The organism is Robiginitalea insularis, assembly GCF_052497835.1.
Genome location: NZ_CP199296.1, coordinates 196,581 through 427,266 on the forward strand (window position 1 = coordinate 196,581; position 230,686 = coordinate 427,266).

A 230,686-nucleotide genomic window follows, 5' to 3' on the forward strand; every position below is an offset into this window, starting at 1 on the left:
TCCAAAGCGTATTTGGTTTCAATTTTCAGGATCACCCCCAGCTGGTGCAAGACCCCCAGTTTGTCGAGCGCTGCATACAATTGCTCCACATCCTCCCTGCGTTTTACAAACGAGAAATTGACAATGTCCGCGTGGCGGGCAACAAATTCCAGGTCCGTTTTATCCTTGGCTGTCAGGCCATTTATCTTTAGGGCCGTGTCAGGAAAATTTATGCCCTTCCCGGACCTGAGTTTGGAACCCTCATCCCTGGCGGAGGTAATCCGGACATCCCACTCCCCTTTTCGTATCGCTTCCACCCTGCCTTCTATTTTACCATCGTCAAAGAGGATCCGTTCCCCGGATTTGACATAATCGAATGCCTCGGGTAACTGGCAGGAAATCCGGGCGTTTTGGACAAGTCCGCCTTTTTCATCCATCTGAGCCGGCTGGCCTTTGATAGCTTCTTTCGCTACCGTCAAAATATCCCCCTTATATAATATGATGGGTTGTTCGACCGGCGGCAATTCTCCAACTACAAGGGGCTTCCCTTTTCTGTTGAAAAACTCAAGGGTCATCCCTGTTTCGATATAGGAGGTTTTGGCACAGTGCGCCAGCCCTATGTGCTCATTCAATGCCACAATTTTTAATTTCCGGCTTTTACCGCGGGTATCCGTAAAGCTGAGAACATCTTTGGTTTTCAACCTGGCCAGATCTTCAGTACTGATCGATAAAGCGTTTGAAGGGGAAGCATCGGTAAGCATAGGTGTAAGGACGATTTCTGCCGGCTTAATAGTATTCCCGCGCACATCCCGGGAAGGTTTGAATTTCCTTACTTTCGGCCCTGGGGCTAAGCCCCCGGTCCTGATTTTTGGTCCGGCAAGGTCCATGGCGATTTTGATATTACGGCCGGTCCCTTTGGCCGCTTTGCGTACGTTATCGATGATCCTTTTCCAGATATCAGGGTTGTCATGGGCGCAATTGATTCGCGCACAGTTCATCCCTGCCTGTACCATTTCCAGTACCATTTGATAGTTGTAAGCAGCCTCGGTGGGTTGGGTAACCATAATGCGTACCCGCCTGCCCTTCGATCGGTAGCCCAAAAGTGCCTTGGTATTTTTAGCCAGCAAACGCTTGCCCTTCTTGATGGATAGACCAGACTTGGTATGCGGTAACTCCGGGTTATCCAACAAACGGTTTAAAATAAAGCGGGTATTATTCAGGCTGGCCATAACATGGCCCTCCGCATTGGCAAAACGGGTCAGGCCCAGGTTCCGGAGTTTTTTTTGGGTACTGCACAGGTCAAATTTCCTGAATGCCGTATAATGGATCAGGTTTCGGGCGCTCCGAATATGTCCTTCATGGACACTATGCCATACTTTGGCATGCTGTTCTTCTTCCTGCGCTACAGCCTCTGCCACCTGGTCCAGGGTCTCTAGGACCTCTGCTATCTTTTCCTTTTTGATTTTCATTCCAGAGTTTTAAGGTTTCATCATCCCACTATCTGCCTAAGGTCTCCTGGAGCAGGAAGACGAGAAGACGGATAAAAATTATAAAAGCCCTCATTTTAATGACTTTTACACTAAGCTAGGACAGCTGCTTTTTTAAACCAATGATAAGGATCAGATAGGCCGGCATTAAGTTGAAATTAAAACTGGAATTTGGCCCCGATAGCTATCGGGATGGTGCTTGGAATTTGGTGCTTGGCACTTGGAATTTCCCGGATTACGCCTTCGGCGTGATCCAGAGGTGGGGGTGTTGCTCAAGTAAAGCCAAGCCGGCCAAAACGGCCGGCGGTCTTTTTCATTTCTTATAAATCTATCATTAACCTGAAACAAAACCGAAGGTTAAGATTTGGCGCTTGGGATTTGGCCCCGATAGCTATCGGGGTGGAATTTTCTGGATTACCTCACTTCGTTCGGTGATCCAGAGCTGGGGATGTTGCTCAAGTAAAGCCAAGCCGGCCAAAGCGGCCGGCGGTCTTTTTCATTTCCTCGCCGCTTACAAAAGCTCGCTTTTGTCGCGCTCCGGAAATGAAAAAGCCAAGCGATTACTCGCTTGGCTTTACTTGGTCGGGATGACTGGATTCGAACCAGCGACCACGCGCACCCCATGCGCGTACGCTACCAGACTGCGCCACATCCCGATTTAATTTTCATCTAGGTATCTTTTAATTCCCCTGGCTTTGATTTTTCTTTCTAAGCGGATAGCTTCTAATGCTGTTGCACATTCAAAAGTCTTTACCAACTCCCAGGGTGCACCCTTCGAGGTGTATTTACTCCTCCCGCTATTATGCCTACGGATTCTTTCATCCAGGTTTCTGGTAAAACCTGCATAATAACGTTTCAATTTTTTACTATAAAGAACGTATACTGTATACATCAATGTTTAGGCGACCATCCCGCCCAAGGCGGGATACGCTACCAGCCTGTCCCGCTCTGCGGGAACGCGCCACATCCCGAATTAACTTTCATCAAGATATCTTTTAATTCCTCTGGATTTGATTTTCTTTTCCAGTCGAACCGCTTCTATTGCGGATTCACATTCAAAAGTTTTTATCAATATCCAGGGTATACCTTTTGATGTATATTTACTTCTTCCACTATTATGCCTTTGGATTCTATCATCCAGATTTCTGGTATAACCAGCATAATAGCTTCTGAGCTTATTACTGTAAAGGACGTAAACCCTATATTTCATTTTCAAGGCGACCATCCCGCCCACTGGCGGGATACGCTACCAGCCTGTCCCGCTTTGCGGGAACAAGCCACATCCCGAAATTCAGTGGGCAAAAGTAATAAAGTTTCTTTTAAATCTTCTTCGTTGACCGGATTAAATATATCCAAAACATGATATTTATCATAAAACAAAAAATTTCTTCTTCATAGATTCAAGGAATTCTAGTAACCGCTAAATTCTGTGCATTATGAAAAATATTAAACTGCCGGGCTTTTTGTTATTCCTGGCCATGGGATTTTTTTTAATTGGCTGTACCAGTGATCCCATTGTTGGCCCTCCGGGTGCTGACGGAATTAATGGACTTGACGGTGCAGACGGGGTGGATGGAGTAGACGGGACCACCTCCTGTGTTTCATGCCACTCCAATTCCTTCCGGGAACCCATTCGAATGGCCTATGTAAGTTCCGGGAAGAACAGGGTAAGGTCTTTCGGGACCAGTACGCGATGTGCACGTTGCCATAACAATGAAGGGTTTATTGATTTGCTTTCCAACCTGTATATTGATTCTCTTGGGTTTGCTATTGTCAATCCGGATGGATATGGAGTCTCCAACCCTATAAGTTGTACTGGATGCCACGACAGTCACCGTTCCTTCGATTTTGAGAATGACGGCAACGACAAAGCAGTCCGGTCCATTGCAGCAGTAGATCTTTTACTCGATCCTAATATTCAGATAGACATCCGCAACAATTCAGACGAATTGGGCCTGAGTAATTTATGTGTGAATTGTCACCAGCCGCTTAATAGTTACGACATTCCGGGGCCGACCGCTGATTATGAAATAACCTCCAGCCGGTTCGGGCCGCATCACGGGCCACAGTCTACCATGTTGGAAGGAATCATGGGTGCTCCCATTGCAGGGTCTGTGGCGTATCCCGGTCGTGGTTCCGCAGGACACCGGCAGGGATCTTCCTGTATAGCCTGCCACATGGGCCCAACTACCGATGGCACGGACGGAGGTCACACATGGGTACCTACTGAAAATACTTGTATCCAGTGCCACACTTCTGGTCCTCCCTCCGAAGTAACCGATCTAGAAGAGGACATGAACCGATTACACCAATTACTACTGGCTGCCGGTTCTATCGATGTGGACACTAATCGTGTTCGCGGAACATATTCTGCCGCCGTTGCACAGGCCACCTGGAATTTTATGACCATCCTTGAGGATAACTCTGATGGGGTACATAATCCAAATTACGCCAAAGCACTCATTAAGAACTCTATTGAAGCTTTGGAAAATTAGCGGAATAATACCAGCCCCAGATCTTACAAGACTGGGGTTGGATTTCATTTATCAAACTGAGTAAATATGTTTCGATACTTAAAAATACTACTCCTCCTTGGCCTTTTCGGTTTGGCAATGAATTCTTGTTATTACGATGAAGCCCTGCCACCAGAACCGATCCCGGATGTGGATCCGGATGTTGAGATTTCTTTCAGGGAGGATATAGAACCCCTGTTTTCCAGAGAGGAAACCAATTGTACCCAATGTCATAACGGGGTTAGTCAAGATCCGGATTTAAGGGTTGGAAACGCCTTTAATGCCATTGTACCCACCTATGTGAATGCCGGGGATGCCGAAGGGAGTTTGTTTTACCAACGCCTTCCTGGCAGGGGGCACAGGGCTGAAACGGACTTTGTACTGAGTATTTCTGATATATCCCAGATTAAAAGCTGGATAGACCGGGGTGCTGAAAATAATTAACGGACCAACAGACCTGACATGATAAAAAAAGGAATTTTATTAGTAATAAGCTCTCTGATTTTTAACTTTTTAAGTTTTGGGCAGGAAAAATCAAAAGACACCATTCCGGACAAACCAGAACGGCCAGCCTTTGAGAGCTCTTATATTATAGACAACCCCACCAATATCCTCTATAATAAAAAGACGCTGGAGATAATGATGTCCCACCGGTTCGGGTTAATAAACGGAGGTACAAACGACCTGGCGGGGATTTGGGGATCTGCCAACATCAGGATCGGGGCGACCTATGCAGTACACGACAGACTGACTGTAGGGTTTGGAACCACAAAATTTAAGAGGTTTCAGGATTTTAACTGGAAAGCCGCCCTAATAGAGCAAACCCGGTCCGGTAAAATTCCCGTTAGTGTAACTTACTATGGAAATTTTGCTATTGATGCCCGCAAAAAGGGAAATAACCGCTTTCCAACCGTGCAAGCCAGGTATTCCTATTTTCATCAATTGATAATTGCACGCCGCTTTAGCCGAAATTTCTCCATGCAGGTTGCTCCCAGTGTCTCTCACTTTAACTATGTACAGCACAGGATGCGTAATGATGTTATAGCAGTGAGTTTGGGAGGCAGATATAAAATCAGTCCGCAGACAGCAATCCTTATAGATTATTCCAAGCCTTTCGTACACCATTTGGACGGGGCGGAATTACCTACGGATCCCAAACCCGGATTTAGTATTGGGGCAGAATTTGGTACTTCCGGACATGCATTTCAACTATTTATATCCAATCTGAGTGGCATTCTTCCACAGGAAAACAACATGTTCAACACGAACGACTTTTTCAAAGGGGATTTTTTAATCGGCTTCAATATTACACGCAAGTATAATTTCTGATCCCTACCGGGCTTAATACGCATTTCCAGTTAAAAATTGACTTCTTATGGACAAACACTCATTTGATAAAAAAGGCTTCACAAGGAGGAAGTTATTGCCAGTTATACTCGGGGGTTTTTTATTGCCGTACCTCGGTTTTGGCAAGGAGAAACAGGAAGCGGACAGTAACAAGTATGAGGATAATGAAACATACGACACCTTCCTGAAAGCCGATGGGAGCATTGTAAGAGTCAAAAGAAAGGCCACCAGAAACGCGAGGGTTGTAAGCAAAAGGGTAAACAACAAAACCCTTTTGAATTGGCTGGGAAAATCAAATTCATAAAAGATTCATGGAAGAAAAAACCACAAATGGCCGTCGCGATTTTCTGGACAAAGGTCTAAAAGCGGGGATTCTGGGAGCTGTGGCTGCAGGAGCATTAAAATCTTTGAATGCCTGCCGGGATACCAATAGCGAAGAAACTATTGAGGTTATGTCCACCGATGGGACCCTTATCCGGGTACCTTCCGATATGGTGGAGGAAGTGCCCGGGTTAAAGGATGACAACTACAAGGTGCGGGAGGGGTTTCCCAATCGCAAATTTGTAATGGTAGTAGACCTTGCTCGCTGTAAGAACGCAAAGAAATGCGTTAGCGCCTGTAATAAGTCACACTTTGTTACCGGGGAGAATGCCTGGATAAAAGTCTACAAAATGCAGGATTCTCCTGAATCTTCACCTTATTGGCAGCCAACCCTCTGCATGCACTGCGACAAACCGCCCTGTGTAAAGGTCTGCCCGGTGGATGCCACCTTTAAAAGAAGGGACGGCCTGGTTTTGATTGACAATGACCGATGTATCGGGTGCCGTTTCTGTATGGCTGCCTGTCCCTATTCTACCCGGGTATTTAACTGGGAGGAACCGGCACAGGGAGAAACCACCGAAATTAACCTGCATCTGGAGCATATCTCGCACTCCCCGGATTACGCGGGCTTACCCAGCCAGAAGGGAACGGTGGATAAATGTGATTTTTGTCCGCATATGATTGACCAGAATGAATTACCACATTGTGTAACGGCTTGTCCTAACGGGGTTTTCTTTTTTGGAGACGCTTATGAGGATACCGTAACCAACGGAGATGAAACATTCAGGCTCACAGAACTGTTAAAAGAAAAGGCAGGGTACAGGATGATGGAAAATTTCGGAACCGAACCCAGTGTCTACTACCTGCCGCCTGCAGACCGCCTGGTAGATTTTGAAGAAGGGCTGGAAAACTACACTCCGTATAAATCTGTGGATAAAACTGAATAGCCATGGATAAAAAAGATCAAATCATAGCAGACCTTTTGCCTAAAAAGTTCGGAAAACTGGGCAGGTTATGGCTGGTAGTCCTGGGTGTTTTGATCCTCTCTGCCTTGGTAGCCTATGGCATACAGCTTAAAGAAGGACTCATTATCACGGATATGCGGGATTATACCCTCTGGGGGATATACATTTCCAATTTCGTTTTTTTTGTTGCCATCAGTTTGGTAGGATCGCTCATTACAGCAATATTGAGGCTTTCCGGGGCCCACTGGAGAACCCCTTTGGTCAGGATAGCCGAAATTATAGCAGTGGCGGCAATCATTATGGCAGGGTTGACCATCATCGTTGATATGGGTCGCCCGGATCGTCTTTTGAACTTGTTTTTACATGGGAGACTCCAATCTCCTATAATTTGGGATGTAATTGTTATTTCCACCTATCTGGTTATCAGTATTTTACTGTTATATTATCCTTTATTGCCGGATTTTGCAATTCTAAAGAACCAGCATCCGGAAGGATCCAGGGCGCACAAATGGTACGGGCGTCTATCGCTGAACTGGAAAGGTACTGCGGATCAAAAAAACAGATATAAAAGAGCTATACGAATCCTGAGTGTACTGATTATCCCGGTAGCCTTCGGGATACACACGGTTACCGCCTGGCTGTTTGCAACCACCTACAGACCGGGATGGGATAGTTCCAATTTTGGCCCATACTTTATTGCCGGGGCATTTGTGGCTGGGGCAGGGGCTGTTGTAGTAGTTATGTTTATCCTTAGGAAAACCCATCATCTGAAGGAGTATATCACAGAGTTACATTTTGATAAAATGGCAAAATTACTGGTATTGCTCTGCCTGGTCTATATCTATTTCAACATAAATGAATACCTCGTTCCGGCCTATAAGAATACGACCGATGAAGCCTTACACTTGCAGGAATTGTTTGTTGGGGAATACGCCCTTCTTTTCTGGCTGGTTATAATCGGAAGTTTGTTTGTTCCGGTGCTGGTCATGGTTTTCAAGAAAGGAAGGAAGCCCTTACCGGTTTTTTACATGGGGATCCTAATAGTTCTGGGAGCCTGGTGGAAAAGGTACCTTATTGTTACCCCTACGCTTTTGCACCCCTTTGTCCCAATTGAAGGGGTACCGGAATCCTGGCATCATTATTTTCCCTCAGCCCTGGAATGGCTGATTACTATTGGCACTTTAGCGATGGCTTTGTTCATTATGACGCTTTTGGTGCGGTTTTTGCCAATAATTCCAATAGAAAAGACACTGGAAAATGAAATGATTCAAAACGCGGAAAAAACAAAAGTAAAATGAACAGGCTTCGGTTTCAATATAGTCTTTTAGCCCTGCTTTGTTTGGTACAGCTACCAGACACTGGTGGTGTCTATGCTCAGGAGTCCAAAAGTCGTCCCAGGGTATCGCTGAATTACACAAAGCTGATGCCGGAAACCTCCACCCTGTCTATTCAAGCCAGGTACAGAAGTGAGGATGGCATGCAACCAGCCTCTGGCCTCAACTTTGAGGTTTTCACTCAAGCTCCAAATGACAGCCTAATCCCATTGGGAATTGCCCTTACGAACCAGGAAGGCAAAGCGGAGTTTAGCCTGGGAGCCTTGGTTACTGAAAACGCGGATAGTACCGGTTTATACACTTTTCTGGTGAAATCCACAGAACATCCGGCTTTCCGGGAAGTATCCAAATCTTTGGCTGTCCGGGACGCCCAATTAAGCCTCCATTTCTCCAAGGATCAGGATATTTCCTATCTCGAGGCCACCCTTACAGATTCCCATACCGGGGAAGCGCTGGCAGATCTCCCTCTGATTCTGCAGGTACAACGATTGTTCAGGCCGCTTCGGATTGGAGATGATTTCAATATGACAGATGCCAGTGGCAGGGTAAAAATTCCAATAGAATCAGATATTCCGGGTATAAATGGTAAGTTATCCTTTGAAGTCCTGCTTTCCGACAGTGATCAATATGGCACGGTGAAATCAACGGCGCAGGCTTCCCTCGGGGTTCCCATAACGGATCAATCAACATTTGATGAAAGGACCATGTGGTCCCCCCCTTCCAAAACACCGTTGTTCCTGCTTGTGGTTCCGAACATTCTGATATTGGGGGTATGGGCCATCTTGCTTTACTTAATAGTGAATCTATTCTTTATATATAAACCGAAAAATCAATGACCATGAAAAACATTTTAATAATTGTATTGTTAGGAATATTTTGCCTGGGGATTCATTCCTTTTCCAGTGATTATCAGGAAAAATGGGTAGTCCCTGCCGAATACAGCTCCAAAAAAAACCCAACTGATGCCTCAGACTCTGAAAACAAGGCAATTGGCAAAAACCTGTACTCCAAACACTGCAAATCATGTCATGGTGCAGAAGGTTATGGAGACGGGCCCAAGGCGGACGATTTAAGTGGGGACCTGGGGGATTTCTCCACCGCAGCGTTCCAGGCCCAGACCGATGGGGAGCTCTTCTATAAAACAACCTTTGGTAGGGATGATATGCCTGAATTCACAAAAAAGATCCCGGATGACGAAGACCGGTGGCTCATTATAAACCATTTACGGACGCTTAAGGAATAGGTATCCAGATACGGGGATTGCGCACTTCATGACAAATGTCATAGGGAAGGGGCCACTATATTACTTTATTAGTAAAACCAAATATGAGTAAATCCGTTCATTTTATAAGTATTTCTCACAAAACGGCCGGCATCAGCGAGCGGGAGCAATTCTTTGTACCCGAGGAGGAAAAGCTAGATCTGATGAGGCTTATCCAAGAGCAGTTTCGGGATATTTCCGGGCTCTTCCTGTTGGTAACCTGCAACCGCATTGAGATTTATTTTGAATCCAAGACTACCCAAGCAGCGGAAGTCCGTGATTTTTTTGTCCATTTAAAGGATGTTTCAGACCCTGAATACGCAAAACGACTTTTTGAAAAAAGCGATCATACCCTTACTGTAGTCAGGCACCTGCTTGAAGTATCCTCCGGACTTTCTTCTCAGGTTTTGGGAGATACGGAAATTTTAAACCAGATCAAAAAAGCATTTCAATTGAGTATGACCCTGGGCCTGCAGGGTTCCCTTCTGGAGCGGGCAATGCAATCTGTCTTTAAGTGCCATAAACGCATCAGCAATGAAACCACCTTCAGAAACGGTACAACCTCCATGGCTTATAAATCGCTCAAAGTCATAAGAAATCATTTCGCTCACGGGCCGGTTCGTATATTGCTAATCGGAACGGGGGATATTGCCAGGCAAATTCTGAAGTACAATAACAGTTTTGGGTACAGCGAAATTTATTTGAGCAACCGGACCCGCAAAAATGCGGTTACATTATCTGATAAATACAATTTAAAGCTCTATAGCTGGGAAAAGGTTCTTAATAATTCATTTGATGATTTCGATGTCATCATCAGTGCTGCTGGTAACCGGCACCACCTAATTCGCAAAATAGAACCTCAGGCAAAAAAGCGTCTGCTTATCGATCTGGCTTTGCCTGCAAACATTGACAATACACTTAAAAAAGCACCGGGCATTACCCTTTATGATCTGGATTCTCTCTCTGCGGACCTGCAGCAGACAAAGAATAAACGCAGGGCGGCAATTAGATCGGTTGAAGAGATTATTGAAGGTGCTCTGCGGGAATATGGTGACTGGTTGCAGCAAGCCCCGCTAAGGGCAGTTTTGGGCCAGTATAAATTAATGCTGGAAAACAAGCTAGGCGAATATTTAAACGCCGGGGAGGAACATCGGAACATGGAAAAAATTTCCGCCGTATCTGACCGCTTAATGCGTAAACTCATAAAATACCCTCACAAAAAAGTGCACTTAAAACTGATCGATCAACTAATAGAAAATGAAGTTGAATTGTAGTGGTAGTTAAACCGGCCACTTTTCCATCCTTTAAACCTTTGAAAGCCTGTTATGTGCAATAATCAATTAAGAATAATTTTACTTATCCTGCCAGTGGCGTTCCTTATGGCCTGCAATGACAAACCTAAAGAAGCTGGCCCTTTTCCCGTAAAATCCAAGGTTGCACATATCTCCCTGGATGGCCTTAGTAATGAATTACATAAAGTGGTTATTAAAGAGACCATACCCACGGACAAATACATATACCTGCTGGTCACCGAAGAAGACAGGGAGTTCTGGATTTCAACCGGATACCGGGAAGTAGCCCCGGGTGAAGAGTATTACTACAGGGAAGCACTATTGAAAACCGAATTTAAAAGCAAAGAGTTCGGAAAGACTTTTGACACCATCTATCTGGTTACCCGTCTTTTAGATGAGAAGGAAATGCTTGAAGTGCATGGTAACTAAAATTAGTTCCTTCTCAGAGCATCTATTTCAAATCAGGGATTGCCATCAAAAAAGAACCGGCCCGTTGAAGGTTGCAACAGACCGGCTCTAACACATGCTCCGCTTGTTATACCCTTATCGATAAAGGGTAAAATGCCCTACATACTGTTGATTTTCGTTGTCGTTGGCGTTAACCACATACCAGTAATCCCCGGTGGGTACTTCTTTCCCGTTGTAGGTACCATCCCATTTCGTTACCTGGTCCAGGCGGGCAACCACCCTTCCGTAACGGTCGTAGATAATTACTTCTATATTCGGGAAGAATTCGCGGTTTCTGGGGAACCACTCATCGTTCATCCCATCGCCATCCGGGGTAAAGAAGTTCGGGAAGTCTACCATCCCGTCAAAGTCAAATGGAAATGCGATAACTACCTCACATCCCTGCTGGTCTACCACCCTGATATTTACAGTGGCGTCATAGTTGATATTAAACACATTGTTGGCACCATATGATTCATCCTGGAAGAAGAACTCGTATCCTCCGAAGCCTCCGGTAGCCGTAGCCGTAATTTCATCCGGCCCGGTTTGCATGGCATCCAAAACCAATGGCTGGTAATCATCTATGGTAAATTCAACAAATGACGTACAACCATTGGAGTGATACAGGTATACGGTATGGTCTCCGGCCGGCAGATCGCCCCAGTTACGGACCGTATCGGCCTGGGCAGTGATCGCATCTGTCGGATCTACCGGATCCAGTGCAAAGAGCACCTCCGGCAGTACGTTGTTATCCTGCAGGTCAATACGCACTGTATTGAATGGGAAAATTCCCTCACATCCATACTCTACCACGGGCTCTGCTGCCAGTTCCACACCAATATCGATCGGAATCACCACATTAGAGGTACAGCCGTTGGCATCACGGATAAAGACTACATAAGATTGTCCACCCGAGAGGTTATCGTAGAATAAAGCGTCATTGCGAACGTAATCCGTATCTGCAGAGGAATCCAGACTGGTTTCATAATAGGGCACCCCTACTCCATCCACAAAGGGCGTACCCCCGGTAATGGTAACCTGGGCAGATCCATCTGCAAAACCAAGACAGGTCTCGGGGCTGGCAGTAAAACTAGCCTCTAGAGGCTGTGGCTCTACCACAGCAATGGTAGTAACCTCTGAACATCCCTGCTCATCCTGAATAAGGATGTCATACTCCCTTCCCGGGAAAGGTGCTCCTTCCAGGTCCGTAAAGGTGTACTGCCCGGGAGTGGTCGGGTCACTAAAGAATTCGTTGAAATTCGGCTCTATGGCAAACTGCAACAGTCCCTGTCCGCCACTGGTAACCTCAATGGTAATGCTTCCATCCGTTTCCCCGGCACAGGATACAGGGGTTGCTGTAGCAGTAAACAGGATAGGGTCTGGCCTGACGATGGTAAAAGGTCCTTCCACATCCCCACAGGTACTGCCACTGGTTACAGTTACATAGTATTGATTCCCATCTGAGAGCCCTTCAAAAGTTCCGTCAGGCTGTGGTCCGCGCACTATAGTGGCCGTTGCCAGCGGGTTAAAAGGATCTGCTCCCGGATCTCCGTCAAAGAGCATAAAACTATTATTCCCAACCCCACCTGAGGCAAAGGACTCAATCCGTCCGTCCAGTTCGTTGGAACAGGAAATATCATCCGGCAGGTTTACTACCAGGTCCAGGTTTTGGGCATCGATCAGGGTAAGTCCGTTGGAGTTTACCACATCACAGGTATTGGTCGCATTAATTTTGCGGACCTCAAACTGATAGAAGCCAGGGCCTCCTGAAATCAGTACCGAAGTAGCGCCAGGTCCCATTGATATAAAGGGATCTGCAGGCAGGGAACCAACCGGACGGTACTCGTAATCAAAACCGGGTTCCGGATTTTGTATACTCAGGCGCATCTCTCCCATACCGCCACAACCGGGCGCCTGCACCTGTACCAAAGTAGGGTTAATTGGCGGAGGCGGATCTACGAAATAAGGCGCGGTTACGCCTACACAGGAATAGCTGGAAGAAACCTCTATGGCATACCAGCCCGTACTGATGTACCCCGCACCGGAACTACCGATAAAGGTAGGGGTGTCCTGTAAACCACTTCGGGATAATTCATCCGCAATATTGTTGCTGCCCAAATAAATAAGCTGGTACTTGTAACCGGCTCCCGGCACCCCTCCGGATGCTCCCGGAAGACCCGTAATGGCATCTCCAGTGGCAGGGTCGTAAGCTTCCAGAACCGCATTGTTACCTCCGGGGCAAACCAGGGCCACAGGCTCCCGTATCCCAACCAGAATTGGATCTATAGGGTTCAGGTTAATGTCTACGGTTTGCGTACAGCCTTCAATATCCCGCACTTCCACACGGTAATCGCCGCTGCTCAGATTCTGGAAACGATCTGCGTTGGAGAAGGCCACAATTTCAATGAAGGTACCACTGCCGTCATCCTGCAACAATCGATATTCATATGGGGCAGTGTCCCAACCGCCTGTAGCGGAAGCTACAATAATTCCCATATTGTCATTACAACTTACATTTCCTTCTTCAACGGCCGTCGGTACTAACGGACCGTTAGGCGCTCTTACAGTAGCCACATTACTTTCCGCCGGACAACCCGGGCTGTCTGCAGATACGATGTCTACTATAAAGTTTCCACCTGTAAGACCGGTGATCCGGGCAGGATCCCCGTTAACATCCGGGTAATTATTCGTGTCAAAACTACCACTGCTCACAGCAGGCATAATGCGGTTTCCTGAACTGTCTACCTGATAGACCTGATAATTGTATACTCCGGTATAATCAGTTACTTCTATAAAGAGTGCTCCGTCGTTTCCGGGTACTGCACAACTTACGGGGTTGGCCTCGCTGATCGTAACCACAGGGTATACTGGGTCTACTACCTCATGCAAGGGCAACGGATAGCTACAACCCTCAATGTTATCTGTAATTTCCAGTAAATAACCACCGGCAACAGGAAGATCAACTGTAACAAAAGAGTTGCCGGGGGTATTGGTAACCGGTGCCAGGGCAACCGGGCCGTTTACCAGGGAAACCGTAAAGTCGGTAGTCCCAACCACATCAATTCGTACGCGCTCGTCCAGCGTACAGGTAAGTAGTTGCTCCACCGTTAAGGTCGGCACCACATCGGTTGGGGGGTTGATGGTAGGCAGCGTAAACTGGTCCTGGCAGCCATTGCCGTCAATGGCATATACCGTAATATTCTGGGGCGATCCATTATCGATTATTTCAAAGGTGTTAGAACTCTGATAATTCGAAAAACCGGTTATACTATACTGGTACCCGCCCACTGCCGTTCCCGGGTCTACAATAGAAACAGTAATAATAGTGGAGCTATAGCGGTTTGCACCCGGCTCGCAGGCAAAATCCGGAGCGCTGGCCGTAATGGAAAACGGCGCAGGTTCCGATATTTCGATATTATCCTGTCGGTCCTCACAATTTCGGCTGCTAACCACGGTTACATCGTAGAAACCAGGGGCCAGGTTGGCGAAGGATCCGGAGTTATTCTGTTGAACGATATTCGCCGTTCCTGCATCGTAAAGGGTATATACCAGGGGGTTATCCACATCGGTACCTGCCTGCAACAGCACGTCAATACTGCCATCATTTGCCCCGAAACAGGAGATATCGGCATCCAGTACGGTATTGATCACGGGAGGTACTGGAGGATCCAGGGTAATGTTATCTACCAGGAAGGTACAGTTCCCTGAAAGGTCTGCCACCAGGTTATCTGTGACCAATACTTCGTAATCGCCTGCGGGGTATCCGCTAAAGATCCCGCTGGTATTGTCTGTAATATAGGCTCCTGCCCCGGTGCGCAGTTCAAAGGTGAAATCTCCACTTCCCCCTATTGTACTGATGGTGATTTCCCCGTCACTGTTCAAACAGTTGGGTTGCGTAGTGAAATCTCCTGATGCCGTCAGGAATTCATATACTGTTGCAATTCCCTGGCTGGTACAGCCGTTGGCGTCTATTACATCAATGGTATAATCTCCCGGAGAACTTACAGTAAAGGTGGCCGGGTTGGTCAGCAATGTCACCCCACCGAGCGTAAAGCGGGGGGTATCTACGGTAGCCGGCATACTTACGGTGATCTGGAAAGAAGTGGCTGTAATATCACACTGGTTATCCACCAAAATGGTAGGAGGCGGAAGATCCGGATCCAGGTTAATGATCTGGGCGATAGCAAATGAGGTACAGCCGCTGCTGTCCATCACATAGACATCGTAAGCCCCGGCTGCTCCCACAAAGGTGGTTTCCGAGTCATAGTCGCCAGGGGTCGGAGACACGCCACTATCCATAAAGGCGTACATATACGGGCCACCATCCCCTCCGGAACCACGTACGGTAAACTGCCCAAAGGCGTTACAATTCGCTGGTTCTTCGGCGAGAATATCGATTGAAGGCGTATTCTGGTCTATGGTAACGGCTACTGCATCTGTACAGTCATTCGAGAGGTCTGTGACAATTACCTGGTAATTGGCAGGCAGGGACTCATAGGTATTGGAATAGGGTACCGCCCCGGGGGTTATCGTTTCAAGCGGGATCCGGGTACCGTCATCGTTATTCAGCAATTCCACAAAGAGGGTGGCCCCGAGGGTAAAGCCATCAATGGTATAGAGAATTTGTCCGTTTCGGTTTACATCGCAGAAGCCGGGGGTTGAACTGGCGGTAATATCCAACGGATTGGGTCCATCCACAGGAGGGATTTCATCCAGGTATACACATCCGGTTCCCAAATCCGTAACCTCAACAGTATAAGTCACCCCAAATTGCAACCCATTGAAGGTATGCCTCCTTGGGGGTATGTTCGGGCTAACCGGCGGACTGGGATCCGTGGCAAGACGTATCAGAAAAGGTCCCACCCCTCCTACGATCTCAACGGTGTTGGTAAAGCCTCCTGCGGCACAAACCGGCGCCACTACCGGATCCGGAACCACATCCAGAGTTGTCTGGTCTAAAGTAACTGTATCCACATCGCGGCAACCCAGAGCATCCAGGGTTACTACAGTATATATCCCGGGTGCCAGGTTGTCAAAACTCTCAGAAGTACTGGAGGTTGGCCCGATCCTGCTCAGTTCGTTGCCAAACTGGTCTTGCAGGATATAGGTGAAATCTGCCGTTCCCCCGGCCACGGCCGTAACCTGTACGCTTCCCTCCACTACCCCCAGGGAGCAGGTGGCTGTAAGCGGGCTTACGGTAGCATCCGGCGGTGGGGTGGCATCCAACGGGATCGTGACATCGGCCGGAATCGTTTCACATCCCCTGGCATCCCGTACAATATAGGAATAGGTCTGCCCGGCGATCAGGTTTGAAAATACGCTCTGGTCGCCAAAAGGCCCTCCGTCAAAACTTATTTCATAGGGTGGAATACCGCTGGTGGCATCCGGTGTTATGGTTACAATAGCATTATCGGTTTCCCCGCAACTGGCCGGAACCACACTGATGCTGGCCGGGTCAATATTCGCCGGTGGGTTAAGGGTGATAGGAGAAGACTCCGCCACACAACCCTGATTGTCCGTAACCCTGAAGATATAATCTCCGGGTACATTTGTGCTGTATACAAATGAATTTGCCCCCAGGGGGATTGCCGCGCCAAAAGTGCTCCCGTTGTCGGAACTCACCTCGTATTGTTTGGGGCCTGCCCCTGCCAGATACCCTCCGGTGACCTGTACACTGATCCCTCCGTCTGCCCCGCCACAGGGAATTTCGGAATCAATATTGGTGGTAACCCGTAATTGCGGGTTTACAGTAACGTTTACAAAATCGGTACACCCATTGCCGTCTTCCACTTCAATGCTGTAATTGCCCGGGGTCAATCCGCTAAATACAGGGCTGCCCTGTAGTGGCCCGCCATTAATACGATATTGGTGGCTGCCCAGGGGCGCCGTTCCGGCGGTGGAAGTTACTTGCAGGGTCGCCCCGGTTCCGGGAACATAACAAAAATCAGATGCCGCTGCATCCAGGCTCACGCTTGGCGAATCTATGGGCGTGAGGCTAAAGTTAAAAGTAGCCGTACAGCCTTCCGCGTCTTCCACAGAAAGGATATAGTTCCCGGCCAGACCCAGGTTTCCGAAGGTACGCCCGCTTCTGGGGCCAATAGTGGACCCGTTGGGGAGTTCCAGGGTATACCGGTAGGTACCCCATCCGCCGGAGGCAGTAGAAACAACCCGTCCGAGGTTGCCATTGGCACAACTCATGGCCGTAACATTACCTGTGAGGGTAAGCGGGCTGGGCGGTTCTTCGATCAAAATGCTGGCTGTATCCGTACAACCCGTATCTGCATCGGTTACAGTAATGATATAGTTTCCGGCACCGGAGGGGGGAAGGTCCACTTCCGGGGCACTTTGCGGAGCGCTTTCAGGACCCCCGTTAATATTATAGGTATAGGCGTTATCGAAGCCATCGATAATAAAGGTACCCGTACCATCAGTGGCTCCGGTACACACCCTTGTATCGCTTCCGGATTTAACCCGGGCGCGAATGGTACTGAGCACAGCCGGGGTAAAGCTCTCCGTATACATACAGCCATTGGCGTCGGTAACACGGAAGGTATAGGCCGTGTTCACCGCCAGGCCTGCAAAAGTATCGCTTCCCCCGTTGTTGATACTTACCGGGCTGATCACTTCATATAAAACGATGGCCGCATTGCTGGTAACGCTTAATTGAACATCCGATGTCCCTGCTGCACAATTGATAGCACTTTGGGCAAAACTGATGTCCGTAGGCGGATCCACATCGTTGATGGTAATGGTAGTCAGGTCCAGGCGACATCCTCCTGCATCCCTTATAATAGGGGAATAATCTCCGGGTGCCAGGTTGTTATAGGTGAGTTGGGAACTGAAATTGATCCCGTCAATACTGAATTCGTAGCCGCTCCCGAAACCACCTGAAAAAGGCCCCTGGAATTCGATGATCCCGCCGTCAACCCCTCCGGCACCATTACAAACGCGATCCTGTATTTTCACCGCGCTTCCATTGATGGCACCAATATTGGTAACGGTAATGCTGGCAGGCAATGTATAGATACAGCTAAAACTGCCCTGCTCATAGCGTACCTGAATATTATTGTAAGTCCCGTCAGGAACCGTCAGTACGGGGTTGGAAGACCAGGGGTCAGAGGGGTCTGCCCTGAAAAAGAGGTTATACCCCTTGGCATCTATAATATTGATATCGATACGGGCCCCGCTGTTACAGTCTCCGTCGGTCCCTGTTGCCGTCACCACGGGTGGGGTGAGTTCTTCCACGCTGGCTGTTGCGGTAATCACACAGCCATTGGCATCGGTAATAGTAAAGTCATAAGTCCCTGCAGTGGTCACATTATAAGTGGTCTGGCTGGCATACGTTCCCCCGGAATTCCCGCCGTCACTGACCGTGAAACTGTAGGGAGGTGCCCCGCCCGAAGTCCGGACGATGATATCCGCATCATTGGCCCCACATGCCGGGTCTGAGCTAAGGCTTTCATTCACCTCAGTGGAAGCGGAAAGGGCCACCAGCCCGTTTCCTATACTGATCGGGTTCCCATTGATATCCAGGTCCTGCCGCGGAGGCGGAATGCCGTTCCCGGGATCTCCCGCACATTGCTGTGTTTCTACTTGTATGCTGTAGTTGCCAAAGCCCACTGCAGCAAACGTATAGGGATTGTTCGGAATAAAGGTGGTAAACTCCTGAGGGACCCCGCTTGAATCGAGCAGGGTGTATTTGTAAGGGCCAGGCACGTTGTTCACGGTTACCGTAATACTACCGGTTTCCCCGAAACACTGGGCATCTACGAACTCCACATCGATATCGATGTCGAGCTGGTTAATCGTTATGGGGGCGTAGGGATACTCACAGGTGTTGGGTGTGTTTCGCAGGCGGGCCTTTACGATATAAGTTCCGGGGGCCAGTCCGTCAAAAATGGGAGAAGACTGCCAGGGTCCAAATCCGCTGCCGCTGTCCATACTGAATTCGTAGGCACTGGAAAGGTTGGTAATCTGTATCCGCCCGTCTACACCGCAAATAAAATCACGTTTTACAAAGGTTTGGGTAATGGTACTCTTTTTAACCTTAAAATAGTAGTAGGCACCACCATCGACCCGCACCCGGAATTCTGCTCCACTGGAAGCCGGGATACCCGCTGCATTCAGAGTAAGGGTGGAAGCCCCTGAAATAGTTTGCCAGGATGTGTTACACTCGCTCCCGATAATGGGCGGACAATCTTCATTGATGTCGAAGGTACATGCCCCGGACGGGACCAGTTGCTGCCACTGATAGGTGCTGTGGCTCCCAGCAACGCTGATGATACGGTCGTCAAAATCCCCACAGAGGTTAAAGCGGGCAATAGTAAAGCCATTGTCGCTACAAACCACTTCCTCATCCGCATTCTGGATGATAGTCATAAACATAGGCGCCGAAGCCGTCAATGCGTCGGCCCCGGAAGTTTGTATTCCAAAAGGATCCTGGGTTTCGGCATCAGGCCGGGAAGCATCCTTATCAGTACTCTCAGGAAGCAGATAGTGAAACCCCCTGATCAGGCTCTGAATAGGACCATTCGCAATTGCCGAAGTACTGATGACAGCAACAGCTGTCAGCAGCAGGGCATACCATAGATGCCTGGTTCGTTTCGGGAGCATAGGTTAAACTTGTGGTAAGAATAATCGGGATTTGGGGACCCGACTAGTCTTCGGTGTAATTATATATACTTATAAAAACTCTTTATCTTTAGGGGGTTAAACCCCGTAATCATTATAAATCTTAACGATGTGATATGCTAAATAGTATGGTATGTACCTGTTTTTTCGTTGTAATGACATTCATTTCATGCGCCCAGGATCCGGAAAATCGTGCCCATTCACCGGAAAAACAGGTCGTTTCAGCCGAATTGGTTGTCGATGGCCTGCAAATTCCGTGGGGAATGGTATTCCTGCCCGATGGCAGCCTGCTGATAACGGAAAAATCAGGCGAATTGATCCAGTTCCGGGAAGGTGTAAAAACCAGCATCGGCAATCTTCCTGAAATATACAATCGCGGGCAGGGGGGCCTGATGGACCTTGAACTTCACCCTGATTTCGCGGAAAACGGCTGGATCTACATGAGTTACGCCTCTCCCGAGGGCGCAGAAAAAGGCGGGAACACTGCCATAGCCAGGGCCCGTTTGCAGGGTAATCAGTTAGCGGACCTGGAGGTGCTCTACAAGGCAGGGCCCAATACCACCCGGGGGCAGCACTTTGGTTCCCGGATTGAATTTGACCGGGATGGGTATCTGTATTTCTCCATAGGGGAACGTGGAGAACGGGATGTAAACCCACAGGATATTAGCCGGGACTGCGGAAAAATATACCGCCTGCACGACGATGGGCGAATCCCTGCGGACAACCCTTTTGTTGATAGTCCGGGAGCCCGGCCTGCCATCTTTACCTACGGCAACCGGAATCCGCAGGGGATGGCCAGGCACCCGCAAACCGGGGAAATCTGGATACATGAGCACGGCCCAAGGGGTGGGGACGAGATCAATATTGTCAAAAAAGGCGCAAATTACGGCTGGCCGCTGGTGACCTATGGTATCAATTACAGCGGGACTCCCATCACGGATCAGACCGAAATGGAAGGAACCGAACAGCCTATTCACTACTGGGTCCCCTCTATTGCCCCCAGCGGAATGTGTTTTGTTACCTCTGAACGGTATCCAAACTGGGACGGAAATTTACTGGTCGGTTCCCTTTCTTTCCAATATCTGGAACGCCTGGAACTCAACGGAAACACGGTGGTAAAAAGGGAAAAGCTGCTGGAGGGGATGGGCCGTGTGCGCAACGTTCGCCAGGGCCCGGATGGTTTTATCTACGCGGCTATAGAAGGGAAGGGCATTTACCGCCTGGTGCCTCAAAGCTAAATGGCATCTATGTTTAAAAAACTGCTTTTTTTTATTTTCGGTACCGGAATTTTTGCTGCGCTTTACGGGCAGGATAAAACCCTGTCGGAAAGCATTGAAAGGGGTGCGGCAGTCTACCAGGACTTTTGCGTAACCTGCCATTTGCCGGATGGCAAAGGGGTTGAGGGGGTATATCCGCCTCTTGCCGGATCAGATTATCTCATGTCCAAAAGGGCAGCCAGTATAAGGGGAATCAAATTTGGACAAAGGGGTCCTCTTAAAGTGAACGGCATCACCTATGACAATACCATGATGCCCATGGGCCTGGAAGACCAGGAAGTTGCTGATGTCATGAATTATATCCGTAACCGGCTTGGAAACAAAACCGAAGAGGCCATGGTAACCGAGGCTGAAGTCGCCCAAATTGGTCGTAATTAAGCTATTTGCCCAGAGAACTTAGGGCCGCCTGCACCGAACCGTATTTTTTAAGGGCTTTTCCGGCTGCTTCATAATTTAACCCCAGGCTATCCATCAGATAACGAGTGCCCCGGTCAATAAGCTTGTTATTGCTCAATTGCATATGTACCATCCGGTTACCCTGTACTCGTCCTATCCGGACCATCAGGGCTGTGGAAATCATGTTCAGTACCAGTTTTTGGGAGGTGCCGCTCTTCATACGGGTACTCCCGCTCACAAATTCCGGCCCCACGGCTACCGCTATCGGGATCTCTGCCGCCAAAGCCAGGGGAGAACCCGGGTTATTGGTAATCCCTGCGGTCAGCAAACCCTCAGAACGAGCCCGTTGTACCCCTCCAAGGACATATGGGGTAGTGCCCGAAGCGGCAATCCCCACTACTGTATCCATAGGTCCGATATTAAATGCCATTAAATCTTTCCAGGCCTGTTCCCGGTCATCTTCGGCATGTTCCACCGCCTTCCGGATGGCTGAATCCCCGCCGGCAATCAGGCCAATAACGCGGTCATGCGGCATCCCGTAAGTGGGCGGAATTTCGGAGGCATCCAGTATCCCCAACCGGCCACTGGTGCCTGCCCCTATATAAAACAGCCTCCCTCCACTGAGGAACCTGGGGACCAGGGCTTCTACCAGCTTCCCGATTTGTGGGATACAGGCTTCCACGGCCAGGGCTACTTTCTGGTCTTCCGTATTTATTTTTTCGAGCAGGCTCTGTACGGATTCATTTTCAAGATTGTCGTAGAGGGAAGATTGCTCTGTAATTTTTTTAAAGTCTGACATCCTATAATATATGTATTTGATGGTCCCTGAAAGGATTCAGGCGGTTGTGATCCGGGGGGAGTTCTGTAACCATGGTATTAACGGCAGCTATGTCGCAACTTTTGTAGCGATGCTGAGAATTCAATTTTTCGGAGATACACAGTAAAACGGTTTTTCGGGAGGCCTGAACCACCGCTTTTTTGACCTGCACTACCTCCCAGTCAAACTCGGTAAGCCCATGCAGGGAGTCCACATAACCCGTGCCGATAAAGCCATAATCTACCTGTATGCCCGAAAGTCCGTGAATGGCAGAGGCCCCGGAGGTGATCTGTGCCTCGCGTGAGAGGGTGCCTCCTATCAGGATGACCTCTACCCTGGGTTTGGACAGCAGCAACATGGCTACCGGCAGGCTGATTGTAAAGCAAGTTAAGGAAAGGCGTTCCGGGATAATACGGGCCAGTTCCTGACAGGTAGTCCCACCATCTAAAAAGATTACGCCCCCATCCTTGATCAGGTTTAAGGCCTTGGCAGCAATAAGCCGTTTTTCTTCCAGGGCATAAACATTATTGTTTACAGCCGGCAGTGAGGTAAAGCCCAAAGACACTGCCCCACCGTGTACCTTGCGCAGCTTCTGTTCTGTATCCAGTTCCTTTACATCCCTCCTGACCGTATCGACCGAAACCTCAAGGGTGTCTGCCAGATCGGTGAGCAGGACCCGGTTGTGCAATTCTACCTCGGAAAGTATCAGCCGCTGGCGTTCTTCCTTAAGCATGGATGTTAAATTTTGACAAAGATAGTGAATTCCATTATCTGCCATAAATTGCTTATGCAAAGATAATATATTCTTATTACTGCAATATATTGCATTTAATATTGCAATAAACTGCAATTATTAAATTTTATATGTAGTTTTGCAGCACTAATCTTTAATTATTGCCCTATGCTCAGTCAAGCAGACCCTCAGCTAATCCCAACCGAAGAAGAAGCCCGTAAATTTGAGCGTATTCCCACCCGTATTTACGAACAGTCCGATGCGGCTTCCTTCTTTGTGGCAAACGAAATCGCAGCGCTTATCCGACAACGTCAAAAGCAGGGAAAGAAAGCCGTTCTCGGGCTGGCCACCGGCTCTACTCCTACCCGTGTCTACGAATATCTGGTAAGGTTTCACAAAGAGGAAGGCCTTAGCTTCAAGAATGTCATAACCTTCAACCTGGACGAATACTACCCCATGGCACCCCAATCCATCCATAGCTATGTCCGCTTTATGAAGGAACACCTTTTCGACCATATAGACATCCCGAAATCACAAATTCATATCCCCGATGGTACTCTTGAAAAAGAAGATGTTAAAAAATACTGCAGCGATTACGAGGCAAAAATCAGTAAAGTCGGAGGGCTGGATATTCAAATCCTGGGGATCGGCCGTACCGGGCATATCGGCTTTAATGAGCCCGGGTCTTCCCTGAGCAGTGTCACCCGAATGGTCCGCCTGGATCGCGTGACCCGCCTGGACGCGGCAAGCGACTTCTTTGGCCTGGAAAATGTTCCCTCCAAGGCCCTTACCATGGGCGTAGGGACCATCCTGGCTGCCAGGCGAATTATCCTGATGGCCTGGGGCGAGGGAAAGGCTGATATTATAAAGCAAGCCGTGGAAGGGAAGGTACGGGAATCCGTTCCGGCTACCTTTCTGCAGAGACACCCGCATTGTGAGGTTATTACGGATCGTGCAGCAGCCTCCTCCCTGACAAGGGTTGCCACACCCTGGCTGGTTTCCGAATGCCAGTGGGATGACCGGCTGATCAAAAAGGCAACTATCTGGCTTTCACAGAAGCTCAGTACAGCCATTCTGAAACTCACCAACGAACACTACAATGAATACGGAATGGGGAACCTGGTTGCAGAGATCGGGTCTGCAGAACATATCAACCTGAAGGTTTTTAACAATCTGCAACGGACCATTACCGGCTGGCCGGGTGGCAAACCCAATGCAGATGACAGCCAGCGACCTGAACGAAAAGACCCCTATCCAAAAACCTCCCTCATTTTCAGCCCGCATCCGGATGACGATGTCATTTCCATGGGCGGCACCCTGCTGCGCCTGGTCGATCAGGGTCACCAGGTGCATGTCGCCTATCAAACCTCTGGTAATATTGCGGTTTTTGATGATGAGGTGATCCGTTTTCTGGACTTCGCCACAGACATCCAAAAAGACAATAAAACCCTGCAGAAACAGTTCCGGGAGGTGCGTGAATTTCTGAGCCAGAAAAGCCCGGGAGCCGTAGACAGTCCTGAAATCCAGAATTTCAAAGGCCTGATCCGCAAAGGGGAAGCCCTTGCTGCCTGCCGGTATTGCGGGGTTTCCGAAAAAAATGCTCACTTTTTAAACCTTCCCTTCTACGAAACGGGTACTGTAAAGAAAAAGCCCTATTCCGAGGCGGACATCGAAATTACCTACAAGCTTCTGCAAGAATTACAGCCACAGCAGATTTTCGCAGCAGGAGATCTCTCGGACCCGCATGGAACCCACCGGGTATGCCTGGAAATCATATACAAGGCACTGGACCGGTTGAAAAAAGAACAGGCGGCCTGGCTGGAGGATTGCTATGTATGGCTGTATCGCGGCGCCTGGCAGGAATGGGACATTGCCGATATGGAGATGACCGTCCCAATTGGTCCGAAAGACATGGAGCGGAAAAAGAATGCGATTTTCAAGCATCAGTCGCAAAAGGACAGCGCCATGTTCCCGGGCAACGACGAACGGGAATTCTGGCAACGGGCAGAACAGCGCAACAAGGAAACCGCCGCCCATTACAATGACCTGGGGATGGCCGAATACGAAGCCATGGAGGGTTTTGTGCGCTACCATCTGTAGCTTTTAGGGCACAGGGCAGATACTCACATCCGGTTTTTGGAAAAGCTGCAGCAAGGAATCCGAGGAACTACGCCCCTATTTTTATACTTTTAGGTCAAAAATCCTGAATGATCCCAAAAGATACCCGGGCCTGGTGGTGGGTGCCCACGCTTTACTTCACCCAGGGCCTCCCTTATATAATGGTGGTTACTGTTTCGGTAATCATGTACAAGCAACTTGGGATCAGCAATGCGGAAATCGGTTTATATACCTCCTGGCTCTACCTGCCATGGGTATTAAAACCCCTGTGGAGCCCACTGGTTGATCTGAAAAGCAGCAAACGCAAATGGTTCCTTTCCATGCAATTACTGATTTGCGTAGCCCTGCTGGCTGCCGGCCTGAGCCTGCCCACCAACCTTTTCCTGACAACATCCCTGGCTTGTTTCTGGATGGCTGCCTTTGCCTCGGCCACCAATGATATTGCTTCAGACGGCTATTATATGATCGCGCTTAGCGAGAAGAAACAGGCCTTTTTTGTGGGTGTACGCAGTACCTTTTACAGACTGGCCATGATTACCGGGCAGGGCCTTATCGTTATCCTTGCCGGTTTTCTTGAAAACTATTATGGTGATAATGCAAAGGCTTGGTCTGTAACCCTCTCGGCCACGGCTTTTCTGATGCTTTTGCTGACCTTGGCCAACTGGCTTAGTTGCCCTGATTATGAAGAGGTGCGCGTTGCCGATCAAAATACCGGCTTTCTTACCGTCTTCCGGAAATTCTTTGAAAAACCGGGTATGGCACTGGCCCTCGCCTTTATCCTGACCTATCGGCTGGGTGAATCCCAACTGGTGAAAATGGCCTCTCCCTTCCTGCTGGACAGCCGATCGGAAGGAGGGCTCGAATACGCCACAGAAGCGGTGGGGACCATTTATGGTACAGCCGGAGTTATTTTCCTCTCCCTGGGCGGAATCTTAGGCGGGATTCTCATTTCACGGGATGGCCTTAAAAAATGGATGTTGCCCATGATCCTGGCCCTGAATGCCCCCAATGTCCTCTATGCCCTGCTGGCAGCCTTTCAGTGGGATCAGACCTGGGCCGTAGTTACAACGGTAGTGATAGAACAATTTGGTTACGGCTTTGGGTTTGCAGCTTTTCTTATGTACCTGATTTATATAGCCGACGGAGCCTATAAAACTGCTCATTACGCCATTGCCACGGGCTTTATGGCCCTGGGAATGATGCTGCCCGGGATGATCAGCGGGTATGTACAGCAGTGGCTGGGGTATACCGGCTTTTTCATCTGGGTTGTGGCTGCTGCCATCCCGGTACTACTGCTGTCAAAGGCCATAACCTACCCCGCCGATTACGGTAAAAAAAGCAGTGCAGATGTCTGAATTTCCAGAATATCGGATAGCGACCACCCAATTGTCTTTAGAAAGAAAACTGGGGCAGCTATTCATGCCCGCTGCCTTTGTAAACGATACGGAAGCGGCCCACAGTGAATTGGAGGCACTCATACGGGACTACCATATTGGAGCCATTTGTTTTTTCCACAGCCGGGCCAGCGCGGCGGCCAATTTTGAAGGCCCTAAAAAGGTACACTTTAACGCTTCTAGTAAAGAGGTATTAAAAAAACTGATCCGGCGGTTCCGGAAAGCGGCCTCCTACCCGCTGCTGGTGGCCATCGACGCAGAATGGGGCCTGGCCATGCGCCTGGAAAACAGCACGGCCTATCCCTATGCTCTAACCCTGGGAGCTCTCTCCGACAGCGACCCCTTGCTTTATCAGACGGGCCTGCGCATGGCAGAAGACTGCCGGGAACTGGGAATTGACTGGAACCTGGCTCCTGTTGTGGATGTAAATACCAATCCCGAAAATCCGGTCATTGGCTATCGTTCCTTCGGGGCCCGGCCTGAAAGCGTGGCCCTTAAAGCACTGCAAATACACAGAGGCCTTATGGACGGTGGCGTCCTTAGCTGCCTGAAACACTTTCCCGGCCATGGCGACACGGCAACGGATTCGCACCTGTCCCTGCCACTGATCCAAAAGGAAGTTGCAACCCTGGAACAAGAAGAACTTATCCCCTACATAAAATTGATCCCGGAGGGTGTTCCTTCTATTATGACCGGGCATCTTGCAGTCCCTTCCCTTGATCCTTCAGGGAATCCGGCCAGTTTGTCCCGGGAACTTATAGAAACGCTACTGCGTCAGAAACTGGGCTTCCAGGGGGTTGTAATAACCGATGCCCTCAATATGCATGCAGTCAGTAAATTATTTTCCGAGCCGGGAATGCTGGAGCTTAGAGCCCTGGAAGCAGGCAATGACCTGCTGTGTTTTGCCGAAGACATCCCACAGGCTATAACACAAATCAAAAAATGGCTGCCAGCAGAATCTGTGGAGGATCATTTTAAAAGGGTCTGGAATCTGAAAAAAACGCATTTTGACCCTCAAAAAACAGTAATATCGCCAGCTTTTGCTCCGGATGAATTGCTAGCGAAACTCGCCAGGCAATGCCTCAGCCCGGTTCACAAAAAGGGCGAAAATCCAAAAACAACTGGCGAGGGGCCCTATTATCTGATCGTAGCAGGGAAAACCCTGCCGGTTTTTGAAAAGGCAATACAGGGATCAAAGCTCCAGGAGCAATTCTTCCTGCCGGCTGATGCCGGTGCCAATCCGTTTGAATGGCCTCCTCCCGGCAGTAAGGTATTACTCGCTCTTAACCCTGTGAGTTACAAGCCCAAAGAAAATTTTGGTTTTTCTGATTTGGCCTTCAAAATCCTTGAAGAAACCCTTGAGAAATACGAGGTGCTGCTGTACCATTTCGGCAATCCTTATCTGCTGGAAAAAATAGGTATTTCTAAGACCTCAGAGCTTGTGCTGGTCTATCAGGATCTGCAAGCCTTTCAGGAGCAGGCAGCCAGGCATTTCCAGGGGCGGGCGCCCTTAAACGGGAAACTGGCCGTACCCTTACATCTGAAATAAATTAGTATATAATCATCCCGGGAATCAGAGTGGAATATTTCCGTGTTTGCGACGGGGTTGTTCCACTTTCTTATTTTTCAGGGAAGCGAAGCCCTTGATGAGTTTCCTCCTGCTTTGCTCCGGGAGGATCACCTCATCGATAAAACCTCTTCGGGCCGCGCGATACGGATTGGCAAACTTGGCGGCATATTCGGCTTCCTTCTCAGCCAGCTTAGCCTCAGGATCGGCAGCCTCTTTGATTTCTTTACGGAAAATAATCTCGCTGGCCCCCTTGGCTCCCATTACTGCAATTTCTGCACTGGGCCAGGCAAAATTCAGGTCTGCCCCTATATGCTTGGAATTCATAACATCATAGGCACCCCCGTATGCCTTACGGGTAATCAGGGTGATGCGGGGCACCGTAGCTTCGCTCAGGGCGTAAAGTAGTTTTGCACCATGCATAATAATTCCAGACCACTCCTGGTCGGTTCCCGGCAGAAAACCAGGGACGTCCACAAGGACCAGCAAAGGGATATTGAAGCTGTCGCAAAAGCGTGTGAAACGCGCTGCCTTGCGGGAACTGTCACTGTCCAGAACTCCAGCGAGGAAGAGCGGCTGGTTGGCTATAATGCCAATGGATTCACCGCCCATACGGGCAAAACCCGTAATGATATTTTCAGCAAAGTCTTTCTGTATCTCAAAAAAAGAATCCCTGTCAATAAGCCCCTGAATTACCGAATGCATATCATAGGGCTTATTGGGGTTGTCCGGCACAATATCCTGCAGTTCACTGCGTAGCTCATCTCCCAGGATATAATGCAGTACAGGAGGTTTTTCCGTGTTATTCTGAGGCAGGTAAGACAAGAGCATTTTCAGGTCATCCAGACAGGCCACATCATTGGGGGAAGTGTAATGGGCCACCCCGGATTTTACTGCATGGGTGCTGGCCCCTCCCAACTCTTCAGAGCTTACCGTTTCGTTGGTTACGGTCTTGACCACATTAGGACCGGTCACAAACATATAACTGCTTTCTTCCACCATCAGGATAAAATCCGTCATTGCCGGAGAGTAAACCGCTCCCCCAGCGCAAGGACCCATTATGGCTGAAAGTTGCGGGACCACACCCGAGGCCTGTACATTGCGGTAAAAAATATCGGCATATCCTCCCAGGGAGCGGACCCCTTCCTGAATACGGGCACCCCCTGAGTCATTAAGGCCTATGATAGGTGCACCAACTTTTACGGCCAAATCCATCACCTTGCAAATTTTCTCGGCATGTGTTTCAGACAGGGAACCCCCAAAAACCGTAAAATCCTGAGCGTACACATACACCAGCCTGCCATTGATTGTTCCGTAGCCGGTTACCACCCCGTCCCCGTAGAATTGCTGGTCTTCCATCCCAAAATCTGTGGTCCTGTGGGTTACCAGCACCCCCATCTCTTCAAAAGACTCGTCGTCCAGCAAATAAGCAATACGCTCCCGTGCCGTCAGTTTTTTCTGTTCATGCTGGCGTGCAATCCGCTTTTGGCCCCCTCCCAAATGAGCCGCTTTCAGGCGTTCCTGCAGGTCTTCAATTTTCTTTTTCATCCTTTATGGGTTTGGTATTCTCAGCTTATTTTTTTCCTCCAGATATATCTTCAGGGCTACAGCAGCCGCAATTTTTGCTTCTTTGGCCCGCTGTTCCATCAGGGTTTCAGGATTGTAGTGTTCTTTAACGAAATGTGTATTAAAATTTCCGGAACGGAAGGCAGGATGCCTGCAAACGAAGGCTCCGAAGTCCAGAGTAGTGGAAACGCCTTTAACCTCATAGGCTGCAATGGCCTCCAGCATGCGCTGTATGGCTTCATCCCGGTCGCGTCCATAGGTTATCAGTTTGGACAACATGGGGTCGTAATAGATAGGTACCTGCATCCCCTCTTCAAATCCGTTGTCTACCCGGATACCCTCTCCGACAGGGAGGCGGTAACGTTCGAGCGTCCCTACTGACGGGAGGAACTCGTTTAGCGGGTCTTCAGCATAAACGCGCAATTCAAGGGCATGTCCCCGGATCTGCAGGTCTTCCTGAGCCATGCTTAGCGGCTCTCCCCTGGCGATCCGGATCTGCCATTCCACCAGATCCTGCCCTGTAATCCATTCGGTTACAGGATGTTCCACCTGCAGGCGCGTATTCATTTCCAGAAAATAAAAATTGTGTTCATCATCCAAAAGGAATTCGACGGTTCCCGCCCCAACATAATCACAGGAGCGGGCCACATTAACGGCCGCTACCCCCATTCGCTCGCGAAGTTCAGGGCTCAGTACAGAGGAAGGGGCCTCTTCCACCACCTTCTGATGGCGGCGCTGTATACTGCATTCCCGCTCAAAAAAGTGAAGGATATTCCCATGGGTGTCTGCCATGATCTGCACTTCTATATGTCTGGGGGAACTCACATACTTTTCGATAAAGACAGAGCCGTCCCCAAAGGCGGACTGGGCCTCACTCATGGCCCGTTCAATTTGCTGCTTCAGTTCTGATTCCCGGTTTACAATACGCATGCCCTTTCCCCCACCCCCGGCTGCTGCCTTTATCAGGATTGGAAAGCCTATGGATTTGGCAATTTCCAGGGCCGAGGTGGCATCTTTAAGGGCGTAGTCCGTTCCGGGTACCATGGGGATGTTATAAGATTTAACCGCTTCTTTTGCCGCCAGCTTGTCGCCCATGGTTTGGATAGCCTCCGGTCCGGGGCCTATAAAAATCAATCCGGACTTATTTACAGCCCTGGCAAACCCGGCATTCTCACTTAAAAATCCGTAACCCGGGTGAATGGCCTCTGCGCCCAACTGCAAGGCCTTTTCTATGATATGATCTCCCCTCAGATAGGATTTGGCAGAGGGGGCTTCCCCCACACATACAGCCTCGTCTGCAAAGCGTACGTGGGGGGCGTCCCGGTCTGCTTCTGAATAAATGGCAATGGTACCTATCCCCATCCGACGTGCTGTGCGCATTACCCGTATGGCAATTTCCCCCCTGTTGGCTACTAAAATTTTCTTCATGCCTGATGGTATTATTCGAATTCAAGCAAGAGCTCCTTCTTATCCACGGCAGCCCCCTTGATTACACATATTTTTTTGATGACTCCCTCCCTTGGGGAGCTAATCACATTTTCCATTTTCATAGCCCCCAGGATCACTAAAGGATCGCCTTCCATAACTGTTGCTCCAGCCGAGGTCGGAATATCCAGGATCAGCCCGGGCATGGGGGCTCGTATTTCGGAAATGTCTTTATTGCTCCCGCTACGAAAGCCCATACTGCTAATTTGCTGATCAAGTGCATCTGCAATCCGTACGGTATAGGTCTTTCCTCTTATCTCAATTTCATATGATTTGGCCAAGAAATCGGTATTTCGTATCGCCACGGCAATAGACTGGTTCCCATCTACTAAATGGAAGCGGCCTGCTTCCGTTTGAATCAGGTCCAACCCGTCGGCATCTTCCGGATGCAAGTCAAAATTCCAGTTATCATCAACGGCTACGGAAAAATTCTCAGACATGGCTTAACATTTGAAATGACCTTAAAAATAAGGTTTCGGGCAGAATTTGAGTTCGCAATCCGGATTTATTTTATCAACAGTACTGACAGACGAGCCCTTATATGCATACAAATGGCAAGGGATGCCAGCCTCGCCAATGGCCCGATCCAATTCATTCCGGCTAAAAACCCCTCAGGGCAATACTCCTTACCTCTTGTATGGCTTTGCGGTTAATCGGGAATTAATACGGCCGGATTCGAATTCAGGTCGATCTAAATTTTTATTTTTGATCCAAAAAGACCTGGCATGTTAATAATAGGCATTGGAGGAGGTACCGGATGTGGAAAAACAACCGTAGTAAACCAAATCGTCAATGAACTTCCCGATACCGAAGTGGGTGTGATCTCGCAGGATTCCTACTATAATGACCTGTCCGGGCTTAGCTATGAGGAACGGGCTAAAATAAATTTTGATCATCCCAGGGCCATCGATTTTGAACTGCTGGGGGAACACCTGCGTCAGTTAAAAGCCGGGGTACCCATAGAACAGCCCGTGTATTCTTTTAAAGAGCACAACCGTACAACAGAGACCGTACTGACCCCTCCCAGGAAGGTCATGATCGTGGAAGGAATTCTGATCCTGACCCATCCGGAAATACGAGAGATGTTCGACATCAAAATCTTTGTTCATGCAGACTCTGATGAGCGACTGATCAGAAGGCTTAAGCGCGATATCACAGAAAGGGGAAGGGACCTGGACGAGGTGCTGGACCGCTATCAGAATACGCTCAAACCTATGCACAACCAATTTATTGAGCCTACAAAGGAGTTTGCAGATATCATCATCCCCAATAACCGCTACAATACGGTTGCCATAGATATAGTACGAACGATCATAGCCGACAAACTCATCTGAATATGGGCCTGAAATCTTTAAGGAAGAAAAAGTGGTTTGCAGTGGTCAGCAATATTTATGTGCTCGTTTTGACCGTATTCGCCATTTGGATGCTTTTTTTTGACACCAATTCCCTGTTGATTCACATGGAATTGCAAAAAGAAATCCGTAAACTGGAAAAACAGCAGGAATTCCTGAAAGAAGAAATATCCAAAGACAGGGCGCTTATCGAAAAACTTTCAGACCCCGCAGAACTGGAAAAGTTTGCCAGGGAACAGTACTACCTGAAGAAGAAGAATGAGGAAATCTTCATCATAGATTTTGAAGACAGCCTGGAACGTAAAAAAAATGAAGACTAACGAGCTATTAAAAGATTTTGATCCTGTTTCGGCCAAACAATGGAAACAAAAATTGCAGGCCGACTTAAAAGGAGGCGACTACAATGAATTACTGAGCTGGACCAGCCCGGAAGGTATCCAGGTTAAACCTTTCTATTCGGAGGATGACCTGCCGGAAGACCCGGGGATACCCGCCACCGGGACCGGGAACTGGAAAATTGGCTACCGGATTGGCAATGAAACCCCTTCTGAGCAGATTTCAGAAGCGCTGCAAGCCGATATAGAACATTTTGTGGTTGGGACGCCTGAATCGTTTTCTGCAGCATTTCAGCATAAAGCGGTCTTGGGTGAGTTGCAGCAGCCTGTCTACCTCGATTTTCCCGGGACAGACGTGCTCCTGGCAGATTGGATCAGCCAATCTAATCTTAAGCATCCGGTTATCCTGGTGGATCCAATAGGTCATTTAGCAGCCACGGGAAACTGGCACAGCCGGGAAACCAATGACGCAGGTTCCCTCTTAAAAGCATTATCCCATCCGGCTGCGACCGAAGCTGAATTCCGTTTCGCAGTACACGCAGATCTGTATCAGAACGCCGGGGCCAACCGGGTACAGGAACTGGCTTACGCCCTTTCCCACGCCCTGGAATATCTGCTTTGGTCTGCTGAGGAAAAATCCCTGCGGCCCTTATTGCAGCAACCGGTTTTCCACCTTGCAGTGGGAGGGGATTATTTCTTTGAAATAGCCAAGTTCAGGGCACTTAGAAAATTATGGGCCAGAGTTGCCCCGGAATATGGGTTCAGTGGGGATTGCCTCATTTTTGCATCTCCTTCCCTGAGAAATAAAACCATTTACGATTACAACACCAACATGCTGCGTACCACAACTGAATGCATGGCCGCTATCCTGGGAGGAGCTGACCTTGTCTGCAACCTTCCCTATGACCAGATCTACCAGTATCCGAATACCTTCGCAGACCGAGTAGCGAGAAACCAGCTGCAATTACTGAGGCATGAAAGTTACTTTTCGCAGGTACACAATCCGGCTGATGGAACCTACTATATTGAGTCGCTAACGGACCAACTGGGTTCAAAAGCCCTGGAGCTGTTAAAACAACTGGAAAAAGGCGGGGGTTTCTTAAAGCAGTTAAGAGAGCATAACATTCAGCAAAAGATAAGAGAATCTGCCACGAAGCAGCAACAGGCATTCGATTCCGGCAGCAAAGTCCTGGTAGGGAGCAACAAATACCCCAATGCGGATGACAGGATGCAGGAGGTACTTCAAAAATCCATCCAGCTCGCCAAAAAAAGCAGAAAGACCCTGCTGGAACCCATAATCCCCTCCAGGCTTGCAACCAATCATGAACTAAAGAGACTGCAGGATGAACCGAGATAAGATACAACAGCTGCAATGGAAAAACGGCTCCGGTATCTCTCAGGACCCCGGTCCGGATGCCGCTAAAGCAATCACCACAGCTGAGGGCATTGAGCTGAAAACCCGTTATACTCAAGCGGATATCAAAGAATTGAAGCACCCCGGTTTCGGGGCCGGTATCCCCCCTTATTTGAGAGGGCCTTACAGCAGTATGTATGTACAGCGCCCCTGGACCATCCGCCAATATGCAGGCTTTTCTACAGCTGAAGAGAGCAATGCCTTTTACAAGCGGAATCTGGCTGCCGGACAGAAAGGCCTGTCCGTTGCCTTTGATCTGCCCACCCACAGAGGGTATGACAGTGACCACCCCAGGGTGGTAGGGGATGTCGGGAAGGCCGGGGTAGCGATAGACTCCGTGGAGGATATGAAATTGCTGTTTGCCGGGATTCCGCTCGAAAAGATGTCGGTTTCCATGACCATGAACGGGGCCGTTATCCCGATAATGGCTTTTTATATTGTAGCCGCCGAGGAACAGGGGGTTGCTCCCGAGCAGCTCTCAGGGACCATTCAGAATGATATTCTGAAGGAATTTATGGTACGCAATACATATATATACCCCCCTACCCCTTCCATGCAGATCGTGGCTGATATTTTTGAATTTACCAGTAAGTATATGCCGCGCTTCAACAGTATCAGTATTTCCGGCTACCATATGCATGAAGCGGGAGCACCGGCTCATATGGAATTGGCCTACACCCTGGCCGATGGCCTTGAATATATCCGTACCGGGCTCAAAGCTGGCTTAAAAATAGATGCATTTGCACCTCGTTTATCTTTTTTCTGGGGTATTGGCATGAATCACTTTATGGAAATAGCCAAGCTGCGGGCCGGTCGCTTGCTATGGGCCAGGCTGGTACAGGGCTTTGATCCCCAAAACCCCAAATCCATGGCCTTGCGAACCCACAGCCAGACCAGTGGCTGGAGCCTGACCGAGCAGGATCCTTTTAACAATGTGGCCCGTACCATGATAGAGGCTTCTGCGGCAGCCTTTGGCGGTACACAGAGTTTGCATACCAACGCCCTTGACGAGGCCATTGCCCTTCCCACAGACTTTTCTGCCCGTATTGCCAGGAATACGCAGTTAATCCTGCAGGAAGAAACCGGGATCACCCGCACGGTGGATCCATGGGGCGGCAGTTATTACGTGGAAAAACTGACGGCCGAACTGGTAGAGAAAGCCTGGGAACTCATAGAAGAAACCGAGGCCCTTGGAGGCATGACCAAGGCCATTGAGGCCGGGGTCCCCAAGCTGCGAATAGAGGAGGCAGCAGCGCGAAAACAGGCCCGGATAGACAGTGAAAAAGATATTATTGTGGGCCTGAATAAATACCAAAGCCCGGACGAAGATCTATTGAGTATTCTGGAAGTAGACAACAGCAAGGTGCGCAAACAGCAGATTAAACGGCTGGAAGCTTTAAGGGCCGGGCGGGATAACACAGCTGTAAAAAACAGTCTGAAGGCCCTGGAGGCAGCTGCACAGAAAAAGGCCAGAAGAGATGGGGACCAGCCTGCCGAAAATTTATTAGCTTTAGCTGTGGAGGCCGCCAGGCTACGTGCCACCTTAGGTGAAATCAGCGATGCCATGGAAGAGGCCTTCGGTCGCCATCGCGCCCAGGTTCAAACAATCAGCGGAGTGTATTCAAAAGAAATCAAGGAAGATCCTTCATTCAAAAAAGCCAGGGAACTGTCTGATGCCTTCGCGGCACAGCAGGGCCGAAGGCCCCGTATCATGATCGCTAAAATGGGGCAGGACGGGCATGACAGGGGTGCAAAGGTAGTGGCTACCGCCTATGCAGACCTCGGCTTTGATGTGGATATCGGGCCCCTTTTCCAGACCCCGGCGGAAGCGGCCAAACAGGCAGCCGAAAACGACGTACATATCCTGGGAGTTTCCTCTTTGGCTGCCGGGCATAAAACCCTGGTACCGGAGCTGCTGAAGGAACTGAAAGCCTTAAACCGGGAAGACATCCTGGTAGTGGTTGGGGGCGTTATTCCAAAACAGGATTATACGTTTCTTTTCGAGGCAGGCGTCTCCGGTATTTTCGGGCCGGGATCGCGCATCAGCGAAGCAGCTATAGAGATTCTTGAGCTGTTGTTAACGCCCTGAGCCTTTGTTCAAAGCGCTGATCGGTGAACGGTTGCCGTTCCCTTAACGAACTTTAACGCAAAGTGGTGGACTTATTCACTTCCTGTTAACAATTTACGTTTTCTCGGTAGCCAAATAATCGTATTTTTAACCCCTAACTTAACTTCATAATGGGCAAAATAATTGCTATCGCAAATCAGAAAGGCGGGGTTGGTAAAACCACTACAACGGTTAACCTTGCGGCCTCTCTGGGGGTATTGGAAAAAAAAGTGCTACTTATCGACGCAGATCCTCAGGCTAATGCCACCTCCGGACTGGGGGTGGATGTGGACTCAATTGAACTGGGAAGCTACCAACTGCTGGAACATACCCGTTCTGCAGAACAGACTATAATAGGAACGAACTCTCCCAATGTTGACCTCATCCCGGCGCACATAGACCTGGTTGCTATTGAAATTGAATTGGTAGACAAGGACCAGCGCGAATACATGCTCAAAAAAGCTGTTGAAAGTATCCGGGATAAGTATGACTATATCCTGATCGATTGCGCCCCTTCGCTGGGTCTGCTTACCCTGAATGCCCTTACGGCAGCCGACTCGGTAATCATCCCGATTCAGTGCGAATACTTTGCCCTGGAAGGACTGGGCAAATTGCTCAACACTATCAAAAGTGTGCAACGGATCCACAATCCCGACCTCGATATAGAGGGCATGTTGCTTACCATGTACGATTCCCGGTTGAGGCTATCCAACCAGGTAGTGGAGGAAGTAAAGAAACATTTTGCAGACATGGTATTCGATACAATTATTCAGCGAAATGTCCGCCTGGGGGAAGCCCCCAGTTACGGGGAAAGTATAATCAAGTACGATGCCAGCAGCAAGGGAGCGACCAACTACCTGAATATGGCGCATGAATTGCTTCAAAAGAACAAGCAAGTTGTATAATGGCGAAAGCAACCAAAAAACAGGCTCTGGGACGCGGACTTTCCGCCCTGCTCAACGATCCTGACAACGACATTAAATCCGTTTCCGACAAGAATGCTGACAAGGTTGTGGGCAGTATTGTGGAACTGGATATTGACCGTATTGAAGTAAACCCCTTTCAGCCGCGTACAAACTTTAGTGATGAGGCCCTGGATGAACTGGCCTCTTCCATCAGGGAGTTAGGTCTGATCCAGCCCATTACGGTGCGGAAACTTGATTTTAACCGGTACCAGCTGGTTTCCGGTGAGCGCCGATACCGCGCTTCCAAAAAAGTGGGCCTTAAAAGTGTTCCGGCTTACATCCGTATTGCCAATGATCAGGAAGCCCTTGAAATGGCCCTGGTTGAAAATATACAGCGCCAGGATCTGGACCCTGTTGAAATTGCCCTTTCCTACCAACGGCTGATCGATGAAATTGGCCTTACCCAGGAAAAATTGAGCGAACGGGTCGGCAAGAAAAGAAGTACTATCACCAACTATCTGCGATTGCTGCGGCTGGATCCGATAATCCAGACCGGAATGCGAGATGGATTCATCAGTATGGGGCATGGCAGATCTTTGGTAAACATAGAAAGCCGGGAAGACCAGATAGCGATTTATGAAAAGGTGGTCGGTGGCAGTCTTTCCGTACGGGAAACCGAATCCCTGGTGCGATCCTATCACCAGAAAGAAACCGAAAAACCTAAGGAATCCAAAACAGCTCCCAAAAAAATACTGCCCGAATTTGCAGAAGACGGGATGGAGGTTTTAAAGGCGTTTCTGGACACAGCTTTGGAAGTACAGGCCAATGAAAAGGGAAAAGGGAAAATAACCATCCCATTCAACAGCCGGGAGGAATTCCGAAGGCTGAAAAAAAGAATTACAGGTGCGTAAGAAAGCCATCGGATGTATACTTTTCTTCTCCTGCCTTTGTTGCTGGGCACAAGAGCCCAATGATACGCAACCACAGGCAGATTCTTTGAAGGAGCGTATGGCTTCTGAAGGCGTTCAATTCGAAAAAATTGAAAAGCGGCCAATCAACCCTCTGGCTCCTTCCAAAGCAGCCTTTTATTCCGCAGTCCTTCCCGGGCTTGGGCAGGCCTATAACAGGCGCTATTGGAAAGTGCCGCTGGTATGGGGGGCAATCGGGACGGGTGTGGCGGTATACATCTACAATGACAACCTCTATGATCGGTTCCGGACGGCTTTTAAGCGACGACGGGCTGGTTTTACGGATGATGAATTCTTTGACCTGAACAAGGAAGACGACTTTACTCCTACCAATCCTGATTTATCTGAACAGGCCCTGCAGGACGCCCAGGAACGCTATCAGCGGGACAGAGACCTGAGCCTGCTCATTACCATCGCCCTCTACGCTCTAAATATCATAGATGCCAATGTGGATGCCCACCTGAAACAATACAATGTGGATGAAGATCTGAGCCTGCAAATACAGCCCTATCTGGATTACCACCCCATTACGAGTGATCCCAATTACGGGCTGGCACTTAGCATACGATTTTAATAAGAAGTATGAAAATAGGATTATTCGGTTACGGGAAGATGGGTAGGATGATTGAGCAGCTTGCTCTGAAACGGGATCATGAAATTGTAGCCCGGATCGACAGCCCGGATGATAGGGTGCCATACAAAAATTTGGATGTAGCGATCGATTTCAGTAGTCCGGATGCTGCTTTTGAAAACATCAGCAATTGTTTTAAGAACGGGGTTCCGGTGGTTTGCGGGACAACCGGATGGCTCAGTCGATATGATGAAGCAGTAAGCCTTTGTAAAAAGGAAGGTGCTGCTTTCATTTATGCCTCGAACTTCAGCCTGGGAGTCAATTTGTTTTTCCAGCTCAACGAAACCCTTGCAAGACTCATAAACGGGGTAAGCGGGTACCAGGCAGAGATGAAAGAAATCCATCATACGCAGAAATTGGATGCCCCCAGTGGAACAGCCATTACCCTGGCAGAGGGAATTATCAACAACAGCGCATATACCGCCTGGACCTCCGGGAAGGTGGAAAAAGACAGCTTGCCAATTTACTCAGAACGGACCGGGGAAGTGCCCGGCACCCATAAAATTAAATACGAATCAGCTGTAGACAGCATCGAAATCATACATACTGCCCACAACCGCAAAGGCTTTGCCCTGGGCGCGCTAATAGCGGCCGAATGGATAGTTGGGAAAGAAGGAGTTTTTAATATGAAGGATGTTCTGGACATCCCTAAAAAGTAATGGGGAAGGGAATTATTCCTCTTTAAGCTATTGAAACATGAATTACACTCAGTGGATCATCTTTATTTTAGCAGTGCAGGTCATCCATTTTGCGGGTACCTGGAAATTGTACCTTAAAGCTGGCAGAAAAGCCTGGGAAGCGGCTATTCCCGTCTATAATGCGATTGTCCTGATGCAAATCATCCGGCGGCCAAGGTGGTGGGTCTTCCTTTTATTTATTCCTATCATTAACCTGTTGATGTTCCCGGTGGTCTGGGTGGAAACCATCCGCAGTTTTGGGAAGAACAGCCTGAAAGACACCTGGCTGGTGTTACTTACGCTGGGGTTCTACATATATTACGTTAACTATGCCGAGGACGTAAATTATATTGAAGACCGCAGCCTGCATCCGAAAAGTGCCTCAGGGGAATGGGTCAGTTCCATTGTTTTTGCAGTGGTAGCGGCCACCTTGGTCCACACTTACTTTATACAGCCCTTCGTAATCCCTACCGGCTCCCTGGAACGTACCCTCAGGATTGGAGACTTGTTATTTGTAAGTAAGTTCCATTATGGGGCCCGGGTTCCTATGACTACCGTTGCTGCTCCCATGGTGCACGATACCCTTCCCGGACTGGGGGTTCGTTCCTACCTTAAAAAGCCACAGCTTCCCTATATGCGGCTCCCGGGTTTTCAAAAAGTTAAGAGGAACGACCTGGTGGTATTCAGCTGGCCTGCAGACACCGTACGGCAGTTCTTTAAGGCAGAGGAAGGGGTAGATAAACCCATAGACAAGAAGTCCAATTATGTAAAACGATGTGTGGGCGTCCCCGGGGATTCCCTGGAAGTGAAAGACGGGATTGTTTACAGTAACGGCAAGCCGTTGGAGCTCCCGGACCGGGCCAAACCCATGTATGATTATACCGTTTACTCACAGCAAGGGGTCTCTTCCAAAACCTTTGAAAATGTTGGGGCTGACGATTTCCTGAGGACCTATGTAAGTGCACCCCTGAACCAGCAACAGCTCAATATATTGTCCCAATACCTGTACCGCTATGACGGCCTTGAGAATGGGCAGGTAGCCCTGGTTACCCCAGCCCGGGGGATCCCTATTGAAGCCATCCGGCAGGCCCGTGTAACCAATATCCGGGAGGTATCCTCCAGGGAACGGACAGCAACCCTGACCGCTGAGATGGTGAGCTCCCTTAAAGCGGTCTCATCTATAGACTCTGTTATCAAATTAGTAGAAACCGAAGGAATACGCGGTGATAATATTTTCCCGCAGGATCCCCGCTACCCATGGAATTACGATCAGTTGGGACCCATCTATATCCCGGCCAGGGGTGATAAGGTTGCCATCAGCCCTGAAACCCTGCCACTCTATAAAAAAATCATTCGCGATTACGAGCACAATACGGTCGGTATTTCCGGTAATCAGGTTTTAATTAACGGGGAACCCAGCACCTCTTATACTTTCCAGCAGGATTATTACTGGATGATGGGGGACAACCGGGACCATTCCGAAGACAGCAGGGCCTGGGGCTATGTCCCTGCCAATCATATAGTGGGGAAGCCCATTTTTATCTGGATGAGTTTTGACAACTTCAATGAGGGAATGGCCAACTGGAGGCCCAGATGGGATCGAATCTTTACAACCGTAGGTGGTGAAGGAAAACCCCGTTCCTATTTTCGATATTTCCTGCTTGCCCTGGCTGCTTATTTCGTTCTGGACTTCCTGTACCGAAGAAAGAAAAAAGCTTCCAAAAAAGGCTGATCCGAAAATGACCATTCTGCTGCATCCGGCCTATTTTCCCAATTGCGTGACCATGGCGGTACTCGCCCGGGGACAGGTGATCTGGGAAGGCTGGGACAATTATCAGAAGCAGACCTATCGCAACCGTTGTTATATTTGTACGGACCGCGGGGCACAGATGCTCAGCATCCCTATTAAACACGTGGGGGGAAAAACCGGGAGGCAACCTTACCGGGATGTTCGCATAGACAATAATTATCTTTGGCAAAGACAGCACTGGAGGGGACTACAGACGGCATACCGTTCTTCCCCTTTTTTTGAGTTTTACGAGGCAGACCTCAGGCCTCTTTTTGAAAAGCCCTTTACGTATCTGATGGACCTCAACCTCCACACCATTGAGGTATTCTGTAATTTACTGGGAGTGGATTTTCCAACTGAAAGCACCCAAAGTTACGAGCCTGAACCACAGCAGCACACGGATGCAAGGGAGCTGGTGATTGCAAAAGGATCAAAAATCAAAGACCTGCCGCCCTATCCACAGGTTTTTCAGGAGCGCCATGGTTTTGTGGCCAACCTCAGTTGCCTGGACCTGCTCTTTAACGAGGGTAACCGGGCGCTACAGTATTTGCAAAACCTGCACACCCCCTTTTCTAAATGATGGATATACTGCATTACGGTTTGCATTTCGGGGCACCTCCCCTGCTTGCCTGGATTTTTTTCAGGAAGCACTGGTTAAAAGCGGCGCTGATCCTGTGGGCGGGCATCCTGATCGATCTGGACCACTTGCTGGCTACTCCTGTATTTGACCCGGATCGTTGCAGCATAGGGTTCCATCCCCTGCACAGCTATTGGGCAATGAGCGCTTATGTATTGCTACTGCTTCCTGCCAAAACCCGACTGATCGGGATTGCACTCTGCCTGCATCTGCTGGCAGATGGGGTAGCCTGTATAGGGATATAAGCTAGTTTGGGAATTAGTTTTCCTTTCCGGCTTTAAAGAGGAAGTCCTTCTCAGCCTTGGTCAGGCTTTCGTAACCGGACTTGCTTATTTTATCGAGGATCTGATCTACTTTCCGCTGCCGGGCCTCTTTGTCGTAAGCTTCTTTGGACTGGGCAGGCTTATCTTTTTTACGGTATACGGTTTTAAGCGGGCCTTTGCGCTGTTTCTTTTCAAACAGGCTCCCGAGGCCTTCGAGCATACGGGAAAAGCCGGCTCCCAAATCCTTGCCCTGTAATGCCTGGCTTGCATACATATAGCCGAGCAGGGCTCCTCCCAGGTGGGCAATCCTGCCGCCCGGATTATCATTCAATGGGATTAATGCCAAATCCATCAGCACAAAAAAGGCTCCTATATACCAAAGTTTGAGGTTGAAGAAAAACACCCTTACCATCTGGTTGGGGGTATACGTACAGATAAATATAAGTACCGCCATAACCCCTGCCGAAGCTCCTATTAACGGAGACTGGCTTGCAGCAAAGGCCGGAAAGATATTATAGGCAGCCAGAAAGAAGGCACCCCCGAGAATGACACCTAAAAAATATACGTTTATAAATCTTTTGGGTCCGAAAAGGTTAAAGAACATGCGGGAAATATAATAGAGCAGCAGCATGTTGAATAGTATATGCCAGATCCCGCCGTGTAAAAAAGAATAGGTTACAATAGACCAGGGCTGCAACAAAAAATCAAAAAAGTCCTTGGGGAGCTCAAACCATCTCTCCAGTGCCCCTGCAGGCATACGGAAAAGGAAGCCTGCCAGGCCGAACAGGATAAAGACAGCCACGTTGATTACGATTAACTTCTCAGCAATGGTAAGGCGGGCAAATTGATATTTCAGGTTTCCGTTATTCATCTATACATCCCATCGGTTATTGTTAAACTGATTTTTCTTCCAGTACCACATCATCAGGAAGCCGAAGAGTGCGCCGCCCACATGTGCAAAATGCGCAATTCCGGACCCAAAGATAGAATATCCTGTAACACCAGAGAAAAGGTCCAGGGCAATAAGCACGGGGATAAAGTATTTCGCCTTAATGGGGATTGGCAGAAAAATAAGGAAAAGTTCGCTGTTGGGATAGGACATCCCGAAGGCAACCAAAATCCCGTAAATGGCTCCGGAAGCACCCACGGCAGGGGTAAAGTAAGATTCCAGCATGCCGGAAATCAGGCCGGGATCCGCTATTTGGTTCCACTCTGTATTGTATTGGCCCTGAGTAAGCAGCGCATAGATATCTGTTTCAGCCACCCCCGCACTCACAAGGGCATCCACTCCCTGTTGCACGTGATAAAAGTTCACCCCGGAATGGATGAGGGCGGCCCCCAGGCCAGCTGAAAAATAAAAAAACATAAACTTTTTGGTGCCCCACATTCGCTCGAGGGGAGAACCAAAAGCCCAAAGGGCATACATATTGAAAAAAATATGGCCAAACCCCCCATGCATAAACATATGGGAAACTGCCTGCCAGACCCCAAAGTTGGAGTTCCCGGGATACCAGAGTGAAAACCATTGGTAAAGCTGGTCTCCGTACAAGCTGGTCGCAACAAAAAACAGGATGTTGATCAGCAGTAAATGCTTAATTCCATCGGTAAGTCTTCCCATTTATTTCAATTTATTTTCAAGTTCTTCCATAGACAGGGTTGTATGGATACGTTTATTGAACGGGCTCAGCGCAGATTCCTTACATCCGAACAGATCATTTATCAGTGCCATCTGTGAAACATGGTCCAGAACCACGCCGGGTTTTACAGCCAGGGCCTGACACAGACTTTTGGCAATCCGGTCTCCCTGTGAGAAGGCACCGGTATCCTCATGCTGCTGCCACTGGGCGATCAGGCTGTCCAGCAATTCAGGCACTTCCTGCTCTTTGATCAAAAAAGGGAGCGCCTGTACTTCAAATTCGGCCTCCATTTCTTCCCCGAACCGAAACCCCATTCCTTCCAGGGGTTCGCGAATGGTTTTCAAAATACTCATTTCGGCCGGGCTGAAAGAAAGCTTCAGGGGAAACAAAAGCACCTGTGAAGCCGGTTTGGAACTGGTAATATTTTCAAGGAAGCCTTCGTAGAGGACCCTCTGGTGTGCCCTGTGCTGGTCAATCAGCAACAAACCTGACTTAACGCGGGTCAATATATATTTCCTGCCCAACTGAAAGGTACTACTATCCGAGCTGGAAGAATCTGCCGATTCCTCAAAAAGATCCCTGGGCCGTTCTTCGGATTCCACAACCCATTCGGTAGAATCTTTCCCTGTTTGCTCAGCTGTGTTCAGGCCTTCATAAAGGGCCTCCCAGTGTGCCGAACTTGCCGTGGCTTTGGTATATTTTTTACCACCCCCGGTTTCCCCTGCAAATGGGTTAAAACTCCTGTCTACCGTAATCTGAGGTATTTCGGCACCCTTATTTCGATAGGCATAAGGGGTTTCCAGGTTCTGGTCTTTCTCGAAGTCCAGTACAGGATGAATGTTAAACTGTCCGAGACTATGCTTGATGGCTGCACGTAAAATAGCGTAGAGGCTTTGCTCGTCTTCAAACTTGATCTCGGTCTTGGAGGGATGGATATTGATATCTATGGATTCTGGCGGGACGTCCAGGAAAATAAAATACCCGGGGTAGGTATCTGTTTTAAGAAGCCCCTCATAAGCAGCCATAACGGCATGATGGAGGTAGGAACTTTTTATAAAGCGGTTATTGACAAAGAAAAACTGCTCCCCCCGGCTCTTCTTGGCAAATTCAGGCTTGCACACAAAGCCGCCAATAGCAGCGATCTGGGTTTCTTCCCGTACTGGTACCAGCCGCGAATTCATGCGGTCGCCAAAGAGATACCCCAGGCGTTTGCGCAAGGGGCTGTCCGGCAGGTTGAAAAGTTCCTGGTCATTATGGAGCATTTTAAAACGGATTCCCGGATGTGCCAGTGCCACCCGATGGAACTCATCCAGTACATGGCGCAGCTCCACCCTGTCGGATTTTAAAAAGTTCCGGCGGGCAGGTATATTAAAAAACAGGTTTTTGACCTGAATGGAGGTTCCTGCCGGGGCAACAGCCTCTTCCTCTGAAAGCTGTTTCCCGCCGGCAATCTTCAGACGGGTTCCGGTTTCGGCTTCCGCTGTTCGGGTGGTCATTTCAACCTGGGCAATGGCTGCAATGGAAGCCAGGGCTTCTCCCCGAAATCCTTTGGTGTGCAGCTCAAACAGATCTGTAGCTTTGCGGATTTTTGAGGTGGCATGACGCTCAAAACTCATCCTGGCATCTGCCGGGCTCATTCCGCAGCCGTCGTCTGCAATATGAACCAGGGTCTTGCCGCCGTCCCTGATAATGAGCTCTATACTGCTTGCACCGGCATCGATGGCATTTTCAAGCAATTCCTTTACTACCGAAGCGGGCCGCTGTACCACTTCCCCGGCTGCAATCTGATTGGCCACATGTTCCGGCAGGATTTGAATTCTGTCTGCCATCATTGTGGAAAAAATATTGAAAGGTCAAAGTCCAGAATATACAGGACGATCAGTAGCAGTATCAACAGTATTACGATCAAACGGATTCTGAGGTTTCGGTCGCCGGCCCGCCTGCGGTCTGCCAGCGCAGATTTCCACCTCGATTTGATACCGCCAGGCGCGTCAACCGTGGTTCGGTAACGATCCAGCTTGTGTTTGATCTTAAAGGGATTACCCTCGCCATTATCCTCATAATAACGGGGTTTATAACCGTATTTTTTATTCTTTCGAAGTTTCGAAAATCGTCCCATATCCGCAACCTCAAAAGTACAGAAAATCAAAAAGAGAGCCTTGGTATCCGTCCCAAAAATTGTTAACAGAAAGGTTAAATCAGGGCTTTTTTTACCGGAGAGCCAGACTTTAGAGGGCAGCCATCTTAATGGCGGCAATGGCAGCTTCTGTTCCCTTGTTGCCGTGGCGGCCACCGGATCGGTCCTGTGCCTGGGCAAGGGTATCATCCGTAAGTACACAAAATATTACAGGAACCGGGCCCTGTGCATTGAGGTCTTTTATCCCCTGAGCAGCTGCTGCACATACAAAATCAAAATGGGCAGTCTCCCCCCGGATGACACTGCCAATCGCGATTACAGCATCCGGTTTTTCCTGTTCTATCATGCGCTTGCAGCCAAAGACCAGTTCAAAACTTCCGGGCACGCTCCACCTTTTGATATGGTTGGGTTTTACACCGCAATCCAGCAAGGCCATTTCAGCCCCCTTGTAAAGGGCTTCGGTAATCTCCCCGTTCCATTCGGATACCACCAGGCCAATACGCATGGCTGAAGCATCCGGTAATTCAGATTTAGTGTAGTCGGAAAGGTTCTTTCCTGAAGTAGCCATTATTCCGCCTTTTGGGCCATTCCGAGCAGGGCATCCACACCGGAAGCCTGTGAAGACTGCGGAAATTCCTCTTTGATCCGTTTGAAATATTGCTCTGCCTTGGCAAATTGCTCCAGCTTCATGGCCGCAATCCCGGCCTTGTGCAGATATACAGGAGTTGTAAAGTTATTGGTATTGTGTTTAAAGGCTTTTTCGTAGTATCCCAGGGCATCATCTGTTTGTCCCAACTGCATAAAAGCATCTCCGATTGCACCAAGTCCTACCGGCCCAAGCATGGCTTCATCGGTTTTAAAGTCTTCAAGATAATCGATGGCTTCATCGTACTGGTTCAGGTTCAGATAGGAAACACCGGCAGCATAGGTCGCCAGGTTTGCCGCTTCCGTTCCCGAATATTCGCTGATGATATCGAGCAGCCCGTATTTACCTTCCGCCCCGTTCAGGGCCAGGTTGTAGAGCGAATCGGCCTGTACAGCATCCTGCTGTGCCTGCCGGAAATACTGCATTGGGAAAAATAATTCGTTGCTGGCAGTAGCCTCCCGCGGTTGTTGAATAAACTGCTGATAGCCCAGATAACCCAGTACCCCAACAGCAATGATCCCGATTATACCCAGAATGTAGGTCTGGTTACGCGCCACCCATTGTTCGGTTTTGGAGGCTGAGGTATCAAGAGTGTTGAAAACTTCCGCTGTGGTACTTCCCTGTTGGTCTAAACCCTGTTGTTCAGCTGTGGTTTTCGGTTTGTGTCCCCGCTTTTTATATGTCGCCATTTTTTGTATTATTGGTCGCGCAAAAATAAAGGTTTTATCCAAAACCCTAAGGCAATTTATTCGTTATTTTTCAATAATTTGCGAGGACCTTCCTGAACTATTCGCGGCTTGAGCAATATGCACCTAAAACACTTATCCTTACTCAATTATAAGAATTTCGAATCCAGTGAGTTCGCATTTGATTCCAAGATTAATTGTATTGTAGGGGCAAACGGGAAGGGTAAAACAAATATTCTGGATGCCATTTACCACCTGGCTTTCGGCAAAAGCTATTTCAATCCCATTACCACTCAGAATATCCGCCATGGAGCTGAATTCTTTGTCATTGAGGGACAATTTTTAAAAAAAGGAAAAGAAGAGCAGATTGTTTGCAGTTATAAAAAGGGCGTTAAAAAAGTAATCAAACGGAATGGAAAAATTTACGATCGAATTTCCGAACACATAGGGGAAGTACCGCTGGTCATTGTTTCCCCTTCGGACCGTGACCTGATCCTTGAGGGAAGCGAAACCCGCAGAAAATTTATGGATGGTGTGGTTTCCCAGTCAGACAAGGCCTATCTGCAGGATGTGCTGGACTACCATAAAATTCTATCCCAGCGTAATGCGCTGTTAAAATATTTTGCAGCCAACCACACTTTCGACCGCGGCACCCTGGAGGTCTACAACCAGCAAATGCACAGCCTGGGAAGCCGCATTCACCTCCGGCGCGAGCAGTTTATGGAAGCTTTTCAACCTATTTTTCAGGAACAATACCAGGCTATTTCGGGTGGGGATGAGGCCGTAAGCCTGCACTATGACAGCCAATTGTCAGAAATGCCCCTGCTGGATTTACTGCAGAAATTTGAGGAGAAGGACCGGGTGTTTCAGTACAGTACGCAGGGAATACACAAAGATGACCTCAATATGCAGATCGGAGGGCATCCCATAAAAAAATTCGGAAGCCAGGGGCAGCAGAAGTCGTTTCTGATTGCACTTAAATTTGCACAATTTCAGTTTATGAAAGCAAAATTAACGGAGACCCCGCTGCTCTTGCTGGATGATATTTTTGACAAACTGGATGCCCGCCGGGTGGCACATATTATAAGCCTGGTTAACCAGGACCTTTTCGGGCAAATTTTTATCAGTGACACCCATGCAGACCGTACCGAGGAGATCGTTAAGGAAATACACCAGAGTTATGCGTTTATTAAGCTGTAGATATATCCCCTTTATGTCCCTTTTAATATTCTTGCTGACGGCCTGCGGGGGAGTGCAGGAATCAGACCTGAATCAATTAGCGGGTTACTGGGAAATCAAGGAAGTGGTTTTCCCGGATGGGCAGTCCAAGCAATACACGATAAACAGCACAATAGACTTTTATCAATTACAGGCCCGGGAAGGCTTCCTTAAAAAGATGCAACCCCGTTTGGACGGAACCTACGAGACCTCTGACGATGCCCTGCCATTTGAAATCCATGAGCGGGAAGGCCGTTATTTTCTTACTTTTAAAGGAATGGATGCTTTCTGGGAAGAAGAATTGCTGAAATTGGATTCGGACCAATTACAAATCAGGCATTCCAATGGACTTGTCTATGATTATGTACGATACAAACCCCTGAATATCCCCACTGCCAATGAGTAAATCTGACAATCAGCAGTCTATGAGCGAAGCCCTGAAGTCCTTCCTCAAAAAAAACAACCTGCAAAAAGGAATAGACCAGGTATCCGTAGCCGAAACCTGGAACGAGGTAATGGGGCCGGGAGTGGCCAATTACACCCGTTCAGTGCGATTACAGGGGGATACCCTTTACGTTTACCTTACCTCTTCTGTACTGAGGGAGGAATTAAGTCTTGGCAATTCCAAAATAATCAGCCTGCTCAATGAGCAGCTCGGTCGGGAGATCGTCAGGACCCTGGTACTGCAATAAAAAACCCCGGGCAGAACCGGGGGTTTTTAATTCAATAAGATGCTTTCCTAGGCGTATATTTCCCTTCCGGAGAAATGAAAACTCCCTTCTATGGCCGCATTTTCATCACTATCAGATCCGTGAATGGCATTTTCACCTATATCCTTGGCATACAATTTACGGATGGTCCCTTCTGCCGCTTCGGCAGGGTTTGTAGCGCCAATTAAGGCACGAAAATCCTCTACTGCATTGTCTTTTTCGAGAATGGCCGAGACTATAGGGCCCCTGGTCATAAATTGAACCAGTTCATCGAAAAATGGACGGTCTTTGTGTATGGCGTAGAATTCCCGGGCGTCCCTGCGGCTTAGCTGTGTATATTTCATGGCTATGATTTTGAATCCGGCTGCAGTTATTTTTTCAAGAATGGCGCCAATATGTCCATTCTCTACCGCGTCCGGCTTAATCATAGTAAAGGTTCTGTTTCCTGTCATTTTGAAAAATTTTCGGCAAAAATACACTTTCTTGCACCAACCCGCAACATTAATACTGCTCACTTAAGCGCCCGAGCACTGCCCCGCCATCCCCGATAATTTCAAATTGGGCCCGGCGCGTTTTTAAATTAAGTCGCAGTGCGCCAAAATTTATTTCGGAAATCACCTCCCCTACCCGGAACGGATTTGGTTCTCCCGAAAAAGAATCATAAACATGGGTTAGGCCGCTGCTGGTAAAATCAATTAAAGGATAGCCCAGCTTCTCCGAGGGGTATTTTGAAAATTCTGAAATATGCCGGTCCCCGGACAAAACAATGACTCCCGGGAGCTGCACTTTTTCAAGCAGGGCCAAAAAACGGTCGCGCTCCATCGGGAAATTGAGCCAGCTTTCAAAACCATGTTCCCCGGACAACAGCTGTATACTGCTGACAATAATGGTGAAGTCTGCCCTGTCCTTACGCAACTCAGCCTCCAGCCATTGCCACTGACTTTCTCCCAGCAGGGTGGCATCCGGATCTGGGTTAGGCAGGTAGCGTTTTACGCCACTGGGGTCCTTTCGCAGTCCGGACCGCTGGAAACGGGTATCCAGCACTATAATTTTTACACTATGCCTGCCCCTTGTAAAAGTTTGGGAGTAATACACTCCCTGGCGGTTGCGGCGTGGGCTTTCCGCGGGGACCTCAAAGAAATCCAGAAAAACCTGCTTGCTCTGCTCCCGGGCCTGAAACTCCCGGCCACCATCGTTAAGGCCGTAATCGTGGTCATCCCATGTTCCCATAACGGGCACGGCTTTCTTTAAGGTCGAATATCCGGGATTTGCAGAAAGCAAATCGTATTCAGCTTTCAGCTTGCGCATGTCATCGGTGTCTGCATATACATTGTCTCCTCCCCAGATCCAGAGATCCGGCTTTTCAGCCAAAATATCATCCCAAAGGTCATTGGGCAGGTCGTTGCGGTTACAGGATCCGAATGCGATCAGGAAATTTTCCTGCTCATTTTGGAGGCCCGCCGGGGCAGCATTCCGCGTAGTTTTACAACCAGCAACAAGGATAAGTAATGCGCAAAGGGTAAACAGGTTTTTCACAGCACGAAATTTAAGTAGCTAAATTTAGGACTTTTGGATGGTCTTTCATTTAAATCGTATCTTTGCGCGCATGAATTCAGCTGATGTCCGGCAAATGCGCGAATGGCTTTCCACTCCGCAACGCATCGTACTTATCCCGCACAAGAACCCCGATGGCGACGCAATCGGGTCCTCCCTGGCGCTTTATCATTTTTTCAAGGCTGGAGGGCACCATGTGGATGTTATTTCTCCCAATGATTTTCCGGAATTTTTAAAATGGATGCCCGGGGCTGAAGCGGTTATTAACTACGAGAAAAAATCGCATCAGGCAAAGGAACGGATCGGGCTGGCCAGCCTTATTTTCACCCTGGATTTCAATTCCCTGGACCGGATCGGAAGCCTTTCGGATGCCCTGCGGGATCTGCAGGCCGATTTTATTATGATCGACCACCACCAGAGCCCGGAAAATTATGCCAGGGTTTGCTATTCGGATGTACAGATGAGTTCAACCTGTGAAATGGTCTACCATTTCCTGGCATCACTGGATGCCCTGGACCAGATTGACGACCGAATTGCCAACTGCCTGTATACCGGTATTATGACCGATACGGGTTCTTTCAAATATGCAGCCACCACCGCCACTACTATGCGGGTTGTGGCCCACCTTATGGAACAAGGAGCCGCTCATACCGAAATCCATCGACATATTTACGATACCAACCGGCCCGAGCGCCTGCAATTACTGGGTTGTGCCCTGCAAAACCTGACCATCCTTCCCGCCTATCGAACGGCCTATATTACCTTGTCACAGGAAGAACTGGATCGCTACCATTTTCAAAAGGGAGACACGGAGGGTTTTGTGAACTACGGGCTCTCCCTGAAGGATGTGGTATTGGCGGCCATTTTTATAGAAAACCGGGATGAGAAAATCATCAAAATTTCCCTCAGGTCACAGGGCTCATTTTCCGTGAATGAATTTTCACGGGCCCATTTTAACGGAGGCGGTCATATAAATGCTGCGGGAGGCCGCAGCGAGCTGTCTTTGGAAGAAACTACAAAAAAATTCGAAGGGCTTTTGCCCGGCTACCAAAAGGAATTGAATGTATGAGAAAAATTGTGGGCCTGCTGTGCCTTATTATCACAATTATCGCCTGTGAGGGACCGCAACCCAGACGGCCCGTTGAAGTGAAAGGCGGGAGTTTTTTAAAACAATCTGCGGAGCGGAATAAAGACCTTCTGGCAAAAGAGGAGGCTTTTCTGCAGGAGCTCATCACAAAGGACAGTTTGCACAGCTATGTAAATACCGCCAGTGGTTCCATTTACTATTACGAGATACAGCAAGACAGTGCTTCCTACAAGCCCCGCCCTGACGATTTGGTGACCCTAACCTATAATATAATGAGTTGGAATAACGATACCATCTACCGGAAATCGGAGATTGGGGAATTGCGTTATAAGGTAGACAAACAGGAGCTATTCCCAGGCCTGCGCAATAGCGTAAAGTTACTGGCAGAAGGGGAAAAGGCCACCTTTTTATTTCCCTCATCCCTGGCTTATGGTTACCATGGTGACAATGACCGCATTGGCCCTAATGTTCCGATCAAAAGCACCATTGAAATATTGAAAATCGAGAAAAACACTGAATCCAAATAAATTATGTTTCCTATGAAAAATACCCTGATTGTACTATTGCTTGCACTGGGCCTCTTTAGCGCCTGTAAGTCTAAGCACTATGCCGAAATGAGCGATGGTATTTACGCTGAATTACAAACCAATAAAGGGGATATTGTTATCCGCCTGGAGCACGACAAAACTCCGGTGACCGTGGCTAATTTTGTAAGTCTTGCAGAAGGCAACAATCCTTTTGTGAGTGAAGAATTTAAGGACAAACCTTACTATAATGGCCTGACCTTCCACAGGGTCATGAAGGATTTTATGATACAGGGCGGTGACCCGCTTGCAAATGGCAGTGGGAACCCCGGCTATCGTTTTAAGGATGAATTTGTAGACTCCCTGACCCATTCCGGAAAAGGAATTGTTTCCATGGCCAACGGCGGGCCAAAGACCAACGGGAGTCAATTCTTTATTACCCATACCGAAACGCCATGGCTGGACGGTCGGCATACCGTATTCGGAGAAGTGGTTGAAGGTATTGACGTAGTGGATAGCATCGCGGCAGTACCCGTTGGTGAGGGTAATAAACCGCTGGAACCAGTAGTTATGGAGGAAGTAGAAATTGTCCGAAAAGGAAAAGAAGCTAAAAATTTCGACGCTGTACAGATCATGAAGGACTATTTTGCCGAGGAAGAGGCCCTTGAAGCCGAACGGCAGAAAATGATGAGTGCCTTTGTCGCTGAACTGCAATCGCAAAAAGAGCAGGCCACGGCTTTGCCCTCCGGTTTGAAATACCTGACATTGCAGGAAGGAAGCGGTCCCAAACCGGCCATTGGGGATAAAGTGATTGTCAATTACGCCGGCTGGCTTGAGAACGGAACCCTGTTTGACACCAGTGTCGATTCCATTGCAAGGACCTCCGAAAATTACTCCCAATTATTGCAAATGCACAGGGGTGTATTTCAGCCTTCCCTGATGGACTACAGTACAGAGTCCAGGCTGATCGCTGGTTTTAAAGAGGGCCTGCTCAACATGAAAGTAGGAGACAAATACCGTTTGTTCATCCCGCCGCATCTGGGGTATGGGGAACAGGGCTCCGGACCGATCCCGCCCAACAGCACCATGGTATTTGATGTGGAAATACTGGAAATCCAGGAATAATTTTAAGACCCCGGGAATTCCCGGGGTTTTTTATGCTTTCTTCGGAATGTTTTGCAGTACATCACAGAGCCATTTCCAGAACTTCAGACTGGAGCTGACAGATGCCCTTTCATCAGGGGAATGGGCCCCATGGATGGTAGGACCGAAACTGATCATGTCCATTTCAGGGTAGTGGTCTTTCAGGATGCCGCATTCCAGGCCCCCGTGCCCCGCTACTTTGCGCGGTGTTTCCCCGAATAAATGCTCATATCTCCGGGAGACAAGTTGCAGAATTTCAGATTCCGGTTCCGGCAGCCATCCCGGATAATCCCCACTCATTTCAACACTGTACCCCGCCAGCGCAAAAGTTGCCTCTAATTGCATGGAAAGGCTTTTTTTGGCACTCTCACGGGAAGAACGGCACAGGCAACCTGCCCGGATACTCCCTTCCCCTACCCTTACCTGCGCCAGGTTGTTGGAGGTTTCTGTCATTTCAGGGAACTCATGGCTCATGGCAAATACCCCATTGTGAACACTGTACAGGCATCTTAACAAGAGAGTTTGATCTGCAGGGGACATCAGCTGTTTAGGCAGCTCAACCGCTTCCATTTCAATTGTAATATTGGGGTCGCGTGAAAGGTATTCAGAAAGGATGGCTTCTCTTTCGTTTTGAAAAGCTTTTTCGAAATTTTTTAAACCGGAATTTTCAACCGCAAGGATAACTACACTCTCCCTGGGGATTGCATTGCGGAGATTCCCCCCCTGAAAACTATTCAGGCCGAAGGGCTGTTCGGCCTGGCAGGCATACAGCAGCCGGGTCATCAGCTTATTGGCATTTCCGAGTCCTTTATGGATATCCATCCCGCTATGCCCGCCGCTCAATCCTTTTATCTGCAGGCGGATTCCGGACATCCCATTTCCTGAAGCTATGGGCTGATACATGCCGCTTGCGGTAATATCCACCCCGCCGGCACATCCTATCCCAAGTTCATCGTCCTCCTCGGTATCCAGGTTGAGCAGTATTTCTCCCTTTAACCAGTCTTTACTGAGGTTTTTGGCCCCGGTCATCCCGGTTTCCTCATCTATTGTAAAAAGGGCTTCAAGCGGAGGGTGGATAAGGGCGCTGGATTCGAGAATGCCCATTATGGCTGCCACCCCAAGGCCGTTATCTGCCCCAAGAGTGGTGCCTTTTGCGCGTACCCAGTCCCCATCGGTATACATCTGTATCCCCTGAGTATCAAAATTAAATTCGGTATTGTTGTTTTTTTGATGGACCATGTCCAGGTGGGCCTGTAAAACCACAGTTTTCCTGTCTTCCATACCAGCAGTGGCCGGTTTACGGATCAGCACATTACCGGAAGCATCCCTTTCGGTTTCCAGGCCCAGAGAAGTCCCGAATGCCATCATAAACTGTATGACTTTCTCTTCTTTTTTGGAAGGTCTGGGAACCGCGTTAAGGGCTGCGAAATTTTTCCAGATTTGCATCGGTTTCAGTTCCGCTATTGAATTACTCATAGTCTTCGGTCTTTTAAAAGTCCTTAAAAGTACATATTGCAATTCAAGTCTGAATGATTAATGGCTATTTTTGAGCTTGTGAAAAGCAAATTAAAAAATGGGATTGCCCTGAGCCTGCCCATTCAGATACTACTGATACAGTGGGCGGCTGCACATCCGGGCTGGGTTGAGAAATATTACAGTCAGGGCGTTTACCCCTATATTTCGGTTTTTTTCCGTTACCTCTACGGGTGGGTCCCATTTTCAGTGGGAGATATGCTATATGCATGCCTGGGACTGCTGGCTCTGTGGTACCTGATCAGAAAGCGGCATAAAATCCGCGCAAAACCCCTTCCTTTTCTGCGCGATTTAATCATGTCCCTTGCCATTCTGCATTTTACCTTTTACAGCCTCTGGGGGCTGAATTATTTCAGGATGCCCCTGGGGCAGCAATTGGGGCTCAAAGAATCTTATTCAGAACAGCAATTGATCACGCTTACCGAATTTCTGCTGAAAGAAGCCAACAGGCAACAACTGCAATTGGCCGGAGACAGTCTGCAGGCGGTGAGATTTAATTTTACAAAACCGGAAAGTTTTCAGAAAACCCGGCAAGGCTACCAGCTGCTGAAAGCAGATTACCCTGAATTTGAATACTACCCGGCCAGCCTGAAAAACTCTATCTTCAGCAGCCTGCTTTCCTATATGGGGTACGGGGGCTACCTGAACCCCTTTACAGGGGAAGCGCAGGTTAACGGCCTACTGCCACTCTTTCGGTTTCCGGTGGTTTGCGGGCATGAGGTAGCCCACCAGTTAGGTTATTCTGCAGAAAATGAAACGAATTTTATCGGGTGGCTGGTCAGTTCCCGAAATAAAGATCCATATATTCAATACAGCTCAACTGCCTATGCGCTTTCCTACTGCCTTAGTTCTCTGGACCAGCTAAATCCTGAGGCCCGCAAATCACTGAGCGGAAAAATGAATCCGGGTCTGAAGCGGAACTTTGAAGAAGTCCGGCGTTTTTGGGAGCAGTATAAAAACCCCCTCGAACCGGTCTTCAAATATATCTTTAACAGCTATCTGCAGGCCAACGGACAACGGGATGGAATAAGGAGTTACAGCCGCGTGGTTTCCCTGCTGATTGCATACCACCACAAAGAAGGGCTTACACCGGCTTTAGCGGATTAGCAGTGATTTAAAGAAATGTTAAAAATTCAGGGGAAATTCCTGCTTCCCTTGTGATTACCCTATTTTTAGTTCGACTAATTCAAAAAGACACACCCAGATGAAATGGAAACTACTAATCCCGGCCATCTTATGGCTGGGCGCCCTGGTGCATGCTCAGGAATACTTCCCTGAAAATGAAGGCGTTAAATCTGCCAACAACAATTATACGGCATTTACCAATGCCAGAATCTTTGTAAGTCCTACCGAACAGATAGCCAACGGTACGCTGCTCATACAAAAAGGAAAGGTGGTTCAGGTTGGGACCAATGTGCGGATTCCCGCTAATAGCATTGTGATAGACCTTGAAGGTAAATATGTATATCCTTCTTTTATCGATGTCTTTTCTTCTTTTGGAGTGGAACAGGCCAAAAGGGCCCAGCGCTCCGGCCGGTCTGCCCAATATGAACCCAGCAGAGAGGGCTTTTACTGGAACGACCATGTGATGCCTGAGAAACAGGCGGTAGACGCTTACAAGTTCGATACAAAGAAGGCTAAAGAACTTCAGGCTATCGGCTTTGGAGCCGTAAACAGCCATGTACAGGACGGGATCGCCCGGGGTACAGGTTCCTTTATTGCCCTGGATCCGGAAGGTACCGATTCCCAGCGCCTGCTGAAAGGGGTATCAGGGCAGTACTTTTCATTTGACAGGAGCATTGCTGCGCTGCAGAGTTACCCCAGCTCCCTGATGGGTTCCATGGCACTGCTCCGGCAAATGTATTACGATGCAGACTGGTATTCCAAAGGGAATGTAAGTACCACAGACCTTTCCCTTGAAGCACTGCTGGCAAACCGGAATTTAGTACAGTTTTTTGCCGCCGGGGACAAAGGGAACATCCTCAGGGCAGACGGGATTGGCGATGCCTTTGGTGTTCAGTATATAATGCTGGCCGGCGGACAGGAATATGAAAATATTGCTGATATCAAGGCAACCAACGCCTCCCTGGTGGTGCCGCTGAATTTTCCGGAAGCCTTTGACGTTTCCAATCCCTATCAGGCGGCCTATATCAGCCTGGAGGAGATGAAGCACTGGAATCAGGCCCCTTCCAACCCGGCCGTCCTGGAAAAGAACGGCATCAACTTTGCCTTTACCCTTGAAGGATTGAAATCCATGAAGGATTTCCACACCAATATCCGCAAGGCCATTAAATATGGTTTATCAGAGAGCAGGGCATTACAGGCCCTGACCACTGTCCCGGCTCAGTTACTCGGGCAGGGTGACAAGATCGGTGCCCTGAAACCCGGCTACCTGGCAAATTTCCTGATCAGTTCAGGACCAGTCTTTGATGAAGAAACCACAATGTATGAAAATTGGGTGCTGGGACGCCGTAATGTGCTCTCCGACATGACCCAAAAAGACATTCGTGGAGATTACAGCCTTATGCTTAACAGACAGCCCTTTAGCCTGGAAGTTTCCGGAAAGGCAGGTTCTCCAAAACTTAAGGTAAGTAAAGACAGTACCGAACTTAAATCCAAATTAAGTTACAGCGGTGACTGGCTGGACCTCTCCTTTACAGACGGGGAGGATCGCTACCGGCTGACTGCCAGGGTATCAGAACCCAGCCAGATTAAAGGCAAAGTAGTACTTCCTAATGGTACTGAAGACCGCTTTACAGCTACCCGAAGCGCTACTTATAAGGAAAAAACCACTGAAAAGGATGCGGAGGTTTCAGCTACTCCGGAGCTGGTACCCATCAGCTATCCGAATGTCGGATACGGCTATCGCAGCCTGCCCGTACAACAAGATATATTATTCCGCAATGCAACGGTCTGGACCGGAGAGGCGGCCGGAATACTGGAAAATACCGATGTACTGGTTCGCAATGGAAAAATATCCAAAATAGGAAAAGGCCTTAGCCCTGGGAACGCCAAAGTGATAGACGCAACGGGGAAACACCTCACAGCGGGCATCATTGACGAGCACAGTCATATTGCCGGTCTGGCCATCAATGAATCGGGCCACAATTCATCTGCCGAGGTAAAAATGACAGATGTGGTGGATCCTGAGGATATTGATATTTACCGAAACCTGGCCGGAGGGGTTACCTCCATACAGCTGCTGCATGGGTCTGCAAATCCCATCGGGGGGCGATCCGCCATCCTGAAACTGAAATGGGGAAAAAGTGCTTCTGAAATGATTTACAAAGACATGCCGAAGTTTATAAAATTTGCTTTGGGTGAAAATGTCAAGCAGAGCAACTGGCAAAGTTATAGTCGTTTTCCGCAAACACGGATGGGGGTTGAACAGGTGTTTATGAATTACTTTCAACGCGCCAAAGAATACCAGGCTTTAAAGGATTCGGGAAAACCGTTCCGATATGATGAGGAAATGGAAACCCTGGCGGAAATCCTCAGGGGCGAACGCTTTATCAGCTGTCATTCCTACGTGCAGAGCGAAATCAACATGCTTATGAAGGTGGCCGAGAAAATGGGCTTTAGGGTTAACACCTTTACCCATATCCTTGAAGGGTATAAGGTTGCTGATAAAATGGCGGAACACGGTGTGGGCGGATCCACTTTCAGCGACTGGTGGGCTTATAAATACGAGGTTAAGGACGCCATTCCTTACAATGCTGCAATCATGCACAGCGAAGGAGTAACCGTGGCCATCAACAGCGATGATGCCGAGATGTCCAGAAGATTGAACCAGGAGGCTGCCAAAACCGTTAAATACGGGGGGCTGTCAGAAGAGGAAGCCTGGAAGATGGTTACCCTGAACCCCGCCAAATTATTGCACCTGGACGACCGGGTTGGTAGTATTAAAGAAGGAAAGGATGCAGACCTGGTATTGTGGACGGACCATCCGCTTTCCGTTGTGGCCAAAGCCGAAAAGACCTTTATAGAAGGGGTTCCTTATTTCGATATGGAAACAGATGCCCTTCTGCGCAGCCAGTTGGCCGAAGAACGCAACCAGCTCATTAATATGATGCTGCAGGAGAAAGACGGTTCCGGCAACCTGAGAACTCCCCGTCAGAAGCAAAAGGAAAAATTTCACTGTGACAGCCTGTAGTATGAATCCATATAAAACACGAAACATGAAAAAATACAACGGAATTCTTTGGGCAATTATGCTGATAGCCTCCCTCTCTATGGCCCAGCAGACCCCTGCTCTGCCTCAGTCAGAGGTGATCAGCATCAGCGGGGCAACCCTGCACCTTGGCGATGGGAGCGTTATTGAAAACGGCACCCTGGTTTTTGAGAAGGGCCTCATCACCGAAATTGGTGCAAATGTCAGCCCAAGGGGAAGAGTAATCAATGCCAGCGGAAAACATGTCTATCCGGGTTTCATTGCCCCGGGAAAGTCTTTGGGCCTTATTGAAATTAACGCAGTAAGGGCCTCCGATGACGAGGACGAGATCGGGGACATGATCCCGCATGTAAGAAGTATCATCGCGTATAACGCGGAATCGCAGGTAGTGGAAAGCATGCGGCCAAACGGGGTGCTCCTTGGGCAGATAACCCCTCAGGGAGGACGTATCTCCGGTACCTCCTCCATAGTACAATTTGATGCCTGGAACTGGGAAGATGCTATCGTCAGGGAAGACGACGGGATTCATTTAAACTGGCCCAGCACCTTTAGAAGGGGCAGATGGTGGCTTGGAGAAGAAAGAGGCTACCGACCCAACAAAGACTACAGCGAGCAACAGCAGGAGGTTGCGGATTTTGTAAAAAACGCAAAGGCATACGGCTCCGGAAGCAACAGCCCGCTGAATCCTGCCTTCAAGGCCATGCAGGGCCTGTTTGACGGTAGTAAAACCCTGTACGTATACGCAGACGGGGAACGCGAAATCATCGATGGGATAAGTGCCATGAAGACCGCCGGGGTTCAGAAGGTAGTACTGGTTGGAGGGTATCAGGCGCATAAGATCACTGATTTCCTGAAAGATCAGCAGATCCCGGTCCTGGTTAACTATACCCATACCCTGCCGAACCTCAACGACGATCCGTATGACCATACCTACAAATTACCCAAATTACTGGTTGATGCAGGCCTGCTGGTAGGCATACAGAATGCGGATGCATCCAATTTCCAGACCCGTAACCTTCCCTTCTATGCCGGGCAGGTTGCCGGACAGGGCCTGGAATTTGAAAAAGCGCTGCAGCTCATCAGTAGCAATACTGCAAAAATTCTGGGTATTGATGACAAATACGGGAGCCTGGCCAGCGGAAAAAGTGCAACCCTTTTCATATCGGAGGGCAACGCCCTTGAAATGAGGGGCAACCGGCTGACCCATGCCTTTATAGATGGCAGGGAAATTTCCCTTGAAACGCATCAAACAGAGCTTTGGAAGCGCTATATGGAAAAATATGAAGGGCAATAAGCCTCAGCCATAAACAAAAAAAGAACGGAACAGGCGGCTAAGCCTGTTCCGTTTTTTCTTTAATATTGCCTTATGACCGAACCCAAATATATCAGCAGCTTTCAAAACCCTGAAGTTCGGCAGCTCATCAGCCTGAGGGAGAAATCCCGGGAGCGGCGTAAAACAGGGCATTTTCTGCTCGAGGGAAAAAGGGAGCTGCAACTGGCTCTGCAGGGAGGGTATCGGCTGGTCCGGCTTTATTTCTGTCCGGATATAACCCCACTGGAGGAGGCCCGGGAACTGTCCGGTATTTCCGATGTAAGGGAATTAGTAGCCCTTAGTGCGGAAGTCTATAAAAAAACGGCCTACCGTGAGGGTACAGAGGGGGTACTCGCCCTTATGGAGTCCCAGAATCATGATTTGAAATCCCTGGCTTTTGCCAATAAGAAACCTCTTATCCTTTTAGCCGAGGCTCCTGAAAAGCCTGGAAATATCGGGGCTTTATTTCGAACAGCAGACGCAGCAGCCCTGGATGCCGTTATCATTGTCAACCCCCGTGGGGATCTATACAATCCCAATATAATACGCTCCAGTGTGGGATGTCTTTTTACCGTACCGGTAGCTGTTGGAAGCGTGGAGGAAGTCTCTGATTTTTTAAAACTACACGGGATTCAGGTATTAGCTGCAGCGCTTGGGGCCCCTACCCGTTACGACCAGGCAGATTACAGCGGAGCAACTGCAATTGCAGTGGGAACGGAGGCAACCGGGTTGAGCCCGTTTTGGAGTGAACGTGCCGATCTCAATATAGAGATCCCTATGCGGGGCAGCATAGATTCCATGAATGTTTCGGTCGCGGCATCCATCATTATATTTGAAGCACTGCGCCAGCGCAATTTTGGAAATGTAAAACCGTAGCATGCCAAAAGAAAGGTCAGTTGTCTAATAAATTACTGGCGTACAAAAATTTATTAGTATTTTTCCCACCGCTCAAACCAATCCCATGTCTTCAGAAAGTCTGTATTACCTTATTATCGGAATCCTGATACTGCAATTTGCGGTAGAAACCTTGCTGGATTACCTGAACGCCCGCAAGTTTGGCGATCCCCTGCCAGAAGAGGTGGCCAATGTATATTCATCTGAGGCCTATGAACGATCCATGGCTTATAAAAAAGCTAATTACCGCTTTGGCCTGTTTTCAGGGAGTTTTTCCCTGGCCCTTACCCTGGCCTTTTTGATTTTCGGTGGTTTTGAATGGGTAGACCAACTCGCGATGGGTATCAGTGAAAATCCAATCAGCAAGGGCTTGTTATTCTTCGGGATTATATTGCTGGGAAGCGGCTTACTGTCTTTGCCTTTCAGTTATTACCATACCTTCGTGATTGAAGAAGCCTTTGGTTTTAATACCAGTAGCCCGGCCTTATGGCTTACAGACCGGTTAAAGAGTACTTTTTTGATGGTGTTTCTCGGTGGTGGCTTACTGTTGCTGGTAATATGGTTTTACAGGTGGGCCGGAAACGGGTTCTGGATATATGCCTGGGGGGCCATCAGTTTTTTCACCCTTTTTATGAACCTTTTTTACAGCCGCCTGATTGTTCCCCTGTTCAACAAGCAGGTGCCGCTGGAAGATAGCAGTTTAAAGTCTCGTATTGAAGCCTATAGCCGCAAGGTGGGCTTTGAATTAAAAAATATTTTTGTGATAGATGGCTCGAAGCGGTCTACCAAGGCCAACGCTTATTTTTCAGGTTTTGGCAAGGAAAAGCGCATTACGCTATACGACACGCTTATCAAAGACCTGGATGAATCTGAAATAGTGGCCGTACTGGCACATGAAGTGGGTCATTACAAGAAAAAACACATCGTCTTTAACCTGATTGTTTCCATTTTGCTCACAGGATTTACCCTTTATCTCCTGTCTGTCTTTATCAACCATCCTGAACTTTCCCAGGCTATTGGGGTGAGTACGCCCAGTTTCCATGCAGCCTTGCTGAGTTTCGGGCTTTTGTACAGCCCTATCAGCGAGATTACCGGACTGGTAATGAACTATATCTCACGGCGCTTTGAATACCAGGCAGATAATTTTGCGAGGGAAACCTTTGCTGCGGAACCGCTGATCAGCTCGCTAAAAAAGCTCTCCAGGAATAATCTGAGCAATCTCACGCCGCATCCTGCCTATGTTTTTGTACATTACTCCCACCCCCCGCTAAGCCGCCGGATCGGGAACCTGAAGGCCCGAAAGTACGGGGTTTAATTTTTAATTAGATTAATGATGACTCTTGCCGACTGGACCGGCGCCACAGGCGTCTTTCTCATTCTGAGCGCCTATATCCTGAATATCAGCGGGGTCTTAAAAACGAACCAGCTTTCTTTTAAGCTGCTGAACCTGATCGGGGCTTCTCTTGCCTGCCTGGCCTCGGTATTGCTGGATTACATCCCCTTTATTATTCTGGAAGCCACCTGGGCACTGGCATCCCTGATGGCTATCTTCCTGCCTCTCAAAAAATAACTGGTTCCCCACCATTCATGAGTTCGCAAGCAGCCTGAAAAAAATTATCTTAAATTATACCAAATTTTATGTCCGTTTACGGACACGGATTTGAAGTAATATCAAAAATATGACAACATGAAAAAACTAATTATCGTCAATGCCCTTATATGGGCAGCCGTAATATTTATCGCCTCATATTTGTACAACGGATCAGAAAATTACCAGTATTTATTAGGCGCCCTTGCCGTTGGTGCCATCCTCTCCAATGGTTTTATTTACAATTTACTGCAATCCAAAAAATGAACCCCCGGGCAATCTTCAAATAAGTCATACCTCTTTCATGTCATTGCTTTCTTAGCGCTAAAGTGGCCCATTACTGCCATAACGGCTCCTTTAGTCGCGGGCACGATTTTTGTTGTTGATCATACAGATTTATGCTATTTTTAAGGTTATGCCTACGGAGACCTACATAGAAAAGGAAAACAAGGAGATCGCCAAGCAATACAAGGAATTGCTGCGGGTGAGTTATCAGACGCTTTCGAATGAAGACAAAAAGCTGATTCGCCAGGCGTTTGATGTGGCTGTAGACGCACATAAAGACCAAAGGCGTAAGTCAGGGGAAGCCTATATCTTTCATCCAATAGCAGTTGCAAAGATCGTTGCTTCGGAAATAGGCCTGGATGCGGTTTCAATAGCCTCTGCACTTTTGCACGATGTGGTGGAAGACACTCCCTACACCCTGGACGATATTGAACAGATGTTCGGGGAAACCGTGGCCCGGATTGTGGATGGCCTCACCAAGATCGCCCACATGAAAAAGGACATGAATATCTCCCAGCAGGCGGAGAATTTCAGGAAAATGCTGCTTACCCTGCACGATGATATCCGGGTGATCATCATAAAAATTGCGGACCGTTACCACAACCTGCTCACCATGGATTCCATGCCGGAAAACAAACAGGTTAAAATTGCTTCGGAAACACTGTATATCTATGCCCCCCTGGCACACCGGATTGGCCTGTATAATATAAAAACAGAACTGGAGGACCTCAGCATAAAATATACCGAGCCGGAAGTCTACCAGGACATTCAGAGCAAGATAGAGGACTCCAAGGAAGACCAGCAACAGTATATTGATGATTTTACCAAGGTTATAAAAGATTCCCTCGACCAGGAAGGCCTGAATTACGATATCAAGGGACGGTCAAAGTCCATTTATTCCATCCGCCGTAAAATGGTGACACAGAATGTGAACTTTGACGAGATCTACGACAAATTCGCCATCCGGATTATATACAAATCAGACCGCAGGAATGAAAAATTCCTGGCCTGGAAAATTTATTCGATCGTAACGGACCATTTTACCCCCAACCCGGTCAGGCTTCGCGATTGGATCTCCTCCCCAAAAAGTACCGGATACGAGGCTTTGCATATTACGGTAATGGGCCCTAAGGGGCGGTGGGTGGAAGTACAGATCCGATCAGAACGTATGCATGAAATTGCCGAAAAAGGTTATGCGGCTCATTTTAAATACAAACACGGCGATCAGAAGGAACAGGGTATCGAAGTCTGGTTGAACCGGCTACAGGAGGCCCTGGAGTCTTCCAATGGAAGTGCGGTGGATTTTGTGGAGGAATTCAAACTAAACCTCTATTCCAAGGAAATCTTTGTCTTTACTCCACAGGGGGAATTAAAATCGCTCCCAAAAGGAGCAACCCCACTGGATTTCGCGTTTCACATCCATACCGAGGTGGGCATGCATACCAGGGGGGCCAAGGTAAATGGTAAACTGGTGCCTTTAAATACGGTTCTCAAGAGTGGGGACCAGGTGGAAATTATTACCTCTGATAATGCCAAGCCCAATCAGAACTGGCTGGATTACGCCACCACTGGCCGGGCCCGCTCCAAGATCCGCTCCTCCCTGAAAGAAGAGAAAAAAATAATTGCGGAAGATGGAAAAGAAGTCCTCAGGAGAAAATTAAAATCCCTGAAAATTACGCTCACAGAAGACGTGGTTAACAAAATGGTGGCTTACTTCCGTCTTAAAACCAGCCTGGATTTATTTTTCAGGGTTGGTAACGGTACCATTGAGAACCAGCAAATCAGGGATTTTGCGGCCTCCTACAACAATGCTTTTATCAGTTTCTTTAAAAATAAGATCCGAAGGAAACCTGCACAGGATGAGATCAACCGGGACGAGATCACTGCCAAATACGACATGCTGGTCTTCGGCAAGGAAGAAGAAAAACTCAATTACACCCTTGCCCAGTGCTGTAATCCCATTCCCGGCGATGATGTGTTCGGCTTTGTAACCGTCAACGAGGGTATTAAGGTTCATAAGAAAAACTGCCCTAATTCTATTTCCCTCCAATCGAATTACGCCTACCGGATTATCGCCGCGAAGTGGGTAGATTCCACTCAGGAGGAATTTACTGCCGAATTGCAACTGAGCGGAATAGACAATATGGGGCTGATCAATGATATAACCGATATCATTTCAGATGAGATGCATGTAAATATGCGCAATCTGAATTTCGGAACGGATGGCGGTACTTTCAGCGGACGTATAACGGTGGTTGTAAAAAATAATACGATCCTGAAAAAACTGATGGCGAACCTCAAAAAAATAAACGGTATCGACAAAGTGAGCCGGGTGTGATCCTTCAAGGCTCGCTAAAATCAGCTTTCAAATTCCCGCTATTCTTATTTTTAACTGTATTTTTGTAGCCGGATTGAGCTGACATTCAGATGGGAAATAAAGACCAGGAAATCGTAAAAAACGTATTCACCTCCTTTCTAGAGGAAAACGGGCACAGGAAGACACCTGAGCGTTATGCCATTCTGCAGGAAATCTATGATTCCGAGGAGCATTTTGACATAGAGTCCCTCTATATCAAAATGAAAAACAAGAATTATCGTGTAAGCAGGGCCACCCTGTACAATACCATAGAATTACTGCTGGAGTGCAAACTGGTCCGAAAGCATCAGTTTGGCAAGAACCAGGCGCAATACGAAAAATCTTATTTTGACCGGCAGCACGACCACGTAATCCTTACCGATACCGGGGAGGTAGTGGAATTCTGTGACCCGCGTATTCAATCCATCAAGAAAACCATTGAAGAGGTTTTCGACATAAAAATCAACAATCACTCGCTTTACTTTTACGGGACCCGAAACCCCAAGGAAGAAGCTTCTAAATAACCGAATCGGACGCATGAAGGCAGATCTCTTGCTCGGACTCCAGTGGGGGGATGAAGGAAAAGGAAAAATAGTTGATGTATTAACTGGCAACTACGATATCATAGCGCGGTTCCAGGGAGGGCCGAATGCCGGACACACCCTGGAATTCGACGGGATCAAACATGTTCTGCATACCATTCCTTCCGGGATATTTCACAAAAAGGCATTGAACATTGTAGGAAACGGAGTAGTCATAGACCCGGTTATCTTCCGCAGGGAACTGGAGAATTTATCCAGGTTTCCCATCGATATTCAAAAGAGCCTGCTTATCTCCAGGAAAGCACACCTGATCCTGCCCACACACCGGCTGCTGGATGCCGCTTCTGAAGCATCCAAGGGGAAGGCTAAAATTGGGAGCACTCTCAAGGGAATAGGTCCCACCTATATGGATAAAACGGGACGCAACGGGCTGCGGGTTGGAGACCTGGAACTGGCAGACTGGAAAGATAAGTACCGCACCCTTGCCGACAAGCACGAGGCTATGATCCATTTTTACAATGTGGACATTCAATACAACCTTCAGGAACTGGAAGCGGAATTTTTCAGTGCAGTGGAAAACCTCAAATCGCTACAATTCATCGATAGCGAGGAGTATGTGCACCAGGCGCTGAAATCCGGAAAGAAAATTTTAGCCGAAGGCGCTCAGGGCTCCCTGCTGGATATCGATTTCGGAACCTATCCTTATGTTACTTCTTCCAATACTACAGCGGCCGGAGCCTGCACAGGGCTGGGTATTGCCCCTGGAAATATCGGGGAGGTCTACGGGATCTTCAAGGCCTACACCACCCGGGTGGGCAGCGGGCCCTTCCCTACCGAATTATTTGATGAGGATGGAAAAACCATGGGACGGGTCGGAAACGAGTTTGGTGCCACTACCGGCAGGCCCAGGAGGTGCGGGTGGCTTGATTTGGTGGCCCTGAAATACGCGGTGCAAATTAATGGCGTTAGCCAGCTGATGATGATGAAGGCAGATGTGCTGAGTGGTTTTGAAACCATCAAAGTATGTACGGCCTATCACTACAAAGGAGAAAAAATAACCCATTTGCCCTATACCATAGAAGCCGAACACCTGACGCCGGTTTATACCGAATTACCGGGCTGGAAAGAAGACCTTACCCGTATGACCGAAGCGGCCCAGTTACCTGAGAATCTAAAAAAATACATCGATTATCTGGAGGAAGCCCTGGAAACTCCCATTAAAATTGTTTCCGTGGGGCCGGATCGGACCCAGACCATCCACCGCCTCAAAAGCTAATTCCTAAAAGCTTCCCAAATCTTTCTGCTACGCGCTATTTTGTGCTATTTTTGGCTAAAATTTAAGCTTGAAAGCCTGTATTACCTTTATTTTGGCATGCCTTTGCTGTATGCCGCTGTTAGCCCAGCAAGCTTCCCAGGCCGGTACTAAAATCACTATTGTTTACGGGGGAAGCTTTACCAAGGACGAGTCCTTGCGGCCCGGGGCCTCCATCTTCAGTAAAGACCAGCGTCAGGTGCAGTTTGAGCATCAGGGGGCAGACCTCTGGTGCGATTATGCCTTCCTGTATCAGAAGGAAAACCGGCTGGAAGCCATAGGAAACGTTCGCCTGAAACAGGGTGATTCTGTTTTGATGACCAGCGGGTATGTGGAATACGATGGCAATGTTAAACTGGCCAAGGCGTATGAGAAGGTACGGCTAACCAACCGCTCCATGACCCTGACCACCGATACGCTTTATTTTGACCGCCAAAAGCAGGAGTCCTACTACCGGGATCACGGAAAGGTAGTGGACTCAGTCAATACGCTTACCAGTGAGGTAGGTCGCTATTATATGATCTCTAAGAAATACCAGTTTCTGGACAGTGTCTATATAGAAAACCCGGATTATACCCTGGAATCACGTCGGCTGGACTACTACACCACTTCTAAAAACGCATATATGTACGGTCCCTCCACCATTACGGGCGACACTTACGAGATCTATTGCGAACGCGGGTTTTACGACACCCAGACCGAGACGGGTTATGGCATAAAAAATACGGAGATCCATTATTCCAACCGGATCATTGAAGGGGACAGCGTGTACTTTAATAAAGCCGCCGAGTTTGCCTCGGCCACCAACAATATAAAAGTTACGGATACCATTAACCAGGGGGTGATCCGGGCCCACTATGCGGAGGTCCATAAGGGGCGGGATTCAGTCTTTGCAACCCGCAGGGCGGTATCTATTAGCCTTGTGGAACAGGATTCTCTGTATATGCACGGAGATACACTGATGGTTACCGGAAAACCGGATGCCCGTATATTAAGGGCCTTCCGAAATGCAAAATTTTACAAGACCGACATGAGTGGTAAATGCGATTCCATTCATTTCGAAGAAAGTAAAGGCCTGACCCAAATGATCCGAAGGCCTGTCCTCTGGAACCTGGAAAACCAAATGACCGGAGACAGTATTCACCTGATCAGCAATAAGGAAACCGAAAAAATGGATTCCCTCAAAGTGCTAGGCAATGCCTTTATTATTTCTGAAGACAGTATCGGGCAGCGCGGATATAACCAGGCCAAGGGAAAGGATCTTTTCGGGAAATTCATGGAAAATGAATTAAAAATAGTAGACCTGGTCAAAAATACGGAGGTGATTTACTGGATGTACGACGATGATGATCAGTTACTCGGCATCAACAAGACCATATGCAGCAAGATCCGGTTGGAACTCGAAAACAGCGATATTGAACAAATAACGTTTTATACAGACCCGGATGGTAATATTTTTCCGGAAAAGGACCTGCCGGAAGCCAGTCGTATCCTGAAAGGTTTCGTCTGGAGGGGCGATGAGCGCATCAGGCGCATGGAAGATATTTTTGACGAAGACGACAATAATCTGGTCCTGCCCTTGATAAGAGGGTTGGACAACCCAATAGACCAGGAAGGAAGCGAATCTGAACAGGAAAGTACTTCTTCGGCAACCAAGCCACTTACAGACCGTCCGAAAAAAACGGCTAAATCAGGGGCAGAATCCCTTAAAAAGAAGAATTGATCCATGCTGACGGACTTTCTGAAATATCAGGCGCAAACAACCGGACATCCGCTCGGGTTAGAAGTGGCCCGTGCTTCGGGTTCCTACATATTTGATACTGCCGGGAAAGCATATCTCGATTTTGTGGCCGGGGTATCTGCCTGCACCCTGGGGCACTGCCACCCGGGAGTAGTGGGTGCGGCACAGCAGCAGCTTGCCCAGTATATGCATGTTATGGTTTACGGTGAGTTTGTTCAACAACCAGCTGTGGATCTTTGCCGCCTCCTGGCATCACAACTCCCCCACCCCCTGGAACGCACTTATTTGGTTAATTCGGGTACTGAGGCCATGGAAGGGGCCCTCAAACTGGCCCGAAGGGTTACCGGCCGTTTCGAATTGATAGCTGCACATACCGCCTACCACGGCAACACTATGGGAAGCCTCTCGCTGATGGACTACGAAAACCGGAAGGCTCCTTTCCGGCCATTGTTGCCCGGGGTCAGACATATTGCTTTCAATGCCCTGGAAGATCTCGATAAAATTACCAGCAAAACGGCAGCCGTAATCCTGGAAACCATTCAGGGGGGTGCCGGCTTTATCGAGCCCGAACCAGGGTATCTGAGTGCTGTTAAAAAGCGTTGCCAGGATACCGGGAGCCTGCTGATCTTAGATGAAATTCAACCCGGTTTCGGGCGAACCGGGAAGCTTTTTGCATTTGAGCACTACAATTGTATTCCGGATATACTCGTAATAGGCAAGGGAATGGCCTCCGGACTACCCATAGGGGCGTTTACTGCTTCTGCTGACCATATGGCACTGCTGGAACGGGATCCTGCCCTGGGCCATATAACGACCTTCGGAGGCAACCCGGTAATTGCCGCTGCAGCTCACAAAACGCTTCAGGTATTGCTGGAAGGAGACCTGATCCCTGCAACCACAGAAAAGGAATTACTGTTCCGTGAGCTATTGAAACACCCCTTAATTAGAGAAATCAGGGGAAAAGGACTGATGCTGGCCTTAATCCTGAAAGAGGCAGCAATAGCACAGTTTTTAGTCCTGGAAGCCATGCGGGAAGGCCTGCTGCTTTTCTGGTTATTATTCGAAACGCGGGCCGTGCGTATCAGCCCCCCACTGACCATTTCAAATGAAGAAATCCAAAAGGGTTGCCAGCAGATTCTGGAAGTCCTCAATCGTTATCCCAAAGCGGGTGTTAACTAAATTGTTAATAAGAAAGCCTTGAACCTACCCTTTTGTTGCCCTCAAAAAAATATTTTTAAGTCCATACGGAAACCAAACAGGCATATATGGCGTTAGATCCGAATGAACAACCCAACCAACCCATAGTGAAATTTGAATCCATGCTCAAGACAGACGACGTCTATTTCTTTGATGCAGAGGACTTTGAAGACATTATCCACCACTATCTGAACAACGGAAAAATCTCCCTGGCAAAGAAAGCCATCCGAATGGGTCTGGAACAACATCCGGATTCCATGGATATCCGCCTGCTGAACGTGGAGGTACTGGTGTTTGAAAACCAGTTCGAGAAAGCCGAGAAGATCCTCGATCAGATTCAGCTTATAGACGGGACCAATGAGGAAATCTATATTCAGCGCGCCAATATTTTTTCTAAAAAGGACAATCACGAAGCGGCCATAGAACTGCTGGAAAGGGCACTGAGCCTTTCAGACAACCAATTTGATATCTATTCGCTTCTTGGGATGGAATACCTGTTCCTGGACGACTACCTGCAGGCCAAGAAATGGTTTTTGAAATGCCTGACAGAAGACCCGGAAGATTATGCTTCGCTGTACAATGTGGTTTACTGCTTTGAATTTCTAGAGGACCATGAAGGAGCCATTAAGTTTCTGAATGAATACCTGGAAAACCAACCCTATTGCCAGGTTGCCTGGCATCAACTGGGCAAGCAGTATTACAGTTTAAAGATGTACCCGGAGGCCCTTGGTGCCTTTGAATTCGCCATTATCTCCGACGACCATTTCATTGGGGCTTACTTTGAGAAAGGTAAGGTCCTGGAGAAATTGGGAAAATACGAAGAAGCCATTATCAATTACACCACCACTATCGAAATGGATGACCCCACTTCCCATGCTTATTTGCGGATTGGGAAATGCCATGAAAAGTTGGGGATGGAGGATGAAGCCCGATATTATTATTATCTCACCGTACATGAAGACCCCTTGCTGGATAAGGGCTGGCTGGCTATTACCGACCACTACCACCGCCTCGGGGAGTACGGCAAGGCTAAGGAATATATTGATAAAGCCATTAATATAGACGGGGAGAACCCGACCTACTGGAAGCGGTGCGGACTGATCCACAAGGCACTCGGGCAAATGGACGAGGCAGATTTTGCCTTTAAACAAGCCGTTGACCTGGGCAATTACGAACTGGATACCTGGCTGCAGTGGGCAGAGGTCCTTCACAAAAACCGGGAAGTTGCCGCCGCCGCCGAGGTATTGAAGCAGGGCGCGGAATTTTATCCCGAAGCGGCGGAAATTCATTTCTTTCTTGCCGGAACCTACCGAACGCTCCAACAGGCCGATCAGGCCGAAAAGGAGCTCAAAACCGCCATTGAACAAGACCCTGAGAAGTTAGAATTTTTCGAAAAAGTCTGCCCGCAATTTTCTGCTGCCTCCTGGGTGAAACGCATTGTAAAAGAGTGCCGGAAAGCTTCCGAATAAATAAGCTATTTTTGCTTTTTTATTATCTATGGGAGACCGAAACCTGTTACACTACATCTGGATTTTATTAAAAGGCATGGCCATGGGGGCTGCCGACGTGGTACCCGGTGTTTCCGGGGGTACCATAGCCTTCATTTCCGGGATCTATGAAGAACTTATAAATTCCATCAATGCCATTGGCCCCGGCCTGCTGAAAACGTTGCGAAAGGATGGATTAGCCTCCTGCTGGAAGGCAATTAACGGCAATTTTCTGCTGTCCCTGTTCCTGGGTATCGGCATCAGTGTTGTTTCCTTATCGAAGGGGATCAGCTGGCTGCTGGAAAACGAACCAGTACTTCTCTGGGCGTTCTTTTTCGGTCTGGTGCTTGCCAGTATCTTCTATGTTGGCAAAGCCATCAGCCAGTGGAAAGCAGTAGTACTTTTCACAATGATCCTTGGAGCGGTTCTGGCTTACCTGGTCGTTTCCCTTCCCGTATCCGAACAAAACGAAAGCCTCCCCTATCTGTTTCTTTCTGGTGCGTTGGCCGTTTGCGCCATGATTCTGCCCGGGATATCCGGAGCCTTTATTTTAGTATTGCTGGGATCCTATAAAACGGTCCTGGACGCGGTTCACGAAAGGGATTTGCAAATATTGGGAATTGTAGCCCTGGGAGCGGTATTCGGGTTGCTGAGCTTTTCAAAGTTACTCAAGTGGATGTTTTCAAAATTCAAGGATGCCACCCTGGCCCTGCTTACGGGTTTCATCATTGGTTCCCTGCCCAAAATCTGGCCCTGGAAACAGGTACTGGAAACCCGTCAAATCAATGATAAAATCATTCCTATACGGGAAGCCAATGTGACCCCCTGGGGATATGAAGGAGAGCCACAATTGTATTGGGCCCTGGCGCTGGCTGCTCTCGGATTTTGCCTTATTTTTATCCTGGAACACTTTGCATCCAAAAAACACTCCTGAAAGCGATGTACCACCCCAGAACCATTACGGACAAAATCCTGCTGTTTATCAAAGGGCTCGCCATGGGTGCCGCCAACAAGGTTCCCGGAGTTTCCGGGGGGATCGTGGCCTTTGTGGTCGGTTTTTACGAGGAATTCATTTACTCCCTCCAAAAGTTCAATCTCAAGGCGTTCAAGTTATTTTTCAACGGGCGTTTTAAGAGCTTTTACCGCTATGTGAACGGGCCGTTTCTCTCCTTGTTGATCCTTGGGATGCTCTTCAGTTATTTCAGTGTTTCAAGGGTTTTGGATTACTTCCTGGAGCGGAAGGAATTGTTTGTGTGGGCCCTGTTTTTCGGGATGATCATCGGTTCGATATATTTTATTTCCAAGGATTTTGAGCATTGGAATAAAAGAACCCTTCCGGCAGGCATTCTGGGCTTGATACTGGGCATCTCAATCAGTTTTCTCAGCCCGGCCCGGGAAAACGACAATCTGTTGTTTATTTTCCTTTGCGGGATCATCAGTGTATCCGGAATGACGCTTCCCGGCCTTTCGGGTTCGTTTATCCTGATCTTACTGGGCAATTATGTATTGTTGTTGGTGGATGCTGTAAACGGGCTCTACGACACCCTTGCGGAAATGGTGGTTGGAGATTTCAGCTTCCTTAAAAATCAGGAACGGCTAACAACCCTGAAAATACTCGCCGTTTTTACGGCGGGATCCGCAACCGGACTGGTCACGCTCTCCCATTTGCTGGGCTACGTGCTAAAGCACTTCCGGTATATGACCACAGCGGTGATCATCGGATTTATCACGGGGTCCCTGGGGGTTGTATGGCCCTGGAAGCGAAAGGTATACCTCCTGGATGCCTCAGGGAATATTATGCAGGATTCCAACGGGGACAACATTATCATTAACTATCAGCGCTATATGCCGGACATGGCACTGTCCGATACCTGGTGGGCCGTATTCTACATAGCCATGGGTGTAGTTGTTTTAATCGCCCTGGAGTGGTACGGAAAAAATCGCCGGAAAAATGCATAGGTACGGGCTTATAGGAAAAAACATCTCCTACTCCTTTTCAAGAGGTTATTTCAGGGAAAAATTTGAGGCCCTGGGGCTGAGTGACCATCTATATGAAAATTTTGACCTGCCAGGTCTGACGGAATTTCCATTGCTGCTCGAAAAATATCCCGATCTCAAAGGGCTAAATGTTACCATTCCGTACAAAGAACAAATTATTGACTATTTGGATGAGCTGCATCCTACGGCTGAAGCCATAGGGGCAGTCAACACCATTGCCTTTGGCCCGGGCGGTCTGAAAGGCTTTAATACAGATGTAACCGGGTTTAAGGAATCCCTTAAACCGCTGTTAACCCAAATGGACCGGGAAGCACTTATCCTGGGCACTGGCGGGGCTTCAAAGGCCGTATTTCACGGATTGGAAGCGCTCGGACTTAAGGCCACTTACGTATCGCGCAAAGCGGGAAAGAACCAACTGACCTACTCTGAACTCACGCCAGAGAAGCTCAGCCAGTACCAACTCATTGTAAATTGCACTCCGGTAGGAACCCATCCGCACACAGCGCATGCACCCGAACTGCCTTATAGCGGGCTAAAGCCAACACAATTACTCTACGACCTGATTTACAATCCTGCCGAAACCCGATTTCTCCTTGAGGGAAAACGAAAGGGCTGCCGAATAAAAAACGGACTGGAAATGCTTCAGATCCAGGCTGAGGAAGCCTGGAAAATCTGGAATAGTTAGGGAAGCTACCTTCCCTTGTCCGGGCAAAGCGGACTCCTTAAAAAGATCGGGGATTACCTTTGTTTAAAGGCCACTTGTTAGTATCTTGGAATCGATATAGCGCAGACACTGAAAATATTTCATTATGTCGGAAGAGGAAAAAAAAGAACTGCAGCCTGCTGCAGGGGGGGATCAGCCATCAGTATCCAAGGAGTCCAATGCTGAGGATACGTCTGAAGAAGTTGATAAAGATGAACTAAAGCCAAAATCCGGGGAGGACGCGGATGCAGGACAAGACAAGCCGGAATCTGCAGATCCGGATGAAGAAATAGACGAATCCAATGCCGAAGACGCCGAAGATTCGGAAAACGAGCGCAGACACCACATTCCTTTTCTGGACTACCACTCCCTTAGCATGGAAAATCTGGTTGGGGAATTACAAAGGCTGTTGCGAACCGAAAAAGTTCAGGCAATCCGCAGGCATGTAGAGCAGATCAAATCAGAATTTGACCTGAAATTCCAGGACTTTATAGAAACTAAAAAGGAGGAATTTGTAGAACGGGGCGGCGCAGAATCAGATTTTCATTACAATTCCGTCAATAAACGGCAGTTCAATGAGTTGTATTCTGAGTACCGCAATAAGCGAAATCAGTACTATCGCGACCTGGAACATCGTCTGAAAGAAAACCTGGCGAATCGCCTGGCCATAATAGAGGATTTAAAGGGGCTGGTCAATATGGAAGAAGACATGACCACCACCTACAATACCTTTAAGGAATTACAGCAAAAATGGCGGAACGCCGGCCCGGTGCCGCGAACACAGTACAACGATGTATGGCGAACCTATCAGCACCATGTGGAAATCTTCTACGATTTCCTGCATCTGAACCGGGAATTACGCGATCTCGATTTTAAGCACAACCTGGAGGAAAAGCTAAAGCTGATAAAGCGGGCAGAGGCCCTTGCCAATGAGGAAGACCTCAATAAAGCTTTCAGGGAACTGCAGACTTTACATAAATTATGGAAAGAAGAAATCGGACCGGTCTCAAAAGATCACAGGGAAGAAATATGGAAGCGATTCAGTGATGCCACAAAGGTTGTGCACCAGCGCCGACAGGAACATTTCCAGGAGCTCGAAGCTCAATACGAGACAAACCTGGCAAATAAACAACAGATCATTTCGGATATAGAGAAAATTGCCTCCTCCGTTGCAGATAACCACAGGGGTATTCAGAAACAGATAAAGGATATTGAAAAGCTGAGGGACGCTTTCTTTAAGGCGGGAAAAGTGCCGCATAAAGTAAATGAACAAACCTGGACTGCCTTTAAAAATGCAGTTCGCAGCTTTAACCGAACCAAAAATGCCTTTTATAAAAATCTAAAAAAAGATCAGCAGGAAAACCTGGACAAAAAAAGGGAACTGTTAGAGCGTGCCTTAAGCCTGAAGGACAGTGAAGACTGGGAAAGCACCACTCCGGAAATGAAACAGATCCAGCAGCAGTGGAAACAGATTGGACATGTCCCCAGAAAATATTCGGATAAAATCTGGAAGCAGTTTAAAGAAGCCTGCAACCATTATTTCAATCGGCTGCATGCACAGAAAGATTCTGCCAATGCAGGGGAACGCGAGAATTTAAAAGAGAAACTGAGCCTGATGGACCAGTTAAAGGAATTTAAACTGAGCGGTAAAAAAGAAAAGGATCTAAAGGTTATCCAGGAGTTTGTTACAAAATGGAAAGAGATTGGCCATATCCCACATTCCAAAAGGCATGTGAACAGCAAGTTTTATAAGATACTGGATGCCCTGTTCAAAAAAATGGGAATCAGCAGGCAGGAAGCTGAAATCATTAAATACGGCAACAAAATACAGCAGCTTTCGAAAGAAGACGATGCAAGGGCCATTTTGCAGGAAAGACAGTTTGTAAAACGCAAAATTGAAGAAAACAAAAACGAAATACGGCAGCTGGAAAACAACCTGGAGTTTTTCTCTGATACATCAGAAGAAAACCCAATGGTGAAAAAGGTCATCAAGGACCTTGAAAAACAAAAGGAAGCCCTGGGCAACTGGAAAGCCAAATTGAAAAAGCTCAATATTCTCAGGAATTCACTGATTCGTGAAGAAGCAGCTGCAGCCGAAAAGCAGGAGGAAGAAAACGGGGAGGAATAATGGGGCGCCTGTCCTGTCCTTTATTCTGATTCCACCGGAACGGCAAATAAGTCAAATTCCGTGGCTGACTGTATTTTTAAGTCCGCAAAACTGCCCAGGGAAAGAAAATGTTCCCTTGCATCCACCAGAACTTCATTATCCACGTCAGGTGAGTCAAATTCTGTGCGTCCTATAAAGTAATTCCCTTCCTTACGATCGATCATACATCGGAATACCCGGCCTACCAGTTCCTGATTCAGTTCCCATGAAATCTGGGATTGAATTTCCATGATCTGGTTCACCCGATCTTGTTTGACCTCCTCGGGCACATCGTCCGTAAGGTTGTAGGCATGTGTATTCTCTTCATGGCTGTAAGTAAAACAACCCAGGCGCTCAAAACGCATCTGTTTTACCCAGTTTTTAAGCAACAGAAAGTCTTCTTCCGTTTCCCCGGGGTATCCGACAATAAGCGTGGTTCTAATGGCCATGCCCGGAACACTTTCCCGAAAGCTTTTCAGCAGGGCATTCGTTTTTGCATAGGTGGTGCCCCTGCGCATACTCTTCAGAATGGAATCCGAAATATGCTGCAGCGGGATATCGATGTAATTACAAATTTTGGGTTCGTTTCGCATCACCTCCAGAACATCCAAGGGGAAACCGGTAGGGAAGGCATAGTGCAGGCGGATCCACTCAATCCCCTCTACCTTTACAAGGGCGCGCAAAAGATCCGCCAGCCTCCTTTTCTTATACAGGTCCAGCCCGTAATAGGTGAGGTCCTGAGCGATCAGAATGAGTTCCTTCACCCCTTTTGCTGCCAGGTTTTCCGCCTCCTTTACCAGGGCTTCTATAGGCTGGCTCCTGTGGCCTCCCCGCATCAGCGGAATGGCACAGAAAGAACAGGGGCGGTCACAACCCTCGGCAATTTTCAGGTAGGCGTAATTTACAGGAGTAGTACTAACCCTCTCCCCTATCAATTCGTGTTTGTAATCGGCCCCCAGGGCCTGTAATAGCTGGGGCAGGTCGCGCGTACCAAAGTAGGCGTCCACATCAGGGATTTCTTTGGCCAGATCCGGTTTGTAGCGCTCGCTTAAGCAGCCGGTTACAAAGACCTTATCTACCATCCCATCCTGTTTCTGCTGCACATACTCCAGAATGGTATTAACGCTTTCCTCCTTGGCATTGGCAATAAACCCGCAGGTGTTGATTACCACTATGTTCCCCTCTCCTTCGTGGACAACGGCCTTCTGGCTCCCTTTAAGTTGCCCCATGAGGACTTCTGAATCATAGAGGTTCTTGGAGCACCCAAGGGTGACCACATTGATCACGTTCTTCTTGTGAGATTTGGTTCGCATATGCCAAATTAGGGCGCAAAAATACGATATCCGGGGGTATTATGTGGCAAATTAGACGATTTCAGGTGAAAAAGCGTTTTAATAGTATGATCGCAGCGGGAAAAATACCCGGTTTCAGGCAGTTTCTCTTCTGCTCCCTTATGCTGCTTGCCTGTATGGCTTGCTCAACGGAACCCCTTGTAACTGAAAATCCCGGGCCAGATCCAACCAATCTCTATTTTCCGGAACCCCAGCGCTTCGCTGACTGGGAAACCGTAAGCCCTGAATCTCTGGGATGGGATAGCCAGCAACAAAATCTCCTTGAAACCTTTCTGGAAACAAATGATACCAAAGCCTTTATCATCCTTAAAGACGGAAAGATTGCCATGGAACGGTATTTCGGGACATTCACCAGAGATAGCCTCTGGTACTGGGCTTCTGCCGGAAAAACCCTGACGGCCTATACCGTTGGCCTGGCCAGAGAGGAAGGCTTGCTCAACCTTGAGGATCCAACTTCTGCTTACCTCGGCCCCGGGTGGACTTCTGCCCCCTCAGAAAAAGAATTGAACATCAGCATACGCAATCAGCTGAGCATGACCAGCGGGCTGGACGAACTTTCCTTTGATTGTGTGCTTCCGGAATGCCTTAATTTCACGGCCGATGCAGGCAGTCGCTGGGCCTATCACAATGGTCCCTATACCTTATTACAAGATGTTGTTTCCAACGCAGCAGGGATGGGGTTTTCCGAATATTTTAATAACCGCCTGCGCAATAAAATAGGAATGGATGGTTTCTGGATCAGCTCCAATGGCTCCAACAGTATTTATTACAGTACCCCACGGAGTATGGCCCGTTTCGGCCTGTTGGTTCTGAACAACGGCAGCTGGGGTGATTTAACGGTTATGAGCGATGCATCTTATCATTCGGCTATGCTGCAGCCCTCCCAGGACTTAAACAAAGCCTATGGCTATCTGTGGTGGCTCAATGGAAAGCAAAGCTATATGGCCCCTGCTTCGCAAATAGTATTCCCCGGAAAACTGATTCCGGAGGCGCCTTCAGACCTGGTTGCCGGCCTGGGCAAAAATGACCAGAAACTGTACATCGTACCTTCCCAAAAACTCGTTATTGTCCGTATGGGTCAGGACAGCGGAGAAAACCTGTTGGGCCCTTCCAGCTTCGATAACCAGTTATGGCAACAGCTCGGGGCTTTTATCAAATGATCGCTTATTCGGTATACCCTGCTGGTGGCCGGCGCATGGGCCCCAGTTGTTCGTAGGCGTGTCCCAGGTCAAGCAGTTTATCTTCCTCAAAGGGTTTTGCAATAAAGGTCATATTGGTGGGCTCCCCGTCATCCCGGTAACCCATGGGAACGGTAAGAGCCGGGTACTTGGCAACCGCTGCGTAGCCTGCGTGATAGTTATTGACAGAAAGTACCGCATCCAGCTGGTGTTCTTCCCATGGGGTATCGAAATACCGGCGTCCATTCTCCTCCAGCTGCATCCTGATCCCTTCTAATTCATCCATATTGGTACTATCCACTACAATGCCTTCCAGCAAGGCCTGTCCGTAAGGAACCCTTAGCAGGCTGTCTTCCCGGTTAAAGGCCACAACATCAGCTACTGAACTGACTCGAACGGCATCCCTGTCCCGGATTTGATTTTTCAGGTACATGGGCAAATCGTGCTTCATATCAATGTTCAGCAGGGTAATAAAACCATCCAGGTTCACCTCAGGAGGATCAAAAGGGATTATTTCAGACCCGGCCTGTCGTATCCGTTCCACCTGTTCCCGGTACAGGCTGTCTCGTTCCAGAAGGCCCTTAAAAACACCAAGTCTTTTCCCCTGCAGCCCCTTTTGTTCAGGTTGGTACCACATTCCGGACATGCCTGTCTCAACCGATTTTGCATCTGCAGCATCCCTTCCCTTCATTGCGTCCAGCAGAATCCCGGCATCTGCTACATTACGGGTCATTGGACCAGGGGTATCCAGCGTACTGGAAATAGGAACAATCCCGCTTCGGCTCAGAAAACCGATTGTTGGTTTAATCCCTACAACCGAATTCTGGCTGCTGGGCGATAAAATGGAGCCCGAGGTCTCTGTACCTACTGCCGCTACAGCATAATTGGCCGCAATTGCGGTACCGCTTCCGGAACTGGAGCCACCACTTTCAAATATCCTGCGGCCATATGGGTTCAGGGTCTGTCCCCCAACAGCGCTATACCCAACCGGACATCCCCGGCACATAAAATAGGCCCATTCGCTAAGGTTTACTTTCCCCAGAATTATGGCCCCGTTGCTGCGTAGACGTTCCGCAATAAAGCTGTCCCCTGTCGTATTATCCTTCAGGGCTATCGCACCGGCAGTCGTAGGCATGCCTGCAGTATTGATATTGTCTTTCAGCAAAATGGGCATTCCGAAGATGGGATGCCTTGAGGCATCAGGTTCCCTGGCAGCCAGGCGATCCTTTTCCTGGGCCTCTTGCAGGCAGCTGGGGTTGAGCGCCAAAATGGTGTTCAGGGTAGTTTCGTTGTCCAGTTCGTAAGTATATATTCGATACAGGTAAAAAAGGGTGAGCTCCTCATAGCTAAGGTCACCTGCTTTAATATGTTTTTGTATAGCTGCAATAGGCTGTTCAAATACCATGGGCTTCAGGCGCAGGTATTCTTCCCGGCTGAATGTTTTTACTTCTTCATATAAGGGCAGGAATACATCGTTTTTATCCAGTATTTTGGATTGTATAAGCTTATACCGCATTCGTTCCACCGGATGGTCCTGGTTTCCGGCAACTTCCAGAGAATCATTGTAGGGCTCCCAGATACGCGCCTGAGGTTCCTTTTCCTGCCGGCATCCACTGGCTATGAACAGTATTGTTAAAGCCAAAGCGTAAAAAACCGCTTTTACTTTTCTTTGAATTGCTTCCATTTCTCAATATTTTTTTCATTCATGCGCACAAATTCGTCTTTGCCCTCTGCATGGGCAAGCTCCCGGGATATACTGGCAGCGGCTATCGCCTCCCGGAAACGTCCGAGATTGGCCAGCAGCAGCGAGCGCACTCTGTGGAAATAATAGGTATCACCTCCCTTGGCCAGGGCCTGCTCCACATATCCCAGGGCCCTTTGCGGATCTTTATTTTGTTCATGAAGATAGCGGGCTGCTTCGTACCAGCTCTGCGCACTTGCGTTTTCTGTTAGGGCCTTACGCAATTGGGCTTCCATAACGGCCTCCGTGTTGACACTTATGGGGATTTGCAGACGCAGCTTGTCCCAATGCCAGATCATCAGCATGCCGTTGTGGGTAATCTCATCAAAACTGATCTGAAAATTTTCCTGAAACACCGGAGAGATTTCCGGCTTAAGGCGCAGTCTGAACTGATCCTCTTCCGGCCTGTATGCATCCCGGCCGTCCCCCCAGTGCTCGGTATTTTTATGAAAAACCACGTCCCAGTAATCCTTATAGGGAAAGGCATAAAGGGCATAAGTCCCGTGAGGCAGGGTATAGGGGCCAACCTGTATGGTATCACTAACAGAAAATTTAGTGGATTCATTGGCTCCCACCCGCCAGATGCGGCCATAGGGTACCAGGTCTCCGAAGATAGTCCTGCCCCGTACCGCCGGCCGGCTGTAGACAACTTTCACCCTTGTAAGGCCTATCTGTTGCACAAGTTCCTGCAGCGGGCTCGCTTTGGGATGTTCCAACTGCCCAACCAAGAGACAGCAATGGAAGAAAAAGAAAAATAGGATTGTTCCCGTTTTCAAGATTCCAGTTTAAAGAATGAATCTACAAATTCAAATTTGTTGAATACCTGCAGGTCCTCTATCCCTTCTCCTACCCCAATATATTTGACGGGTATGCGGAACTGGTCCGATATCCCGATAACCACTCCGCCTTTTGCAGTACCGTCGAGCTTGGTTACCGCCAGTGAACTGACCTCGGTTGCCTTGGTGAACTGCCGGGCCTGCTCAAAAGCATTCTGCCCGGTAGACCCATCGAGTACCAGCAATACCTCATGAGGGGCCTGTGGAATAACTTTTTGCATCACCCGTTTGACCTTGGACAATTCATTCATCAGGTTTACCTTGTTGTGAAGCCTGCCAGCCGTATCGATGAGTACTACATCGGCCTGTTGGGTGACGGCAGAACTGAGGGTGTCAAAAGCCACTGAAGCCGGGTCGCTTCCCATTTGTTGTTTTACCAGTGGCACCCCCACCCGGTCTGCCCATACCTGCAACTGGTCTATGGCCGCAGCACGGAAGGTATCTGCTGCCCCGATCACGACTTTTTTCCCTTTTGATTTGAATTTGTGAGCCAGCTTTCCAATAGTGGTGGTCTTCCCAACACCATTAACGCCAACAACCATGATCACGTAAGGTTCGGAGATCTCCGGGAGATGTATTTCTGTTTCGGCTCCGGTTTGTGTTTCGGAGAGGAGTCCTGCAATTTCCTCCCGCAGAATACGGTCTAACTCCTCTGTCCCTACATATTTATCCCTGGCAACCCTGGCCTCAATTCTTTCGATGATCTTCAGGGTAGTGTCTACCCCTACGTCCGATGTTACCAGTACTTCTTCCAGTTGGTCGAGCACTTCGTCATCCACCCTGGATTTACCCACTACCGCTTTGGAAAGCTTGGAAAAAAATGTAGTCTTAGATTTCTCAAGCCCTTTGTCCAGGGTCTCCTTCTTTTCTGTTGAAAAAAGTTTTTTGAATAAGCTCATAGAATCAGCTGATGGATCACAAATATAGTACAATATCAGATACAGATGCCGGGGTATTCCCGCTGGCGAGGACGGGCCCGGGGGGAATAAAAAAAGCCGCTTCTCAGATGAGAGCGGCTTTTTACAGCTTTACTGTTATCTTATTTGCTTGCCAGCCATTCGTTTACGGATTCTGGCGGCATAACTGCCTCAACAAAGGTGTAGGCTCCACTTTTTGGAGATTTCACCATTTTTATCGCTTTGGTCAGCCTTTTTGAGGATGATTGTAGGGTTGCAACCGTTTTCTTAGCCATAGCTTTTTATTTTATCTCTTTATGTACTGTCATTCTTTTCAGAATGGGATTAAATTTCTTTAATTCCATTCGATCTGGTGTATTCTTCTTATTCTTGGTAGTGATATACCTGGAGGTTCCGGGCATTCCAGACTCCTTGTGCTCGGTACATTCCAAAATTACCTGAACTCTGTTTCCTTTCTTTGCCATAATGCTTTCGCTTTAGGGGATTACTTATTCAGAATCCCTTTTTGTCTTGCTTCTTTCATAACCGCAGCAATTCCCTTCTTGTTGATAGCCTTCAGGGCCCTGGATGAAACCTTTAGGGTGATCCAGCGATCTTCTTCCGGGATATAGAAACGCTTTTTCGAAAGATTTACGTCAAATCTTCTTTTGGTTTTATTGATCGAAAAGGAGACGTTATTACCAGACATCGCCTTTTTTCCCGTAAGTTCGCAGACTTTTGACATTGCGCTTGAATTTCTTGATTAAAATCAGGCTGCAAATTTACATCTTTTTTGCCGTATGCCCAAAATTCTTTTTTTAATATTTTAGAATTTCTTTCTGAAGCAGTTCAAAGGCTTTGTGGACGGATTTTTGAACAATGCGATCGCGGTGGTTCCCCATGGTATATTTTTCGGCCCACACCCCATTCTCAGTAGCAATGGCAATGTATACCGTACCTATGGGTGCCTCTGAATCTCCTTTGGTCGGACCTGCGTTTCCGGTAGTGGCCACTGCAATATCCGAATGCATCAGCTTTCTGGCATTTTCTGCCATGGCACAGGCCACAGCCTCGCTGACTACCGAATGCTCCTTGATCAGCGCCTTCGAAACCCCCAGAAGACCAGACTTCACTGAAGTGGCGTAACTTACCAGGCTCCCCTTGAAATATTGCGAAGCTCCCGGAACAGCGGTCAGCTGAGCGGCTATTTTGCCACCTGTAAAACTCTCTGCTGCCGCCAGGCTCCTGCCTTTTGTGCGAAAGAGTTTCCCAAGGGTAACTTCCAGGGGTTCCCCGTCTTCCTCAGCATACAAAATATCGCTGATAAGCTTTTTAAGTTCCCCGAGTTGCTGCTGCAGTTCGTCCTCCAGTGCCTCGGGATCTGTCCCCTTGATCGATACGCGCAGGCGAACCTTCCCGAGATTAGGGAGATAGGCCAGCTTCATATGGATGGGGAGAGAATCTTCCCAGTGGGCTATGCGTTCGGCTATGGCACTTTCGCCCAATCCATAAGTAATAAGGGTTTTATGCAGCAGGACGGGTCTTGTAAATTCTGAAATGATTTTAGGGACCAAGTGGTCCTGAAACAACTGTTTCATTTCAAAAGGGACGCCCGGCAAGGAAACAAAAACGGCTGCCTTCCCTTTGATCCACATCCCCGGGGCCGTCCCGTAGGCATTGTGCAAAATGTGGGCCCTTGACGGGACCATGGCCTGTCTTCGGTTCAGGTCGGAAATAGGGGTTGATATATATTTTTCAAACAGGAATTCGATATGCTGCAGAACCTTCTGGTTCTCAACCAGCTGGTCTTCAAAATATTCGGTTAAAGTGTGTTTGGTGATATCATCCTTGGTGGGTCCCAGCCCCCCCGTAATAAGGACCAGCTGAGCCCTGGATTCTGCATCATGAAGCGCTTTGAGGATGTGTTCGCGATCGTCCTGTACAGAAGTAATCTGATATACGGCTACCCCCAATTTCTGTAATTCCGAGGCGATATAGGCAGAATTGGTATCGACAATTTGCCCTATGAGAATTTCGTCCCCGATGGTAATGATCTCAGCAACCATTACATATTGAAATCATTACGGAGCTCGCCGATTACCTGGATTACGTCCTTTTTTAATACCGGAAACCGCTCTTTAATCGTTTCCATATTCGCCTCGCTTTTACCAAGGGTTTCAATCTCCAGGGCGATAGCTCTGGTTTGTTCCATTCCCAGGAGGTCCACATTGGGCTTAATCTTATGTGCCATCTTATATACCTGCTCGTAATTCCCGGCAGCTATAGCAGTTTCAAGCTCTTCGAGGTCCACAGGAACCTCTTCCAGAAAAACGGAAACTACCGATAGGATAAAATCCGTATCTCCCTCTGCCATCTCATTGATTTTATCCAGGCTATAGATCATTTATTTGATTTTTAAAGTAAATAATTCGCGACCCGCCAAACTACCTGAAAGGTAGTCATTTGGGGCCACCTGACCAACTCCCTCAGGGGTGCCGGTGAAAATAATATCGCCCTTTTTTAGTGTAAAAAAAGTCGAAATATAGCTGATTAATTCGTCTATTTTCCAAAGCATTCTCCCGGTATTTCCCTGCTGTACCTGCCGCCCGTTTTTAGTAAGGCTGAAATTCAGGTCCGTCAGATCCCCTAAATCGGTTTTGGGCACCCACTTGCCTATAACGGCAGCCCCGTCAAAACCTTTGGCCTTTTCCCATGGCAGGCCTTTTTCCTTCAATTGCTGCTGCAGGTCCCGCGCGGTAAAATCAATCCCGACACTAAGCTCATCGTAATAAGTTGGTGCAAACTCCGGGCTTATATGCTTCCCGACCTTTTTGATCTTAACCAGCAATTCCACTTCATAATGTATGGAATTGGAAAATTCAGGAATATAAAAATCCTGTTCTTTCGGAAGAATGGCAGAATCCGGCTTCATAAACAGTACCGGGGATTCAGGGCGCTCATTTTTCAGTTCCTCAATGTGCCCTGCATAATTCCGACCCACACAGATCAACTTCATTTCGGGGTACTTTAATAGTTTTATTATGTGTTAACAGCTTAGTCTAACAGGTTTCAGCCCAATTTATTGTTCAATTTACTCAATTTGATCTGGGTAAGTACCTTTTTGGTATACAACGGAAAGTCTGCATTGAGAATCCATCCGAAATAACCGGGCTCCTGTTCAAGGACCTCCGCAACTTTTTTTCCTTTGTGCTTGCCAAAAGAGAAAACTTCATTGCCCTCTTCATCTTCGATGATAAAACCAGCGAGGTCAACTGCCTGATTATGGGTGGAGAAAGCCGCGAGCTTCTTTATATCGTTTTCCAGGTCCGGATAACGCTCAAGCTGCGAGAGCAAAACCTCATAGGTTGCCTGTGTGTCTGCCGCCGCTCCATGGGCACCCTCCAGGGGTTTGTTGCAGTAAAATTTGTAGGCTGCTTCAAGGGTGCGTTTTTCCATCTTGTGGAAAATGGTTTGCACATCCACCGCAGCTGTATTTTTCATGTCAAAATCCAAACCTGCCCGCAATAATTCCTCAGCAAGCAAGGGGATATCAAAACGATTGGAATTGAAACCGGCCAAATCACAGCCTTGTATCATCTTGTTTATATCCCGGGACAATTCTTTAAAGGTTGGTTCTCCGGCCACCTGTTCGTCTGTAATGCCATGGATGGCTGAGGCTTCCTCGGGTATGGGGATTTCAGGATTTACCCGCCAGGTTCTCCCTTCTTTATTGCCGTTTGGAAAAATTTTAAGGATGGCGATCTCAACAATCCGGTCCTTTGCGACATTGGTCCCCGTGGTTTCCAGGTCAAAAAAACAGATTGGCCTTTTTAAATTTAATTGCATGCGTTTTGTTTAAAACAAAGTATTTCCAGGTTCAAAAGGAACCTTTTCTTTATTGCAACTGTAAAGAACGCTCTAAAACTCGCGCTCCGGATCCCAGGCTTCCAGGTAATCGGCCACAGCCTTAACGAACATTCCGCCCAAAGCCCCGTTGACCACCCGGTGGTCATAACTGTGGGACAAATACATTTTTGAACGGATGCCGATAAAGTCGCCCTCGGCGGTCTCTATCACGGCGGGCATCTTGCGGATGGCACCAAGGGCAAGGATTCCCACCTGTGGCTGGTTGATGATGGGGGTACCGAAAACACTGCCAAAACTCCCTACGTTGGTTACCGTATAGGTCCCATCCTGTATCTCATCCGGTTTCAGGGCGTTGTTGCGGGCACGTGTAGCCAGGTCATTAACCGCCTTTGCCATCCCGACCAAATTGAGCTGGTCTGCGTTGCGGATAACCGGTACGATCAAATTGCCATCCGGTAAGGCAGCTGCCATCCCGATATTTATCTGCCTCCTTTTAATGACAGTATCTCCATCCAGGGAAATATTCATCATCGGGTATTTCTTCAGGGCTTTTGCGACTGCTTCCATGAATATCGGGGTGTAGGTTAATTTTTCACCTTCCCGCTTTTCAAAAGCATTCTTATTCTTTTCCCTCCATTTTACCACCTCGGTGACGTCCACCTCCACAAAACTCTGTACATGGGCCGAAGTGGTCACGCTTTCCGCCATGTGTTTGGCAATTAATTTCCCCATACGGCTCAGGGGAATGCGTTCATCCCCTCCCGCCATGGACAGCGGGGCTTTTTCGGGTTTATCCTCACTTTTAACGGCTTGAGATGGCTTCCCGGCAACAGTTGCGGGGGCCTCCGGACTGGCCGCAGGCTTCACTTTGGCACCTCCTTTTCGGCTTTCTATATAGGCCAGCATATCGTCTTTAGTAACCCGGCCTCCCTGTCCGGAACCGTTTATGCTGTCCAGTTCTTGCTGGGAAATCCCTTCTTCCCGCGCCATATTGCGCACCAGCGGGGAGTAGAAGCGTTCGGAATGCGAAACCACTTCTGTTGGTTTATGTATGGTTTCCACCGCTTTTTCAACGGACTCCTCCACAGCCTGCACCGCTTCATCCGGCGCAGGTTCTGCCACAGCGGGGTTTTCTGCAACAGTGCCTCCCGTGTTTTCATCGCCCTCTGTTTCAATTACTGCCACGGTCTGGCCCACTTTTATAACATCGTCTACCTCGAATAGTTTTTCGAGCAGTACCCCTTCTACTTCGCTAGGCACTTCAGAATCCACCTTGTCTGTTGCTATTTCGAAAACCGCCTCATCTGCTTCAATGCTTTCTCCCACCTCCTTAAGCCATGAAGTAAGGGTAGCCTCGGCCACACTCTCCCCCATCTGCGGTAATTTCAATTCAAATTTTGCCATATTCCTATATTGATCGCCTGTAGCGGACTATTTTTTGCAAAAATAATAAAATAGCGTCCTTATTTTAATGTATTTTATAATATCTCCTATCGATTAAGGGATCCTTCAAAGGGAATCCGTTGCAGGATAGACCTTCCGAGGGTAACCTCATCTGCATACTCCAACTCATCCCCCACGGGGATTCCACGAGCAATAGTACTCAAACGTAAAGCGGTTTCACCCAACTGCTTGAAAATATAAAAATTGGTGGTGTCCCCTTCCATAGTTGCACTAAGGGCAAAAATGAGCTCTTTGACTTCCCCGTTCTTAGCCTTCTTAATCAAGGTATCTATATGAAGGTCTTGCGGCCCTACCCCTTCCATAGGCGATATCTTACCCCCAAGAACATGGTAAATCCCCCTGTAATGCCCTGTATTCTCAATGGCCATCACATCCCGGATGTCTTCCACCACACAAACGATGCTATGATCTCTTTTAGGATTGCTGCAAATATCACAAACCTCCCTGTCGGAAAGGTTATGGCACTGCCTGCATTGCTGAATCTGGGTTCGCAGCGTTCTGAGGGCCTCAGATAAGCGCTCGGTCTGCTCGGCGGGCTGTTTGAGCAGGTGCAATACCAGCCTGAGGGCCGTTCTCTTTCCGATTCCCGGCAAGCGCGAGACTTCATCTACCGCCTCTTCCAATAATCTGGACGAAATTTCCATACCCACAAAATTACGTATCTATTTTAAGTTTTGTACTTTGGCCTCCAATTTTATTAAACCCTGTTAAGGACAAGCAATCGCCGTTTCCCAAACGGCCGCGGTCTGCAAGAGCAAGAAATATTACGAGAAGAAAAAGATGTCCCCATCCTTTATTTTATCCCTGATCGGCCTGTATTTCATCCTCCTGCTTACCATTTCCTATTTTACCGGAAGGAATGATTCCAATGAGGACTTTTTTCAGGCAGGCCGTCAGTCTCCCTGGTATGTGGTCGCCTTTGGAATGATTGGGGCTTCCTTATCCGGAGTTACCTTTATTTCAGTCCCCGGATGGGTTCAGGATGCTTCTTTCAGCTATATGCAGGTGGTTTTCGGCTATCTGGCAGGATACCTTGTTATCGCCTTTGTATTACTGCCTATTTACTACCGACTCGGTCTTACTTCCATTTACGAATACCTGGAACAACGCTTCGGCTGGATGAGCTATAAAGTGGGTGCTATCTCATTTTTTGTTTCCCGGGTACTCGGTGCCTCTTTCAGGCTTTTCCTGGTTGCCATAGTACTGCAGCAATTTGTCTTCGATGCCTGGGGTGTGCCTTTTGAAGTTACCGTAGTACTTTCAATTTTACTGATCTGGATCTATACGTTCCGCGGCGGGATCAAGACCATTGTGTGGACCGACACCTTACAGACCCTGTTTATGCTGCTATCGGTAGGGTTTTCCATATATTTCATCAATGAGCGGATTGGCTGGTCCTTCAGTGAGTTCCTGCAGTCCCCTGCCCTGGACTCCTTTGATCAAATCTGGTTTACAGAATCCATAGCAGACAAGAACCACCTTGTAAAATCATTTTTAGGCGGGATGTTCATCACTATTTGTATGACCGGCCTGGACCAGGACATGATGCAGAAAAACCTCAGCTGCCGTTCCCTTAAGGATGCCCGAAAGAATATGATCAGTTTCAGCATTGTATTGATCCTGGTCAACTTTGTATTCCTGTTGCTGGGGGCATTGTTGTTTATCTACGCCGAAAAATTTCAAATCGGTATCCCGCTGATGGATGGGAGCCCCAAGACGGATTTACTCTTTCCTGAAATAGCCCTGAATTCGGGCCTGGGGAATGTGGTGGGAATTACCTTTATGCTGGGCCTGATTGCCGCGGCGTACAGCAGTGCGGACAGTGCGCTAACTTCCCTTACCACTTCCTTTTGCGTAGATTTTATGGGAATTTCCTCCCGACCTGCCGCACTTCAAAAAAGACTCCGCAAACAGGTACACGTGGGCATGAGTGTGTTGCTAATTTTGGTGGTCATCCTTTTTAAATATGTACTGGACCGCAATGTGATCGATAGCCTGCTAACGGTTGCAACCTATACGTACGGACCCTTACTTGGCCTGTTCGCCTTCGGTATTTTTACGCCCTACCACCTTAAAGACCGCTGGGTATGGGTGGTTGCCCTGGCCGTAATTGGCCTGATCAGCCTGCTGGCGAATTTTTCGGAGAGCTTGCTGGGCGATTATCAGATCGGTTACGAACTGCTGCCCCTCAACGGGCTGCTTACTTTCCTGGGCTTATTGCTGATTCGCAGACCAGCAGGGCCCAAACAGCAAGCCTAGTACTGCCCCATTGAAAGCATTACCAGTGTACAGCCTATTTCTAAGGATATTCCTTCCCTTTTTAGCAAAGCGTAGAGTTCGGGGTTTTCAGTCCCGGGATTAAAAATTACCCTCCTGGGTCGGATTTCTAAAATCTTTTGATAAAAAGCTTCCTGCCGCCTGGGGTTCATGTAAAGCGTTATGGTGTCAATATCACCTATGTTTTCCAGGCTGGTCCTGACCGGAATTCCATGGGCTGTCCCGGAACGGAGTCCAAAAGCGACCACCTCATAACCGTGCTGAACCAGGCGTTTTATCGCGATATTACTGTAGCGTCCGGGATTTAAGGAAGCTCCAAATACCAAAGTTTTTACCATTCTCTTTGTTTGCTGTTAAAGTATGTTAAGCGGTGTAACGAAGGTACTTTTCTTTCGTCTATTATACATATTGCAAAAATATCATCATTGATACTGCTATATTTTTTGTAGTTAATGGTTAGTGTTTAGTGTAGCATGTCAATGAAAGAAACCCCGAAGGTAAAATATACCCCGGGGTTTCTCCTTTTAAGAAGCTCATTAGTAAGGGATAAGCCGCAACAATTTTTCAATTTCCGGGATTTCTAAAATGTTAAAATAGATTCAATCCGTAACATTTTCCAGGGGGAGTCGTCAAGTTAGTATCATCAATCAATTAATCAATCAATCAATAAACGAACAGTTATGTATAAGCGCATACTGGTGCTGGCCTGTTTCCTTTCGGGCCTCTTAAGCACCGCAGCCACCACCTTGCCGGACCCCGAACCCGATCTGAAAATTGGAAGCGTCAGCGGTACCGTAATTGACCAAACCCTGCAGCAACCGGTTCCCTATGCCGCGATTGTAATTAAGCGGATCTCAGATAACAATACTGTCACCGGAGGGATTACTCTGGAATCGGGGGCTTTTACAATCGAAAAACTGGAAGAAGGCGACTATTTGCTCGAAGTACAGTTTATCGGATACCGGACCTTCAGCCGGAAATTCACCATAACCAAAAAAGACCGGAAAATATCCCTGGGTACCATCTCTTTGGAGGAGGAAACCACTGAATTGAATGAGGTGGAACTGGTGGCGGAACGCACCACTATTGAACAGAAAATTGACCGGAAGGTAATCAACGTAGGGAAAGACCTGACCACTACCGGGGCCACCGCATCCGATATCATGAACAATATCCCTTCCCTTAATGTAGACCAGCAAACCGGTGACCTGAGTCTTAGGGGAAATTCCAATGTGCGGGTAATGGTAGACGGGAAATTATCCAACATCCCGGTAGCCCAATTGCTAAAGCAAATCCCCTCAAATGCTATAAAATCGATTGAACTGATAACCAACCCTTCAGCCAAGTACAACCCTGAAGGCATGAGTGGGATTGTCAATATTGTACTGCACAAGAACGCCAATATTGGTTTTAACGGAAATATCAATATGGGTTTAACCAAAGGGATAGAGGCGAAATTCAACAATTCCCTGGACCTGAATTACCGAAACGGAAAATTCAATTTTTATGGGAACGGGAGTACCAACATCGGCAAATATGTCAATGATGGCCAGATAAACCGGACGGAGGAAGATTCCCGTCAAATTTTTGACATCCTTAGCAACAACAAATCCTATCTGTATAAGCTTGGGTTCGATTTCTACCTGAACGAAAAAAATACCTTGTCCTTTTTTACCAATCAAAACTACTTTGACGGGGGAACCGATGCCAATACGGATGTGATCTATAATGCGAACACAGCCCTGAACACCTCTCAGTTATTCCTGAACCAGCAGGATAACCACAGTGAACAGTACAATTTTGATTATAAGCTTGAATTCGCAAAAGAAGGGCATAACCTGGAACTGGAAGTGGATTACAACCGCTATAACAGCGATGAGGTAGCCGATTTTGAAATAACCGGGAACTCCCCCTTCCCCGATTATACAGATTTTGTGGACACCGAAAGGGACCAGACTATTGCTAACCTGGATTATGTAAACCCACTGGATTCCATTTCCAAACTGGAACTGGGAGTAGAGGCGCGAATTTTTGAAACAAATGTGGGTTACAATTCCACGGGGTTTTCCTTTAATTCTCAGGGGCAAATCGTCCCCACCCCAAATACAGACTTTATATATGGGATGGATATTTATTCTGCCTATGCTACCTATGGGCGGAACTACGAGAAATGGTCCTACCAGCTGGGCTTCAGGGTGGAAGACGTAGAAGTAAAAGCAGACACCAACCAGGTGCGCGCCTTTACAGACAGTTACACACAAGTGTATCCTTCTGCCTTTCTGACCTATTCCCCTTCAGAAAAAAACCAGTACCAGCTCAGTATGAGTCGGAGGGTAGACCGACCCGGTTTGGGCCAGGTAAATCCAGTCAGGGAATGGGCCTCCGCCCTTATTTCTTCCTTCGGGAACCCGAATCTGGTACCGCAGTTTACGACCTCCTATGAGGCGAATTATACCCGGAGGTTAAAAGCGGGGAGCCTGACAGCCGGGGTTTTTTATCGTACCATTAAAGACCAGATCAACCGGGCCGTGTTTGTAGACCGCCTGGATTTAAACCGCATCATCCTCACCTATGACAATTTCGATGACAACGATGCCTACGGGATTGAATTATCGACTAACCTCAAACCGGCAAAATGGTGGAATATCAACGGCAGTTTTGACCTGTATACTCAAACACAACGGGGTATTACAGAACGCCTGCTCACGGACAATTTAACGGCCACAGAGGATGATATTGTACAGGAAACCGTAGAAGTAGACAACACCGCCTGGAACCTCAGGATGAATAACAGTTTTACGGCAAGCAAAAGCCTTACCTTCCAGTTATTCGGATTTTACAGGGGGCAAAACCGTACCATACAGTTTACCATGAAGCCCATGTATTTTGTAAACGTGGGGGCCCGATACAGCTTCGCCCAGGGTAAAGGTACCCTGAGCCTGAACTTTAATGACGTCTTTAATACCATGCGCTTTGCCTTTGACGGGGATCAGCCCTTCGTGCAGAATGGTGAATTCAACTGGGAGAGCCAGAACCTCTTTGTTGGAATGTCATACCGCTTTGGAAGCGGCAAAAACCGGGCTGGTAAACGCAAAAGAAGGGATAGTAACACCAAGGAAGGCAGTGGTGGACTTTTCTAGGTGAATTAAAAGCGCGCCCGTGGAGGATTGGTTGGTTAGCTTTCCGGGTGCTGCTTTAAAAGGACCCCGGACCGTTTGGTCCGGGGTTCCTTATTTTTCAGGGGGGAGGCCCGTATCCAGGCCATCCAGACTCTGGCTGTTTTTATTTTTCCGGTATTCCCTGAGGCCTTCCGTTCCCAGGTTTCTGGCCCAGGGTTCCAGCATGTCACGCTCGCCCTTGTATTCCAGATAGGGCACTCCCATCCCGCAGGAAGTTTGGACCAGGTTAACACTTACATCGAAAAGCTGACGGCTACCGGCGAAATCCTCAAAATGACCGTAAAGCTCTTCCCAGTCGGGATCGTTTTTGTGCAGCGTCCGCGCCGTCCCGTAAAGCCTTAAAATCAGGGGAGGCCCCTCAAAGGCACAAAACATCAGGGTTATTCTGGGATGTTTCTGTAAATGGGCAGCCGTTTCATTTCCACTACCGGTCAGATTAAGCCAGACAACCCGGTTATTTCCCAATACCTTTAGGGTATCCATCCCCTTGGGTGAGAGGTTAATTTTCCCATCCTCCATGGCCGTAGCCACAAAAAATAAAGGTTGGGCTTCAATGAATTCGATCAGTTTGGTGTTGAGTCCGGGCAATTGTTTTCCCATAGTTATGCTATTAGGGGGCCCTTTGTTTACCAGCGGATAATTACACTTCCCCAGGTAAAGCCACTGCCAAAAGCAGCCAGTACAACCAGGTCCCCTTCCTTGATTTTGCCGGATTCCCAGGCTTCGGTAAGGGCAATGGGGATGCTGGCAGCAGTGGTATTCCCGTATTTCATGATATTGTTATACACCTGTTCATCGGAAAGTCCGAATTTCTTCTGGATAAACTGAGAAATACGCAGGTTGGCCTGGTGGGGGATTAACATATCAATGTCCGAGGTCTGCAAATTATTTTGTTTTAGGCCTTCCATGATGACCTCGCTAAAACGCACTACGGCATTTTTAAACACAAACTGCCCGTTCATATAGGGGTAATACGACTCATCTTCAGGGTCGTTGTCCTCCAGGATGTCGGTTACCCATCTTTTACCCATTCCCGGGGCTATCAGGGATAATTCTTCGGCATGCTGCCCTTCCGAGTGCAGGTGTGTGGACAGGATGCCTTTGTCAGGGTCCTCTTCCCGGCTCAGTACGGCTGCGCCGGCCCCGTCACCGAAAATAACGGAGACCCCCCTGCCACGGGTAGTCATATCCAGCCCATGGGAATGCAATTCCGAACCGATAACCAGAACATTCTTGTACATCCCGGTTTTAATATACTGGTCTGCAAGCGAAATCCCGTAAACGAAACCGGAACACTGGTTCCGGATATCCACCGCTCCTACTGTGGGGAGCCCCAGGTCTCTCTGAACCAGAACTCCGGGTCCCGGAAAGTAATAGTCCGGACTGAGGGTCGCAAAAACAATAAAGTCTATGTCATCTTTGTCAATGCCCGCCCGTTCAATCGCAATGCGGGCTGCCTTTACCCCCATGGAAGTGGTGGTATCTTCGCCTTTTATGACATGCCGTCTTTCCTGTATACCTGTACGCTCCTGAATCCAGGCGTCATTGGTATCCATCCGTTTGGACAGGTCATCATTGGTCACTACGTTATCGGGCACAAAAAAGCCGAGCCCTTTAATCTTGGAGTTGTACATATTGAGTAGCGTTTGGTTTGAAAGCCCGCTAAAAAGCAAATTGCTGTTTTTCGGAGCCAAGAATAAAAATACCTATAAATGACCAACATACCTAAAAAACAAGATTCAAAATTACATTCGGGCGGAGTCGGGCCCGGAAGTTTGATTCGTGAAAAAGCAGTATCTTCCGGCTGATCATTTCGAATTGAAATTCTTATTAAATATCTCTTTTAAAATGAGCCTACGCTGCCTGTTTATCGCCTTTTTTATCAGTATCTATTCCCATGCCCAACCTGCAACGGAATATCAGAGCCCCCCGGAAGAAATACTCAAGCTGGTCAATGCACAACTTGCCCCATCTGTATGGATGACCGATTCAGGGGAACACATGCTTTTGTTATACCGGCCTGCGTATAAAACGATAGCGGAACTCTCAGAACCGGAATTGCGCCTGGCCGGCCTGCGCATCAATCCAAAAACCAATATTGGCAGCCGGACGACCTATTATAACGATATCCGGATCAAACGGCCCGGGGATAAAGACTCACGCCCCATAAGCGGTTTGCCTCAGCAACCCAGACTGGCCAATTTCAGTTTGTCTCCGGACCAGAGCAAACTGGCGCTGACCCACACCAGCCTTGAAGGCGTAGAGCTTTGGGTGGTAGATCTGGCCGGTGCTTCTGCCAAAAAATTATCCGGCCCGCGCCTGAACGCCAACCTAAGGGATGTGATCAACTGGTTCAAAGATGGGAAATCAGTCCTGGTTAAGATGCTGCCAACAGACCGCAAACCACTTATAAATAGGGATAACCAGATTCCGGCCGGACCGACTATCTCCACCAATGACGGCAAAAAGGCCCAGAACCGCACCTATCAGGACCTGCTGAAAAACCCGGATGACAGCTATAATTTCGAGCAACTGGCCCGTTCGGAACTGGTACAGGTATTTACCAATGGGGAAAGCAAACCCTGGAAAGAAGCCGATATGTACGGGAATATCAGTTTTTCCCCGGATGGAAAGTACCTGATGGTGGTTACCGTAGAAAAGCCTTTTTCATATCTGGTACCCTATTACCGGTTTCCGTCCAAAACAACGATTTATGATTCCCGCGGGCAATTGGTAAAAACAATCCTTGAGGTACCGCTTATTGAAGACCTTCCCAAAGGATTTATGGCGGAGCGAACCGGGATGCGGGACCTGAGCTGGCGCAGCGACCGGGCAGCCACCCTTACCTATGCTGAAGCCCTGGACGGGGGCGACCCGGCTAATGAGGTGGCTTTTCGGGATCAGGTATACCAGCTGGAAGCCCCCTTTGACGGGCCCGGAACTCCCCTGATCAAAACTCAAAACCGGTTTATGCGTATTATTTGGGGTAATGATCAAAAGGCCATCGCCTTGGACCGCTGGTGGAATAACCGCAATACGAAAACGTATTTGTTTAACCCCTCAGACCCCGGAGAGGAACCCGTAATATTATCAGACAGGAACTATCAGGACCGCTATAGCGACCCGGGGGATTTTGTGACCGAAAGGAATGCGTATAATATGCCCGTTCTGGCCCTTGATAAAAAAGGGAACGCCTTTCTTTTGGGGGATGGCTATACCGCTTCCGGTCAGTTTCCCTTTGTAGACCGCATGGATCTGAGCAAGCTGGAAAAAACCCGTTTATACGTTTCCCGGCTTGAAGACAAGATGGAGAACCTGATCGACTACAAACCTGAAAAAGACCAGCTGCTGGTTCAGATAGAATCTGCCTCTGAGCACCCCAATTACTATTACAAAAGCCTTGTCAGGAGAAAAGGTCCGCAGCAACTTACATTCTTTGAAAACCCCTTTAAGAGTATTCAGGAAGTTCACAAGGAGGTAATTACCTATAAGCGGGAAGACGGCCTCGAACTGAGTGCCACCCTGTATCTGCCCGTGGGCTACGAAATGGAAGCCAGGGAAAAGAGGCCCATGATCCTCTGGGCATATCCCAGGGAGTACAAGGATAAAAACAGTGCCTCCCAGAATACCCAAAACCCCAATGAGTTTACCTATCCGTACTGGGGCTCACCCGTTTATTGGGTTAGCCGCGGCTATGTGGTGCTGGATGACGCTGCTTTTCCAATTATAGGCGAAGGGGACGAACAGCCCAACGACAGTTTCCGAAAGCAATTGGTTGCGAATGCAAAAGCAGCAATAGATGCCGTAGATGCCCTGGGTTATATAGACAGGGAGAAGGTTGCGGTAGGCGGGCACAGCTATGGGGCCTTTATGGTTGCCAACCTTTTGTCCCATTCCGATTTGTTTGCCGCCGGTATCGCAAGGAGCGGTGCCTACAACCGTACCCTAACTCCATTTGGCTTCCAAAGTGAGGAACGCAATTACTGGGAGGCTCCCGAGGTTTATTACACAATGTCTCCCTTTATGCATGCCGATAAGATGAAGACGCCACTGCTCCTGATCCATGGGGAAGCCGATAATAATTCGGGTACCTATCCGATGCAAAGTGAGCGCTACTTTAATGCCCTTAAAGGTCTTGGGGCTACAGTACGCCTGGTTATGCTGCCCAAAGAAAGTCACGGTTACCGGGCAAAGGAAAGTATTTTACATATGCTCTGGGAGCAGGACCAATGGCTGGAAACCTATCTGAAAGGTCCGGCACAGGACGCCGCAAGTGGCAAAAAATAAGTTTAATCCAGGTATTTCCGGAACTCATTTACATTAACGGTCGCCTTCAGGTCATACAGCAGATTGTAAAGGCCGAAAAAAGTCCGGTTGATATACAGGAAGTGACGCGAGCCACGGTTGGCGTTCATTTTTCGGATTTGGTCGTCCTTGGAGAAACGCTCGCTGAGCGAAGCGATCTGGCCCCAGAATTCCGCGTTTGAAAAGTCAAAGGTCTCTGAGTTAAAGGGACGGGTAAAGAGTTCCAGCATTTCGTGGAACAGCGCCTTAAAAAACACTGTTTCCTCAGGGCTGTCGGTTGGTGTCAGGATTTCCAGTTCCTCTAACTTCCGGGTAAAAAAGGCATCATTATTAAAATTGGAACTGTTGGCCAGTTCAAAATATGGAGTGTAGAAAGACTCCGGGATTTCCTTGATACAACCAAAGTCTATGGCAATGAGCGCCCCATCCTCCCCTACCAGGAAATTCCCGGGGTGCGGGTCTGCATGTACCTTTCTAAGACCGTGAATCTGAAACATATAAAAGTCCCAGAGGGCCTGACCCAGACGGTCTCCCGTAGCAGGGTCAAAATCAGTTTTTGTGAATTCCCCCAGATGTAGTCCCTGCATCCAATCCATGGTGAGGATACGCTCAGAAGACAATTGGCGGTAATAATTGGGGAAACGCATTCCGGGCAGGTGGGCACAGGCCCTGGTAATGGTCTCGCTTTGTTCTAATTCAAGGATGTAATCGGTTTCTTCAATAAGTTTTTCTTCAACCTCCCTGAAATACTTTTCCGTATCCTTGCCTTTCAGGTTAAACATTTTACTGGCAACCGGTTTTACCAGGGCGAGATCGCTGCTGATGCTTTCCGAAACGCCGGGGTATTGAATTTTTACAGCCAGTTTCTTTCCGTCCTTTGTCGCCCGGTGTACTTGTCCGATACTGGCGGCATTAACGGACTCAGCCTCAAAAGAGTCAAAAAGCTCTTCTGGAAATTTGCCAAAGTATTTGCGAAAGGTCTTCCGAACCAGCGGGCCGGAAAGCGGCGGGACCGAGAATTGTGCCAGACTAAATCGCTCCACATAGGCCCGGGGCAGCAGGTTTTTTTCCATACTGAGCATTTGCGCAACCTTCAGCGCGCTGCCCTTGAGGCTTTTAAGACCGTCATAGACATCCCTGGCGTTTTGTTCATTCAGGTCTTCTTTATCAAGATCGGGCTGAATCAACTTTTTGCCGTAGTACTTAACATAATTACCTCCAAGTTTTACACCTGTTTGCACCAGTTTTCCGGCACGTTCAATTTTAGAGGTAGGTATGCGGTCTAATGATTTCATGTAGGGAGAATGGATATATTAATTAAAGCTGAAACGCTCCTGTAATAGAAATTTGCCAAAATCCACTACCCGCTCCAGTGGGGTATTATCGAAGACGTCGAAGATGGTATTGACTGATTTTTCGATGGCCACATCTGTTTTTTCAAAACCGGCAGAGTCATCTTTCATCCAAAAACGGATTAAAAACAAAAGCTGCAACCAGGCGCCCTCTGAAAATAACTGGGTGTTATACTGTGTAAGCCTTATTGACTTCTCACTGTTGGCGGTATCCAACAATTCCGTTGCGTACGATTTTATTCCGGCGCGCAGGTCTGAGAGTTGCTGCAATTGTTTCAGGTTGCCCTCAGATCCTTCCAGGGCAAACAGTACATAGGATCTGTTTAAATTCAGCAATTCAAAGAAAGTGAAGAAGAAACCCAGCATTTTTTCGCGGTTGCCATAGGTTTCATATTGCTTATCGGCCTGCAATGCATCCAGACTCTGGTCAAAAAAAGATTTCCAAATACCTTTTTTTAGGCCCTCCAGTGACCCGAAAAGGTTGTAGAAATCAGCTTCCTTGATTTTTTGTTCCTTACAAAATTTGTAGATACTCCTGGGGTACTGTTCGTGCTCCAGGGTATAGGTCATATAGGCAGTAAAAAGTGCTTTCCTGTCTGTTTTTGGAGTTGATTTTTTAGCACTCATAAAAATATATTTTTGTTTAAGCAAAGATATTTATTATTAAACATTATTAGTGTTAAAAAAGTATGAATTAATTGAAAATAAAAAGCGCGTTTTCGGGGGAAAACGCGCTTTCAAACAACCTAACCAATTAATAAACAAACTGATTACAAACTTCAAAATGCTTTTAGCTATCTTGAACTCGAATCGATACACAAATATAATATCGTTTAATTATTACACAAATTATATAAACAAAAAATATTGTTAAATTTTTATGGGCAGGCTTCGGGGCAGTCCTGCTATGTCAGTTTGTCACTCTCAGCGGTCTTGGTATTTTTTTTGAAGCAGAGCAGGCAAAAACAATAAATAGTTATGGCAACAGGTAAAATCAATGTCTCTGTAGACAACATATTCCCGCTGATAAAAAAATTCCTTTACAGCGATCACGAAATCTTTTTGAGAGAGCTTATCTCAAATGCCACAGATGCTACCCTGAAGTTGAAACACCTTACTGCTATAGGGGAAGCAAAAGTGGAATACGGCAATCCTCAGATCGAAGTAAGAATTGACAAAAAAGCCAAGACCCTTCATATTACGGACCAGGGAATTGGCATGAGCGAAGCCGAAGTTAAAAAATACATCAATGAAGTTGCCTTTTCCGGGGCGGAAGAATTTTTGGATAAATATAAGGACGCCGGAAAAGACGCCGGGATAATTGGTCATTTTGGCCTGGGCTTCTATTCTTCATTTATGGTAGCAGATAAAGTGGAAATCATTACCAAGAGCTACCTGGAAGACAGCCCTGCGGTTCACTGGAGTTGTGACGGCAGCCCGGAATTCACCATTAAAAAAGCCAAAAAGAAAGAGCGGGGAACCGAAATCATCCTGCATATGGCTGAGGACTCCACAGAATTCCTGGAAGAAGGCCGCATCGAAGAATTGCTGCGCAAGTACAACAAATTCATGCCAGTGCCTATTAAATTCGGTACCCGAACCGAAACGCTACCCAAACCGGAGGATGCAAAAGAGGAAGACCCTGCCCCAACAAAGGAGGTAGACAATATCATTAACAACCCAAACCCGGCATGGACCAAAAAACCAGCCGACCTGGAGGATGCAGATTATAAGAATTTTTACAGGGAGCTGTACCCCATGCAGTTTGAAGAGCCCCTCTTCCACATCCACCTCAATGTGGATTATCCCTTTAACCTAACCGGGATCCTGTATTTCCCCAAACTCACCAACGATCTCAACCTGCAGAAAGACCGCATTCAGTTGTATCAAAATCAGGTGTTCGTCACAGATAATGTAGAAGGGATTGTACCCGAGTTCCTTACCATGCTCAGAGGGGTTATCGACTCTCCGGATATCCCGCTAAACGTTTCCCGTTCCTACCTGCAGGCAGACGGGGCTGTTAAAAAGATATCCTCCTATATAACCCGGAAGGTTGCAGACAAGCTCAACAGCCTCTTTAAGGAAGACAGGGAAGGTTTTGAGAAGAAGTGGAACGATATTAAGATCGTCATCGAATACGGAATGCTGTCCGAAGATAAATTCTTCGAGAAAGCCGAGAATTTTGCTCTTTACCCAACCGTAGATGGCAATTATTACACCTTTGAGGAAGTACAGGAAAAGCTCAAGGCCCTGCAAACCGATAAGGATGATAAGCTGGTACTTCTTTACGCTTCCGACAAGGAAGCCCAGCACTCCTACATCGAAGCGGCAAAGGCCAAAGGATATGAAGTGCTTCTTATGGACAGCCCTATTGTAGCACATCTGATGCAAAAACTGGAGACATCGAAAGAGAAAATTTCATTTGCCAGGGTAGATGCTGACCATTTGGATAAACTCATTCAAAAAGAGGATACCCAGATCTCCAAACTTTCGGATGATGAAAAAGACAGCCTGAAAGAGCAGCTCAATACAGTGCTGGGAGAGGGCAGTCCCTATACCGTGCAGCTGGAGGCCATGGACAGCGATGCTGCTCCCTTTATGATCACCGAACCGGAATTCATGCGCCGCATGAAGGAAATGCAACAAACCGGAGGAGGTGGTATGTTCGGAATGGGCAATATGCCGGAAATGTATAACCTGGTGGTCAACACAAACCACCCACTGGTTGGAGAAATCCTGGGCACCAAAACGGAGAAAAAGCGCAAACGGCTTATCAATCAGTCCCTGGACCTGGCCAGGCTTTCTAAAGGCCTGCTAAAAGGGGAGGAACTTACCGCCTTTATAAAACGCAGTTATGAGATGGTTAAATAGTGCTTAATGTTTAGATAACTAAAAGCCGCCGCAGAGGCGGCTTTTTTTATGCCTCCCCCCTAATTACGTATGAATAAGCAGTATCTTTTCCGCATGGATACTTCTTGGAGTCTTTACCTGATGTCCGGTGTGTATATAGCTGCAGGGGTGGCTCATTTCCTGTTCCCCAGGATATACCTCCGCATCATGCCCCCCTTTATTCCTTTCCCGAGGGCGGCCGTATACCTCAGCGGAATATTGGAAATCGTTCTGGGTGCTGCATTGCTGATACCTGGCTCTAAAACGATAGCCCTTTACGGAATTATGGCTTTGCTGCTGTTATTCCTTCCGGTACATGCCCATATGCTGCAAGACAAAAAGGCTGCAAGCGGCCTGCCTCAGTGGGTTTTGATCCTGAGGATACCGCTACAGGGCCTGCTGATCTATTGGGCCTATTCCTATCTTTAGAATGGTACCGTCAATGACTGAAGCGCTTTTGTATGTATCCATTGATCCAGTAAAGGTGTAAAAGGGCAAAAACACTAAATGCCATTAATCCGTATGCCAGGTTTGCGGACACCTCAGGAAGGGATATGCCGGACAGGTCCGGGAGAGTCCAGCCCAAATCGAGCTGGCTGCCGAAAGTATTGTCGGGAATTTGCAGCACATCCGTCATTGAAAGGATTATCAGCAAACATGCGAGGCCGCCCAGCAGATACCAAACCCAGGCTGCTATCAGTGGCCTCTGTGGCACTGCTGTTTGTTCTTCTGCCAATAATTGCCTCATTACGGATTCCGTAAAGCCCGGTGGTGCCTCTTCCACAGATGCATTATTTAATAGCTTTTCAATAAATGCGTCCGTCCCTTTTTCCTGATTATCTTTCATATTCCTGTAGCATTTTTCCATTGATTTTGTTTGCCAAGGCCGCTTTAAGTCTCTTTCTGGCGCGATGCAGGCGTACTTTGACGGTTGCCTCCTTAAGGCCCGTAATCTCACCGATTTCCCGAATGCTTTGTTCCTGTAAATAATACAGGCTGATCAGCGAATTATCTTCAAACTGCAACAGAGCGAGTGCCTGATCCAACAGGTCTTTGCGCTCTGCTTCCAACATATTCCTCCACGGACTATCCTCACTTGCCAGTTGAAGGGATTCCGTTTGATGCAATTCATCAAAACGGACTTTCTTTTTTTGAGCCGATACAACATCCAGAATGCGGTAGTAAGCTACTTTATAGAGCCATGTTGAAAATTTGGCGGTTCCCCGGAAACCGGAAAGTCCCTGGAAAGCCTTAACAAAAGCATCCTGAGCTGTTTCCTCCGCCAGTTCTTTGTCCCGTAACATTTTCACAGCAAGGGTATAAACCATGTGCTTATAGCGATCCACCAGAAAGGCATAGGCCTGCTGGTTTCCCTGAAGCACCTGCTCAATCAGCTCCTGATCAGTTGGTCTGCGTTGGTTCATCTATTCGATAAGACGATGGTAATCCAGTAAAGGTTACAAATTTTTCCGGTTAATTGTAACCTCCTGCCAGAAATTGGCGTCCGATAGGGTGTGAATCAATTAAAAACTTTAAAATAAATCACATGGGAGGAGAAATAATTGTTTTTGTCGGGTTTTTCGGAGTCATCTTCGGGATTGCGTATCTGTACCTGTCTACCCGCAATAAGGAACGGCTGGCACTCATTGAAAAAGGGGCTGAAGCCAGTATTTTTGTGCGGGGTAAAAAAGGACATACCCAGCCTATCTGGAAAGTCCTGACCCTTAACCTGGCCCTGCTTTTAATGGGGATAGGCGCAGGAGTAATGCTTGGAGGCATGCTCAGTGAACTGCTTGGGCTGGACGAGGATTTCGTTATGCCCGGATCCATCTTCCTGCTTGCCGGGACGGGCCTACTTATCGGCTTTTTCCTGACCCGGAAAATGGACAGGGAAGACTGACAGACCAGCTGAACAGAAAAACAAGCCGCCTGCTGAGGGCGGTTTTTTTTTATCTTTAATTCATGAAAATAGCAAGCACCAATATCGCCAGCCCTGTTCAGCTAAGCTGGAAAGGCAAACAGCACCTTAGCGGTATATACAAAAAGGCCAAAGAGCAAGGTATTTTTCTGCAGCCCGAAGGTGTGGTTGGAGATACCATTGGCAACCCCAAAGTACACGGAGACCGGCAGAAAGCGGTTTATCTTTTTTCCACAGATACTTATGAGCACTGGAAAAAACAGTACCCCCGGCTGGATTGGTCCTATGGAATGTTCGGGGAAAATTTAAGCATAGAAGGCCTGGATGAAAAGGAACTGATTATGGGTTCAGAATTCAGCCTGGGGAAGGTGCGTATACGCATTACCACGCCCAGGGAGCCCTGCTTTAAGCTGGGGATCCGCTTCGGGGACCAGAAAATAATAGACCGTTTCGTAGCTTATGGCAGGCCCGGAAGCTATGCCGAAGTACTGCAGGGCGGCCCGGTACAGGCCGGAGATACCCTACGGCTGGAGTCCGAACCGGAACACGGTATTAGTATAGCTGATTTTTTTAGTCTCTGGTATGGAAAGGAAAAAGACCAGGATTTGCTGTTAAGAACCCTGAAACTGGAATGGCTCTCCGCATCAAAAAGAAAGAAATTGATGGGATGGGTGCAAACAAAAAAGGAGGCCTGAGCCTCCTTTTCCTGAATTAAACAAACCAAACTACCTGAGGACCCTCAGGGATTCCTTAATTGTCTTGTTTCCGTAAGACACTACAAGGCTATAGGTTCCCTCGTATGCCTTTTCAAAATTGAATGCCTTTTCCACGACCAGATCTTCACCCATCTTCTCTATATAAAGTAATCTGTTGGAACTGTCATATACCTTTACGGTAATTTTCTTAGCCTCCAGGTTCAGGTAGTTCAAAAAAAGTTTGTTACCCTCTTTGCGGATAAAAGGACTCTTTGGCTCTGTACGTTCAACCGCAAGTGAAAGGGCTTCAGTTTTTGCGGGAATGGCCATTGCCTGAGTGGATCCGGCCAGAAGTACTAGTGCTGCGGTAATTGTTAATACATTTTTCATGCGCTTGTTTTTAAATTAAACTTATCCCAAAAGTAGGGCCATACAGGCCGCTGCACTACCCCAGAATTGTCAAGTATGTATGCTATATTACCATGTAAAAGGGTTAAAATTATCTTAATTGTTAATATTGCATATATTATGGTTAATTTTGCAAACATCTATAATGTCTTCTGCACCGTATCTTTAATAAAAAAATGGCTGTAATGTCAAAAACAAAAGCTGCATTTGAAGCGATTAAACCGGATTTTGGACGTTCCTTTACCTATCAGAAGTTTGATGCGCGGAACACCAATAAAAATCAGGGATGGCATTATCATCCTGAGATTGAACTGGTATATGTAAATGGTGGAAATGGTAAAAGGCAGATTGGGAGCCATTTATCTTACTACCAGCAGGGAGACCTGATTTTAATCGGTTCTAACCTGCCGCATTGTGGGTTTACAGATGCCTGTACCGGGAATACGAGTGAATCTGTGGTACAGATGAAAACAGACTTCCTGGGATCCGACTTTTTCGAGATCCCCGAGATGAAGAACATACAGCGCTTATTTGAAAAAGCCAAAGGGGGTATTGCCTTTAGCGGAAATACCAAGAAGAAGATTGGGGAAAAAATTGAAATCCTTGAATACAAATCGGATTTTCAGAGGTTGCTCGCCATCTTAAATATCCTCAACGAACTGGCAGCTTCAAAGGAGTATCAGGTATTGAATGCAGACAGCCTTTCCATGGAAACACAGACCAAGGAGAACGATAGGATCAATACCATTTTCAACTATGTGAAAGAGCACTATCAGGAAGCCATCTCCCTGGATGAAATGGCTGAGCTGAGCCATATGACGGTCCCCTCCTTTTGCAGGTATTTCAAGAAGGTTACCAATAAGACATTTGTTCAGTTTGTGAATGAATACCGGATGATCCATGCTTCCACCCTGCTTTCGGAAACCACCAAAAGCATCACCGACATTTGCTTTGAGAGCGGTTTCAACAACTTCTCGCATTTCAATAAATCCTTTAAGGCGTTTACCGGGATGAGCCCTTCGGATTACCGAAATGAACAGCAAACGGTCCTTCGCTGATGAAAGACTCCCGCGAGCCGGAACTTATACAACTGCCCGATGCCGAACTGCTCTACCAGCCTGATTTCCTGGACCTGCAGGAGGCTGATGCGTTTTTTTCATATTTACGGAATGATGTACCCTGGCAACAGGATGACATTCGGGTATTCGGGAAGACCTATGCCCAACCCAGGCTCACTGCCCTCTTTGGCCTGGAGGGGAAACCCTACACCTATTCCGGAATTACCATGCTTCCCCATCCCTTTCCCGAACGCCTGAACAAACTTAAAGCTGCTGTTGAAAAACAGGCAGGCGTTGCTTTTACCAGCTGTTTATTAAACCTGTACCGGGATGGGAATGACAGCAATGGCTGGCATGCAGACAATGAAAAAGAACTGGGGCAGAACCCTGTGATCGCCTCTGTATCCCTTGGTGAAACCCGAAAGTTTAAAATGAAACACCGCAGAGATAAAAATTTAAAATACGATCTGGAACTGGTTGCCGGAAGCCTGCTCATCATGAAGGGAAGTACGCAGCACCACTGGCTCCACCAGGTGCCGAAAACGAAAAAACCGGTGGGGGAACGCATTAACCTGACCTTCCGTCGCATCTATTAAGCTTTAAGACCAGAAGGGGCCTTATTTTATTCTATAAATGCTCTTGTGTATCTTTGCCACATGAAAAAAATTGCCCTGACTCCCCGTGAAACAGACCGTGTGATAGAAATGGCCTGGGAAGACCGGACCCCTTTTGAGGCCATCGCCTACCAGTTTGGCCTGGAAGAACCGGATGTAATCAATTTGATGCGCAGGGAACTCAAGCCGGGCAGTTTTAAGAGATGGCGGAAAAGGGTTCAGGGAAGGGCTACGAAGCACCGGCTGCTCAGAAATTCAAAAATAAACCGCTTTAAGTGCAGCAGGCAGCGCGCCATTAGCCAAAACAGTATTTCCAAAAGGCGTTAAAGGCCAGGGATCAGGAAAATATTTCGTTCAAAACAGCTGCCAGGCGCAGCCCGCCCGTAAGCAATTGCTGTTCCACGGTATTCCACCAATCATAACTATATCTGTAGGAAAGCCGCTGTCCAACCTCAACCGACGCGTAAACCTTATTGGTAATTTGGTGTATTTCATCTACCCATTCCAGGACGGAACCCTGCTGCACCTGCCTGATTTTTTTTCGCGACCATCGCGGCAGGCTTGCGGCCAGTTCCGTATAGCTCATCCCATAGGAGTTGATTAGGTTGGCATCCCACACCCTGTGCAGGTTGGTACCGCTATCAAACCACTGCAGTTGAATATCATTGCCGCCGCGGTCTTCAGCCCTTCCTATGTGCATGGGCTGATGCAGGTCTCCCAGTAAATGGACCAGCATTTTTAAATGGAATACCTTGTCCTCCCTGCTGCTGTTTGCATCCATCAGCACCTTGCGGCAGCTTTCAATTCCCTGTATAATATCGCCTTCTGTACTGGGAGGGGAATCTCCATACCGCTCATTGGGCCCGAAATTCACATAATGCCAGGGACCGTAAGCCCTGTACTGGGAGTCAGACTTAATAGCATCCGCATAATTGGCCACCTCTGCCAGGCCTTCTCCTTCCAACAAGTCAGTAATGGCTTTGCGGGCCTTACGGGAGAGGTGTTGCTGGGCTACTTCGCCGACTACCCGATGACCCGTTTTGGACCAGAAAGGGGGATTTGCATGAATACAAAAAGGCAATATCAGTAAAAGCAGTACTATTTTTTTCATCGGTTCCTTATTGGCACCCAAAAGTATAAAAGAGGCTTTAATATATTGTTAATTTCGACCTCCAATTCCGATTAAAAGATAAACTTGCAACCGTGCAAAGAATCATAACATTATTCCGCCGGATTCGTCCGGTCTGGTTACGCTGGTTAATAGCAGGCCTCAGCTGTATTGGCCTGCTATCCGGGCTATTTGTTTTCAGCATCTACCTTGGCATGTGGGGGAAATTGCCTTCCTATGCAGAACTGCGTAATACAGAACAACCCAGGGCTTCAGAGGTATATACCTCAGACAGCGTTTTAATAGGGAAATATTATTTATACGACAGGCAGGTAGTAAGCGGGCAGGAAATACCCGCTTTTGTGCTGCAGGCTTTGGTAGCCATAGAGGACGAGCGATATTACAAGCATTCAGGAATAGATTACCCCAGTCTTTTCCGTGTTTTTTTTAAGACCATCTTACTTCAGGATGCCGGTTCCGGGGGCGGAAGTACCCTGAGTCAGCAACTTGCCAAAAACCTCTACCCCCGGTCGGGCAAAGGACGGATGGGAATTGTGGTGGACAAGGTCAAAGAGATGTTTACGGCCAGGCGCCTGGAACGCCTCTACGATAAAGACACCCTTTTGGTAAAATACCTTAATACAGTCTCCTTTGGGGATAACAGCTTCGGGATAGAAAGTGCCAGCAGGAAATTTTACAGCAAATCCACTTCCGGTTTAAAAATTGAAGAGGCTGCCACCCTGATTGGCATGTTAAAAGCTACCTATTCGTACAACCCGCGGGTATTTCCGGAGCGCAGCCTGGAGCGCCGCAATTTGGTGCTGGAATCCATGAAGCGAAATGACTTCCTTTCGGAACGGGAAGCAGACAGCCTGAAGCAGCTTCCCCTTGGAATCCAGTACAATTCCCTGACCCATAACACGGGGCCGGCTGCCTATTTCAGAGAGGCCGTCAGAAAGCAGTCCCAAAAAATCCTGGAAACACAAAAGGATACAGATAAGGCGTACAACCTCTATACCTCCGGTTTAAAAATCTATACCACTCTCGATTCCCGGATGCAGGAACTGGCCGAAGTACAAATGCGCCGGCATTTGAAATCCCTGCAGGCAGAAGTTGAACGCGCATATGGGAGAAAGGCGCCCTGGCTGACCGATCAAAAATTTATTAACAGGCTTTTGCGTAACTCCACCGTATGGGGAAAACTTGAGGCTGCCGGCTTATCTGATAAGCAGATACGCGACAGCCTTTCACAGGAAAAGCCCCTGCGACTTAAGGGCTGGGAGGGTTATATTGACAAAAAAGGCAGCACCCTGGACAGCCTTTTGCATTATGCGAAATTCCTCAATACAGGTGTTCTGGCAATGGAGCCTAAAAGCGGGGCCGTCAAGGTCTGGGTAGGTGGAATTGATTTCGAGACCTATAAATTCGATCATATCTCTCAGAGCAGGCGGCAGACGGGGTCTACCTTCAAGCCCTTGGTATACCTGACAGCACTTGAGCAAGGAGTGGACCCCTGTTCTTATTTTTCCGCCAGGGAAGTACGGTACGAAAACCTGGAAGACTGGACACCCTCTAATTCCGGAGATTCCGATGAAACCTATTTGAATTACAGCATGCAACACGCCCTGAAAAATTCCGTGAATACCGTAGCTGTTAAGGTTTTGGAAAAGACCGGCATCCCTCCGGTCATTGAATTGACCCGCAAATTGGGGATTACTGCTGATCTTCCGGAATTACCCTCCCTGGCCCTGGGAACCGGAGCAATAGGCATCCCGGAACTGGCTTCCGCCTACTCCAGCCTGTTGAATTCCGGCAGGCCCTCAAAAGCCTTTATGATCCAGGAAATACGCGATATGGACGATCAGCTAATATATCAGCATAAGCCAGAACCTTCAGATGAGGCTGCTTATTCAGAACAATCGCGGAAAATACTCCTGGAAATCCTAAAATCCGTGGTGGATTCCGGAACGGCTTCCAGGCTGCGCAGCCGCTACGGGATCAAAGGTGAACTGGCAGGCAAAACGGGTACGACCCAAAATAATAAAGATGCCTGGTTTGTAGCCCTTAGCCCAAAACTGGTTCATGTAAGCTGGGTAGGCTTTGACCAGCATGAAATAGGATTTCCCAACACGGCCATCGGGCAAGGGGCCAATGCGGCCCTGCCCCTGTTTGCCAACTGGTATAAATCCCTTGGCAGCCATAAAGAGCTTGCCACCTGGACAGGGGGCAGTTTTGGCCCCGTTCCTGAAGAGATCACAGAAATGCTGGATTGTCCGGGAATAAAACGCGACGGTTTCTTTAAAAGGCTTTTCAGCAATCCGGATAAGACGAAAAAAAGGAAATTCCGTTCCAAGTCATAATCAATTCCTCCTTTCGTTCGACCTTCAGTCCAGCAGTCAGGAATACACCTTGGCAGCCTACCCAAAGCAAAAAACACTCCGCAATGGTTAAAGGTTTTTTAAAATATGTTAAAAATATAGGGTCAATCGTTACATTTGCTTGCGACTAATCCCAAGGCTGATGAGATTCCAGTATCTGGTAATCTTCCTTTTCTTTTTTGCGACCACATACGCTCAACAAGAGGATAAATCATTTACGGTTAAATATATAAACCAGGAAATCAAACTCGATGGTATCCTGGATGAACCCGTTTGGTCCGAGGCTGAAGCAGCCGGCGATTTCTGGGAGTACTTTCCTGTAGACAGCATTCAGGCCCGGGAGCAATCCGAAATTAAAATGCTGTATGATGAAACGAATCTCTATGTTGGGATCACGGTTTATACGGCGGGCAGTAATTACGCCATTGAGTCCCTGAGAAGGGATTTCAGGGCCGGGAATTCAGATAATATCACCCTCCTATTCGATACCTTCAACGACGGAAATAATGCTTTCCTGTTCGGAACCAATCCTTATGGAGTAAGGCGGGAAGGACTGGTTTCAGGGGGAGGCCTTGACCTGAGGGGCTTTACCATTTCCTGGGATGTAAAATGGAGGGGAGAGTCCAAAATGTACGAGAATTACTATACCTCTGAGCTTATTATCCCTTTGACATCCTTTAAATTCAGGGAGGGGGAGCAAAAATGGCGATTTAACAGCTATCGTTTTGACACCCAGTCTAATGAAAGCAGTACCTGGGTTCAAATTCCGCAGAACCAGAACATTTACGGGCTGACCTTTATGGGGGATATGGTTTTTGAGAAACCCCTGGGAAAGTCCAGAACGCCTTTTGCTGTTATCCCTTATGTTACTACTGGCTGGTTTAATGACCGGGAAGCGAGCCTGCAGGAGTCGTCCGTGAAGGTAGGTGGAGATGCCAAAATCTCTATTGGTAACAGCATGAACCTTGATGTAACCTTAAACCCGGACTTTTCCCAGGTTGAAGTAGACGATCAGGTAACCAACTTATCGCGCTTTGAGGTATCCCTTCCGGAAAAGCGGCAGTTTTTTATTGACAACAACGACCTTTTTGCGAGTTACGGGGGTTCGCGGGATGCAAATCCTTTTTTCTCACGTCGCATCGGGATAGCGGAAGACCCTGACGGAAATACCATTGAGAACCCCATACTTGCGGGAGTGCGCTTAAGTGGAAAAGTAAATAAAGACCTTCGGCTCGGCTTTTTCAACATCCAGACGGAAAAAGATGCTCTTAATGAAATTCCATCCGTCAACAATTCCATGCTGGCCTTGCAACACCTGGTTTTCTCCCGTTCCAATATCGGTTTGTTCTTTATCAATAAACAGACCATGGGAGATGATGATTTTATAGCTGATGAAGAGCGATACAACCGGGTTTTGGGGATAGATTACAACCTGATTTCGGCTGATAATACCTGGAGTGGGAAATACTACCTGCATAAATCCTTTCAGCCCGAATCCAGCGGGAAAGATTTGTCTACAGGACTCAATACACAATACAATTCCAGAAACTGGAACATCTTTACGGACTGGGTTTACATAGGTGAAAACTACCGGTCTGACCTGGGGTTTATACGCCGTACAGATATAATCAAAGGGGGTACGGGTATCCGAAGAACCTTCTGGCCGGAAAATTCTATTTTCAATAACCACAGCTTTCGTATTTTTCCAACTTTTATTTGGAGGCCCAGCCAGGATATGCAGAATACGGATTACAGTATCCGTGCCAGCTGGGAAGCGCGTTTTCAGAATCAGTCTCGCGTGCAGGCCCAGTGGGTTAACCGCTATACTTATCTTTTCAACTCTTTCGATCCCACCCGTTCGGAAGGCGGACTGGAATTGCCCGCCGATTCGGATTATTACTATTCAAGTTATCAATTGGAATACAATTCAGACCGACGGCGGATATTTGCGTACGGACTGGAAGCTACCCTTGGGGACTTCTACAACGGGAATCGTTTTTCCCTGCAGGGAAGCCTCAATCTGCGAATCCAACCCAAAGCATTGGTTTCGGTACAGTTCAATTATGATCAAATAAGCCTGCCCGAGCCCTACTCCAGCGCTGACATCTGGCTGATCAGTCCACGCTTTGACCTTACCTTTTCGAAATCCCTCTTCTGGGCCACCCTGGTGCAGTACAGCAATCAGCGGGACAACCTCGGGATAAATTCTCGCCTCCAATGGCGGTTTGCTCCCTTGTCCGACTTGTTCCTGGTGTATACCGATAACTATTTTGTAGACCGCTTCAGTCCTAAATTCCGTTCGGTCAACCTGAAACTGACCTACTGGCTGAATATCTGACAGGCCAGAGGATATTTTATATAATTCCTGTATCTTTTCTGCGAACTGAGCAAACCTTTAAAATGGACGAACCGCTTATTACCGATGATACAGTAGTTTTCGGATTATTAGCCCTTTGCCTGGGGCTTATCTTTTACACCTCCGGAATCCAGAAGGGTTTCTGGAAACGATTTTACAACTGGGTACCTGCAATTTTGTTATGCTATATGCTGCCCGCCCTGCTGGCAAGCTTCGGACTGGTTTCAGATGAACACTCCAGGCTCTACTTTATGGCAAGCCGGTACCTGCTGCCGGCAGCACTGGTTCTGATGACCCTTAGCATTGATCTCAAAGCCATTTCCAACCTTGGCTCCAAAGCCCTTATCATGTTCCTGACCGGTACCGCAGGGATTATTATCGGGGGACCATTGGCAATCTTGCTGGTATCTGCAATTTCGCCGGAAACGGTTGGGGGGAATGATTTTGATGCCATCTGGAGGGGGCTTTCCACCATAGCCGGAAGCTGGATCGGAGGAGGCGCCAATCAGGCGGCCATGTTCGAAATTTTCAAGTTTAACCCGGACCGCTACGGGGAAATGATACTGGTAGATGTAGTATGTGCCAATATATGGATGGCAATACTTTTACTGGGGGTAGGCAAAACAAAACGTATTGACCGCTGGCTGAAAGCAGACGCCTCTGCCATTGATGAGTTGAGAATAAAGGTAACTGCATTTGCTGAACGCATTACCCGTGTTCCATCACTCAGGGATTACATAATGATGCTTTCACTGGCCTTTACCGCCGTGGGAGCAGCCCATTTTCTGGGTGAGATTTTTAGCAGTGGTTTGAGCGAGTCTTCAGAAGTGATTGCCGATCCCAAGAGTTTCCTTTCCTTTTTGGGGGGCAAGTTCTTTTGGATGATTGTCATTGCGACAATTTTGGGGGTTGCTATGTCCTTTACAAGGGCCAAAAATTACGAAGGAGCCGGGGCCAGTAAAATTGGCGGGGTTTTTCTTTATATTCTGGTGGCCACCATCGGAATGAAAATGGATCTGGGAAGGGTATTGGAAAATCCGGGCCTGATTCTTCTGGGGCTCATATGGATAGGCTTCCATGCCGGGTTACTTATTTTGGTCGCCAAACTGATCAAAGCGCCCTTTTTCTTCCTGGCGGTTGGCAGCCAGGCCAATGTGGGCGGGGCCGCCTCTGCACCCATTGTGGCAGCTGAGTTTCATCCTTCCCTGAGTTCAGTTGGTGTTTTATTGGCGGTTTTCGGATATGTGGTTGGAACGGGTGGGGCATTATTCTGCGCCTATTTGATGGAAGTGGCATCTTCCCTCTAAGAATTCACAAAAAAATATGATATTTGCCGCTTAAATCTTGATGATGAGAACAATTGTAAGGGCAGTCTCCTTTCTGGCGTTTGCAATGCTAATTTCCTGCAGTGCCGATACGGAGCGAATGGTGGTAAAAGGCGAAATAAAAGGGCTTAAAAAGGGAATGTTATATCTTCAGTACGTTCCCGATTCCACCCTGGTAAATCTGGATTCCGTGAAAGTTAACGGCAACGGGGCCTTTGAGATGGAAGTTGAGATTGAGCAACCGGATATTTTTTACTTATACCTGGACAAGGCAGACGGCAATGCCATAAATGACAGGGTCAGTTTTTATGGTGAAAGCGGGGTAGTTCAGATCAATAGTCCCTACGATGCCTTTCAAGCAAAGTCTGAAATAAAAGGTGGCCCGGGCCAGGAATTATACGAAGAGTATTTGCGCAACAAAACACGTTTTAATATCAGGGAACTGGAGCTGTTCCAGGCCAAGAATGAATTAAGCCTGCCTTCAGATTCCGCTAAACTGGATTCTCTGGAGGGTCTGGCTGTTCAAAATATCAGGCGTTCTTACCTCTACTCCATCAATTTTGCTATACGCAATAAGGACACCTATCTGGCGCCAATCATTGCCGTAAATGATGTGGCAGATGCCAATCCAAAGTTTCTGGATTCCATTTACAGTAATCTGAATCAGGAAATTGCTGCCTCCAAATACGGCCGCAAACTCAAAGAATTAATCGGGAAGGAATAGCCCCGGTTCAGGCCATCTTATTGATCTGATCCACCAGGGATCTCGCTTCTTTTTCCAGGGTTGCCCGAACGGTATTGAAGTGCTTCTTTTTATTTTCAATCTCCTTGCTGTTAACCTCAGCTATCAGAGAATCGAAGGTATCTATCGCCTTATCAATAATCGCCGAGCCTTCCTTGGAACCTTCCATATTATTAGTGCTCTCAACTATATATACAGCCTCTATAACATCACCGAGTACGTTATTGATATCCTTCTTTAGGTTTCGAATACTTGCCATAACCAATTTTATTTAGTGCAAAAATACAACTTCCAAGTGAATGGGCACTGTATATCAGATGGTCACTTCTAAAAGTTTGCAGGAATCAGCCTGTATATCAACCCTGTCTGCCGCAGCAGGAATCAATACAGATTCACCCCTCTTTATATTTACCTTCTCGCTGCCGGTTTGTATAGCAGCCTCACCTTCAACTGCTATCAGGATGGTGAATGCCTCCCTGTCTTCGAGCTGCCTCTTCAGGTTTCCAGCCACCTCCAGATAAGCTGTTGTAAAATACTGGCTTACCGCCATTGGGTTGGCCTGCCCTGGTTTTTGCTGGTAAGAGAGTACAAAATCATCCTTCCTGCTATAATCTATGGCGTCTACAGCCTGTTCGGTATGGAGTTCCCGCAGCTTTCCATCGGCATCCTTTCGGTTAAAGTCGAACACCCTGTAGGTAATATCCGAGGTTTGCTGAATTTCTGCCAGCAATATCCCCCCTCCAATAGCATGTATTTTGCCACTGTTGATAAAGTACCCCTCTCCGGCCGCTACAGGCTGGTAATGCAACAGCTTCGTTAAATCTCCTGCATCCAGCGCCTCCCTGTATTTCCCGGGGGTGGTATCTTCCTCAAATCCGATAATGAGTTGTGAACCGGGATCTGCATCCATGATGTACCACATCTCGGTTTTGCCAAATGAATTGTGTCGCTGTCGCGCAAGGGTGTCATCCGGATGGACCTGTATGGAAAGATCCCTGGCAGCGTCAATAAATTTTATCAGGATTGGAAATTCCTTTCCAAACCGCTCCAATACACTTTTACCGAGCAAAGCCTCAGGCTCTGCCGCTATCAGTTCATTCAGGTTTTTGCCTTTTAAGGGACCATTGCAGACCACCGATACATCGCCTGAAACTCCGGATATTTCCCAGCTTTCCCCGATACGATCGCCTTTGACATCTTTGCCGAGTACGGTGCGTAACTTTTCACCTCCCCAGAGTCTTTCCTTAAAAATTGGATAAAATTTAAGTGGATAGATTTTCATACTTCTTTCATTTGTCGCACTGCCTGCAAGGCTTTCGGAACGTGCTTCAGGGCATTGACGCTGTTAAATGCCATTGCAATTTTCCCGGATTTGTCCACAACAAAGGTTTCCCTCCCCGGCAACAGATTGTAAAAACTATTGCGGATGCCAAACATCTTTCTGACCTGATTTCCTGTATCTTCCAGCAATAAAAAAGGAAGCCTGAACCTTTTGGCAAATTTCTGATGTGAGCTTACCGAGTCTGAGCTGATCCCGGCCACTAAAATACCCTGTTCGGTAAAGGTTTCATAAGCATCCCTGAAAGCACAGGCTTCTGCCGTACAACCGGGGGTATTATCCTTTGGGTAAAAAAAAAGGACCATTGGCCTTTTTCCAAGATAGTCCTTAGAGTGAAACCAATTTCCATCCTGGTCCTGCAAAGAAAATTCAGGAACCTTGCTTCCTTTAGATAAACCCATGACTAGCCTGTATAGGTTACGAAATTCCGTGGCGTTTCAAATAACTGTACCTCCAACTCCAATGATTCATTCAAATGTGGTCGCAGTTTATTCCAAATAACCACAGCAATATTTTCAGCGGTTGGGTTCAGTTTTTTAAACTCCGCAACTTCTTCATTGAGGTTTTTATGGTCAAAGGCATCTTCTATTTCTTCACGGATAAGATCCTTGAGCACTTTCATATCCATCACAAAGCCTGTTTCAGGGTCAATTGGGCCGGTTACACTGACAATTAGCTCATAATTGTGGCCGTGGTACCTTGGATTATTGCATTTTCCGAAAACATCCTGATTGGTCTTATCGTCCCAGTCCTGCCGATATAAACGGTGTGCGGCATTGAAATGTGCCCTGCGGCTAACTTTTACTTTCATGGGGTCAGGAGTTTTTCGAGATGTGTTGATAGAAACGATCAAATATAATTTTGAACCAGGCTGTATACTCATCCGGATTTTGCTGCAGGTCTGTTTGAATGTCCTGCAGGGCCATCCATTTCCATGCATTGACCTCCTGCGGGTTAATGGCGGGCTCCCCTTCATAATATCCCAACATTACATGGTCAAGTTCATGTTCGGTAAGTCCGTTGTCAAAAGGGGCTTTATAGATAAAGGAAAACAATTCCTGCAGCTCGGTCTGGAACCCCATTTCTTCCTGTAAGCGGCGCTTACCCGCCTGAAGATTTGTTTCTCCAAGACGCTGGTGGCTGCAGCAGGTATTGGTCCATAAGAGTGGGGAATGATACTTGTGAGATGCGCGTTGCTGTAGCAGCGTTTCGCCTTTCTCATTTAAAACGAATACAGAAAATGCCCTGTGTAGCACTGCCTTTTCGTGGGCTTCCATTTTGGGCATGGTCCCAACAACGGTATCTTCAGGGGTAACTAAAATTACTTCTTCTTCTCTCACAGCCCAAAAATACGCCCTTTCCCTTATTTTTCGGTTAAGGCATTCTTAAAATTAGAGCCGGAATCCTATTTAAATAAAACCTCTTAGAAGAACCTCGGAGATTTTATATTCCCCACGGCCTTGATGAAATCGTATCGGAGAATAACCTCAAAAGAACCATCGTTAAAACGGGCGCTTCCAAGGGCTGTGGTCTCTTTGTCATAAGCGATCCCTATCAGGAAGGCCGGAGACATTTGAAAGCCAACCATCCCACTTATCGCTGCGTCCCAGCGATAGGCTGCACCCATGATCAATTTATCATTGTACATAAAGTTTGCCGACAGGTCCAGCTGCAGGGGGGCTCCGGCCGTTACCTTGGAAAGCAGGGCCGGCTTGAATTTCCAGAGTGGATTCAAATCCCAGACATAACCTGTTATCAGATAATAATTCATCTGTTCCCGGGCGGTTGAAAGGGAAGATTCTTCAAAATGCGACGTTTCCAAAAAACGAGGCACTGAAAGACCTGCATAGAATCTTTGGGTGTGGTAATAGATCCCTGCGCCCACATTAGGGGTAAGGCGGTTTTGAATATCCTGCTGCAGGGTAGCGTCGGGATTGCTGGGATCCTGGTTGAGTTCTGAAAATCGAATATCGAGTAAATTAAGGCTTCCTTTAAGTCCAAAACTCAGGCGCGCCTCCCGGGCGAGCTGGATTGTATAGGAGAGATCCAGGTCAAAATAGGTTTCAGAGGTTGGGCCAATCTGATCGTTCACCACGGAAATACCCATCCCAAGGCCGCGATACCCTATAGGAGAATGGATATTCAGGGTTTGTGTTTTAGGTGCGCCTTCCAGGCCAACCCATTGCGCCCTGTAAAGTGCAGCGATACTAAGGTGACCCCGGGAGCCCGCGTAACCAGGGTTTACACTTACCGTATTATACATGTACTGCGTGTACTGGGCATCTTGTTGTCCGTACAGGCCCATTGCCAAAAACAGTAAGAAGTAAAGAAGGTATTTATTAGCCTTAAGGCCCTTCTTTGTTGAAATTGGTTTATGTATTGGCATGGTTTTATCGGTTTAAGTAAATATATCCGGATCGGGTTTTCATTAGCCCGTTGTCGTTTTCATAATCCAGGATATAGAAATACGTACCCACCGGAAGCTTATTGTCCTGATCAATTGTAGCCCTGCCCTGTGAAGTTCCATCGAATACATTTCCGTTGCTGTTATAAGCCCGGGTAGTGTACACCAGTACTCCCCATCGGTTATAGATTTTAATGGTGTTGTTCGGGAAGTTCTCAATATTTTCAATCTTAAGCACGTCGTGAGAGCCATCATTATTAGGGGTAACCACATTATAAACGATCAATTCTTCCTCATTGTTGTTAGGTTCCAGATAATCCGGGATACCGTCTGCATCCATATCGTCATTGCTGAAATTTCCATCGCCGTCCGCATCTTCATCTGCAGTCATAATACTATCCGCATCATCGTCAACATCGCGGTAATCTGCCTCCCCGTCATTGTCGGTATGCGGCAGGTTCACATTTGGATCGTTTACCTCGTCATTCACGTCGATATCAATAGTGCTGCCACCTTCATAGCCATCATCCAGACCATCATTGTCCTTGTCAGATCCGATAAAAACTACATCCGCTATCCCATCCTGATTCCAGTCATGCGCTTCTATAGCATCCGGAACACCGTCATTATCGCTATCGGGATCTACATAATCCGGCAGCCCGTCTCCATCCGTATCTTCCGGAATCAAACCAACACCCCCGTTTTCATAGGCATCGTCCAGGCCGTTATTATTTGCATCCAAACCACTTGGCGGGATATATCCAGCTGTTGTCTGGGCTTCTACGTTATCAGGTATTCCATCATTATCGCTATCGATATCCAGGTAATCCGGGATGCCATCTCCATCCGTGTCGGTGGGATTGGTAGCCGGATCGTTATCCCCGTCCGGATTGAGGTCTTCAAAGGCATCAACAATTCCGTCGTTGTCCTGATCTATATCGATACCAACGCTGTTCACCAATATGGATACAGTGGCGATACTGCAGTTCCCCAGGCTGTCACAAAGGGTGTAGGTAAAACTGTCTGCTCCTGTAAAACCAGAATTTGGCGTATAGGTAACCACATCATCCGAAGGATCTGACGGGGTGCCATTATCATTTACAGTCAGGGAACCATTGGCCGGTAGGGTGGTGGTCAAACTGCCGTCAACTGGAATATCATTATCGTTTGCAGACCAGGGAACCACAACCGGAGTGTCTTCGGGGGTCGCAACAGCATCGTCAAAGGCATCCACAATTGGGATTACATCAACCGTTACCGTTGCCGTACTGCAATCCCCAGAGGTGTTGCAGACAGTGTAATCAAAACTGTCCGGCCCGTTATAATCGGGGTCCGGGGTATAAGTAAGGATATCATCCGTTGGATCGTTGGGTGTTCCGCTGTCGTTGATACTTACAGTACCATTTGCCGGATTGGTTGCCGTTAAAGAACCGCTTTGTGGCAACCTACTGTCGTTGCTGTAAATCGGTACTACAACAGGGGTGTCTTCATCGGTAGCTATCAGGTCATCAACCAGGACTGCTGCCTGTTGCATACAAACAACAGTAAAGGCAGGAAGGTCGATACTATTTCCCGCCTTGGTGAGTGTTGCCGTATACCTGACCACTGTCTGGGTTGCAATTACCGTGGGACGTAAAGGATCCCCGCCAATGGCAGGACTCCAGCTTACGGTTGCTGCCCCGCTCACATTGGCAGAAATATCCATGGTGACCTGGTTATCAGGAGTATTGCAATCCGTAAGGATAAAATAACCCGTGGCATTGGTACCACAGAGGGTACCGTCATAAGTCGCAAAATATACTCCGGGGCTGGTAGCCTCATAGAAAAAATCTGTACTTAAAACCGTACTGAGATCTGAGGCCTCATACCATTGATAGTTTGTTTCATCCCCTGAATTTGGAGCCTGTAATAAAAACTGAGCACTCATTTGGATACAACCAAGGCACAGAAAAAATAGTCCTGTCAGATAAGCTTTATGTATCAGTTTTGGCTTCAATTAGGGATGGTTAGGGATTAGGGGCCTATTTAACTACAAATACCACGTTGATAAGCGAGTTGTAATCCGCAGGTTGCCCGATAATATCATAGGTCAGCACTCCGTTGGCATCAATACTCATATTGGCAAATACAGACGGGTCAGCGTAGGTTACATAGTAATAGAGTTCTGCAGCTGTATAGGTTGGCAAGGCCGCAGGTGCTCCTGAGCTCGCTACCGCAGGTGTACCGTACTGGGCAATATACTGGGCATACAGGTCTACCGTAAATCCGGTGCCATTGGTTGAAGCATCAATTGCAATGGAGGGCGGATAAAAAATCCGTGCCGATTTGGATGTAATAGGCGCAATCGCATTGATCACTTCCTGAACAGTGGTTTCATTTGTAGGAGAGGCTTCACCCCCCTCGTCTACATCAATAGGGGTGCGCAATGGAACTTCATCATCAAACTGATCATCCGTGCTTCCGGCAACCACTTCATCAATGGCAGACTTTACATCTGAAGCGGTCAGGCCGGACGTCGTATTATCATAGGTTACTTCGGCAGCGGTTTGGTCATCCGTGCTAACTCCTGAGATATCCACAGATTGGGTACCCCCTGCATCGGTTACCGTAAGGTTGGTCCCGTCAAAACCGATCCCGGTGTTGTATTCGTTGGTTGGATCTGCATCCGCATCATCTACCAAAGCAGCCAGGTCTATTACTTCAGAGCCTCCGTTTTCAATGCCAATGGTCAGGTTGGTTCCGGTAAGGTTGGAGCCAGAGATATTCTGATCATCAGTACTTACTCCACTGATGTCTACCGACTGAGTTCCCCCTGCATCAGTTACCGTCAGGTTGGTACCGTCAAAACCGATACCGGTGTTGTATTCGTTGGTTGGATCTGCATCCGCATCATCTACCAAAGCAGCCAGGTCTATTACTTCTGAGCCTCCATTTTCGATTCCAATGGTCAGGTTGGTTCCGGTAAGGTTGGAGCCAGAGATATTCTGATCATCAGTACTTACTCCACTGATGTCTACTGATTGCGTACCTCCTGCGTCGGTTACCGTCAGGTTGGTCCCGTCAAAACCGATCCCGGTGTTGTATTCGTTGGTTGGGTCTGCATCCGCATCATCTACCAAAGCAGCCAGGTCTATTACTTCAGAGCCTCCGTTTTCAATGCCAATGGTCAGGTTGGTTCCGGTAAGGTTAGAGCCAGTGATATTCTGGTCATCCGTGCTAACTCCTGAGATATCCACAGATTGGGTTCCTCCTGCATCGGTTACCGTAAGGTTGGTGCCGTCAAAGCCGATACCGGTGTTGTATTCGTTGGTTGGATCTGCATCCGCATCATCTACCAAAGCAGCCAGGTCTATTACTTCTGAGCCTCCGTTTTCAATGCCAATGGTCAGGTTGGTTCCGGTAAGGTTGGAGCCAGAGATATTCTGATCATCAGTACTTACTCCACTGATGTCTACCGACTGAGTTCCCCCTGCATCAGTTACCGTCAGGTTGGTACCGTCAAAACCGATACCGGTGTTGTATTCGTTGGTTGGATCTGCATCCGCATCATCTACCAAAGCAGCCAGGTCTATTACTTCTGAGCCTCCATTTTCGATTCCAATGGTCAGGTTGGTTCCGGTAAGGTTGGAGCCAGAGATGTTCTGGTCATCCGTGCTAACTCCTGAGATATCCACAGATTGGGTACCCCCTGCATCGGTTACCGTCAGGTTGGTGCCGTCAAAGCCGATACCGGTGTTGTATTCGTTGGTTGGATCTGCATCCGCATCATCTACCAAAGCAGCCAGGTCTATTACTTCTGAGCCTCCGTTTTCAATGCCGATAGTCAGGTTGGTTCCGGTAAGATTGGAGCCAGTGATATTCTGGTCATCGGTGCTGCCGGCGGCTACTTCATCCAGGGCGGCCTGTACATCTGAAGCTGTCAGGCCAGAGGTGGTATTGTCATAGGTTACTTCAGCTGCGGTCTGGTCATCGGTGCTTACTCCTGAGATATCCACAGACTGGGTTCCCCCTGCATCGGTTACCGTCAGGTTGGTCCCGTCAAAACCGATCCCGGTGTTGTATTCGTTGGTTGGATCTGCATCCGCATCATCTACCAAAGCAGCCAGGTCTATTACTTCTGAGCCTCCGTTTTCAATGCCAATGGTCAGGTTGGTTCCGGTAAGGTTCGAGCCAGTGATATTCTGATCGTCCGTGCTAACTCCTGAGATATCCACAGATTGGGTTCCCCCTGCATCGGTTACCGTCAGGTTGGTCCCGTCAAAACCGATCCCGGTGTTGTATTCGTTGGTTGGATCTGCATCCGCATCATCTACCAAAGCAGCCAGGTCTATTACTTCTGAGCCTCCGTTTTCAATGCCAATGGTCAGGTTGGTTCCGGTAAGGTTCGAGCCAGTGATATTCTGATCGTCCGTGCTAACTCCTGAGATATCCACAGATTGGGTACCCCCTGCATCGGTTACCGTAAGGTTGGTCCCGTCAAAACCGATCCCGGTGTTGTATTCGTTGGTTGGATCTGCATCCGCATCATCTACCAGGGCAGCCAGGTCTATTACTTCAGAGCCTCCATTTTCGATTCCAATGGTCAGGTTGGTTCCGGTAAGGTTGGAGCCAGAGATATTCTGGTCATCAGTACTTACTCCACTGATGTCTACTGATTGCGTACCTCCTGCGTCGGTTACCGTCAGGTTGGTACCGTCAAAACCGATACCGGTGTTGTATTCGTTGGTTGGATCTGCATCCGCATCATCTACCAAAGCAGCCAGGTCTATTACTTCTGAGCCTCCATTTTCGATTCCAATGGTCAGGTTGGTTCCGGTAAGGTTGGAGCCAGAGATGTTCTGGTCATCCGTGCTAACTCCTGAGATATCCACAGATTGGGTACCCCCTGCATCGGTTACCGTCAGGTTGGTGCCGTCAAAGCCGATACCGGTGTTATATTCGTTGGTTGGATCTGCATCCGCATCATCTACCAGGGCAGAGAGGTCAACCGTTTCGTTGGTTCCGTTCTCAATTCCAATGGTCAGGTTGGTTCCGGTAAGGTTCGAGCCAGTGATATTCTGATCGTCAGTACTTACTCCACTGATGTCTACTGATTGCGTACCTCCTGCGTCGGTTACCGTCAGGTTGGTCCCGTCAAAACCGATCCCGGTGTTGTATTCGTTGGTTGGATCTGCATCGGCATCATCTACCAAAGCAGCCAGGTCTATTACTTCAGAGCCTCCGTTTTCAATGCCAATGGTCAGGTTGGTTCCGGTAAGGTTCGAGCCAGTGATATTCTGGTCGTCCGTGCTTACTCCTGAGATATCCACAGACTGGGTTCCCCCTGCATCGGTTACCGTCAGGTTGGTCCCGTCAAAACCGATCCCGGTGTTGTATTCGTTGGTTGGGTCTGCATCTGCATCGTTTACCAGGGCAGAGAGGTCCACAGTTTCGTTGGTTCCGTTCTCAATTCCGATAGTAAGAGTGGTTCCGGCCAGGTTGGAGCCAGAAATGTTCTGGTCATCGGTGCTGCCGGCGGCTACTTCATCCAGGGCGGCCTGTACATCTGAAGCGGTCAGACCAGAGGTGGTATTGTCATAGGTTACTTCAGCTGCGGTCTGGTCATCGGTGCTTACACCAGAGATATCTACAGACTGGGTACCTCCTGCGTCGGTTACCGTCAGGTTGGTCCCGTCAAAGCCGATCCCGGTGTTAAATTCGTTGGCTGGGTCCGCATCTGCATCGTTTACCAGGGCAGAGAGGTCAACAGTTTCGTTGGTTCCGTTCTCAATTCCGATGGTAAGGGTTGTCCCAGCTAAGTTGGAGCCAGAGATATTCTGGTCATCGGTGCTGCCGGCAGCTACTTCGTCCAGGGCTGCCTGAACGTCTGTAGCGGTAAGGCCAGAGGTGGTGTTGTCATATGAGTTTGATGCTGCCCGGGTATCCAGGGTTACATCAGAACCGTCATTGTTGGTAAAGGTATAGGTACCATTACCATTATCAGAAATATCTGATTTCGCAATTATTTGAGAAGCTCCATTTTCATTGACATAGGTAAATGTACCGTCTCCATTATCTGAAATATTGGTAATCGTTTCAGAAATCGTAACTGAGGCAACATTTAAATAAAGGGCTCCATCAGAACCTACAGCTATGTCGTTGTTGGCGTCTCCACTAATCAGGCCAGCGGACTGGGTTCCCCCTCCGTCTGTTACCTCGATGGCGCCACCGGCAACGGCAACTCCTGTATTGTATTCATTGGTTGGGTCTGCATCCGCATCGTCCACCAGGGTAGAAAGGTCTACGGTTTCATTGGTTCCGTTCTCAATTCCGATGGTAAGGGTGGTTCCGGTGAGGTTTGAGCCAGAGATATTTTGATCATCTGTACTGACACCAGAGATATCCACAGACTGGGTACCTCCCGCATCTGTTACCGTCAGGTTGGTGCCGTCAAAGCCGATCCCGGTGTTGTATTCGTTGGTTGGGTCTGCATCCGCATCATCTACCAGGGCGGAGAGGTCAACCGTTTCGTTGGTACCGTTCTCAATTCCGATAGTAAGGGTGGTTCCGGTGAGGTTGGAGCCAGAGATGTTCTGGTCATCGGTGCTGCCGGCTGCTACCTCGTCCAGGGCTGCCTGAACGTCTGAAGCGGTTAAGCCAGAGGTCGTATTGTCATAAGTTACTTCAGCAGCGGTCTGGTCATCTGTTCCTACCAGAGAAGAAAGATCTACTACTTCAGAACCTCCATTTTCAATACCAATGGTCAGGTCGGTTCCGGTAAGGTTGGAGCCAGATATATTCTGGTCATCGGTACTTACCCCTGAGATATCCACAGACTGGGTTCCCCCGGCATCGGTTACCGTCAGGTTGGTGCCATCAAAGCCGATCCCTGTGTTGTATTCGTTGGTTGGGTCTGCATCCGCATCATCTACTAAAGCAGCCAGGTCTATTACTTCTGAGCCTCCGTTTTCGATTCCGATGGTCAGGTTGGTTCCGGTAAGGTTCGAGCCAGTGATATTCTGATCGTCAGTACTTACTCCACTGATGTCTACTGATTGTGTACCTCCTGCGTCGGTTACCGTAAGGTTGGTCCCGTCAAAGCCGATCCCGGTGTTGTATTCGTTGGTTGGGTCTGCATCCGCATCATCTACCAAAGCAGCCAGGTCTATTACTTCAGAGCCTCCGTTTTCGATTCCAATGGTCAGGTTGGTTCCGGTAAGGTTAGAGCCAGTGATATTCTGATCGTCCGTTCCCACAAGGGAAGAAAGATCCACTACTTCAGAACCTCCGTTTTCAATACCAATGGTCAGGTCGGTTCCGGTAAGGTTGGAACCAGAGATGTTCTGGTCGTCCGTACTTACTCCGGAGATGTCTACTGATTGTGTACCTCCTGCGTCGGTTACCGTAAGGTTGGTCCCGTCAAAGCCGATCCCGGTGTTGTATTCGTTGGTTGGGTCTGCATCTGCATCGTTTACCAGGGCAGAGAGGTCCACAGTTTCGTTGGTTCCGTTCTCAATTCCGATGGTAAGGGTTGTCCCAGCTAAGTTGGAGCCAGAGATGTTCTGGTCATCGGTGCTGCCGGCCGCTACTTCATCCAGGGCGGCCTGTACATCTGAAGCGGTCAGGCCAGAGGTAGTATTGTCATAGGTTACTTCAGCAGCGGTTTGGTCATCTGTTCCTACCAGAGAAGAAAGATCTACTATCTCAGAGCCTCCGTTTTCAATACCAATGGTCAGGTCGGTTCCGGTGAGGTTAGAGCCAGAGATATTCTGATCATCCGTGCTTACACCAGAGATATCCACAGACTGGGTTCCCCCGGCGTCGGTTACCGTCAGGTTGGTGCCGTCAAAGCCGATCCCGGTATTGAATTCGTTGGCTGGGTCTGCATCTGCATCGTTTACCAGGGCAGAGAGGTCCACAGTTTCGTTGGTTCCGTTCTCAATTCCTATGGTAAGGGTGGTTCCGGCCAGGTTGGAGCCAGAGATATTCTGGTCATCGGTGCTGCCGGCAGCTACTTCGTCCAGGGCTGCCTGAACGTCTGTAGCGGTAAGGCCAGATGTTGTATTGTCATATGGGTTTGCTGCGGCCCTGGTATCCAGAGTTACATCAGAACCATCATTGTTAGTAAATGTATAAGTACCATTACCATTATCCGAAATATCAGATTTCGAAATGGTCTGGGAAACCCCATTTTCATTCACATAGGTAAAGGTACCATCTCCGTTATCCGAAATATTGGTAATAGTTTCGGAGACCGTTACTGATGCAACATTTAAATAAAGAGCTCCGTCAGAACCTACGGCTATGTCGTTGTTGGCATCCCCACTGATAAGGCCCGCAGACTGGGTTCCCCCGCCGTCTGTAACTTCGATGGCGCCACCGGTAACGGCAACTCCTGTGTTATATTCATTGGTCGGATCCGCATCGGCATCGTCTACCAATGAAGAAAGGTCTACCACTTCAGAGCCTCCGTTTTCGATCCCGATAGTGAGATCTGTACCGGAAAGATTGGACCCTGAGATGTTTTGATCATCCGTGCTTCCTGCAGCTACCTCATCCAGAGCCGCCTGCACATCAGTAGCGGTTAAACCGGAAGTGGTATTATCATAAGGATTTGAGGCTGCATTGGTATTAATAACCTGAGTTGCCCCTCCTTCATTTGTATAGGTATAAGTACCATCCAAGTTGTCTACCAGGGTGGTCACGGTGTTGTTCGTATCGATAGTCACCGAAGTACCGAAGTCATCGGTTACTGTAAAGGTGCCGTCCGTATTGTCTACTACCGTAGCGATCTTCGCATCAAAGGTGGTGGCTACCCCGTCCTCATCAGTATAGGTGAAAGTTCCGTTGGCGTTGTCTACCAGTGTAGAGGTAGTCTCTGCAAATGTGGTTACTGTCCCGTCCTCTGAGGTATAGGTAAAGCTGCCATTTCCGTTGTCTACCAGAGTAGTTACTGTGTTGTTCGTATCAATAGTCACCGAAGTACCAAAGTCATCGGTTACCGTAAAGGTGCCGTCCGTATTGTCTACTACCGTAGCGATCTTCGCATCAAAGGTAGTGGCTACCCCGTCCTCATCAGTATAGGTGAAAGTTCCGTTGGCGTTGTCTACCAGTGTAGAGGTAGTCTCTGCAAATGTGGTTACTGTCCCGTCCTCTGAGGTATAGGTAAAGCTGCCATCCAAGTTGTCTACCAGGGTAGTTACGGTGTTATTCGTATCGATAGTCACCGAAGTACCGAAGTCATCGGTTACTGTAAAGGTGCCGTCCGTATTGTCTACTACCGTAGCGATCTTCGCATCAAAGGTAGTGGCGACCCCGTCCTCATCCGTATAGGTGAACGTGCCGTTGGCGTTGTCTACCAGTGTGGAGGTGGTTTCAGCAAAAGTGGTTACTGTACCGTCCTCAGAGGTATAGGTAAAGCTGCCATTTCCGTTGTCTACCAGGGTAGTTACTGTGTTGTTCGTATCGATGGTCACCGAAGTACCGAAGTCATCGGTTACTGTAAAGGTGCCGTCCGTATTGTCTACTACCGTAGCGATCTTCGCATCAAAGGTAGTGGCGACCCCGTCCTCATCCGTATAGGTGAACGTGCCGTTGGCGTTGTCTACCAGTGTGGAGGTGGTTTCAGCAAAAGTGGTTACTGTACCGTCCTCAGAGGTATAGGTAAAGCTGCCATTTCCGTTGTCTACCAGGGTGGTCACGGTGTTGTTCGTATCGATAGTCACCGAAGTACCGAAGTCATCGGTTACTGTAAAGGTGCCGTCCGTATTGTCTACTACCGTAGCGATCTTCGCATCAAAGGTAGTGGCGACCCCGTCCTCATCAGTATAGGTGAAAGTTCCGTTGGCGTTGTCTACCAGTGTGGAGGTGGTTTCAGCAAAAGTGGTTACCGTACCATCTTCAGAGGTATAGGTAAAGCTGCCATTTCCGTTGTCTACCAGGGTAGTTACTGTGTTGTTCGTATCGATGGTCACCGAAGTACCGAAGTCATCGGTTACTGTAAAGGTGCCGTCCGTATTGTCTACTACCGTAGCGATCTTCGCATCAAAGGTGGTGGCTACCCCGTCCTCATCAGTATAGGTGAAAGTTCCGTTGGCGTTGTCTACCAGTGTAGAGGTAGTCTCTGCAAATGTGGTTACTGTCCCGTCCTCTGAGGTATAGGTAAAGCTGCCATTTCCGTTGTCTACCAGAGTAGTTACTGTGTTGTTCGTATCAATAGTCACCGAAGTACCAAAGTCATCGGTTACCGTAAAGGTGCCGTCCGTATTGTCTACTACCGTAGCGATCTTCGCATCAAAGGTAGTGGCTACCCCGTCCTCATCAGTATAGGTGAAAGTTCCGTTGGCGTTGTCTACCAGTGTAGAGGTAGTCTCTGCAAATGTGGTTACTGTCCCGTCCTCTGAGGTATAGGTAAAGCTGCCATCCAAGTTGTCTACCAGGGTAGTTACGGTGTTATTCGTATCGATAGTCACCGAAGTACCGAAGTCATCGGTTACTGTAAAGGTGCCGTCCGTATTGTCTACTACCGTAGCGATCTTCGCATCAAAGGTAGTGGCGACCCCGTCCTCATCCGTATAGGTGAAAGTGCCGTTGGCGTTGTCTACCAGTGTAGAGGTAGTCTCTGCAAATGTGGTTACTGTACCGTCCTCTGAGGTATAGGTAAAGCTGCCATTTCCGTTGTCTACCAGGGTAGTTACGGTGTTGTTCGTATCGATGGTCACCGAAGTACCGAAGTCATCGGTTACTGTAAAGGTGCCGTCCGTGTTGTCTACTACCGTAGCGATCTTCGCATCAAAGGTAGTGGCGACCCCGTCCTCATCCGTATAGGTGAACGTGCCGTTGGCGTTGTCTACCAGTGTGGAGGTGGTTTCAGCAAAAGTGGTTACTGTACCGTCCTCAGAGGTATAGGTAAAGCTGCCATTTCCGTTGTCTACCAGGGTGGTCACGGTGTTGTTCGTATCGATAGTCACCGAAGTACCGAAGTCATCGGTTACTGTAAAGGTGCCGTCCGTATTGTCTACTACCGTAGCGATCTTTGCATCAAAAGTAGTGGCTACCCCGTCCTCATCAGTATAGGTGAAAGTTCCGTTGGCGTTGTCTACCAAGGTAGAGGTAGTCTCTGCAAATGTGGTTACAGTACCGTCCTCTGAGGTATAGGTAAAACTGCCATTTCCGTTGTCCAACAGGGTGGTCACGGTGTTGTTCGTATCGATAGTCACCGAAGTACCGAAGTCATCGGTTACTGTAAAAGTACCGTCCGTATTGTCTACTACCGTAGCAATCTTGGCGTCAAAGGTGGTGGCGACCCCGTCCTCATCAGTATAGGTGAAAGTTCCGTTGGCGTTGTCTACCAGCGTGGAGGTGGTTTCAGCCACCGCAGCTATATCAGCAATAGGAACACTAACCGTATTTCCATCACTGTCGGTCATTACCAGGTCGGTTCCGACCACGGCAAAGGAAATATTGGTTGTATTGGTATCTATGGCTGTCAGTTCCCAGGAATCGCCATCCCAGAAATAAATGGTACCCGTATTCGTATTGACATAGATGTCACCGGTGTCCGCCCCGGATGGGGTGGTTGCTCCGGCAACCGTAACTGCGGTACCACTGAGTACCTCGCAATTACATTGATCTGCAAGGTTCACAGTCGTCTGTGAGTACCCTGCAACGGAAAGCAGCATAAAAAGGATCAGGAACCCGATCCTTTTGCTAACTCCACTGATATAAGCCCTTGTAAAATCCATATTCAAATACTTAAACACGTGTTTTGTAATTTCTTAGTGTCTCGACAACTGTTTATCTTATCCCAATCCAAGGAATGGTTTGAGGCTGTTCGGCTGGATTTCGAAATTCTGGTTCCCCGGTGAACCGTTCGAATTTTAATGTGCTGAAAAGTCTTATTTCCCTTGTCATTTTGGTCAGTTTGCTTCTACTGCTTCATTTACAGTATTTTAACACCCTACAAAATTAACCTGATCCCTAGGGGGGGAAAATAATTGTTGTGAAGGGTCAAAAATGTATTGTATAGGAGGGTTTTTTTGAGGTCATCCCTGAAAAAATGAGGTGTATTTTGTCGATTAGACCCGATAAAATGGTAGTTTACCGAAGGGGTATCTTGTAAGAAAAATCGTAAGAAACAAGTTTAACTGCGGAAGTTGCTAAGGTAAAAATGAATCAAAAGAACGGATGCTTTAAAAAACAATTTGTTAAGTTCAAGAAGTAAATCAGACCTTGATAATTGAATTTAAACAGACCCTATTGAAGGAGGGCAACAAGCCTGACGAACAGCGGACATACTAAAAATAAATTGTAAAATGTATTGGGGGTGACCTTTAATTCTTCTGTACCCTGTAGGTAATCCTCCTGTTGGTGATAACGCCGGTAACTTTCACACTTAATGTGGCTTCTGATGTAGTAACCGATCCGCATATGAAGGCGGAATTCAGACCGTAGAGCCTGTAACGCCTTCCATTATCGGCTGTTGTAACGTTTGTAAGGGACAAGGTTGGGGTATTTGTACCACTATAGATACCCGTATCCGTGAGATCTATCCATGAAACTCCGTCAAAAATCTGCCATTGATAGGTATCTGTATTGGCAAGGGTTGCAGATATTACCCCTGAACATCCTGGACAAAGGGTTAGATCCATGGGCTGTGTGGTAATGGATGGACTCGTGCCTGCCTCCCGGTAATCGGGAATAGAATTTCCATTGAGGTCTGCGGGCGCTGTATATCCCCCTTGTCCGGTAACCACTCCGTTTCCATCTACCGTTACGGGGGAAGAACCCAGGCGTCCGTCATCATCGGGGTCCGTGAACCCAGCTTCCAAAGCATCATTACAGCCATCCCCATCACTATCGGTTTCCAGATAGTCCGGGATAGTGTCCCCATCGGAGTCAGGTAAAGTACAATAAGAAAAATTATATACCTCTATGGTATTGTTTCCATTAGCTCCATCCGCTTTGCCTGAAGTTACACGAATGCGACTCACAGCCGATTCAATCGCAATACTAACTGTTTCATTAACAAAATTGGCTGAGGTATAGGACTGCAAGGGACCTACATAGGTATAATAGTTTCCACTGGCCACTACAGAGCCAGAAGCTGTAAAATTAGCTGAGGTGAGGGTTATCGGATCCCCGTTTTGGTCAAAAGCTTCAAAGATCAGGCGATCATCGTATTCCAAACCGCCAATTGTTATATTTTGAACAGACGCAATTTCCTGAAAAACAAATTCATAAATAGCCGATCCGTTTCCATCAGAAACATTGTTTGGCTGGAGATATAGTGTATTGGCACCTACTTCTCCCCCAATATCTTCCATCTGGATTCCTCCACTCCATCCTGCTGTTCCGGTAAGGGTATAATTCATGTTAATGAAATTGGACCCATTTGCTGCCAGCCCCGTCAGCGTACCAGAATTTCCAGTACTTAAATCTGTTGACAAGGGATAGGATGGACTATTTACTTCAGCATTTGTAATGCATTGATTCTCTGCGGTATCCAGAATCCCGTCATTATCGTCATCCAGGTCTACAACATCCGCATAACCATCTCCATCCGTATCACTCAGTACCAAAACCATAGCTGTTGCCGTATCGCAGTTGGAAGGGTAGGCCTTTTCACAAATCTGATAGGTAATGGAGTAAGCTCCAGCACTGCTTCCGGGAGGAACCAGGATCTCTCCCAGTGAATTAATCGTGACACCCGTCAGGCCTCCGTCGCTCTGAAGGGTGATATTAAAATCGGCATCCGTAATGCTTATCCCATCGCGTGTGTCATTCGAGGTTGCATCTCCGGCCGTACCCCCTGAGGCTTCAAGTAAAGGACTGTCGCTAAAGTCATCTGCAACAGCATTGACTACTGCATAGGGTAAACAGGTTTCCAGCTCAAACGTAATCGATTCCAGCATCAATTTTTTATCCCCAGCGACGCGAACATAACGCAAGCCTGCTTCCGTTACGGTAATGGAGATTATGTCGGTTGCAGGGTCCTGGGTGGAAGTACCTACCGCAACAGGATTGTTAGGGAATCCGGTAGTGCTCGCGGATGCGTCCACTGTACCGTTATAAGGGATTCCATCATCGCTGGCTATACGAAAATCAATGGTTGAGCCAATGAGAGCATTGCCCCCCAGATCCAGGATAATCCAACCGGTAGCATCGTCATCCGAAACGGAAAAATTTGTATCCGGACTTCCCAGGGCCCGGTCTGTGTTTTTCCATTTATTAAAACTAAAAACCGTGGCGGCATAGGAAGTTGTCCCGCTGGCGTATTCCCCCGGGCCACAACCGCTGGCCGCTACATTAATGGAAATCACCGCCGTATCACAGAAGGGGCCGCTCTGCTCTACCGGGGTATCATCACAAATGGAATAACTCAATGTTGCGGTACCCACAAATCCTGAGGTTGGATAAAAGGTAAGCTCCCCATTGCCCTCGTGGACAAAGGTACCCCCGGCAACAGTAAGTGGGGAAGTGGGCGTAAAGGAGGAGGGGTCGATATTGTTGTTGATGTCCGTATCGTTGTCCAGGGGGGTTAGTGCCACAGAATTGGTATTAGAGGTACCATATTGATCATCATTGGCTACCGGGGGGATTGGGGCCGGAAGGCATATAACCCTTTGATATTCCACAGATTCCACTCCGAAATTCTTTACACCTGTTATACGGACATATCGGATACCCGGTTCAACCACTTCATAGGAAATCACCTCCGTGGCAGGATCCTGGGTGGAAGTGCTAACGGCAACCGGGCTATTGGGAAAGCCTGTACCCGTAGTGGCCGCATCAATAGTACCCGAGTACGGGTTCCCATCGTCACTGTACACCCTGAAGTGTATTTCCGATCCCAGCAGGGCCTCATCTCCGAGGTCCAAAACAAGAACCGCACCAATATCATTGTCAGACCTGGAAAAGTTCGTATCCGGCGCGCCAAGAGCCCTCCCGGAATCTTTCCAGTTATTTTCGCTAAAGACAGAAGTGGCGTAATCCGTAACCCCGGAGACAGGTTCATTGGGGCCGCAAGGACTTGGTACAATAGTGACCGTGATCATCGCAGTATCGCAAAGAGGGCCTCCATCCCCGGCAGGAGTATTATCGCATATTTGGTACTGCAGCTGAGCGGTTCCCACAAATCCATCGGCAGGTTCAAAACGGATATTCCCATTTCCCAACAGCACAAAATCCCCTCCCGCCACAGATGTTGGTGTTAATGGGGAAAAGCTGCTTGGATCGATATTGAAGTTGATATCGGTATCGTTTGAAAGGGCATCAAAAGTGATATTGTTTTCCTGGTAGGTGTTTAGCAGGTCATCCTGGGCTTCGGGCGCAGTGGGGGGAGGTATTATAGTAATCCCATAAGCTTTAAAGCTTTGACGGCCGCAAAAATCGGTTACCGTAACGGTAATGATGCAATCTTCGGCGGTTAATACCGGAGTAGTATCGAAAGATATCTGTGTGTTATTCCCGGTATCGACCTGGCTACTAAAAGATCCTCCCGCACAAGTACTACTCCAACTAAAGGTATACGTATTCCCTGCCGTGGAGGAAGCATCCACATCAAATTGGATGGAATCCCCCCCTTCGACGATCGCAGGGATAGTTGTATTATCCGTAAGGATAGGGGCTTTTTTTGCCGGGGCGTCAAAGGAAAAGTTTAAAAAGGCCCTGATGGCTGCTACCCGTTCTGCCTCTGAACCGTTGAGCAGGCTGTGCCCCCCTTCATACATTACTTTACCCCTGTCCGGATCCCCGAAGGCGTGCCCATAAGCGATTTTGGCCGCCCGCCCGGGGGAATCCCCGTTCAGGACATCCGATTGGTTTGGGTCCCATACGGTCACCTGGGTGGAAGCCCGCCAGGAACCAGTTGGGTACGGCAAATAGATTTGTTCGGACCCCCCTTCTGTGGCCCCGTCCAGGCTCCCTATAAACTGCATAAAGGAATCCCCGGGATTGGAATAGGAATAAGGCCCGCCTGAACCATTGTCGTGATCTCCGAAATCAATCAGGGCGTACCCGTCCATTCCGGGATGCAGTGGATCCGGATAAGGAGACGGGTCATTGGCGAGGAAATTCATTCGTTCGGTAGGGTCCATTGGGTTGACCACGGCTTCAAAAACGCTGACCGCATGGCAGCCCGACCACAACCAGCCTTCGCTCCCCCCATCGGCAAAAGATTTATTCCATTCGTACAGGTAGCCATGGTCTTCCCAGGTTGGGTCGGCGTGCGGGAGAATAAAGAGGTCATCACAGGCATCGAGGTCTGAGGGCAGGCCAATGGCATAGGCAGAGGCCGGAATCTCGGCTAAGTCGAGGTAGGCAACAGCAATATTTCCATTGTCCTGATCCAGGACCCATTGTGGCCAGATATTCATTTCCCGGTATACTTCAACACTTACGTCACTCAAAGTAGTATAGGTCACAACCCCTTTGGCCTCCCAGGTGGCAATACTGCTTTGCACGTCCGGGTCTGATAAATACTGTTCCAGGATTATAAAAGGGCCTCCCCTGAAATCCCGGCCATCCACGGTAAAATCGATCCCGTCTTTGGCCTTCGAAGAGTTGATGGCCCAGGTTACCGGGACTTTACGGATATTAATGAGCTCATAGACCAATCCATAGGGCTTTAATCCATTTTCAATGGTCTGGGGGGAAACCCCCATGTCAATGATAAGGGAACCGGACGGGATAGGAGTTGTTTGTGCTGTTATTGAAGAATATGCCAAAAGGACACTTATCAGCCAGAAATACTGTAAAGTTTTTCTAAATCCCTTGTATAAGTTTACTATAAAGTGCACACTCCAATCAATTTCTGTTTACCCTGTAAGTAATTCGTCGGTTAGTGATCACGGAACCCAGTCGAACAGAAATGTTTACCACTGCCGAATCACATAGACCAAAAGAATCACAGACTTCATATGTAAAGGAATCTGTTCCTGTATATCCGGCATTTGGCGTATAGGTAAAACTTCCGTTTGCAGCCAGGCTAAGGACCCCATTCGAGACGTTTACTATGGGGACTGTATTTACCGTAAGCGTATCCCCAGGATCCAAATCGGTATCATTTCCAAGGACACCCGGAATACTGGCATTGAGTGTAATGCCAGGTGGTGTATTGTAAGTATCGGGAACAGCACAGGGGATCGCATTTATGGTAATAATATCCGAAGCTTCTGTTACGGGGGTACAACCCTCAAGGGGTGCAATGCCCAGCTGATAATCCCCGGGAGTGTCTATATCCACATTATCCATCCCCACCCCGGATATTTCGGAAAGACCATTGGCAGGAAAAACAACTCCCGGTGTCAGGGAGTACCAGATGTATTCGGCACTTGCCGATACAAACTCGGCCTGCAGGTTCAAAGTTTGTCCGGAATTGCATGAATCAAAATTTCCGGGATCCGTTATAGTTGTATTTACCTCAGTTCCTGAAGCACTGCCCAAAAAATCATAAGGCCCTGCAAAATCTTTAAGGATTGAAGTAAATGCAGCAGAGGTCCTGGACTTTGTAATCACCGAACTAAAAGGCGAATCACAGGCAGCTCCTGAACCAAATAACGCTCTTGGATCAAAACCCAATTGTGTAAAATTCAAACCAATTTCAGCTAAATAACCTCCATCATAATTGGTATTATAGCCACCGGTATCGGTCGTCCCCCAGGGGGGCGCCGCGGTGGAAAGCGTATTTACGTTACTGAAAAGGCTGCCCGCCGGGACCACAATTTGTGCATACCCGTATGTGCTGCCTCCATCAATACTACTGCCCCACACAAAGGTGGAAGTGCCACCCGGGGAAGAACCCGGGTTAAAGATGGAGCGGTCTATCCATAAACGCACTTCTACTCCGGTTACCCCTCCCCCGCTGTATGAAAAACCAATTACCATATCCCCTATCTGTACCACATTCCCACTGGCGTCGAACTCCCATGCAGTATGACCTTCCTGAGGGCCTGAGTTTGTAAAAGCACCCCCGGATGTAGCCAATTCCGAAACAAAAAGCTCAAAGTCAACAAAATGGTTCCCGGAAGAAGATAGTGTTGAAATCATCATTTGCACCCATAGATCATCCGTTACCTGGTCCCCATCTCTCCGCATATGTACCCCGGAATCTACAATATCTGTCTTCGAGGGTACAGAGGATGACCCATAACCCCAGGAAGTCATTGGGTTATCCCCGTTTTTCCCGGCTGTAAAAATTGTCAGGTCATTCCCGGACAGACTTACGTAATCCCTTCCATAACGGGCACTATACCAGATATATCCATTATTACTACCATAATTTGGAATACTTTGCCTCAGGTCAAAGGCTATATTGTTTCCGGCTGCCAATTGGGCAGCATAGCCCATAGCCGTTGCGGTGGCCTCATCAATGACGCCGGAACCTGAAATACCATTGTAAAACCAGTCATCCGTGGTTAAGCCAGACAAGGCATCTCCCGAATAGGCATCTGCTTCAATCCCAAAGTTGGCCCCAACACCCGTTTGGGCGGTAAGAGAAGAAAAGAAAACTCCTGCAAAAAAGATCAATGCAGAATAGCAGTACTTTTTAGTACCACTTTTATAAAATTTAGCCCCGAGGTTTAACATCAATTATGGTTATCTTCCCTGCCTTTGCCATAAATACTTGGAAATAAGCACAAAAGCAGCTATTCAGATAAACCAAATATATTCAGTGTACCCCCAATGAGGAAGTTTATGTTGTGAAAGGAGGATAATAGGGGGTATAGGTGCCTTAAATTGCTGTCAGGGGTTTTAAAAAACTGTTATTTTGACCTTACCACTCAACGATAAGCACCCGGTAAATCAAGGATTTGACTAGGATAGTCTGTAGGAAAAATCTACTGATTTATTCAAAAATAATAAACTCGGAACGGCGGTTTCGATCGTGCTTTTCGGCAGGGCATCTTACCCCGTCAGAGCATTCATTTATCAGCTGGGATTCCCCAAAGCCCTCACCTACCAATCGTTCGGCTGAAATCCCTTTGGAAATCATGTAGTTAACCGTAGCTTCTGCCCTTTTCTGGGACAGCCAAAGGTTGTAGGCAGCCGGGCCCCGGCTGTCTGTATGCGAATTGGCTTTGATCTTCAGACTGGGGTATTTTTCCATGGCGGCGATAATCTTCTGGATCTCCACCTCCGCATCCGGTCGGATATTGTATTTGTCAAAGTCAAAATAAATAGTGCTCAGTTGCAGGAGTTTGGCAAGGTCGTCCCCAAATCCGGCCACAACTGTCTCTGGTTCCAGGTAAAAATCGATGACCCTGGGTTTGCCGTCAGAGGGCGTCAGATATTCCTCAGCAGGGACATAGCCCTGCCTGGAGGCCCTTACAAAGTTCCCCTGGGTACAATCCAGGGTAATTTCGTAGTTCCCACTGGCATCCGTGATCGCACTTTCCAGTTCGGTATTGGACTCGTCAATTACCTTTACCGTGGCACCGGCAAGAACCTCATTGGTAATCTTGTCCCGAACGGTCCCGGAAATGGGTTGTATACAGTCAAATTGGAGTGGTCTTGTTTCTACAAAGGCATAGATATCATCACCACCTTTCCCTTCTTCCCTGCTGGAAGCAAAATAGCCCTCACGGCTATCTGCATCCATGATAAATGTAAAATCATCCTGGGTCGAGTTCACCGGGGCCCCTACATTCAAAACTTTTCCGGCAAAAGGCAATTGGGCCAGTTTTACTGCAAATATATCCAGGCCTCCCAGCCCCACGTGCCCGTCCGATGCGAAATAAAGGATATTATCTGCACTTACATAGGGGAAGGTTTCCCTGCCGCTCGTATTGATCTTGGATCCGAGATTTTCAGGTTTCCCATAGGTGCCATCACTGCGGATCGGCACCTTAAACAAATCGGATTGGCCCAGGGTACCAGGCATATCCGAGGCAAAGTACAAAGTTTTCCCATCAGGGCTGATGGCCGGATGCGCCACCGAATAGGCATCGCTGTTAAAAGGCAGGGGCTCAACATCGGTCCAGAGCCCATCAACCATTTTTGCTTTGTAAACCTTCAGGCGAACCACCCCCTGTTCGTCCTTCTTCGCTTCCCCTTCTGCATAATTATTGCGGGTAAAATAAAGGGTGCTCCCATCAGGGCTCAGTACAGAGCTTGACTCGTGGTAGCGCGAATTGATATTTTCAAGTTTGCTTACCTTCTCTTCAGAAATGCTGTCTGCATTTACCTTGTAGAGGTCCAGGAAGTCCATCGCATTCCAGCTGTGGCGGTAGCGGGCCAGGTTCCCGGTGTCCCGGTCTGACGAAAAGATCAGTCCCTTTTTGTAAAAAGCCGGGGCAAAATCCGAATACCTGGAATTGTATTTAAAATCTTTCAAATTGAAGCGGCCCGAATTTTCAGTGATTTCCTTCTGGAAATCCCTGTCCATCATGGTCTGTTGCAAATCCCCGCCCTGCTCCCTGGTAAGGGTGAAAAATTGTTGCATCATCTTATCTGCCTCACCATATGCATTTGCAGACCGAAGCGTTTGCGCATAGCGGAAATAATAGACAGGGGCAAAATCATTCGGGTACTCCGCTATCAGCCGCTTGTATATATCTCCAGCTTTTTGATAATCAGCATTGTAGTAATAGGTGTCCCCCAGTTTTTGCAATAAATCCGCTGAAACGTAGCCCCTTTCCAATACCCTGAGGTATATATCCTGTGCCGGTTTAAAGGCGAAAGCTCCGTACTGTTCATCTGCCTGATTCAGTAGCCGTTCCTGTCCAAAACCCAGCAGGGTTCCCAGGAAAATAAAACAAATGATCCGGATCAGGTTTTTCATTGGAGTTACTTTTTAAAAGAATCGCGGTGACACAAAACGCTGGTACGACTTAAAGAGTTCCCAGCGCAGGAACAATTCAAAGGAACCATCATTAAACTGAGTACCCCCCAGTTCAGTGGTTTCCCGGTCATAGGCCAGCCCAACCATGAGTTGTTCATTTAGTTGAAAACCAACCAGACCACTGATGGCCGCATCCCAGCGATAGGCCGCCCCAAAGGAAAATTTCTCGTTATAGAGGAAACTGGCCGAAAGATCCAATTGCAGCGGGGCCCCGCTCACCACTTTGGTAAGTACGGCAGGCTTGAATTTCATGTTCCAGTTCAGGTCAAAGACATAGCCCGCAATCCCGTAAAAATTCACCCGGTCGGTGGAGAGAAACTGCACCTGGTTCGCATCCTGCTGTGAATTGTCAAAATGCTCGGTCTGTAACAGGTTGGGAGCCGAAATACCGGCATAGAACTGCTCTGTATGATAGTATACCCCCAGGCCGAAATTAGGCGAAAACCGGTTCTCGATATTGTCGGCAGCAGTAGGTTCCGCATCAAAGTTTCGCAGCCCATTGAAATCCAGGTTCAGCAGATTCCCTCCTGCTTTCAGTCCGAAGGAAAGTTTGGCATCCCGGGAAACATCAATGGTATAGGAAACAACCGCATCCAGGTAGGTTTCCTGCACTACTCCATCCCCGATATTATCATGGACCACAGATACCCCATAACCAACTCGGCTGTCCCGGATGGGAGAATGTAAGTTAAGGGTAAAGGTCTCCGGAGCACCTTCCAGGCCAATCCACTGGGAACGGTAAAGGGCTGCAATACTCAGTTGCCCTCTGGATCCGGCATAGGCCGGGTTCACACTCATGGTGTTATACATATACTGGGTATACTGGGCATCCTGCTGCGCGAAGATACCTGTAGCCCATAATCCTAACCCCACAGTAATGAATAAACGAATGGTTTTGTGCATCTCAATTCAATAATTAATTACTGATATACAGATAGCCGCTATCTGTTATCCTTTCCTGCTCCAGGACATACTCAAAGATATAGAAATATATTCCCGCCGGCAGGTAGTCCTCCCCACTTATCGTTGACCTTCCTTTGGATCGGCCGTCGAACACATTGTTCTGATTGTTGTAGTTGGCCGCCTCAAACACCGCAACACCCCAGCGATTAAAAATCTTGATGGTATTGTCCGGCACCTTATCTACGTTCCGGATAAAAAGGAAGTCGTTTCGTCCGTCGTTGTTTGGAGTCACCAACTGGTTTACCTCTACCTTGAATTCTGTCGCAATTTCCACAACAAGAACCGTAACTGTTGCGGTATCACAATTATCCGGGTTGGCCACTTCACATATAGTGTAATCGATAGTGTACAGGCCGGGCTGCGTACCAGGAGCAACACTTACCGTACCATCTGTATTTACCGTCAGGGGACCCGTTGGGGTTGAACTGATGGTAACATCCTCAGGGTTCACAGGCAGGCCATCCAGGGTGTCATTGTCCAGAACGTTACTGTCGGGTACAGTACCTCCCGTTGCCCCATCTATAGCTATCCCGGTATAATCATCATCTACCGCATCAATTACAGGCATCCCCTCCATAACTTCCACGGTAACAGTTGCGGTATCGCAATTTTCAGGATTTGCCACCTCACAAATCGTGTAATCGATGGTATATGTACCCGGGGCTGTTCCCGGATCCACACTAACCGTACCGTCCTCATTAACTGTTAGCGGTCCTGTGGGGGTAGAAGTAATGACTACATCCGCAGGATCTACGGGCTGCCCGTTCAGTGTATCGTTATCCAGCACATTGCTGTCCGGAACTACACCTCCCGTATCTCCGGGAACCGGAGTGGAGGTGAAATCATCATCCACCGCATCTATTACGGGCATCCCCTCCATAACTTCCACGGTAACGGTAGCGGTATCGCAATTATCAGGGTTCGCCACCTCACAAATCGTGTAATCGATGGTATATGTACCCGGGGCTGTTCCCGGATCCACACTAACCGTACCGTCCTCATTAACCGTTAGCGGTCCTGTGGGGGTAGAAGTAATGACTACATCCGCAGGATCTACGGGCTGCCCGTTCAGTGTATCGTTATCCAGCACATTGCTGTCCGGAACTACACCTCCCGTATCTCCGGGAACCGGAGTGGAGGTGAAATCATCATCTACTGCATCAATACCAGGAACACCGGGGAGGGACGTCACTGTTGGGTCATCCGGATTGCCGTCACCGTCGCTGTCCACATCGGCCGGGTTATCCGGATCATCCGAAAGGCTGCTAACCGGGTCATCGCCTGGAACCAACCCACTAATGGTTGCGGTATTCTGGAAGCTTCCTGCAGCAATATCTTCTTCCGTAAGGGTGTAAACAGCCGTAAAAGTTTCCGAATCTGTGCTACCGGGTTCCAGGGTGGCTATGGGTCCTCCGCTTACCGTTACAAACGGATCGGTAAGGGTAATATTCACAAGGCGGACCTGCCCGTTGTTTATTACGGTAAAGCTGTAGCTGATTGTTTCCCCCGCCTGGGCAAAACCATCGCCGTTCTCATCATTAAAGGTATCTACTTTCAGGACAACCAGATTGGCCGTACCGGGTTCTGGATCTCCATCCGGATCCAGGTAATCGGGCGTGCCGTCATCATCGGTGTCGTCGTCGGTAGGGTCCTCATTGTTGTTAGGGTCCTCCTCCTCGGTGGGGATGCCGTCTCCGTCATCATCCACATCGCGGTAGTTCACATCTTCGGTCCCGTCCGTATCCGGAAGGTCGTTGGCCGGGTCGTTTATTTCGTCATTGACATCAAAGCCGTCGTTTACATCCGAGCCCTCATAGCCATCATCCAGTCCGTCCCCGTCACTGTCTGTGTTGGTAAAGGTCTGGTCGGGCTGCCCGTCAAAGTTAAAGTCGTTGCCTTCGTTGTTGTCCGGTACCAGATCGTTGTCTGAGTCATCGTCCAGGTAATCCGGGGCGTCGGTGCCATCGGTATTGACAGGGGTAATGCCCTCATCTCCGCTGCCTTCATAGGCGTCGTCCAAACCATCATTGTCCGAGTCATTGCCGCTGGGCGGGATATAACCGGCTGTGGTCTGCCCTTCTACATTATCCGGGATGCCGTCATTGTCTGAGTCGATATCCAGGTGGTCCGGATAGCCGTCCCCGTCGCTGTCCTGTGGGTTGGTCAGTGGGTCATTATCCCCGTCCGTATTCGGGTCTTCGGTAGTATCCAGTATCCCGTCATTGTCATCATCAATGTCGATCGGATCCGGTACCCCGTCTCCATCGGTATCCGGGCCCTGGTCATTATCAGGATCCAGGTAATCGGGCGTGCCGTCATCATCGGTGTCGTCGTCGGTAGGGTCCTCATTGTTGTTAGGGTCCTCCTCCTCGGTGGGGATGCCGTCTCCGTCATCATCCACATCGCGGTAGTTCACATCTTCGGTCCCGTCCGTATCCGGAAGGTCGTTGGCCGGGTCGTTTATTTCGTCATTGACGTCAAAGCCGTCATTTACATCCGAGCCCTCATAGCCATCATCCAGTCCGTCCCCGTCACTGTCTGTGTTGGTAAAGGTCTGGTCGGGCTGCCCGTCAAAGTTAAAGTCGTTGCCTTCGTTGTTGTCCGGTACCAGATCGTTGTCTGAGTCATCGTCCAGGTAATCCGGGGCGTCCGTGCCATCAGTATTGACAGGGGTAATGCCCTGGTCTCCGCTGCCTTCATAGGCATCGTCCAAACCATCATTGTCCGAGTCATTGCCGCTGGGCGGGATATAACCGGCTGTGGTCTGCCCTTCTACATTATCCGGGATGCCGTCATTGTCTGAGTCGATATCCAGGTGGTCCGGATAGCCGTCCCCGTCGCTGTCCTGTGGGTTGGTCAGTGGGTCATTATCCCCGTCCGTATTCGGGTCTTCGGTAGTATCCAGTATCCCGTCATTGTCATCATCAATGTCGATCGGATCCGGTACCCCGTCTCCATCGGTATCCGGGCCCTGGTCATTATCAGGATCCAGGTAATCGGGCGTGCCGTCATCATCGGTATCGTCGTCGGTAGGGTCCTCATTGTTGTTAGGGTCCTCCTCATCAGTGGGGATGCCGTCTCCGTCATCATCCACATCGCGGTAGTTCACATCTTCGGTCCCGTCCGTATCCGGAAGGTCGTTGGCCGGGTCGTTTATTTCGTCATTGACATCAAAGCCGTCGTTTACATCCGAGCCCTCATAGCCATCATCCAGTCCGTCCCCGTCACTGTCTGTGTTGGTAAAGGTCTGATCGGGCTGCCCGTCAAAGTTAAAGTCGTTGCCTTCGTTGTTGTCCGGTACCAGATCGTTGTCTGAGTCATCGTCCAGGTAATCCGGGGCGTCCGTGCCATCAGTATTAACAGGGGTGATTCCCTGGTCTCCGCTGCCTTCATAGGCGTCGTCCAAACCATCATTGTCCGAGTCATTGCCGCTGGGCGGGATATAACCGGCTGTGGTCTGGCCTTCTACATTATCCGGGATGCCGTCATTGTCTGAGTCGATGTCTCGGAAATCGGGAGCCGGGTCCGAATCAGAATTAACAGGGTCCAGGCCTTCACCGCTTCCTGGGGTGTCTTCGTAATGGTCGTCCAGGCCATTTTTGTCCTGGTCTTTTCCACAGGGTTCCTGATAGGAACCCGTGGGTTGAGCCTCCACATTGTCCAGGATCCCATCATTGTCAGAGTCGATATCCCGGTAATCTTTATTTCCGTCTCCGTCTGTGTCCACAGGATCCAGGCCATTTCGGATGCCGCATTTTTGGTCACAGGCCCCCAGGGTATCTCCATGGTTCAGGTGCGCCTGTACTGCGGCCGGTGCCACACTAATAGTGTGATAACCATTTTTAGGGCTGTTACCGGATTTTTCCTCCTTATGGCAAAGTAAAACTTTGTCTGCGCCTTTGTATTTGGTTTCCGGGCTGTTGAAATTACAAACGCCGTCTCCGGTTCTTTCATAAGCATCATCCAGGCCGTTATTATTGGAATCCTGACCTGAAGCAGCAATAAACCCAGGGGTGGACTGCGCTTCCACATTATCGAGGATACCATCGTTATCCGAGTCGATATCCAAATAATCTTTTACCTTGTCCTTATCCGTATCTACCGGGATTAACCCACCGCAGCTACCGGGGGTTTCCTCATAGGCATCGTCCAGGCCATTACCGTCCGCATCTATCCCTGACGGACAGATATAGCCGGATGTTGTCTGGGCTTCCACATTGTCCAGAATGCCGTCATTGTCCGAGTCGATATCCAGGTAATCAGGGATTCCATCCCCATCGGTATCCGTCGGATTTGTATGTGGTTTATTGTCTTTGTCTTTATTGGCATCTTCAAGGGAATCGATAATTCCGTCATTGTCATCGTCTATATCTGAAGTATCCGGAACACCATCCCCATCCGTATCCGTATAGGGTGAAAGCATGATACCTGTATCAGTGGTTGCCGCACTGATTTCAGGCACACCTAAAAGGGAAAGGGACAGGAGTAAAATTCCTGCTCTTAACACTTTGAATATATAGGAAAAGTAGCTGTGTTCCATAAGCGATCGTTTTGGTGTAAACGGGTCACCATGGCATCTACGGTTAGGTTAAGGCGCAATTTGGGGCTGCGTCTATAACAGTGCAAGATATGTTTAAAAATAATAGCCGCAAATTGTAGCAAGGCCTAAAATTGTTATAATTCCTTCAATTACGGGGATTATCGATAAAGCGCTTAAAGGGCCCATAATCCGGGCCCGGGCAAAAGCTCTTTTCAGGGGTTGAAAAAATTTAAGTAAAACATAAATCGGGATTATTTGCGGTTTATCGATAGGTTAATCCCTCCTTAAATTACCAATATCAAAAAGAAGGATTTGGAGGAAATAGTTTTCCCGCTGCGGAAGGCCAGCCCGATCCTTTTTGGTATTTTTGCGCAAAATTTCTACTGTGAATTTTAAGAAGGAAATCGCCAGACGCAGGACATTTGGGATCATATCACATCCGGATGCAGGGAAGACCACCCTAACTGAAAAGTTATTGCTTTTTGGGGGAGCCATACAGGAGGCCGGGGCAGTGAAAAACAATAAAATCAAAAAGGCGGCTACCAGCGATTTCATGGAAATTGAACGCCAGCGTGGAATATCGGTTGCCACTTCTGTACTGGCTTTTTTATATAAAGACAAGAAGATAAACATCCTGGATACCCCGGGACACAAGGATTTTGCAGAAGATACCTTCAGAACCCTTACAGCCGTAGATTCAGTGATTGTGGTGATCGATGTGGCAAAGGGGGTTGAGGAACAGACGGAAAAATTGGTGAAGGTTTGCCTGATGCGCAATATCCCCATGATCGTTTTTATCAACAAGCTGGACCGGGAAGGAAAGGATGCCTTTGATCTGCTGGACGAGGTGGAACAAAAGCTCGGCCTGCAGGTTACTCCCCTGAGTTTTCCTATCGGGATGGGATATGACTTTAAAGGGATCTATAATATCTACGAACGCAATATCAACCTCTTTAGCGGGGACAGCAAAAAGAATATTGAAGAGACCATCGCCTTTGACAACCTTGAAAACCCTGAACTGGAAAGGCTTATAGGTGAAAAGGCTGCCGCGCAGCTCCGGGAGAACCTGGAACTTGTGGAGGGGGTTTATCCTCCCTTTGACCGCGAAAGCTACCTGAAAGGACAGCAACAGCCTGTCTTTTTCGGTTCTGCCCTTAATAATTTCGGAGTGCGGGAATTGCTGGATTGCTTTGTGGAAATCGCCCCGGCGCCACGTGCCAAAAAGGCTGAAGAACGGCTTGTGGAAGCGTCAGAGCCAAAAATGACCGGCTTTGTTTTTAAGATTCACGCCAACATGGACCCGAAGCACAGGGATCGCCTGGCCTTTGTAAAGGTGGTCTCCGGAACCTTCGAACGGAACAAGCCCTATTTGCATGTCCGCCTTGGGAAGTCTCTTAAATTTTCCAGCCCGAACGCCTTCTTTGCTGAAAAGAAAGAAATAGTGGACGAATCCTTCCCGGGTGACATTGTGGGCCTTCATGATACCGGAAACTTTAAAATTGGGGATACCCTTACAGAGGGGGAAGAGTTACATTACAAAGGTATCCCCTCCTTTTCCCCTGAACATTTCCGCTATATCAATAATGCCGACCCTATGAAATCCAAGCAATTGGCCAAGGGGATAGACCAGCTGATGGACGAAGGGGTGGCCCAGCTCTTTACCCTGGAACTAAACGGCAGGAAAGTGATCGGGACAGTGGGAGCGTTACAATACGAAGTCATACAATACCGACTGGAGCACGAATACGGTGCCAAATGCACCTATGAACCCTTTCCGGTCCACAAGGCCTGCTGGATTGACCCGGAAGACCCTGAAGGGGAAGAATACAAGGAATTTATCCGGGTAAAGCAAAAATACCTGGCTACGGACAAAAGAGGTCAATTGGTATTTCTGGCAGATTCCGCTTTCTCCCTGCAGATGGCCCAGCAAAAATATCCCAGTGTACGCCTGCACTTTACTTCAGAATTCGAATAACCCTGCAATCTTGGTTTTGGTTTGCTTTGTCAATACTGATCGGGATTTGTGTCGCAGCCAGGATGTTAATCTCCCTTTGCAGACAAATTCTTTCAAATCAATTGGCCTTCCCCAGAAATCCTTCCCAAAGGGCCGCCTGCATTGGGGTTTTCTCTGGCATATGGGTTAGGGTCAATTGTTTATCGGATGTATTTACCTCAACTCCGGCATACTTCAGATAAGGCTGCAGGTCGATGGGCTGTACCCCTTCAATATGTGCCTGTATAAATGCACTGAAATCTGTTCTGCCCCAGGCATTTGCGGCCGAAACGATCGCAGTGCGGTCAATAGTTCTGGATTTTCCGGCATAATCATTGTAGAATTGTCGCATTAAATCGTCCAGGCTGCTGGAATTCTCAGTATTATGGCGTATTTCCATATCCATGGCTATTGCTGCAAACAAACCACCTCCGTAGATCAGTCCCCAGTGATTGTCTTTGCTGAAGCCCGATGCGGCCTGTGAAGGAGGCAGGCTTCCGTATCCGGGGTCCTGAATATAGCGTTGATAAAAGAGATGGTTGAGCATTCCCAATATGGCCTCTTCGCTGACAAAACCGATACTGTGCAGTGCCTTTATAGTGTAGTAATTACTGAACCCCTCCTTAAACCATTCTGTACTGCTGTCTGAAAAACGCAGCGTCTTCCCGTTCCAGAGGTGGAAGAATTCATGGGTAAACATAAACCAGCCCATTAAGCGGCTCATGGTGTCGCCCTGTGGGTTCATAAACATGCTGATATGGTTTCCTATCACCTCTCCATCCATATTTTCGGAGGCGCCGATAATCACCATACTTTGACGCATGCTTCTGCCCGGTCCGGGTTTGGGGATCCCCCCCATCAAGCCGATATAATAATCCATCACTTCGGTGGCGACCCTAGTAAACTGTTGTTCCTGTGCCACTACCGCATCCCCACCCAGGACAAATTTAAGCGTAAACCCATCCCGGGTTATTAGGGTTTCCTTATGTGTGCCCGCGAACAGGAAACTTTCCTGAAGGTCGACCAAATCTCTCGCTATATAGGTCTCTTCCCCAGTGCCAGCAGCCTCCCAGGGAAGGGAGACCAGCCACTTCTCAGGTCTTGAAATGCGGACTTCTATAGCTTTTTTATCCTTTCCATTCATCAGGAACAGGGATCGACCCGATGCCATTATCCCCCAATCCCTTTTATAGGCAACCCCGTCTATGCCCCCGGGCCACGAAATTTCCTCGTGCTCCAGGACCATTTCATAGGTCAGATGTACTTGCTGACCAGCAACCGTTTCCTTCAAAATCCAGCCACTTCCGCTTTGGAAAAAAGGCAATGGCATGCCTTCTGTATTGGTCACCGTCAGGTTTCGGACATAATCGGGCCATCTTTCCGGCATGGGACCGTAAGGACTCATGTAAAGCAGGGAATCCTGGAGTTGCAGGCTTGCCTTAACCAGTATTTGGTCTGGATGCCCGGAATCAAAAATAAGTTGGTAGTGGTCAGCCCGTAGCGAATCCTTGGAATGGCAGTAGGCCTGGTTTGAAATAAAGAAAAGAAATGAAAAGTATAAAAGGGTTCGTTTCATGGATGTTGATATTACTATCCAAATGACGACCCTCAGCAGAGATTGTTACGGTAAACACATAAAATGAAGGATGATAGGAGGAAATGACAAAACCTATGCGGATGGTTGGGCATTCCGGCCATTATTTGAATCGGTTCAGTCCTGATTGTAACTTGCAGCCTGGGAGCTTAACTTTAATTGGGGCGGGGACGGGAGTCCCCCGGGCCACTATACTAGGCCGCCATGGCCGGAAACCCCTCGTGAATTCGAACTGGGTTCCTTTTCCATCAACACAATCTCAGGCCTCCCCCGTAGGTCCGAAATTCAGGGGAATTTGCGGCTGGTCGTAATCCTTAATAGTGCCGTGGGCCTGTTCAAAACGCTGTACGTTTTCATTGAGCGCCTTCAGGAATTTTTTGGCGTGCTGCGGGGTAAGCACAATTCGACTTTTCACTTTAGCCTTAGGCCTTCCGGGCATGATGCTGATAAAATCCACCACGAATTCTGAGACGGAATGATTGATTATGGCGAGGTTGGAATAGATACCTTCAGCCGTTTGTTCATCCAGCTCTATATTGATCTGCTTTTGTTGTTTGTTTTCTTTTTCTGCCATGACTGAATAAAAAACCCCGGCCAGGCCGGGGTTTGAATTGAGTTAGTGTTAGAATTTTAATTCTTCCTTGCGGGCCATGATCTCGTCGTATTCCTCCTTGGAACCGACAATGATGTTTTCGTAGTCCCTCATTCCGGTACCTGCCGGAATCTTGTGACCTACGATCACATTCTCTTTCAGGCCTTCCAGGTCGTCAACTTTTCCGCTTACCGCCGCCTCATTCAGTACTTTGGTCGTTTCCTGGAAGGAAGCCGCAGAAATGAAGGACTTGGTTTGCAGCGAAGCTCTTGTGATTCCCTGCAGTACCGGTGTTGCAGTGGCAGCAACCGCATCCCGTGCCGTTACCAGCGCCTTGTCTGCACGTCTGAGCAGGGAATTTTCATCCCTGAGCTCCCGGGAAGTTAGAATCTGACCGGGCTTCAGGTTTTCTGATTCTCCGGCATCCTCAACCACTTTCTTTCCGAAAATTTCGTCGTTTTCCGCGATGAAATCATCTTTGTGCACCAATTGGTTTTCAAGGAAAATGGTATCGCCCGGATCCTGAATCTGAACTTTGCGCATCATCTGGCGTACAACCACTTCAAAGTGCTTGTCGTTGATCTTTACACCCTGTAGGCGGTAAACCTCCTGCACTTCGTTAACGAGGTACTGCTGTACCGCTGAGGGCCCTTTAATAGCAAGGATGTCCTCAGGTGTAATAGACCCATCAGATAAAGGCATTCCGGCCCTGACGTAGTCATTCTCCTGAACCAGGATCTGGTTAGACAGTTTTACGAGGTATTTTTTTACCTCGCCCAGCTTGGATTCGATAATGATCTCGCGGTTACCCCTTTTGATTTTACCAAAAGATACCACCCCGTCGATCTCGGAAACAACAGCCGGGTTGGAAGGGTTACGGGCTTCAAACAGCTCGGTTACCCTTGGCAGACCTCCTGTAATATCCCCCGCCTTGGCAGATTTTCTCGGGATCTTAACCAGAATCTTACCTTCTTTGATCTTCTCCCCGTTATCCACCATAAGGTGGGAGCCAACAGGCAGGTTATAGGAACGCAATACTTCTCCTTTGGAATCCTTGATTAACAAGGTTGGGATCAGTTTTTTGTTACGGGATTCAGAGATAACTTTCTCCTGGAATCCGGTTTGTTCATCGATCTCTACCTGGTAGGTAACCCCTTGATCTATGTTCTCGTAATCGATCTGCCCGGGGAATTCGGAAACGATAACCCCGTTATACGGATCCCACTGACAAATAATATCTCCTTTTTTAACCTTGGCACCGTTTTTAATAAACAGTTGCGAGCCATAAGGGATGTTATTCGTGCTCAGGGTTATGCCGGTCTTGGCATCTACTATCTTGATTTCTGAAGTTCGTGAAATAACCACCTCAGAAGCTTTTCCTTCACCGTCTTTGCTTTTTACGGTCCTGAGGTCTTCAATTTCAGCGACCCCATCGTATTTGGCTTCCAGACGGCTTTCCTCAGAAATGTTTCCGGCAATACCTCCCACGTGGAAAGTACGCAGGGTAAGCTGTGTTCCGGGCTCTCCGATAGATTGCGCAGCCACAACACCTACAGCCTCTCCCCTTTGTACCATCTTGTTGGTTGCCAGGTTTCGGCCGTAACACTTGGCACAAATTCCCTTGGCAGCCTCACAGGTAAGGGGCGAACGCACTTCTACACGATCAATAGGAGAGGCTTCGATTTTCTGGATATGTGATTCCAGGATTTCCTCTCCGGCGGTAACCAGCAGTTCTTCGGAAATCGGGTCGTACACATCGTGCAGGGAAACCCGTCCTAAGATTCGCTCTCCAAGCGTCTCAACGATTTCTTCGTTTTTACGAAGCGCTTCAACTTCAATCCCCCTCAGGGTTTCACAGTCTTCAGTATTGATGATTACATCCTGGGATACATCCACCAGCCTTCGGGTAAGATACCCGGCATCAGCTGTTTTAAGTGCTGTATCCGCCAGACCCTTACGCGCCCCGTGAGTAGAGATAAAGTACTCCAGAATGGACAGTCCTTCCTTAAAATTGGAAAGAATGGGGTTTTCAATAATTTCACCCCCGCCAGCTGTGGATTTCTTTGGCTTCGCCATCAGACCCCGCATACCGGTTAACTGACGGATCTGTTCCTTGGAACCCCTCGCACCTGAATCCAGCATCATATAAACAGAGTTAAAGCCCTGCTGGTCTTCACGGATTCGTTTCATCGCCAACTCGGTAAGCATGGCGTTGGTAGAGGTCCATACATCGATCACCTGATTGTAGCGTTCGTTGTTGGTAATCAGACCCATGTTATAGTTCATCATGATCCCGTCTACCTGTTCGTTGGCATCCGCAATCATTTCGTGTTTCTCCTTTGGAATAATGATATCCCCAAGACTGAATGAAAGTCCTCCGCGGAAGGCGAAGTCATATCCCATGGTCTTGATCTTATCCAGGAAGTCTGCGGTGGCAGGAACGTTGGTAACTGCCAGTATCCTTCCGATAATATCCCTGAGCGACTTTTTATTCAGTACTTCATTGATATAGCCTGCCTCTTCCGGTACAACGGAATTAAACAAGACCCTACCCACAGTGGTTTCAAGAATTTTTGGTACTAATTCCCCTTCCTCATTGAAATCCTTTACGCGAACCTTAATGGAAGCATTCAGGGCAACTCGTCCTTCATTGTAGGCAATCTCGACCTCTTCAGGGCTATAGAAGGTAAGGCCTTCGCCTTTTACAGGTGCCTCCTTGGTGGATTTTCGCTCCTTGGTCATGTAGTACAGCCCCAGAACCATATCCTGAGAAGGTACGGTAATAGGCGAACCGTTTGCAGGGTTGAGGATATTGTGTGAAGCGAGCATCAATAGCTGTGCTTCGAGGATAGCCTCCGGCCCAAGCGGCAGGTGTACTGCCATCTGGTCCCCGTCAAAATCCGCATTAAAAGCGGTACAAACCAATGGGTGAAGCCGTATGGCTTTTCCTTCGATCAGCCTGGGCTGGAACGCCTGTATCCCCAGCCTGTGCAGGGTGGGAGCCCTGTTCAGCAACACAGGGTGGCCCTTGAGGACATTTTCGAGGATATCCCAAACCACCGGTTCTTTCTTATCGATAATCTTTTTGGCCGATTTGACCGTCTTTACAATTCCGCGCTCAATAAGCTTTCGGATGATAAAGGGTTTGTACAGCTCGGCCGCCATATCTTTCGGCAACCCGCACTCGTACAATTTCATTTCAGGACCCACAACAATTACAGAACGGGCAGAATAATCCACACGTTTTCCAAGCAGGTTCTGACGGAACCGACCCTGTTTTCCTTTCAGGGAATCCGAAAGGGATTTCAGTGGTCTGTTGGACTCGGTCTTCACTGCCGAAGCCTTGCGGGTGTTGTCAAAGAGGGAGTCTACCGCTTCCTGCAGCATCCGCTTCTCATTCCTCAGGATCACTTCAGGCGCCTTGATTTCCATCAGACGCTTCAGTCGGTTGTTACGGATAATTACCCTGCGGTACAGGTCATTGAGATCCGAAGTGGCAAAACGCCCACCGTCCAATGGCACCAAAGGCCTCAATTCCGGAGGTATAACCGGGACGACCTTCATGATCATCCACTCCGGCAGGTTTTCACGGTTGTCCTGTGATTCCCTCAGCGCTTCTACTACTTGCAGCCTTTTAAGGGCTTCAGTTTTACGCTGTTTGGAAGTCTCGGTATTCGCCTTGTGGCGCAACTCGTAGGAGAGTTGCTTTAAATCGATGCGCGAAAGCAGGTCAATCAGACATTCTGCACCCATTTTGGCGATAAACTTGTTAGGATCGCTGTCTTCCAGATATTGGTTTTCCGGCGGGATAGTTTCCAGGATGTTCAGGTATTCCTCCTCTGTGAGGAAGTCCATTTTCTGAATTTCTTCTCCATCAGGTCCGGTTGCAATTCCAGGTTGAATCACCACATAGCGCTCGTAATAGATGATCATGTCCAGCTTCTTGGAAGGAAGCCCCAACAGATAGCCTATTTTGTTTGGAAGGGACCTGAAATACCAGATATGTGCAACAGGCACTACCAGGTTGATGTGGCCCACGCGGTCGCGACGAACCTTTTTCTCGGTTACCTCCACGCCACAGCGGTCACAAACGATCCCGCGGTAACGGATGCGCTTATACTTTCCACAGGCGCATTCGTAATCCTTTACCGGACCGAAAATGCGCTCACAGAAGAGCCCATCCCTTTCGGGCTTATGGGTACGGTAATTAATGGTTTCCGGTTTTAAAACTTCCCCTCTTGATTCAGCCAGGATAGCTTCCGGAGAAGCCAGGCCTATGGAAATTTTATTGAACCTTTTTATTGGTGTATTATCCTTTAGTCGAGCCATTATAAGATGGTACTAAAAATTAAAATATGTTATAAAACAAGCTTATTCTTCAAGTCTGATATCCAAACCTAATCCCTTAAGTTCGTGCATCAGTACGTTGAAAGATTCTGGTAAACCAGGTTCTGGCATGGTTTCGCCCTTAACGATAGACTCATAGGTCTTGGCCCTTCCAATTACATCATCAGATTTAACGGTCAGGATTTCACGCAGCGTGGCGGATGCACCGTAAGCCTCCAGGGCCCACACCTCCATTTCCCCGAATCGCTGGCCTCCAAACTGGGCTTTTCCTCCCAGGGGTTGCTGTGTAATAAGCGAGTACGGTCCAATGGAACGGGCGTGCATCTTGTCGTCTACCATATGCCCCAATTTGAGCATGTAGATCACCCCTACCGTTGCAGGTTGGTGGAATCGCTCTCCGGTACCTCCATCGTAAAGATAGGTGTGTCCGAATCGCGGGATGCCGGCATCATCGGTATACTGGTTGATTTCATCCAGGGTAGCCCCATCGAAAATCGGGGTGGCAAACTTCTTGCCTGTATCCTGGCCTGCCCAGCCCAGTACGGTTTCATAGATCTGACCAATGTTCATACGAGAAGGTACTCCAAGCGGGTTGAGGACAATATCCACAGGCGTTCCGTCTTCCAGGAAAGGCATATCCTCCTGGCGTACGATTCGGGCAACAATACCTTTGTTCCCGTGGCGTCCTGCCATTTTATCTCCAACCTTCAACTTGCGTTTTTTCGCGATATATACTTTGGCCAGCTTCATAATCCCTGCGGGCAGTTCGTCTCCTACGGAGATGGTGAACTTGTCCCTTCTCAGGTTCCCCTGCAGGTCATTCAGCTTGATCTTGTAATTGTGCAACAGATCTGCCACCATTGCATTGGTGCCTTTATCTGTGGTCCAGCTGCCTCCCACCAGGTGAGCAAAGTCATCCACGGCGTTAAGCATCTTCAGGGTATATTTCTTGCCTTTTGGAAGCACTTCTTCCCCAAGGTCATTCATCACGCCCTGAGACGTCTTGCCATTGACCAACTGGAAGAGTTTTTCTACCAGCACATCTTTGAGCTCCTGGAACTTCACTTCGTATTCCAGTTCCAGCTTGGAAATAGCTTCCTTGTCCTCAGAACGCTTGCGCTTGTCTTTTATAGACCGCGAGAACAGCTTTTTATCAATTACCACCCCGTTAAGCGATGGTGGTGCTTTCATAGAAGCGTCTTTAACATCCCCGGCTTTGTCACCGAAAATGGCACGAAGCAGTTTCTCTTCAGGGGTTGGATCAGACTCTCCCTTAGGAGTGATCTTACCGATCAGGATATCGCCAGGCTTCACCTCGGCTCCGATACGGATCATTCCGTACTCATCCAGATCTTTGGTGGCCTCCTCTGAAACGTTGGGGATATCATTGGTGAGCTCTTCGGCCCCCAGTTTGGTATCCCGGACTTCCAGGGCGTATTCATCTATATGTATAGAAGTAAAGATATCTTCCCTTACTACCTTCTCAGAAATTACGATCGCATCCTCAAAATTGTATCCTTTCCATGGCATGAAGGCCACTTTCAGGTTACGTCCAAGGGCGAGTTCCCCTCCCTGGGTCGCATAACCTTCGCAGAGAACCTGACCTTTCTTCACCTTATCTCCTTTGCTGACAATAGGCTTCAGGTTGATGGATGTTCCCTGGTTGGTCTTGCGGAATTTCACCAGATTATAAGTCTTGGAATCCTCCTCGAAACTAACCAGGCGCTCTTCGTCCGTACGGTTGTAGCGGATAGTGATTTTTTGTGAATCCACATATTCGATCACCCCATCGCCTTCTGCATTGATCAGGACCCTGGAGTCAGTAGCTACCTGCCTTTCCAGCCCGGTCCCAACAATTGGGGATTCGGGTTTTAAAAGTGGTACCGCCTGCCGCATCATGTTCGATCCCATCAGGGCACGGTTTGCATCATCGTGCTCCAGGAACGGAATCAGTGATGCAGAGATCGAGGCGATCTGATTGGGGGCAACATCTGTATAATTGACCTCTTTAGGATCAACAACAGGGAAGTCACCTTCCTCACGTGCAATTACTTTTTCTGAATCTATGGTACCGTCCTTTTTCAGCGGAATATTCGCCTGTGCGATCTTCATGCCTTCCTCTTCTTCGGCACTCAGGAAGGTGTAATTGGCAGTATCTACCTTGCCATCTGCCACCTTGCGATAAGGGGTTTCCAGGAATCCCATCTGATTTACCTTGGCAAATACCGAAAGGGAGGAGATCAGACCAATATTGGGTCCTTCAGGCGTTTCTATTGGACAAAGCCTTCCGTAATGGGTATAGTGTACGTCACGAACCTCAAACCCGGCCCTTTCCCTGGACAAACCTCCCGGTCCGAGGGCGGAAAGCCGTCGTTTGTGGGTGATTTCGGCCAGTGGGTTGGTCTGGTCCATGAACTGAGAGAGCTGGTTGGTCCCAAAGAAGGAATTGATAACGGATGACAGTGTCTTGGCATTGATCAGGTCAATGGGTGTAAACACCTCATTATCCCTAACATTCATCCGCTCCCGAATGGTTCGCGCCATACGGGCAAGACCTACTCCGAACTGAGCAGATAACTGCTCCCCTACCGTACGCACGCGACGGTTGGAAAGGTGGTCGATGTCATCGATTTCCGCCTTGGAGTTGATCAGCTCAATCAGGTATTTTATAATGGTGATGATATCTTCTTTGGTAAGCACCTGCTTATCCATTCCGATATCCAGCCCCAGTTTTTTGTTCATTCTGTATCGACCCACCTCGCCCAGATTGTAGCGTTGGTCCGAAAAGAATAGTTTGTCTATAATACCCCGTGCTGTTTCCTCATCCGGTGGTTCTGCATTACGCAGCTGGCGATAGATATGCTCTACTGCCTCTTTCTCCGAGTTGGTAGGGTCTTTTTGCAGGGTATTGTGGATGATAGCATAATCGCTCTGCGCATTATTTTCTTTGTGCAGCAGGATTGTCTTAACATCCGTCTCGATAATTTGGTCTATGTGTTCCTTTTCAAGGACTGTATCCCGGTCAAGAACAATTTCATTCCGTTCGATGGAAACCACCTCGCCGGTATCCTCATCCACGAAATCTTCATGCCAGGTGTTCAGTACCCTGGCCGCGAGTTTGCGACCCAGTACTTTTTTCAGACCAGCCTTGGAAACTTTGATTTCCTCGGAAAGGTCAAAAATCTCCAGGATATCCTTGTCCCGCTCAAAACCGATGGCCCGGAACAGGGTGGTTACCGGTAGTTTCTTTTTCCTGTCGATATAAGCGTACATCACGCTGTTTATATCGGTAGCAAATTCAATCCAGGAGCCTTTGAAAGGGATTACACGGGCTGAGTACAGCTTGGTCCCGTTCGCGTGAAAAGATTGTCCAAAGAATACCCCGGGAGAACGGTGGAGTTGTGAAACCACTACGCGCTCTGCCCCGTTGATCACAAAAGTCCCGCTGGGGGTCATATAAGGGATGGTTCCCAGGTACACATCCTGCACTATGGTTTCAAAATCTTCGTGCTCCGGATCTGTACAGTATAATTTCAATCGTGCCTTCAGGGGCACGCTATAGGTAAGACCTCTTTCAATACATTCCTGAATGGAATATCTGGGAGGGTCTATAAAGTAATCCAGGAATTCCAGTACAAACTGGTTCCGGGTGTCTGTGATTGGAAAGTTTTCCATGAAGGTGTTGTACAAACCTTCATTGCCCCTTTCGTCAGATTTGGTTTCAAGCTGGAAAAAATCCTGAAACGATTTAATCTGAATGTCCAAGAAATCCGGGTATTCCGGTATGTTCTTAGCGGATGCAAAGCTTATTCTTTCAGTCTGTTTTGTGAACATCTATGGACAAATATTTTATCGTGAATACTCCTGCGGGTTGTATATACCTTTATATACAATGTATAAAAGGGTTTAGGTCTAGCCACCAAAAGGCGGAAAGACCTAAACCTAAACCATATGGTTGTCGCTGTTATTTAAGCTCAACTTCTGCTCCTGCTTCTTCCAATGATTTTTTGATACCTTCAGCTTCATCTTTAGAAACTGCTTCTTTGATCGCTTTAGGAGCGCTGTCTACGATGTCTTTTGCATCTTTCAGCCCCAGACCGGTCAGTTCCTTAACCAATTTTACAACTGCAAGCTTGGAAGCTCCAGCAGCGGTAAGGACTACATCAAACTCGGTCTTTTCCTCAGCAGCCTCACCAGCGTCTCCACCGGCAGCAGCACCTCCGGCTACTGCAACAGCTGCAGCAGCTGGCTCAATGCCATACTCCTCTTTTAAGATATCAGCTAATTCGTTAACCTCCTTTACGGTAAGGTTTACTAACTGTTCTGCGAATTCTTTTAAATCTGCCATTTTACTATCGTTTTAAAAACTGTTTTAATTTATACTTGAGTTTAGTGCGTACACATTTATTTTTCGGACAAGGTCTTCAGGATTCCGGCCAGTTTGCCTCCTCCGGATTTCAATCCGGAAATAACATTCTTGGCTGGAGACTGCAGTAAGCCAATAATATCCCCAATAACCTCTTCCTTTGATTTGATGCTTACAAGCGCATCCAGCTTATCGTCGCCAATGTAAACTGCCTCTTCGATGTAGGCGCCTTTCAGCAAAGGCCTGTCAGACTTTTTCCTGAAAGTCTTGATCAGCTTTGCAGGGGCGTTCCCTGTTTCTGAAAACATCAGCGAAGTATTTCCTTTAAGGACATCGGGCAATTCACCAAATTCCTTTTCGGAAGCTTCCATAGCCTTGGCAAGCAGTGTATTCTTTACTACCGCCAGCTTAATATTTGCTTTAAAACAAGCTCTCCGTAAATCTGAGGTCGTCCCGGCATCCAGCCCGGAGATATCCGCCAGATAAATGGTCGGATTATCTGCCAGCTGTGTGGTCAGATCCTTAATTACGGTTGCTTTTTCTTCTCTGGTCATGTTACGTGTTTTTTAAATCAGACCGCTTTGGGATCCAGTTGAACACTAGGACTCATGGTACTGGACATATATATGCTCTTCATATATACCCCCTTGGCCGCGGCTGGTTTCAGTTTCACCAGGGTTTCGAGCAATTCCTTGGCATTCCCGGCTATTTTGTCTGCAGAGAAAGATACCTTTCCTATTGCTGCATGTACAATACCGGTTTTATCTACCTTAAAATCAATCTTACCTGCCTTAACATCGGAAACCGCTTTTGCCACATCCATAGTAACCGTTCCGGTTTTTGGATTCGGCATAAGCCCCCTGGGTCCGAGGATACGACCTAATGGCCCCAGTTTTCCCATGACGCTGGGCATGGTGATAATTACATCAACATCTGTCCAGCCTCCTTTGATCTTGTCGAGATATTCGTCAAGACCTACGAAATCGGCTCCTGCCTCCTTCGCCTCTGCTTCCTTATCAGGAGTTACCAATGCGAGTACCTTCACATCCTTACCAGTTCCGTGGGGCAGTGTTACCACACCACGAACCATCTGGTTGGCTTTCCGGGGATCTACGCCCAAACGGACCGCCAGGTCTACGGATGCATCGAACTTAACTTTGGTGATTTCCTTTATAAGCGCAGAAGCCTCATCAATGGAGTACAGCCGGTCTCTTTCGATCTTGGCGCGTGCCTCTTTTTGCTTTTTTGTCAGTTTTGCCATCTTAAAAGTGGTTTTCTAAAATTAAAAAGGACGTTTTCCTGCTACCTTCAGGCCCATTGAACGGGCTGTTCCGGCAACCATACTCATGGCCGACTCGGTTGTGAAGGCGTTCAGATCGACCATCTTATCTTCTGCGATTGCCTTGATCTGATCCCAGGTAACACTTCCTGTCTTTACTCGGTTTGGTTCCCCGGACCCCTTTTTAACTTTAGCCGCTTCCAATAGCTGAACTGCCGCTGGCGGTGTCTTTACGACAAAGTCAAAAGACTTGTCTTTATACACGGTGATAACAACAGGCAATACCTTTCCAGGCTTGTCCTGAGTTCTAGCATTGAACTGCTTACAGAACTCCATGATGTTAACGCCGGCAGCACCTAAAGCGGGTCCAACCGGTGGCGACGGGTTCGCAGCACCTCCCCTAACTTGTAGTTTAACTACTTTACTTACTTCTTTTGCCATTGTTTATATTTAATTACATCTGTTAATCCGACATTCGGTCAGATGGTTTTCCGGGCCCCGAAGGAACCGGAAAAGGTAAAAGTGAGTTAATTGGAAGCAACTTCACTTTTAAGCGTAACACTTATATTCTTATACTTTTTCTACCTGCATATAACTCAGCTCAAGAGGGGTCTTCCGTCCAAAGATCTTCACCATCACCTCAAGCTTGCGCTTTTCTTCGTTGATTTTCTCAACTGTGCCATTAAATCCATTAAACGGACCATCGATTACTTTCACGGTTTCTCCCAGCACAAATGGTATTGCAACGGAATCTGTATTGACCGCGAGTTCGTCCACTTTTCCAAGCATGCGGTTCACCTCTGACTTCCTCAACGGAACAGGATCACCCCCTTTGGTTTCACCCAAAAAGCCTATAACATTGGTAATGGACCGGATAATGTGGATCATTTCCCCCACAAGGTTGGCCTTGACCATAATATATCCCGGGAAATACACCCGTTCCTTATTGATCTTTTTGCCATTCCGTATCTGTACAACTTTTTCAGTAGGGACCAGAACTTCCTCAAGATGGTCTCCGAAGCCGTGGCGTTCCACTTCGCTTTCGATATACCCCTTGATTTTGTTTTCCTGTCCGCTTACGGCGCGCACCACATACCATTTCTTCTCCAGTACTTCTGACATAGCCTCGCCTTAACCTATTAATGCATCAAAATACAGCTGGATAACATTTGAAAACAAAGAATCCACTCCCCAGGTTGCCAGGGCAAAAATGATAGAAAACACGGCAACGATAACCATCAAATTGGATGACTCTGACCGTGATGGAAGGGTTACGTTATTCCTTAATTCTTGATAGGATTCCCTGATATATGAAATCATGTTAGCTGCGTTTTATTCTGCGGAACATTCCGCTGTTTAATCCTGAGAAATCTTTATTAGTACTTTCTCATATTATCAGCACGGGAGGAGAGACTCGAACTCCCGACACCTGGTTTTGGAGACCAGTGCTCTACCAACTGAGCTACACCCGTAATTACAGTGAAAGGGTCGCTTCCCGATATGGATCAGGACGGGACCCCTCACTGCCGGATCAAACCTTTTGAGGCTTAATCTAAGATCTTGGTAACCTGACCGGCTCCAACAGTCCTACCACCTTCGCGGATCGCAAAACGAAGTCCGACGCTAAGGGCGATTGGCTGAAGCAAGTCTACAGTAATGGTAAGGTTATCACCTGGCATTACCATCTCAACACCGCTAGGCAGGTTGATTGTTCCGGTTACGTCAGTTGTACGTACGTAAAACTGAGGACGGTAGTTATTGTGGAATGGGGTGTGACGCCCGCCTTCTTCTTTTTTGAGGATATAGACCTCAGCTTCGAATTTGGCGTGAGGCTTAACAGAACCTGGCTTACAGATTACCATTCCTCTCTTAATATCTTTTTTCTCGATACCTCTCAACAGGATTCCCACGTTGTCTCCGGCTTCTCCTCGGTCGAGGATCTTACGGAACATCTCAACCCCTGTGATGGTGGAAGTAAGTTTCTCAGCTCCCATCCCGATGATATCTACAGGATCTCCGGTTTTGGCAACTCCGGTTTCAATACGTCCGGTGGCAACCGTTCCACGACCTGTAATAGTAAATACATCTTCTACTGGCATCAGGAAATCCTTGTCTACGTCACGCTTTGGCAACTCGATCCAGGAATCTACAGCATCCATAAGTTCCATAACAGTGTCTACCCATTTTTGCTCCCCGTTAAGGGCACCCAGGGCAGAACCGGAAATTACTGGAGAGTTATCTCCATCATACTCGTAGAAAGAAAGCAATTCACGTACTTCCATTTCAACCAGCTCCAGAAGCTCTTCATCATCAACCATGTCTACCTTGTTCAGGAAAACAACGATACGTGGAATACCTACCTGACGTCCGAGCAGGATGTGCTCACGAGTCTGAGGCATTGGCCCGTCGGTAGCAGCAACCACAAGGATAGCTCCGTCCATCTGAGCAGCACCGGTAACCATGTTCTTAACATAATCCGCGTGACCAGGACAGTCTACGTGAGCGTAGTGCCTGTTTGCTGTTTGATACTCAACGTGTGAAGTATTGATAGTAATACCTCTTTCTTTCTCCTCAGGAGCGTTATCGATGGAATCAAAGCTTCTCAATTCTGACAACCCTGCTTTTGCTAAAACAGTAGTGATGGCAGCTGTAAGTGTAGTTTTACCGTGATCGACGTGTCCAATAGTACCTATGTTTAAGTGCGGTTTGGAACGATCAAAAGTTTCCTTAGCCATTGTTAATGAATTTAATCTTAGTTTATATTAGTGTACAAATTTATTAGTGCTGAACCAACGGCGGATTTCGATTCCTCTCGGATACAACCCTTACCTGAATAAGGCAACGGATTGGAAGCCCGCTGAAGACTTCATTTTTTAGAGCCAACGACGGGCCCCGATAGCTATCGGGGGAACCCGTGACCTCTGAGAGGTTTCAGGTTCGAAGCCCGCTGAAGACTTCATTTTTTAGAGCCAACGACGGGCCCCGATAGCTATCGGGGGAACCCGTGACCTCTGAGAGGTTTCAGGTTCGAAGCCCGCTGAAGACTTCATTTTTTAGAGCCAACGACGGGAATTGAACCCGTGACCTCTTCCTTACCAAGGAAACGCTCTACCCCTGAGCTACGTCGGCTTATTGGGCGCAAGGTTCGGTATCCTGTGGATTCCCGGGGCATACCCCCTAAGCAATAAAATTGCAAACAAACGCTTGCCCAAGGTCTTAGAGCGGGAGACCGGGTTCGAACCGGCGACATTCAGCTTGGAAGGCTGACGCTCTACCAACTGAGCTACTCCCGCATTAATTAAAATTCCAATATTTCAAATTCCAAATTCCGGACCGAGCGTCCGCAAAACCTCCGGTGGATGTTTTGCAACGCGGGGCCAGACGGTGCGCTGGCGTCCTGATTCGGATCATTATTTCAAAAAATTCCAAACTACAGAGAGTTACCTCACTTCGTTCGGTGATCCTGGTTCTGTGAACCAGGACCAAAGTTTTTTCCCGTGGCCTTACAAGAGCAAGCTCTTGACACCCACTCAGAAAAAACTTTGTGGGGAGAGCAGGATTCGAACCTGCGAAGGTGAAAACCAACAGATTTACAGTCTGTCCTCGTTGGCCGCTTGAGTATCTCCCCCAACCTTTTATTTTAAGAACTTCCGAGCCGATGGAGGGACTCGAACCCACGACCCCGAGATTACAAATCACGTGCTCTAGCCAGCTGAGCTACATCGGCTTAATGGGCCTTTTTATCGCATAAAAAAGTCCGCTATTTCTAACGGACTGCAAATGTAGATAATTATTTATTTAAACAAAACAATTTTACAAAAATTTTAGTGAGGTATAAACCTTTGGCTTCTTTTTCTTTTTCAGCAGTTTGCGCTCCAGAGAACTACAGGCAGAATCGATTGCCTCTTCAAAGGATTTGCATTGCTTTTTCACCACAAAAACATCCTTAGGAATGTGCAGTTTAATGTCGACAATTTTGTTCTCCTTTGCACTGGTGTTTTCTACCTTAAGGAATACTTCAGCTTTGATTATTCGGTCGTAGAACAAATCCAGCTTATCGAGTCTTTTTTGAGCGAAGTCAAGTAATTTTCCATCTGCATTAAAATTGACGGATTGGGTGATTACATTCATAAGCCGTGAAATTTAAAAGTTACTATCAGCTTCTACTTTTTATTCCGCGGGTGTGCGGAACGGTGTATGCGTTTTAATTCGGCTATACTATTGTGTGTATATACCTGGGTGGATGCCAGCGAGGAGTGCCCGAGTATTTCCTTTACGGAATTCATATCTGCACCCTGGTTCAACATATGCGTAGCAAAGGTATGCCTTAGGATGTGGGGGCTTTTTTTCACCTTGGCCGACACCTCACTAAGATATTTATTTATAATTCTATAAACAAGAGTTTCATATAATTTATTGCCTGAATTGGAAAGGAAAAGATTGGGAATTTCACTCCCTTCAAAATGGACATTCCTCATCTCTATGTATTCGCGGATAAGGGGGAGGATACTGGGGGCAAGCGGGATGATGCGTTCTTTACTGCGTTTGCCCAAAACGCGTACGGTACCTTCGCTCAGATCCAGGTCTGAAATTTTAAGGCCAATTAATTCGGCCCGCCGCATTCCGGAGGTGTAAAGCATTTCCACCACCAGTTTATCCCTCAGGCCTTCAAAACCATCTTCGGCCGGCCAGTGCTCGAGCAATTGCTGCATTTCCTGAACCGAGAAGGGCACCTCCACTTTTTTTGAAGCCTTCAGTGGTTTATGCCCCGCCAGGGGGCTACTCTCAATAAGCCCGCTGCGCATCAGGTATTTATAATAGGACTTAAGGGAAGCCACTTTCCGGTTGATACTTCGGTTAGACAGACCGGTTTCCATGAGTTGAATGATCCAGGAACGGATGACCGAATACGGCAGGGTTTTCAGCTCTGCTCCTTCATGTTCTTCTGAGCAAAAGGCTTCAAATTGTTGCAGGTCCCTGAGATATGCCGTAACCGTATGGCTTGCGTATTTTTTTTCCAGGGAAAGGTACTTTGTGAATTGCTCTAAAGACATACAATAAAGATACGAAAGCCGGTATCAAAAAAAACAACCCGACTCGGAATTCCGAATCGGGTTGTTTTAATGAACATCAGCACGTATCAGATATCTTCCTGATCCCTCAGATGCTGGATATATTGAGCTTTTTGAATTTGCTGTCTTCGCTCTACAGAAGGCTTGGTAAACTGCTGCCGCTTACGCAACTGGCGCATCGTTCCGGTTTTATCAAACTTCCGCTTAAAACGCTTCAGTGCTCTGTCTATATTTTCTCCTTCTTTTACAGGTATAATTAACATTGGCTACAACCTCCTTTCTTTAAGATTTCAGGCTGCAAATATACGTTCAATCTTTAAAAGCCGGTAATTATTTTAAAATATTTTTGGCAATGACTACTTTCTGTATTTCAGAAGTCCCCTCCCCGATCGTACATAGCTTAGCATCCCTGTAGAATTTCTCGACCGGAAAATCCTTGGTATAACCGTATCCCCCGTGAATTTGAACGGCTTCATTGGCCACCCGGACACAAGCCTCAGAGGCATACATCTTGGCCATGGCGCTGAGCTGGGTAACGGGCCTGCCGGCATTCTTGTAAAAAGCAGCCTTATGAATCATCAGTTCTGAGGCTTCAATTTCGGTTACCATTTCGGCCAGTTTAAAGGAAATCCCCTGAAAGCTGCTGATGGGTTTGCCAAACTGAACGCGCTCCTTGGAATATTTTAAGGCAGCCTCATAGGCTCCTTTGGCAATTCCCAGGGAGAGGGCTCCAATTGAAATGCGTCCCCCGTCCAGAATTTTCATGGATTGGATAAATCCATCTCCAACCGGGCCCAGCCTGTTGGCATCCGGGATCCGGCAATTGTCAAAAACGAGTTCGGCGGTTTCACTGGCCCGCATCCCCAGTTTATCTTCTTTCTTACCACTGCTGAATCCGGGAGTGCCTTTTTCGATTACAAAAGCAGTCATCCCCCGGCTGTCCCCCTTCTCTCCAGTACGGGCAATAACTACGGCAATGTCTCCACTTTTTCCGTGTGTAATAAAGTTTTTTGCGCCGTTTAATATCCAGGAATCTCCATCCTTTTTGGCCGTTGTGTTCATCCCGCCTGCATCAGACCCGGTATTGTGCTCTGTAAGTCCCCAGGCTCCAATCCACTCGGCACTGGCCAGTTTCGGGATCCAGCGGGCCTTTTGTTCCGCATCCCCGAAAGAGAGGATGTGATTGGTGCAAAGGGAGTTGTGCGCGGCTACCGAAAGGCCGATTGATGGATCAACTTTGGAAATTTCCTCTATGATCGCGATATATTCATGATATCCCATCCCGGAGCCACCCAGTTCTGTTGGAACCAGTACCCCCATAAAACCGAGTTCTCCGGCTTTTTTCAATACTGAAACGGGCAGCGTCTGGCTTTCGTCCCACTCCATCACGTGGGGCCTGATATACTGTTCGGCAAAATCCCGGGCTGCATCGGCAACCATCCGTTGGGTTTCCGGGGGATCAAAATTAATGGTAGTTGTAGTTTCCGTCATCATAGCAAATGTTCTTTCAATAGCAATTTTTCTTTCAAAGGGTCAAATATAGTGCAATTCTCTCAATTTTTTCCGCAGTGATCCCTTCGAAGCGCTCGAGTTCCCCAAGACTTTTATAAGGCCCGTTCTTTGTTCTGTAGTTCGTAATCTTCCCGGCTAATTCTCCGCGGAGATAAGGGATTTGGCCTAACTCCACAGCAGTAGCCTTATTGAGCGATATCTTTTTATGGTTGAGACTATCCAGAACCTGAAAACGCTTCAAAACCCGATTGGCCACTTCTTCCTCCAGCCCATAAACATCGTAAAGCTGTATACCAGACCTGAAACCACCCAGAGCCATCCTGAAGTTGAGGATGCGCCGGGAGAGCACCGGTCCCACCCCATAAACCTTTTTAAGGTCTTCCGCACTGGCATCGTTAAGATTCTGGATCAAAGGTTTTTTGACTTTTTGCCTGTCTGATGCAAAAGGCCTGGGTTCAGGAAACTGCAACAAATGCCCATAGGCGTCAATAATGGAATCCGGTAATTGGCCCACCTCCTGCAATTCCTCCCATTTGGTAAACCAGCCCCCCGCTCGTCTGTGCGCATAAATGCGATTGAGGCTGTTCGGGCTGATGCCCAGTCTGTAGCCCCTGTAATCATTAAAAAAATTTGGGTTAAAAGGATACAGGGTTTGATCCCGGTCTTTTTGCCGGCTCACTTTCACACTATCAATCCATGCCTGTTCTTCAGCGTTCAGGCGGACCACAGTATCAGAGGCTGAATCAAAATTGAGACTGATCAGATAAATGAGCAATTGCAGGCTTACCAGTAACAAAAAAAAATAAAAAACCCCACTTCTTAGCCTTATGTTGTCGCTGAAGTGGGGTTTGGATCGCCTCATCCGCCTAAACTACGGATGCTTGCTGTTGTTACTTTGCAGTCTGCTTTTGGAACAGTTCTTTATTTTTTAGCTTCCTGAAATAATTTCTGAGGTCTTCCTTAACCTCGCCGGACATAATGTATAATCCTATAATGTTCGGGAAGGACATCGCCAGGATCATCATATCCGAAAAGTCCAGAACGGCCCCCAGGCTAACAGAAGCTCCAATTACCACAAAGACCAGGAAGAGCATTTTATAAACCATTTCTGAGCGGGTACTTTTACCGAACAAATAGGTCCAGGCCCGCATTCCGTAATACGACCAGGATATCATAGTTGAAAAGGCAAAGAGGAAAACTGCGATTCCCAGCACATAGGGGAACCAGGAGAAGACACTTCCAAAAGCATCTGAGGTAAGCTGTGCTCCGGCCATTCCTTCTACTTCGTGCATTCCGGTAAAGATCAATACCAGTGCGGTAAGGGTACAAACTACCACGGTATCAATAAAAGGCTCTAACAAGGCAACGAAGCCTTCCGATGGCGGATGATTGGTCTTGGCCGTACTGTGGGCAATGGCCGCAGATCCAACCCCTGCTTCATTGGAAAAGGCAGCTCGCTGAAAACCAACGACCAGTACGCCTATAATACCTCCTTTGATAGCCCCGGGATTAAAGGCTCCATCTACAATAGCGGAAAAAGCCGGACCGATATTCTGTATGTTCATAATAATCACCGCGAGGGCGGCAATTACATAAATAGATGCCATTAGCGGTACTACCCGGCCCGTAACTTTTGCGATACTTCGGATTCCCCCGATAATAACTACCCCGACAAGGATAGCCGTAACCACACCGAACCAGAAGCCATTGCCCTCAAGGGCAGAGAATTGCCCGGCGAGCTGCTCAAATGACTGATTGGCCTGGAACATGTTCCCACCGCCAAAAGAGGCACCTACGGCGAGTACGGCAAAAAGTCCTGCCAGCACTTTCCCGAGGCCCTTTAAATTTCTTTTTTCCAACCCATACCGAAGATAATTCATAGGCCCTCCGAAAACCCGTCCATCAGGCAGGATATCGCGGTATTTGACCCCCAGGGTACATTCAACAAACTTTGAGGACATCCCCAAAAGCCCGCAGACAATCATCCAGAAAGTTGCTCCAGCACCTCCTAAAGAGACTGCAACGGCAACCCCGGCTATATTACCCAACCCTACTGTACCGGATACGGCTGTGGCCAGTGCCTGGAAATGCGTTACCTGCCCGGGGGCCTGAGGGTCGTCGTATTTTCCTTTGGCAAGGGAGATGGAATGCCTAAAACCGCGAATGTTGATAAAGCCCATTCGTATGGTGAAAAAGGTAGCTCCCAGTACCAGCCAGATCACAATAAAGGGGATCGGTTTGGTAATTGGGTCTCCATTAGGGTGGGTCATAACCACCGGCTCATCGTATACGATATCTGCAAGGTAGTGAGCCCCCTGCTCAATAACATCTTCAGGATTGTCCGCATTGTAGATCACGCCCCCTTCAGCAACCAGGTGTTCCAGGGTTCCCGCAACAGTGGCATTTACCGTAACATCCATACCGTTTTGCCTAGAGATTACGGCTATTGCATCTCCTTTTTTAACCTTTTCCCCTTCAGCCTTGATCCATCGCTTCAATACAAATTTATCAGTCACCTCAGGGCTCCACCCTGGAATACCAATTTTTTTGACATCTGCATAAACCACAGGATCGTAAATACCGAGTGCATCAAAAGGGTCCCAAAAAAGTACCGAGCCCAGTGCACCAACCGCCGGGGTCATTGCCCCGTTGAAAACTTCGGTGATCGCTTCTGTGGGAACCGTATATTCCTTGGTAACAGAAGTCCCCCTGGCATCGATTATTACAACATCATAAGCAATCCCTTCGGTAAGTCCGGTAGACTTATTGGAGCTCAGTGGTGTTTCCTGATTGCTCCATCGAAAGGTATAGGGAGGACGGCCTCCGGAAACTTCCAACTTTATCACCCCGTCGTTGATGTTATTTGACGGGTTGCTGATGGTTTCTTTTACCTGCAGGTCTTGCGCTCCTGCCATTAATGAAAAAAACGCGAGTAAAACAGTATAGATATACTTCATTTGACTTAGATGGTTTTTGAGTTGAAAGTGCGGCAATATCCTAAAAATTAGCTTGCCAACCAAATATATTAGGGTAGCCGCCTACCCTATGTGGAACATTTCATTGAGCTTGCGGATCTGTTCCGGACGCCCCAAAACGATTACCTTACTTTTAGGCTGAAGGGGCATATCCGCCTCCGGATTTATTATGTAAGTGCCGTCGGGTTTAATGTACCCGATGATGGTACAACCCGTTTTTCGCCTGAGGTCCAGGTCGCGGAGGGAATTGCAGTCTACCTGGTCTGAAAAATCCTCAATGGCAACCTCTTCCAGGTTGGTGGTATCCCCTCCTTCCATTGAAAGCTTATCCATAAAGGTGATCAGGTCTGGTAGCACCACCAGGGAAGCCATGTGATCCCCTCCGATTTTATCTGGCATGATAACCTTGTCGGCCCCGGCCAGTTGCAATTTCTTCTGGGATGTAAGCTGGGAGGCGCGGGAAATGATAAACAGCTTTTTATTTAATTGCCGGGCAGAAAGCACCACAAAAAGATTTGCCGCATCATCCGGAAGGGCAGCAATAAGAAACTTGGCCCGTTTTACCCCCGCTTCCATCAGCACTTCATCTTCATTGGCATCACCCTCCACAAACAGTATTTCATCCTCATGCTTTTCGATTACTTCCCGATCCCGCTCGATGATCACAAAGGGTCGGTTGTAAGCATTGAGCCGCTGGGCGGCCTGGGCTCCGTTACGTCCATAGCCACAAACAATGACATGGTTTTCCAATTTGTCGATTCGCTGTTTCACTTTCTTCTTTTTTAAAAGTTGGAGGGAGTTTTTACTCAGAACATATTCGGTTACCACCGAGATGGCAAAGGCGAAAATAAAAACACTGGATATAATCAGGACAACGGTAAAAAGCTGTGCCTGCGTTCCCAGGGGGCGCACTTCCTGAAAACCGACCGTGGTTACGGTAATAATGGTCATGTAAAGGGCTTCCGTCCAGGAAAAGCCCGAAATATACCGATAGCCTGTAATACCGAAAAGCAGGACCGATCCCATAAGGAAGATGGCCAGATAGATTTTGGAACGGAAAAGCTTTAGCATAATTAAAGGTCGAAAACCGAGGTTCTTTTGGTGTATATCAAATCCTTAATCTTCAGCCAGAACGCGAGAAAGAGGTAAAGGGCGAAACCAAATCCGAGGGTTACGAAAGTAAGGTAAATAAAGGTAGTCCGCACCACCCTGGTCCGTATCCCCAATCGTTCGGCAATACGACGGGAAACCTCGAATCCTCTTTTCTGGAAATAATAGAGTATTCTGTAAAAAAGATTCATGTTCTCCATGCTGTTTCCAATTAATCAGGCCGTTGACATCCTGGCCCGGGCCATCGCTGATAAGCTTAAGGTTTAAACGGTTTAGCTCACTTCCCCTTCCCACTCGTTAAAACCGCCCATAAGATTATAGGTGACTTCAAATCCGCGCGCATTCATGAGGGCGCAGGCCTGCCCGCTCCTGTTGCCGGACCGGCAATAAATGTAATAATGTTTATCCTTGTCCAGTTTGTCAACCTCATCCAGGAAACCCTGGCCCATGTAAATATCTATATGCATGGCACCGGGGATGGCACCTTCTTCAATTTCCTCTTCCGTCCTGACATCCAAGATCACTGCTTTGTCGTCTTCTGCGAGTTTAGCCCGCCACTCTTCCTGAGTCAAATCTGCCATAAAATGCTTTTTAAACAAAAATACACAATCAATGTAAAGGCCGCCCATTTCAGCTATTTAAAAGTTGCTCAGCCTGAAAAAGGGACTTCCCGACTAATTAACAAAATTTTATCATATCCTGTTTATGATTAGGTATATAATTATATTACATTTGTATATACAATATTTGTATGGACATGAATGTTGAAGCAGCCATAAAAACTGAAAAAAAACTGCCCATAGGGCGGAGAACTATTATTCACTTAATGTTAATCAACAACAGGATTAACGAAGTGATAGTGAATGCCCTGAAGCCGTATGAAGTTTCGCTGCAACAGTTCAACGTGCTTAGAATATTGAGAGGTCAGCAGGGTATACCTGCAAACCTCGGTACGCTCAACGAACGGATGGTGTCCAAAATGAGTAACACCACCCGGCTGGTGGATAAACTGATCCTTAAAGGATATGTTGAGCGCAACATCTGTCCGAGCAACCGCAGGAAAGTTGAAATCTCAATCACATCATCCGGTTTTCAGGCCCTTGAAAAAATGGATAAGGCAGTAGAAGCTGCAGAGCAGGAGCTAATGCAACATTTCAGCAAGGAGGAATTATTATCACTTAACACACTTTTAGACAAAATTTAAACCCACGTATATGGAAACATCAACTCAAAGTATAAATGAAACGTATCTGTCTGATTTGCAATGGCGCTATGCCACAAAAAAGTTCGACAGCAGCAAAAAGCTGACAGAATCCCAGCTTTCTGAATTACTGGACGCCATTCGGCTGAGCGCTTCTTCTTATGGCCTGCAACCTTATGAAGTACTCGTTATATCCGATCCGGAAGTAAGGGAAAAGATGCTGCCAGCCTGCTGGAACCAAGCGCAAATAACCGATGCCTCTCAGGTTATTGTATTTGCCAGTCGCAGCAATTTTGATGACACCCTTGTTGACAACTATATTGAACACGTTTCAGAGGTCAGGGGAATCCCAGAGGCCGACTTAAAAGGTTATGGAGATTTTATGAAATCTAAGTTAACTCCGCTGCCAAAGGAGGTAAAAGCACAGTGGACGGCCAGACAAGCCTACATAGCACTAGGAAACCTGTTATCTGCTGCTGCTGCCATGAAAATTGACAGCTGCCCAATGGAAGGTTTTGAAGCCGATAAACTGGATGACATCCTGGGCCTGCCTGCCCGTGGCCTGCAAACCGCAGTTATAGCAACGGTGGGATATCGCTCTGAAGAAGATGAAACCCAGCACTATAAGAAAGTCAGGACACCAAAAGAAAAATTATTTACGCATATCTGATTATTAACCCATAATTAATTAAAACTTAAATCTCTAAAATTATCAACTATGAAAAGAAATGTATTAAGCCTTGCCCTGGCCATGGTATTTGGAACAGCCCTTGCCCATACGGAACCAGCTGAAGTGGAAAAAAAGGAAGTAAATGCTGATAAGAGCACAGTGTCCTGGAAAGCCTACAAAGTAACAGGTTCTCACAACGGGCTGGTAGAATTGCAATCCGGAGCTCTGATTTTCGAAGACGGTGCTTTAACCGGTGGAGAGTTTGTTGTGGATATGTCCTCCCTTATCGCCACCGACCTGGAAGGGGATTCAAAAGCTAAACTGGAAGGACACCTGAAATCTGACGATTTCTTTGGAGTAGCCAGCCACCCTACTTCAAAGCTGGTTTTTACAGAGGTAAAATCTACGGGTAAAAACTCCTATGAGGTTACCGGGGACCTTACCATAAAAGGAATCACCAAGCCCGTTACTTTTGATGTTTCCGTATACGGAAGCAAGGCCACAGCCACAATGAAAGTAGACCGCGCTCAATACGATGTGCGCTACGGTTCCGGAAGCTTCTTTGACAACCTGGGTGACAAGACCATCTACGATGAGTTCGACCTGGTAGTTGACCTAGAATTCTAGAAACCAGATTAAATTTGAAAGCGCCGGGAAATTCGGCGCTTTTTTTTTGGTTGCTGATTTGCAGAATAAAAATTGATAGCTATCTTTGAGCCTTATGCAATTGATATCAAACACAAACTGGTGGTGGAACTCTGAATACGAATTGTCGTGATCTGAGCCCCGCTTTATGTAAAATCCATATAAAGGCTTGTCAATCACGACAGGCCTTTTTTAGTTATCTGAAAACAATAAAATTACATGGTGTATCCTTTACAGACCCATTACAAGAAAATCCTGGCAGATACCATTACCCCGGTAAGCGTATACCTCAAGATCAGGGATCAGTTCCCCGGAAGCCTGTTGCTGGAGAGTAGTGACTACCATGCCAACGACAATTCCTTTTCCTACATCTGTTGCAATCCGATTGCCAGCATTTCTGTTCAAAATGAAGAAATCCAGCGGCATTTCCCTGACGGGAAAAAGGAAATTAACCCGATTACGGAAACTACCGACGTGGCTATGGAAATCCACCGGTTTGCCGGCATGTTCAAAGCCGAAAAGAACGATTTTAAATTCATTAACAATGGCCTGTTTGGATATATGTCTTATGATGCCGTCCGGTATTTTGAAGATATAGATATCCGCAAAAAAGACAATTCAACCCACATTCCGGACATTTATTATGCCGTATACCAAAATATCATTGCCATCAACCACTTTAAAAATGAGGCGTATTTGTTCTCGCATGCCTTTGGAGACGGTAATAATATTGCAGAGCTGGAACAAATCCTGTCCATTCAGACCTTTGCCTCTTACAACTTTGCAAAAGACGGGGAGCGGCTCTCCAACCTGACAGATGCGGAATTTTTAGAGCAGGTTGCCCGGGCCAAAAAGCACTGTGGGCGCGGGGATGTTTTTCAGTTGGTGCTCTCCAGGCGATTTGAACAGGGCTTTAAGGGAGACGAATTTAATGTGTATCGGGCCCTCAGATCCATAAACCCATCGCCTTACCTTTTCTATTTTGACTATGGAAATTTTAAAATATTCGGAAGTTCCCCGGAAGCGCAGCTGGTCGTAAAAGCCGGCAAAGCAGAGATACACCCCATCGCCGGGACGTTCAGGCGTACCGGGAATGACGAGGAAGATGCCAAACTGGCCAGGGAATTGGCTGCCGATGAAAAGGAAAATGCCGAGCATGTGATGCTGGTAGACCTGGCCAGGAATGATCTGAGTCGCAATGGGAATACCGTGCAGGTGGAGACCTACCGCGAGGTTCAGTACTTCTCGCATGTAATCCATCTGGTATCTAAGGTTAGCGGGCAGAAAAAAGCAGATATCCCCACCATGAAGATCGTTGCCGATACCTTTCCGGCCGGGACCCTCAGCGGGGCCCCGAAGCATATGGCCATGCAACTGATCGAGAAATATGAAAAGACCAGCCGGAATTATTACGGCGGTGCCATTGGCTTTATGGCCTTTGACGGGGATTTTAACCATGCCATTATGATCCGGACCTTCCTGAGTAAAGACCACAGGCTCTTCTACCAGGCTGGTGCCGGCCTGGTGGCGGCTTCCGATCCGGATGCGGAATTACAGGAAACCTACAATAAACTGGGGGCGCTGAACAAAGCCCTGGAAATAGCAGAATCCCTGTAAGATGAAGAAGGTATTAGTAATAGACAATTACGACAGTTTTACTTACAACCTGGTCCACTACCTGGAAGATCTGGACTGTGCAGTCACGGTCTGGAGAAATGACAGGCTGAACCTTGAGGAAGTGGCTGCTTTTGACCGTATTGTTCTTTCCCCGGGACCGGGGATACCGGATGAAGCCGGCTTGCTGAAAACAGTTATTGAGCGGTTTGCCCCTGAGAAATCCATATTCGGGGTGTGTCTCGGGCAACAAGCCATCGCTGAAGTATTTGGCGGTTCCCTGATCAATCTTCAGGAGGTCTATCACGGGGTGGCCACCAAAATTCGGGTGCAAACGGATGACCCGCTTTTTGAAGGGTTTCCGGAAGAAATAGAAGTGGGGAGATACCATTCCTGGGTGGTAAACCCCGATTTGCCGGACTGCCTGCAGGCCACCTCTTCGGATAAGAAGGGGCAGGTTATGTCTCTCAGACATAAAACCTATGATGTTTGTGCCGTCCAGTTTCACCCGGAATCCGTACTCACCCCCAGAGGCAAAGAAATGCTTGCGAACTGGTTAAACTCGAAAAAATGAAAGATATCCTCAATAAACTAATCGGACATCAGCTGCTTGGGCGGGAAGAAGCCCGCGAGGTATTGGTGAAAATTGCCGGGGGTTCATATAATCCCAGCCAGATCGCTGCTTTCCTGACAGTGTATATGATGCGAAGTATTACCACCGAAGAATTGGAGGGCTTTCGCGACGCCCTGCTGGATCTTTGCCATGCAGTGGACCTTTCGGAATTCAAGCCGATTGACCTTTGCGGAACCGGCGGGGATGGAAAAAACACCTTTAATATCTCTACCCTGGCCTCCTTCGTGACTGCCGGGGCAGGAGTACCGGTTGCCAAGCACGGGAATTACGGAGTCTCCTCCAACTGTGGCAGCAGCAATGTGCTGGAATTTCTCGGGATCCGATTTTCCAGTGAGGAGGCATTTTTGCGCAACTGTATGGAGCAGGCGGGAATTTGTATCATGCACGCCCCTCTTTTCCACCCTGCGATGAAAAATGTAGCCCCCATTCGAAGGGATTTAAGGGTCAAAACCTTTTTCAATATGCTTGGCCCCATGGTAAATCCGGCCTTTCCGGAACATCAGATGGTCGGGGTTTTTAATTTGGAACTCGCGCGGATCTACGGGTACCTGTATCAAAATACCGGGAAGAACTTTACCATTGTCCACGCCCTGGACGGCTATGATGAGATTTCGCTGACCGGGCCGGCCAAGATCATCAGTAACCGGTCTGAATCTATGCTGCGCCCTGAAGACCTCGGCCTTGAGGCCCTCACAGCCGAAGAAATCTATGGCGGGGAATCCGTGGAAGATGCGGCGCAGATTTTTCTGAATGTCCTGCAGGGAAGGGGAAGCCGGGCCCAGGAGGATGTTGTTTGTGCGAATGCAGCCCTGGCGATCGCAACTGCAAGCGGGGATTCCCTGCCCGACTCCCTGGTACGGGCACGGCGATCCCTAGAAGACGGCAATGCCCTCAAGGCCCTAAAAAAGTTACAGCAAATCAGCAGCTAAACCATGAATATATTAGATCGCATTGCAGCCGATAAAAAAGAAGAGGTCAGGCTTAAAAAGAAAGTAGTCCCTGTTGAATCCCTTCGGGAAACTGCATTATTCGTGCGTGATACCGTCTCTCTTAAAACCGCTTTGCAGGCCAAACGTTTTGGTATTGTAGCAGAGCACAAACGCCGCTCCCCTTCCCGGGCTGTGATCAATCAGGATTGCAGTGTGCAGAAGGTGGTTTCCGGATATGAAAAAGCTGGTGCAGCCGGAATTTCTGTACTTACGGATGGGAAATATTTTGGGGGTTCCCTGGAAGACCTGCTGCTGGCCAGGGCCACTACCGGCCTGCCAATTTTGCGGAAGGAATTTATGTTGGACGCCTATCAGCTCACTGAGGCACGGGCATATGGGGCAGACGCCATCCTGCTGATTGCCGCCCTGCTGTCTCCCGGCCAGATAGCGGAGCTGGCTGCTGAAGCACAAGCCCTGGGGCTGGAAGTTCTGGTGGAAATTCACAATGCTTTGGAACTGGAAGCTGCTTTACAGCCAGGGGTGGATATGATAGGGGTTAACAACCGCAATCTGAAGACCTTTGAAGTAAGTCTGGATACCAGTCGGAATCTGGCTTCGTCTATCCCCGACGCGTATCTCAAAATTTCAGAAAGCGGGCTGGGTTCTGCCCATCAGCTACAGGAGTTGAAAGCCTGTGGCTACCAGGGTTTTCTGATGGGAGAATCCTTTATGAAAGAACAGGACCCGGGCATAGCGCTCTCTGCCTTTTTAAAACCCCTGAACGGATGAAGATAAAAGTCTGTGGCATGAAATTCAATCCAGAGGCAGTGGCTGCCTTAGAGCCCGATTATATGGGATTTATTTTCTGGGATAAAAGCCCGCGCAACCTCAATCAACCCTTGCCTGAGAAGCTTGGCAGGCTTATTTCACGTATCGGGGTATTTGTCGATGCCCCAAAAGAATACGTAAGGAATAAATTTGAGGAACACCAACTGAGCGGAGTACAGCTACACGGTGCGGAAAGCCCGGCCTACTGCAGGAAACTACGGGAGGAATTAAACGAGTTCAGCACCAGCGAGGTATTTTTAATAAAGGCCTTTTCTGTGGGTGATACTTTCGATTTTGAGCATGTGGAGTCCTACCTTCCCATGTGCGATTATTTTTTGTTCGACACCAAGGGCAAGCTACCCGGGGGAACCGGCAGGGCATTTAACTGGGAACTGCTAAAGAGGTATCCCTTTGATAAACCCTTTTTCCTGAGCGGGGGAATCGGCCCGGATGACATCCCGAAAATCCGGGAATTCCTAAAAACGGAAAATGCTGTGTTCTGCCATGCGGTTGACCTGAATTCAAAATTTGAAATACAGGCGGGTGAAAAGGATGTGGAATCCCTGAAAACATTTATGGACCAAATACGCCGGCTGGACCATCAGTTTAAACAATAAAAAAAGAACCTATGCAATCATATCATGTAGATGAAAACGGTTTTTACGGAGAATTCGGAGGAGCTTATATCCCTGAAATGCTCTACCCAAACGTGGAGGAACTGCGCACCTCCTATCTGGAGATCATGTATTCGGAGGATTTTCAGAAGGAGTTTCGCAAACTGCTCCACGATTACGTGGGCAGGCCCACACCCCTTTATTACGCAAGCCGTCTTTCTCAGCGCTTTGGGTGTAAAATATATCTGAAACGGGAAGACCTCTGCCATACGGGAGCGCATAAAGTAAATAACACCATCGGTCAAATCCTGCTGGCTAAAAAATTGGGCAAAAAACGAATCATTGCCGAAACCGGAGCCGGGCAGCATGGCGTTGCCACAGCTACCGTCTGCGCCCTGATGGGGCTCCCCTGCGTGGTTTATATGGGGGAGGTAGATATAGCAAGGCAGGCCCCGAATGTCGCAAGGATGAAAATGCTGGGCGCTGAAGTGCGGGCTGCCGTATCTGGAAGCCGTACCCTGAAGGATGCCACTAATGAAGCGATCCGCGACTGGATAAACAACCCTGTAGACACCCATTACATTATCGGTTCAGTAGTAGGACCGCATCCGTATCCGGACATGGTGGCTCGCTTTCAGGCAGTGATATCAGAAGAGATACAATCGCAGCTGGCGGAAGCCGAGGGCCGGTCGGCACCAGATTATTTGATTGCCTGCGTGGGTGGAGGGAGCAATGCTGCCGGAACCTATTACCACTACCTGGACCAGCCTGAAGTTGGAATTATAGCTGTTGAGGCCGCAGGGAAAGGTATAGACACCGGTGCCAGTGCTGCTACTTCGGCCCTGGGAAAAGTAGGCGTGATCCATGCCAGTAAAACGCTGCTCATGCAGACACCGGACGGGCAGATAACGGAACCCTATTCCATCTCTGCAGGGCTGGATTATCCCGGAGTTGGACCCATGCATGCCAATTTATACACCAGCGGCAGGGCAGAATTCATCTCCATTACCGATGACGAGGCCATGCTGGCCGGAAGGCAGCTTGCCGAACTGGAGGGGATTATCCCGGCAATAGAAACCTCCCACGCCTTTGCAGTACTTGAAAAAAGGGCTTTCGAGCCGGAAGAAGTTGTGGTCATCAACCTCTCGGGCAGGGGTGATAAAGACCTGCAAACCTATATTGACTATTTTAAACTTGCTTAAGGAATCCCAATGATGATGCGTGAAAAGACCCAAACCCTGAATCGTATTGACAGCACCATGCAAAAAGATGGTAAACTGCTGTCAATTTATTTTACGGCCGGCTACCCTGAACTGCAGGATACCCTCCCGGTGCTGGAGCAATTACAGGAAAGCGGGGTGGATATGGTGGAAATAGGTCTCCCTTTCAGCGATCCGCTGGCAGACGGGCCCACCATCCAGCAAAGTTCCACTCAGGCGCTGAAAAATGGGATGGGAACGAGTAAACTGTTTGAGCAACTAAAAGACGTTCGCGATAGCATACACATCCCCCTGATCCTGATGGGCTATTTTAACCCGGTGCTGCAGTACGGGGTAGAGGCCTTTTGCAGCAAATGCCGGGAAGTAGGAATTGACGGGCTGATCCTCCCGGACCTGCCCCTTGATATTTACCAGAGGGAGTACCAGCCCATTCTGGAACGCTACGGCCTGAAAATGATATTTCTGATAACTCCACAGACCTCGGAGGAGCGTATCCGGCAAATCGATGCTGCTTCAGACGGATTCATTTATATGGTGAGTTCTGCCAGCACCACCGGGGTACAGGACTCGTTTGGGTCGGATAAGGAGGAATATTTCAAAAGGATTGCGGGAATGCAGCTCAAAAACCCTCAGGTGGTTGGATTCGGCATACACGACAGAGAGAGTTTTGAAGCAGCTGTGCGCTATGCTAAAGGCGCAATTATCGGCTCGGCTTTTATCAAATCGCTGGCTGCATCCGGAATTAATGGGATTACAGATTTTATCAAAAGAATTCGCTAGATTTAAAACAAATTATAAAGGCCCATGCGCAACTCCCTTTTACTCCTGTTATGTCTGGCAACGTTTCCGGTTTTCGGACAGGATAACGTCCAACTTAAAACCCAGGTCCGCCATACCATTGATGAATTAATTGATTTTATTTCCATTCCCAATGATGCCCTGGATCATGCAGACATCAACAGGAATATTAGCTGGCTCACTCAAAAGTTCAACGCCCGGGGATTCAATACCAGCGTCTTGCCCACCGAGGAGGAGTCCCTTTTTTTTGCAGCACTTCCCATGGAAACCGGGAAACCAACCCTCTTATGGTATATGCATTTTGACGGACAGTCTGTTGATCCCTCCAAATGGGACCAGCCAGATCCCTATAAGGTTGTTTTAAAAGCTGCCGGTGAAGAAGGAAGCTGGGAAACCAGACCCCTGTCCGAACTGAGCGAGGATATCGATTACTCATGGAGGCTTTTCGGAAGGTCTGTTTCCGATGACAAAGGGCCCATAGTCATGTTCCTGAATACTATTGACCTGCTCCAGAAAAATAAGGTGGAGCTTCCTTTTAATATTAAGGTTATTCTTGACGGACAGGAGGAGCGCAGCAGCAAACCGTTGCCCAAGGCCGTGGAAACCTATAAGGATCTGCTGGAAGCAGACTACCTGATTATCGGGGACGGGCCTATGCATTACTCGGGAAAACCCACTCTGGTTTATGGGTGCAGGGGCATTACCACCATGAGCCTCACCACCTATGGCCCCATAAGACCTCAACACAGCGGTCATTACGGAAACTACGCCCCCAATCCGGCCTTTCAATTGGCTGAGATCCTGGCCAGCATGAAAGATGCAGATGGCCGGGTAACGATCCCCGGGTATTACGATGGCATTGAACTGACCGATTCGGAACGCAGTATTTTGCAGGCAGTCCCGGACGATGCTGCAAATATTAATTCGGCCCTCCAAATAAGCGAGCCGGATAAGGTTGGAGGCTTTTATCAGGAAGCCCTGCAATATCCCTCACTGAATATTCGGGGGATGTCTTCCGCCTGGGTAGGCCCTCAGGCGAGGACCATTGTACCGGCATCCGCTACTGCGGAATTAGACTTGAGGCTGGTGCCGGAAACCAAAGGCGACCGGATGAAGTCTTTGGTTAAAAAACATATAGAGGGGCTGGGATACCGGATAACCGATACGGTTCCGGACGCCCAAATGCGGGCAGCTTATCCGAAATGGGTTACTATATCGGAGTCTGACGTCACTGATGCCTTCCGCACCCCACTTGATAATACCTTTGGGACGCATCTGGTAAAAACACTCAGCTCAACATTTGAAGATCAGGTGGTACAAATCCGAATCACAGGAGGTACGGTGCCCATCGCGCCATTTATAAATGCCCTTAAGGTACCGGCTTTTATCCTGCCTGTGGTTAATCCTGACAACAATCAGCATTCTCCAAACGAGAATCTGAAGATCGGTCAGATATCTTATGGGATCAGGGCGATGTATGCTATTCTCAGTTCCGCTCCTTAAGCTCTGAAAGTTCAATTCAGCTACGGTAGAATCCCTTCTCCTGAAAGAGGGAATAGACATTATACCAGAACACTTTAGTGGTGTGCCGGAATTTTCCGGAATGCGCATCTATTTCTGCTACGCTTGTGGCAATGGCCTGCTCTTTTTCGGTCTCGATTCCCCCGGATAAATTTACATAGGCCATCTCCCATTTGTCGAATAGACGTTCCTCTATTTCACCCTCAGAAAGTATTTCCACCAGGCTATGACGCGGATCCAGTTTTATGGTGGTGTAAACCTCCCTCACGTACTTCTCCGAACCTTCAAGGATCTGTATAAAATAACCCTGGTTAAATACCAGGCAGCCGGTTATCCCCCTAAGGCTGTTCTTCTTTTTGGATATCCGGAGAATTTCATCAATATCCTCTGGTCGGATATCTTTTTTTGCTAAAGAACGATAAGTAATTTGGTACGCCATCCCTTTGCAATTTATGTTAGGACTATATTATGTTGAACGCAGCTAAGTATAACTTATTTCAATCAGGCCGAATTCCGGCTCGCATTGATATTTCCGTAAAGCGAACGGGTAACAATCTTCTCGTACACTTCCTTGTTTTCAATGTCCTCCCCGATCTTCTGCAGGGCATATTGCTGGATCACCAGCAAGGGCAAAACTATATTTTCCCTGATCTTAATGGATTCCCTGGATACCGATTCATTTTCCATAAGCTCCTGGCTACCGGAGATCTGCAGAAGCATCCTCTTTGAAAGGCGGTACTCCTCGTACAGAATATTCCAGAATGCCCCGTACTTGGGATCGTCTTTCATATAACGGGTTAGCTCAAAATAACTCTTGCGCAAAGACATCATACTATTGAGCATCAGGGCCTTGAAAAATGGAACTTCCCTGTATAGTTTTTTTAAGTCTGACAACTTGCCGGCATCCTTCAGGCTTTTGAGGGCTGTTCCGATTCCAAAATACCCGGGCACATTTTGTTTTAACTGACTCCAGGAGCCCACAAAAGAAATGGCCCGCAGGTCACTTAATTCCAGTTTTTCCTTATTACCCCTTTTTCCGGGCCGGCTCCCGATATTGGCCTTGGTGTAAAACTTCAGTGTGCTCCGGTTTTCAAGATACGGAATAAACATGGGATGCTTTTTCAGGGCATCGTACTTTTCAAAACTGATCTTTGACAGCTTTTCTATTAACTGCCGCTGCTGGGCCGTTATAATATTTTCCTTCCCGAAAATGGTATTAGACAAGCCCGCTGTAAGCAACTGTTCGGAGTTGTGCATAAACAACTCCTTGGTACCAAAAGTTGAGGTTATAGTTTGCCCCTGTACAGTCAACTGTATTTCATGGTTTGCGATTTTCTTGGATTGAGCTGCATAAAAGCGATGCGTTTTCCCCCCGCCTCTGGCTGGCGGGCCACCGCGCCCGTCAAAGAAGATGGCTTTGATTTTATTCCTCCTGCAAACTTGTGAGAGCTGTTCCTTGGTCTTGAAAATAGACCAGTTGGCTTTCAGATAGCCCCCGTCTTTGGTGCCGTCGGAAAACCCGAGCATGATGGTCTGCACTTCCCCCCGGAAAGACACATGTCTTCGATATTCAGGAAGATCAAATAGTGACTGCATGGTAGCTTCCGAAGAATCCATCCCCTTCATAGTTTCAAAAAGCGGGATGATATCGAAGGTAATGTTGTCCGAATCCCAACCAGACCATCGAAACAAGGCATATACAAACAACACCGAATAGATGTCTTCCGAATTACTGATAATATACCTATTACAGCCATCCTCCCCGTTTATTTGCTGGATTTCCTTTAACTGGGCGATGTTTACCAGGGTATCCCTCACCAGCGGGTCCTCAAAAGCTGCCGGATCCGGGGCAAGTTTTTCTTTTATCAAAATCCGCGTTAATTCGCTGTCTGCAAGCTCTTCCAAACTTTCTTTGACAAAGCCCGCTTTTATAAGAATCTGGGTTACGGTTTTCAGGTGGATACTGTGGTCCTGCCGGATATCCAATGCTGCAAAATGGGTCTTGAAAAGATGTACCTTATCAATAAACCGATCCAACTCCTTAAGGTAAAGACTGTGGTAGTTATCCTTTAAAACTATCCGGGCGGCTTCCAATTGTTGCAGAATATCATTGTAGTCCATTGTTTTCTTCTTATCAAACATGGCTACATACACTTCGTTGCGCAATTGTTGCAACAATTCCTGCACCCCGTTAAAGGATATTCTCCTTTGCAGCAGTTTCAGGTCATTGTAATAACACTTCATCAGGGTCGTCCGCAACTCATCGGCAACGTCCCTTGTTATGGCCGCGGTTACAAAGGGATTCCCGTCCCGGTCTCCTCCGGGCCAGAAACCCAGTTTGATGATGTTCGGGTTATGGTAATTCCCTTTTTCAAAACTGCCTTTGATATAGTCATAGAGTTCGCCCACTGCATCGTAGTAGACATACCTGAGGATATAAATAATGTTTTTGGCTTCATCCAGGGGGGTGGGTTTACGGCGGTTGATCAGGGAAGTCAGCCCCAGTTGCTGAAGCGTTACGTCTATCTCGTCAATTTTATTCTCCAGGATCAAACTTCGCAGTTCTGAGATAATATCGAGCACCGCGGGGGTATAAAACTGCGTAGGGTGCGCGGTCAGGACGATACGGGCGCTGAATGATTCCAGTTTTTTTGAAACCCTGTCCCATCGCTTGTTTTTCCGGGCCAGCTGAAAATAATCCCTTATGGAAAGGGATTCTGTATGCGCGTGCAGCTTCGGGAAGGCGGCATCCTCCACACTGTCGTATAATACTACCTGCCGTTCCACATACTGGATAATACGGAACATAAAATCAATGCGCTCCTTTTCTGTTGTAAATCCTGGTAAACTGTCAAAGAAGGACTCTAATATTTCCTTGGGATTCTTTCCCGAATCCAGACCATGCTGGCATTGCCGGAACAAAAGCGGCACAAAAATACCAACATGCTCCATGTTTGTATAGGGCAAATTCAGGAACAGGCTGTTGTAGACATTGAATTTATTCCTTACTGACTTCTGAAATTCTTTTAATCGTTGCCCCTGGCTCATAAAGTAGTATCTCGTTTTTTAAACCCCGATCGCTTATTCGACTGGTTTAAGACAAATAAAGGTCCAATATTAGTTTGAATCTGCAAACAGTTGTTTGGCAGTGATAACAAAATAGGATAAGAAGACTACAAAACCAACAATCCGGGTTAGAAAAATGGTTTGTATTGATCCATTCTGAATTTCAAGGTATCATATCCCTGATCTTTTGCCTTACGCGCCTTGTATTCGGGCAGGCTGCCCACCGCCCGGTTGGCAGACCCGGAAGGAGCCGTGAGCGATACCGTCCTGATAATTCTTTTTTGAGCGGAAGAATCCCTTATTTCAAATTGGTGGATTCTGGGAATTTCATCACTTATGCGGGTGAATTTTATTCCTGTTTCCCTTAAGAGCCTGCGAAACAAATATTCCGGACCATTCTTACTGTTTCCCCCTGTAAACAAGAGCGTACCTATAGTAGGATATTTTCTGATATAGCCCAGCATATCCCTCAACTCAATATTTGACATCCCCAAATCCGAAGCATCTATTTTTTCCCGCTCTGCCCTGGCAACCACATCGCAAATCCCGATTTTACGCCTGCGCAAAAAGGTTTTTCGGGCCTCTACAGCACGCTGGCTGGTTTCAAAGGGTAAATCGAGATCAAACAGCTGATCAAGGATTTTCCATAGCTGTCCATCCCGGCTGCCATAGCAGAAATCCACATCCCCATCCTTCAGTAAACCCATACTGAAACGGGGCGGGGGAAGCGTCCCTACGATTAACTTGCCGACGCCTTCAAAGAGAAAGGGTTCGTATGGATGTTTGTGAAGAAACATGGAATTGCTCTTAGTACTGAAATAATAAGGGATTTACTTTGTCCTGCCTCTTATTTTTATTAATTTATTAGAACTGCCTAAGTGTATTAAATACAAATTGAAAAACCATGGGAAAAGGAGATAAAAAGACGAAAAGAGGGAAAATTCAGAATAAGTCATACGGGGCACGGCGGCCCCGGAAAATTCGAAAGCGAACCCGGGTTGAAGAAAAAATCAGCCCCAAGGGAAAAGCCTGAGCTGATTATGTATTTCCAGCGAATACCTGAAGTGCTTCTACTTGTGGGAAGAGCTGAAAATTGATCTTATCGTACAAAAACGGGCTGATCCGCTTTCAGGGTATGTTCCTTGCTGTATTGGTAGCCGTCATAGTCAAAAGCCAGCAAGTCTTCCAGGCTGTTCACGTCCTTATCCAGGATATAGCGGACCATAGAGCCTCTCGCCTTCTTGGCAAAGAAACTGATTATGCGCAATTTATCCTTGCTCCAGTCTTTGAATACAGGACTGATTACAGGCACTTTCAGCTTTTTTGCGTCAACTGCCTTAAAATATTCATTACTGGCCAGATTGATGAATAATTCCCCCTCTTCCAATTCCTCGTTCAGACTGTTTGTGATCGTTTGTTTCCAGAATTCGTAAAGATTCTTTTTCCTGCCAATTTTAATATCCGTTCCCATCTCCAGCCGATAGGGCTGAATAAGATCCAGCGGTTTCAGAACACCATAGAGACCGGAGAGAATCCGAAGGCGTTCCTGCATACTTGCAATTTGGTCTTCCTCAAGGCTGTAGGCGTCCAGCCCCTGATAAACATCCCCGTTAAATGCAAAAACAGCCGGTCTGGAGTTATCAGAGCTAAAAGGCAGGCTGAAATCCTGATTCCGCTGCCAGTTGAGTTCCGCAAGCTGTTCCGAAATGTTCTGAAGCTTTTTAAGGGCTCCGGGTTTCTTAGGTTTTAAGACCTTATTTATGCGCTGTGCTTCCTCGAGAAAAGCAGGAAGACTGTGTCTATTCGTCGGCAATGCCGTTTCGAAATCCAAAGATTTGGCAGGAGAAATTACAATTTTCATCTTTTCATTCAATTTATCAGGTAAAGGTACTAAGCGTCCTATTTAAGTCCGTCTCAGTTTAAAAAGACTTCTTTATAACATTATCAGCTCCGTTTATAAGTCTTGCTGGTGTTTGGCATAATGCCGCCATTTCTCAATACAGGCCTTCATATCTTCCGGCAATTCGGCCTTAAAGAAAAGCTGCTTTTTGCTTAAGGGATGCTCAAATCCGAGGGTATGCGCGTGAAGTGCCTGCCTGGGAAGCAATTTGAAGGCATTTTCAACAAATTGTTTGTATTTGGTAAAGGAAGTCCCTTTCAGGATTCTGTCTCCTCCATAACGGGCATCATTAAACAGCGTATGGCCTATATATTTCATATGGACCCGGATCTGATGCGTCCTGCCGGTTTCCAGCCTGCAGGAAACAAGGCTTACATACCCGAATCGCTCCAGTACCTGATAGTGGGTAACTGCATCTTTTCCCTGCTCTCCTTCCGGAAAAACCTGCATTTGTAAACGGTTCTTGGGATTGCGGCCAATAGCGCCTTCAATGCGCCCCGAATCGTCCTCCACATTTCCCCAGACCAAAGCCAGATATTCCCTTTGGGTAGTCTTGTCAAAAAACTGGCGGGAAAGTGAAGTCATGGCTTCTTCTGTTTTTGCAATAACCAGCAGCCCTGAGGTATCCTTATCGATGCGGTGGACCAGCCCGGGTCGCTTATCTGAATTCAGAGGGAGCGATTCAAAATGGTAAGCCAGGGCGTTGACCAGCGTGCCGGAATAATTCCCATGCCCAGGATGCACTACCATTCCGGCCGGTTTGTTTACCACTAACAGTTCCTCATCTTCATAAACGATATCAAGTGGGATATTCTCAGGGGTCAAAAGGAATTCGTAGGGCGGGTGCTCAAAGAGCACGCGGACCACATCCCCTGCCTTTACGCGGTAATTTTGCTTTACTATTTGTTCATTAACCCGAATATTTCCGGCCTTGGCCGCCTGCTGTATCTTATTGCGGGTGGCCTTTTCAATAAAGTTCATGAGGTATTTGTCTACCCGCAGTGGCTCCTGCCCCTGGGCAGCCGTAAAACTATAATGTTCGTACAGCTCGTCTTCTCCGTTTTCTTCCTGTTCGGCTGCCGTCATCACTAGTTGGAATCCGCTTTGATCCTGGCCTGATCAGGGATGGTCCCATTCCCGCAGATCAATTCAATTTTCGAAGTCTTGGGCAATTTTTCTCCCGGGTTGATATATTTTCCCTGGTAGCGGATGCGGTATACCATATCCTTACCGAGTTCGTCTATATAAGTTACCCGCTGCACGTCCAGCCCTACCGCCCTGAGCATGGAAGTGGCATTGCGCTGCGTCACCTGAATGATATCCGGGATGGTCACTTTTTTATATCCTGAAGGGTTTACGGTTACGTAAATTTTCCGGTTTGTCTTTACCTTGTTTCCCGCCGGCGGGTTTTGTTCAATAATAGAGAAACGCGGATATTCCGGGTCGAAATTTGCCGAATCCACCACCTCGTAGCGTAACTCAGCCTCCTCAATAACTTCCCGCATTTCCGGAACGGATAAACGGGCTAGATCCGGGACTACCACAAACTCTCCATGGCGTGTGGAGCTTTTCAACCATTGCAGGGCCAGAAAGCTACAAATAACAACAGCTACAAGGGCCAGAGCCAGTTGGGTCAAAAAAACTTTTGACCTCAAAAAATTCAGGAAGTTTCGCATACCTCATTTATTCAGTTCACAAATATAGGAAACCCACTCGTTTTTATTTATTTTGGTAACCACTATAACGGGGAATTAACGTATCCGAAACCAGCCAATGAAAAAGAAAATAGCCATTGTTATGGGAGGGTTTTCCAGCGAGTATGGCATCTCAATGCAAAGCGGACAGGTCGTTTATGAAACACTGGACCGCGATCGCTACGAGCCCTACCGGGTGGTGATAAACAAAGATAAATGGGTGTTGCTCGATGAAAAAGAGGCTGAAATCCCCATTGACCGGCATAATTTTTCCGCTGTACTTTCAGGTAATACCCTGCATTTCGATTGTGTTTTTAACGCCATTCACGGAAGCCCGGGAGAAGATGGCATGCTGCAGGCTTATTTTGAGCTGCTGCAGATGCCCCATACCTCTTGTGGTCATTATCAGGCCGCACTCACCTTCAATAAAAGGGACCTGCTGAGGGTCTTAAAAGCTTATGGAATCCCCTGCGCTCCCTCGTATTCCCTGGATATGGGACAGGAGGTCCGCGAAACCGAAATCCTCAGTGCAGTGGGCTTACCCTGTTTTGTAAAGGCCAATCGGGCCGGTAGCAGCTTTGGGATCAGCCTGGTCAGGAAGGCAGAAGAACTTGGGCCAGCCCTGGAAGTTGCCTTTAAGGAAGACCAGCAGGTCCTTATAGAAAAAGCCCTGGAGGGAACCGAGGTTTCCGTTGGGGTAATCCGGTATCATGGGAAGACCACGGTTCTCCCCATTACTGAAATAGTCTCCGAAAATGATTTTTTTGACTATGCCGCCAAATATGAGGGAAAATCACAGGAAATAACCCCGGCCAGGATTAACGCTGAGGTTCACAAGAAGGTTGCCGATACGGCTGCATTTATCTACGATATCCTGAAAATGGAAGGCTACAGCCGAAGCGAATTTATTGTGGTGGATGGCATTCCGCATTTACTGGAAATGAATACTACCCCGGGCCTGACCCGGGCCAGTATCCTGCCTCAACAGGCCAGGGAAGCAGGAATTTCCCTGCCGGAACTCTTCGGGAGTGCCATTGAGGAAGCTTTGGGGAAAAAACCCTAATTTTAAGCTGTAAAGACAACAGACCAAATGAAGCGCGCAATCTTTCCGGGATCATTCGATCCAATCACCCTGGGCCATTACGATATCATTCAAAGGGGGATCTCTCTTTTTGACGAAGTAGTGATTGCCATTGGCGAAAATGCCGAAAAATCCTATATGTTCAGTCTGGAAGACCGGATGCGATTTATTAAAGAAGCCTTTAAAGATGAGCCGCAAATAAAGGTTAAAACCTATAGCGGACTCACAGTGGATTTTTGCAGGAAGGTGGATGCACAATTCATCCTGAGAGGCCTGCGGAATCCGGCAGATTTTGAATTTGAAAAAGCGATTGCACATACCAACCGGAAGCTTTCAGAAATCGAAACTGTCTTCCTGCTTACCTCTTCAGGAAAATCCTATATCAGTTCCTCCATTGTAAGGGACGTTATTCGGAATGGGGGAGATTATACCGGTTTAGTCCCGGACACCGTTAGAATCTGATCCCCTCAGCCCTGCTTTCTACAAAAAAGACTTTTTAGTATTTGTAGGATTTTTCTTGTTTTTTACATAATTTCGAACTACAACCGCTTAAAAAACAGGAATCACCACGTTTAACCGGGATTACACAACATTCCTTCACAAATGACGAATATTCCATTTACTTTGGTAGGAAATTACGACAATATGTTGAAGGGAACGGATACAACTACCCAGAATTATCTGATCAAACAGCTTCCCAGGCCTACCGTTTTTCTGAACACCAAATTAGAAGTGGTTCAGGTTTCGGATTCCTGGATTGAAGCCTTCGGTTTTGAAGGATCTGATGTTATGGGAGTATCTATTCTTTCCTTATTTCCGGATGCTTCCAAAGAGTGGCTGGAGGTCCTCAATTCCTGCCTGCGGGGTCGCAGGGGCACTACCGGCATAGACCGGCATATAGATACAGAAAAGAATGAGACCTGGTTTGAGTGGATCAATGAACCCTGGTTTGACGACAAGGAAAATATATGCGGAATCATCATACAGACCGACGATGTTACCCAACGGATAAAAAAAGAACTGGAACACGATAAAACGCGTATCCTGCTGGATACCAAGTCAGAAATTGCGGGTATCGGCAGCTGGGAATTCAATGCTCTTCACAATGAGCTCAGCTGGAGTGCAATGACCAAACAAATTCACGAAGTGCCCGAGGATTATGAGCCAAGCCTTGAGAGTGCCATAGAATTTTATAAGGAAGGCTACAGCAGGAATACCATCTCAATGATTGTATACAAAGCCATTGAAACAGGTACTTCCTGGAGCGAAAAACTACAAATCGTTACGGCCAGCGGGAAGGAAAAGTGGGTAATTGCAGCCGGGAAACCCCTCTACAAGAACGGGGAATACATCGGCCTGATCGGTACCATCCAGGATGTGACCAACATCAGCGAATCTGAAATTAAAACCAGGGAAAGTGAAAAATTACTACGGACAGTAGTCGACAACCTTCCCCTGAACTTGTATATAAAAGATCTGGAATCCCGGAAAATACTGGTAAACAAAGCGGAATGCTCTTATATGGGTTTTACCAACGCAGACCAACTCCTTGGAAAATCGGATTTTGATTTATACGACAGAAAAATAGCCCAGCTTTCCAGGGATGAGGATTTATACGTCATGAACAATGGGGCCTCCATTCTCGGAAAAGAGACTATTTCTGTACGTAAAGACGGCTCAGTCACTCATTTCCTGACTTCCAAAATCCCGCTATACGATCAGCATAATGAGGTTTACGGATTAATGGGAATCAGCCTTGATATTTCAGACCTCAAGCAGAAAGAGGCAGAACTCAGGGACCTGATTAACGTTACCTCCCAGCAGAACAAAAAACTGATCAATTTCGCTCATATTGTATCGCATAACCTGCGTTCCCACACTGCAAACTTCTCCATGTTGCTGGATTTCCTGGTTTCTGAGGAAGACCCCAAAGAGAAGAACCGCATCATCCACATGCTTACAGAAGCATCAGACAACCTGCTGGAGACCCTGGATAACCTCAACGAGGTCGTTGCCATTAACACCAATGTAAACATTGAAAAGGTCAGTGTCTGCCTGAATGAAAGGGTAAAGGCTGTAGAGAAGACGCTTTCCGCCTATCTGATCAACCACAATGCGAGCATAAAGAATGAAATTCCCGAAGGTACCCGGGTGAGGGTTGTGCCTGCTTATCTGGATAGCATCCTGATGAACTTCCTGACCAATGCTGTAAAATATAAGCATCCGGAGCGCGATCCGCTTATCCGGCTTACTGCCAGGAAAAATAAAAACTTCCTTGAACTGGCCATAGAAGACAATGGGCTGGGGATTGACCTTGATAAATACGGGGATAAGCTCTTTGGAATGTACAAGACCTTCCACTCACATAAAGATGCAAGAGGAATTGGGCTGTATATCACTAAAAATCAGATTGAAGCCATGAACGGGAAAATTACCGCCAGCAGTGAGGTGGGTAAGGGAACCATTTTCAAAATTTATTTTGATGACAAAAATTAATGCTGTTTGCATAATAGATGACGACCCGATTACTGTCTTTGGAATCAAAAAAATGCTGAAGGCATTTGATTTGAGTGAAACCATACACACTTACATAAACGGAAAGCTGGCCATTGATGGCCTGAGGGATATGATTGCCAAGAAGGAGGCCCTTCCCGAAGTGATCTTTCTGGACATCAACATGCCCATCATGGACGGCTGGCAATTCCTGGAAGAATTTATTACCCTTCCCACAAACCGGCGAATACGCATTAACATCGTTACTTCCTCTATTGATGCTTACGACCGGCAGCAGTGGGAATCCTTTAAATCCCGTACGCATCACACTATTGATTTCCGCAATAAACCCATTCGAAAGGAAGAAATGCTTGCCATAACCCAGGCAGCCTGAATCTTTTTTTTTGCGCTAACTTTGCCGCAGAAATGCGAAGGAAGTTACCAAATGTCTAAAATACTGTTGACCATTTTGTTAGGCTCCTTTTTGTTGCTTGGCTGCAACAAAACCATGGAGGAACAAAAAGCGGAGTTCCCGACTCCCTTTGAGAAAGGAGATGGCAATACAACTGCCACCTACAGGGAAGTTCTGGATTTTTATATGTCCCTTGCCAGGGAATTTCCCGAAATCAATATACAGACCATCGGAGAGACCGACAGTGATTTACCGCTGCATTTGGTAACCTATAATGCGGAAGGGAATTTTAATTTTCAACGATTCGGGAGGGAAAAGGGAATCTTGTTTATCCTGAACGGCATCCATCCGGGGGAAAGTGACGGCATAGACGCCAGTATGCAAATTTTCAGGGATCTGGCTGCCGGCACCTTGGAAGTTCCCGAAGATATAATCCTGGTTACCATCCCTGTATACAACGTAGGAGGAGCCCTGAACCGGAACAGCAATAGCCGGGCAAACCAGAATGGCCCGGAATCTTACGGATTCAGGGGAAATGCCCGGAATTTTGACCTCAACCGGGACTTCCTAAAGATGGATACCCGAAATGCCAGGACCTTTGCCGAAATATTCCACCTGGTCAAGCCCGATTTGTTCCTGGATACTCATGTTAGCAACGGGGCAGACTATACATATACGCTTACCCACCTTTTCAGCCAGCACAATAAACTGGGAGGTGCTCTGGGCGATTTTCAGGAAACCGTTTTACTGAAAGGCCTGGAAAACGACCTGAAAGGAAAGGGATGGGATATCACACCATATGTAAATGTGTTCAACCGTTCCCCGGAAACTGGCTTTTCTCAATTTATGGATTATCCGAGATATTCCACTGGCTATGTGGCGCTCTGGAATACCCCCGGCTTAATGCTCGAAACCCATATGCTAAAACCCTATGCGCAACGGGTGAAGGGGACCTATTCCGTAATCGAGAGCCTGATCGGGCTGTTGTCTGAGCAGAAAGACAGCCTGCAGGGAATACGGGAAAAGGCATCTGCAGCCTATGCTCCCGGAAGTTTTTATCCAACAAAATGGGCTGTAGATTCCACTGATTACAGGGAACTCGATTTCAAAGGGTTTGAACTGGACACTTTAACAAGCGAGGTAAGCGGGCAAGCCCGAATCAAATACGATCGCAACAGGCCCTACCAGAGGAGCGTTCCCTATTACAATCAATTTCGGACTGCCGATTCAGTGCGCATCCCGTCGGCATACCTCATTCCAAAAGCGTGGAAGGCCGTTCAGGAACGGCTTGACTGGAACAAAATAAAATACACTGAACTGGAAAAAGACAGTAGTATGCAGGTAACGGTTTATCATATAGACTCCTATAAAACGTTTAACCGGGCATATGAAGGACATTATCCGCACTACGACACAGAGGTGCGCTCAAGCGAGTTAACAGTGCAGGCGAAAGCCGGAGACCTGTTGGTCAGTACAGAACAGGACGGGGTCCGCTACCTGCTGGAAAGCCTTGAGCCTCAGGCCGTGGATTCGTTTTTCAACTGGAATTTTTTCGATACCGTTCTTCAGCGCAAAGAAGGATTTTCTCCTTATGTATTCGAAGAAGTGGCTTTAAAGCTACTGCAAAGTGACAGCCTGCTGCGGCAGGGTTTTGAAGCGAAGCGTTTGGATGATGCCGGTTTCAGTGCAAACGGATACAGGCAACTGGAATGGATTTACGAGAACAGCCCTTATTACGAAGAAGCGCACCTGAGGTATCCCATATTCAGGATTGAATAAGATTCAGGCTTCCGGCACCTCAAAAAGGATTCGGATGTTGATGTAGGAATTTTTCAGGGCCTTTCGAATTTTTTTGGGGCCCTTCCATTTTACGCGTTCGATACCTTCGCTCTTCTGCCCTTTCAGTTTGCCGGTATAGCTGGTCTTCATCGCATACCAGTGTACTTCCTTCAGCTTGAATTTCCCATTGCGCTTGAATACGTGATAAGTCGTTCGCAGGAAGTTTTCTATCTTCAACCCTTTAACCCCGGTTTCCTCTTCAACTTCCCGGATAGCGCACTCCTCCAGGGTTTCCTTTTTATTGATCTTTCCCTTGGGCAGATCCCATTTGTTGTTGCGGTAAATAAACAGCACCTTACCCTGATCATTAGTAACCACGCCCCCTGCGGCTATTACAAGCGGGATTTTCTTGGTGAATTTATTGAGGATTTCCTCCAGGTTCGGATGGTATATAAATGCCTGGTTCAGTTTTTTCTTGGAAAGTGCTTCAACTGCAGACTTTACTGCATCACCATTCATCATGAAGTATTCTCCATCCGCCTCATCCGATAATTTATCAGTTAGGATCAGTGGTCTTTCATTCACAAAAACTTTATACATTTACAGCATGGTTTTAGACAAAGACACCGCTCAGAAAACGGCAGAGCTATTGCTGCAAATTAATGCAATAAAATTAAAACCAGAAAATCCATTTACCTGGGCTTCTGGCTGGAATTCCCCAATATATTGCGATAACAGAATAGTACTGTCCTATCCGATGATCCGCAATTACATCCGCGAACAAATCGCCCGGCAGGTAGAGACCCTTTACGGCAAACCGGATTTAATAGTGGGGGTTGCCACAGGGGCCATTGGCATAGGAATCCTGGTTGCCGAGCAACTGGGACTGCCCTTTGCCTATGTGCGACCCGAGCCCAAAAGCCACGGCAGACAAAATCAAATTGAAGGCCAGGCTGAGGCCGGGCAGACAGTAGTAGTGATAGAAGACCTGATCAGTACGGGCAAGAGCAGCCTTAATGCCATAAAAGCCCTTGAAAATTCAGGGCTGCAGGTAAAAGGGATGCTGGCTATTTTTAGTTACGGCTTTAAGGTGGCAGACGATAGTTTTAAGGACCGGGACCTGCAGGTTCATACCCTTAGTGACTATGAACACCTCATTGCCCTGGCCTCTGAAACCGGTTACATTAAAGAAGATCAATTGGATACACTGCGCCAATGGCGTTCGGATCCTGAACATTGGAATCAATAATATATGCATTTAGAATCTCCCAGCAGCAGAATACAGAAATCTCAAAAGGACGTCTTTGAGTTTCTCACCGACCTCGGTAATTTCCGACAGTTAATGCCGGAAAACATTGAAACTTTCGAACTCATTGATGAGGACCAGTTCCGGTTTGCCCTTAAAGGAATGCCTGAAATAAAATTAAAGCGAAAAGAGGCAACGCCTTACGATAAAATAGTCCTGGGAGCCGCAAGCGACAAGCTTCCTTTTACCCTTACAGCCGATATTCGCGAAATTACCCCCGGGGAATCTGAGGTGGTACTCAGTTTTGAAGGGGAATTTAATGCCATGATGGCCATGATGGTAAAGGGACCCATCACAAATTTCCTGGGAACCCTGAGCGATAACATCGGTAAAATCGGTTAGTGGAATTTTTTTATTGATATAACAGTTGCACTTCCTTAAACCCGAAGTCGTATTGTTTTCCATCTTCGCCTGCTACGAGTAGTTTTCCTTCTGCTGTTACCCCCTTTATACTCCCGTTGAATATTTTCCCATCTTGCGTTTTGAATTTTGCATTAAAATTCCGGTAATACAGCTTTTCTTCATAATCCCGCAGTGCTATGGAGTAAAAATTAGGTCCTTCTGTTTTAAAATCGCTCCGCAATTGCTCCATCGCCAGCATCAATACCTCATCGAGATCGAATTGCTTCCCGGAGACGAGGGCCATTGACCCGGCCCTCGGCAGACCTGGAAAGGCCAGCTGATTTACATTTAACCCAATTCCGATTACCGAATGGACGATTTGGCTCCCCTGCCATACATTTTCTATCAGTATACCGCAAATCTTGAGAGTACCTGACATAATGTCGTTGGGCCATTTTACGCGAAGTTGCGGGATTTCAAGTTTGTCAAGGACTTTCAAAAGGGCCAGGGAAACCCAGATATTGAGATAAAAATGCTGCTGTCCTGACAGGCGAATATCCTTCTTTAAAATACTAAAAGTCAGGTTTTTACCTTTCTCGCTAACCCACTTGCTACCCCGCTGACCCCTTCCGGACTGCTGCTGCTCTGCTATAACTACTGAAAAATCGGGTAGGGTTGTTCCCGACTGAAGTTTCTTTAAATAGTCATTTGTGGAATCCGTGGCACTAAGTTTGATCACATGCATGCAGGCCGGTTCAATGAATAAGCTTATGTTAAAAACTGTGTCTAAAAAAACAAAAAAATAATAACTTTGTAGAAACTAATATTTTTGAATGCAGAAAAGGAAAGCAAGTGCAGATGAATTAATTGCCTTAATCTTAAATGGAATAGAAGAAGTAAAAGGATTAGACATTAACCTACTCGATTTACGAGCCATTGATAACACAGTTTGCGATTATTTTATTATTTGCAATGGCACCTCCAACACGCATGTAAATGCGATCGTAAATTCCATCCAAAAAACTGTTAGCAAAGCTATTAATGACAAACCCTGGCATGTGGAAGGTTCTGATAATGCCGAATGGGTACTAATGGATTATGTAAATGTTGTGGTACATGTATTTCAGAAGCATGTACGTGAATATTACGACATAGAGGGCCTTTGGGGAGACGCCAAAGTAACTCTGGTCGAAAGCAACTTCAATTAAAAAAATGGCAAAAGAAAATAAAACACCCCAAAAAAAGCCCCGCTTCAGTTCCTGGTGGATTTACGGCCTGATCATTATTTTTCTGATCGGGTTCCAGTTCTTCGGAAGCGACAGCCTTTCCCCCACGAATAAAACCACTACCTCAGAACTTCAGGAGTTCCTTAGGAACGGGGATATAAACAAGATCCTGATCATCACCAACACGCGTCAGGCCAAGGTCTTCCTTACTGAGGAAGCCCTTACCAAGGATGTGCATAAGGATGTGGCAGACCAGCCCTTTTCTATTACAGCAGGTTCTGTTCCTCAGTATGTATTGGATTATGGAGACCTTCAGAATTTTGAAAACGACATAAAGAAAATAAAGCAGGAGAACAACCTGGATACGGTCGTGGACTACGATACTGAATCCAATGTTTTCCTGGAATTGCTGATGACCATTCTGCCTTTTGTGCTGATTATTGGCATCTGGATCTACCTCATGCGACGTATGTCCGGAGGTGCTGGCGGAGGCGCCGGGGGTCAGATCTTCAATATCGGGAAGTCTAAGGCAAAACTATTTGACGAAAAGACCGATACCCGAACTTCCTTTAAAGATGTGGCAGGCCTGGAGGGCGCCAAGGAAGAAGTGGAAGAAATTGTTGAGTTCCTTAAAAATCCTGACAAATACACCTCACTTGGTGGAAAAATCCCAAAAGGGGCATTGCTGGTAGGACCTCCCGGAACGGGAAAAACACTCCTGGCCAAAGCGGTTGCAGGAGAGGCAAAAGTGCCCTTTTTCTCCCTTTCCGGTTCGGACTTTGTGGAAATGTTTGTAGGGGTTGGAGCCTCCCGGGTACGAGATCTCTTTAAGCAGGCCAAAGACAAATCGCCTTCTATCATCTTTATCGATGAAATTGATGCCATAGGCCGGGCCAGGGGGAAAAATAACTTTACAGGATCCAACGACGAAAGGGAAAATACGCTGAACCAGCTGTTGACCGAAATGGATGGGTTCGGAACAAACACCAATGTAATCGTACTGGCGGCAACCAACCGCGCAGATGTGCTGGATAAAGCACTGATGCGGGCAGGTCGCTTTGACCGGCAGATCTATGTAGACCTCCCGGATATCCGCGAAAGAAAAGAAATCTTTGAAGTGCACCTGCGGCCTATCAAAACAGCCGAAACGCTGGACCTGGATTTCCTGGCAAGACAAACCCCCGGTTTTTCCGGAGCAGATATAGCTAATGTCTGTAATGAGGCGGCCCTGATTGCAGCGCGAAAGGAAAAGAAAGCCGTGGGCAAACAAGACTTTCTGGACGCGGTAGACCGTATTGTTGGTGGTCTGGAAAAGAAAAATAAAATCATTACTCCGGAGGAAAAGAAGACCATTGCCTATCACGAGGCCGGGCATGCCACCGTAAGCTGGATGCTGGAGCACGCCGCCCCACTGGTAAAGGTCACTATTGTTCCCAGGGGACAATCCCTTGGAGCTGCCTGGTACCTTCCGGAAGAACGCCTGTTGGTACGGCCGGAACAGATGAAGGATGAAATGTGCGCTACCCTTGGCGGAAGGGCCGCAGAAAAAGTTATCTTTGATAAGATCTCTACCGGAGCATTAAGTGATCTGGAGAAGGTTACCAAACAGGCACGGGCAATGGTTACCATATATGGCCTGAATGACAAAATCGGAAATATTACCTATTACGATTCCTCAGGGCAGAATGAGTACGGCTTTACCAAACCTTACAGTGAGGAGACCGCCCTGACCATCGATAAGGAAATCTCCAAGATAATTGAAGAGCAGTATGCCAGAGCCGTAGATGTACTGCGGAAGAACAAGGACAAATTGACTGAGCTGGCGGAAAGGTTGCTTGAGAAAGAGGTTATCTTTAAAGAAGATCTGGAAAAGATTTTTGGGCAAAGGCCTTTTGAAAAGCAATTTGACAAACTAGGGCAGGAAAAGTCCATTCCTGAATCGGAAAAAGACAACAGTAAGGAAGAAAAAACAGTTGAGGAAAAAAATTGAGCAAAAGGCCCGGACGCCATTTTGCCGATAACAGTTAACAGATCCAATGGGGTTTTTTGATTTTCTTTTCGGCGGGGGCAAAAAGAAGCCCTCAAAAGAAACGGTGCAAACCCGGGGTGTTCACATGCCCGACCTGCGGATTCCGGTTGACGAGAAATTCACTATACAATTCAAAAAAAACGGGGGGAAATTCATTTATTGTGATTCCTTTGGAGAAGTACAGACCGCCCTGAGGAATATCATAGAAGAGAACGACTGGAAAGACCAGCCGTTTTTCAGCCTGAATCCCGCCCTGCAGGACCGCTTTAAATCAGAAGGCCTTCGCTTCACAGATAAAAACGGGAAAAGCGAGGTGTTCTTTACCACCTGCGAACACCTGGTAGCCCAAAATGGATCCATCCTGGTTAGCTCTAACCAGCTTTTGGAAAAAAAATTACATGAAATCCCTGAGAACATTATTGTTTTTGCCACAACCAGCCAGCTCGTGGAATCCATTGGGGAGGGATTGAAAATCATTAAAAAGAAATACAAAGACCATATACCTGCCAACATCACCACCTTAAAGCATTTTCAACCGACTACAGAAAATTCAAAGGACTTTTTAACATACGGCAGCAGCTCCAAACATCTTTACCTTTTATTACTGGAGGACCTGTAATTATGAAAGAAGTCCTCAGACGTCTGCTCACCGGTGCTTTATATGTACTCCTTTTGCTTTCCGCCATTTTCCTGAGCTCTGATGCTTTCGACTTTTTATTTATGGTTTTTGGCCTGGCCTGTTTATACGAATACAAGCAACTGGTGCGGCTAAGGGGGTATTACGTATTTTTGGCTTATCTGACCCTCTGGTGGGTTTTTATTTATCTGACCCGGAATCAGGCGCTGATCCAGTTACTGCTCTTCCTTACCATTGCTGTCAATATCAGTTTGATGGCATACCTGTTTACCAACCAGAAAAAACCCTTTAATTCCTTTCAGAAATTCCTTATCGGGCTATTTTATCTTGGCGGGGGATGTATTTTTTTGACAATGATTCCCTACAAAGACGATACCTTTGCCAAATATCTGATCATGGGTATCTTTATTATGATCTGGGTCAATGATTCTTTTGCCTATCTGGTCGGTAAAACGCTGGGGCGGCACAAACTTTTTCCTTCGGTATCACCGAAGAAAACCATTGAAGGAACTCTGGGCGGGTTGGTTTTTACCCTCCTGAGCGCAGTGCTCCTGGGAAAATATACGCCGGTGCTGGCCACCATTGAATGGCTAGCCCTGGCACTGGTATTGGTAAGTATGGGAAGCCTTGGGGATTTGATTGAATCCAAATTCAAAAGGGATGCCGGAATAAAAGACAGCGGGGCGATCCTTCCGGGTCACGGCGGGATGCTGGACCGTCTGGATAGCCTGGTATTTGCCGCGCCATTTGCATATTTGACGCTATTAATCTTTAGCTATGTTTCATAAAGAGGGACAACGAATTATTTTAATCAGTTTTTTCCTGGCTGCGGCCATAATCCTGCTCGCAGACCGCTTTGTAGCAATCGGCTGGTTGCAGATCGGGATTCAGATCCTGGCCCTGGTATTTTTGATACTCATCCTGCAATTCTTCCGAAACCCCAAACGGGTTACCCCGAAAAATTTCAATGAAATCCTGGCACCGGTAGACGGGAAGGTTGTGGCAATTGAAGAGGTGGAAGAGACGGAGTATTTTAAAGACAAACGGATACAGGTCTCTATCTTTATGTCCCCTATTAATGTGCACGTTACACGCTATCCGGCCAGCGGGGTCATTACTTTTTCCAAATACCACCCCGGGAAGTACCTGGTGGCCTGGCATCCTAAATCCAGTGAGGAAAACGAGCGGACAACGGTGGTGATCCGCACTCCAAAATTCGGGGAGATCCTCTATCGACAAATCGCCGGGGCAATGGCGCGCAGGATTGTAAACTACGCAGAAGAAGGCGATAGTGTTCAGCAGGGTGAGGATTCCGGGTTTATCAAATTTGGTTCGCGGGTAGATTTGTTCTTACCTTTAAACAGCCTGGTCACCGTTAAATTGAATCAGAAAGTAAAAGGGGCAATAACCTGTGTGGCCAGTTCCCCTGCAAAAGATGAAGACTGACGATTTATATACGGAGTTTGAAAAGGCGGTTGCCGTTATTAACAATTATACCAGCCCCATTCCGGCAGACCTCCTGCTGAAATTATACGCCTACTATAAAATCGCCAATCAGAACTTCAGTAATCCGGGAAGCAAAACCCCATTGATTAATGCCTTTAAAGCCAATGCGCTGATACAGGCTCAGGATATTTCTCCGGAGGAGGCTATGCGGGCCTATGTGGATCTGGTTAAAAAGGAAGTATCCAAATTACGCTGACAGCTTTGCTCTTACTTTGCAGTACATAAACCCGTAATCTTAAAGGGCTACAGAGGCCTTGCCGGAAGCAGCATCGTATTTGGTGAAGTAAATTCCCGCAAGTAGTGAGATTATAAAATATCCGAGCAGTAATTTGCTGGCACCACTCCAATACCCTTCAATCCCAAACCAGTCTCCGGTCCACAGAATGATTGCAATCCCGCAAAGCGATCGGATGGCTTCAATCCACATGGCGTAATTTTTCCGATCCATCAGGCTGGTATACCCGTAAATCCCTACAAAATTAAAGGCACCTAGAAACAGTAAGCCATCAAATCCTATTTGCCCGTAATTGTAGAACATAAACAAAATCTGGCCGAGATGTGCTGTGACCTGGAAAATAGCATACCCCTTCAAAGCATATGAAGCCGGGGTATTGTAACGTTCAAAATTATAAACATCCACGATGGTTTTTCTGGGATACTTATCGGCCACATCCCCGGGGCGCCAGCCTGTGGGCATAAACCAAATTCGAAGTTTATCCCGAAAGCTATTGGTCCTCCAGGCATCCGTTATCAGGCCCCAAAGGTGCTGAAAGTTAATATGGATGGGATTCCAGGTAGCTGCAGGTTTCAACACTCCGTATTGGGGCGGTACTTCTTTTAGTTCTTCCTGAAAGGTCCCGAACATCCGGTCCCAGATACACAAAACCTGCCCCAGATTCTTATCGATGTATTCAGGGTTAATAGCATGGTGTACACGATGTTGGGAAGGGGTCACAAAAACGTACTCCAACCACCCCATCCTGCCAATGTGCTGGGTATGGTACCAGAACTGGGCGAACAAATGTATGGGGGCCAGAATGGCGATAACCTCCTGTGGGATTCCCAGCATCGCAGCCGGGATCAGTAAGAGGGGGAAGTACCCGATAACATTCGAAATTGGTTGCCGCAGCGCACAGGCGAGATTAAATCTTTCGCTGCTGTGATGGATCACATGCTGGTTCCAGAATATATTGATATGATGGCTCAGCCGGTGGTTCCAATAGCCCGCAAAATCAATAAAGATAAAGGCCAGCAGCCAGACCAGCCAGCTGGATTCAATGCTTGTAAGGGCCAGGTGATCCCGGAGAAAGGGATAGCTGACTACGATAAGTGCCAGCCCCAGGGAGTCTTTTATAATATTGGTAAGCCCTGAACTGATACTGCTTACCGTATCCAGGGTAGTGTATTTTATATTTTTCCCAAGGAAACCGTAAGCCATTTCTATCCCCATCAGAAGGATAAAAAATGGAATGGCGTATAAAAGGGCTGTGGCGTAGGCTTCCATCTATAGCAGTAAACAGTTCAAAGATAAAAAAACAGCAGCATCCGGATCAAATCCCTTTTCCTGTATCAGCTTTTATTGATTTTAAGGATAAACCCCTGACCGTGTATGTTGTCGATCCTGATGGATGGATCCGCTTTCAGGTACTTGCGCAAATGCGTAATAAACACATTCAGGCTTTTTTTCTTAAAGTAGTCATTCTGCCCCCATAGCGCCTTCAGAATTTCGGAATGAGGACAAAGCCGGTTTTCCCGAATAGCCAGGAACTGTAATAATTCACTTTCCCTGGAGGTGAGGTGGGTTTCTTCCCCGTTCCGTTTCAGCATTTGCTTTTCTATATCGAAGAAGTACTCCCCTATCTGCAGGGATTTGGGTTGGGCCGGCCTCTCTGTCTTTTGAATACGGGAAAGCAGGGCTTCTATCCTCACAACCAGTTCCTCCTCATCTATTGGCTTTTTTAAATAGTCTGTAGCCCCTACCGAGAATCCTTTCAGGACATCCACCTTAAGCGATTTGGCGGTCAGGAAAATAAAAGGTAATTCAGGAAATTCAGCCTTTATTTCCCTGCCAAGACTAAAGCCATCCATGCCGGGCATCATAACATCCAGAATTACAAGGTTGAAAGCCCTGGTCCGCATTACTTGAAGTGCTTCCACCGGTTTCTGTATCCAGGTTACTTCAAAGCCCTTCATACCAAGGTATTCCCTGAGCAAATACCCAAGCGAGCGGTCGTCCTCAACAATCAGTATGTTTTTAGGAATTTCCATAATTATCTAACGGTAATCTGAGTTCCACAAGGGTTCCCCCCTGCTCCCTGTTCGCAATTTTAATCTTCCCCCGGTGCCGGTCCATTATGTTCTTAACATAGCTCAGGCCTAATCCATATCCCGTTACCTCATGCCGGTCGCCCCTGGCGATGCGATAATATTTTTTTAAAACTTTATCCATTTCATCCGCCGCTATCCCTGTCCCCTCATCTGTAATGAGAATCTTTAAATATTTTGCGGTGGGAGTGGCCTGCAGGTGTATCTTCCCTTTATCTGAATACTTTTTAGCATTGTCCAGGATGTTGAAGACAGCGCTTTCCAAATGGAAAGCAGAACCCTTTACCGGATAGGTTTCTCCATCTAACTCAAAACTAAAGGGTACACCCTCCAAATTACAAAGCTTTTTGAATTCCTCGCAACTCTGCTGCAAGACCGGCTTGAAATCGAAAGGAATACTGGGGATCACGGTTCCGGATTCTTCCAGGCTGCCCAATTCCAGAACTTTGTCTATATGTCCTGAGAGTTTATTCGTTTGATCAGAGATAATATCCGTAAGGGAAAGCAGGTCTCCGGATAATTTCTGCTTCAGAATTTTATTGGCCAGGCTGATGGAAAAAACAGGCGTCCGTAATTCATGGGTGAGGTTATTGATAAAATCGTTGGTGGTGGTGATGATATTGCGTTGCCAGTAATACGTGCGCAATACCCAGAATACGGTGATAAGGATTCCTGCCATAAACAGAAGCCCGGGCAGAATCAATCCGTTTAGCTGGAAAAGGAAATAGGTTGTGAGGTCCCTGAAACGCAACTGCAGGATAACGCGCTTCCCGATAAGGTCGGGCAGATAGCCCTCTAGTTCAATCGGGTATTTAAGGACTTCATCATCAGCAACTTCCTCCCGGGGAGATTTAAGGTAAAAGGAGGTATCCCGGCCGGTTAGTTCGTAAGTAAAATCTGCCTCAATTTTATGATCGAGCAGTTTTCCCCTGATAAAATCATCCAGAAAAAAACGGGAGGCATCCGTGATGTTCTCCATGCTGGAGGTAAAGTAGGAACTGTCTTTCTGCATGGCATTCCCTACTAAAAAGGAAAGCTGGTTACGGGTATAAAGGCCGCTTTTGATATCATTTGCCGCCAGGCCGATGTTCTGGTCAAATTGGGTTTTGGCCAGACTCAGGCCGATCCGCAGGTATTGGTATTGAACAAATGCCAGACCAACTACGGATATCACAAACAATACGATATAAATAGTCCGTTTGTTCAATATGTCGCAATTAACCTACCCATAAAAAGCGCATAATGCAGCATTAATAAGCCTTTATCAGAATTAACCTTTCATTAATATAAATTAATAAGGTGATAACCCTTGCGCATGGATAAAGATGCTACATTCACATCGGTTAAAGATATAGGTTTATCCCCAATACAAGTTTAGTTAATTCAAGATGCAAAAGTTAGCCCGTGAGCTAACTTTTGCTCATTTTATGTACTCCCTGTTTCTTCCCAAAACCTAAAGCAAGGAAGATACAAAGAGCCCGCAAAATGGCAAAGATGAAGGTTTTTCAAGCTTTGGATTAAATATCGCAGTTCAGGCTGTACTGATCTTCCGCATCCTTTGTCCATAGCGCAGGAATGGCATCCAGTTGCTCCTGGCTCACCTGTATACAACTGAGCGGGTTCCCCTCTGCAGAAAAAGTGTTCAGGTCCGGACTGCCCGAAACATTGATTCGGTTCACATCATTATCTGCCAGGGTGAGCAATTGCAGGCGGTCATAAGCACTTACATCTATCTGGGTGATCTGATTTCCGGACAGGCCTATTTTTTCTATCGCATCATTTCCGATAGTAATTTGGGTAAGCGCATTGTTTTCGGCCCAGACAAAAAGTAATTGGGTATTGGAGGCCAGGTTCAGCTGGCTGAGCTGGTTGCCCCGAACATTCAAATTGACCAGGGCCGTAAAATCTGCAATCCCGCTGAGGTTCTGAATGCCTTTGTCCTCGATAATCAGGTCGGTCACTATCCGGATTCTGCTGGTAAGAACCGAGCCATCCACCTCATCGTCCAGGTTTAATTCGACCAGGGCCGTTTCAAAATTGGAGTCAGCTATTACGGTTCGCTCAGCTTCCGGGGGAAGCGGGCTCGGGCTCTCCTTTTCATCGTTCATGCCGTCTGTGGAACAGGAACCCAGAGTCAATAAAAAAACCAGTAAAAGCAAGGGGAACTTTTTCATAGCAAATATTTCTAATTGAGATTATACTTTATAATAAACTGGTCAGGCTTTTTTGCAAGGTATCGATTTTTGCCTCGGCATCAGCAGCTTTTTTGCGTTCCAGGGCCACCACCTGTTCCGGGGCATTGTTTACAAAGCGTTCGTTTTCAAGTTTTTTGCGGACAGATGCAAGGAAGCCCTGAGTATAATCCAGCTCTTCCTTTAATTTCTGAATTTCGGACTCCACATCCAGGCTGCCCTGCAACGGGATAAAGTATTCATTACTGCGCACCCGAAAGGAAATGGCGCCTTCAGTACCCTTATCCACATAGCTAATGTCCTGAATATTCCCGAGTTTGGAAATAATCAGATCCCATTTGCTATCGATACTGGTATCTTTAAGAACGTCCATATTGAGGGTGTCCTTAAATGGGATGTTTTTCTCTTTGCGAATGGTACGTACCCCCGCTACCACCTCTTTTGTGAATTCAAATTCCTTTAAAAGTTCAGTGTCAAATGCTTTCATCTTCGGCCAGGAGGAAATAATCAGCGCCGATTCGGGATTGCGCTCAGCAATGTGTTGCCAAACTTCTTCGGATAAAAAGGGCATAAAGGGATGCAGAATCCGCAGGTTATCTTCAAACAAGCCGATGACTTCCCCGTAGGTAACCGCATCTATGGGTTGCTGATAGCCCGGTTTCACGATCTCCAGCAACCAGGAACAAAAGTCTTCCCAAATCAGTTTATAGGTAGCCATCAGGGCATCCGAGATCCTGTATTTGCTGAAATGGTCTTCTATTTCCTTGAGGGTTGCATTGAATTTAGCGCGATACCAGTTAATCCCAAGCCTGGCGTGCTCCGGCTGGCTATCGGTTGCAACCTCCCAGCCTTTAACCAGTCTGAAAGCATTCCATACCTTGTTGGCAAAGTTCTTGCCCTGCTGGCAGAGCGCTTCATCAAACAACAGGTCATTGCCTGCAGCAGAACTCAGTAGCAGGCCTGCCCGTACCCCGTCCGCCCCGAATTTTTCAATCAGTTCCAGGGCATCGGGCGAATTGCCGAGGGATTTGGACATTTTGCGGCGTTGTTTGTCGCGAACCAGGCCAGTGAGGTAAACGGTTTCAAAGGGTTTCTCTCCCCTTAATTCATATCCGGCCATAATCATACGGGCCACCCAGAAAAACAGGATATCAGGCGCCGTGATCAGGTCGTTGGTTGGATAGTAATAGGAAACCTCCGGATTGTCGGGCTCCAGGATGCCACCAAAAACGCTGATCGGCCACAGCCAGGAAGAAAACCAGGTATCCAGCACGTCCTCGTCCTGTCTGAGGTCGCCCGACTGCAAGCCGGGGTTGCCTGATTGCTCCCGTGCCTTTACAAGAGCCTGTTCTGCAGTTTCCGCAACCACAAAATCGCTTTTTCCGGGGCCGTAATAATAGGCCGGGATACGCTGTCCCCACCAGAGTTGGCGTGAAATATTCCAGTCCCTGATATTCTCCATCCAGTGCCGATACGTATTTTCAAATTTTGAGGGTACCAGCCTGATGTCCCCGTTTTCCAAAACAGCCTTGATTGCCGGTTCAGCCATCGCTTCCATTTTGAGGAACCACTGGTCTGATAAGCGGGGTTCTATAACTGCATGTGTGCGTTCAGAGGTCCCGACACTATTGGAATAGGGTTCCTTCTTAAGTAAGAGTCCCTGCTGCTCCAATTCCTTTACCACAGCTTTCCGGGCCTCAAAACGGTCCATTCCTTCAAATTGCAGGCCGTTTTCGTTCAGGCTTGCATCTGCATTGAAAATATCGATAATGTCCAGCCCGTGCTTTTCCCCCAGGACGTAGTCGTTCTGGTCGTGGGCAGGGGTTATTTTCAGGCAACCCGTACCAAATTCCCTGCTTACGTATTCGTCCGGAATAACCGGCACCAGGCGGTTGGCAATCGGAACCCGCACCTGTTTTCCATGGAATTCTGAATATCTCTCGTCTTCCGGGTGCACACATACTGCGGTATCGCCCAGCAGGGTCTCAGGACGCGTGGTAGCGATAATTAATCGCTGATCCGACCCCTCTACAGCATAGGCAATATGGTACAGAAAACCCTGTTTTTCCTCATAATTAACCTCTTCATCGGAAAGGGTAGTCTGGGCTACGGGATCCCAGTTAACCATGCGGTAACCCCTGTAAATCAGTCCTTTTTCGAACAAATCCACAAACACGCGAATAACGGAGGCTTCCATATCCGGGTCCATTGTGAATTTAGTGCGCTCCCAGTCACAGGAGCAACCGAGTTTTTTGAGCTGTTGAAGGATAACCCCACCATATTTATGGGTCCAGTCCCAGGCGTGTTCCAAAAACGCTTCCCTGCCTATTTCTGTCTTTGAGACACCCTCCTCCCGGAGTTTTGCCACCACTTTGGCTTCTGTGGCAATAGAGGCATGGTCCGTGCCGGGGACCCAGCAGGCATTTTTCCCAAGCATCCGTGCCCTTCGGGTAAGGACATCCTGAATGGTATTGTTAAGCATATGGCCCATATGGAGTACCCCTGTAACATTGGGTGGCGGGATGACGATGGTATACGGTTCCCTTTCATCCGGGACTGAGTGGAAGTACCCGTGTTCTGTCCAATAAGTATACCATTGGCTTTCAACCCTTTTAGGATCGTACTTGGATGGAATATCCATATTTTGGTATGGTTTTTGAAATTGATACCTGGCTGAAAAATAATTACGGGACCTTAAGCGAAAATTGCACCCGGAGCCATTTTTTATGCCCTGTTGTAATACGAAACAAAAATAAGTAACGTTAGTAGATAACAAAAGAATTTTGGATGTTCCTAGCGCTTTAGTTACATTTGAGATTCACCCAAAACCTTTAGCAATGAAAAAAATAGTCGTTCTGCTGTTTGTTGGCCTACTGTCATGGAGCGTTTCTGCTCAGGAAAAGACGGCAAAAATTGAATTTAAAACAGAAACCGTTGACTACGGGGAAATCGCCAAGGGAAGCGATGGTGTACGCGTTTTTGAATTTACCAACACCGGCAACATGCCGCTGATCATTACAAAGGTAAGTTCGAGCTGTGGCTGTACCATTCCTAAGAAACCGGAAGCGCCTATTCAACCTGGGCAAACCGGGGAGATTCAGGTGAAATATGACACTAATCGCCCGGGTCCGATCCGAAAAGCGATTACGGTCATTTCCAATGCAGATACTCCTACCAAGATCCTGAAGATCAAGGGTATGGTCAAGGAAATCGACGGAAAATAATATAGATTAAGTGAATGAAATCCCTGCCAGACCGGCGGGGATTTTTTTTATTCCTTAAACAGCTCGTCTACCACAAAAGAAAATAGCAAATCCTTGTTGTACCGTTCAATCAGCAGTCTTACCCGCTTTCCTTTTTTTGAATTAATAAGGCCCATAACTTCCTGAAGCTGGTACCTGTGGACAGGCTTTCCATTTACAGCAAGGATTACATCGCCTTCCTTTAATCCCACTTCTTCGGCCGGGCTGCCGGCACGGATTGCAGATACTACTATTTCCGGGACCAGGCTTACCCGCGTCTGATCTCCCAGCATAATCTGTACGTTGCCGAATGCACTGTCATCTTTGCGAACCACTCCACTCACATTGGTTATGCGTTCTGCAACATAGCGCACCCCGGCATGTTCGAGTTCAATGCCTGCCAGGTTAAACTGAAAAGGTTCATTAAACAGTGCATTCTTGGAGAGGGTGATCTGCTGGCCCGGATAATCAATTACCATATTGAACCGCTTGAGTACTTCCCCTCCCAGGCTGCCATCCCGGTCTCCAATATTCAAAAGGGCCTGGAATGATCCAATATCGGGGAATGCGGCCTTGGCATCCTTTAATACGAAATCACCGATCCTGACTTGTTCTATGCGGGTCCTTTTCCCGAAAATGTTGCCACTAAGTCCCTTTCCGAGATAGTCCTCGTAATTCTGTTCGGGTACCCATAAGCCTTCCTCTTCTTTGGAAAACAACCATATGGCGTCACTGCTCCCTGTATCCATCAGCAGTTTTACCGGGATTTCCTCCTGACCCTGCAAGACCACTCCTCCCTTGATATAGGCTTTAAAGTTTTCGATCTCCAGCGGCAGGATGACTGTTTTGTTGCTGGTTTTTGGCTGATAGTAATCCGGATGGTGGAATCTGATAAAAGTGCGGTTATAATTGATTTCCACCACGTAATCCTTAAAGATATCATATCCGATGATCCCATGTATCGGAACTCCCAGGCTGGATGAAAAATTCATGTCCTTGTCCATCACAACATAGAGTTGCTGGTCTGTATTGGTAAGGTTCCCTATTCTAAAGGTATTCCCCACGGAACTCAGGGCTTCTATCGGTTTTCCTTCCCCAAGGCCTTTGATGCTGATCTGGGTTACATCCCGAAGCTCTATGGAGTCCTGATCATACAAATTGAATAAAATAGGTTTGCTCACTCCCGAATCCAGGATAAAACTAAGCTCTACCCCATTTACTTCCACCGGCACAATCATCAGGTTATTAATGAGCTTAAACGGCAATTTATTGCTTCGCTCCCTGGCGTTGGCAAGCACGTAATCCTGTCCCGAAACGGTTCCCGGGAAACAGAAAAACGCCAAGGCTAAAAGGCAAAATAAAATCGTTAAACGCTTCATAACTAATCACCTGTCTTTTAAAGTTAAGGAATTTTGCGGGTGGTTTTATTTTTTTAACATTCTGTTGGGGGCAATGGCAGGCTGAGTTCAACTGGTTTTAAGTTGTTTTGTCCGCAATCATTTCTCATTTTTGTCTAATAATTCAACACCATGCCGATCGTATCGAAAAAAGGCCAGTCAATGCCGGCCTCACCTATCCGTAAACTGGTGCCATTTGCCGAGGCTGCAAGGGCCAAAGGCATAGAGGTAATTCACCTGAATATTGGCCAGCCAGACATCAAGACGCCTCAAAATGCCCTGGACGCCGTAAAACATCACTCCCTGGAGGTGCTGGAGTACAGCAGGAGTGAAGGTTCGGAGAGTTACCGCAAAAAATTGGCGGCCTATTACAAAAAACACGGGATTCAGGTAGATGCCTCCGAAATAATTATAACCACGGGAGGGTCAGAAGCCCTCTCCTTTACGATGGCAACCATTGCGGACCCTGGGGACGAGATCATAATCCCGGAACCTTTCTACGCCAATTACAACGGCTTTGCCACGGCCATGGGAATTAAGGTAGTGCCTGTAGTTTCAGGTATTGAAGACAATTTTGCCCTGCCCCCTATCGAAGATTTTGAAAGTTATATCGGGCCAAGGACCCGTGCCATCCTGCTGTGTAATCCCGGGAACCCTACCGGATACCTGTATACCCGGGAAGAAATACAAAAACTGGCCAAACTGGTCAAAAAATATGACCTGTTCCTGATCGCAGACGAGGTTTACCGGGAATTTGCCTACGACGGGATGCAACACCATTCCATTCTGGCCGAACCAGACCTGCAGGCCCACGCCATAGTTGTGGATTCCGTCTCCAAAAGGTACAGCATGTGCGGGGCGCGGATCGGTTGTATGATCAGCCGCAACCGGGACATTATGCAAACAGCGCTGAAATTTGCCCAGGCAAGGCTCTCACCTCCCACCTTCGCACAAATTGCCAGTGAAGCCGCCCTGGATACCCCGCAGGAGTACTTCGATGAAGTGATCCGGGAATACACTGAGCGCCGCGACCTGCTGCTGGAAGAATTAAAGAGCATCCCGGGAATTAAAGTTGCCAAACCCCAGGGTGCTTTTTACTGCATGGTAGAATTACCCATTGCAGATGCGGACCATTTTGCACAGTGGCTGCTGGAAGACTTTCAGGTTGATGGGCATACGGTTATGGTGGCCCCCGCAGCCGGCTTTTATGCTACTCCCGGACTGGGTAAAAATCAGGTCCGTATTGCCTATGTCCTGGAGCAGTCCCTTTTGAGAAAAGCCGTTCAGATTCTGAAAGAAGCATTGTCAAAATACCCCGGTTGATGCAGAATGCCCCCCATGTTAGCCTGAAACCTTATAATACCTTTGGTATAGATGTAAAGGCTGCAAAATTCAGCTCGGCCCGGACTGCAGAAGAACTAAAGCGCCTCCTGGCACAGAAGGAATCCCTTCCCTTATTTATCCTCAGCGGTGGCAGTAATATCCTGCTTACCCAGGATCTTCAGGCACATGTGATCCACATAAACCTGCAGGGAAAGGAAGTCCTCGAAGAAAGGGAGGACAAAGTGATCATTCGTGTTATGGCGGGCGAAAACTGGCACCAATTGGTTTTATGGACCCTGAAAGAGGGTTACGGTGGAATTGAAAACCTGGCCCTTATCCCCGGAAAAACTGGCACGGCACCCATACAGAATATTGGTGCATACGGCGTGGAATTAAAGGACGTTTTTCAGGGCTGCCAGGCTATGGAGATCAGTTCAGGGGAGGTCCGGTATTTTGACAGGGAAGCCTGTCAGTTCGGTTACAGGGATTCGGTGTTCAAAAACGAATTGAAAGGAAAATACATCATCATTTCCGTTGACCTTGCCCTGAGCCTTAAAAACCACCAGTTGCGGACGGCCTACGGGGATATTGAATCAGAACTACAGGGGGTTCCGGCCGATTCACTTACCCCTGAACAGGTTGCAAATGCCGTTATTGCCATTCGCAGGCGTAAACTGCCTGACCCCGCCAAACTGGGAAACAGTGGCAGTTTTTTTAAAAACCCGGTTATAAGCGCTGCCCAATACGCAACTTTAAAAGAAAAATATTCAGACCTTCCGGGGTATTCACAGCCAGATGACCTCATAAAAGTTCCAGCCGGGTGGCTGATCGAAAAATGTGGCTTTAAAGGAGTGCGCAGGGGGGATGCAGGGGTACACTCCAGGCAGGCCCTTGTTTTGGTTAACTACGGGAATGCCAGCGGCTCAGAAATACTGGGGCTTGCCCGGGAAATACAACAAAAAGTCAGGGAAGACTACGGGATCGATTTGGTTCCCGAAGTAAATATCCTCTGAAAAAAGTAACCTTTCAGAAAAAATAACCCCCGGACCTTTAAGAGTTCCAGGGGTTATACCAAACCAAACTAACCAAAACAAAGCGCGCAGTTGGCAGCTGCACACTTAACTAATTAAAACTTGAGAATATCGGGTTGTAACAATCTATTTTCTAACTTTACGTTTCCCTATATACGGTAGAAACCGAGGTCCTGGATGCCGGAGAAAGGAATATTTCGGGTATCCCTCCAAATGATGAGCACACTTCTAGAAAAACATATTGTCGAACTTCTGGCAGAAGGTAATGAAAAAGCCATATCCCTGCTATATGAACACTACGGGGATACCCTATACGGCGTTGCCTACAAAGTGGTGAGGGATGAAGCCCTTGCCCAGGATGTACTTCAGGAAAGTTTTATCAAGATTTGGAAAAAATCTGACCGCTATGATGCTTCCAAAGCCAAGCTCTTTACCTGGCTCTTCAGGATTACCAGGAATACGGCCATTGACAAACTAAGAAGCCTGAGCACAAAATCGGATAAGGAAATCCAAATAGATGTTTCAAACGTATATAAGCTAGGTGAGGATGCCCTTAAGCCAGAGCTGATGGATATTCAGCGTCATCTGGGCAGTATTGAACCTAAATATCAGGTAGTGCTGGAAGCCCTGTTTTTTCAGGGGATGACACAGCAGGAAGCCAGTGATGAACTCGATATTCCCCTGGGGACCATCAAGTCACGCCTGAAGATCGGTTTAAGGGAGCTCAAAAAAATCTATGGCCCGGCAATGGGCCTGATTGCAGTTTTAATGCCATTGTCATGAAAGATAAAATACGCTTATTTCTCGAATCGGACCTGCTGGAGCAGTATTTGCTTGGGACGACCACAACAGAGCAGTCGCTCCAGGTAGAGCGGTATATCGCCATGTACCCCGAAGTCAGGGAGAATTACATGGAACTTCAGGAAAACCTGGAGGCCTATGCAAAATTGCACGCCCTGAAAGCGCCCGAAGGACTGAAAGAAAAAATATTGCAGAAAATCCGTGCGCAGCGCAGTGCGCGCAGAAAATTCCTGCGCTACGCCGTAGCTGCGAGTTTTGCTGCCCTCTTCTTTGCAGGTTCATCTTATTTTTTCTGGAACCAAAACCAGAACCTGCAACAGGAAAATGCCATTGTAAATAATAAAATCAGAACCCTGGAGGCAGATATGCGCGAGCAACTGGAAGACGTGCGCAACCAGTTTATTGTTCTGAATAACCCACAGACGCGAAAATACCTGGTCAATGGCAATAAAAAAGCCAGTGATCTAAAGGCAATCGCCTATATTAACCCGGTAAAGAAACTATCTTACATAAACGTGCGCAACCTGCCCAACCTGCCTGAAAACCAGTGCTATCAGATGTGGGCAGAAGTAAACGGGGAAATGGTGAATCTGGGCGTACTCAGGGATATAGACGATAAAGATAAATTACTGGCGCTGCCATATGCGGAAAAGGCCCTTGGGTATATTACCATTGAGCCAAAAGGGGGGAATTCAACTCCAACCGTTCAAAATATCGTGGCCAATATCCGATATTGATCCGGCCGAAGCCTTTACAAGAAATGGCCCCTGAAAACAGGGGCTTTTTTTATATCTTTGTCAAAATATCTGTATGAAACTAATACTGCTCACCATTGGTCTTCTCGCCCTTGCATTTGCTGGGATAGCCATTAAAATCTGGTCAAAAAAGGACGGGGAATTTTCCGGTACCTGTGCCAGCCAGAATCCTTATTTGAATAAGGACGGTGCTGCTTGTGGTATTTGCGGAAAATTGCCTTCCGAACAGGATTGCAGACAGGAAACCGCAGCCTGATTAAGGCCAATACCCTGTTTGGGGTACCATTATGTTCACCATAGTTTTATTTATTGTCTTCCGATAACGACATATTGCTTGAAACCATTGAAAAAGCCAAAGCCGGCGGACAGGTAGCCTATAGTCAGTTGCTGGATCAGTACTGGCCTGAGGTTTACGGGTTTCAGCTCAAAAGGACAAAGAATGAAAACGACGCAGAGGATATTACCATTCAGACCTTTGCAAAGGCTTTTGACAAACTGGGTACTTATGATTCGCAATACAATTTTAAGACCTGGCTCATTGCCATTTCCAAAAATCTGCACGTAGACCTGCTGCGCAAGCGCAAAAGGAATGTCCTGGAAAACACAGACCACCATACTTCAGAGGCTGTAAAACTGGTTTTGGATGATAGCCCCAGCGCTGAAGACCAACTCATTATCGAACAGAACCTCAAAACGCTGTTGCAGCATATCAAAGAGTTAAAACCCTCTTACCAGCAGGTTATCAACCTTCGCTATTTTCACGAATACAGTTATGCCAAAATAGCGGAAACACTTGATGAACCTGTCAATAACATCAAAGTCAAATTGCTGAGGGCCAAAAAGTTGCTTGCCCAGATGATCTCACAAAAGCCAAAGAACCCTTCTTAAGGATCCATAAGGTGTTTTTTCAGTAGTTTATCAGGCCTGAATTAGTTTGTATATTTGCGTAAAAATGAGCTATGAGCATTACCGCAGTTAAAGAAGCCGGCCCGGCAAAAGGAAAACCCAAATGGCTTCGGGTTAAATTGCCGACAGGGAAGAAGTACACCCAGCTTAGAAAACTGGTAGACACTTATAACCTGCATACCATTTGCACCTCAGGGAGTTGCCCTAACATGGGTGAATGCTGGGGGGAAGGCACGGCTACCTTTATGATCCTAGGGAATGTCTGTACGCGGTCTTGCGGATTTTGCGGTGTAAAAACCGGCAGGCCTGAAGACCTTGACTGGGCAGAACCGGAAAAAGTGGCCCGTTCCATCAAAATAATGGGGATCAGGCATGCGGTCATTACTTCGGTAGACCGGGATGACCTGAAAGACATGGGTTCAATTATGTGGGCGGAGACGGTTAAGGCTATAAGGAGAATGAACCCGGACACCACCCTTGAAACCCTGATTCCCGATTTTCAAGGTATTGAAACCCATTTAGACAGAATACTGGCTGTTGCACCAGAGGTTATTTCCCATAATATGGAAACGGTCAGAAGGCTTACCAGGGAAGTCCGAATTCAGGCAAAATATGAAAGAAGCCTGGGGGTACTGAAATATCTGAAGGAGCAGGGCGCCAGAAGGACTAAATCCGGCATCATGCTCGGCCTGGGGGAAACGGAAGAAGAAGTAGTTCAAACCCTTAAAGACCTCAGGGAGGCCGATGTGGATATTGTTACCATTGGCCAGTATCTGCAGCCCTCAAAGAAGCACCTTCCCGTTAAGGATTTTGTGACCCCGGAACAATTTGATGCCTATCGCGAAATAGGTTTGGAAATGGGCTTTCGCCATGTGGAAAGCGGTGCCCTGGTCCGTTCTTCGTATAAGGCTCACAAGCATATCGACTAACCTCCTTATCACTCCTTTGCTTTATGAAAAAAACCATTGCCGTAGGAATCAACGGTTTCGGTAGAATCGGGCGTACCCTGTACCGCCTGCTTTTGGATGTACCCCATATTAAAGTGGTTATGGTCAACGATCCGGCAGACACCCCTGCCCTTGCCCATTTGTTGAAATACGACAGTATTCACGGGGTGCTGTCTCATCCCATATCTGTGGAGGGTGACGATCTTCAGGCCGGCCCGCAGCGTACGCAGTTCACCCATTTCGATACACCGGAACAGATCCCCTGGGAAGCAGCAGGCGTAGACCTGGTAGTAGATTCCAGCGGGAAGTTTAAAACCAAAACTGCTCTTGAGGGGCATTTAAAAGGCGGGGCCAAACGGGTAATCCTGTCTGCTCCCCCATCCGATGAGGATATCCCCATGATTGTTTACGGGGTAAATGAAGAGGAGCTACAGGCTACCGATACCATCATCAGCAATGCCTCCTGCACCACCAATAATGCGGCGCCCATGCTAATGGTACTGGATCAGTTGTGCGGCATCGAACAGGCCTATATCACAACCATTCATTCGTATACCTCAGACCAGAGCCTGCATGACCAGCCCCACAAGGACCTTCGGCGGGCAAGGGCAGCAGGGCAATCCATTGTGCCCACCACAACCGGAGCAGCCAAGGCCCTGACACGGATATTTCCGCACCTGGCGCCGGTTATAGGGGGTTGCGGGATCCGCGTCCCGGTTCCGAATGGTTCCCTGACCGATATCACGGTTAACGTGCGTAAACCCACTAGTATTCAGGAAATTAATGCTACTTTTAAGAGGTTTTCTGAAAATGAGCTAAAAAACGTCTTATTTTATACGAAAGATCCTATAGTTTCTGTCGATATAAACAATAGTTGCCATTCCTGTACGTTTGATTCTCAGATGACTTCTGTTATCGGAAAGATGGTAAAAGTTATTGGTTGGTATGACAATGAAACTGGCTACAGCAGCCGGATAATCGATACGATAAATCTGATCTTGGATAAACAATATATTTGATTAGCTGCAGACGACATATCACCTTTGGAATTTTCCTGTTGTTGGGGCTGTTTATCGGCAGTTCTTTGTATGCCCAGGAATCCGCACAGATAAGGGCAGAATTTGATGCCCATATTGCCGCAGCCCGGTCTTACCGGAACCAGGACAAAATTGTTTTGGCCCTGGAAGCCCTGGATAAAGCAGCCGCCTGGGCCGAGGACAACCTGAAAGAAAAAGCCCTGATCGATTCCTATCATCACCTGGCCCTGCTGAACCTGGAAATAGGGAAAATTGAGGCGGCCATGCTTTACTGGGAACGGGTTACCCCCTTGCTTTCCAAGGTGGAATACCCTTACGGGATTGCCGTTTACAAATTCATAGAGGCCAAGTTACGGTTCCTGGAAGGAAACAATTTCCAGGCTATCAATAAATTGCTGGAGGCCAAAAAGGAGAGTAATGACAGGAACCTGTTAAACCTGATCACCCTTTTGGAGGGCGACATCTACCGGGTTATCGGGAAGTTTGATACCGCCAAGACCAACTATAATTCCCTTTTGGTCAATACGGATCCTTATGAAAAGGATTACCTCAAAACCAAGGCATATCTGGGCCTGAGCCTGCTGAACAGGGAGGAAGAAGACCTTAAAAGCAGTATTGAAAATGCCCGCAGTGCCCTGGAAATAGCGAGGACCAATGAGTTTTCAAAAGAAGTACTGCAGGCAAATGAATTACTCACTGAACTCTACGAGCGCAGCGGTCAGTATTCGCAAGCCTTGATCCATATTCAAAATATACAGCGCCTGCGGGATTCTCTGTATACTGTTTCCAAATTGGAGGTGGAGACTTCGAAATCGGACAGCATACAAATTAACTTCATGACAGAACAGCTCAAGCAGCAGGATGAACAGATCCTTCGCCTGAGTGAATCTGCCAACCGTTCTGAAATAACAGCTATCCTCACCTCGGCCTTCCTGACCATCATCTCTTTACTGGCCGTATCGCTTTACCGCAATAATCAGATAAAACTGAAGACCAACGACCTGCTCCAAACCAAGAACAGGGAATTACAGGCCGCCAGGGATTCTGCCGTTATGGCTATGGAGGCCAAAACCAACTTCCTGTCAACGGTTAGTCACGAATTGCGAACACCCCTGTACGCAGTTACGGGCCTGACGCACCTCTTGCTGGAAGAAAACCCAAGTGAGGCACAGAAAGAACACCTCAAGGCCCTGAAGTTCTCAGGAGACTACCTGCTGAACTTTATCAACGATATACTCCAGATCAATAAAATTGATGCGGATAAGCTGGAGCCTATGGAAGTGGAATTCAACCTTAAAAAGGTGCTGACAGAGGTAATGAACTCCCTGCAGCAGACCGCGAAGGAAAACCAGACGGAACTGATCCTGGATTACGACCCCCAAATACCAGGGCCGCTAATGAGCGATCCTTTAAAATTATCACAGATCTTTATGAACCTGGTGGGCAATGCCCTGAAATTCACCAAACAGGGAGAAGTTCTGGTACTGGCTAAACTGATTAAACTGGAAGATGACGTAGCCCACCTGTATTTTGAAGTACGGGATGACGGGATTGGTATCGATAAAGAGCAACAGGAGCATATTTTCGACAGTTTTGAGCAGGGGTCCATTCAAATCAACCGCGAATACGGTGGAACCGGCCTGGGACTTACCATCGTAAAGAGCCTGTTGGGGCTTTTTGGCAGCCAGATCAAACTGGAAAGCGAGCCCGGAAAGGGAAGCTCCTTCTTTTTTGAATTGCAGCTTAAATGCAAAGACACCCTTGTAGATGATATCCCCTTTGAAATCTCCGAAAAGGAATACGAGTTTGACGGGCTCAATGTGCTGGTGGTTGAAGACAACAAGATCAACCAGGTGATTACCAAGAAAATGCTGGCAAAGAAAAATATCAGCTGTGATATCGCGAATAACGGGACGGAGGCGATCTCGCTTGCCAAAACCAATGCCTATGACGGGATATTAATGGACATCCATATGCCGGGAATCAGCGGGGTGGAAGCCACTGCGGCCATACGGGAGTTTGACCCGGACACCCCCATTATTGCGCTAACAGCTATCTCCCTGGATGACAGTCTGGAAACCTTCTATGCAGCCGGATGTAACGATGTGGTCACCAAACCCTTTAAACCTGAATTGTTTTATCGGAAAATCGGGGAAAATATCGTGGAGCACAAAATGAAAAAAACCCTGAGTTAAAGGCCTGATAAAAAACCTTTGAAAAGTATCTCATCCTCTGGGGCAAAATGGTGTTTAACCCCTATTGTGATCATTGCATCCAGCTGTCCCCTGAGCCGTACTGCATCCTTCTCTGTAGTAATTACACACTTTTCCTTTTGCAGTTGTTTAATCTCCCCCGGGCTGAAATGGTGGTGGTCTGCAAATCGCAGATGCCGAAATTGCAGCCCAACCGACCTCAGATAGTTCAACAGGGGTTCCGGGCGGGCAATTCCGGTTACCACGGTCAAAGCGGTATCTCTTAAAGTATCGAGCTCTATGGTTTTCCCCCCAGGAGTCCTGGCCTGCTCATACGCGAGGCTGGCAAATAACAGCAACTGCTCTGAATGCAGCTTTAGTCTGTTGCGAATACGCTCACGGCTGGCATCACTGAGTTGTTCCGGAGATTTGGTAACCACCACCACATCGGCGCGGGATGCCTGCGATTTATGGTCGCGCAGGCTCCCTGATGGGAGGTAAAAGTCCTCCGTATACAGACTGTCATAGGTGGTAAGCAGGATACTGCCTCTGGGCTGAACACGCCTGTGTTGAAAACCGTCATCCAGGATAATCAGGTCAGGAGCCACCATCTCCTGAAGTTTTCGTATACCCCTTCTGCGGTTACCGTCAACAGCTATGGTAACCCTGGGGAATTTCAGGTAAAGCTGAGCTGGTTCATCTCCCAGATCGGCAGCAGTTTTGTCTTTTGCAGCCATTAAAAAACCTTTTGTTTTACGTCCATATCCCCTGCTGAGCACTGCTACTTTCTTTTTACCATCAAATTCGCGAAGCAGCCATTCTACCATTGGCGTTTTCCCGGTCCCGCCCACACTGAGGTTTCCCACACACAGAACAGGCGTGGAAAAAGAGATCGAGGTGAACCATCCCCAGTCATAGCATTTGTTGCGCAGGTAAACTACCAGGCCATAGATCAAAGACACAGGAAGCGCCAATTTTCGTATGAAGTTCATAAGAGCGAAAATAGTTTATTTATCTTTGAGAGGCTTGAAAATACAGACAGGATGACTATTAAAGACGTAACCAATCAGCTGGAAGAACTCGCACCATTGTCTTATGCTGAGGATTTTGACAATGTTGGCCTGCTGGTGGGTCAGTATAACAAAGAAGTAACAGGTATACTGGTTACCCTGGATACCCTGGAAGCAGTTGTTGACGAAGCTGTGCAGAAACAATGCAACCTGATTGTGAGTTTTCATCCGATCATTTTCAGGGGCCTTAAAAAACTCAGGGGAGACACCTATGTTGAACGGGTTATACTGAAAGCCATTAAAAACAATATTGCCATTTACAGTATGCATACGGCCCTGGATAATGTCAGGGAAGGCGTTAACGGCAAGATCTGCGAGGTCCTCGGCCTGAAAAACAAAAGCATCCTCATTCCCAAAAAAGGAGTGATTCGAAAGCTGGTTACCTATGTGCCGGAATCCCACACCGATTCGCTGCTGGAAGCATTGTTTGATGCCGGGGCCGGGAATATCGGCAATTACTCCAATTGCAGTTTCCGGTCTGCAGGGCAGGGTAGTTTTACCCCCGGGCCTTCTGCCCGCCCCGCCGTGGGTAAACCCGGTATTCCGCAACTGGAAAATGAAATCAGGCTGGACCTCACCTTTTCATCTGATCGTCAAAATGAAGTTTTACAGGCCTTATTCAGCCATCACCCCTATGAGGAGGTAGCCTATGAGCTATATACCCTTAACAACGCCCACCAACTCCTGGGGATGGGAATGCTGGGTGAGCTTGAAAAACCCCTTGAAACAGCGAAATTTCTGGAACTGCTTAAAAAACGGATGAATGTTTCTGTCATACGGCATTCAAAATTACTTTCTGAGACGGTCCGGAAAGTAGCCGTTCTGGGTGGCAGCGGAGCCTTTGCCATCGGGCCCGCCCTGGCGGCCGGGGCAGATATACTGGTCACCTCAGACCTGAAGTATCACGACTTCTTCACCGCTGAAGGAAAAATAGTGCTGGCCGATATCGGGCACTATGAAACTGAGCAGTTTACAAAAAACCTTTTGGTTGATTATCTTAGGAAAAAAATTCCTAATTTTGCCATCTCTTTATCCGAGACGAAAACGAATCCCATCAATTATTTTTAGATATGGCATCAAAGACAGAAGCTACAGTAGAAGAAAAATTAAGGGCCCTGTACGACCTGCAGTTAATTGACTCCCGTGTGGATGAAATCCGCAACGTTCGCGGGGAACTGCCACTGGAAGTCCAGGATCTTGAAGATGAAGTACTGGGACTTAAAACCCGCGTAGACAAGCTCAAGACGGATGTCGAAACCATTAACTACGAGATTACGGCCAAAAAGAATATGATCGAAGATGCGAAAGCTTTGATCAAGAAATACAGCGAGCAGCAAAAAAATGTCCGTAACAGCCGGGAGTTTAACTCACTTTCCAAAGAAGTTGAATTCCAGGAACTGGAAATACAGCTGGCAGAAAAGCACATCAAGGAATTCAAGGCCCAGATAGAACAGAAAAAAGAGGTTATTTCTGAAACCAAGGAGAAGCTCAGCGAAAGGGAAACGCACCTGAAGCACAAGAAAAGTGAACTGGATGCGATTCTGGCAGAAACCGAAAAAGAGGAAAAAGCCCTTTTGAAGAAATCCGAGGAATACGAAAAGCAAATTGAAGAACGACTGGTGAACGCCTATAAACGCATTCGCCACAATGTTAAAAACGGACTGGCGGTAGTTCCGATTGAGCGGGGAGCCTCAGGAGGTTCTTTCTTTACTATCCCCCCTCAGGTTCAGGTGGAAATTGCCTCGCGCAAAAAGATCATTACCGATGAGCACAGCGGCAGGATTTTGGTAGATCCTGTACTGGCGGAAGAAGAACAAGGAAAAATGCAGCAATTGTTTGAGAAGATCAAATAATAACTGACCTTTTTAAAACATTAAAAACCACCTCAGCAGAGGTGGTTTTTTTATGGGGTCTTAACCGGGTTTTCCAAAAGTAAGTCCAGGATACGCTGGGTGACTTCCTCAGAATCCCAACGTTCCTCCAGATCCGGCATTTTCATGATTTCTTTCATAATCCGCTCTTGCTGGTCTCCTAATTCCAGGGCCTCTGTATAAGGCCGATCGGAAAAAGTAACCCTGGAATAGGCAGGGACCCATTTGTCCGGGTAAAGCGCGGCAAAATGCTTTTCTATCTTTTTTTGCAATAAGAATTCCGGGTTGGCGGTTTTACTGCTCATTTCTACGAAATTCCGGTAACTCAATTCGGCGATGGCATCAGCATTGGGTTTTCGTCTTTCCTGATACTCTGAAAAAATCTGTTCCCAATCATCGCCATGGGTTTGCATAAGATCATTCAGTTCCGAAATATCCTCAAAACCCGCATTCATGCCCTGTCCGAAAAAGGGTACCACCGCGTGGGCCGAATCGCCCACCAGGGCAACTTTGTCCCAATAGGTCCAGGGATAGCATTTTATCGTGACCAGGGCCGAAGTGGGGTTCTTGAAAAAATCCTCAGTCAGGTTCTCAATATCCTGCATGACATTCGGAAAATGAGTAGCGAAAAACTTTCTGGCATCAGGCTTGGTCCGGATGCTCTCGAAGGATTCCCTGCCTTCAAATGGCAGGAAGAGCGTACAGGTAAAACTGCCGTCCAGGTTGGGCATGGCTATAAACATAAAGGCTCCCCTGGGCCAGATATGGAAAGAATGCTTGTCCAGCTTGTGGGTCCCATCCGGGTTTGGCGGAATGGTCAGTTCTTTATAACCTAAATCAATAAACTCCTGTGAGTAATTAAAACGGCTTCGTCGCTGCATCTTATGGCGCACCCTGGAAAAGGCCCCGTCGCATCCGAAAACATGATCAAACTGATAGGCTGTCCATTCGCTTTTCTCCGTCTCTCCGGTATAAATTTGCGCGGTTGGCAGGTCAATATCCCAGACCTTTTCTTCGAATCGGAATACTACTCCGGCCTCCTCGGCCAGGTCTATCATTTTGCGGTTGAGTACCCCCCTTGAAATAGACCAGATGGCTTCACCTTGTTTCCCGTATTTCTGGTAATATAAGGGGGTGTCCTTAACGTGCAGGGCACGCTGGTATAAGGGGATGGCGATTTCCCTGATCGCCTTTTCAATCCCCGCTCCCCTAAGTGCCTTCCAGCCACGATTACTCATGGCCAGATTGATGGAGCGTCCTGAAAATACCACATTGCGTATGTCCGGCCTGCGATCAAAAACCGTTACCTGATGGCCTGCCTTTTTGAGATATATGGCAAGCAGGGATCCCACCAGTCCCGAACCGACTATTGCAATGTTCTTTGAACTTTGTTTCATATTAGGGCTAGCCATAAAATCTTAAAGGTACTAAAACTTGAATGTTCTTGATACCCTAAAAGCATTGATCCCTTCATTTAGGGAATCCCTAACAGTTTTTTGTTTAATTATTATTTATTTTTGATAAACAATATGCATATAAAAAGCCATTTGCCTGAAAAGATTTGTCCGGTCTGCAGCCGTCCCTTCAGCTGGCGGAAAAAATGGGCGAAAGACTGGGAAAACGTCAAATATTGCAGTAAACGCTGCAGGAATTCCAAAAATGATTAAAGATCCATAAGCGGCTTGCCTGCTGGTGGGCACGATTCGATTTAGTTTTATGAAGACAGCTCTTTATTGGTTTCGAAATGATTTGAGAATTCTGGATAATACAGGCCTATGCCAGGCAGGCTCGGCAGATCGTTGCCTGGCCGTATACTGTTTTGATCCACGCCAATTTTCAAAAACAGCTTTCGGCTTTCCGAAAACCGGAAAATTCAGGGCTAAATTCCTTTTGGAAACCGTTGCAGAACTTAAGACCGCTTTAAAAGAGTATAATATAAGCTTGCTGGTTTACTGGGGGAAGCCAGAAGAAATAATACCTGAAATCTGCAAGGAACAGCAGGTTACCCATATTTTCAGCCAGACTGAATGGACAACGGAAGAAGTAGCTGTTTACAAGGGGGTGGAAGCCGCCCTTCCCGGGGGGATAGAAATGATAACATCTTTCGAGCAATTCCTTTTTCACCCGGATGACATTCCCTACCCTTCTTACTCAAAGATTCCGGAGGTATTTACCCAGTTTCGAAAAGCATGCGAAAAACAGGCCTCTGTCCGGACACTCGCACAACCCCTGGCTCCCAAATCCATTGAAAACCTCATCGATTTGGATACAGGCCTGCCCAGTCCTGAACAACTCGGCTTTGAACCCTTTGAACCCGACCCACGGTCTGCTTTTCCCTTCCGAGGTGGAGAAAAGGCTGCCAAAGAGCGTTTAAACCATTATTTCTGGGAAAGTAAAAAGTTGAGCTTCTATAAAAAAACTCGTAATGGCCTGCTAGGAACAGATTACAGCTCAAAATTCTCCCCCTGGCTGGCCAATGGTTCAATTTCCGCGCGAACCATCTATTGGGAAGTGAAAAAGTATGAGCGGGAAATAAAGAAAAACCAGGATACCTACTGGCTGATCTTTGAACTCATCTGGAGAGATTATTTTAAATATATTTCCCTGAAACACGGTTCTAAGATCTTCTTTGTCGGGGGCATAAAAAACCGCGACTACCCCTGGGGGCAGGCCAGCGAGCTGCTGCAAAGATGGACGGAGGGCCGTACCGACTGCGATTTTGTAAACGCCAATATGCTGGAACTGGCCCATACGGGCTGGATGAGTAACCGCGGACGGCAGAATGTAGCCAGCTACTGGGCCAAGGAATGGGAACAGGACTGGCGCATCGGGGCATCCTATTTTGAAAGTTTATTGCTGGACTACGATGTGCACAGCAACTGGGGAAACTGGATGTATAATTCGGGGGTTGGAAATGATCCCAGAGATCGAAAATTCAATACTTCCTTGCAGGCTGATCGCTATGACCCCTCCGGGAAATTCAGACGAACCTGGCTGCAGGATACCTTATTTTAAAATTTGCAAATGAAAACACTTCGCCTAATCCTCGGTGACCAGCTCAACACAAAGCACAGCTGGTTTCAATCAGCAGATGAAGAAGTGGTGTACCTGATGGCCGAAATGCGGCAGGAAACGGATTATGTAACCCACCATATTCAAAAAGTGGTTGCCTTTTTCAAAGCTATGCGGATGTTCGCACAATCCCTTGAAGAGCAGGGCCATAAAGTACACTATATTAAAATTTCAGATAAGGAGTCTTCAGAAAATTTGAATATCCTGATTAAAAAGGTAATTGCGGAACTACAGGCAGAACGCTTTGAATATCTGCTCCCTGACGAATATCGCCTGGACGAGCAGCTGAAAGAACTCGTAAAAGAGCTTGAAATACCTGCAGAAGCTTGTGATACTGAACATTTCTACACCTCAAGGGAGGAGCTGAGCTTATTTTTTGAAGGCAAGAAACAACTCCTGATGGAATCTTTTTATCGCATGATGCGCAAAAAGCATCAGGTGCTGATGCAAGGGGAACAGCCCCTGGGAGGGCAGTGGAATTTCGACCAGCAAAACCGCAAGAAATGGAAGGGGGAACCGGCTATCCCAGCTGAATTAAATTTTGATAAGGACGTAAGCGGGTTGGCCGGAGAAATTGCTGATGCGGGTGTCAAAACCATCGGGGAGCTGGAGCCGGAGCATTTTCCCTGGCCGGTTACCCGAGACGAATCGCTGTCGCTTCTCGATTATTTTTGCGAGCATTTGCTGGTGCATTTCGGTGACTTCCAGGATGCACTGCACACCGAACAAAAGTATCTGTTTCATTCCCGTCTCTCCTTTGCGATGAACAGCAAGCTTATTTCTCCCCGGGAAGTGGTGGAAGGTGTTGAATCCTACTACCTTGAAAACAGGGAGGCCATAGATATCTCACAAGTGGAAGGTTTTATCCGCCAAATCCTGGGATGGCGCGAATATATGCGCGGCATTTACTGGAAGGAAATGCCCGAATACGAAACGTTTAACAAACTGGAAAACAAGAATCCGCTGCCCGACTTTTTCTGGACTGGTAAGACTAAGATGAATTGCCTGAAGCACGCCATTTCCCAAAGCCTGGAGACGGCTTATGCCCACCATATTCAACGCCTGATGATCACGGGGAATTTTGCCTTACTCGCACAGGTAGCCCCGGAAGAAGTAGATAAGTGGTATCTGGGTATCTATATAGACGCCATCCAATGGGTTGAACTTCCCAATACGCGAGGGATGAGCCAGTTTGCGGACGGAGGTATAGTTGCGACAAAACCCTATGTGAGCAGCGCGAACTACATTGATAAAATGGGTAATTATTGCAGTAGCTGCCACTACAGCAAAACCGTCAAAACCGGCGAAAAGGCCTGCCCCTTCAATGCGCTTTACTGGAATTTCCTGGATGACAAGAAACCGTATTTAAAAGACAACCCCAGGATGGGGATGATGTACAGCCTGCTAGAAAAGAAATCGGCTGAAGAGCTCAGTGAATTAAAAGAACGGGCTGCGGCCATTATTGCTAATCCCGACCGTTTCTGAACCATTTAAGCTTTTGATATGCTGAGAGAAGATCCGAAAAAGCAGCCTTTACGTAAATAAAGTATACGTATTTCCCGCTTCGGCGTCTATATATATCAAAAGACCTTCTTCTGCCACGGCAGAGAAGGTCTTTTCTCTTGATTTGTTTTCTAATATCCTACTCCAGGATGCCGTCCACAATTCCGTATTCAACAGATTCTGCAGCGTCCATCCAATAATCCCTGTTAAAATCCTTCATGATCTTTTCATAGGGCTGGCCACAATTTTCGGCAAGGATCTTTGCTCCTATCTCGCGGGTTTTAAGGATCTCCTTTGCCTGAATCTCTATGTTGGAAGCCTGCCCCCTGGCTCCACCGCTGGGCTGGTGAATCATGACCCGGGCATGCGGTTGTATAAATCTGCGCCCCTTTTTTCCAACGGATAGCAGGATAGAACCCATGGATGCAGCCAGGCCTGTACAAACCGTGGAAACCGGGCTTTTAAGGGCCTTTATGGTATCGTATATGGCAAATCCGGAAGTAACATAACCACCGGGGCTGTTTATCATCAATTGGATTTCTTTATGATTTTGCAGATCCAGGTACAGCAAACGGTCGATTACATGCTTGGCGGAATCATCGTCTACCGCTCCCCATAAAAACACCTTTCGTTCCTCCAGTAACCGACTGTCAATGGCTTCCTGTACTTTTCCTTTTTTTGCGCTCATGCTACGTTTTTGGTTAAAGGTCAAAAATAATCAAATTATAAGAATTTGCGTGCCAATAAAGTAAAGTTCTCCTCCTTTAAATTCCTTCCCGGGACCTCCCGTGGCAGCCTTATAAATTCTGCAAAAGGGCTGTTCCCCGGGCTCTGAAAAATCTGCTGCAGCGTATTTTAAAAGATGGTATCTTTGAAATAAAATAAAGATCATGCACCAACGTATACTCCAAATAGTTCTCTGCCTGTTAGCTGTAGTTGCCTGCAAGGATAACGCCAAAGAAACCGAACAACAGCAAATAGCAGAACCGCTTCAGGAACAACCACTTCTGGAAAAACTGGCCGGAGCCCATGGTTATGACAACTGGAAGGATATTTCAGAAATCCGTTTTACCTTCAATATTGATCGCGGCGATCAGCATTCGGAGCGCTCCTGGATCTGGAACGTAAAAAATAACCGCGTAAGCCTGATGATGGAAGGCGACACCCTCACCTATCTGCGTTCAGAGGTAGATTCTACTCTTATGGGGGCGGATGCCCGGTTTATCAATGACAAATACTGGTTGCTTGCGCCTTATCAGTGGGTCTGGGACCAGAAAAGTTTTGAATATACCATGGAATCCAAACAACCTGCTCCTATCTCCGGGGACAGTCTGGAAAAACTAACCGTGGTTTATACCGGCCCAGGGGGCTATACCCCCGGCGACGCTTATGATTTCTATCTGGACAAAGATTCACTGGTAAGGGAATGGGTTTTCAGGAGGGGTAATCAGGAGGAACCTTCTATGATAACCACCTGGGAAGGGTATGACGATTATAACGGCCTGAAAATTTCCAGTATGCACACTAATGCCGAAGGCTCTTTCAAACTTTATTTCACTGGGATTCAGGTAAATTAATGCCAGCAGATCAGTTCTTCCTGTGGAGAGTGTAAGTGGCCAAAAGGACCAGTACGGCACAGGCCAGAAGCACCCAAAAGCTGGTTTTCAGGCTGAAATTTTCCGCGAGATAGCCCAGAACAGGAGGAGCTGTAAGGAAACCCGAATAGCCCGCCCCTGCGATAAAGGCGATTCCCTGTGCAGAGTCTACCCCTTTTACCTTTCCGCCAATACGAAACAATTCGGGGATGATTACTGAAAATCCCAGGCCGATTAGCCCGAAACCTGCAATAACCGCATAAATAGCAGTAGAGAGTACCGCCAGATAGCCCAGTACGGCAATGGCGCTTCCCAGGGCCACAATTTTAACGGAACCTATTCGCGCACTGATGGCGTCCCCCATAAAACGTCCCAGGGTCATGGTTACGGAAAAGGCAAGGAAACCGCTACCGATCAGGAATTCGGGGGCATTCGCAATCTCCTGCAGGTATAAACCGGACCAGTCTACCACAGCGCCTTCACCCCCCATTACCATAAAGGAAACTATTCCGAGGATCAACAGAGGTCTGAACAATTTCAAACTGAATCCTTCTTTTTCCACAGGGGCAGCCTTTAGGTGGACATAATGATTCCTGAAGTACAAGTTAATCCCGAAAACCAGCACAATAACCCCAAGCATGTGCCAGGCCGGGTTCCCTATCAGCAGGATCAGAAAACTGCCCATCCCCGCAAGCACACCCCCCAGGCTGAAAAATCCATGGGCTGCGGACATGAAATGCTGCTGATCCTCCTTCTCTATTTCTGTAACCAGCGTATTCATGGAGATATCCGTAAATCCATTAGAAGCACCAAAAAAGAACAGTGCTATAATCAGGCTCAGGTAATTGGGAGCAATCAATGGAAAAAACGCAAAGAAACTGCTGCTGACCACTCCGTACCAGGTTGCCCTGCCCACTCCTAAATAGTTGATAATTCTGGTAGCCAGGGGGAAGATGGTAAAAACCCCGAGGGAGAGGAAAAAAATGGCAATACCCAGGCTGGCCTTGTCAATTTCCAGACGTTCTTTAACAGATGGAATGTAAATGGCCCAGGTACCGAACCAGATGTTCAGGCTGGCAAAGACCCAGGCCGGAGCAAAATAACGGGGGTTGGATAAAATGAGCCTCAGAGATTTCAACGGAATAGTCTGCTGTTATAGAGATACATCAGTTATTGGTTTATTGGGGTTTTGCAAGCGATTGTATGCCCTGCTTTAAAATCTGCCCGAAGCGGTACATATCTTCATAGGAACAATAAAAAGGGGCCGGAGCCAGGCGGATGACATTGGGTTCCCGCCAATCGGTAATCACTCCGTTTTGCATCAGATAATCGAACAGGGGCCTACCCTGCCCATGCAGGAAAACCGAGAGCTGGCACCCTCTGGATGCCGGAGTGATGATCTCAAAACGGCTATTTACTTCCGCATCAATTTCATGAAGGATAAATTCCAGGTAGGCGGTGATCTGCTTACGTTTCGCAATAAGGGCTTCCATTCCCACGGCTTCGAAAAGCTTTAAAGAAGCCAGGAAAGGGGCCAGGGAAAGAATTGGCGGATTACTGAGTTGCCAGGCATCCGCGGTTTCCATAGGGTCGAATTGGGGGTTCATCATAAAACGGCTTTCCTTCTTATTTCCCCACCAGCCCTCAAATCTCTGGATATCATTTTTACCCAGGTGTTTTTTATGAATAAAAACCCCCGAAGCATTGCCGGGGCCGCTGTTTAAATATTTATAACTGCACCAGGAAGCAAAATCTACCTCCCAGTCATGCAAAGAAAGCCTGACATTCCCGGCCGCATGGGCCAGGTCCCAGCCCACCATGCAGCCATTTTCCTTACCAACGCGGGTGATGGTCTGCATATCGAGCACCTGCCCGTTGTAGTAATTAACCCCGCCCATCAATACCAGGGCAATTTCATCTGAATGAGCTTCTATGGCATCTGTAAAATCATCTGTGGTCCAATGGTGTTGCCCGGGCTTTTTGACCACCTCAATAAGGGCGTCATCAGGATCGTATCCGTGAAATTCCAATTGGCTTTTGAGCATATACTGATCCGAGGGAAATGCCTTCTCCTCACAGAGGATTTTGTACCGTTTTCCCTCAGGCCGGTAAAAGGAAACCATGAGCAGATGCAGGTTTACTGTAAGCGTATTCATAACGGTTACCTCTTCTGCAGAGGCTCCTACAATCTCAGAAAGCGGGCCTGCCAGCAATTCGTGGTATTCCCACCAGGGTTTCTCGGCATAAAAATGGCCCTCTACAGCCAGTTCTTTCCAATCCTGCATGACCTCATTGACATACTGTGAGGCACTTTTGGGTTGTAACCCCAGCGAATTACCTGTAAAATAAATTACTTCTTTGCCATTAACTTTTGGGAAAAAGAATGATTCGCGGTGATCGCGCAAGGGGTCAGCCGCATCCAGACTACGGGCATATTCAAGGGTATTTTCAAAATTCATAGAGCCATTTTGTGTAAAAATACAACGAAGCGTTCAATATGTGGTTCTGATCCATAAAAAGACCCCTGCCCTACTCTTCCCGATAACGCATCTCTATCAGGTGCCGGGAAAAGCCAACTTTTTGGTAGGCCCGGATGGCGGGCAGGTTGTTTTCATAAACGGTGAGACGGAATTCCTTTAAACCATGCTCCCGGGCCCATTTCTTTAAATCGGAAATCAACAGGCCGTTAATCCCTTTACCGCGTTGTTCGGGCACCGTGTACATAAATCCTAAATAAGCATAGAATTCGTGATCCAGATAGTGCCTGGGGGTTTTTTTCTGTACATATCCAGTACTGACAAGCTTTTGGTTCGCTTCCGCAACCAGGAAATAACAATCCGGGTCTGCTATCAGGGCAGGCAGGTCGTAATAGTGGACCGGATCCTGGCGAATGGTAGGGTCATAAGGACGCTCATCCCGGATTATTCCCTGTTCCATTTCACGTAAGGCGGGCAGATCGGAAAGCGTTGCCGGGCGGATTTTTATCTTCATAACAGACGGTCTTACTAAAACTAAGGTAGCAAGGATTTCAGTAATTTTGCAAAAACAAACAGCATGCATTTTCTCTCTCCCGATCTGGAACAGTATATAGAAGCGCATAGCGAAGCGGAACCAGCTCTTTTAGCTGCCCTGAGCCGCGAAACCCACCTTAAGGTCCTGCGCCCAAGGATGATTACCGGACATTATCAGGGAAGGGTGCTAAGCCTGCTCTCCCGCCTGGTGCATCCCTTGCATATCCTCGAAATTGGGACCTACACAGGCTATTCTGCCCTTTGCCTTGCCGAAGGACTGCAAAGCGGTGGCAGCCTTCATACCATTGACGTTAACCCGGAACTGCGGGCTATACAACAGAAGTATTTTCAAAAAAGTGACTACGCCGATCAGATTACCAGCCATCTTGGGGAAGCCCTGGATGTTATTCCGGGCCTTAAGCAAACTTTTGACCTGGCCTTTATCGATGCCGACAAGGCCGAGTACCCGGACTATTTTGAAGCCGTTTACCCTAAAATGAACAAAGGGGGGATGATTTTACTGGATAATGTATTATGGTCCGGAAAAGTTGTGGAGCCGCTGGATGTAAAAGACAAACCCACCCATATACTGCTGTCATTGAATAAGAAATTACAACAAGACCCCAGGGTGCGAACGGTAGTATTACCTGTTCGGGATGGTCTTACTGTATGTACAGTGCTCTGAGGCGGGCGAACCCCTTATAGAACAAAATGGACAGGAGTATTCCCACCAGCGCCCCGACCAGGATATCCAGCGGGTAATGTACCCCTACGTAAATCCGGCTGAAGGCAAACAGTAAAGGCCATAAAA

The 230,686-nt window shown here is 47.7% G+C and carries 201 protein-coding genes and 6 tRNA genes (2 of these 207 only partly in view); 107 read left to right on the top strand and 100 right to left on the bottom strand.

Annotation, left to right across the window (positions count from 1 at the left end; translation table 11 throughout):
- The 4 genes from ACT6NV_RS00890 to ACT6NV_RS00905 all read right to left on the bottom strand — a co-directional run.
- Window positions 1-1,448: the 5' portion of a pyruvate kinase gene (locus tag ACT6NV_RS00890; RefSeq protein ID WP_445385405.1), read on the bottom strand. The gene continues 409 nt to the left of window position 1, outside the view; the window shows 1,448 of its 1,857 coding nt (coding positions 1-1,448); it begins with the start codon at window positions 1,446-1,448; the stop codon falls past the left edge of the window.
- Window positions 1,449-2,045: 597 nt separating this feature from the next.
- Window positions 2,046-2,122: transfer RNA gene (locus ACT6NV_RS00895), tRNA-Pro, on the bottom strand.
- Between the two features lie 2 nt (window positions 2,123-2,124).
- Entirely contained in the window at window positions 2,125-2,358 is a 234-nt protein-coding gene (locus ACT6NV_RS00900; protein ID WP_445385406.1) for a GIY-YIG nuclease family protein, read from the bottom strand.
- A gap of 81 nt (window positions 2,359-2,439) precedes the next feature.
- Complete coding sequence (locus tag ACT6NV_RS00905) at window positions 2,440-2,691, bottom strand: GIY-YIG nuclease family protein (protein WP_445386651.1); 252 nt, start codon at window positions 2,689-2,691, stop codon at window positions 2,440-2,442.
- 211 nt (window positions 2,692-2,902) lie between these two features.
- On the opposite strand from ACT6NV_RS00905, the gene ACT6NV_RS00910 reads away from it, so the two are divergent.
- The 10 genes from ACT6NV_RS00910 to ACT6NV_RS00955 all read left to right on the top strand — a co-directional run bounded on the left by ACT6NV_RS00910 (window position 2,903) and on the right by ACT6NV_RS00955 (window position 10,928).
- Window positions 2,903-3,961, top strand: coding sequence for a hypothetical protein (locus tag ACT6NV_RS00910; protein ID WP_445385407.1), 1,059 nt, complete (start codon window positions 2,903-2,905; stop codon window positions 3,959-3,961).
- A gap of 66 nt (window positions 3,962-4,027) precedes the next feature.
- A complete protein-coding gene (locus ACT6NV_RS00915) occupies window positions 4,028-4,423 on the top strand; it encodes a hypothetical protein (RefSeq protein ID WP_445385408.1) in 396 nt (131 codons plus the stop codon).
- A gap of 18 nt (window positions 4,424-4,441) precedes the next feature.
- A complete protein-coding gene (locus ACT6NV_RS00920; RefSeq protein WP_445385409.1) occupies window positions 4,442-5,308 on the top strand; it encodes a DUF5777 family beta-barrel protein in 867 nt (288 codons plus the stop codon).
- A 46-nt stretch (window positions 5,309-5,354) separates the two neighbouring features.
- Window positions 5,355-5,630 (top strand): hypothetical protein, encoded by a 276-nt coding sequence (locus tag ACT6NV_RS00925; RefSeq protein ID WP_445385410.1) that lies wholly within the window; start codon window positions 5,355-5,357, stop codon window positions 5,628-5,630.
- A 7-nt stretch (window positions 5,631-5,637) separates the two neighbouring features.
- Window positions 5,638-6,594, top strand: coding sequence for a 4Fe-4S dicluster domain-containing protein (locus ACT6NV_RS00930; RefSeq protein ID WP_445385411.1), 957 nt, complete (start codon window positions 5,638-5,640; stop codon window positions 6,592-6,594).
- Window positions 6,595-6,596: 2 nt separating this feature from the next.
- Window positions 6,597-7,910, top strand: a complete 1,314-nt coding sequence (gene nrfD / locus ACT6NV_RS00935) for an NrfD/PsrC family molybdoenzyme membrane anchor subunit (RefSeq protein ID WP_445385412.1) — start codon at window positions 6,597-6,599, stop codon at window positions 7,908-7,910.
- On the top strand, window positions 7,907-8,782 hold the full coding sequence (locus ACT6NV_RS00940) for a hypothetical protein (RefSeq protein ID WP_445385413.1): 876 nt from the start codon (window positions 7,907-7,909) through the stop codon (window positions 8,780-8,782). The genes nrfD and ACT6NV_RS00940 overlap by 4 nt, the downstream gene beginning before the upstream one ends.
- Window positions 8,783-8,784: 2 nt before the next feature.
- On the top strand, window positions 8,785-9,189 hold the full coding sequence (locus ACT6NV_RS00945) for a c-type cytochrome (RefSeq protein ID WP_445385414.1): 405 nt from the start codon (window positions 8,785-8,787) through the stop codon (window positions 9,187-9,189).
- Window positions 9,190-9,272: 83 nt separating this feature from the next.
- Window positions 9,273-10,481, top strand: a complete 1,209-nt coding sequence (locus ACT6NV_RS00950; RefSeq protein WP_445385415.1) for a glutamyl-tRNA reductase — start codon at window positions 9,273-9,275, stop codon at window positions 10,479-10,481.
- Window positions 10,482-10,532: 51 nt separating this feature from the next.
- On the top strand, window positions 10,533-10,928 hold the full coding sequence (locus ACT6NV_RS00955) for a hypothetical protein (protein WP_445385416.1): 396 nt from the start codon (window positions 10,533-10,535) through the stop codon (window positions 10,926-10,928).
- Window positions 10,929-11,042: 114 nt separating this feature from the next.
- Here the strand turns inward: ACT6NV_RS00955 and ACT6NV_RS00960 are convergent, their stop codons facing one another.
- Window positions 11,043-19,559, bottom strand: a complete 8,517-nt coding sequence (locus ACT6NV_RS00960) for a T9SS type B sorting domain-containing protein (protein WP_445385417.1) — start codon at window positions 19,557-19,559, stop codon at window positions 11,043-11,045.
- Between the two features lie 173 nt (window positions 19,560-19,732).
- Between ACT6NV_RS00960 and ACT6NV_RS00965 the strand changes: the two genes are divergently transcribed.
- Window positions 19,733-20,815 carry a PQQ-dependent sugar dehydrogenase gene (locus ACT6NV_RS00965; protein ID WP_445385418.1) on the top strand — a complete coding sequence of 361 codons (1,083 nt, stop codon included), beginning with the start codon at window positions 19,733-19,735 and terminating at the stop codon, window positions 20,813-20,815.
- Window positions 20,816-20,824: 9 nt separating this feature from the next.
- Window positions 20,825-21,232 (top strand): c-type cytochrome, encoded by a 408-nt coding sequence (locus ACT6NV_RS00970; RefSeq protein ID WP_445385419.1) that lies wholly within the window; start codon window positions 20,825-20,827, stop codon window positions 21,230-21,232.
- Between the two features lies 1 nt (window position 21,233).
- Here the strand turns inward: ACT6NV_RS00970 and ACT6NV_RS00975 are convergent, their stop codons facing one another.
- Both ACT6NV_RS00975 and ACT6NV_RS00980 read right to left on the bottom strand, forming a co-directional pair.
- A complete protein-coding gene (locus tag ACT6NV_RS00975; RefSeq protein ID WP_445385420.1) occupies window positions 21,234-22,049 on the bottom strand; it encodes an N-acetylmuramic acid 6-phosphate etherase in 816 nt (271 codons plus the stop codon).
- 1 nt (window position 22,050) lies between these two features.
- Window positions 22,051-22,800: a DeoR/GlpR family DNA-binding transcription regulator gene (locus tag ACT6NV_RS00980; protein WP_445385421.1), complete on the bottom strand. Its 750-nt coding sequence runs from the start codon at window positions 22,798-22,800 to the stop codon at window positions 22,051-22,053.
- A 168-nt stretch (window positions 22,801-22,968) separates the two neighbouring features.
- Between ACT6NV_RS00980 and nagB the strand changes: the two genes are divergently transcribed.
- The 3 genes from nagB to ACT6NV_RS00995 all read left to right on the top strand — a co-directional run bounded on the left by nagB (window position 22,969) and on the right by ACT6NV_RS00995 (window position 27,861).
- Window positions 22,969-24,900: a glucosamine-6-phosphate deaminase gene (nagB, locus tag ACT6NV_RS00985; RefSeq protein WP_445385422.1), complete on the top strand. Its 1,932-nt coding sequence runs from the start codon at window positions 22,969-22,971 to the stop codon at window positions 24,898-24,900.
- 107 nt (window positions 24,901-25,007) lie between these two features.
- Entirely contained in the window at window positions 25,008-26,273 is a 1,266-nt protein-coding gene (locus tag ACT6NV_RS00990) for an MFS transporter (RefSeq protein ID WP_445385423.1), read from the top strand.
- Window positions 26,266-27,861 (top strand): glycoside hydrolase family 3 protein, encoded by a 1,596-nt coding sequence (locus tag ACT6NV_RS00995; protein ID WP_445385424.1) that lies wholly within the window; start codon window positions 26,266-26,268, stop codon window positions 27,859-27,861. The genes ACT6NV_RS00990 and ACT6NV_RS00995 overlap by 8 nt, the downstream gene beginning before the upstream one ends.
- Before the next feature lie 24 nt (window positions 27,862-27,885).
- Here ACT6NV_RS00995 and ACT6NV_RS01000 read toward each other — a convergent pair whose 3' ends face one another.
- From ACT6NV_RS01000 to ACT6NV_RS01010, 3 genes are read right to left on the bottom strand one after another with little or no spacing between them, the layout of a single operon-like run.
- The gene (locus ACT6NV_RS01000) at window positions 27,886-29,427 is read right to left on the bottom strand and encodes an acyl-CoA carboxylase subunit beta (RefSeq protein WP_445385425.1); all 1,542 of its coding nucleotides are present in this window, start codon (window positions 29,425-29,427) and stop codon (window positions 27,886-27,888) included.
- A 3-nt stretch (window positions 29,428-29,430) separates the two neighbouring features.
- The gene (locus ACT6NV_RS01005; protein ID WP_445385426.1) at window positions 29,431-30,873 is read right to left on the bottom strand and encodes an acetyl-CoA carboxylase biotin carboxylase subunit; all 1,443 of its coding nucleotides are present in this window, start codon (window positions 30,871-30,873) and stop codon (window positions 29,431-29,433) included.
- A gap of 11 nt (window positions 30,874-30,884) precedes the next feature.
- Entirely contained in the window at window positions 30,885-31,370 is a 486-nt protein-coding gene (locus ACT6NV_RS01010; protein WP_445385427.1) for an acetyl-CoA carboxylase biotin carboxyl carrier protein subunit, read from the bottom strand.
- 285 nt (window positions 31,371-31,655) lie between these two features.
- Here ACT6NV_RS01010 and udk point away from each other — a divergent pair, with 285 nt between their 5' ends.
- From udk to ACT6NV_RS01065, 11 genes are all read left to right on the top strand, one after another.
- A complete protein-coding gene (udk, locus tag ACT6NV_RS01015; RefSeq protein ID WP_445385428.1) occupies window positions 31,656-32,264 on the top strand; it encodes a uridine kinase in 609 nt (202 codons plus the stop codon).
- 2 nt (window positions 32,265-32,266) lie between these two features.
- Window positions 32,267-32,602 (top strand): FtsB family cell division protein, encoded by a 336-nt coding sequence (locus ACT6NV_RS01020; RefSeq protein ID WP_445385429.1) that lies wholly within the window; start codon window positions 32,267-32,269, stop codon window positions 32,600-32,602.
- Window positions 32,592-33,974, top strand: a complete 1,383-nt coding sequence (locus ACT6NV_RS01025) for a methylmalonyl-CoA mutase subunit beta (protein WP_445385430.1) — start codon at window positions 32,592-32,594, stop codon at window positions 33,972-33,974. Before ACT6NV_RS01020 ends, ACT6NV_RS01025 begins: the two co-directional genes overlap by 11 nt.
- On the top strand, window positions 33,961-36,120 hold the full coding sequence (gene scpA / locus ACT6NV_RS01030) for a methylmalonyl-CoA mutase (RefSeq protein WP_445385431.1): 2,160 nt from the start codon (window positions 33,961-33,963) through the stop codon (window positions 36,118-36,120). The genes ACT6NV_RS01025 and scpA overlap by 14 nt, the downstream gene beginning before the upstream one ends.
- Window positions 36,121-36,269: 149 nt before the next feature.
- On the top strand, window positions 36,270-37,043 hold the full coding sequence (locus ACT6NV_RS01035) for a ParA family protein (RefSeq protein ID WP_445385432.1): 774 nt from the start codon (window positions 36,270-36,272) through the stop codon (window positions 37,041-37,043).
- Window positions 37,043-37,954 (top strand): ParB/RepB/Spo0J family partition protein, encoded by a 912-nt coding sequence (locus ACT6NV_RS01040; RefSeq protein ID WP_445385433.1) that lies wholly within the window; start codon window positions 37,043-37,045, stop codon window positions 37,952-37,954. The genes ACT6NV_RS01035 and ACT6NV_RS01040 overlap by 1 nt, the downstream gene beginning before the upstream one ends.
- A complete protein-coding gene (locus ACT6NV_RS01045; protein ID WP_445385434.1) occupies window positions 37,947-38,585 on the top strand; it encodes a DUF5683 domain-containing protein in 639 nt (212 codons plus the stop codon). The genes ACT6NV_RS01040 and ACT6NV_RS01045 overlap by 8 nt, the downstream gene beginning before the upstream one ends.
- Window positions 38,586-38,593: 8 nt before the next feature.
- Window positions 38,594-39,301 carry a 4-hydroxy-tetrahydrodipicolinate reductase gene (dapB, locus tag ACT6NV_RS01050; RefSeq protein ID WP_445385435.1) on the top strand — a complete coding sequence of 236 codons (708 nt, stop codon included), beginning with the start codon at window positions 38,594-38,596 and terminating at the stop codon, window positions 39,299-39,301.
- A 37-nt stretch (window positions 39,302-39,338) separates the two neighbouring features.
- Window positions 39,339-41,051 (top strand): signal peptidase I, encoded by a 1,713-nt coding sequence (gene lepB, locus ACT6NV_RS01055; protein WP_445385436.1) that lies wholly within the window; start codon window positions 39,339-39,341, stop codon window positions 41,049-41,051.
- A 7-nt stretch (window positions 41,052-41,058) separates the two neighbouring features.
- The gene (locus ACT6NV_RS01060; protein ID WP_445385437.1) at window positions 41,059-41,688 is read left to right on the top strand and encodes a WbqC family protein; all 630 of its coding nucleotides are present in this window, start codon (window positions 41,059-41,061) and stop codon (window positions 41,686-41,688) included.
- A complete protein-coding gene (locus ACT6NV_RS01065; protein WP_445385438.1) occupies window positions 41,685-41,990 on the top strand; it encodes a DUF6122 family protein in 306 nt (101 codons plus the stop codon). The genes ACT6NV_RS01060 and ACT6NV_RS01065 overlap by 4 nt, the downstream gene beginning before the upstream one ends.
- Window positions 41,991-42,003: 13 nt before the next feature.
- Here ACT6NV_RS01065 and ACT6NV_RS01070 read toward each other — a convergent pair whose 3' ends face one another.
- The 6 genes from ACT6NV_RS01070 to ACT6NV_RS01095 all read right to left on the bottom strand — a co-directional run bounded on the left by ACT6NV_RS01070 (window position 42,004) and on the right by ACT6NV_RS01095 (window position 47,117).
- Window positions 42,004-42,879 (bottom strand): rhomboid family intramembrane serine protease, encoded by an 876-nt coding sequence (locus ACT6NV_RS01070; protein ID WP_445385439.1) that lies wholly within the window; start codon window positions 42,877-42,879, stop codon window positions 42,004-42,006.
- Window positions 42,880-43,626, bottom strand: a complete 747-nt coding sequence (locus ACT6NV_RS01075) for a rhomboid family intramembrane serine protease (RefSeq protein ID WP_445385440.1) — start codon at window positions 43,624-43,626, stop codon at window positions 42,880-42,882.
- The gene (gene mutL, locus ACT6NV_RS01080) at window positions 43,627-45,474 is read right to left on the bottom strand and encodes a DNA mismatch repair endonuclease MutL (RefSeq protein ID WP_445386652.1); all 1,848 of its coding nucleotides are present in this window, start codon (window positions 45,472-45,474) and stop codon (window positions 43,627-43,629) included.
- Complete coding sequence (locus ACT6NV_RS01085) at window positions 45,474-45,764, bottom strand: riboflavin synthase subunit beta (RefSeq protein WP_445382636.1); 291 nt, start codon at window positions 45,762-45,764, stop codon at window positions 45,474-45,476. Before ACT6NV_RS01085 ends, mutL begins: the two co-directional genes overlap by 1 nt.
- A 109-nt stretch (window positions 45,765-45,873) precedes the next feature.
- A complete protein-coding gene (gene ribH / locus ACT6NV_RS01090; protein WP_445385441.1) occupies window positions 45,874-46,350 on the bottom strand; it encodes a 6,7-dimethyl-8-ribityllumazine synthase in 477 nt (158 codons plus the stop codon).
- Window positions 46,350-47,117 carry a tetratricopeptide repeat protein gene (locus tag ACT6NV_RS01095; RefSeq protein WP_445385442.1) on the bottom strand — a complete coding sequence of 256 codons (768 nt, stop codon included), beginning with the start codon at window positions 47,115-47,117 and terminating at the stop codon, window positions 46,350-46,352. The genes ribH and ACT6NV_RS01095 overlap by 1 nt, the downstream gene beginning before the upstream one ends.
- 117 nt (window positions 47,118-47,234) lie before the next feature.
- Here ACT6NV_RS01095 and recF point away from each other — a divergent pair, with 117 nt between their 5' ends.
- The 3 genes from recF to ACT6NV_RS01110 are packed head-to-tail and all read left to right on the top strand — an operon-like array spanning window position 47,235 to window position 49,024.
- Window positions 47,235-48,314 (top strand): DNA replication/repair protein RecF, encoded by a 1,080-nt coding sequence (recF, locus tag ACT6NV_RS01100; protein ID WP_445385443.1) that lies wholly within the window; start codon window positions 47,235-47,237, stop codon window positions 48,312-48,314.
- 13 nt (window positions 48,315-48,327) lie between these two features.
- A complete protein-coding gene (locus ACT6NV_RS01105; protein ID WP_445385444.1) occupies window positions 48,328-48,738 on the top strand; it encodes a hypothetical protein in 411 nt (136 codons plus the stop codon).
- Window positions 48,731-49,024: a DUF721 domain-containing protein gene (locus ACT6NV_RS01110; protein WP_445385445.1), complete on the top strand. Its 294-nt coding sequence runs from the start codon at window positions 48,731-48,733 to the stop codon at window positions 49,022-49,024. Before ACT6NV_RS01105 ends, ACT6NV_RS01110 begins: the two co-directional genes overlap by 8 nt.
- Before the next feature lie 47 nt (window positions 49,025-49,071).
- Here the strand turns inward: ACT6NV_RS01110 and ACT6NV_RS01115 are convergent, their stop codons facing one another.
- Window positions 49,072-49,494 carry a nucleoside-diphosphate kinase gene (locus ACT6NV_RS01115; protein WP_445382642.1) on the bottom strand — a complete coding sequence of 141 codons (423 nt, stop codon included), beginning with the start codon at window positions 49,492-49,494 and terminating at the stop codon, window positions 49,072-49,074.
- Window positions 49,495-49,543: 49 nt separating this feature from the next.
- Window positions 49,544-50,578 carry an alkaline phosphatase D family protein gene (locus tag ACT6NV_RS01120; protein ID WP_445385446.1) on the bottom strand — a complete coding sequence of 345 codons (1,035 nt, stop codon included), beginning with the start codon at window positions 50,576-50,578 and terminating at the stop codon, window positions 49,544-49,546.
- Window positions 50,579-50,648: 70 nt separating this feature from the next.
- Between ACT6NV_RS01120 and ACT6NV_RS01125 the strand changes: the two genes are divergently transcribed.
- From ACT6NV_RS01125 to ACT6NV_RS01135, 3 genes are read left to right on the top strand one after another with little or no spacing between them, the layout of a single operon-like run.
- Window positions 50,649-51,665 carry a DHH family phosphoesterase gene (locus tag ACT6NV_RS01125; protein ID WP_445385447.1) on the top strand — a complete coding sequence of 339 codons (1,017 nt, stop codon included), beginning with the start codon at window positions 50,649-50,651 and terminating at the stop codon, window positions 51,663-51,665.
- Entirely contained in the window at window positions 51,662-52,210 is a 549-nt protein-coding gene (gldI, locus tag ACT6NV_RS01130; protein WP_445385448.1) for a gliding motility-associated peptidyl-prolyl isomerase GldI, read from the top strand. Before ACT6NV_RS01125 ends, gldI begins: the two co-directional genes overlap by 4 nt.
- 12 nt (window positions 52,211-52,222) lie before the next feature.
- Window positions 52,223-53,332, top strand: coding sequence for a peptidylprolyl isomerase (locus tag ACT6NV_RS01135; protein ID WP_445385449.1), 1,110 nt, complete (start codon window positions 52,223-52,225; stop codon window positions 53,330-53,332).
- Between the two features lie 30 nt (window positions 53,333-53,362).
- On the opposite strand, the gene ACT6NV_RS01140 is transcribed toward ACT6NV_RS01135, so the two are convergent.
- Complete coding sequence (locus ACT6NV_RS01140) at window positions 53,363-54,826, bottom strand: aminoacyl-histidine dipeptidase (RefSeq protein ID WP_445385450.1); 1,464 nt, start codon at window positions 54,824-54,826, stop codon at window positions 53,363-53,365.
- Between the two features lie 78 nt (window positions 54,827-54,904).
- Between ACT6NV_RS01140 and ACT6NV_RS01145 the strand changes: the two genes are divergently transcribed.
- The 17 genes from ACT6NV_RS01145 (at window position 54,905) to ACT6NV_RS01225 (ending at window position 76,597) form a co-directional block, all read left to right on the top strand.
- Window positions 54,905-55,990, top strand: a complete 1,086-nt coding sequence (locus tag ACT6NV_RS01145) for a DUF3810 domain-containing protein (RefSeq protein WP_445385451.1) — start codon at window positions 54,905-54,907, stop codon at window positions 55,988-55,990.
- 97 nt (window positions 55,991-56,087) lie between these two features.
- Complete coding sequence (locus ACT6NV_RS01150) at window positions 56,088-59,036, top strand: amidohydrolase family protein (protein WP_445385452.1); 2,949 nt, start codon at window positions 56,088-56,090, stop codon at window positions 59,034-59,036.
- A gap of 25 nt (window positions 59,037-59,061) precedes the next feature.
- Window positions 59,062-60,348, top strand: a complete 1,287-nt coding sequence (locus tag ACT6NV_RS01155; RefSeq protein WP_445385453.1) for an amidohydrolase family protein — start codon at window positions 59,062-59,064, stop codon at window positions 60,346-60,348.
- A 72-nt stretch (window positions 60,349-60,420) separates the two neighbouring features.
- Window positions 60,421-61,242: a TrmH family RNA methyltransferase gene (locus tag ACT6NV_RS01160; RefSeq protein WP_445385454.1), complete on the top strand. Its 822-nt coding sequence runs from the start codon at window positions 60,421-60,423 to the stop codon at window positions 61,240-61,242.
- Between the two features lie 85 nt (window positions 61,243-61,327).
- Window positions 61,328-62,575: a M48 family metallopeptidase gene (locus ACT6NV_RS01165; protein ID WP_445385455.1), complete on the top strand. Its 1,248-nt coding sequence runs from the start codon at window positions 61,328-61,330 to the stop codon at window positions 62,573-62,575.
- Between the two features lie 15 nt (window positions 62,576-62,590).
- Window positions 62,591-62,830 carry a CBU_0592 family membrane protein gene (locus ACT6NV_RS01170; protein WP_445385456.1) on the top strand — a complete coding sequence of 80 codons (240 nt, stop codon included), beginning with the start codon at window positions 62,591-62,593 and terminating at the stop codon, window positions 62,828-62,830.
- Between the two features lie 117 nt (window positions 62,831-62,947).
- On the top strand, window positions 62,948-63,115 hold the full coding sequence (locus ACT6NV_RS01175; protein ID WP_445385457.1) for a hypothetical protein: 168 nt from the start codon (window positions 62,948-62,950) through the stop codon (window positions 63,113-63,115).
- A gap of 148 nt (window positions 63,116-63,263) precedes the next feature.
- Window positions 63,264-65,471, top strand: coding sequence for a RelA/SpoT family protein (locus tag ACT6NV_RS01180; protein WP_445385458.1), 2,208 nt, complete (start codon window positions 63,264-63,266; stop codon window positions 65,469-65,471).
- Window positions 65,472-65,560: 89 nt separating this feature from the next.
- On the top strand, window positions 65,561-66,013 hold the full coding sequence (locus ACT6NV_RS01185) for a Fur family transcriptional regulator (protein WP_445382656.1): 453 nt from the start codon (window positions 65,561-65,563) through the stop codon (window positions 66,011-66,013).
- A gap of 13 nt (window positions 66,014-66,026) precedes the next feature.
- The gene (locus ACT6NV_RS01190) at window positions 66,027-67,307 is read left to right on the top strand and encodes an adenylosuccinate synthase (RefSeq protein ID WP_445385459.1); all 1,281 of its coding nucleotides are present in this window, start codon (window positions 66,027-66,029) and stop codon (window positions 67,305-67,307) included.
- A gap of 109 nt (window positions 67,308-67,416) precedes the next feature.
- Entirely contained in the window at window positions 67,417-69,066 is a 1,650-nt protein-coding gene (locus ACT6NV_RS01195) for an OstA-like protein (RefSeq protein ID WP_445385460.1), read from the top strand.
- Between the two features lie 3 nt (window positions 69,067-69,069).
- The gene (locus ACT6NV_RS01200) at window positions 69,070-70,263 is read left to right on the top strand and encodes an aspartate aminotransferase family protein (RefSeq protein WP_445385461.1); all 1,194 of its coding nucleotides are present in this window, start codon (window positions 69,070-69,072) and stop codon (window positions 70,261-70,263) included.
- 86 nt (window positions 70,264-70,349) lie between these two features.
- Complete coding sequence (locus ACT6NV_RS01205) at window positions 70,350-71,750, top strand: tetratricopeptide repeat protein (protein ID WP_445385462.1); 1,401 nt, start codon at window positions 70,350-70,352, stop codon at window positions 71,748-71,750.
- A gap of 28 nt (window positions 71,751-71,778) precedes the next feature.
- A complete protein-coding gene (locus ACT6NV_RS01210) occupies window positions 71,779-72,702 on the top strand; it encodes a DUF368 domain-containing protein (RefSeq protein ID WP_445385463.1) in 924 nt (307 codons plus the stop codon).
- Between the two features lie 5 nt (window positions 72,703-72,707).
- Window positions 72,708-73,727, top strand: coding sequence for a DUF368 domain-containing protein (locus ACT6NV_RS01215; protein ID WP_445385464.1), 1,020 nt, complete (start codon window positions 72,708-72,710; stop codon window positions 73,725-73,727).
- Window positions 73,720-74,451: a shikimate dehydrogenase family protein gene (locus ACT6NV_RS01220; protein ID WP_445385465.1), complete on the top strand. Its 732-nt coding sequence runs from the start codon at window positions 73,720-73,722 to the stop codon at window positions 74,449-74,451. The genes ACT6NV_RS01215 and ACT6NV_RS01220 overlap by 8 nt, the downstream gene beginning before the upstream one ends.
- A 124-nt stretch (window positions 74,452-74,575) precedes the next feature.
- A complete protein-coding gene (locus ACT6NV_RS01225) occupies window positions 74,576-76,597 on the top strand; it encodes a DUF349 domain-containing protein (RefSeq protein ID WP_445385466.1) in 2,022 nt (673 codons plus the stop codon).
- Window positions 76,598-76,617: 20 nt separating this feature from the next.
- Here ACT6NV_RS01225 and rimO read toward each other — a convergent pair whose 3' ends face one another.
- Window positions 76,618-77,928, bottom strand: a complete 1,311-nt coding sequence (gene rimO, locus ACT6NV_RS01230) for a 30S ribosomal protein S12 methylthiotransferase RimO (RefSeq protein WP_445385467.1) — start codon at window positions 77,926-77,928, stop codon at window positions 76,618-76,620.
- A 65-nt stretch (window positions 77,929-77,993) separates the two neighbouring features.
- Between rimO and ACT6NV_RS01235 the strand changes: the two genes are divergently transcribed.
- Window positions 77,994-79,127: a serine hydrolase domain-containing protein gene (locus ACT6NV_RS01235; RefSeq protein WP_445385468.1), complete on the top strand. Its 1,134-nt coding sequence runs from the start codon at window positions 77,994-77,996 to the stop codon at window positions 79,125-79,127.
- A gap of 4 nt (window positions 79,128-79,131) precedes the next feature.
- Here ACT6NV_RS01235 and ACT6NV_RS01240 read toward each other — a convergent pair whose 3' ends face one another.
- From ACT6NV_RS01240 to recR, 12 genes are all read right to left on the bottom strand, one after another.
- A complete protein-coding gene (locus tag ACT6NV_RS01240; protein WP_445385469.1) occupies window positions 79,132-80,829 on the bottom strand; it encodes an amidase family protein in 1,698 nt (565 codons plus the stop codon).
- Window positions 80,805-81,662, bottom strand: a complete 858-nt coding sequence (locus tag ACT6NV_RS01245) for a DUF2911 domain-containing protein (protein ID WP_445385470.1) — start codon at window positions 81,660-81,662, stop codon at window positions 80,805-80,807. The genes ACT6NV_RS01240 and ACT6NV_RS01245 overlap by 25 nt, the downstream gene beginning before the upstream one ends.
- Window positions 81,659-82,621, bottom strand: a complete 963-nt coding sequence (gene ftsY, locus ACT6NV_RS01250; protein ID WP_445385471.1) for a signal recognition particle-docking protein FtsY — start codon at window positions 82,619-82,621, stop codon at window positions 81,659-81,661. The genes ACT6NV_RS01245 and ftsY overlap by 4 nt, the downstream gene beginning before the upstream one ends.
- 140 nt (window positions 82,622-82,761) lie before the next feature.
- Window positions 82,762-82,914, bottom strand: coding sequence for a DUF4295 domain-containing protein (locus tag ACT6NV_RS01255; protein WP_445382670.1), 153 nt, complete (start codon window positions 82,912-82,914; stop codon window positions 82,762-82,764).
- A 6-nt stretch (window positions 82,915-82,920) separates the two neighbouring features.
- Window positions 82,921-83,103, bottom strand: a complete 183-nt coding sequence (gene rpmG / locus ACT6NV_RS01260; RefSeq protein ID WP_088342152.1) for a 50S ribosomal protein L33 — start codon at window positions 83,101-83,103, stop codon at window positions 82,921-82,923.
- Window positions 83,104-83,123: 20 nt separating this feature from the next.
- Window positions 83,124-83,363: a 50S ribosomal protein L28 gene (rpmB, locus tag ACT6NV_RS01265; protein ID WP_445385472.1), complete on the bottom strand. Its 240-nt coding sequence runs from the start codon at window positions 83,361-83,363 to the stop codon at window positions 83,124-83,126.
- A 73-nt stretch (window positions 83,364-83,436) separates the two neighbouring features.
- Window positions 83,437-84,684, bottom strand: a complete 1,248-nt coding sequence (locus ACT6NV_RS01270; RefSeq protein WP_445385473.1) for a competence/damage-inducible protein A — start codon at window positions 84,682-84,684, stop codon at window positions 83,437-83,439.
- Window positions 84,684-85,022 (bottom strand): Hpt domain-containing protein, encoded by a 339-nt coding sequence (locus tag ACT6NV_RS01275; protein WP_445385474.1) that lies wholly within the window; start codon window positions 85,020-85,022, stop codon window positions 84,684-84,686. The genes ACT6NV_RS01270 and ACT6NV_RS01275 overlap by 1 nt, the downstream gene beginning before the upstream one ends.
- Entirely contained in the window at window positions 85,023-85,634 is a 612-nt protein-coding gene (locus ACT6NV_RS01280) for a fumarylacetoacetate hydrolase family protein (protein ID WP_445385475.1), read from the bottom strand.
- Between the two features lie 53 nt (window positions 85,635-85,687).
- Window positions 85,688-86,464, bottom strand: a complete 777-nt coding sequence (locus ACT6NV_RS01285; RefSeq protein WP_445385476.1) for an exonuclease domain-containing protein — start codon at window positions 86,462-86,464, stop codon at window positions 85,688-85,690.
- 72 nt (window positions 86,465-86,536) lie between these two features.
- Complete coding sequence (locus ACT6NV_RS01290) at window positions 86,537-87,889, bottom strand: dihydrolipoamide acetyltransferase family protein (protein ID WP_445385477.1); 1,353 nt, start codon at window positions 87,887-87,889, stop codon at window positions 86,537-86,539.
- A gap of 86 nt (window positions 87,890-87,975) precedes the next feature.
- Entirely contained in the window at window positions 87,976-88,593 is a 618-nt protein-coding gene (recR, locus tag ACT6NV_RS01295; protein ID WP_445385478.1) for a recombination mediator RecR, read from the bottom strand.
- Between the two features lie 136 nt (window positions 88,594-88,729).
- Here recR and ACT6NV_RS01300 point away from each other — a divergent pair, with 136 nt between their 5' ends.
- Window positions 88,730-90,208: a sodium:solute symporter gene (locus ACT6NV_RS01300; RefSeq protein ID WP_445385479.1), complete on the top strand. Its 1,479-nt coding sequence runs from the start codon at window positions 88,730-88,732 to the stop codon at window positions 90,206-90,208.
- Here the strand turns inward: ACT6NV_RS01300 and ACT6NV_RS01305 are convergent.
- Window positions 90,205-90,564: a CoA-binding protein gene (locus ACT6NV_RS01305; RefSeq protein WP_445385480.1), complete on the bottom strand. Its 360-nt coding sequence runs from the start codon at window positions 90,562-90,564 to the stop codon at window positions 90,205-90,207. The two genes, ACT6NV_RS01300 and ACT6NV_RS01305, sit on opposite strands and share 4 nt — an antisense overlap.
- 342 nt (window positions 90,565-90,906) lie before the next feature.
- Between ACT6NV_RS01305 and ACT6NV_RS01310 the strand changes: the two genes are divergently transcribed.
- Window positions 90,907-93,366, top strand: coding sequence for a TonB-dependent receptor domain-containing protein (locus ACT6NV_RS01310; protein WP_445385481.1), 2,460 nt, complete (start codon window positions 90,907-90,909; stop codon window positions 93,364-93,366).
- Window positions 93,367-93,456: 90 nt separating this feature from the next.
- Here the strand turns inward: ACT6NV_RS01310 and ACT6NV_RS01315 are convergent, their stop codons facing one another.
- Complete coding sequence (locus ACT6NV_RS01315; protein ID WP_445385482.1) at window positions 93,457-94,005, bottom strand: pyridoxamine 5'-phosphate oxidase family protein; 549 nt, start codon at window positions 94,003-94,005, stop codon at window positions 93,457-93,459.
- Window positions 94,006-94,031: 26 nt separating this feature from the next.
- Complete coding sequence (locus ACT6NV_RS01320; RefSeq protein WP_445385483.1) at window positions 94,032-95,039, bottom strand: 3-oxoacyl-ACP synthase III family protein; 1,008 nt, start codon at window positions 95,037-95,039, stop codon at window positions 94,032-94,034.
- 214 nt (window positions 95,040-95,253) lie between these two features.
- Here ACT6NV_RS01320 and ACT6NV_RS01325 point away from each other — a divergent pair, with 214 nt between their 5' ends.
- Window positions 95,254-97,692 carry an alpha/beta hydrolase family protein gene (locus ACT6NV_RS01325; RefSeq protein WP_445385484.1) on the top strand — a complete coding sequence of 813 codons (2,439 nt, stop codon included), beginning with the start codon at window positions 95,254-95,256 and terminating at the stop codon, window positions 97,690-97,692.
- Between the two features lie 2 nt (window positions 97,693-97,694).
- Here the strand turns inward: ACT6NV_RS01325 and ACT6NV_RS01330 are convergent, their stop codons facing one another.
- Window positions 97,695-99,005, bottom strand: a complete 1,311-nt coding sequence (locus ACT6NV_RS01330; protein WP_445385485.1) for an ABC1 kinase family protein — start codon at window positions 99,003-99,005, stop codon at window positions 97,695-97,697.
- 18 nt (window positions 99,006-99,023) lie between these two features.
- On the bottom strand, window positions 99,024-99,689 hold the full coding sequence (locus ACT6NV_RS01335; RefSeq protein WP_445385486.1) for a TetR family transcriptional regulator C-terminal domain-containing protein: 666 nt from the start codon (window positions 99,687-99,689) through the stop codon (window positions 99,024-99,026).
- A 351-nt stretch (window positions 99,690-100,040) separates the two neighbouring features.
- Here ACT6NV_RS01335 and htpG point away from each other — a divergent pair, with 351 nt between their 5' ends.
- Together htpG and ACT6NV_RS01345 are read left to right on the top strand one after the other, a co-directional pair.
- Entirely contained in the window at window positions 100,041-101,933 is a 1,893-nt protein-coding gene (gene htpG / locus ACT6NV_RS01340) for a molecular chaperone HtpG (RefSeq protein ID WP_445385487.1), read from the top strand.
- Window positions 101,934-102,026: 93 nt separating this feature from the next.
- Complete coding sequence (locus tag ACT6NV_RS01345) at window positions 102,027-102,380, top strand: DoxX family protein (RefSeq protein WP_445385488.1); 354 nt, start codon at window positions 102,027-102,029, stop codon at window positions 102,378-102,380.
- Window positions 102,381-102,390: 10 nt separating this feature from the next.
- Here the strand turns inward: ACT6NV_RS01345 and ACT6NV_RS01350 are convergent, their stop codons facing one another.
- Both ACT6NV_RS01350 and ACT6NV_RS01355 read right to left on the bottom strand, forming a co-directional pair.
- Window positions 102,391-102,798 carry a hypothetical protein gene (locus tag ACT6NV_RS01350; RefSeq protein ID WP_445385489.1) on the bottom strand — a complete coding sequence of 136 codons (408 nt, stop codon included), beginning with the start codon at window positions 102,796-102,798 and terminating at the stop codon, window positions 102,391-102,393.
- Window positions 102,788-103,375, bottom strand: coding sequence for an RNA polymerase sigma factor (locus ACT6NV_RS01355; protein ID WP_445385490.1), 588 nt, complete (start codon window positions 103,373-103,375; stop codon window positions 102,788-102,790). The genes ACT6NV_RS01350 and ACT6NV_RS01355 overlap by 11 nt, the downstream gene beginning before the upstream one ends.
- A 122-nt stretch (window positions 103,376-103,497) precedes the next feature.
- Between ACT6NV_RS01355 and ACT6NV_RS01360 the strand changes: the two genes are divergently transcribed.
- Complete coding sequence (locus ACT6NV_RS01360; protein WP_445385491.1) at window positions 103,498-103,851, top strand: DUF6249 domain-containing protein; 354 nt, start codon at window positions 103,498-103,500, stop codon at window positions 103,849-103,851.
- A 62-nt stretch (window positions 103,852-103,913) separates the two neighbouring features.
- Complete coding sequence (locus ACT6NV_RS01365; RefSeq protein ID WP_445385492.1) at window positions 103,914-104,564, top strand: MOSC domain-containing protein; 651 nt, start codon at window positions 103,914-103,916, stop codon at window positions 104,562-104,564.
- A gap of 30 nt (window positions 104,565-104,594) precedes the next feature.
- On the opposite strand, the gene ACT6NV_RS01370 is transcribed toward ACT6NV_RS01365, so the two are convergent.
- On the bottom strand, window positions 104,595-104,954 hold the full coding sequence (locus tag ACT6NV_RS01370; protein WP_445385493.1) for a hypothetical protein: 360 nt from the start codon (window positions 104,952-104,954) through the stop codon (window positions 104,595-104,597).
- 203 nt (window positions 104,955-105,157) lie between these two features.
- Between ACT6NV_RS01370 and ACT6NV_RS01375 the strand changes: the two genes are divergently transcribed.
- From ACT6NV_RS01375 to ACT6NV_RS01385, 3 genes are read left to right on the top strand one after another with little or no spacing between them, the layout of a single operon-like run.
- Window positions 105,158-106,030 (top strand): AraC family transcriptional regulator, encoded by an 873-nt coding sequence (locus tag ACT6NV_RS01375; protein ID WP_445385494.1) that lies wholly within the window; start codon window positions 105,158-105,160, stop codon window positions 106,028-106,030.
- Window positions 106,030-106,626 carry an alpha-ketoglutarate-dependent dioxygenase AlkB family protein gene (locus ACT6NV_RS01380; RefSeq protein ID WP_445385495.1) on the top strand — a complete coding sequence of 199 codons (597 nt, stop codon included), beginning with the start codon at window positions 106,030-106,032 and terminating at the stop codon, window positions 106,624-106,626. The genes ACT6NV_RS01375 and ACT6NV_RS01380 overlap by 1 nt, the downstream gene beginning before the upstream one ends.
- A gap of 60 nt (window positions 106,627-106,686) precedes the next feature.
- A complete protein-coding gene (locus ACT6NV_RS01385) occupies window positions 106,687-106,971 on the top strand; it encodes a TIGR03643 family protein (RefSeq protein WP_445385496.1) in 285 nt (94 codons plus the stop codon).
- A 10-nt stretch (window positions 106,972-106,981) separates the two neighbouring features.
- Here ACT6NV_RS01385 and ACT6NV_RS01390 read toward each other — a convergent pair whose 3' ends face one another.
- On the bottom strand, window positions 106,982-107,755 hold the full coding sequence (locus tag ACT6NV_RS01390; RefSeq protein WP_445385497.1) for a S1/P1 nuclease: 774 nt from the start codon (window positions 107,753-107,755) through the stop codon (window positions 106,982-106,984).
- Window positions 107,756-107,847: 92 nt separating this feature from the next.
- On the opposite strand from ACT6NV_RS01390, the gene ACT6NV_RS01395 reads away from it, so the two are divergent.
- From ACT6NV_RS01395 to ACT6NV_RS01410, 4 genes are all read left to right on the top strand, one after another.
- Complete coding sequence (locus tag ACT6NV_RS01395) at window positions 107,848-110,112, top strand: transglycosylase domain-containing protein (protein ID WP_445385498.1); 2,265 nt, start codon at window positions 107,848-107,850, stop codon at window positions 110,110-110,112.
- A gap of 160 nt (window positions 110,113-110,272) precedes the next feature.
- Entirely contained in the window at window positions 110,273-112,468 is a 2,196-nt protein-coding gene (locus ACT6NV_RS01400; RefSeq protein ID WP_445385499.1) for a DUF5916 domain-containing protein, read from the top strand.
- Window positions 112,469-112,530: 62 nt separating this feature from the next.
- Window positions 112,531-113,793 carry a DUF819 family protein gene (locus tag ACT6NV_RS01405; RefSeq protein ID WP_445385500.1) on the top strand — a complete coding sequence of 421 codons (1,263 nt, stop codon included), beginning with the start codon at window positions 112,531-112,533 and terminating at the stop codon, window positions 113,791-113,793.
- Window positions 113,794-113,836: 43 nt separating this feature from the next.
- Window positions 113,837-114,535, top strand: a complete 699-nt coding sequence (locus ACT6NV_RS01410) for a DUF4369 domain-containing protein (RefSeq protein ID WP_445385501.1) — start codon at window positions 113,837-113,839, stop codon at window positions 114,533-114,535.
- A gap of 7 nt (window positions 114,536-114,542) precedes the next feature.
- On the opposite strand, the gene ACT6NV_RS01415 is transcribed toward ACT6NV_RS01410, so the two are convergent.
- The 13 genes from ACT6NV_RS01415 to ACT6NV_RS01475 all read right to left on the bottom strand — a co-directional run bounded on the left by ACT6NV_RS01415 (window position 114,543) and on the right by ACT6NV_RS01475 (window position 144,620).
- On the bottom strand, window positions 114,543-114,812 hold the full coding sequence (locus ACT6NV_RS01415; protein WP_445385502.1) for a hypothetical protein: 270 nt from the start codon (window positions 114,810-114,812) through the stop codon (window positions 114,543-114,545).
- Window positions 114,813-114,866: 54 nt separating this feature from the next.
- The gene (locus ACT6NV_RS01420; RefSeq protein ID WP_445385503.1) at window positions 114,867-115,835 is read right to left on the bottom strand and encodes a type I phosphomannose isomerase catalytic subunit; all 969 of its coding nucleotides are present in this window, start codon (window positions 115,833-115,835) and stop codon (window positions 114,867-114,869) included.
- Window positions 115,832-116,293 (bottom strand): peroxiredoxin, encoded by a 462-nt coding sequence (locus ACT6NV_RS01425; RefSeq protein WP_445385504.1) that lies wholly within the window; start codon window positions 116,291-116,293, stop codon window positions 115,832-115,834. Before ACT6NV_RS01425 ends, ACT6NV_RS01420 begins: the two co-directional genes overlap by 4 nt.
- A 2-nt stretch (window positions 116,294-116,295) precedes the next feature.
- Entirely contained in the window at window positions 116,296-116,703 is a 408-nt protein-coding gene (locus ACT6NV_RS01430; protein ID WP_445385505.1) for a 6-pyruvoyl trahydropterin synthase family protein, read from the bottom strand.
- A 4-nt stretch (window positions 116,704-116,707) separates the two neighbouring features.
- Window positions 116,708-117,232 (bottom strand): isopentenyl-diphosphate Delta-isomerase, encoded by a 525-nt coding sequence (idi, locus tag ACT6NV_RS01435; protein ID WP_445385506.1) that lies wholly within the window; start codon window positions 117,230-117,232, stop codon window positions 116,708-116,710.
- Window positions 117,233-117,315: 83 nt separating this feature from the next.
- Window positions 117,316-118,278: a PorP/SprF family type IX secretion system membrane protein gene (locus ACT6NV_RS01440; protein ID WP_445385507.1), complete on the bottom strand. Its 963-nt coding sequence runs from the start codon at window positions 118,276-118,278 to the stop codon at window positions 117,316-117,318.
- 4 nt (window positions 118,279-118,282) lie between these two features.
- Complete coding sequence (locus tag ACT6NV_RS01445; RefSeq protein WP_445385508.1) at window positions 118,283-120,223, bottom strand: Ig-like domain-containing protein; 1,941 nt, start codon at window positions 120,221-120,223, stop codon at window positions 118,283-118,285.
- A 94-nt stretch (window positions 120,224-120,317) separates the two neighbouring features.
- Window positions 120,318-130,019 carry a hypothetical protein gene (locus tag ACT6NV_RS01450; protein WP_445385509.1) on the bottom strand — a complete coding sequence of 3,234 codons (9,702 nt, stop codon included), beginning with the start codon at window positions 130,017-130,019 and terminating at the stop codon, window positions 120,318-120,320.
- Between the two features lie 588 nt (window positions 130,020-130,607).
- Complete coding sequence (locus ACT6NV_RS01455) at window positions 130,608-135,002, bottom strand: Ig-like domain-containing protein (RefSeq protein ID WP_445385510.1); 4,395 nt, start codon at window positions 135,000-135,002, stop codon at window positions 130,608-130,610.
- 79 nt (window positions 135,003-135,081) lie between these two features.
- Window positions 135,082-136,863: an Ig-like domain-containing protein gene (locus ACT6NV_RS01460; protein ID WP_445385511.1), complete on the bottom strand. Its 1,782-nt coding sequence runs from the start codon at window positions 136,861-136,863 to the stop codon at window positions 135,082-135,084.
- Between the two features lie 259 nt (window positions 136,864-137,122).
- Complete coding sequence (locus ACT6NV_RS01465) at window positions 137,123-139,057, bottom strand: OmpA family protein (RefSeq protein ID WP_445385512.1); 1,935 nt, start codon at window positions 139,055-139,057, stop codon at window positions 137,123-137,125.
- A 12-nt stretch (window positions 139,058-139,069) separates the two neighbouring features.
- On the bottom strand, window positions 139,070-140,020 hold the full coding sequence (locus tag ACT6NV_RS01470) for a PorP/SprF family type IX secretion system membrane protein (RefSeq protein WP_445385513.1): 951 nt from the start codon (window positions 140,018-140,020) through the stop codon (window positions 139,070-139,072).
- Window positions 140,021-140,033: 13 nt separating this feature from the next.
- Complete coding sequence (locus ACT6NV_RS01475) at window positions 140,034-144,620, bottom strand: T9SS type B sorting domain-containing protein (RefSeq protein ID WP_445385514.1); 4,587 nt, start codon at window positions 144,618-144,620, stop codon at window positions 140,034-140,036.
- Window positions 144,621-145,005: 385 nt separating this feature from the next.
- Between ACT6NV_RS01475 and ACT6NV_RS01480 the strand changes: the two genes are divergently transcribed.
- A complete protein-coding gene (locus tag ACT6NV_RS01480) occupies window positions 145,006-146,595 on the top strand; it encodes a peptide chain release factor 3 (protein WP_445385515.1) in 1,590 nt (529 codons plus the stop codon).
- Window positions 146,596-146,692: 97 nt separating this feature from the next.
- Here the strand turns inward: ACT6NV_RS01480 and ACT6NV_RS01485 are convergent, their stop codons facing one another.
- From ACT6NV_RS01485 to ACT6NV_RS01605, 25 genes are all read right to left on the bottom strand, one after another.
- Window positions 146,693-148,189, bottom strand: coding sequence for a M61 family metallopeptidase (locus ACT6NV_RS01485; protein WP_445385516.1), 1,497 nt, complete (start codon window positions 148,187-148,189; stop codon window positions 146,693-146,695).
- A 277-nt stretch (window positions 148,190-148,466) separates the two neighbouring features.
- On the bottom strand, window positions 148,467-148,781 hold the full coding sequence (locus tag ACT6NV_RS01490) for a DUF3467 domain-containing protein (protein WP_445382713.1): 315 nt from the start codon (window positions 148,779-148,781) through the stop codon (window positions 148,467-148,469).
- Window positions 148,782-148,829: 48 nt separating this feature from the next.
- Complete coding sequence (gene rpoC / locus ACT6NV_RS01495; protein ID WP_445385517.1) at window positions 148,830-153,128, bottom strand: DNA-directed RNA polymerase subunit beta'; 4,299 nt, start codon at window positions 153,126-153,128, stop codon at window positions 148,830-148,832.
- A gap of 42 nt (window positions 153,129-153,170) precedes the next feature.
- Entirely contained in the window at window positions 153,171-156,980 is a 3,810-nt protein-coding gene (rpoB, locus tag ACT6NV_RS01500) for a DNA-directed RNA polymerase subunit beta (protein WP_445385518.1), read from the bottom strand.
- A gap of 130 nt (window positions 156,981-157,110) precedes the next feature.
- Window positions 157,111-157,494, bottom strand: a complete 384-nt coding sequence (gene rplL, locus ACT6NV_RS01505) for a 50S ribosomal protein L7/L12 (RefSeq protein ID WP_445385519.1) — start codon at window positions 157,492-157,494, stop codon at window positions 157,111-157,113.
- 56 nt (window positions 157,495-157,550) lie between these two features.
- Window positions 157,551-158,066: a 50S ribosomal protein L10 gene (gene rplJ / locus ACT6NV_RS01510; protein ID WP_445382717.1), complete on the bottom strand. Its 516-nt coding sequence runs from the start codon at window positions 158,064-158,066 to the stop codon at window positions 157,551-157,553.
- A gap of 17 nt (window positions 158,067-158,083) precedes the next feature.
- Entirely contained in the window at window positions 158,084-158,773 is a 690-nt protein-coding gene (gene rplA / locus ACT6NV_RS01515; protein WP_445382718.1) for a 50S ribosomal protein L1, read from the bottom strand.
- A gap of 21 nt (window positions 158,774-158,794) precedes the next feature.
- A complete protein-coding gene (rplK, locus tag ACT6NV_RS01520) occupies window positions 158,795-159,232 on the bottom strand; it encodes a 50S ribosomal protein L11 (protein WP_445385520.1) in 438 nt (145 codons plus the stop codon).
- 129 nt (window positions 159,233-159,361) lie between these two features.
- Window positions 159,362-159,913, bottom strand: a complete 552-nt coding sequence (gene nusG / locus ACT6NV_RS01525; RefSeq protein ID WP_445385521.1) for a transcription termination/antitermination protein NusG — start codon at window positions 159,911-159,913, stop codon at window positions 159,362-159,364.
- A gap of 9 nt (window positions 159,914-159,922) precedes the next feature.
- The gene (gene secE, locus ACT6NV_RS01530) at window positions 159,923-160,111 is read right to left on the bottom strand and encodes a preprotein translocase subunit SecE (RefSeq protein ID WP_445382721.1); all 189 of its coding nucleotides are present in this window, start codon (window positions 160,109-160,111) and stop codon (window positions 159,923-159,925) included.
- Between the two features lie 79 nt (window positions 160,112-160,190).
- Window positions 160,191-160,263, bottom strand: a tRNA-Trp gene (locus ACT6NV_RS01535).
- 75 nt (window positions 160,264-160,338) lie between these two features.
- Window positions 160,339-161,526 (bottom strand): elongation factor Tu, encoded by a 1,188-nt coding sequence (tuf, locus tag ACT6NV_RS01540; RefSeq protein WP_445385522.1) that lies wholly within the window; start codon window positions 161,524-161,526, stop codon window positions 160,339-160,341.
- A 322-nt stretch (window positions 161,527-161,848) separates the two neighbouring features.
- Window positions 161,849-161,920: transfer RNA gene (locus ACT6NV_RS01545), tRNA-Thr, on the bottom strand.
- A gap of 91 nt (window positions 161,921-162,011) precedes the next feature.
- Window positions 162,012-162,084: transfer RNA gene (locus tag ACT6NV_RS01550), tRNA-Gly, on the bottom strand.
- 252 nt (window positions 162,085-162,336) lie between these two features.
- A tRNA-Tyr gene (locus tag ACT6NV_RS01555) sits at window positions 162,337-162,419 on the bottom strand.
- Window positions 162,420-162,444: 25 nt separating this feature from the next.
- Window positions 162,445-162,518: transfer RNA gene (locus ACT6NV_RS01560), tRNA-Thr, on the bottom strand.
- An 86-nt stretch (window positions 162,519-162,604) separates the two neighbouring features.
- On the bottom strand, window positions 162,605-162,922 hold the full coding sequence (gene hpf, locus ACT6NV_RS01565; RefSeq protein ID WP_445382723.1) for a ribosome hibernation-promoting factor, HPF/YfiA family: 318 nt from the start codon (window positions 162,920-162,922) through the stop codon (window positions 162,605-162,607).
- A gap of 32 nt (window positions 162,923-162,954) precedes the next feature.
- A complete protein-coding gene (locus ACT6NV_RS01570) occupies window positions 162,955-163,845 on the bottom strand; it encodes a tyrosine-type recombinase/integrase (RefSeq protein WP_445385523.1) in 891 nt (296 codons plus the stop codon).
- 86 nt (window positions 163,846-163,931) lie between these two features.
- Window positions 163,932-164,126 carry a 30S ribosomal protein S21 gene (gene rpsU, locus ACT6NV_RS01575; RefSeq protein WP_445385524.1) on the bottom strand — a complete coding sequence of 65 codons (195 nt, stop codon included), beginning with the start codon at window positions 164,124-164,126 and terminating at the stop codon, window positions 163,932-163,934.
- A gap of 67 nt (window positions 164,127-164,193) precedes the next feature.
- Window positions 164,194-165,333 carry an acyl-CoA dehydrogenase family protein gene (locus ACT6NV_RS01580; RefSeq protein ID WP_445386653.1) on the bottom strand — a complete coding sequence of 380 codons (1,140 nt, stop codon included), beginning with the start codon at window positions 165,331-165,333 and terminating at the stop codon, window positions 164,194-164,196.
- 55 nt (window positions 165,334-165,388) lie between these two features.
- On the bottom strand, window positions 165,389-166,237 hold the full coding sequence (locus ACT6NV_RS01585) for a helix-hairpin-helix domain-containing protein (protein WP_445385525.1): 849 nt from the start codon (window positions 166,235-166,237) through the stop codon (window positions 165,389-165,391).
- Window positions 166,238-166,265: 28 nt separating this feature from the next.
- On the bottom strand, window positions 166,266-168,332 hold the full coding sequence (locus ACT6NV_RS01590) for an amino acid carrier protein (RefSeq protein WP_445385526.1): 2,067 nt from the start codon (window positions 168,330-168,332) through the stop codon (window positions 166,266-166,268).
- Between the two features lie 81 nt (window positions 168,333-168,413).
- Window positions 168,414-169,421 (bottom strand): potassium channel family protein, encoded by a 1,008-nt coding sequence (locus ACT6NV_RS01595; RefSeq protein ID WP_445385527.1) that lies wholly within the window; start codon window positions 169,419-169,421, stop codon window positions 168,414-168,416.
- A 2-nt stretch (window positions 169,422-169,423) separates the two neighbouring features.
- Complete coding sequence (locus ACT6NV_RS01600; RefSeq protein WP_445386654.1) at window positions 169,424-169,651, bottom strand: PspC domain-containing protein; 228 nt, start codon at window positions 169,649-169,651, stop codon at window positions 169,424-169,426.
- 81 nt (window positions 169,652-169,732) lie between these two features.
- A complete protein-coding gene (locus tag ACT6NV_RS01605) occupies window positions 169,733-170,041 on the bottom strand; it encodes a rhodanese-like domain-containing protein (RefSeq protein ID WP_445385528.1) in 309 nt (102 codons plus the stop codon).
- Between the two features lie 176 nt (window positions 170,042-170,217).
- Here ACT6NV_RS01605 and ACT6NV_RS01610 point away from each other — a divergent pair, with 176 nt between their 5' ends.
- From ACT6NV_RS01610 to ACT6NV_RS01660, 11 genes are all read left to right on the top strand, one after another.
- On the top strand, window positions 170,218-170,664 hold the full coding sequence (locus ACT6NV_RS01610; protein ID WP_445386655.1) for a MarR family winged helix-turn-helix transcriptional regulator: 447 nt from the start codon (window positions 170,218-170,220) through the stop codon (window positions 170,662-170,664).
- Window positions 170,665-170,674: 10 nt separating this feature from the next.
- Window positions 170,675-171,331, top strand: coding sequence for an NAD(P)H-dependent oxidoreductase (locus ACT6NV_RS01615; RefSeq protein ID WP_445385529.1), 657 nt, complete (start codon window positions 170,675-170,677; stop codon window positions 171,329-171,331).
- A 48-nt stretch (window positions 171,332-171,379) separates the two neighbouring features.
- A complete protein-coding gene (locus tag ACT6NV_RS01620; RefSeq protein ID WP_445385530.1) occupies window positions 171,380-171,958 on the top strand; it encodes a YceI family protein in 579 nt (192 codons plus the stop codon).
- A 237-nt stretch (window positions 171,959-172,195) separates the two neighbouring features.
- Window positions 172,196-173,593, top strand: coding sequence for an anthranilate synthase component I family protein (locus ACT6NV_RS01625; protein ID WP_445385531.1), 1,398 nt, complete (start codon window positions 172,196-172,198; stop codon window positions 173,591-173,593).
- A 1-nt stretch (window position 173,594) separates the two neighbouring features.
- Window positions 173,595-174,164, top strand: a complete 570-nt coding sequence (locus ACT6NV_RS01630) for an anthranilate synthase component II (RefSeq protein WP_445385532.1) — start codon at window positions 173,595-173,597, stop codon at window positions 174,162-174,164.
- Window positions 174,161-175,153, top strand: a complete 993-nt coding sequence (trpD, locus tag ACT6NV_RS01635; protein ID WP_445385533.1) for an anthranilate phosphoribosyltransferase — start codon at window positions 174,161-174,163, stop codon at window positions 175,151-175,153. The genes ACT6NV_RS01630 and trpD overlap by 4 nt, the downstream gene beginning before the upstream one ends.
- Before the next feature lie 3 nt (window positions 175,154-175,156).
- Window positions 175,157-175,942, top strand: coding sequence for an indole-3-glycerol phosphate synthase TrpC (gene trpC, locus ACT6NV_RS01640; RefSeq protein WP_445385534.1), 786 nt, complete (start codon window positions 175,157-175,159; stop codon window positions 175,940-175,942).
- Window positions 175,939-176,598 (top strand): phosphoribosylanthranilate isomerase, encoded by a 660-nt coding sequence (locus tag ACT6NV_RS01645; RefSeq protein ID WP_445385535.1) that lies wholly within the window; start codon window positions 175,939-175,941, stop codon window positions 176,596-176,598. The genes trpC and ACT6NV_RS01645 overlap by 4 nt, the downstream gene beginning before the upstream one ends.
- An 11-nt stretch (window positions 176,599-176,609) precedes the next feature.
- Window positions 176,610-177,797: a tryptophan synthase subunit beta gene (gene trpB / locus ACT6NV_RS01650; RefSeq protein ID WP_445385536.1), complete on the top strand. Its 1,188-nt coding sequence runs from the start codon at window positions 176,610-176,612 to the stop codon at window positions 177,795-177,797.
- 36 nt (window positions 177,798-177,833) lie between these two features.
- Window positions 177,834-178,595: a tryptophan synthase subunit alpha gene (gene trpA / locus ACT6NV_RS01655; protein WP_445386656.1), complete on the top strand. Its 762-nt coding sequence runs from the start codon at window positions 177,834-177,836 to the stop codon at window positions 178,593-178,595.
- A gap of 24 nt (window positions 178,596-178,619) precedes the next feature.
- Window positions 178,620-180,116 (top strand): M20/M25/M40 family metallo-hydrolase, encoded by a 1,497-nt coding sequence (locus ACT6NV_RS01660; RefSeq protein WP_445385537.1) that lies wholly within the window; start codon window positions 178,620-178,622, stop codon window positions 180,114-180,116.
- A 16-nt stretch (window positions 180,117-180,132) separates the two neighbouring features.
- Here the strand turns inward: ACT6NV_RS01660 and ACT6NV_RS01665 are convergent, their stop codons facing one another.
- From ACT6NV_RS01665 to ACT6NV_RS01675, 3 genes are all read right to left on the bottom strand, one after another.
- The gene (locus ACT6NV_RS01665; RefSeq protein ID WP_445385538.1) at window positions 180,133-180,573 is read right to left on the bottom strand and encodes a BLUF domain-containing protein; all 441 of its coding nucleotides are present in this window, start codon (window positions 180,571-180,573) and stop codon (window positions 180,133-180,135) included.
- 62 nt (window positions 180,574-180,635) lie between these two features.
- Window positions 180,636-183,182, bottom strand: coding sequence for a phosphoenolpyruvate carboxylase (locus ACT6NV_RS01670; RefSeq protein WP_445385539.1), 2,547 nt, complete (start codon window positions 183,180-183,182; stop codon window positions 180,636-180,638).
- A 146-nt stretch (window positions 183,183-183,328) separates the two neighbouring features.
- Complete coding sequence (locus tag ACT6NV_RS01675) at window positions 183,329-183,997, bottom strand: uracil-DNA glycosylase family protein (protein ID WP_445385540.1); 669 nt, start codon at window positions 183,995-183,997, stop codon at window positions 183,329-183,331.
- A 107-nt stretch (window positions 183,998-184,104) separates the two neighbouring features.
- Here ACT6NV_RS01675 and ACT6NV_RS01680 point away from each other — a divergent pair, with 107 nt between their 5' ends.
- Window positions 184,105-184,233 (top strand): 30S ribosomal protein THX, encoded by a 129-nt coding sequence (locus ACT6NV_RS01680; RefSeq protein WP_445382744.1) that lies wholly within the window; start codon window positions 184,105-184,107, stop codon window positions 184,231-184,233.
- A 66-nt stretch (window positions 184,234-184,299) separates the two neighbouring features.
- Here the strand turns inward: ACT6NV_RS01680 and yaaA are convergent, their stop codons facing one another.
- The 3 genes from yaaA to ACT6NV_RS01695 form a co-directional block, all read right to left on the bottom strand.
- Window positions 184,300-185,061 carry a peroxide stress protein YaaA gene (gene yaaA / locus ACT6NV_RS01685; RefSeq protein ID WP_445385541.1) on the bottom strand — a complete coding sequence of 254 codons (762 nt, stop codon included), beginning with the start codon at window positions 185,059-185,061 and terminating at the stop codon, window positions 184,300-184,302.
- Window positions 185,062-185,154: 93 nt separating this feature from the next.
- Complete coding sequence (locus ACT6NV_RS01690) at window positions 185,155-186,186, bottom strand: RluA family pseudouridine synthase (protein WP_445385542.1); 1,032 nt, start codon at window positions 186,184-186,186, stop codon at window positions 185,155-185,157.
- Between the two features lie 2 nt (window positions 186,187-186,188).
- Window positions 186,189-186,776 (bottom strand): PASTA domain-containing protein, encoded by a 588-nt coding sequence (locus ACT6NV_RS01695; RefSeq protein ID WP_445385543.1) that lies wholly within the window; start codon window positions 186,774-186,776, stop codon window positions 186,189-186,191.
- Between the two features lie 97 nt (window positions 186,777-186,873).
- Here ACT6NV_RS01695 and ACT6NV_RS01700 point away from each other — a divergent pair, with 97 nt between their 5' ends.
- The 5 genes from ACT6NV_RS01700 (at window position 186,874) to ACT6NV_RS01720 (ending at window position 192,559) form a co-directional block, all read left to right on the top strand.
- Complete coding sequence (locus ACT6NV_RS01700; protein ID WP_445385544.1) at window positions 186,874-187,857, top strand: D-alanine--D-alanine ligase; 984 nt, start codon at window positions 186,874-186,876, stop codon at window positions 187,855-187,857.
- Between the two features lie 27 nt (window positions 187,858-187,884).
- Entirely contained in the window at window positions 187,885-188,337 is a 453-nt protein-coding gene (gene coaD / locus ACT6NV_RS01705) for a pantetheine-phosphate adenylyltransferase (RefSeq protein ID WP_445385545.1), read from the top strand.
- A gap of 141 nt (window positions 188,338-188,478) precedes the next feature.
- Complete coding sequence (locus ACT6NV_RS01710; RefSeq protein ID WP_445385546.1) at window positions 188,479-190,371, top strand: PAS domain S-box protein; 1,893 nt, start codon at window positions 188,479-188,481, stop codon at window positions 190,369-190,371.
- Window positions 190,358-190,762: a response regulator gene (locus tag ACT6NV_RS01715; RefSeq protein WP_445385547.1), complete on the top strand. Its 405-nt coding sequence runs from the start codon at window positions 190,358-190,360 to the stop codon at window positions 190,760-190,762. The genes ACT6NV_RS01710 and ACT6NV_RS01715 overlap by 14 nt, the downstream gene beginning before the upstream one ends.
- 51 nt (window positions 190,763-190,813) lie before the next feature.
- The gene (locus ACT6NV_RS01720) at window positions 190,814-192,559 is read left to right on the top strand and encodes a M14 family metallopeptidase (RefSeq protein ID WP_445385548.1); all 1,746 of its coding nucleotides are present in this window, start codon (window positions 190,814-190,816) and stop codon (window positions 192,557-192,559) included.
- A 3-nt stretch (window positions 192,560-192,562) separates the two neighbouring features.
- On the opposite strand, the gene ACT6NV_RS01725 is transcribed toward ACT6NV_RS01720, so the two are convergent.
- On the bottom strand, window positions 192,563-193,159 hold the full coding sequence (locus ACT6NV_RS01725; protein WP_445385549.1) for an NUDIX hydrolase: 597 nt from the start codon (window positions 193,157-193,159) through the stop codon (window positions 192,563-192,565).
- A gap of 7 nt (window positions 193,160-193,166) precedes the next feature.
- Between ACT6NV_RS01725 and pyrE the strand changes: the two genes are divergently transcribed.
- Both pyrE and ACT6NV_RS01735 read left to right on the top strand, forming a co-directional pair.
- The gene (pyrE, locus tag ACT6NV_RS01730; protein WP_445385550.1) at window positions 193,167-193,808 is read left to right on the top strand and encodes an orotate phosphoribosyltransferase; all 642 of its coding nucleotides are present in this window, start codon (window positions 193,167-193,169) and stop codon (window positions 193,806-193,808) included.
- A 3-nt stretch (window positions 193,809-193,811) separates the two neighbouring features.
- Window positions 193,812-194,207: an SRPBCC family protein gene (locus ACT6NV_RS01735; RefSeq protein WP_445385551.1), complete on the top strand. Its 396-nt coding sequence runs from the start codon at window positions 193,812-193,814 to the stop codon at window positions 194,205-194,207.
- Between the two features lie 10 nt (window positions 194,208-194,217).
- On the opposite strand, the gene ACT6NV_RS01740 is transcribed toward ACT6NV_RS01735, so the two are convergent.
- Complete coding sequence (locus ACT6NV_RS01740) at window positions 194,218-194,952, bottom strand: biotin--[acetyl-CoA-carboxylase] ligase (protein WP_445385552.1); 735 nt, start codon at window positions 194,950-194,952, stop codon at window positions 194,218-194,220.
- A gap of 88 nt (window positions 194,953-195,040) precedes the next feature.
- Between ACT6NV_RS01740 and rsfS the strand changes: the two genes are divergently transcribed.
- Genes rsfS through ACT6NV_RS01770 form a run of 6 tightly spaced genes read left to right on the top strand, consistent with a single transcriptional unit; the run spans window position 195,041 to window position 199,801 of the window.
- Complete coding sequence (rsfS, locus tag ACT6NV_RS01745; RefSeq protein WP_445385553.1) at window positions 195,041-195,415, top strand: ribosome silencing factor; 375 nt, start codon at window positions 195,041-195,043, stop codon at window positions 195,413-195,415.
- Window positions 195,416-195,419: 4 nt separating this feature from the next.
- Window positions 195,420-197,423, top strand: coding sequence for an ATP-dependent zinc metalloprotease FtsH (ftsH, locus tag ACT6NV_RS01750; RefSeq protein ID WP_445385554.1), 2,004 nt, complete (start codon window positions 195,420-195,422; stop codon window positions 197,421-197,423).
- Window positions 197,424-197,469: 46 nt separating this feature from the next.
- Window positions 197,470-198,081: an LUD domain-containing protein gene (locus ACT6NV_RS01755; RefSeq protein ID WP_445385555.1), complete on the top strand. Its 612-nt coding sequence runs from the start codon at window positions 197,470-197,472 to the stop codon at window positions 198,079-198,081.
- Window positions 198,082-198,083: 2 nt separating this feature from the next.
- Window positions 198,084-198,887, top strand: a complete 804-nt coding sequence (locus ACT6NV_RS01760; protein ID WP_445385556.1) for a phosphatidate cytidylyltransferase — start codon at window positions 198,084-198,086, stop codon at window positions 198,885-198,887.
- Window positions 198,877-199,545: a phosphatidylserine decarboxylase family protein gene (locus tag ACT6NV_RS01765; protein ID WP_445385557.1), complete on the top strand. Its 669-nt coding sequence runs from the start codon at window positions 198,877-198,879 to the stop codon at window positions 199,543-199,545. The genes ACT6NV_RS01760 and ACT6NV_RS01765 overlap by 11 nt, the downstream gene beginning before the upstream one ends.
- A complete protein-coding gene (locus tag ACT6NV_RS01770; protein ID WP_445385558.1) occupies window positions 199,535-199,801 on the top strand; it encodes an acyl-CoA-binding protein in 267 nt (88 codons plus the stop codon). The genes ACT6NV_RS01765 and ACT6NV_RS01770 overlap by 11 nt, the downstream gene beginning before the upstream one ends.
- Before the next feature lie 39 nt (window positions 199,802-199,840).
- On the opposite strand, the gene ACT6NV_RS01775 is transcribed toward ACT6NV_RS01770, so the two are convergent.
- The 5 genes from ACT6NV_RS01775 to ACT6NV_RS01795 form a co-directional block, all read right to left on the bottom strand.
- A complete protein-coding gene (locus ACT6NV_RS01775; protein ID WP_445385559.1) occupies window positions 199,841-201,109 on the bottom strand; it encodes a sterol desaturase family protein in 1,269 nt (422 codons plus the stop codon).
- 65 nt (window positions 201,110-201,174) lie between these two features.
- Window positions 201,175-201,873 carry a response regulator transcription factor gene (locus tag ACT6NV_RS01780; protein WP_445385560.1) on the bottom strand — a complete coding sequence of 233 codons (699 nt, stop codon included), beginning with the start codon at window positions 201,871-201,873 and terminating at the stop codon, window positions 201,175-201,177.
- A complete protein-coding gene (locus ACT6NV_RS01785; RefSeq protein ID WP_445385561.1) occupies window positions 201,860-203,137 on the bottom strand; it encodes a sensor histidine kinase in 1,278 nt (425 codons plus the stop codon). The genes ACT6NV_RS01780 and ACT6NV_RS01785 overlap by 14 nt, the downstream gene beginning before the upstream one ends.
- 310 nt (window positions 203,138-203,447) lie before the next feature.
- On the bottom strand, window positions 203,448-204,104 hold the full coding sequence (locus tag ACT6NV_RS01790; protein WP_445385562.1) for a hypothetical protein: 657 nt from the start codon (window positions 204,102-204,104) through the stop codon (window positions 203,448-203,450).
- A gap of 28 nt (window positions 204,105-204,132) precedes the next feature.
- On the bottom strand, window positions 204,133-206,763 hold the full coding sequence (locus ACT6NV_RS01795; protein ID WP_445385563.1) for a valine--tRNA ligase: 2,631 nt from the start codon (window positions 206,761-206,763) through the stop codon (window positions 204,133-204,135).
- 196 nt (window positions 206,764-206,959) lie between these two features.
- On the opposite strand from ACT6NV_RS01795, the gene ACT6NV_RS01800 reads away from it, so the two are divergent.
- The gene (locus ACT6NV_RS01800) at window positions 206,960-207,346 is read left to right on the top strand and encodes a DUF1573 domain-containing protein (RefSeq protein WP_445385564.1); all 387 of its coding nucleotides are present in this window, start codon (window positions 206,960-206,962) and stop codon (window positions 207,344-207,346) included.
- Window positions 207,347-207,393: 47 nt separating this feature from the next.
- Here ACT6NV_RS01800 and ACT6NV_RS01805 read toward each other — a convergent pair whose 3' ends face one another.
- Window positions 207,394-208,743, bottom strand: a complete 1,350-nt coding sequence (locus tag ACT6NV_RS01805; protein ID WP_445385565.1) for an aspartyl protease family protein — start codon at window positions 208,741-208,743, stop codon at window positions 207,394-207,396.
- A gap of 150 nt (window positions 208,744-208,893) precedes the next feature.
- Here ACT6NV_RS01805 and ACT6NV_RS01810 point away from each other — a divergent pair, with 150 nt between their 5' ends.
- The 9 genes from ACT6NV_RS01810 (at window position 208,894) to ACT6NV_RS01850 (ending at window position 217,756) form a co-directional block, all read left to right on the top strand.
- Window positions 208,894-210,084, top strand: coding sequence for a pyridoxal phosphate-dependent aminotransferase (locus ACT6NV_RS01810; RefSeq protein WP_445385566.1), 1,191 nt, complete (start codon window positions 208,894-208,896; stop codon window positions 210,082-210,084).
- Entirely contained in the window at window positions 210,084-211,097 is a 1,014-nt protein-coding gene (gene murB / locus ACT6NV_RS01815; RefSeq protein WP_445385567.1) for a UDP-N-acetylmuramate dehydrogenase, read from the top strand. The genes ACT6NV_RS01810 and murB overlap by 1 nt, the downstream gene beginning before the upstream one ends.
- A 234-nt stretch (window positions 211,098-211,331) precedes the next feature.
- Window positions 211,332-211,898, top strand: coding sequence for an RNA polymerase sigma factor (locus ACT6NV_RS01820; protein ID WP_445385568.1), 567 nt, complete (start codon window positions 211,332-211,334; stop codon window positions 211,896-211,898).
- Window positions 211,895-212,653, top strand: a complete 759-nt coding sequence (locus tag ACT6NV_RS01825) for an anti-sigma factor domain-containing protein (RefSeq protein WP_445385569.1) — start codon at window positions 211,895-211,897, stop codon at window positions 212,651-212,653. Before ACT6NV_RS01820 ends, ACT6NV_RS01825 begins: the two co-directional genes overlap by 4 nt.
- Before the next feature lie 73 nt (window positions 212,654-212,726).
- The gene (locus ACT6NV_RS01830) at window positions 212,727-212,927 is read left to right on the top strand and encodes a membrane or secreted protein (protein ID WP_445385570.1); all 201 of its coding nucleotides are present in this window, start codon (window positions 212,727-212,729) and stop codon (window positions 212,925-212,927) included.
- Between the two features lie 53 nt (window positions 212,928-212,980).
- Window positions 212,981-213,559: an RNA polymerase sigma factor gene (locus ACT6NV_RS01835; RefSeq protein WP_445385571.1), complete on the top strand. Its 579-nt coding sequence runs from the start codon at window positions 212,981-212,983 to the stop codon at window positions 213,557-213,559.
- A gap of 71 nt (window positions 213,560-213,630) precedes the next feature.
- The gene (gene lipA / locus ACT6NV_RS01840) at window positions 213,631-214,506 is read left to right on the top strand and encodes a lipoyl synthase (protein WP_445385572.1); all 876 of its coding nucleotides are present in this window, start codon (window positions 213,631-213,633) and stop codon (window positions 214,504-214,506) included.
- Between the two features lie 23 nt (window positions 214,507-214,529).
- A complete protein-coding gene (gene gap / locus ACT6NV_RS01845; RefSeq protein ID WP_445385573.1) occupies window positions 214,530-215,543 on the top strand; it encodes a type I glyceraldehyde-3-phosphate dehydrogenase in 1,014 nt (337 codons plus the stop codon).
- A complete protein-coding gene (locus ACT6NV_RS01850; RefSeq protein WP_445385574.1) occupies window positions 215,540-217,756 on the top strand; it encodes an ATP-binding protein in 2,217 nt (738 codons plus the stop codon). Before gap ends, ACT6NV_RS01850 begins: the two co-directional genes overlap by 4 nt.
- Here ACT6NV_RS01850 and lpxK read toward each other — a convergent pair.
- Window positions 217,753-218,745: a tetraacyldisaccharide 4'-kinase gene (gene lpxK, locus ACT6NV_RS01855; RefSeq protein WP_445385575.1), complete on the bottom strand. Its 993-nt coding sequence runs from the start codon at window positions 218,743-218,745 to the stop codon at window positions 217,753-217,755. The two genes, ACT6NV_RS01850 and lpxK, sit on opposite strands and share 4 nt — an antisense overlap.
- Before the next feature lie 51 nt (window positions 218,746-218,796).
- Between lpxK and ACT6NV_RS01860 the strand changes: the two genes are divergently transcribed.
- A complete protein-coding gene (locus tag ACT6NV_RS01860; RefSeq protein WP_445385576.1) occupies window positions 218,797-219,891 on the top strand; it encodes a Nif3-like dinuclear metal center hexameric protein in 1,095 nt (364 codons plus the stop codon).
- A gap of 2 nt (window positions 219,892-219,893) precedes the next feature.
- Window positions 219,894-220,676 carry a zinc ribbon domain-containing protein gene (locus ACT6NV_RS01865; RefSeq protein ID WP_445385577.1) on the top strand — a complete coding sequence of 261 codons (783 nt, stop codon included), beginning with the start codon at window positions 219,894-219,896 and terminating at the stop codon, window positions 220,674-220,676.
- A gap of 50 nt (window positions 220,677-220,726) precedes the next feature.
- Here ACT6NV_RS01865 and ACT6NV_RS01870 read toward each other — a convergent pair whose 3' ends face one another.
- Entirely contained in the window at window positions 220,727-222,091 is a 1,365-nt protein-coding gene (locus ACT6NV_RS01870) for an FAD-dependent oxidoreductase (RefSeq protein WP_445385578.1), read from the bottom strand.
- A gap of 132 nt (window positions 222,092-222,223) precedes the next feature.
- Here ACT6NV_RS01870 and ACT6NV_RS01875 point away from each other — a divergent pair, with 132 nt between their 5' ends.
- The 3 genes from ACT6NV_RS01875 to ACT6NV_RS01885 are packed head-to-tail and all read left to right on the top strand — an operon-like array spanning window position 222,224 to window position 225,251.
- Window positions 222,224-222,361, top strand: coding sequence for a DUF2256 domain-containing protein (locus ACT6NV_RS01875; RefSeq protein WP_445385579.1), 138 nt, complete (start codon window positions 222,224-222,226; stop codon window positions 222,359-222,361).
- A gap of 49 nt (window positions 222,362-222,410) precedes the next feature.
- On the top strand, window positions 222,411-223,709 hold the full coding sequence (locus ACT6NV_RS01880; RefSeq protein WP_445385580.1) for a DASH family cryptochrome: 1,299 nt from the start codon (window positions 222,411-222,413) through the stop codon (window positions 223,707-223,709).
- 9 nt (window positions 223,710-223,718) lie between these two features.
- Window positions 223,719-225,251, top strand: coding sequence for a cryptochrome/photolyase family protein (locus ACT6NV_RS01885; RefSeq protein ID WP_445385581.1), 1,533 nt, complete (start codon window positions 223,719-223,721; stop codon window positions 225,249-225,251).
- A gap of 157 nt (window positions 225,252-225,408) precedes the next feature.
- Here the strand turns inward: ACT6NV_RS01885 and ACT6NV_RS01890 are convergent, their stop codons facing one another.
- Window positions 225,409-225,957: a ClpP family protease gene (locus ACT6NV_RS01890; protein ID WP_445385582.1), complete on the bottom strand. Its 549-nt coding sequence runs from the start codon at window positions 225,955-225,957 to the stop codon at window positions 225,409-225,411.
- A 202-nt stretch (window positions 225,958-226,159) separates the two neighbouring features.
- On the opposite strand from ACT6NV_RS01890, the gene ACT6NV_RS01895 reads away from it, so the two are divergent.
- Entirely contained in the window at window positions 226,160-226,846 is a 687-nt protein-coding gene (locus ACT6NV_RS01895; protein ID WP_445385583.1) for a hypothetical protein, read from the top strand.
- A 10-nt stretch (window positions 226,847-226,856) separates the two neighbouring features.
- Here ACT6NV_RS01895 and ACT6NV_RS01900 read toward each other — a convergent pair whose 3' ends face one another.
- The 3 genes from ACT6NV_RS01900 to ACT6NV_RS01910 all read right to left on the bottom strand — a co-directional run bounded on the left by ACT6NV_RS01900 (window position 226,857) and on the right by ACT6NV_RS01910 (window position 229,855).
- Complete coding sequence (locus ACT6NV_RS01900; protein WP_445385584.1) at window positions 226,857-228,002, bottom strand: MFS transporter; 1,146 nt, start codon at window positions 228,000-228,002, stop codon at window positions 226,857-226,859.
- Window positions 228,003-228,042: 40 nt separating this feature from the next.
- On the bottom strand, window positions 228,043-229,323 hold the full coding sequence (gene kynU / locus ACT6NV_RS01905) for a kynureninase (RefSeq protein ID WP_445385585.1): 1,281 nt from the start codon (window positions 229,321-229,323) through the stop codon (window positions 228,043-228,045).
- A 70-nt stretch (window positions 229,324-229,393) separates the two neighbouring features.
- Window positions 229,394-229,855, bottom strand: a complete 462-nt coding sequence (locus ACT6NV_RS01910) for a GNAT family N-acetyltransferase (RefSeq protein ID WP_445385586.1) — start codon at window positions 229,853-229,855, stop codon at window positions 229,394-229,396.
- A gap of 63 nt (window positions 229,856-229,918) precedes the next feature.
- Between ACT6NV_RS01910 and ACT6NV_RS01915 the strand changes: the two genes are divergently transcribed.
- Window positions 229,919-230,560, top strand: coding sequence for an O-methyltransferase (locus ACT6NV_RS01915; RefSeq protein ID WP_445385587.1), 642 nt, complete (start codon window positions 229,919-229,921; stop codon window positions 230,558-230,560).
- Here ACT6NV_RS01915 and ACT6NV_RS01920 read toward each other — a convergent pair.
- Window positions 230,538-230,686, bottom strand: partial view of a phosphatase PAP2 family protein gene (locus ACT6NV_RS01920; RefSeq protein WP_445385588.1) — the end only. Its footprint extends 412 nt past the window's final position; the window shows 149 of its 561 coding nt (coding positions 413-561); the start codon falls outside the window, past its right edge — the gene reads right to left on this strand; it ends in the stop codon at window positions 230,538-230,540. The two genes, ACT6NV_RS01915 and ACT6NV_RS01920, sit on opposite strands and share 23 nt — an antisense overlap.

What these genes read in the sequence shown, in the direction of transcription:
- ACT6NV_RS00900 (WP_445385406.1), bottom strand. Translation starts at nt 2,358, where the DNA reads ATGTATACAGTATACGTTCTTTATAGTAAAAAATTGAAACGTTATTAT.
- ACT6NV_RS00905 (WP_445386651.1), bottom strand. Translation starts at nt 2,691, where the DNA reads ATGGTCGCCTTGAAAATGAAATATAGGGTTTACGTCCTTTACAGTAAT.
- ACT6NV_RS00910 (WP_445385407.1), top strand. Translation starts at nt 2,903, where the DNA reads ATGAAAAATATTAAACTGCCGGGCTTTTTGTTATTCCTGGCCATGGGA.
- ACT6NV_RS00915 (WP_445385408.1), top strand. Translation starts at nt 4,028, where the DNA reads ATGTTTCGATACTTAAAAATACTACTCCTCCTTGGCCTTTTCGGTTTG.
- ACT6NV_RS00920 (WP_445385409.1), top strand. Translation starts at nt 4,442, where the DNA reads ATGATAAAAAAAGGAATTTTATTAGTAATAAGCTCTCTGATTTTTAAC.
- ACT6NV_RS00925 (WP_445385410.1), top strand. Translation starts at nt 5,355, where the DNA reads ATGGACAAACACTCATTTGATAAAAAAGGCTTCACAAGGAGGAAGTTA.
- ACT6NV_RS00930 (WP_445385411.1), top strand. Translation starts at nt 5,638, where the DNA reads ATGGAAGAAAAAACCACAAATGGCCGTCGCGATTTTCTGGACAAAGGT.
- nrfD (WP_445385412.1), top strand. Translation starts at nt 6,597, where the DNA reads ATGGATAAAAAAGATCAAATCATAGCAGACCTTTTGCCTAAAAAGTTC.
- ACT6NV_RS00940 (WP_445385413.1), top strand. Translation starts at nt 7,907, where the DNA reads ATGAACAGGCTTCGGTTTCAATATAGTCTTTTAGCCCTGCTTTGTTTG.
- ACT6NV_RS00945 (WP_445385414.1), top strand. Translation starts at nt 8,785, where the DNA reads ATGAAAAACATTTTAATAATTGTATTGTTAGGAATATTTTGCCTGGGG.
- ACT6NV_RS00950 (WP_445385415.1), top strand. Translation starts at nt 9,273, where the DNA reads ATGAGTAAATCCGTTCATTTTATAAGTATTTCTCACAAAACGGCCGGC.
- ACT6NV_RS00955 (WP_445385416.1), top strand. Translation starts at nt 10,533, where the DNA reads ATGTGCAATAATCAATTAAGAATAATTTTACTTATCCTGCCAGTGGCG.
- ACT6NV_RS00960 (WP_445385417.1), bottom strand. Translation starts at nt 19,559, where the DNA reads ATGCTCCCGAAACGAACCAGGCATCTATGGTATGCCCTGCTGCTGACA.
- ACT6NV_RS00965 (WP_445385418.1), top strand. Translation starts at nt 19,733, where the DNA reads ATGACATTCATTTCATGCGCCCAGGATCCGGAAAATCGTGCCCATTCA.
- ACT6NV_RS00970 (WP_445385419.1), top strand. Translation starts at nt 20,825, where the DNA reads ATGTTTAAAAAACTGCTTTTTTTTATTTTCGGTACCGGAATTTTTGCT.
- ACT6NV_RS00975 (WP_445385420.1), bottom strand. Translation starts at nt 22,049, where the DNA reads ATGTCAGACTTTAAAAAAATTACAGAGCAATCTTCCCTCTACGACAAT.
- ACT6NV_RS00980 (WP_445385421.1), bottom strand. Translation starts at nt 22,800, where the DNA reads ATGCTTAAGGAAGAACGCCAGCGGCTGATACTTTCCGAGGTAGAATTG.
- nagB (WP_445385422.1), top strand. Translation starts at nt 22,969, where the DNA reads ATGCTCAGTCAAGCAGACCCTCAGCTAATCCCAACCGAAGAAGAAGCC.
- ACT6NV_RS00990 (WP_445385423.1), top strand. Translation starts at nt 25,008, where the DNA reads ATGATCCCAAAAGATACCCGGGCCTGGTGGTGGGTGCCCACGCTTTAC.
- ACT6NV_RS00995 (WP_445385424.1), top strand. Translation starts at nt 26,266, where the DNA reads ATGTCTGAATTTCCAGAATATCGGATAGCGACCACCCAATTGTCTTTA.
- ACT6NV_RS01000 (WP_445385425.1), bottom strand. Translation starts at nt 29,427, where the DNA reads ATGAAAAAGAAAATTGAAGACCTGCAGGAACGCCTGAAAGCGGCTCAT.
- ACT6NV_RS01005 (WP_445385426.1), bottom strand. Translation starts at nt 30,873, where the DNA reads ATGAAGAAAATTTTAGTAGCCAACAGGGGGGAAATTGCCATACGGGTA.
- ACT6NV_RS01010 (WP_445385427.1), bottom strand. Translation starts at nt 31,370, where the DNA reads ATGTCTGAGAATTTTTCCGTAGCCGTTGATGATAACTGGAATTTTGAC.
- udk (WP_445385428.1), top strand. Translation starts at nt 31,656, where the DNA reads ATGTTAATAATAGGCATTGGAGGAGGTACCGGATGTGGAAAAACAACC.
- ACT6NV_RS01020 (WP_445385429.1), top strand. Translation starts at nt 32,267, where the DNA reads ATGGGCCTGAAATCTTTAAGGAAGAAAAAGTGGTTTGCAGTGGTCAGC.
- ACT6NV_RS01025 (WP_445385430.1), top strand. Translation starts at nt 32,592, where the DNA reads ATGAAGACTAACGAGCTATTAAAAGATTTTGATCCTGTTTCGGCCAAA.
- scpA (WP_445385431.1), top strand. Translation starts at nt 33,961, where the DNA reads ATGAACCGAGATAAGATACAACAGCTGCAATGGAAAAACGGCTCCGGT.
- ACT6NV_RS01035 (WP_445385432.1), top strand. Translation starts at nt 36,270, where the DNA reads ATGGGCAAAATAATTGCTATCGCAAATCAGAAAGGCGGGGTTGGTAAA.
- ACT6NV_RS01040 (WP_445385433.1), top strand. Translation starts at nt 37,043, where the DNA reads ATGGCGAAAGCAACCAAAAAACAGGCTCTGGGACGCGGACTTTCCGCC.
- dapB (WP_445385435.1), top strand. Translation starts at nt 38,594, where the DNA reads ATGAAAATAGGATTATTCGGTTACGGGAAGATGGGTAGGATGATTGAG.
- lepB (WP_445385436.1), top strand. Translation starts at nt 39,339, where the DNA reads ATGAATTACACTCAGTGGATCATCTTTATTTTAGCAGTGCAGGTCATC.
- ACT6NV_RS01060 (WP_445385437.1), top strand. Translation starts at nt 41,059, where the DNA reads ATGACCATTCTGCTGCATCCGGCCTATTTTCCCAATTGCGTGACCATG.
- ACT6NV_RS01065 (WP_445385438.1), top strand. Translation starts at nt 41,685, where the DNA reads ATGATGGATATACTGCATTACGGTTTGCATTTCGGGGCACCTCCCCTG.
- ACT6NV_RS01070 (WP_445385439.1), bottom strand. Translation starts at nt 42,879, where the DNA reads ATGAATAACGGAAACCTGAAATATCAATTTGCCCGCCTTACCATTGCT.
- ACT6NV_RS01075 (WP_445385440.1), bottom strand. Translation starts at nt 43,626, where the DNA reads ATGGGAAGACTTACCGATGGAATTAAGCATTTACTGCTGATCAACATC.
- mutL (WP_445386652.1), bottom strand. Translation starts at nt 45,474, where the DNA reads ATGGCAGACAGAATTCAAATCCTGCCGGAACATGTGGCCAATCAGATT.
- ACT6NV_RS01085 (WP_445382636.1), bottom strand. Translation starts at nt 45,764, where the DNA reads ATGGGACGATTTTCGAAACTTCGAAAGAATAAAAAATACGGTTATAAA.
- ribH (WP_445385441.1), bottom strand. Translation starts at nt 46,350, where the DNA reads ATGGCTACTTCAGGAAAGAACCTTTCCGACTACACTAAATCTGAATTA.
- ACT6NV_RS01095 (WP_445385442.1), bottom strand. Translation starts at nt 47,117, where the DNA reads ATGGCGACATATAAAAAGCGGGGACACAAACCGAAAACCACAGCTGAA.
- recF (WP_445385443.1), top strand. Translation starts at nt 47,235, where the DNA reads ATGCACCTAAAACACTTATCCTTACTCAATTATAAGAATTTCGAATCC.
- ACT6NV_RS01105 (WP_445385444.1), top strand. Translation starts at nt 48,328, where the DNA reads ATGTCCCTTTTAATATTCTTGCTGACGGCCTGCGGGGGAGTGCAGGAA.
- ACT6NV_RS01110 (WP_445385445.1), top strand. Translation starts at nt 48,731, where the DNA reads ATGAGTAAATCTGACAATCAGCAGTCTATGAGCGAAGCCCTGAAGTCC.
- ACT6NV_RS01115 (WP_445382642.1), bottom strand. Translation starts at nt 49,494, where the DNA reads ATGACAGGAAACAGAACCTTTACTATGATTAAGCCGGACGCGGTAGAG.
- ACT6NV_RS01125 (WP_445385447.1), top strand. Translation starts at nt 50,649, where the DNA reads ATGAATTCAGCTGATGTCCGGCAAATGCGCGAATGGCTTTCCACTCCG.
- gldI (WP_445385448.1), top strand. Translation starts at nt 51,662, where the DNA reads ATGAGAAAAATTGTGGGCCTGCTGTGCCTTATTATCACAATTATCGCC.
- ACT6NV_RS01135 (WP_445385449.1), top strand. Translation starts at nt 52,223, where the DNA reads ATGAAAAATACCCTGATTGTACTATTGCTTGCACTGGGCCTCTTTAGC.
- ACT6NV_RS01140 (WP_445385450.1), bottom strand. Translation starts at nt 54,826, where the DNA reads ATGAGTAATTCAATAGCGGAACTGAAACCGATGCAAATCTGGAAAAAT.
- ACT6NV_RS01150 (WP_445385452.1), top strand. Translation starts at nt 56,088, where the DNA reads ATGAAATGGAAACTACTAATCCCGGCCATCTTATGGCTGGGCGCCCTG.
- ACT6NV_RS01155 (WP_445385453.1), top strand. Translation starts at nt 59,062, where the DNA reads ATGAAAAAATACAACGGAATTCTTTGGGCAATTATGCTGATAGCCTCC.
- ACT6NV_RS01160 (WP_445385454.1), top strand. Translation starts at nt 60,421, where the DNA reads ATGACCGAACCCAAATATATCAGCAGCTTTCAAAACCCTGAAGTTCGG.
- ACT6NV_RS01165 (WP_445385455.1), top strand. Translation starts at nt 61,328, where the DNA reads ATGTCTTCAGAAAGTCTGTATTACCTTATTATCGGAATCCTGATACTG.
- ACT6NV_RS01170 (WP_445385456.1), top strand. Translation starts at nt 62,591, where the DNA reads ATGATGACTCTTGCCGACTGGACCGGCGCCACAGGCGTCTTTCTCATT.
- ACT6NV_RS01175 (WP_445385457.1), top strand. Translation starts at nt 62,948, where the DNA reads ATGAAAAAACTAATTATCGTCAATGCCCTTATATGGGCAGCCGTAATA.
- ACT6NV_RS01180 (WP_445385458.1), top strand. Translation starts at nt 63,264, where the DNA reads ATGCCTACGGAGACCTACATAGAAAAGGAAAACAAGGAGATCGCCAAG.
- ACT6NV_RS01185 (WP_445382656.1), top strand. Translation starts at nt 65,561, where the DNA reads ATGGGAAATAAAGACCAGGAAATCGTAAAAAACGTATTCACCTCCTTT.
- ACT6NV_RS01190 (WP_445385459.1), top strand. Translation starts at nt 66,027, where the DNA reads ATGAAGGCAGATCTCTTGCTCGGACTCCAGTGGGGGGATGAAGGAAAA.
- ACT6NV_RS01195 (WP_445385460.1), top strand. Translation starts at nt 67,417, where the DNA reads ATGCCGCTGTTAGCCCAGCAAGCTTCCCAGGCCGGTACTAAAATCACT.
- ACT6NV_RS01200 (WP_445385461.1), top strand. Translation starts at nt 69,070, where the DNA reads ATGCTGACGGACTTTCTGAAATATCAGGCGCAAACAACCGGACATCCG.
- ACT6NV_RS01205 (WP_445385462.1), top strand. Translation starts at nt 70,350, where the DNA reads ATGGCGTTAGATCCGAATGAACAACCCAACCAACCCATAGTGAAATTT.
- ACT6NV_RS01210 (WP_445385463.1), top strand. Translation starts at nt 71,779, where the DNA reads ATGGGAGACCGAAACCTGTTACACTACATCTGGATTTTATTAAAAGGC.
- ACT6NV_RS01215 (WP_445385464.1), top strand. Translation starts at nt 72,708, where the DNA reads ATGTACCACCCCAGAACCATTACGGACAAAATCCTGCTGTTTATCAAA.
- ACT6NV_RS01220 (WP_445385465.1), top strand. Translation starts at nt 73,720, where the DNA reads ATGCATAGGTACGGGCTTATAGGAAAAAACATCTCCTACTCCTTTTCA.
- ACT6NV_RS01225 (WP_445385466.1), top strand. Translation starts at nt 74,576, where the DNA reads ATGTCGGAAGAGGAAAAAAAAGAACTGCAGCCTGCTGCAGGGGGGGAT.
- rimO (WP_445385467.1), bottom strand. Translation starts at nt 77,928, where the DNA reads ATGCGAACCAAATCTCACAAGAAGAACGTGATCAATGTGGTCACCCTT.
- ACT6NV_RS01240 (WP_445385469.1), bottom strand. Translation starts at nt 80,829, where the DNA reads ATGGAAGCAATTCAAAGAAAAGTAAAAGCGGTTTTTTACGCTTTGGCT.
- ftsY (WP_445385471.1), bottom strand. Translation starts at nt 82,621, where the DNA reads ATGAGCTTATTCAAAAAACTTTTTTCAACAGAAAAGAAGGAGACCCTG.
- ACT6NV_RS01255 (WP_445382670.1), bottom strand. Translation starts at nt 82,914, where the DNA reads ATGGCTAAGAAAACGGTTGCAACCCTACAATCATCCTCAAAAAGGCTG.
- rpmG (WP_088342152.1), bottom strand. Translation starts at nt 83,103, where the DNA reads ATGGCAAAGAAAGGAAACAGAGTTCAGGTAATTTTGGAATGTACCGAG.
- rpmB (WP_445385472.1), bottom strand. Translation starts at nt 83,363, where the DNA reads ATGTCAAAAGTCTGCGAACTTACGGGAAAAAAGGCGATGTCTGGTAAT.
- ACT6NV_RS01270 (WP_445385473.1), bottom strand. Translation starts at nt 84,684, where the DNA reads ATGGTTGCTGAGATCATTACCATCGGGGACGAAATTCTCATAGGGCAA.
- ACT6NV_RS01275 (WP_445385474.1), bottom strand. Translation starts at nt 85,022, where the DNA reads ATGATCTATAGCCTGGATAAAATCAATGAGATGGCAGAGGGAGATACG.
- ACT6NV_RS01280 (WP_445385475.1), bottom strand. Translation starts at nt 85,634, where the DNA reads ATGAAGTTGATCTGTGTGGGTCGGAATTATGCAGGGCACATTGAGGAA.
- ACT6NV_RS01285 (WP_445385476.1), bottom strand. Translation starts at nt 86,464, where the DNA reads ATGCAATTAAATTTAAAAAGGCCAATCTGTTTTTTTGACCTGGAAACC.
- ACT6NV_RS01290 (WP_445385477.1), bottom strand. Translation starts at nt 87,889, where the DNA reads ATGGCAAAATTTGAATTGAAATTACCGCAGATGGGGGAGAGTGTGGCC.
- recR (WP_445385478.1), bottom strand. Translation starts at nt 88,593, where the DNA reads ATGGAAATTTCGTCCAGATTATTGGAAGAGGCGGTAGATGAAGTCTCG.
- ACT6NV_RS01300 (WP_445385479.1), top strand. Translation starts at nt 88,730, where the DNA reads ATGTCCCCATCCTTTATTTTATCCCTGATCGGCCTGTATTTCATCCTC.
- ACT6NV_RS01305 (WP_445385480.1), bottom strand. Translation starts at nt 90,564, where the DNA reads ATGGTAAAAACTTTGGTATTTGGAGCTTCCTTAAATCCCGGACGCTAC.
- ACT6NV_RS01310 (WP_445385481.1), top strand. Translation starts at nt 90,907, where the DNA reads ATGTATAAGCGCATACTGGTGCTGGCCTGTTTCCTTTCGGGCCTCTTA.
- ACT6NV_RS01315 (WP_445385482.1), bottom strand. Translation starts at nt 94,005, where the DNA reads ATGGGAAAACAATTGCCCGGACTCAACACCAAACTGATCGAATTCATT.
- ACT6NV_RS01320 (WP_445385483.1), bottom strand. Translation starts at nt 95,039, where the DNA reads ATGTACAACTCCAAGATTAAAGGGCTCGGCTTTTTTGTGCCCGATAAC.
- ACT6NV_RS01325 (WP_445385484.1), top strand. Translation starts at nt 95,254, where the DNA reads ATGAGCCTACGCTGCCTGTTTATCGCCTTTTTTATCAGTATCTATTCC.
- ACT6NV_RS01330 (WP_445385485.1), bottom strand. Translation starts at nt 99,005, where the DNA reads ATGAAATCATTAGACCGCATACCTACCTCTAAAATTGAACGTGCCGGA.
- ACT6NV_RS01335 (WP_445385486.1), bottom strand. Translation starts at nt 99,689, where the DNA reads ATGAGTGCTAAAAAATCAACTCCAAAAACAGACAGGAAAGCACTTTTT.
- htpG (WP_445385487.1), top strand. Translation starts at nt 100,041, where the DNA reads ATGGCAACAGGTAAAATCAATGTCTCTGTAGACAACATATTCCCGCTG.
- ACT6NV_RS01345 (WP_445385488.1), top strand. Translation starts at nt 102,027, where the DNA reads ATGGATACTTCTTGGAGTCTTTACCTGATGTCCGGTGTGTATATAGCT.
- ACT6NV_RS01350 (WP_445385489.1), bottom strand. Translation starts at nt 102,798, where the DNA reads ATGAAAGATAATCAGGAAAAAGGGACGGACGCATTTATTGAAAAGCTA.
- ACT6NV_RS01355 (WP_445385490.1), bottom strand. Translation starts at nt 103,375, where the DNA reads ATGAACCAACGCAGACCAACTGATCAGGAGCTGATTGAGCAGGTGCTT.
- ACT6NV_RS01360 (WP_445385491.1), top strand. Translation starts at nt 103,498, where the DNA reads ATGGGAGGAGAAATAATTGTTTTTGTCGGGTTTTTCGGAGTCATCTTC.
- ACT6NV_RS01365 (WP_445385492.1), top strand. Translation starts at nt 103,914, where the DNA reads ATGAAAATAGCAAGCACCAATATCGCCAGCCCTGTTCAGCTAAGCTGG.
- ACT6NV_RS01370 (WP_445385493.1), bottom strand. Translation starts at nt 104,954, where the DNA reads ATGAAAAATGTATTAACAATTACCGCAGCACTAGTACTTCTGGCCGGA.
- ACT6NV_RS01375 (WP_445385494.1), top strand. Translation starts at nt 105,158, where the DNA reads ATGTCAAAAACAAAAGCTGCATTTGAAGCGATTAAACCGGATTTTGGA.
- ACT6NV_RS01380 (WP_445385495.1), top strand. Translation starts at nt 106,030, where the DNA reads ATGAAAGACTCCCGCGAGCCGGAACTTATACAACTGCCCGATGCCGAA.
- ACT6NV_RS01385 (WP_445385496.1), top strand. Translation starts at nt 106,687, where the DNA reads ATGAAAAAAATTGCCCTGACTCCCCGTGAAACAGACCGTGTGATAGAA.
- ACT6NV_RS01390 (WP_445385497.1), bottom strand. Translation starts at nt 107,755, where the DNA reads ATGAAAAAAATAGTACTGCTTTTACTGATATTGCCTTTTTGTATTCAT.
- ACT6NV_RS01400 (WP_445385499.1), top strand. Translation starts at nt 110,273, where the DNA reads ATGAGATTCCAGTATCTGGTAATCTTCCTTTTCTTTTTTGCGACCACA.
- ACT6NV_RS01405 (WP_445385500.1), top strand. Translation starts at nt 112,531, where the DNA reads ATGGACGAACCGCTTATTACCGATGATACAGTAGTTTTCGGATTATTA.
- ACT6NV_RS01410 (WP_445385501.1), top strand. Translation starts at nt 113,837, where the DNA reads ATGAGAACAATTGTAAGGGCAGTCTCCTTTCTGGCGTTTGCAATGCTA.
- ACT6NV_RS01415 (WP_445385502.1), bottom strand. Translation starts at nt 114,812, where the DNA reads ATGGCAAGTATTCGAAACCTAAAGAAGGATATCAATAACGTACTCGGT.
- ACT6NV_RS01420 (WP_445385503.1), bottom strand. Translation starts at nt 115,835, where the DNA reads ATGAAAATCTATCCACTTAAATTTTATCCAATTTTTAAGGAAAGACTC.
- ACT6NV_RS01425 (WP_445385504.1), bottom strand. Translation starts at nt 116,293, where the DNA reads ATGGGTTTATCTAAAGGAAGCAAGGTTCCTGAATTTTCTTTGCAGGAC.
- ACT6NV_RS01430 (WP_445385505.1), bottom strand. Translation starts at nt 116,703, where the DNA reads ATGAAAGTAAAAGTTAGCCGCAGGGCACATTTCAATGCCGCACACCGT.
- ACT6NV_RS01440 (WP_445385507.1), bottom strand. Translation starts at nt 118,278, where the DNA reads ATGCCAATACATAAACCAATTTCAACAAAGAAGGGCCTTAAGGCTAAT.
- ACT6NV_RS01445 (WP_445385508.1), bottom strand. Translation starts at nt 120,223, where the DNA reads ATGAGTGCTCAGTTTTTATTACAGGCTCCAAATTCAGGGGATGAAACA.
- ACT6NV_RS01450 (WP_445385509.1), bottom strand. Translation starts at nt 130,019, where the DNA reads ATGGATTTTACAAGGGCTTATATCAGTGGAGTTAGCAAAAGGATCGGG.
- ACT6NV_RS01460 (WP_445385511.1), bottom strand. Translation starts at nt 136,863, where the DNA reads ATGTTAAACCTCGGGGCTAAATTTTATAAAAGTGGTACTAAAAAGTAC.
- ACT6NV_RS01465 (WP_445385512.1), bottom strand. Translation starts at nt 139,057, where the DNA reads ATGAAAAACCTGATCCGGATCATTTGTTTTATTTTCCTGGGAACCCTG.
- ACT6NV_RS01470 (WP_445385513.1), bottom strand. Translation starts at nt 140,020, where the DNA reads ATGCACAAAACCATTCGTTTATTCATTACTGTGGGGTTAGGATTATGG.
- ACT6NV_RS01475 (WP_445385514.1), bottom strand. Translation starts at nt 144,620, where the DNA reads ATGGAACACAGCTACTTTTCCTATATATTCAAAGTGTTAAGAGCAGGA.
- ACT6NV_RS01485 (WP_445385516.1), bottom strand. Translation starts at nt 148,189, where the DNA reads ATGAAACGAACCCTTTTATACTTTTCATTTCTTTTCTTTATTTCAAAC.
- ACT6NV_RS01490 (WP_445382713.1), bottom strand. Translation starts at nt 148,781, where the DNA reads ATGGCAGAAAAAGAAAACAAACAACAAAAGCAGATCAATATAGAGCTG.
- rpoC (WP_445385517.1), bottom strand. Translation starts at nt 153,128, where the DNA reads ATGGCTCGACTAAAGGATAATACACCAATAAAAAGGTTCAATAAAATT.
- rpoB (WP_445385518.1), bottom strand. Translation starts at nt 156,980, where the DNA reads ATGTTCACAAAACAGACTGAAAGAATAAGCTTTGCATCCGCTAAGAAC.
- rplL (WP_445385519.1), bottom strand. Translation starts at nt 157,494, where the DNA reads ATGGCAGATTTAAAAGAATTCGCAGAACAGTTAGTAAACCTTACCGTA.
- rplJ (WP_445382717.1), bottom strand. Translation starts at nt 158,066, where the DNA reads ATGACCAGAGAAGAAAAAGCAACCGTAATTAAGGATCTGACCACACAG.
- rplA (WP_445382718.1), bottom strand. Translation starts at nt 158,773, where the DNA reads ATGGCAAAACTGACAAAAAAGCAAAAAGAGGCACGCGCCAAGATCGAA.
- rplK (WP_445385520.1), bottom strand. Translation starts at nt 159,232, where the DNA reads ATGGCAAAAGAAGTAAGTAAAGTAGTTAAACTACAAGTTAGGGGAGGT.
- nusG (WP_445385521.1), bottom strand. Translation starts at nt 159,913, where the DNA reads ATGTCAGAAGTACTGGAGAAGAAATGGTATGTGGTGCGCGCCGTAAGC.
- secE (WP_445382721.1), bottom strand. Translation starts at nt 160,111, where the DNA reads ATGATTTCATATATCAGGGAATCCTATCAAGAATTAAGGAATAACGTA.
- tuf (WP_445385522.1), bottom strand. Translation starts at nt 161,526, where the DNA reads ATGGCTAAGGAAACTTTTGATCGTTCCAAACCGCACTTAAACATAGGT.
- hpf (WP_445382723.1), bottom strand. Translation starts at nt 162,922, where the DNA reads ATGAATGTAATCACCCAATCCGTCAATTTTAATGCAGATGGAAAATTA.
- ACT6NV_RS01570 (WP_445385523.1), bottom strand. Translation starts at nt 163,845, where the DNA reads ATGTCTTTAGAGCAATTCACAAAGTACCTTTCCCTGGAAAAAAAATAC.
- rpsU (WP_445385524.1), bottom strand. Translation starts at nt 164,126, where the DNA reads ATGTTAATTATACCTGTAAAAGAAGGAGAAAATATAGACAGAGCACTG.
- ACT6NV_RS01585 (WP_445385525.1), bottom strand. Translation starts at nt 166,237, where the DNA reads ATGAGGCGATCCAAACCCCACTTCAGCGACAACATAAGGCTAAGAAGT.
- ACT6NV_RS01590 (WP_445385526.1), bottom strand. Translation starts at nt 168,332, where the DNA reads ATGAAGTATATCTATACTGTTTTACTCGCGTTTTTTTCATTAATGGCA.
- ACT6NV_RS01595 (WP_445385527.1), bottom strand. Translation starts at nt 169,421, where the DNA reads ATGCTAAAGCTTTTCCGTTCCAAAATCTATCTGGCCATCTTCCTTATG.
- ACT6NV_RS01600 (WP_445386654.1), bottom strand. Translation starts at nt 169,651, where the DNA reads ATGAATCTTTTTTACAGAATACTCTATTATTTCCAGAAAAGAGGATTC.
- ACT6NV_RS01605 (WP_445385528.1), bottom strand. Translation starts at nt 170,041, where the DNA reads ATGGCAGATTTGACTCAGGAAGAGTGGCGGGCTAAACTCGCAGAAGAC.
- ACT6NV_RS01610 (WP_445386655.1), top strand. Translation starts at nt 170,218, where the DNA reads ATGAATGTTGAAGCAGCCATAAAAACTGAAAAAAAACTGCCCATAGGG.
- ACT6NV_RS01615 (WP_445385529.1), top strand. Translation starts at nt 170,675, where the DNA reads ATGGAAACATCAACTCAAAGTATAAATGAAACGTATCTGTCTGATTTG.
- ACT6NV_RS01620 (WP_445385530.1), top strand. Translation starts at nt 171,380, where the DNA reads ATGAAAAGAAATGTATTAAGCCTTGCCCTGGCCATGGTATTTGGAACA.
- ACT6NV_RS01625 (WP_445385531.1), top strand. Translation starts at nt 172,196, where the DNA reads ATGGTGTATCCTTTACAGACCCATTACAAGAAAATCCTGGCAGATACC.
- ACT6NV_RS01630 (WP_445385532.1), top strand. Translation starts at nt 173,595, where the DNA reads ATGAAGAAGGTATTAGTAATAGACAATTACGACAGTTTTACTTACAAC.
- trpD (WP_445385533.1), top strand. Translation starts at nt 174,161, where the DNA reads ATGAAAGATATCCTCAATAAACTAATCGGACATCAGCTGCTTGGGCGG.
- trpC (WP_445385534.1), top strand. Translation starts at nt 175,157, where the DNA reads ATGAATATATTAGATCGCATTGCAGCCGATAAAAAAGAAGAGGTCAGG.
- ACT6NV_RS01645 (WP_445385535.1), top strand. Translation starts at nt 175,939, where the DNA reads ATGAAGATAAAAGTCTGTGGCATGAAATTCAATCCAGAGGCAGTGGCT.
- trpB (WP_445385536.1), top strand. Translation starts at nt 176,610, where the DNA reads ATGCAATCATATCATGTAGATGAAAACGGTTTTTACGGAGAATTCGGA.
- ACT6NV_RS01660 (WP_445385537.1), top strand. Translation starts at nt 178,620, where the DNA reads ATGCGCAACTCCCTTTTACTCCTGTTATGTCTGGCAACGTTTCCGGTT.
- ACT6NV_RS01665 (WP_445385538.1), bottom strand. Translation starts at nt 180,573, where the DNA reads ATGGCGTACCAAATTACTTATCGTTCTTTAGCAAAAAAAGATATCCGA.
- ACT6NV_RS01670 (WP_445385539.1), bottom strand. Translation starts at nt 183,182, where the DNA reads ATGAGCCAGGGGCAACGATTAAAAGAATTTCAGAAGTCAGTAAGGAAT.
- ACT6NV_RS01675 (WP_445385540.1), bottom strand. Translation starts at nt 183,997, where the DNA reads ATGTTTCTTCACAAACATCCATACGAACCCTTTCTCTTTGAAGGCGTC.
- ACT6NV_RS01680 (WP_445382744.1), top strand. Translation starts at nt 184,105, where the DNA reads ATGGGAAAAGGAGATAAAAAGACGAAAAGAGGGAAAATTCAGAATAAG.
- yaaA (WP_445385541.1), bottom strand. Translation starts at nt 185,061, where the DNA reads ATGAAAATTGTAATTTCTCCTGCCAAATCTTTGGATTTCGAAACGGCA.
- ACT6NV_RS01690 (WP_445385542.1), bottom strand. Translation starts at nt 186,186, where the DNA reads ATGACGGCAGCCGAACAGGAAGAAAACGGAGAAGACGAGCTGTACGAA.
- ACT6NV_RS01695 (WP_445385543.1), bottom strand. Translation starts at nt 186,776, where the DNA reads ATGCGAAACTTCCTGAATTTTTTGAGGTCAAAAGTTTTTTTGACCCAA.
- ACT6NV_RS01700 (WP_445385544.1), top strand. Translation starts at nt 186,874, where the DNA reads ATGAAAAAGAAAATAGCCATTGTTATGGGAGGGTTTTCCAGCGAGTAT.
- coaD (WP_445385545.1), top strand. Translation starts at nt 187,885, where the DNA reads ATGAAGCGCGCAATCTTTCCGGGATCATTCGATCCAATCACCCTGGGC.
- ACT6NV_RS01710 (WP_445385546.1), top strand. Translation starts at nt 188,479, where the DNA reads ATGACGAATATTCCATTTACTTTGGTAGGAAATTACGACAATATGTTG.
- ACT6NV_RS01715 (WP_445385547.1), top strand. Translation starts at nt 190,358, where the DNA reads ATGACAAAAATTAATGCTGTTTGCATAATAGATGACGACCCGATTACT.
- ACT6NV_RS01720 (WP_445385548.1), top strand. Translation starts at nt 190,814, where the DNA reads ATGTCTAAAATACTGTTGACCATTTTGTTAGGCTCCTTTTTGTTGCTT.
- ACT6NV_RS01725 (WP_445385549.1), bottom strand. Translation starts at nt 193,159, where the DNA reads ATGTATAAAGTTTTTGTGAATGAAAGACCACTGATCCTAACTGATAAA.
- pyrE (WP_445385550.1), top strand. Translation starts at nt 193,167, where the DNA reads ATGGTTTTAGACAAAGACACCGCTCAGAAAACGGCAGAGCTATTGCTG.
- ACT6NV_RS01735 (WP_445385551.1), top strand. Translation starts at nt 193,812, where the DNA reads ATGCATTTAGAATCTCCCAGCAGCAGAATACAGAAATCTCAAAAGGAC.
- ACT6NV_RS01740 (WP_445385552.1), bottom strand. Translation starts at nt 194,952, where the DNA reads ATGCATGTGATCAAACTTAGTGCCACGGATTCCACAAATGACTATTTA.
- rsfS (WP_445385553.1), top strand. Translation starts at nt 195,041, where the DNA reads ATGCAGAAAAGGAAAGCAAGTGCAGATGAATTAATTGCCTTAATCTTA.
- ftsH (WP_445385554.1), top strand. Translation starts at nt 195,420, where the DNA reads ATGGCAAAAGAAAATAAAACACCCCAAAAAAAGCCCCGCTTCAGTTCC.
- ACT6NV_RS01755 (WP_445385555.1), top strand. Translation starts at nt 197,470, where the DNA reads ATGGGGTTTTTTGATTTTCTTTTCGGCGGGGGCAAAAAGAAGCCCTCA.
- ACT6NV_RS01760 (WP_445385556.1), top strand. Translation starts at nt 198,084, where the DNA reads ATGAAAGAAGTCCTCAGACGTCTGCTCACCGGTGCTTTATATGTACTC.
- ACT6NV_RS01765 (WP_445385557.1), top strand. Translation starts at nt 198,877, where the DNA reads ATGTTTCATAAAGAGGGACAACGAATTATTTTAATCAGTTTTTTCCTG.
- ACT6NV_RS01770 (WP_445385558.1), top strand. Translation starts at nt 199,535, where the DNA reads ATGAAGACTGACGATTTATATACGGAGTTTGAAAAGGCGGTTGCCGTT.
- ACT6NV_RS01775 (WP_445385559.1), bottom strand. Translation starts at nt 201,109, where the DNA reads ATGGAAGCCTACGCCACAGCCCTTTTATACGCCATTCCATTTTTTATC.
- ACT6NV_RS01780 (WP_445385560.1), bottom strand. Translation starts at nt 201,873, where the DNA reads ATGGAAATTCCTAAAAACATACTGATTGTTGAGGACGACCGCTCGCTT.
- ACT6NV_RS01790 (WP_445385562.1), bottom strand. Translation starts at nt 204,104, where the DNA reads ATGAAAAAGTTCCCCTTGCTTTTACTGGTTTTTTTATTGACTCTGGGT.
- ACT6NV_RS01795 (WP_445385563.1), bottom strand. Translation starts at nt 206,763, where the DNA reads ATGGATATTCCATCCAAGTACGATCCTAAAAGGGTTGAAAGCCAATGG.
- ACT6NV_RS01800 (WP_445385564.1), top strand. Translation starts at nt 206,960, where the DNA reads ATGAAAAAAATAGTCGTTCTGCTGTTTGTTGGCCTACTGTCATGGAGC.
- ACT6NV_RS01805 (WP_445385565.1), bottom strand. Translation starts at nt 208,743, where the DNA reads ATGAAGCGTTTAACGATTTTATTTTGCCTTTTAGCCTTGGCGTTTTTC.
- ACT6NV_RS01810 (WP_445385566.1), top strand. Translation starts at nt 208,894, where the DNA reads ATGCCGATCGTATCGAAAAAAGGCCAGTCAATGCCGGCCTCACCTATC.
- murB (WP_445385567.1), top strand. Translation starts at nt 210,084, where the DNA reads ATGCAGAATGCCCCCCATGTTAGCCTGAAACCTTATAATACCTTTGGT.
- ACT6NV_RS01820 (WP_445385568.1), top strand. Translation starts at nt 211,332, where the DNA reads ATGAGCACACTTCTAGAAAAACATATTGTCGAACTTCTGGCAGAAGGT.
- ACT6NV_RS01825 (WP_445385569.1), top strand. Translation starts at nt 211,895, where the DNA reads ATGAAAGATAAAATACGCTTATTTCTCGAATCGGACCTGCTGGAGCAG.
- ACT6NV_RS01830 (WP_445385570.1), top strand. Translation starts at nt 212,727, where the DNA reads ATGAAACTAATACTGCTCACCATTGGTCTTCTCGCCCTTGCATTTGCT.
- lipA (WP_445385572.1), top strand. Translation starts at nt 213,631, where the DNA reads ATGAGCATTACCGCAGTTAAAGAAGCCGGCCCGGCAAAAGGAAAACCC.
- gap (WP_445385573.1), top strand. Translation starts at nt 214,530, where the DNA reads ATGAAAAAAACCATTGCCGTAGGAATCAACGGTTTCGGTAGAATCGGG.
- lpxK (WP_445385575.1), bottom strand. Translation starts at nt 218,745, where the DNA reads ATGAACTTCATACGAAAATTGGCGCTTCCTGTGTCTTTGATCTATGGC.
- ACT6NV_RS01860 (WP_445385576.1), top strand. Translation starts at nt 218,797, where the DNA reads ATGACTATTAAAGACGTAACCAATCAGCTGGAAGAACTCGCACCATTG.
- ACT6NV_RS01865 (WP_445385577.1), top strand. Translation starts at nt 219,894, where the DNA reads ATGGCATCAAAGACAGAAGCTACAGTAGAAGAAAAATTAAGGGCCCTG.
- ACT6NV_RS01870 (WP_445385578.1), bottom strand. Translation starts at nt 222,091, where the DNA reads ATGAAACAAAGTTCAAAGAACATTGCAATAGTCGGTTCGGGACTGGTG.
- ACT6NV_RS01875 (WP_445385579.1), top strand. Translation starts at nt 222,224, where the DNA reads ATGCATATAAAAAGCCATTTGCCTGAAAAGATTTGTCCGGTCTGCAGC.
- ACT6NV_RS01880 (WP_445385580.1), top strand. Translation starts at nt 222,411, where the DNA reads ATGAAGACAGCTCTTTATTGGTTTCGAAATGATTTGAGAATTCTGGAT.
- ACT6NV_RS01885 (WP_445385581.1), top strand. Translation starts at nt 223,719, where the DNA reads ATGAAAACACTTCGCCTAATCCTCGGTGACCAGCTCAACACAAAGCAC.
- ACT6NV_RS01890 (WP_445385582.1), bottom strand. Translation starts at nt 225,957, where the DNA reads ATGAGCGCAAAAAAAGGAAAAGTACAGGAAGCCATTGACAGTCGGTTA.
- ACT6NV_RS01895 (WP_445385583.1), top strand. Translation starts at nt 226,160, where the DNA reads ATGCACCAACGTATACTCCAAATAGTTCTCTGCCTGTTAGCTGTAGTT.
- kynU (WP_445385585.1), bottom strand. Translation starts at nt 229,323, where the DNA reads ATGAATTTTGAAAATACCCTTGAATATGCCCGTAGTCTGGATGCGGCT.
- ACT6NV_RS01910 (WP_445385586.1), bottom strand. Translation starts at nt 229,855, where the DNA reads ATGAAGATAAAAATCCGCCCGGCAACGCTTTCCGATCTGCCCGCCTTA.
- ACT6NV_RS01915 (WP_445385587.1), top strand. Translation starts at nt 229,919, where the DNA reads ATGCATTTTCTCTCTCCCGATCTGGAACAGTATATAGAAGCGCATAGC.